We start from the raw sequence: 226870 nt of genomic DNA on the forward strand, positions 1-226870 counted from the left end.
GTCGCATTCCTGGGCTTGGACGTCAGGCTCAAGGAATCCGGGCGCTATAGCGGCCGGCGAAAACTGACCAAACAAGGCGACCCGGAAATCCGCCGACTGCTCTACAACGCCGCCATGGCCGCCTCGCGAACCCAGCGCTGGCGGGAGCTTTACCAGGGTTATCTGGCGCGCGGCCTGAAGAGAACCCAGGCGCTGGTGATCCTGGCGCGCAAACTGACTCGCATTGCCTTTGCCCTGATGACGACTGAGCAGGCGTATCGGCCTGCGGCCGATACGCGGGGGTAGACATAGAATCTCCTACGCCAGTCCGGCAGTCGGAGCCGCGGCCGCTCTGGTAGGGCGCATAACGCGCCAGCGTTATCCGCCGGGGCGCTTCCGGCGGATAACCCGTTTCGGGTTATGCGCCCTACGGTCTGGAATGGCGATGCTCGCTCCTACAGGCCGGCTCCGGCGCTTCCCTGTAGGAGCGAGCTTGCTCGCGAACCGCCCAACGCAGATATCCTACCCCGTAGGGGCGTTGTCTCCTCTGAACCCCCCGCCCCACGCTATTTCCGGGTGAACGACTCAAGTATTATCCGGCCCCGCCGATAGCCTCGGCAGCCCGGCGTACCCCGCCGGCACTCCCCTCGAACCGAAGCTGGCCGCTCCTCGAACCACGGGCGACGGCCTGCCGTTGTGTGCAGAAACAGAAAATGAATCAACCCCGCTCCCGCATCGCCCTGCAATTGGCGATGGCCCTGGCCGTGCTGCTGATCCTGTTGATCAGCGGCAGCACGCTGTTTGCCTTGCGCTCGCTGGACAGCGCTACCCTGACCACCCGCGAAGAACACCTCGCCAGCGAGGCGCGCCTGCTGGCGGACCAACTTGAAACCTTCCACGGCACCCTGCGCGAGAGCACCCAGCGCCTCGCCGGGCTGTTCGAGCAGCGCTTCGCCGTCGGCCTGAAAGCTCGTCCCGACGAGCGCGTGCCGGTTGCTGCACTGCAGGCCCCGGCGCTGTACCTGGGCGACACCCGCCTGAACGGCGACTTCACCCTGGTCGACGAATTCCGCCAGCTCACCGCCGGCGTCGCGACCGTGTTCGTGCGCGATGGCGAGGACTTCGTGCGCATCACCACCTCGCTGACCAAGCAGGACGGCAGCCGTGCCATTGGCACCGTGCTCGATCACAACAGCCCGGCCTACCCGTTGCTGCTGCGCGGCGAGAGCTACGTTGGCCGCGCGCTGCTGTTCGACCGCTTCTACATGACCCAGTACACCCCGGTGCGCGACTCCGCCGGGCGGGTGATCGCCGTGCTGTTCGTCGGCTTCGACTACACCGACGCGCAGAAGCGTCAGTTCGACAACCTCGGCCGCTTCCGCCTCGGCCAGGGCGGCTCGCTGGCGCTGCTGGATGAACAGCATCACTGGCTGGTACCGCCAGCTGGCGCGCGCAACCCCGAACGCGCTGCCGACAGCCTTGCCAGCCTGCTGGAAAGCCCCGGCCGCGGCCGCTTCTGGAACGATGGCCAGGACGACTTCTACAGCGTGGCGCAGCCCTTCGCCGGCGGTCCCTGGAGCGTTGTGGCGAGCATGCCCAAGGACGAAATCCGCGCCGTGACCTGGCGCGTCGGCGGCCAACTGGCCATGGGCAGCCTGATCGCCATGCTGCTGGCGGTGATCGCCACCACCTGGCTGCTGCAGCGCCGTCTGCGCCCGCTGGGTGACCTGGTGCGCCAGGCCCACGCGCTGGGCGCTGGTGACCTGGGCGCGCGACTGTCCGTTTCCAGCCGCGACGAGATCGGCGACCTGGCGCGCAGCTTCAACCAGATGGGCGAAGCGCTTTCGAGCATGGTCGCGCGGGTGCGCGGCGCGGCGGAGGAAGTGGGGCATTGCTCGCGTTCGTTGTCGGGCCTGTCCAGTGGCGCCTACGCCGGCATGGAGCAACAGTCCGGCGAGATCAACAGCATGGCCGGCGCCGTGGAAGAGTTCAGCGCCACCTCCATGGACATCGCCGACAACATGCGCAGCACCGAGCGCATGGCCAGCGAGAACACCAAACAGACGCGCATCGGCCTGCAGTCCATGGACGACGCCTCTGCCGCGCTGGCGCAGATCGCCGGCGCGCTGGAGCAGACCGTGGAGCGGGTCAACCGCCTGGGTGCACGTTCCCAGGAGATCGGCAGCATCGTCGGGGTGATCACCTCGATTGCCGAGCAGACCAACCTGCTGGCGCTCAACGCCGCCATCGAGGCCGCCCGCGCCGGCGAGCAGGGGCGCGGCTTTGCCGTGGTCGCCGATGAGGTGCGCAGCCTGGCGGCGCGTACCCAGGCCGCCACCACGGAAATCTCGCAGATGATCGGCGCCATCCAGCAGGACACCGGCAGCGCCACCGAGACCATCGAGCAGGGCAACCAGCTGATGCAGCACGGCTTGGCGCTGAACGAGAAGGTCGCTGCGGCGCTGGCGCAGATTTCCCAGCAGAGCGGCGCGGCTGGCGAGCAGTTCGCCGCGATCACCACCGCCACCCAGGAGCAGAGCCGCACCGCGACCCTGCTCAGCAGCAACCTGCAGGGCATCGCCCAGGCCAACAGCGAACAGCGTCAGGTGGTGGCCGATCTGGCGCAGACAGTGCGCGAGCTGGACAGCCTGGCTGCCGGCCTGCGTGACGAGGTCGGGCGCTTCCGCTGAAACGCCGGGCAGGTCAGTCCTTGAGCTGGCCCAGCCCGTACTCCAGGCTGGCGGCGGACAGCTCGCCCATCTGGCTGTGCTTCAGACGCCCCTGGGCGTCGTAGAACAGCGTGGTGGGCATGCCGTAGGAGCCGGTGGCCTGGCCCAGGCGGTTGCCGCTGTCGAGCAGCACCGCCGCCTCGCTCAGGCCCTGGTCGCGGAGGAAGCGCTGCACGGCTTCGGCGTTCTCGCCCTGGTTGACCAGCAGGAAGCGCACATCGCTGCGCTGCTTCTGCGCGGCCTCCAGCACCGGCATCTCGCGCCGGCACGGCGGGCACCAGGTGTCCCAGAGGTTGACCACCATGGGCCGCCCGTCCAGAGCACGCAGGTCCACGGCGGCGCCGCGCAGGTCCATCACCGTGAGCTGGGGAATCTGCTGGCTGCGGTCCAGCGCCGAGGTCACCGCCTTGCCGCCGCCCCACAGGCACACGCCGACCACGGCGGCGATGGCCAGCGGGCGGCGCAATTCGGTCCTGCGCCACGCCAGCACTCCGCCGATCAACGCGGCGGCAATCACCCCAGGCAGTCCGAGGAAGCCACCATCGCGGATATCCACGATGCTCAGCGGCGTCGCCGCGTATTGCTCGAAGTAGCGCGCGACGAAAGCCAGGCGCGCTACCAGCAGACCACCGAGCAGCATGGTAAACAGCGCGCCTTCGGGGTTGGCGCCGCGCTTGCGCCCGGCCAGCCAGCCGGTCAGCAGCGCGCCGAAGAAGCCGAGATAGAGCAGCACGTGGGGCAGGGGAATGGCCAGCGGGCCGAGGGTGAGACTGGTCAATGCGGATGCCTGGGAAAAAGGAAAACACGGTACAGCAGCCGACGCCGTGCGACAGCGCCGGGCTGTGGATAAATGTTTCGCCTCAGGCCGGCAGCGCCTCGGCCTGCTGCTCGCGCAGCTCCTCGGTCAGCCGCGTGGCGCAGGCGCCGACCTTGCGCACGGCCTCTTCGATGCGCGCCAGCTCGCGGTTGGAGTAGTTCATGCGGATGCAGTTGCGGTACTTGCCTGAGGCGGAAAAGATGTTGCCCGCCGCCACCTGCACGTTGTCGCGGCGCAGCTCCTGGTTCAGCCGCACGCTGTCGAACTGCGGGTCGAACTCGACCCAGAGCATGAAGCCGCCGCGTGGCCGGGTGACCCGTGCGCCCTCGGGGAAGTAGCGGCCGACCCATTCGGTCATCAGGTCGCGATGCCGCTGGTACTGCGCGCGCATGCGACGGATGTGCGGCTCGTAGTGGCCGCCGCCGACGAACTCGGCCAGGGCCATCTGCGGCTGCGGCGCGCAGGTGCCGCTGGCGATGTACTTGAAGTGCAGGATGCGGTCCAGGTAGCGCCCCGGCACCACCCAGCCGGTGCGCAGGCCGGGCGCCACGGTCTTGGAGAAGGAGCTGGCCAGCAGCACGCGGTCGTCGGTGTCGAAGGACTTGATGCTGCGCGGGCGCGGGAAGGCATAGGCCAGTTCGCCGTAGACATCGTCTTCCAGGATCGGCACGTCGTAGCGCGCCGCCAGCGTCAGCAGGGCACGCTTGCGCGCGTCGGGCATGATGTAGCCCAGCGGGTTGTTGCAGTTGGGCGTGAGCAGGATCAGCTTCACCGGCCACTGCTCCATGGCCAGCTCCAGTGCTTCCAGGCTGATGCCGTTCACCGGGTCTGTGGGGATTTCCAGCGCCTTCAGGCCATACGCCTTGAGCGCCTGCATGGCGCCGTGGAAGCTCGGCGAGTCGATGGCGATGATGTCGCCCGGCTCGCAGATGGCGCGCAGGGTGATCGCCAGCGCCTCCTGGCAGCCGGTGGTGATGACGATCTCGCTGGGCGGCACCTGGCAGCCGGAATCCAGCATCAGCCGGGCGATCTGCTCGCGTAGCGGCAGCGAACCCTGGATGCCTTCGTAGCCCAGGCTCTGCAGGTCCGATTTGCGCGCGGCATGCACCATGGCCCGTTGCAGCGGCTTGAGCGACGGGCTGGCGATATCCGGCGTGCCGCGCCCGAGCTGGACGAAGTTGCCACCCGGCGCGCGGCGCACCTGTTCCAGCACCTGATCCCACTGCGACACCTCCACCGGCCGCTGCGCCGGGCGGGTCATCGCCGGCATCGGCGGCAGCTCGCGGCGTTCGGGCACGAAGTAGCCGGATTTCGGCCGCGGCTCCACCAGCCCGGAATCCTCCAGCACGCGGTAGGCCTGCTGCACGGTGCTGATGCTGACGCCATGTTCCTCGCTCAGGGCGCGCACCGAGGGCAGACGGTCACCGGGCCGGTACAGGCCCTGCTCGATGCGTTCGCCCAAGGTGGCGGCCAGCTGCGCATAGCGTTTCATACAGATCTCCGGTGCCGGGTCGGTCCGGCGCGATGCAGTACAGATCGGGGAAAAATACGCCATTCAGAGCTATTTCGCTCGTCTCTGTATGGAAAAAACTTCCCTATGTTGAATCTGTAATGCTTTTCGCCGATTCGCCAAGCTGGTTCCACGTCCGAAGAACCCGACTGGAGGAGCGACGACATGAGCGGCCTGAGCGATGTGCGGCTGACCCTTTACCAACAGGAACTGCTGGAAATCCCCGGCGTGCGCGCGGCCCCGCGAGCCGCTGGCGAGTCGCGCTGGCAGCAGTTCTGGCGCCGGGTGCGCACCCGCAAGCAGCTGCTGGAGCTGAGCGACCAGCAACTGCAGGACATCGGCATCAGCCGCGAGCAGGCCAGGCTGGAAGCAATGCGGCCGTTCTGGCGCTGCTGAACGAGGATGTCCCCATGAGCGAGACGCGCGCTGCGGCGTTTGAACGGGTGGCCGCCGAACTGGGCTACGACTTCAGCGGTGAACTGAAGATCGGCGGCAACTACGTGCCCTTCCTCGTCGACGGTAATCAGGTGCACATCAGTGGGCAGATTCCTCGGGTCGGCGACGAGATCGTCGTCACCGGCCGGGCCGGTGGCGAGGTATCACTGGCCGACGCCCAGCTCGCCGCCAAGGTCTGCGTGATGCGGGCGCTGGCGCTGCTGCAGCAGGCGCTGGGCGATCTTGACCGGGTGCGCGGGGTGCTGCAGCTGAATGTGTTCGTGCAGTCATCCGAGCAGTTCACGCAGCTGAGCGAGGTAGCCGATGGCGCTTCGGCCGTTCTGTATGAAGTGCTGGGCACGACCGGCATACACACGCGCACTTCCGTGGGCGTCTATCAGCTGCCAAAGAACGCGACGGTTGAGCTGAATCTTCTTGCGGTGGCGCAGGACCAACCCGATTAATGCCCGGCACGGTATTGCAGCGCCTCGGCGAGGTGCGGGCGGGCAATGTGCTCGGCCTGTTGCAGGTCGGCCAGGGTACGGGCGACCTTGAGAATCCGGTGCAGGGCGCGCAGTGACAGGTTCAGGCGCTCGCCGGCCTTCTCCAGCCAGGCCTGGTCTTCCGGGCTCAATGCACAGTATTGGTGCATTTTCTTCAGGGTCAGGAAGGCGTTGGCGCAACCCTGCCGCGTGAGCTGGCGCTGGCGCGCGGCGGCGACCTGAACCGCCAGCTCGGCGCTGCTGGTACTCGGCCCGCTGGGCGCGAGGCTGGTGCTTTCGCGGCTGACGGTGAGGTGCAGGTCGATGCGATCCAGCAGCGGCCCGGACAGCTTGGCCCGATAGCGCTGGATCTGCTCCGGCGAGCAGCGGCAACGGCCGCTGGGGTCGCCGAGATAGCCGCAGGGGCAGGGGTTCATTGCCGCCACCAGCTGGAAGCGCGCGGGGAAACGCACGCGGCCGTTGGCGCGGGCGATGACGATCTCGCCGCCTTCCAGCGGTTCGCGCAGCACTTCCAGGACCTTGCGGTCGAACTCCGGCAGCTCATCGAGAAACAGCACGCCTTCATGGGCGAGGGTGATCTCTCCCGGCTGCGGACGACTTCCCCCGCCGACCAACGCGGGCGCCGAAGCGGTGTGGTGCGGCTGGCGGAAAGGCCGCTGCGGCCAGTGGGTCAGCGGCCCGCGCCCGGCCACGGAGTGGATCGCCGCCACCTGCAGCGCCTCGTCTTCATCCAGTGGCGGCATCAGGCCGGGCAGGCGGCTGGCCAGCAGCGTCTTGCCGGTGCCGGGCGGCCCGCTGAACAGCAGGTTGTGCGCACCCGCGGCGGCTACCAACAGGGCACGCTTGGCGGCGGCCTGGCCCTGCACTTCCGAGAGATCGGGGTAGGGTGGCGTCACCCGCATCAGACCGTTCGCCTCATACGGGCGCAGGCGTTCCTGGCCACTGAAATGCGCGGCCAGTTCCAGCAGGTGGCTGACGGCGTACACGGTCAGGCCACTGGCGAGGCTGGCTTCCTCGGCGTTCTCCTTCGGCACCACCAGGGCACGCCCCGCAGCGCGGGCGGCCAGGGCGGCGGGCAGCACGCCGGGTACCGGGCGCAGTGTGCCGGACAGCGCCAGTTCACCCAGGCATTCCAGTTCATCCAGGCCGGCGGCGTCGGCCAGCTGGCCGCTGGCGGCGAGAATGCCCAGGGCGATGGCCAGGTCGAAGCGCCCGCCGTCCTTGGGCAGGTCGGCCGGGGCGAGATTGAGGGTGATGCGGCGGCTGGGGAAGTCGAAGCCGGCGTTGAGCAGGGCGCTGCGCACGCGGTCCTTGCTCTCCTTCACCGCGCCTTCGGGCAGGCCGACCAGCGTCAGGGAAGGCAGGCCGTTGGCGAGGTGCGCCTCGACGGTGACGCCGGGCGCTTCCACGCCGACCTGGGCGCGGCTATGGACGATGGCGAGGGACATGGATCACTCCTGGATTCCATGCCGCCCGCCAGGCGGGGCTTATTCTTCGGCGGCGGGGGCGGCGGGCGAGAGTCTGGCTTCCATTTCCGCGACCTTGGCTTCCAGCGCCTCGAGGCGTGCGCGGGTGCGGGCGAGGACGACCATCTGGCTGTCGAACTCGTCGCGGCTGACCAGGTCGAGCTTGCTGAAGGCGCTCTGCATCAGAACCTTGAACTGGGCTTCCAGCTCGGCCTTCGGCAGGGGCGATTCGCCACCGAACAGGCGTCCGGCTTGTTGGCTGATGGCATCGAGGAAGGCTTTGGGCGGCAGCATGGTTCATGGGTTCCGGATTGAATCAGAGCGCAGTCTATCACGCAGCCGGCGCGGGCTGCGGCGCTCAGGGTTGCACGCTTTTTGAGCAGTGTGCCCGCTCGGCGTGCGCGCTTTCGGTGCGCCAGAGCGGCGCTGGCGATTCGCCAGAATCCGGTGTTTGACGCCAAGTGCCTGATGCCACGGGCATTTCCATGAACTGGCAAGCTTCATGCTTTGGGGCAGATATGACGTGCACCGATGCAGTTGCGGTGCGGCAGGCGAGGCGGTGGATCGCTTCGAGCAAGGCAGTCGGAGTGCTGAGGTAGGGCGGCCGGCGCATTACAAAAGCCAGACACTGCGCTTAGACTTGTCTCCGGGTTCGTTCTTCCTGGGGCGGGTCCACCAAAACACGGGAGAGAGTTACATGAAGCTAGTCACAGCCATCATCAAGCCGTTCAAGCTGGACGACGTCCGTGAGTCGCTGTCCGAGATCGGCGTGCAGGGCATCACTGTGACCGAAGTCAAGGGCTTCGGCCGGCAGAAGGGGCACACCGAGCTGTACCGTGGCGCGGAATACGTCGTCGATTTCCTGCCCAAGGTGAAGATCGACGTCGCCATCGCCGATGACCAGCTGGATCGTGTTATCGAAGCCATCACCAAGGCCGCCAACACCGGGAAGATCGGTGACGGCAAGATCTTTGTCGTAAATCTGGAACAGGCCATTCGTATCCGTACCGGCGAAACCGGCACCGACGCGATCTAAGCCAAGCCCACACCGAACCCCACGCCCCAGGAGAAACAACAATGACTCTGCGCAAATACGCAGGGCTAGGTGCCCTATTGCCCCTCGCAATGCCCGGTCTGGCCTTGGCCGACGAGGCCGCGGCCCCCGTCCTGAACAGCGGTGACACGGCCTGGATGCTGATTTCCAGCGCCCTGGTGCTGCTGATGACCATCCCTGGCCTGGCACTGTTCTACGGCGGCATGGTGCGCGCCAAGAACGTCCTGTCGATCATGATGCAGTGCTTCGCGATCACCGCGGTGATCAGCATCCTCTGGGTCGTCTACGGCTACAGCCTGGCCTTCGATACCGTCGGCATGGAGAAGGGCGTGGTCAACTTCGCCTCCTTCGTCGGTGGCTTCGACAAGGCCTTCCTCAGCGGCCTGACCTCCACCGGCCTGACTTCCGCCGCCGCGCTGTTCCCGGAAAGCATCTTCGTGATGTTCCAGATGACCTTCGCGATCATCACCCCGGCCCTGATCGTCGGCGCCTTCGCCGAGCGCATGAAGTTCTCCGCCATGCTGATCTTCACCGCGCTGTGGTTCACCCTGGTCTACGCACCGATCGCCCACATGGTCTGGAGCGGTGACGGCGGCCTGCTGTGGGACTGGGGCGTGCTGGACTTCGCCGGCGGCACCGTGGTGCACATCAACGCCGGTATCGCGGGTCTGGTGGCGTGCATCGTGCTGGGCAAGCGCAAGGGCTACCCGACCGCCGCCATGGCTCCGCACAACCTGGGCTACACCCTGATCGGCGCCGCCCTGCTGTGGGTAGGCTGGTTCGGCTTCAACGCCGGCTCCGCTGCTGCCGCCAACGGCACCGCCGGCATGGCCATGTTGGTCACCCAGATCGCTACTGCCGCCGCCGCCCTGGGCTGGATGTTCGCCGAATGGATCACCCACGGTAAGCCGAGCGCCCTGGGCATCGCTTCGGGTGTGGTTGCCGGCCTGGTTGCCGTCACCCCGGCTGCTGGCACCTGCGGCCCGATGGGCGCCATCGTCATCGGCCTGGCGGCCGGCGTGATCTGCTTCTTCGCCGCCACCAGCCTCAAGCGTGCCGTCGGCTACGACGATTCCCTGGACGCCTTCGGCGTGCATGCCGTCGGCGGTATCGTCGGCGCCCTGCTCACCGGCGTGTTCGCAGCCCCGGCACTGGGCGGCTTCGGCACCGTGACCGACATCGGCGCGCAGCTGTTCACCCAGTTCAAGGGCGTGGCCTTCACCATCGTCTACACCGGTATCGTCAGCTTCGTGATCCTCAAGGTCCTGGACCTGGTCATGGGCCTGCGCGTCACCGAGGAAGAGGAAACCGTGGGTCTGGACCTCTCCCTGCACAACGAGCGTGGCTACAACCTGTAAGGGTTCGCGCAAGTTCGACGAAGGGCGCCCTCGGGCGCCCTTTGTTTTTTTTGACAGCACGCTAGAATGCGCGCGCATCACCGTTAGCGACGGAAGGATTGCCCGCCATGTGGCAGCAGAAGTCCATCACCCTGCGCCCTCGCCCGCGAGGTTTCCACCTGGTCACCGAGGAGATCCTGGCCGCGCTGCCGGAGCTTGCGAAGTGCCGGGTTGGTCTGCTGCACCTGCTGTTGCAGCACACCTCCGCCTCGCTGACGGTCAATGAAAATGCCGACCCCTCGGTGCGCCGCGACTTCGAGCGATTCTTCAATCGCCTGGTGCCCCAGGGCGAGAGCGGCTATGAACATGACTACGAAGGTCCGGATGACCTTCCGGCGCATTTCAAGTCGAGCCTGCTGGGCTGTCAGCTGACGCTGCCGATACAGGGGGGAGGCTTGGCAATGGGCACCTGGCAGGGTATCTATCTGGGCGAGCACCGTGATCACGGCGGCCCGCGCAGGATAGTGGCGACCTGGCAGGGCGAGCTTGTATGAATTTTTTCCGGCGGCGTTCGTCAAAGCGCGCAGCTGGGCTATAACTAACGTGCTTTGCAGCACCACAGAGGTTGAACGATGAGCGACGAAGAACTGGAACAGGACGAGCTGGACGGCGCTGACGAGGACGATGGCGAGGAGCTCGCCGCAGCGGACGACAGCGACGCCGAAGCAGACAGCGGCGATGGGGATGAAGCCCCTTCTCCCAAGGGCGGTGGCAAGAAAGCCAAGGCCGCTGCGGAAGAAGAGGAACTGCCCTCGGTCGAAGCCAAGCAGAAGGATCGTGATGCACTGGCCCGTGCGATGGAGGAATTCCTCACTCGCGGTGGCAAGGTGCAGGAGATCGAGCCCAATGTCGTGGCCGACCCGCCCAAGAAGCCGGATAGCAAATACGGCAGCCGCCCTATCTGATAGCTGACGCTTCATGAAAAAGCCCCGCCGCTCCCTGGGAGCGGCGGGGCTTTTTCATGTCTGTTTGTTGCCGAACTGACCTGTGCGTAGGAGCGGGCTCTGTCCGCGATGACATCCGGCGCGATGCGCACCGATCGCGGAGGAGTCCGCTCCTACGTCACCTGTCAGTCCGCCGCGAGCGGAGTCAGAGTTTGGCGAGAACGTCCGGCAGCTCGGACAGGTTGTGGATGATCGCGCTGGGCGCCTCTTCGCCATCCCAGGGCTTGTGGGCCGGGTTGAACCAGATCGCCTTCATGCCTGCGCGGCGCGCGCCGGCGATGTCATCGCTCGGGTGGTCGCCGATGTGCACCGCGTGTTCTGCTGCCACGCCGCCGCGCTTGAGCGCTTCCTGGAAGGGGTGCGGGTCGGGTTTGCCGACGCCCAGCTCTTCGGCGCACAGGGCGAACTGGAAGTAGTCGGCCAGGCCCAGGCGGCGCACGTCGGCGTTGCCGTTGGTGAGCACGCCGAGGATGAAGCGGTTGGCCAGTTGCTCCAGAGTCGGATGCACCTCGGGGAACAACGCCACCTGGTGCCGCGCCTGGAGGAAGGTCTGGAAGCCGGCTTCGGCCAGGTCGCTGGCCTCGGCCTGTGGATAACCGGCGTCGAGCAGGGCGTGGAACAGGATGCGCCGGCGCAGCTCGCTGAGGCGGTGGCGCAGCATCGGGTCCTGCTCCATCAGCCGCGAGCGGATCGCCCACAGGTGTTCGATGGGCACTGGCCCCAGCTGGGCGGCATTGACTGCCAGCCAGTCGCGCAGGGTGGCTTCGGCGCTGTTCATCACCGGGGCAACGTCCCACAGCGTGTCATCGAGGTCGAAGGTGACCAGACGGATACTCATTCTTCTGCTCCGGGTTTACGGCGTGCCCGTGGGTGCGCCTGGTCGTAGACCGTGGCCAGGTGCTGGAAATCCAGGTGGGTGTAGATCTGCGTGGTGGCGATGTCGGCGTGGCCGAGCAGTTCCTGCACCGCGCGCAGGTCCTGGGAGGATTCGAGTATGTGGCTGGCGAAGGAGTGCCGCAGCATGTGCGGATGCAGGTGCTGGCCCAACTCGCGCACGCCGGCTTCACGCACGCGTAGCTGGATCGCGCGGGGTGTCAGGCGCTTGCCGCTACGACCGATGAACACGGCGTTGTCCTGTGGCGAGGCGAGGGCGCGCAGCGGCAGCCAGTTCTCGATGGCCTGGCGTGCGGCGCGGCCGACCGGCAACTCGCGCACCTTGTTGCCCTTGCCGTGCACGCGCACCAGGCCGTCCTTGAGGTCCAGCCACTCCAGGTCGAGGCCGACCAGTTCGGAGAGGCGCAGGCCGGAGGAATAGAACAGCTCCAGCAGCGCCTGGTCGCGGCGGGCGATGAAGTCGTCCTCGACGCCACCGTCGAGCAGTTGCGCGGTGCGGTCGGTATCCAGCGTGCGCGGCAGCTTGCGGGCGCCCTTGGGCGCGGACAGGCCGTCAGCAGGGTTGTGTCGGCAAAGGCCTTCGCGGATCAGATACTGGTACAGCCCGCGTGTCGCCGATAGCAGGCGCGCCAGGCTGCGGCTGGCCAAGCCCTGCTGGTGCAGGCGGGCGACGAACAGGCGCAGGTCGCGCACCTGCAACTCAGGCCATTCGCGGAGCGAGGATTTTTCGCAGAGCGCGGCGAGCCGCAGCAGGTCGCGGCGATAGCCGTCGAGGGTGTGGACGGACACCTGGCGCTCGCTGCGCAGGTGTTCCAGGTAGGCATCGATGCCAGCTTCAAGTTTCAACGGAGGGCTCCAGGCCGCAGGCTGCAAGCTTCAGGCAAAAGCACTCGGCCCGCCGCATCTGGCCTGCCGGCGCTTTCAGCGTACCGAGCGTAGCGGCGTGGAGAAGCGCGGCAGGGTCCGCGCCAGGACTTCGGCGACGTAGCCGAGGAACAGCGTGCCCAGCGAACTCTTGTAGTGCTGTGGGTCGGGGCTGCCGATCGCCAGCACGCCATGCAGGCCCTGGAAGGTCAGCGGCACCACGGCAGCGGAGCCGACCTGCTCGCGTTCGCTTTCGCAGAACAGGAAGGCCAGCTCGTGGGGGCGCAGTACGCCGCAGACGGTCTTGCCGCCCGACAGCAGGCCACCGATGGCCTGGTGCGCCTCGGCGCTGCTCACCGAGCGACCTACCGGCAGGTTGTTGTCGCTGAACAGGATCAGGCTGACGTAGGGCACGAGGAATTCGTGGCGCAGGCTGTCTTCCGTCGTGCTGACGATTTCCTCCAGGCTGGTGGCGTCGAGCAGGTCGAGCACCAGGCGGCGGGTCTTGTCGAACAGGCGGTCGTTGTCGCGGGCGACGTCCATCAGCTGCGACAGCCGATGGCGCATCTCGATGTTGCGCTCGCGCAGCAGGCGTACCTGGCGCTCCACCAGCGACACGGCATCGCCCGGCTGGTGCGGAATGCGCATCTCCGGGATCAGCTCGTCATGGTCGACGAAGAATTCAGGGTGCCGGCGAAGATAATCGGCGACCTGTTCGGCTTCGAGCGTAACGGTGGGGTCCTGCGGAGTATCGGTCATAAGCGTCCCGGTTATAGACGTACCTGGCCTTCGAACACCCGCACGGCGGGCCCGGTCATCATAACGGGCTGACCCGGTCCTGCCCACTCGATGGACAACCGTCCGCCGGGAAGGTCGATCTGTACCGGCGATTGCAGCCAGCCCTGGCGGATGCCGGCGACCGCGGCAGCACAGGCGCCGGTGCCGCAGGCCAGTGTCTCGCCAGCGCCGCGTTCCCAGACGCGCAGGCGCGCCTGGTGCGGATTGACGATCTGCAGGAAGCCGATGTTGGCCTTCTGCGGGAAGCGTTCGTGGACTTCCAGTTTCGGTCCCAGGGTGCGTACCGGGGCGCTGTCCACGTCATCCACGCGCAGCACGCCGTGCGGGTTGCCCATGGAGATCGCCGCCAGTTCGTAGGCCTGGCCTTCCACTTCGAGGGTGTAGCTCAGCGCTTCGGCTTCGGCCTGGAACGGCACCTGCGCCGGAGCCAGGCGCGGCGGGCCCATGTCGACGATGACCTGGCCGTCGTTGGCGATGGTCAGCTCGATCATGCCGCCCTTGGTTTCCACGCGGATGGTCTTCTTCGCGGTCAGGCGCTTGTCGACCACGAAGCGGGCGAAGCAGCGCGCGCCATTGCCGCACTGTTCGACCTCGGTGCCGTCGCAGTTGAAGATGCGGTAGCGGAAGTCTGCGTCCGGCGTGCTCGGCGGCTCGACGATCAGCAGTTGATCGAAGCCGACCCCGAAGTTGCGGTCGCCCCACTGTTTGACGTGGCGGGGTTGCACATGGGCGTGCTGGCTGACCAGGTCGAGGACCATGAAGTCATTGCCCAGCCCATGCATCTTGGTAAAGCGCAGAAGCATCGTCGTCTCGGCCTCAGTCCGGCTGCAGGCTTACGCCGGCGAACAGCTCGGGTGGCGGCTTGCGGCGATGTGACGCCTGCGCGACCGAGCGATCCGCCAGCACCTCGGCGGCGCGGCACCGGGTGTTGTAGTTGGAATTCATGACGAAACCATAGGCGCCGACCGAACGTACGGCCAGCAGGTCACCTTCTTCCGGGGCGGGTTTGCGGAGCCGGGAGCGGAGCTCACCGGCCAGCCGGCTGACCATCGCGGACCGTGAAGGCGTCCATGGGAAACGCCCTCAGAGACCGTAGCGGTCCTTGCTGTGTTCGCTCTTGGCCTTCTGGTCATCCGGCAGGTACAGCGGGCCTTTCTGGCCGCAGCCGGCCAGCGCGGCGGTGAACACGGCGAGCGCGACGAAGGGAAGCAGCAGTCGCTTCATGGCGGAATCCTTGTAATAAAGCGTCGATTGCCCCGGAGTATACCGCCCCCCCGCCGGCTTGCCTATTCAAGCGGGCGCCCGCCCGGCGGGGCTTGCGGCTCGCGCCGGAAGGGCCGGTGGCCCTATGATGGCGGGCAAAAAATGGAAATGCCGATGGATTATCGCGATCCCCTGCCCAGCTCCGTCTCGGTGGCCTACCTGCAAGGCCTGGTCGAGCACCTGCAACGCCGGGGCGTGGAGCCGGCGCAGTTGCTGGCCACGGTGCACCTGGAGCCTTCGATCCTCGCCCAGCGCGATCAGCGCATCGCCGCCAGTGCCTATCTGGAACTGGTGGGCGCTGGCGTGCGCCTGAGCGGCGACGACAACCTCGGCCTGCACCTGGGTGAGGCGGTGCGCCCCGGCTACTACGGCGTGCTGGGCTACCTGATCATGAGTTGCGCGACCCTCTCCGACGCCCTGCACCGGCAGGCGCGCTATGCCGCGCTGGTGGGCAACCTGGGGCGTGTCGAGCTGGCCGACGAACCGCCGCGCGAAGGCTGCGAGGCGCTGGTGAAGCACAGCTGGGAGCCGTTGTTGCCGCAGCAGCAGCGGCAGATGAGCGAGGAAACCCTGGCCGGCTGGGTCAGCTTCGGCCACTGGGTCAGCGGCGTCGACGAGGCGCCTTTCGAAGTGCGCTTCAGTCACAGCGCGCCGGCCGACGTCAGCGAGCATGAGCGCATCTTCCGTTGTCCGGTGCTGTTCGACCAGGCGGATAACGCGCTGGTCTTCCCCAAGCGCCTGCTCTCGCTGCCGCTGGGCCAGGCCGACGCCCAGGTGCAGCGCACCCTGGACGCCTACGCCGAGCGCCTGCTGGCGGAGATCAACAAGGGCGACAACGTGCTCGATCGCGCGCGCCTGGAGCTGGCGCGGCAACTGCCGGAGCAGGGCGCGGACCTGGAACGCCTGGCGCAGACCCTGGCGCTGAGCCCGCGCACCCTGCAGCGGCGGCTGCGCGACACCGGCCTGTCGTTCAGCCAGTTGGTGGACGAAACCCGCCAGCAGCTGGTGCTGCACTACCTGCGCGACCCGGCGCTGGACAGCGCCGACATCGCCTACCTGCTGGGCTTCAGCGAGGCCGGCTCGCTCGCCCGTGCGTTCCGACGCTGGACGGGGCAGAGTCTGGGCGAATACCGGCGTAAACTGGTGCCTTTGACTGATCCCGAGGACGATGCATGAGCACTTTGAGCGAAGCCCGCTTCCATGACCTGGTGGACGCCGTACAGGTAACGGTGGAGGACGCCTTCGACGCCAGCGACCTGGACCTGGACCTGGAGAACTCCAGCGGCGTGCTGACCGTGCGCTTCGAGAACGGCACCCAGCTGATCCTCAGCCGCCAGCCGGCGCTGCGCCAGCTGTGGGTGGCGGCGCGCTCGGGCGGCTTCCATTTCGACTACGACGAATCCGGCTCGCTGTGGATCTGCGACAGCACCCGCGAGCCGCTGGGCGCGCTGCTCAACCGCGCGACCCTGGAGCAGGCGGGCGAGGATGTCGACTTCCCCGGCATCTGAGCCGCAGGCGAGCGTCGCCTCGCCCTGCTGCCGGCGCTGTTGCCTGGACGAGGCGGATGTCTGCGTCGGCTGCGGGCGTACCCTGGGCGAGATCCTGGAGTGGAACGAGGCGGACGGCGAGCGCCGCCGGGCGATCCTGGCGGACTGCGAAAAGCGCCGAAACAACCACTCGCCGAAGTGGTGACTGGTCGGTGTTGCTTATTTTCTGTGCTGTGTTAGTGTCCGGGAAAACCCCGCCTTGGGCGGGGTTTTTCTTTTTTCGGAATTCATTGCGCGTTCGCCCGCCGAACGTCTTTACTGCCAGAACACCCAGGGCCCCGAACGCGCGAGCGTCCGGGGCTCTCCTGTAAGGAGACTGCCAACCATCATGACCACGACACCCATCACCGTTACTCGACTCGACCTGCAACGTCTGGAGCGCCTGCTCGACAGCCTGGATGAGTACGGCCCCGCTGCCGAGGCGCTGGAGGCCGAGCTGGCCCGCGCCACGGTAGTCGGCCACGACGAGGTACCGCCGGGCGTGGTGACGATGAACTCCACCGTGCGCTGCCGCGAGGAAGGCAGCGGCAAGGAATACCACCTGACCCTGGTCTATCCGGCCGACATGAAGGGTGAGGGCAAGGTCTCGATCCTCGCGCCGGTAGGCACCGCGCTGCTGGGCCTGACCACTGGTCAGACCATCGACTGGCCGGCGCCCAGTGGCAAGACGCTGAAGCTGACCCTGCTGGAAGTGGAATACCAGCCCGAAGCGGCCGGCGACTTCGATCGCTGAGTTCCCCTCTCGGGGCATTTCTTGCTCCGGACCTTTGCGGGCGTGCGCTGCGGCCTTCAGGCCTCGGCCAGCGCCCGGTTCAGAGCCTGCTCCAGGCTCTGCTTGTATCGCAGAAAATGCACGGTCTGCAGCTCGCCGCCCTCGCGCATGGCCGACAGGTCCAGGTCGGTGATGTAGCAGGGATAGCGTTCCTGCCCGCGGCGTCGATCGAGGATGTGCCGGGCCACGGCCTGGAACAGCTCGCTGCCGAACTCCAGCTCCGAGAACTCGCGGTGGTTGCAGAACAGCGTGGTGCGCGCGCGCTGGCCTTCGCCCGGCTCGACGATGGCCTGCACGTTGTAGAACGGCAGCGCCTCCAGCGGTTGCGGCGCGTTGCGCCGCTCGATGCGCTGCGCGCGCTGGTGGCCGTTGGTCACCAACTCGTAGAAGAGGATATCGGCGCCCACCGGACTGCGGGTCTCCAGCAGCGGGATCATCGCATTGCGGCGGTACTGCACCGATTGCAGGAAACGCTGCAGCGGCAGCAGCAGGCCTTCCTCGGAGTCGTACTCCTGGCGCCGTCGCCAGAGGGCGTTGCGCTCGTCGAGGATGGTGATTTCCGCGCTGCCTTCGTCCAGGCGGTAGAACACCTGCACGGTATTGGCCCGGCCCAGCGGCAGGATCAGGGCGAGATCGTCGCCCTCCAGTGCGTGCCGATCCAGCTGCAGGAAGCCGCTGTCGTCCTGGGTGTCGCCCAGGTGCTCGACCAGCGCCGGCAAGCCTTCGATCACCCGATGGCTGACATTGCCGGCGGCGAGATGCAGCAGGTGGAAATGCTGGCGCACCTGTAGCAGGTAACGCCCGCCCTTGCCACTGGCCAGTTGCGCGTGGGCATCGCGGAACAGCTCCTCCACGCGCTGGGCGATGGCGGTGGCGCGGTTGCGGCAGAAGCAGCGCACCAGCAGGCGTGGCGGCGGCGCGTCGGCGGGCAGGCTGTTGAGGAATTCGCGCAGGCAGTCGAGCAGCGCGTGCGGCCCGCTGAAGCGCGTGACCAGCAGTTCGTTCCAGCTGTTGAGGGTGATCTGGTCGAGGGTCAGCACCAGGTTGTCGCGCACGCCGGAATAGCCGAGCGAATCGGTGCGCTCGGTGGTCATGTGCACGTTCATCTGGCTGTGCTGGCGCAGCGGGTCGACGCCGACGTTGACCAGCAGCAGGACCTGCGCTGGTGTGCTGCTGCGGAGCAGGGCGCTTTCCGGCACCTCGCTCAGCGGCAGCGGCACGGCCTGTTGCAGGCAGGTGAGCAGGTTCTGCAGCTCGAACTCGGTGAGGTCGCTGCTGCCTGGTTGCAGCGACAGTCTTGTGGTGGCGTCGATCACCCCGTTGCGGTGGCTCCAGGCGAGCAGTTCCATGAGGTCGCGGGCGCGGCGCAGCGGGGCGAAGTCGGCCATCTCCTGCAGCGACAGGTTGCCGCCGAACAGCGCCCAGTAAGGCGGCTTGCCCGCTTCGCCGGCCGGCAGGTGGGCGAGGGTGAGGATGTCCTCGGCCATGTCCGGGGCGATGCCGGGGTTGATGAATTCGACCTTGCCGGCCTTGCGCTCGAAGGCGGCATACAGGCGTCGGCCGAGGATGCCCAGGTCGCGGGAGTTGATGCCGCTGGCGGCCTGCTGCAGGCGGGCGAACTGCGAGAGGAAGCGGTAGCTGTGGGTCAGTTCGTTGACCAGCGCGCGCCGCTCCAGCAGCACCTGGCGGACCTTCCACTGGCTGCGGCTGTCCAGCGCCCCGTAGGCGCGACTATCCCATTTCCACGGCGCCGAGACGCGTTCCATGACCTTGCGCTGCCAGCTCTTGTGGCCCTGGCGCGGCGGCCGGCTGAGCTTCTTGCCGACCTTCAGGTAGAGGCAGCGGCGGATCAGCTCCAGGCGCTCCTGCTCGCCGCGCGCCACCAGGTATTCCTCCAGGCGGCGGTAGAGCATCACGTAGGGGTCGAGTTCTTCCACGTCCAGCTGGCCGGAGTAGACCGCCTGCTTGTAGCGCAGGCTGAGGCAGGCAACCTGCGGGTGTTCGCTGGCGTAGACCTCGGTGAGCAGCAGCTTGAGCACCGACTTGTAGGGCGATTCGATGCCCTTGAACAGCTGCCACATGCCGGCGCCGATGAACTCGCCGGGAGGAATGTGCGCCAGGTGGCCGAGGTCGAGGAAGTCGTCGGCGCGGATGAAGCGCTTGCTCAGCAGGGTCTGGCAGTACTCGGCGTAGCGGCCTTCTTCATAGACCGGCACCAGCCACCACAGCGGCGTGCGCCCGCCGAGCCAGATGGCGGTGCGGTAGAACTCGTCGAGCAGCAGGTAATGCTGGCTGGTGCCGCAGTCGTCGGAGGTCAGCCGGGCTTCGCGCGCGCCCTGGGTGAAGCGCAGCGGGTCGACCAGGAAGCAGTGCACCTCGGCGCCCTGGGTGGCGGCCCATTGTTCGAGCAGCTCGCACTTGCGGCGCAGTTCGGCCAGTTGGCGCTCGTCCAGGTCGGAGGCGTGGCAGACCCACAGGTCCAGATCGCTCTGTTCGGCCTGGGCCACGGTGCCCAGGCTGCCCATCAGGAACAGCCCGTGGATCGGCAGCGCTGGATGGCCGCGGCGGGTCTTGTAGCTGAAGGAGCGGGTCAGGCGCTGGGCCTCGGCGAGGATCTCGTCGTCCGGGACGAAGTTCGACAGCCCGGCAGGCGTGCTGGCCGAGACGTAGCCGGGCAACAGCGGGTGATTCACGTCCAGCAGCAGCGGCAGCAGCTTGAGGACCAGTTGCTGGCGCGTGGAGAGGGCTTCGCTGGCCCGTTGCAGACGGCCTTCGTTGACCTTGAGAAAGCGCTGACGCAGCTGCGCCAGCACCTTGCGGTCGATGCCGTCGTCGATGTCCGGGCGGATTTCGTGGGTGAGCGTCATGGCGTACTGCTGTCTGGCCAGCGGCGCCGCATCGGGCAATGCGGCGCTCGGAAGTGTGCCAGTTTATCGCCCGCCCAGGGGGGAACTTGAGGTCAGCTGCGCAGGATGCCGAGCAGGACCTGGGCGTGCTCGGCGGCGTCGAGGCCGAGGTTGGTGAGATAGCCGCCGTCCTGCTTGTCGATCAGGCCCTTGGCGTGGAGCCGGCCGGCAGCCGCCACGGCTTGGGCGGAGGCATCGTGGTGGACTTTCAATCCCGCCTGGCTGTTCTCCAGGTCATAGAGCGCCAGCAGGTCCAGTTCCTCAACCATTTCTTTCGTGAAAGCCATTCGCCTAACTCCCGATGGTCAATGAGGCCTCAGTGTAGTCTCAAGTCCGACCTGTTCGGCAAGCGCTGTTATGCCGCTGTCTCATTCGGCAACGGTGCCATCGGGCAGCGTCGGCAGCGCGCGCAGGGCCTGCTCGTACCATTCGCCGTCGAACGGACGGTCCGCGGCCAGCATCGCCTCGATCTCGTGGGCGAGCACCAGGGCCATCAGGTGCAGGGCATCCTCGCGCTCGTAGCCGACCAGGGTCAGCTTGTTGAACACCGCGCGGGCGGCGGCCGGGCTTTCGCTCTCGATCTGGTTCTCGATGGCCTGGATCAGGGTGTCTTCGGCGAAGGACTCTTCGCCATCGTCGTGGTCGGTCATCACATTGCTCTCCGGCGGACTTGTGAAGCGCTCGGAAGTTGGCCACCCTGCGGGGCAACTTCCGGTGCGTAAGGATCAATGGGCGACATGATCACCTATTACACCCTCGTCGGCGACCGCCTGGTGCGCCACAACGGCAACGAGTGCCACGGCATGCCCAAGGACACGCTGTGGATCGACCTGTTCCAGCCCACGGCGGAAGAGGAGCAGTTGCTGGAGTCGATCATCGAGGTGGATGTGCCGACCCGCGAGGAAATGGCCGAGATCGAGGACTCCTCGCGCTTCTACGAGAGCAAGGGCGCGCTGTACATGACCACCACCGTGGTCGGCGGCATCCGCGAGCACAACCCGACCACCTCGGAAGTCACCTGCGTGCTGACCCCGCACTGGCTGGTGACGGTGCGCTACACCGACCTGATGGCCTTCCGCACCTTCGAGACGCGCACCCAGCGCGGCGGCTGCGAGGGGCGCAGCGACCAGCTGTTCGTGACCCTGATGGACAGCGTGGTGGACCGCATCGCCGACGTGCTGGAGAACGTCCAGAAGCAGCTCGACAGCCTGGGCAACAGCATCTTCCGCGAAGGCCAGGCGGCCGCCGAGAAGGCCGACCTGCAGGAAGTGGTGAAGCAGCTGGGGCGCAAGAACTCGCTGCTGTCCAAGCTCAACGAGAGCCTGCTGAGCATCAGCCGGCCGCTGTCGTATTTCCGCCAGGGCAGCAATGGCTGGATCAGCGACGAGGTGAAGCTGGGCATGAAGTCGGTGGAGCGCGACGTGCGCTCGCTGAGCGAATACCAGACCAAGATGGCCGGGGAGATCACCTTCCTGCTGGACGCCACCCTGGGCCTGATCAACATCGAGCAGAACAGCATCATCAAGGTGTTCTCCATCGCCGCCGTGCTGTTCCTGCCGCCGACCCTGGTGGGCACGGTGTACGGCATGAACTTCGCGCACATGCCGGAACTGGCGTGGGCCGAGGGCTACCCCATGGCGCTGGTGGCGATGGTGGTCTCGGCGATCATTCCCTACTACTGGTTCAAGTACAAAGGCTGGCTCTAGGGCCGCTGGGGACTATTCGGAAATTTCCTCGCCGGTACCTCGTTCGGGGGTTGATGCCGGTCAAGAGCAGCGGGTGCGACGGTGCGCACAGTGGGGGTGATCCCGACCGTCCCTGGCGTCTCACAGGAGGAGACCATGCCCCACACCGACCCGCTGAATCCGACCACACCGCCGGCCGCGGCCCAGGCTCCCAGCCCGGGCGGCGACGCCATCCGCGCGCAGAGCAGCGGCCCGGTGGCGCTGAAGGTCGCGCTGGCGCCGCGCGGCAGCAACGAGGACTCCACCTGCGCCGAACTGCCGGCCGCCTACCCCTACCGCAAACGCCTGCAACGGCGCGAATACGAGGCGCTCAAGGAGCAGCTGCAGGTCGAGCTGCTGAAGGTGCAGAGCTGGGTGAAGGAGACCGGCCAGCGCGTGGTGGTGCTGTTCGAGGGGCGCGACGCCGCCGGCAAGGGCGGCACCATCAAGCGCTTCATGGAGCACCTGAACCCGCGTGGCGCCCGGGTCATCGCCCTGGAGAAGCCCAGCGACGCCGAACGTGGCCAGTGGTACTTCCAGCGTTATATCCAGCATCTGCCCACGGCGGGCGAGATCGTCTTCTTCGACCGCTCCTGGTACAACCGTGCCGGCGTCGAGCGCGTGATGGGCTTCTGCTCGCCGCGCCAGTACCTGGAGTTCATGCAGCAGACCCCGGAGCTGGAGCGCATGCTGGTGCGCAATGGCATCCATGTCTTCAAGTACTGGTTCTCGGTGAGCCGCGAGGAGCAGCTGCGGCGCTTCGTCTCGCGCCGCGACGATCCGCTCAAGCACTGGAAGCTGTCACCCATCGACATCCAGTCGCTGGACAAGTGGGACGACTACACCCAGGCCAAGGAGGCGATGTTCTTCCACACCGACACCGCCGATGCGCCCTGGGTGGTGATCAAGTCCGACGACAAGAAGCGTGCCCGGCTCAACTGCCTGCGGCACTTCCTGCACACCCTGGACTATCCCGGCAAGGACGGCCGCATCGCCCACCAGCCGGACCCGCTGCTGGTAGGTCGCGCCGCCGACCTGGACCGGGATGAGCTGAAGGCGCCGCCGGTCGCGCCGCAGACCGCGCCAGCGATGGAAGATCCAGCGTTGCCGGCTCCGGCCTGAAGCGCTACTGCTGGCTGAGCAGCATCAGCTGCCCGGACACGGCGCGGGCGTTGCGATCGACGATGATCGGCGCCCACGGCCGGCCGGAGGCGCTGACGCCGCTGTTGCTCTTGCTGTTCATGTCCAGCAGCGCCTTGCTCAGGTACTCCCAGCGGGTGCGCAGCTTCTTGGTCGCGTCGCTGTCGGGGAGCTGGTCGATGCGCTGGCTCAGCAGGGGCACCAGCACGCTTTCGTCCTGGCCGAGGTATTCCTGCGGCTGCTCGCGGGCCAGTTCCAGGCCGCTCAGGTAGGCGCGGCCCAGATACTGGGTAGCGAGGTATTCGACGCGCACCGGCAGCTCCCACAGCGGCACCTGGCCGGCCTCGGCGCTGGCGGGGACGAAGCGCTCGGCCTGGTTCAGCAGGTCACGCAGGGCGCGGCTGAGCTCCTGGTTGTAGCGCCAGGGCAGGTCCTCTTCCTTGGGGCCGTAGGACACGCCATTGCGAATCTGGGTAACGAATTCGGCGTGGGCCTTGCGCAGCGCGTCGTCGGCCTTGGGGTAGCCTTTCACGGCGTTGTCCAGGGTGGCCAGGTCCTTCTCCAGCTGGGCGGCGTGGCTTTCCTGGAAGCCTTCGCCGCGCAGCAGCAACAGGCTGTTGATCGAACGGCAGGTGTAGACCTGCAGGGTCTGCAGCTGGAGTTCTTCGCTGGGGAGGTTGGCCTGGGCGGCGAGGGCGAAAAGTCCGAAACAGCAGAGCATGAACCCACGAACGACAGCGAGATTCCGAATCATGGCGGAGGCGTCCTTCTTGTTATTTTTGTGCTGCACTATCGCCGGGCGTACATTTTCTGGCGCCAGAATCGCAGCTCTGCCAAGGCTAGCTGCGAACGCGGCCGCTGCAACCGTCCGAAAGAGTGATTCGTCGGGCTGAACGCTTAGGCGTGCGCGGCCTGGCGCAGGCGTTCACGGTCAAGAATCTCGATTCCGCCGTAGCTCAGGCGCACGATGCCCTGGGCTTCCAGGTCCTTGAGGATCTGGTTGGTGGTCTGCCGCGACAGCGACAGCATGGCTGCCAGCTGGTCCTGGGGCAGGTGCAGTTCGCGCTTGGCGGTGGCCGACTCGCCGTAGCCCTCGGCGATCATCAGCAGGCGCCGCGCCAGGCGCGGCGCGGCCGGCAGCAGCGACAGCTCCTCCAGCACGGCGAAGGTGATGCGCAGCTTGTGGCTCATCAGCAGGGCGAAGTCGCGCCAGTATTCCGGGTGCTGCGCGAGCAGGGCCTGCATGGGCGGCTGGGGCAGCTGCAGCAGCACCGTGGCGCCCTCGGCGTAGGCGTCGTGGGTGCGCGGCTGACCGTCGAACAGGCAGATCTCGCCGAACCAGTTGGGCGCCTCCACCAGTGCCAGCAGAGCCTCCTTGCCGGATTCGCCGACCACGCTGACGCGCATCGCCCCCTCCACCACGCAGTACAGGCCGCACGGCGCATCGCCACGGGCGAACAGGCGCTGGCCGGCGGGCAGGCGGCGCACCACGGCGGCGTCGCACAGCGCCTGGCGCAGGCCCTCGGGCAGGGTCTGGAACCAGCGGCCTTCTTGCAGGCGGGCGAGGTAGGGCTTGGCGTCGGTCATGGGCAGTCGGTAACGGGTAATGTCGGCTAGCTGACAGAGTGGCAAGGCACGGATTGCCATCATGCCAGTACCTTGCGGGAGAACAACAATGAAAACGCTCGTCGACCACCTTGCCCAATACGCCGCCTACCACCGTGACCGGCGCAACATCGTCAGCCATTTCATCGGTATCCCGATGATCGTGCTGTCCATCGCCACCCTGCTGTCGCGCCCCGGCTTCGAGCTGGCCGGCCTGCTGGTGTCGCCGGCCACCTTGCTGGCGCTGGCCTCGGTAGTCTTCTACCTGCGCCTGGACCTGCGCTTCGGCCTGCTGATGACCGCGCTGCTGGCGTTGTCTCTGTGGCTGGGCGCGGGCTTTGCCGCCGGTAGCACCGCCTACTGGCTCACCTGGGGTATCGGCCTGTTCGTGGTGGGCTGGATCATCCAGTTCGTCGGCCACTTCTACGAAGGGCGCAAGCCGGCGTTCGTCGATGACCTCAGCGGGCTGATCGTCGGCCCGCTGTTCGTCGCCGCCGAAGCGGCCTTCCTGCTCGGCCTGCGCGATGAAGTGCGCCAGGCCGTGGAAGAGCGTGCCGGCCCCACCTGCATCCGCGAGAAGAAGGCGACCGCCTGAGGCTTACTCGCTACCGCTGAGCTGGCGCAGGATGCGCGCGCTGTCGGGGTCGGCCGGGAAGAAGGTTTCCAGGGCCAGCTCCGACAGCGTCACGTCCACCGGCGTGCCGAACACCGTGATGGTGCCGATCAGGCTGCATACGCCCAGCTCTGTCTGCAGTTGCACCGGGATCAGCACCATGTCGCCGTTGGCCGCCTCGTCGTAGGGCGGCGCCGGGTAGGCCGCCACCTCGTCGCGCAGCGCCGCCAGGGCCGGGTCGCCGCTGGCCTCGAAGTCGCGCTGCAGGCGCTCCACCACATGGGCCTTCCACGGCCCCAGGTTGAGGATGCGCGGCGCCAGGCCCTTGGGGTGCAGGCTCATGCGCAGCACGTTGATCGGCGGCTGCAGCAGCTCCGGATCGACGCCGATCAGGAAGATATCCACCGTGCGATTGGACGCCAGCAGGTTCCAGTGGCGGTCCACCACCATTGCCGGATTGGGCTCGTGGGCCTTGAGCAACTGGTCGATGGCCTGCCGGGCGACGGTCAGCGCGGGGTCGTCCAAACCCTTCTCCGAATACACCGGGGCGTAACCGGCGGCGCTGAGCAGGCGGTTACGTTCGCGCAGGGGGATGTCCAGCTGTTCGGCCAGATGCAGGAGCATCTCGCGGCTGGGCAGGGCGCGGCCGGTTTCGACGAAGCTCAGGTGACGCGTGGAAATCTCCGCGTCGCAGGCGAGGTCGAGCTGGCTCAGCCGGCGGCGCTGGCGCCACTGGCGAATCAGCGCGCCGACCGGTTGGGCTGGGTTTTTCTGGGCCGGGTTGTTCATGACTGGACGGATCATGGCTGGGCTGTTCATGGTTTCGAACGATAGACCTCCGGCCAGGTAACGGCCATTACCTGACAGGTAATCGACGCACCTACGTCTCGGGCAGATTCTTCAGCCACACGCCGCCAATCGGTGGCGACCTCTGAAGGAGCTTCGCCATGACTCTGCTGCAATCCTCCCCGCTGCTTCGCCTGACCCTGAAAGTCGATGCCATCGCCGGTGGCGCCATGGGCCTGCTGATGGCCCTGGCCGCGCAACCGCTGGGCGAGCTGCTGGGACTGCCTTTCGTCCTGCTGCTGGTGGCCGGCATCGTGTTGTTGCCGCTGGCGCTGGTGCTCTACTGGATGAGCAACCAGGAAGTGCTGTCGCGTACCGGCGTGTGGGCGGTGATCGCCTTGAATGCGTTATGGGTGGTGGAAAGCGCCGCCCTGCTGGCGACCGGCTACGTGCAGCCGACCGCCCTGGGCTACGCCTTCGTCATCGGCCAGGCGCTGGTGGTCCTGCTGCTGGCCGAACTGGAGTTCTTCGGCCTGCGTCGCTCGGCGGTACTGGCGCTGTAACCGTCTTGCGGTGCTGTAGCCGGATGCCGATCGCGGACGGAGTCCGCTCCTACGACACCTGATACGGCGTAGGAGCGGACTCCGTCCGCGATGTCTTCACCCTCGTTGAGGATGTGCCGGTGCTGCGATGTTCGCGAGCAAGCTCGCTCCTACGAAGAGCGCACCGATTCTGACCTGTAGGAGCGAGCTTGCTCGCGAACCGCCTTACGCCGATCCGTAGGGCAGGACCGTAGGGTGGGTGGAGCGCAGCGATACCCATGCGGTCGGTGCACGGAATTGATGGGTATCGCTGCGCTCCACACCATCCTACGTCGATGCTCGCCGGCGACTCTGCGGGATGCGAATCGCTTTACGCCAGGGCCTCGCGGACAAAGTCCAGGCGATCCTGGCCGAAGAACATCTCGTTGCCGACGAACATCGTCGGCGCGCCGAACATCCCGCGTTTGATCGCCGCCTCGGTGTTGGCCTTCAGCGCGTCCTTCACTTCCTGCTCGGCGGTCAGCGCCAGCAGCGCCTGCGGATCGAAGCCCGCCTCGGCCAGCAACGGGCCGACCACCGCCGGGTCGCCCAGGTTCAGCCCCCGTTCCCACATGCCCTTGAACAGGCAATCCACCAGCGCCGCGAAGCGTTCCGGCTGGTGCAGCTGCACGCCGGTGGCGGCGCGCATCAGCGTCAGGGTGTTGATCGGGAAGTGCGGGTTCATCTTCAGTGGCGCGCCATAGCGGCGGGCGAAGCGCGCCAGGTCGATCAGCGAATAGCGGCCCTTGGCTGGAACAGTGGCCGGCGAGGAATTGCCGGTGGCCTGGAACACGCCGCCCAGCAGTACCGGGCGATAGACCAGCTCGGCGCCGGCTTCGGCGCAGATCGCCGGCAGCTGGGTATAGGCCAGGTAAGAGGCGGGGCTGCCGAAGTCGAAGTAGAACTCGACGGATTTGCTCATGAGTGGCTCTCTCTTTTTTGTTGGTTCGCAAAATCGGTATACGACCCTGCGAGCTGGAGCCAGGCTGGGCGGAATTCAGCAGGGGCGCGGAGTTTGCTCCGGCAAATGAGCAGCACCAGCTGGATTCCAACGACGCCTGGCCGACGCACAGCGAGTCGTCTGCCGATTTTTTACCAGCGCTCGATCCACGGGCGCAGGTCCAGTTCGAAGGTCCAGGCGTCGCGCGGCTGGCTGTGCAGGTACCAGTAGCTGTCGGCGATGTGCTCGGGGTCGAGGATGCCGTCCTGGTCCTTCTGCGCGTATTTCTGCGGGAAATTCTCGCGGATGAATTCGGTGTCGATGGCGCCGTCCACCACCACATGGCCGACGTGCAGGCCCATCGGTCCCAGCTCGCGGGCCATGCTCTGGGCCAGCGCGCGGATGCCGTGCTTGGCCCCGGCAAAGGCGGCAAAACCCGAGGCGCCGCGCAGGCCGGCGGTGGCGCCGGTGAACAGGATCGTGCCGCGCTGGCGCTTGACCATGCGCCTGGCCACCTCGCGGCCGGTGAGGAAGCCGGAGAAGCAGGCCATTTCCCAGATCTTGAAGTACTTGCGCGCGGTCTCTTCGAGAATGCTGCAGGGCACGTTGGCGCCGATGTTGAAGACGAAGGCCTCGATGGGGCCGATGTCGCGCTCGATGGTTTCCACCAGCTCGATCACTGCCTCTTCCTTGCGCGCATCGGAGGCGAAGCCGTGGGCCTCGCCGCCTTCGGCGCGGATCTGCTCCACCAGCGGCTGCAGCTTGTCCGCCGAGCGCCGGGTGACGCAGGCCACAAAGCCCTCGCGGGCGAAGCGGCGGGCGATGGCACCGCCGGTGGCATCGCCGGCGCCGATGACCAGGACGACTTTCTTGTTCGACATGCTCGTTTCCTCTGTGCTTGGCGCGAAAGTTGGTAAACGGTCGTTAGGTAAACGAACGTTATGTTAATCTTCGACGCATCGTCAACCGTTTCGCCGGAGTCGCCCCGATGCGCTACTCAGCCACCCACAAGGAAGAAACCCGCCAGCGCCTGCTCGACAGCAGCGGCGCGCTCGCCAAGCAGGGCGGTTTCGCCACCAGCGGCGTCGATGCGCTGATGAAGGCGGTCGGGCTGTCGGGCGGGGCGTTCTACAACCACTTCGGTTCGAAGGACGAGCTGTTCGCCGCCATCGTCGAGCGCGAACTGCAGCAGAGCGTCGAGCGCCTCGCGGCCAAGGGCAAGGTGCTCGACCGCGCACGCCTGGAGCGCGGGTTGAAGCGTTACCTGAGCGTCACCCATGTACAGGACGCCGGTGCCGGTTGCGCGATTCCGGCGCTGGGCGCGGAGATCGCCCGCGCCGACGAGTCCGTGCGGCAGAGCGCCGAGGAGGCGCTGGTGGAGTTGCAACAGGCCTGGGCTGAGGCGCTGGGGTCGCAGGAGGACGCCTGGGCGCTGCTGGCGCAGTGCGTCGGCGCGTTGGTGGTGGCGCGCATGGTCGCCAGCGAGAAGACGCAGAAGGCGATCATCGAGTCGAGCCGCAGTTTCCTGTTGCGCCATCTCGACGAGCAGTGAGGCCCGTTGTGGGATTCACTGTCTTTCTCTGTAAATCCGTGCCTGCTGCTCCCCCTCACCCCAGCCCTCTCCCTCAGGGAGAGGGGGCAGTCCGTGCTGGCTGACACTTGGGGTTTCATCCTGTGGCGATCAGTGCCCTTTCGCTTGAGAAGAGATTTAGCGCGTAGGGCGGATAACGCCGTGGGCGTTATGCGCCCTACGGGGTAGGCGCGGGGTTACAGGCCGCGAATCGCCAGGTCCGCCCCGAGCAGCAACAGCCCACCGAAGAAGCAGCGGCGGAATGCCAGCGGGCTGATCCGCGAACGCAGCCAGGTGCCCAGGTACATACCCGCCAGGGCCGGCAGCAGGGCCAGCAGCGACAGGCCGAGCACGTCGGCCTGCAGCAGTGAGCCGTGCTGGCTGAGGGTGATTGCCAGGGCCAGGGTCGAGACGGTGAAGGACAGCCCCAGCGCCTGCACCAGGTCGTCCTTCTCCAGGCCCAGGGCCTGCAGGAAGGGCACGGCGGGAATCACGAAGACGCCGGTCACGGCGGTGACGCCGCCAGTGATCACACCAATCAGCGGCGACAGCCAGCGCTCATGCTTCGGCGCCACGCTGAAGCGCTTGTTCGACAGCCCCAGCAGCGCATAGAGGATCAGCGCCACGCCCAGCAGCGGCGTGGCCGCCGGCCAGTTTTCCCCCGCCAGCAGCCAGCCCACCAGCAATGTGCCGACGACGATGCCGACCAGCATGCCCCACAGCCGTTTGAGCAGCCCGAGGAAGCGCGGTCCGGCGGCGAGCTGCCAGATATTGGTGACGGTGGACGGCACGACGAGGATGGCAGCCGCTTGCATGGGCGGCATCACCAGCCCGAGCAGCCCGACGGCGACCGTGGGCAGGCCGAGCCCGACCACGCCCTTGACCAGGCCGGCGAGGAGGAAGGTGAGGACGATCAGTTCGAGGTGTTGCGGGAGGGCGTCGAACATGGCCGGGCCTTGTTGAAAGCAGGGTCGGCAGGATACGAGGGTTTGGCCGTCAGGGGAAAGCGCGGTCCCTCTCCCTAACCCTCTCCCTGAAGGGAGAGGGGACTGTCCGGCGTGCACTGAAACTCACGTGCCAGCCGGCTAGCTCTGAAGGGCGGTGATGCAGAGAAGCACGCCCTCTCCCTTCAGGGAGAGGGCTGGGGAGAGGGTGATACCCCCACGCGCAGGAGCATGAAGCGGAAGACCGCCCGATCAGATATTCGCCACCGGCTGATAAGCCTTCGGCTTGAAGTACAGCGTCTCGCCACGGGCCAGACCGGTAAGGCTGTCGTGGTCCTTCACCACCTCGGCCTCGATCAGCTCGTCCTGCCCGTCGACCTTGAGGGTCACTCGGGTGATCGCGCCCAGCGGGCGGATGTCGCGGACTTCGGCGGCGCGATGCTCGGCCACTTCGGAGCGCGACAGCGAGATTTCGTGGGGACGGAACAGCACGTGCTCGTCACCGCCCAGGTGCAGGCGGTTGGAGTCGCCGAGGAAGTGGTAGACGAAGTCGCTGGCCGGGTTCTCGTAGACTTCGCCCGGCGAGCCGATCTGCTCGATCACGCCCTTGTTCATCACCACGATGCGGTCGGCGACTTCCATCGCTTCTTCCTGGTCGTGGGTGACGAACACGGAGGTCAGGTTGATCTCCTCGTGCAGGCGCGCCAGCCAGCGGCGCAGCTCCTTGCGCACCTTGGCGTCGAGGGCGCCGAAGGGTTCGTCGAGCAGCAGGATCTTCGGTTCCACCGCCAGCGCGCGGGCCAGGGCGATACGCTGGCGCTGGCCGCCGGAGAGCTGCTCCGGGTAGCGGTCCGACAGCCAGTCCAGCTGCACCATGTTGAGCAGCTCGTGGACCTTTTCGGCGATGCGCGACTCGCTCGGGCGTTCCTTCTTCGGTTTCATGCGCAGGCCGAAGGCGACGTTGTCGAATACCGTCATGTGGCGGAACAGCGCGTAGTGCTGGAACACGAAGCCGACGTTGCGATCGCGCACGTCGTGCTGCGAGACGTCCTCGCCGTGGAACACGATGTTGCCCACGTCCGGGGTTTCCAGGCCGGCGATGATGCGCAGCAGGGTGGTCTTGCCGCAGCCGGACGGGCCGAGCAGGGCGACCAGTTCTCCGCTGTGGATATCCAGGTTGATGTCGTTCAGCGCCTTGAAGGCGTTGAAGTTCTTGCTGACGTTACGGATCTCGATGCTCATGGCGTGGCTCTCACTTATTCATCGTCAGCTTTGACTTTGGTGCGGGACAGGCGCGACTCGCTCCACTGCTTGAGCAGCAGGATGACCAGGGCCATCAGCAGCAACAGGGTGGCGACGCTGAAAGCGGCGACGTGGTTGTATTCGTTGTAGAGGATTTCGACGTGCAGCGGCAGGGTGTTGGTGACGCCGCGGATGTGCCCGGAGACCACCGATACCGCGCCGAACTCGCCCATGGCCCGCGCGGTGCAGAGCACCACGCCGTAGATCAGGCCCCATTTGATGTTCGGCAGGGTCACGTGCCAGAACATTTGCCAGCCGTTGGCGCCGAGCAGGCGCGCGGCCTCTTCCTCCTGGGTGCCCTGTTCCTGCATCAGCGGGATCAGTTCGCGGGCGACGAAGGGGAAGGTCACGAAGATGGTCGCCAGGACGATGCCGGGCACGGCGAAGACGATCTGGATGTCGTGGTCGCTCAGCCACTCGCCGAAGTAACCCTGGGCGCCGAACAGCAGCACGTAGATCAGGCCGGCGATCACCGGCGAGACCGAGAACGGCAGGTCGATCAGGGTCACCAGGATGCTCTTGCCGGGGAACTCGAACTTGGTCACGCACCAGGCAGCGGCCACGCCGAACACCAGGTTCAGCGGCACCGAGATGCCCACAGCGATCAGCGTCAGCTTCAGCGCGGCGAGGGCATCGGGCTCGATGATGGCGTCGAAGAAGGTGCCCAGGCCCTGCTTCAGTGCCTCGCTCAACACCACGAACAGCGGCAGCAGCAGGAACAGCGCGAAGGCCAGCCAGGCCAGCGCGATCAGGGCGCGGCGACCCCAGACATTACCCCGGCGAGCAGCGTTGGCAGCGGCCGCGGCGGAAAGGCTTGCGGTACTCATGGCGCGCTCCTCAGGGGGGTTCGATGCGGCGTTGCAGCAGGTTGATCAGCAGCAGCAGGACGAAGGCGACGACCAGCATCAGCACGCCGATGGCGGTGGCGCCGGTGTAGTCGTACTGGTCCAGCTTGACCATGATCAGCAGCGGCAGGATTTCGGTCTTCATCGGCATGTTGCCGGCAATGAAGATCACCGAGCCGTACTCGCCGACGCCACGGGCGAAGGCCAGGGCGAAACCGGTCAGCCAGGCCGGCAGCAGCGCCGGCAGCAGCACGTGGCGGAACACCTGCAACGGCTTGGCGCCCAGGCAGGCGGCGGCCTCTTCCACTTCACGCGGGATGTCCGCCAGCACCGGCTGCACCGTGCGCACCACGAAGGGCAGGACCACGAAGGTCAGCGCCAGGGTGATGCCCAGCGGGGAGTAGGCGATCTTGAAGCCCAGCTCGGTGGCGAAGCGGCCGACCATGCCGTTGGGCGCATACAGCGCGGTGAGCGCGATGCCGGCCACGGCGGTGGGGAGGGCGAAGGGCAGGTCGATCATCGCGTCGATGATCTTGCGTCCCGGGAAGCGGTAGCGCACCAGCACCCAGGCCAGCAGCGTGCCGATCACGCCGTTGATCACGGCGGCGATCAAGGCGGTGCCGAAGCTCAGCTTGAGCGCGGCGATGACCCGCGGGGCGGTGATGATGGTCCAGAACTGATCCCAGGTGAGTTCAGTGGTCTTGAGGAACAAGGCCCCCAGCGGAATCAGCACCAACAGGCTGAGATACACCAGGGTGTAGCCCAGAGTCAGCCCGAAGCCGGGTATGACCGGGGAGATGCGTCGCGACATTGAAACCTCTCGGTTAGCTGAAAGCTGCAAGCCACAAGCGCCAAGCGGGCTTGTGGCTCATCGCTTGGCGCTTGTGGCTGCGCGGTTTACTGCGCTTGGTAGATCTTGTCGAAGATGCCGCCGTCGTTGAAGAACTTGGGCTGGGCGAGGCTGCTGGCGTGGTGCGGCTGCTGGCTTTCGAGGACCACGGCGAACTCGTCGCCGCCCAGCCGGGCCAGGGAGCAGCGCTCGTCCAGGCAGTCTTCCAGGCGCTCGGCGACGGCGCGGATCAGCAGGTCGCCGATGCTGTGGCCGAGGCTGTCGTTGATGTGCTTGAAGTGGTCCAGGTCGATGCTCAGCAACGCGCCGCCGCCCTGTTCACGTTCGGCGCGGGTCAGCGCCTGCTCGATGCGTTCGCGCAGCAGCAGGCGGTTGGGCAGGCCGGTGAGCGGGTCGTGGTGGGCGAGGAAATCCAGCTCGTGCTGCGAGCGCTTCAGGCTGCTGAGGTCGGAGAACACCGCCACGTAATGGGTCAGCTCGCCTTCTTCGTTGCGTACGGCGCGGATGTGCTGCCACTGCGGGTACACCTCGCCGCTCTTGCGGCGGTTCCAGATCTCGCCGCTCCACACCCCGTCGCTGAGCAGGGCGCTCCACATGCGCTGGTAGAAGGCGGCGTCCTGGCGGCCGGACTTGAGCAGCGACGGCTCGCCGCCGAGCACATCCGCGGCGCTGTAACCGGTGATGCGCGAGAAGGACGGGTTGGTATGCACGATGATGCCGCTGGCGTCGGTCACCAGCAGGCCTTCCTGGGTCGCCTCGAACACGGCGGCGGCCTGGCGCAGGTGGTCTTCGTTGCTGCGCTGGCGGGTGATGTCGCGGTTGACCCCGGTCAGGCGCAGTGGCTGGCCATCGTCCGCTCGGGTCAGGCGGCCGCTGCTGCGTACCCAGCGATAGCCGCCGTCACCGTGGCGGATGCGGTAGACGCACTCCAGACGTGGGCTCAGGCCCTGGATGCAGTCCTGGTGCTGGGCCAGGGTGCGCGCGCGGTCGTCCGGGTGCAGGCGGTTCTCCCAGAGCAGCAGGTCGTCGCTCAGGTGCTCCAGCGGCAGGCCGATCAGGTTGGCGTAGCCGGGGGAGTAGTAGACGCGATGGGTCTGCAGGTCCCAGTCCCAGATGCCGTCCTCGACCACCTCGAAGACCCGGCTCAGGCGCTGCTCGTTGTCGGCCAGCGCCTCGTAGGCGGCGAGCTGGCGACGGAAGTGCCGCCAGAGCAAAAAGAACAGCAGCAGCGAGGTAACGGCCAGGAAGCCGAACCTCTTCAGCTCCAGCGCGCGCGTCAGCGAAGCGGGTTCGAGCAGGACATTTTGTAACCATTGGTCACTCAGCCAGACCCAGAGGGTGGCGACGACCAGGTACAGAAGACTGATGCGCAGGGCGCTGAGGCGTGGATTCATGCGACGGCGGGTTGGATTTATTGGCTGAGCAGTATAAATGATGGCCACTTGGCCGCGTTCGTATCTAAAAGACCGGATGGTAATCCGGACCCGCTTGGTGATAATGCGGCTGTCTTTTCCCGGTACAGCTCGCCCAGCAGGGCGTAGCCCTACCCCCTTCCGAGGTACAGTATCGCCTATGTGGTACAACGGTTTCCTTGACCTGTCGCCGTGGCAACTGGTGGCGGTCACCCTGGTCATGACGCATATCACCATCGTCGGTGTCACCGTCTATCTGCACCGCTATTCGGCGCACCGGGCACTCGACCTGCATCCGGCGCTGAAGCATTTCTTCCGCTTCTGGCTGTGGCTGACCACCGCCATGAACACCCGCGAATGGACCGCCATCCACCGCAAGCACCACGCCAAGTGCGAAACCGCCGATGACCCGCACAGCCCGGTATACAAGGGCCTGGGCACCGTCCTGCGGCGCGGCGCGGAGCTCTATCGCGCCGAGGCGGAGAACGAAGACACCCTGCGCATCTACGGCAAGAACTGCCCGGAAGACTGGATCGAGCGCAACGTCTATTCGCGCTTCCCCATCGGCGGTGTAGTGCTGATGGCGATCATCGACCTCGCCCTGTTCGGCGTGCTCGGCATGACCGTCTGGGCCGTGCAGATGATGTGGATTCCCGTGTGGGCCGCCGGCGTGATCAACGGCCTGGGCCATGCCATCGGCTACCGCAACTTCGAGTGCCGCGACGCCGCGACCAATCTCGTGCCCTGGGGCATCCTGATCGGCGGTGAAGAGCTGCACAACAACCACCACACCTACCCGAACTCGGCGAAGCTGTCGGTGAAGAAGTGGGAGTTCGACCTGGGCTGGGCCTGGATCAAGGTGTTCAGCTTCCTGCGCCTGGCCAAGGTCGCCCGCGTGGCGCCCATCGCCCACCGCGTGGAAGGCAAGGGCAGCCTGGACATGGACACCGCCATGGCCATCCTCAACAACCGCTTCCAGATCATGGCCCAGTACCGCAAGCTGGTGATCGGCCCGCTGGTGAAACAGGAGCTGGCCAAGGCCGACGAGTCGGTACGCCACCTGTTCCGCCGCGCCAAGCGCCTGCTTTCGCGTGAGACCAGCCTGCTGGAGGATCGCCACCACGCGCGCATCCAGGACCTGCTCGCGCAGAGCCAGTCCCTGCAGGTGATCTACGAGAAGCGCCTGGCCCTGCAGCAGATCTGGGTGAAGACCAGCGCCAACGGCCACGACATGCTCGCCGCGATCAAGCAGTGGGTACACGAGGCGGAGGCCAGCGGCATCCAGTCGCTGCGCGAATTCGCCGAGCAGCTGAAGACCTATTCCCTGCGTCCTGCCGTCTGATTGACGGAAGCGTCCTAGGACGTTGAGAGATGCATCTCAGAAAAGCCCGCCGTTCGGCGGGCTTTTCGTTTAATTTGCAGCAGCCTGGCGTAGTTTGCGGTCATAGCCCCGGTCAATGAGCGGGAGGACGCTGATACATGGATGAGAATAAATTGCCGGCCGATCAGGAAGAGGCCCTGCTGGCGCTGCTGCACAGCCGCGCCGAAGTAACGCGCCTGAAGGAGCGCGAGCAGCTGTTCAGCGCACTGCTGGCCAGCGTCAACTCGGTACTCTGGGCCTTCGACTGGCAGGCCCAGCGCATGGTCTATGTCAGCCCGGCGTACGAGCGCATCTTCGGCCGCTCCGCCGCGCTGCTGCTGGCCGACTACAACGAGTGGCGCAACTGCATCTACCCCGACGACCTGGACTATGCCCAGAGCACCCTGCAGGAAGTGCTCGAACGCGGCGCCATCGAGCAGCGCGAGTACCGCATCCTGCGCGCCGACGGCGAGGTGCGCTGGCTCAGCGACAAGTGCTTCGTCAGCCAGCACAGCGAAGCCGGGCTGCCGCTGATGATCGTCGGCATCGCCGAGGACATCACCGACAAGAAGCACCTGGAGACCGAGCTGCACCGCCTGGCCACCACCGACGTGCTGACCCAGAGCAGCAACCGCCGCTACTTCTTCGACAGTGCCGAGCAGGCCTTCCGCGACTGCAAGGCGACCTCCACGCCGCTGGCGTTCCTGCTGCTGGATGTCGACGACTTCAAGAAGATCAACGATGTCTACGGCCACCAGGTCGGTGACGTGGTGCTGCAGCGCATCGCCCAGTGCGGCGCCGGCGCGCTGCGTCGCGGCGACCTGTTCGGCCGCATCGGCGGCGAGGAGTTCGCCGTGCTCCTGCCCGGCTGCGACGAGAACATGGCGCGGCAGATCGGCGAGCGCCTGCAGCGCGAAGTCCAACGCCTGCGCTTCAACGAGGCCGAGCATTTCTTCAGCGTCACCATCAGCCAGGGCATGACCATGCTGCTGCCCGACGATCAGAATCTTTCCGCGCTCTACAGCCGTTCCGACGCGGCCCTGTATCAGGCAAAACGCACGGGCAAGGACCGTCTTGTTCAGGGATGAAACACTTCCGCCGTGTCCACGGCGGAAACATTAATACTTTCCGACTAATACTCCCGCGGCAGATTCGTGGTCGAACGTTTATGCTGTCAAAAGGCCTGTGTCGGCTTTATGGCGCGTTATAAATCAATAAGTTACAGATAGCATAATTCCTTTTGTCGGATTCTTGGCGTAACCCCGCTTCGTTCATTGACATGCCTTCACCCCCCCCCACTATTACTATCCACATAGCAATATCGTGTGGTGTCCAAATGAGACACCTCAGGGAGTAGTCGCAAGAGCAGTAAGGTCAAGGAAGATTCTGCCCCCTCTTCTTCCTGTCACTTTCCTATCGCTGCCTGACAACTTCCGTCGGCCCTCCTGGCTGCGGAAGCGCGATAGATTTTTGCTGTTGTTTTTCCAGATTTTCGGAACTTGGCCGAAGGGCGGTAGCTTTGCCCGAAGAAAAGATCGGCCACTCCAGGGACGAACAGTTGATTGTCGTTATTTGAATCGGGTCATTCGAACTCGGGCGGTAGCCTTGTCTTCGAATTTTGCCAAAGGCCCGGCGCAGAGCATCTCCAAGAACGGAGTCAGTGACGATGGCCGCTGGAAACATGGAAAACGACGGACTTTCGAGTTCCGTTCCGGCAAGCGCAGAGACTTCCGCCGAGGGCCAGGTTAATTCGCCTGAAGCGCCCTCGCGGAATATTGGCGCCAATTCCGAGCTGTCTCGGAAGAACTGTGTTCAAGTTGCTTCATTTGTTGAACAAGTTGCTTATGCCATTTCTTCAAAGTGTAACAAAGCCAAACTTTCGGCTGAACTTGTTCACTGCCAGACGGCATTTGTCTCATCGCTGAAACAGCAACTTCGGCTTTGCCCTGAAGTGCTTCCTGCGGCGTTCGCCATCGAATCCGAACAGTCACCCGTCGTCGATCACGACGACTCGGGTGTGGGCACCGTTTTGCCCCAAGTGACGGAATCCCGGCGCGGACGCTGCCACCCTGCCGGCCGACCGGGCCGGTCCCACGAGAGCCGCGCGGCCCGCCGCGCTGGGAGTCAAGGCTGATGGCCGAGCAATCGCTTCGTTCCAACTATGCCTGCGTGGTCGGCGGCGCCGGCCCGGCAGGCATGGGCTTCCTGTTCAACGCCTACAAGACCGGTGCGCTGGCGACCCTGGCCCGCGAGGGGCTGCTGGTGGTGGACGCAGCACTGGCGGTCGGCCGTGGCCGGCTGGGCGACTACCACATCACCGCCAACTCGGTGGGCGACGTGTTCCTCGACTGCCTGCGCGACCCGGCACTGTTGCCGATCTTCGCGCCGCTGGCGCATTCGGCGGCGTTCCGCGCCCTGCAGAACGATCCCCACGGCGCGCCCATGCTGACCCAGGTCGGCGAGCTGCTGGCGCATGCCTCGACCCTGTTCATGCGTTACGTCACCGATCACCTGGGCGTCGAGCTGGCGCTGGGGACGCGGATCGAGAAGATCACCGCACTGGACGACGGCAGCTTCCAGCTGGCCCTGCGCAGCGGCTCCCACAGCGTGCAGGTCGGCGCCGGCGCCCTGGTGATGAACCTGGGCGGGCGGCAGAACCGCGAGTACCTGAACTGGAGCCTGGCCGAACAGGACCTGCACCTGGAGCATGACGGCCCGACCGTCTATTCCTCCGACGCGCTGCTCAGCCTGAGCCCCGCGGAACTGGTGGAGCTGTTCGGCGACCGGGTCGGCCCCGGCAGCCGCTTCACCGTGGTCGGCGGTTCCCACAGCGCCTTCTCGATCCTCGACAACCTGGCCTGCGCCCTGGACTGCCTGGGGCTGGAACAGATCACCCTGCTGCACCGCGCACCGATCCGGCTGTTCTTCGAGAGCGCCGAGGAGGCCCGCGCGGCCGGCTATGTGGTCGACGAGGGCATGGACGTGTGCCCGGTGTCCGGACGGGTCAACCGCTCCGGCGGCCTGCGCTACCGCGCGCACCAGGTGGGCTCCGACGTGCTCGCCAACGGCCACGTCAGCGGCACCCGGGTGAAGGTCGAGCTGCTGCGCCTGGAGGACCGCTCGCCGGCCGCCCGCGAGCGCCTGGAGCAGTGCTGCCGCGAGGACGGTGTGATCGTCCAGGCGATCGGCTACCAGCCCTGCCTGCCGGCACTGCGCCGCGCCAACGGCGAGCCGCTGCAGGTGCGCGAGAGCAAGGGCGGGCTGGATTCGGACGCCGACGGTTGCCTGCGTGACCTCGGCGGCCGGGCGATTCCCGGCCTGTACAGCTTCGGCCTGGGTTCGGGCCTGGCGGCCAATCCGCTGCTGGGCAGCGAGCGCTCCTTCGACAGCCGCATCTACGGCGTCTGGCAGTTCCACCACGACGCCAGCGGCCGCGTCATCGAGGCGCTGCAGGCGCACCTGGGGCGTCGCGCCCCGGCGGCCCCGGCAACCCTGGACGGCGCGCTCGATGGCGTGCCCTTCGCCCTGCCGGCGTTGGGCTGAGCGAAGCCGACAGGCAACGGACTTTCCATCCAACAGAGGGATGCGACCGTGATCAATGTGACCAAGACCTACCTGGGCAACCTGGACAAGTTCAAGGGCTACGTGGAGCAGATCTACGCCTCCGGCTGGATCACCAACCACGGGCCCTTCGTCACCGAGTTGGAAGAGCGCCTGCAGGACTACCTGGGGGTGCGCCATGTGATTCTCACCAACAACGGCACCATCGCCCTGCAGGTCGCCTACCGCGCCCTGGGCGTGACCGGCAGTGCCGTGACCACCCCCTTCAGCTTCGTTGCCACCAGCAGCACGCTGCAGTGGGAGAGCATCCGCCCGCGCTTCGCCGACATCGACGCGCGGACCTGGAACCTCGACCCTGCGCGCATCGAAGCCAGCCTTGCGCCGGATACCACCGCTATCGTCGCCACCCACGTGTTCGGTAACCCGTGTGCGGTGGAGGAGATTCAGGCGGTGGCCCAGCGCAACCAGTTGAAGGTGATCTACGACGGCGCCCACGCCTTCGGTTCGCGTTACCGCGACCGTTCGGTGCTGGCCTGGGGCGACGCCACCACCCTGAGCTTCCACGCCACCAAGCTGTTCCACACCATCGAAGGCGGCGCCATCGTCACCGCCGACGATGACCTGGCGAAGCAGATCCGCCTGATGTGCAACTTCGGCATCGCCGGGGTCGACCAGATCGTCGGGCTGGGGATCAACGCCAAGCTCAACGAGTTCTCTGCGGCCATGGGTCTGTGCGTGCTCGACGAGATCGACAGCATCCTCGCCCAGCGCGAGGAGATCGCCGCCCGCTACACCGCCGCGCTCAGCGGCTACTACGACCTGCAGGTGTGCGAGAGCTACGCGCGGCTGAACAACAGCTACTACCCCATCGGCCTGCGCGACGAGGCCCAGGTACTGCGCGTGCGCACCGCGCTGAACGAGATCGGGGTCAATCCGCGGCGCTACTTCTACCCGTCGCTGGACACCCTCGACTACCTCGCCCCGCAGGAGCCGCAAGTGCTCTCCCGCGAGCTGAGCCAGCGCATCCTCTGCCTGCCGCTGTACCCGGGCCTGCCCCAGGAAATCCAGCGCGCGGTGATCGAAGTGCTGCTGCTGGAAAGCGGCCGCGTCGCGGTCGCGGTGTAAGGGGACGATCATGCGCACCGCACGCTCGCTGTCGATGGTCCGCAATACCCTGCTCAACTACGCAGGGCAGGCGTACGCCATCGTCATCGGCATCCTGATCCAGCCGTTCTACCTCGGCCACCTGGGCGCCGAGGCCTACGGCCTGATCGGCTTCTTCGCGGTGCTGCAAAGCTGGTTGCTGCTGCTGGACATGGGCCTGTCGCCGGCGCTGGTGCGCCAGGTCGCCCACGGTCGCGGCGTGCATGGCGAGGGCCAGGACCAGGCGCGCCTGCTGCGTTCCTTCGAGCTGATCCTGCTGCCGCTGACCTTTCTCAGCAGCCTGGCGGTGTGGGGCGGCAGCAGCTGGGTCGCCGGGCAGTGGCTCAACGTGCAGCAGCTTTCGCCGACGCTGGTGGCGCAGTGCATCAGCCTGATGGGCCTGCTGGTCGCCCTGCGCCTGTACGCCACCCTGTACCGCAGCGCGCTGCAGGGCCAGGAGCTGCATGGCTTCATCAACGCGGTGAACGTGGTCATCACCACCCTGCGCTATTTCGGCGGGCTGCTGCTGGTGGCGCACGTCAGCCAGGACCCGCTGGTGTTCTTCCAGTTCCAGGTCGCGGTGTCGCTGATCGAGGCGTTGCTGCTGGGCGGCAAGGCTTACCTGTGGATGGACGTGCGTCTGCTGACGCGCTTCTGCCTGGACACGGTACGACCGGTGCTGCCCTTCGCCCTGGGCATGTCCTTCACTTCCTGCCTGTGGATCGTCCTCACCCAGCTGGACAAGGTCCTGCTGTCGAACCTGCTGCCGTTGCAACAGTACGGTTACTTCTCCCTGGTGGCGCTGATCTCCGGCGGCATCCTCACGCTGGTCAACCCGCTGGCGCAGTCGCTGCTGCCGCGCATGACCATGCTGGCTGCCGAGGGACGCCACGAAGACATGCAGCAGCTCTATCTCAAGGCGAACCGCTTCGTCTGTGTGCTGCTGTTCCCGATGGTCGCGGTGATCGCCGCCCATGGTCATGACCTGGTCCTGGCCTGGAGCGGCGATGCCGTGGCCGCCAGTTGGTGCCGGCCGATCCTGGCCTGGTACGTACTCGGCTCCGGCCTGCTGGCAGTGGCCAGCTTCCAGTTCTACCTGCAGTACGCCCACGGCCAGTTGCGCCTGCACGTCTGGTACAGCGTCATCTCGACCCTGGTCAGCGTGCCGCTGGTGATCGCCAGCGCCTACCTGTACGGCGTGCTCGGCGTGGCGTTGTGCTGGTTCGGCCTGCGCCTGGTGTCGTTCCTGATCTGGCCGGTGATCGTGCACCGCACCTTCGCTCCCGGCCTGCAGGGCACCTGGCTGCGCGACACCCTGCAGATCGCAGCGCTGAGCGCCGCCGGCCTGCTCCTCAGCGAGCCTTTCTACACGCTGCTGGCGCGCTCCGGCGAGCGCCTCTGGCTGCTGGCGGCGCTGGCCGTGTGCGGCCTGATCACCCTGTTCCTCGTGGGCGCGGGCTCTGCCCCGGCTTTGCTGCGCCTGTTCAAACCGTCCCACAAGCCGAGTGTCTAGACATGGATATCCGCTCCGAGCTGCAGATCCTCTCCAACTGGCCGGAAGACCCCAGGCCCCTGCTCAGCGTCGTCTGCCTGGCCTACAACCAGGTGAACTACATCGGCCGCACCCTGGACAGTTTCCTGGAGCAGGTCACCGATTTCCGCATCGAGGTGCTGGTCAACGACGACGCCTCCACCGACGGCACCACGGAGATCATCGCCGACTACGCGGCGCGCTATCCGCACATCATCAAGCCGATCTTCCACAAGGAAAACCAGTACTCCAAGGGCCTGTCCCACGGCCTGCCGGTGTTCCGCAAGGCCCGCGGCCGCTACATCGCCTACTGCGAGGGCGACGACTTCTGGACCGATCCACGCAAGCTGCAGATCCAGGTCGACTTCCTGGAGAAGAACCCGGACTACGTGATCACCTACCACGACGCCTACACCTTCAACGAAGCGGGCGTGATCAAGCCCCAGCAGCTGACCGGCAAGTACCGCGGCGATGCCAGCCGCCTGGAGCTGCAGCAGGCGCGGCCGATCTCCACGCTCACCACCTGTTTCCGCAACGTGCTCACCGAGATGCCCGAGGAGCTGCTCACCACGCGCATGGTCGACCTGTGCTGGTGGTCGCTGCTGGGCGCCTACGGCAAGGGCCGGTTCCTCGGCGAGATCCGCCCGGCGGCCTACCGCATGCACCAGGGCGGGATCTTCTCCATGCAGGCCGCGCGCACCCAGCAGCACATGACCCTGCACACCTACTACTGCCTGTCGCGCTACTACCAGCGCCTGGGCAACCAGGAGCTCAACGAGTACTTCCTGATGCAGGTCTGCCGCATGTCCATGGCCGCCATCTCGCCCATGCGCAAGGTGCAGGCGTTCCTGATGCTGATCGGTCACCACGGCGCCAACCTGCTCAAGCGGCTGAACCCGGTACAGGCGCGCTGAGGCGCGCCCCTCGAGGGAGGACAGAACCATGAGTGTCATGCCCCAATCGCGCCTGGAAACGGTCCAGGACACCCGTATCGACGTCGCCGGCCTGCTGCGCCTGCTGTTCGATCACAAGAAGATGATCATCGCCGTCACCGGCCTGTTCGCCGTGCTCGGGCTGTTCTACGCCGTGGTCGCGACGCCGATCTACGTGTCCGGCGCGATGATCCAGATCGAGCAGAAGAAGAACGGCCTGAACGGCACGCCGGAGGTGATCAACCGGCCCGACTCGGTGTCGATCGCCTCCACCGAGATCGAGCTGCTGAAATCCCGCGCGGTGCTGGGCAAGGCGGTGGAGCTGCTGAAGCTGGACATCGTCGCCCGGCCCAAGCGCGTACCGCTGGTGGGTGACTACCTGGCGCGCCGCTACCACCCCGAGGCCGGGCAGAGCATTGCCGCGCCCTGGCTGGGCCTGGGCTCCTACGCCTGGGGCGGCGAGCGGATCAAGGTGTTCTCCCTCGACGTGCCGGAGGAATACCTGGGCGAGCCGCTGACCCTGGTGGCCGACGGTGGCGACAGCTACCACCTGCTCAATGCCGACGGCCAGCTGCTGCTGCGCGGCGAGCTGAAGAAGACCGTGATGGACAAGGGCTTCAGCATCGAGGTGGATGAACTGGTCGGCCGCCCCGGCACCGAGTTCACCCTGGTGAAGAACCGCCTGCTGACCACCACCCTGAACTACCAGAAGCTGCTTAAAGTGGCCGAGGCCGGCAAGGACTCGGGGATCATCTACCTGACCCTGGAAGACCCCGACCCGCTGCAGGCCGACCGCATCCTCGACAAGATCAGCCACCTCTACGTGCTGCAGAACGTCGAACGCAGCTCCGCCGAAGCGTCCCAGCGCCTGCAGTTCCTGCGTTCGCAATTGCCGGTGGTGCGCCTGGACCTGGAGAAGGCCGAAGCCGCCTACAACGCCTACCAGACCACCGCCAAGTCCGCCGACATCAGCGTCGAGACCCGTGGCGTGCTGGACCAGGTGGTGGCCATCGACAACCAGCTCTCCGAGCTCAAGCTCAAGCGCGCCGAGTACGACCGCCTGTACACCCCGACCCACCCGCTGTACCAGGCGCTGAACAAGCAGATGGGCAGCCTGGAGGACCGCAAGGCGCAGCTGCAGAAACGCATCCAGGCACTGCCGGCTACCCAGCAGGAGCTGCTGCGCCTGTCCCGTGACATGCAGGTCACCCGGCAGACCTACACCAGCCTGCTGAACAAGGCCCAGGAGCAGGACATCATCCGCGCCGGCACCATCGGCAACGTGCGCGTGATCGACACCGCCCAGGCCAACGTCGAGCAGCCGGCCAAGCCGATGCGCAAGATAATCGTGCTGCTCGCCACCCTGTTCGGCTTCTGCGTCGCCCTCGGCATCCTGTTCCTGCGCCAGGCTTTCTACCGTGGGGTGGAGAACCCCGAGGCGATCGAACAGCTGGGTCTTTCGGTGCTCGCCGCGATCCCCTATTCGCGGCAGCAGGAGCGCCTGGAGAAGGAGCGCAAGAGCGACATCCTCGGCCACACGCCCAAGCTGCTGGCGTCGTCGACTCCGGGCGACCTGGCCAACGAGGCGATCCGCAGCCTGCGCACCAACCTGCATTTCGCCCTGCTCGAAGCGCGCAACAACGTGGTGATGCTCACCAGCCCGGCGCCGGGCGCCGGCAAGTCGTTCGTCTCCAGCAACCTGGCGGCGATCATCGCCCAGTCCGGCCAGCGCACCCTGCTGATCGACGCCGACATGCGCAAGGGCTACCTGCACCGGGTGTTCGGCCTGACCCCGCGCCACGGCCTGTCCGACGCGCTCTCCGCGCACCGGCCGCTGAGCGAGGTGATCCTGCCCACCGAGGTGCCGGAACTGGACTTCATCTCCTGCGGCTTTGCCGCGCCCAACCCGTCCGAGCTGCTGATGCATGACAACTTCGCCCAGCTGCTGCGCGACGCCTCGGCGCTCTACGACCTGGTGATAGTCGATACCCCGCCGGTGCTGGCGGTGACCGACGCCGCGCTGGTCGGCCGGCTGTGCGGCATCAGCCTGCTGGTGACGCGCTTCGGCCAGAGCCCGGCCAGCGAGATCGACACTGCGCGGCGGCGCCTGGGGCAGAGCGGCATCCACCTGCAGGGCGCGATCCTCAACGGGGTGAAACGCAAGGCTTCCACCGCCGCCTACGACTACGGCGCCTACGCCTATCGCTACGACGCCAAGGACTGAGTCCGCGGGCAGGGAAGGAGTAACGACATGGTCCACATCGTCAGCCTCATGCAGCCGTACCTGTTCCCCTACCTGGGGTACTTCCAGCTGATCGCCGCCAGCGGCCTGTTCATCCTCGGCGACAGCCTGCAGTACACCCGGCGCGGCTGGATCAACCGCAACCGCCTGCTGGTGGGCGGCCGCATCTGGCAGTTCAGCTTCCCGCTGGAGCAGGGCTCGCAGACCCAGGCGATCAATGAGCGGCGCCTGAGCGAGGAGATGCGCAACAGCAACCAGCGCCTGCTGCACACCATCCGCCATGCCTACCATCGGGCGCCGTGCTACCCGCAGGTGATGCCGCTGCTGGAGGAAATCCTCGAACACCCCGAGCGCAACCTGTCGCACTTCGCCGAGCACTCGATCCGCCGCATCTGCCAGTACATGGGCATCGACACGCCGATGGTGCGTGCCTCGGAGCTGGAACTGGCGGATGACATGGGCCGCGACCAGCGCCTGATCGAAGCGGTGAAACAGAGCGGCGGCGACGTCTACCTGAACCCCGAGGGCGGCCGCCACCTGTACACCCCCGAGGTGTTCAACGCCGAGGGACTGGAGCTGCGTTTCCTGCGCATGGACGAGCTGAGCTATCCGCAGTTCGGCGCCGATTTCGTGCCCAGCCTGTCGATCATCGACGTGCTGATGTTCAACCCGCCGGACGAGCTGCAGCGCCTGCTGGGGCGTTACACCGTGGAACGACCGCAGCCGTCCGGGGACCTTCTCGGGGAGTACGAATCATGAGTGCCACCGCGTTCGAGCAGAAGGCCCAGCAGTACCGCTGGTACCTGATCCAGACCAAGCCGCACCAGGAGCCGCGCGCCGAGGAGAACCTGGTGCGCCAGGGCTTCAGCTGCTTCCGCCCGACGCTCGGCCTGGCCGGGCGCACCCAGGCGCTGTTCCCCGGCTACCTGTTCATCCGCCTGGATCAGCAGCACGACAACTGGTTCCCGATCCGCTCCACCCGCGGCGTCGCGCGCCTGGTGAGCTTCGGTGCACAGCCGCTGGCGGTGGCCGACGAGCTGGTGGAAGACATCCGCCAGCGCCTCGCGGCCATGCCCGAGCGCCCTGCCGGCCGCTTCCGCGAGGGCCAGCCGGTGCGCGTGAAGTGCGCCGGCGAGTGCGAGGTGGAAGCCATCTTCCTCTGCGACGACGGCACCGAGCGCGGGCTGATCCTGCTCAACCTGCTGCAACGCGAACAACGCATCCGGGTCCCGCTCAGCCAGCTGTCGGCGGTGGGCGGCAACGACGGCTGGCGCGCCTGAGGCGGCCGTTCTCAAACCATCAGTGACAGGGAGGAGTGGCGCAATGAATGGATCGACCGTGCTGGTGACGCTGACCTATGGCGATCGCCTGCAATACCTGGAAGAACTGCTGGCGCGCGCCTTCCGCGAGAAGGACATCAGCCGCGCCATCGTCGTCAGCAACGCCTCGGTGGCGGAGCTGGACCAGCTGTTCATGCTCTGGCCCAACCGCGTGCAGGTGATCGAGCTGGACAGCAACACCGGCTCGGCCAATGGCTATGCGGTGGGCATCGAGGCGGCGCTGAAGAGCGGCTGCGACTTCATCTGGCTGATGGATGACGACAATGCGCCCACGCCCGGCTCCTTCCCCCTGCTCAAGCAGCGGCTGATCGACTGCGCGCTGCGCCACGGCAGCGACAACACCGCGGTGCTGGGTTTCCGCCCGACCCACCAGGCCGATGTCGCCTCCGGCGTGCCGACCCGCTTCATCGCGCCGCCGCGCTCCAGCTACTTCGGCTTCCACGTCCGCCAGCTGCCCTACAAGCTCTGGCGCCGCACCCCCTGGGGCAAGCCGAAGCCGCGTCCGGCGCAGCCGCTGCTGGAGCTGCCGTTCGCCTACTACGGCGGCCTGCTCGGCCACGCCGACCTGTTCCGCCGCATCGGCCTGCCGCGCCGTGACCTGGTGCTGTACGCCGACGACACCGAGTACACCTTCCGCATCGGCGCCCTGGGCGGCCACCTCTACCTGGTGCCCGAGGCCGGCCTGGATGACCTGGAGAACTCCTGGAACATCAAGGCGCGCACCAACAACATCTACGAGACCTACCTGCTCGGCAGCTCCGACCTGCGCGCCTACTACGCCGCGCGCAACCAGGCCTGGTTCGACAAGAACCTGTGGGTCACCTCGCCGCTGATGTACCGCTTCAACCGCTGGCTGTTCATCCGCCTGCTGCACTTCTTCGCCCGCCGCCACCAGCGCGAGAGCCGCCTGGCCCTGCTGCTGCAGGCGATCCGCGACGGCGAGGCCGGCGCCCTGGGCATGAACCGGGCCTACCCGCTATGAGACTGCTGCTGCTCAACACCCTCTACGCCCCGCACATCGGTGGCGGGGCGGAGGTCATGCTGCAGCACATGGCCGAGGGGCTGGGCAGCCGCGGCCATGACGTCCACGTCCTGTGCACCGGGCCGCAGGCCGGCCTGCAGCGCGAGACCGTCAACGGCATCGCGGTGCTGCGCGCCGGCCTGCGCAATCTCTACTGGCCCTTCGACGAGCAGGACCATGGCGCGCTCAAGCGCCTCGCCTGGCACGCTCTGGATCGTTACAACCGCGGCATGCGCGGCGTGCTGAAAAGCGTGCTGAAGGAAGTCGAGCCGGACCTGGTGGTCTGCCACAACCTCTCGGGCTGGTCGATCTCCGCCTGGGACGCGATCCGCACCGCCGGCCTGCCCATCGTGCAGATCCTCCACGACCAGTACCTGACCTGCCCGCGCGGCGTGCGCTTCCACAAGGGCCGCCACTGCGAGCAGCAATGCGCCCCCTGCGGGCTGCTGCGGCGCTCCCACGCCGCCGCTTCGGGCGACGTCGATGCGGTGGTCGGCGTCAGCCGCTACCAGCTCAACGCGTTGCTCGATGCCGGCTATTTCATCGGCAGCCAGACCCACGTGGTCTACAACGGCTCGCCGATGGCGGCGGTGCCCGCCGCGCCGGCGTCCGCCGGGCGGCGTCCGCTGCGCTTCGGCTTCATCGGTGCGCTGACGCCGAACAAGGGCGTGGAGTGGCTGATCGAGCAGTTCCAGGCGGTGGCCGGGGATGCCTCGCTGCTGGTCGCCGGGCGCGGCGAGAGTGCCTATGTGAACCACCTGAAGTCCCTGGCCGATCCGCAGCGCGTGCACTTCGTCGGCTATCGCCAGGCCGCCGAGTTCTTCGCCGAGATCGACGTCGCCGTGGTCCCCAGCCTGTCGCCGGAATCCTTCGGCCTGGTGGCGCTGGAGGCCTGCGCCCACCACCTGCCGGTGATCGCCTCGCGCATGGGCGGCCTGGTGGAAATCGTCCAGGACGAGATCAACGGCCTGCTCTGTTCGCCGGAGCGGCCCGAGTCCCTGGGCGCGGCCATCGAGCGCCTGGTGCGTGACCCGGCGCTGCGCCAGCGCCTGGCCTCGCGCGCCCGGGAATACGTGGCGCCGATGCTCAGCGTGGAGCGAATGCTCGACGAGTACGAAGCCATCCTTCGCCACACCCTGCTCACCCGTGGAGTCCAGCATGGAACTGCAATCCCCGTATCCACGCTTTGAGCCGGCGCGCGGACTCACCTTCGACCGCTCGTTGCTGGCGCTCGGGGTGCTGCTGGCGCTGCTGCTGGTGGAGACCTTCAACGGTGCGCTGCGCTTCTACGCCGACCAGGCCGGGCTGTCGGCCATCGTCTACCTGCCCAAGGTGGCCTGCGTCATCGCGGTGGCCTGGGAGCTGATCACCCGCCCGCAGCAGCGCGGTCTCTGGCTGCTGCTGATCCTGGCGGCGGCCTCGCTGCTGCTCGGGCGCCTGCATGGCGCGGAATTCAAGAGCGGCTTCTTCGCCGTGTTCATCTACGCGCCGCTGCTGTTCGGCCTGCTCTGCGGCAACTACCTGGAGATGCACCGCAAGGCGGTGGCCTGGATCATCGCCTTCTGCTTCCTCGCGTCCCTCGCCGGCATCGCCCTGGACCTGGTGACCAGCGTGCCGTGGAAGGGCTACAGCTACTCCATGGGCGGCGTCGAGATCAGCGGCAACCGCTCCTGGAGCGCCTATGGCCTGGACCGTATCGCCGGCTTCTCGCGGATGTCCTCGAGCCTGGCGATGATGCTGGTGATCTTCAGCCTCTACCTGGGCTCCTTCCGCCTGCCGACGCTGTTGCGCGGGCTGATCTACCTGACCGCGCTGGTGGGCATCGTGCTCACCACCAACAAGTCCTCGGCTGGCGCCTTCGTCATCGCCCTGCTGGTGATGAGCATCAGTCGCCAGCGCCTGCTGTTCCTCTGCGCCGCCCTGGCGGTGGTGCTGGGGGCGCTGGCGCTGCCGCTGTACGGCGTGTTCGGCCATGTCGACCCATACCTGGCCAGCGCCACCGGCGACAACCTGATGGGCTCGATGGTCGATCGCCTGGTCAACACCTGGCCGAACCTGATCAAGGTGATGGACTACAACGGCTGGATCTACAGCGGCGCCGGCCTGGGCATGACCGGCAGCGCCTACGCGGCCTTCCCGATCTTCGGCGTCGAACAGCTGGCGGTGGCGGACAACTCGCTGCTCTACCTCTGGTGCCTGTTCGGCGTGATGGGCGTCGGCCTCTACCTGATGGCCGTGCCGATGCTGATGCGCCTGCAGCTCCAGCGCGGCCCGGAGGCGCGGGCGCTGCTCGGTATCGCCTTCTGCGTGCTGCTGATCGGCTGGACCAGCGACGTGCTGGAATCCCAGGTGCCCAGCCTGTTCCTCGGCCTGGCCATCGGCCGCGCCCTGCGCCTGCCGGGCGAGCCGGCGCCGCAGCCGGCACCGCGCACCCTGCGCCTGCAGGGCGGGCTGCTCAGCCTGCTGGCCTGCGCACTGCTGGTCGGCAGCCTGTTGCAGGCGCCGCCCGCGCTGGCCAAGGAAGCGCCGGTGGAAAACCTCGGCCCGGCGGAATTCATCGTCGGCGCCAGCACCCACCAGAACATCCGCGCCGGCAACCGTGACGGCATCAATCGCCTGGCCCGCGAGGCCGGAATCGTCTCGTTCCGCGACGACGCCTACTGGTCCAGCGTCGAGCGTGAGCGCGGCAAGCTGTCCATCGACGCCGCCTGGCGCGCGCAGCTGCGCAGCACCCGCAGCCTGGGCATCAGCACGCTGCTGATCCTGGGCAACGAGAACCAGTTCTACGGCAACGCCAAGCCCCGCGACGACGCCTCCCGCGAGGGCTACCTGCGCTACGTGCGCTACCTGGTGCGCAGCTTCAAGGGCCAGGTGGCGTTCTACGAAGTGTGGAACGAATGGGACTCGGAAAACGCTACCGACAAGGACTTCAGCGATGACTACCTGACCCTGGTGCGCGCCACCGCCAAGGCGATCCGCGAGGAAGACCCGCAGGCCAAGGTGCTCGCTGGTGCCGTCACCCTCAAGGGCATTCGCCAGGGCTTCGCCGAGCGCATCGTCGCCGGCGGCGCGCTGGATGTGGTCGACGGCATCTCCCTGCACCCCTCGGTGTACTGCGAGGGCGAGATGTCCACGCCCGAAGGCTGGCTGAACTGGTTCCAGGGCGTGAACCAGAAGCTGGAGAAAGTCGCCGGCAAGCCGGTGCCGCTGTACTTCACCGAGTTCAGCTGGCCGGCCCACGAAGGCGATTGCGGCATCAGCCGCGAACGCCAGGCGGCCTACCTGGCGCGCGCCTACGTGCTGCTGCGCAGCCTGCCCAACGTCAAGGGCGCCTGGTGGTACGACCTGGTGGACGACGGCATCGACCGCCGCGAGATGGAGCACAACTTCGGCCTGCTCACCGCCAGCGGCCAGCCCAAGCCGGCCTACCACGCCATGGCCAGCATCGCCGACATCATCGGCCGCTACCGTTTCGTCGCCCGCGAGCAGAACCCGGACCCGAACGTCTACCTGCTGCGCTTCGCCAAGGCCGGCGAGGAAATCCTCGTGGCCTGGACCCTGGGCCACGAACAGACCCTGAACATCACCAGCAAGCCCGGCAGCAGCGACACCCTCTGGCGCCTGGACAGCGTCGAGGGCGTCGCCCGCCGCGAGGGCCGGCCGGTGCCCTGGAACTGCCCGCAGGACGGTGGCGAGTGCCAGGCCAGTATCCGCATCGACGCCTCGCCCACCCTGGTGCGCAGCGCCTCCGCCGCGCAGCTGTCACTGCGCTGAGCCGTCCGGGAGTCCGCCCCATGATCGTGATCAACGCGCGTTTTCTCACCCAGCCACTGAGCGGCGTGCAGCGCTTCGCCGAGCAGATCTCGCTGTCGCTGGCGCGCCTGCGCAGCGACCTGCGTTTCGTGGCGCCGCCGGGTGAAATCCTCCGCCCGGAGATCGCCCGCCAGCTCGGGGTCGAACAGGTCGGCCGCCACCAGGGCCACCTCTGGGAACAGCTCGACCTGCCGCTGTGGCTGGCCCGGCAGGGGCGCCCGCTGCTGGTCTCGCTGTGCAGCACCGCGCCGCTGGCCTACCGCCGGCAGTTGGCGACCCATCACGACATCACCTACGTGCGCCACCCGCAGAGCTTCTCCTGGAAGTTCCGCGCGCTGTACCGGGTGATGATTCCGCTGATGCTGCGCCGCTCGCTGGCGCTGATCAGCGTCAGCGAGTTCTCCCGCCAGGAGATCGCTTCGCACTACGGCCTGGCGACGCAACGCATCCACGTGATCGGCAATGCGGTCTCCGCCGAGTTCTGCCCTGGCGTGGAAACCGCCGAGAGCGGCCGGCCCTACGTGCTGGCGGTGTCCTCGCCGGCGCCGCACAAGAACTTCGCGCGCCTGGTCGAAGCCTTCGGCCTGCTCGCCGACCTCGACGTGGAACTGCGCATCGTCGGCGCCGCCAACCGCAGCTTCGCCGACGCGGCGCTGCCGCAGGGCGCGCAGGATGAACGGGTGCGCTGGCTCGGCCGGCTCGACGACGACCAGTTGATCGAGCAGTACCGCCACGCCGCTGCCTTCGCCTTCCCCTCGCTCTACGAAGGCTTCGGCATCCCGCCGCTGGAAGCCCAGGCCTGCGGCTGCCCGGTGGTGGCGGCAAGCAGCGCGTCGATCCCCGAGGTGCTGGGCAACTCGGTCCTCTATTTCGACCCCTACGATCCGGCCGGCATGGCGGCCGCGCTGCGCCGCGTGCTGCTCGACCATCAGCTGCGCGCCGAGTTGCGCCAGCTGGGCCAGGACAACGTGCTGCGCTACTCCTGGGATATCTCGGCGCTGCGCCTCTCCAGCCTGATCGACAGCTGCCTGCTGGAGCGCTCGGAGCACCCGCCGCACTACGACGCCAAACGCATCGCCAAGCAAGGAGGCAGATCATGAAAGGCATCATCCTCGCCGGAGGCTCCGGCACCCGCCTGCATCCCATTACCCTGGGGGTGTCCAAGCAGCTGCTGCCGATCTACGACAAGCCGATGGTGTACTACCCGCTGTCGGTGCTGATGCTCGCCGGGATCGACGACATCCTGCTGATCTGCACCCCCGCCGACCTGGCGAACTTCCGCGCCCTGCTGGGCGACGGCGAGCAGTTCGGAGTGAGGTTGCAGTACGCCGTGCAGCCCTCGCCGGACGGGCTGGCCCAGGCCTTCCTGATCGGCGCCGAGTTCATCGGCGACGACTCGGTGTGCCTGGTGCTGGGCGACAACATCTTCTATGGCCAGGGCTTCACCGAGACCCTGCGCGAGGCGGCCGCGCGGCCCCGTGGCGCCACCGTGTTCGGCTACCAGGTGGCCGATCCGGCGCGCTTCGGCGTGGTCGAGTTCGACGCCGCCGGCCGTGTGCTTTCCATCGAGGAAAAGCCCCGCACGCCGCGTTCCAACTACGCCGTCACCGGCCTGTATTTCTACGACAACCGCGTGGTCGAGATGGCCCGCCGCATCCGCCCCTCGGCGCGCGGCGAGCTGGAGATCACCGACATCAACAACCTCTACCTGGAGCTCGGCGAACTGCACGTGAGCCTGCTCGGCCGCGGGTTCGCCTGGCTGGATACCGGCACCCACGAGTCGCTGATGGAGGCCGGCCACTTCGTCCAGACCATCGAGCAGCGCCAGGGCCTGAAGGTCGCCTGCCTGGAGGAGATCGCCTACCAGCAGGGCTGGCTCAGCGAGGTGGCGCTGGCGCTGCAGGCCGAGCGCCTGAGCAAGACCGGCTACGGCCGCTACCTGCAGCAACTGCTGCTGGAGCCGCGCAAATGAACCCGCACCCGGTGCCGACGCAAGCGCTGCGCGGCGACCGGCACTGCGCCCCACAACGGACTGCGCTAACGATGCAGCGGCGCCAGGAGCGGCGCCGGCAATCGCGAGGTCATCATGCCTAACAAGACCAAAGGAATTCTGCGTGCGCACCAGTCGCTGATCTCGCTGGCGCACCGCCTGAGCGACATCCTGGTGATCGTGCTCAGCGGCGTGTTCCTGCTCAGCGCCGGCAGCGGCACGCTGGAAGCCCAGCTGTGGGTGTCGGTGCTGCTGTGCGTGATGCTCTTCCACTGGCTGGGCGAGCTGAACCAGCTGTACGGCTCCTGGCGCGGCGAGTCGCTGCTGCGCGAATCGCTGAGCGTCACCCTGTACTGGTCGCTGGCGTTCTTCGCGGTGCTGCTGCTGGACATCTCCCTGCGCCATGTCGAACTGGAGGAACCGCGCCGGCTGGGCTGGTTCGCCGCCGCGCTGCTGATCATGGGCGGCTACCGCCTGGCGATCCGCATGGTCCTGCGCCTGGCCCGGCGGCACGGCTTCAACAGCCGCAACGTGGCGATCTACGGCACCGGCGAGGTCGGTGCGCGGCTGGCCCAGACCATTCTCGGCGCGCCGTGGATGGGCCTGCGCCTGGTCGGCTTCTACGACGACCGCCCGCAGCAGATGGAGCTGGGCGAGCGGGTACCGGTGAAGGGCGATCGCCTGGCGCTGATCGAGGCGGCGCGCTCCGGGCAGATCGACAAGGTCTACCTGACCCTGCCGCTGTCCCGCGAGCCGCTGCTCAACGAGCTGATCCGCGAGCTGTCGGACACCACGGTGTCGGTCTACCTGATTCCCGACCTGTTCATGTTCGACCTGCTGCACGCGCGCAGCGAAAGCATCAACGGGCTGGCCACCATCAGCATCTTCGACACCCCCATGGACGGCCCCAACGCCCTGCTCAAGCGTATCGAGGACGTGCTGCTTGCCTCGCTGATCCTGCTGCTGATCGCCGTGCCCATGCTGCTGATCGCCATCGCCGTGAAGCTCACCTCGCGCGGCCCGGTGCTGTTCCGCCAGACCCGCTACGGCATGGATGGCCGGCCGATCCGCGTGTGGAAGTTCCGCAGCATGACGGTGATGGAGGACGGCGCCGCCGTCACCCAGGCCTCGCGCAACGATTCGCGCATCACCCCGCTGGGCGCCTTCCTGCGGCGCACCTCGCTGGATGAGCTGCCACAGTTCTTCAACGTCTTGCTCGGCGACATGTCGGTGGTCGGCCCACGCCCCCACGCCGTGGCGCACAACGAGCAATACCGGCGTCAGGTCAGCCGCTACATGCTGCGTCACAAGGTCAAGCCGGGGATCACCGGCTGGGCCCAGGTGAACGGCTGGCGCGGCGAAACCGACACCCTGGAAAAGATGCAGAAACGCATCGAGTTCGACCTCGACTACATCGAGAACTGGTCCGTCTGGTGGGACCTGAAGATCGTCCTGCTGACCCTGTTCAAGGGCTTCGTCCACCGCAACGCCTACTGAGTTTCCACACTCGCTTCAAGGAAGGATTGCCATGAAAAACCTGCTCGCTTTCAGCTTCGTAGTCGGCAGTCTGGCGCTACAAGGCTGCGTCTTTTCCCCCGGTCAGCACATGACGGATTCCGATATCCAGCGCGAGGCGCAGAAGGAGGGCATGCAGATCACCCTGGTGCCGATCACGCCCCAGGTGCTGCAGCGCCAGGAAGCCGACTTCGCCGCCAAGCCCGGCTTGCCGGCCGAGCTGCTCAACTACCGGCCACCGCAGGAGGACTACGTGATCGGCGGCGGCGACGTGCTGCTGGTGACCGTCTGGGATCACCCGGAGCTCACCAGCCCCGGTTCCACCCAGCAGATGGAGGCCAACGGCCGGGTGGTCGGCGCCGACGGCAACATCTTCTTCCCCTACGCCGGCGTCGTCCGCGCCGAAGGCCAGACCCCGGCACAGCTGCGCACGCGCCTGGCCCACCAGCTGGGCAGAAAGGGCATCGTCGACCCGCAGGTGGACGTCACCGTGCTGCGCTATGCCAGCCAGCACGTGGTGCTCTCCGGGGCCTTCCAGAATGGCGGCCAGGTCGAGCTGAACAACACGCCCACCACCCTGGTGCAGGCGGTCAGCAAGGCCGGAGTGATCGCCGGCGAGGCCGACCTGTCGGGGCTGACCCTCAAGCGTGACGGCCGCGAGTACGTCATCGACGTCGATGCGCTGAACCGCAGCGGTTCGACGCTCAGCGGCATGTACCTGAAGAACGGCGACCAGATCCACCTGCCCTACAACGATCGCAAGAAGGTCTACGTGGTCGGCGAGGTGGAGCGCCCGCAGGTGGTCACCTACCGCACCACCGGCCTGTCGCTGCTGGAGGTGCTCGGCAACGCCGGCGGCCTGGCCCCGGAAACCTCCGACGGCGACTCGGTCTACGTGATCCGCGGCAACCCCGACTCGGTCGCCGGACAGTCCTCGGGCACCTTCAAGGCGCAGGTCTTCCACCTGGAAGCCAAGCGCCCGACCGCCTACGCGCTGGCCCGCGAGTTCGCCATGCAGCCGCAGGACGTGGTGTTCATCGGCCCGGCCAACATCACCCGCTGGAACCGCTTCATCAGCCAGCTGCTGCCGTCGGCCTCGATCGTCAGTACCAGCGCCGCGATGGGGAACTGACGAGGCACGAGCCGATAGGGAGATTTTTCCTACTGCAATCGGCGGCTCCCGGGAATCGACTTCCCGGCGAGCGGCCAGGATGATCGCCGGCGGCTGGTGCGCCTACGCACTCCTCCGACGGCAGGGGCCTATCCTGCCTCAACCTTTTAGGGCCCTCTCCCTAGCACGAGGCCCTGAACCCGCCCGCGTTGCAGCGCTGGCGGGTTTTTTTTGCGCGAAATTCGCCGGGTTGCCGGCGGGTGATTCCTACATCCGAATTGCCGTCCGGGGTACCCCTACCGATCAACTGCGCAATGCCAGTGAGGGGCGTATCATATATTCCATAAAGAAATTACATATTAAGAATTAATTCTTTTTGGATTTATGACGGTTCTTTTATCGTGGCCCTGCGTCGCCGCGAGCGGTCGCGGGTGAGCGAAAGGGTGGCGGGTAACCGCCAGTCGCGGGGAGATGAATGGCGGTTTTCCGCTGATCCGGTGTCGGGGAATGGCTCGTTGAACGAGCCGGAAGCCGGAAACAGGTGGCTGCGGGACAAGGCGGGCGGGTTGGCCTGGGGATTGCCTTGTCTGCTGGCGAATGCTTCGAGCATCGCCACAACAACAAGACACGAGAACCGATCCATGCCATTCCCTTCTTCTGCCGTATCCCTGTCCGCCTGCCTGCGCTGCGTTCCCGCCTAGCGGGGCGCTGAAACAACCTACGAATCCTGCATGCCCGTCGTGCTCGTCACGTCGTGGCCGCTGCCTGCCATTCGGACGGACTCCCGGGGGAGCCAGTCGTGGTGGCGAATGGCGTGTTTCCAAGATCAATAAAATGGGGAAATTCCAATGAAAAGCCGCACTCTCACGCAATCGGGCCTCGCGCTCGCCATCGCTGCCGCAGGTCTTGCGCAATCCGCCGTCGCCGGTGGATTCGTCGAAGACAGCAAGGCCAGCCTGACCCTGCGCAACTTCTACATCAACACCGACAACCGCAACGGCACCGCCGAGCCGAGCAAGCAGGAAGAGTGGGGCCAGGGCTTCCTGCTCAACTACACCTCCGGCTTCACCGAAGGCACCGTGGGCTTCGGCGTCGACGCCCTGGGCCTGCTGGGCGTGCGCCTGGACAGCGGCAAGGGCACCCACTACAACCCGACCAGCTCCAGCTTCTCGGGCACCGTGTTCCCCACCGACGGCGATGGCCGTGCGGTCGATGATTTCTCCCACCTGGGCGCCACCGGCAAGGTGAAGGTCTCCAGCACCGTGCTGCAGTACGGCACCCTGCTGCCCAAGCTGCCGGTCGTGACCTACAACGACGGTCGCCTGCTGCCGCAGACCTTCGAAGGTGGCCAGGTCACTTCCAACGAGTTCAAGGACCTGACCCTGCTCGGTGGCCAGCTCGAACACATGAAGGGCCGCAGCTCCAGCAACAACGAAGGCCTGTCCATCGCCGGCGCCAACAACGCCCGTACCGGCCAGTTCGTCAACAAGTTCTACTACGGCGGCGCCGACTACAAGCTGACCAAGGACCTGACGCTGCAGTACTACTACGGCAACCTGCAGGACTTCTACAAACAGCACTTCCTCGGCCTGCAGCACAACTGGGCGATCGGCCCGGGCGTACTGAAATCCGACCTGCGCTACTTCCACAGCAGCGACGACGGCAAGAACGGCAACGACTCGCGCTACTACACCAGCGGTTACTACGGTAATGGCGTGACCAAGGGTGAAGTCGACAACCGCGCCTGGAGCGGCCTGTTCACCTACACCGTCAGCGGCCACAGCTTCGGCGCCGGCTACCAGCAGCTCAGCGGCAACAGCGACTTCCCGTTCATCAACAACGGCGACGGCGCCACCGCCTACCTGATCACCGACGTGCAGATCGGCAAGTTCCTGCGCGCCGGCGAGCGCACCTGGCAGGTCCGCTACGGCTACGATTTCGCCCAGGCCGGCCTGCCGGGGCTGACCTTCCAGACCCTGTACCTGCACGGCGACAACATCGACACCCGCTATGGCGACAAGAGCGAGTGGGAGCGTGACATCTCCCTGGCCTACGTGATCCCGGACGGCACCTTCAAGGGCCTGGGCTTCACCTGGAAGAACGCCTCCCTGCGCAGCGGCCTGCCGACCACCGGCAGCGGCACCGCAACCCAGCGCGACCAGGACGAGAACCGCCTGATCGTCAGCTACACCATCCCGCTGCTGTAAGACTTCACGGGCTGGAAAAAAAGCCGCCGTCCTCGCCAGAGGCGGCGGCTTTTTCATGGGGCTTATCGCCTGCGGCGGCAGTTCTGCGTAGGAGCGAGCTCGCTCGCGAACGGCTTGGCAGGGGGCTTGTTCGCGAGCAAGCTCGCTCCTGCAGAAAGGCCGATTGCCAATGAAAAAGGCCGTCGCTCCGTGAGGGGCGACGGCCTTTTTCTTTCAGCGGATCAGCGCTTGCGCGGCGCCGGCTGCTGCTGGGTGATGCAGTGGATATTGCCGCCGCCCAGGAGGATCTCGCGGCCCGGCACCATGACGATCTCGTGCTCGGGGAAGATGCGCTTCAAGGTCGCTTCGGCTTCGGCGTCCGCCGGGTCGTCGAAGCGCGGCGCGATGATGCCGCCGTTGACGATCAGGAAGTTGACGTAGGAACCGGCCAGGCGGATCGACGGATCGCGCGGCTGGGTGCCGATCACCAGGTCGATGCCTTCGCACTCGGCCTCGGTGGCGTGGATCGGGCCGGGGATGACGATCTTGTGCACGGTCAGCTGGCGGCCCTTGGCGTCGCGGGCGGTTTCCAGCACGCGCATGGCGGCCTGGCAGCGCTCGTAGTTCGGGTCGTTCACATCGTCGGTCCAGGCCAGCAGCACTTCGCCGGGACGTACGTAGCAGCAGAAGTTGTCGACGTGGCCGTCGGTCTCGTCGTTGAACAGGCCGTCCGGCAGCCAGATCACGGTGTCGATGGCCAGGTGCTCGCGCAGCACGGCCTCGATTTCTTCGCGGCTCATGTGCGGGTTGCGGTTGTGGTTGAGCAGGCATTCCTCGGTGGTGATGACCGTGCCTTCGCCGTCCACATGGATGGAACCGCCTTCCAGTACGAAGCCTTCGGTGCGGTAGCCGTCGCAGCGCTCGATGCCGAGGATCTTGCTCGCCACCTGGTCGTCGCGGTGCCACGGGAAGTACAGGCCGCCTTCCAGGCCGCCCCAGGCGTTGAAGGTCCAGTCCACGCCGCGCACGTCGCCCTGGTCATTGGTGACGAAGGTTGGGCCGGTGTCGCGCACCCAGGCGTCGTCGTTGCTGATTTCCACCACGCGGATGTTGGCGGCATCGGCCAGCTGGGCACGGGCGTTCTCGTACTGGCCGGCGGAAACGCCGATGGTCACCGGCTCGAAACGGGCAATGGCGCGGGCCACGGCGCTGAAGGCAGCCTGCGCGGGCTTGCCGCCCAGGCGCCAGTTGTCCGGACGCTCGGGCCAGACCATCCAGGTCTGGGTCTGGGGTTCCCATTCCGCCGGCATGCGGAAGCCATCGGCGCGGGGAGTGCTGGTCAGCGTGGTCATGGGGCGGTCCTTGGTCAGTGCTTCGTGGAAGGGGCGAGTCGATAGCCATCGATGGGTATCGCTGCGCTCCACCCATCCTACGGAGTGGGTTGTGTCATTCGAGAGGCCGTCGCCTTCGAGTGCCGCGAGCGGCCAGTATAGGTTGCCCACCTTGGACTCGCGCCGAAGTATCGTCGGGTTGGATGATTTATAACCGATAAAAATCGGTTTATTAAGGGTGTAATTGAAATATTCAGCCCACTTATCCGGATATTTATCGGATAAAAATCGATTATTCGAGGGGCGCGGCGCGTTTCGGCAGGCAGGGCGGCAGGTACAGCGAGAGGTAGGCGTCGATCACCCGCATGCCTTCTTCGGCCAGGCGCTCGGTAATCCGCCCGTGGCGCTGTACCGAGAGCGCATAGACGCGATCGCCCAGTTCGATGGCCAGGCTGAACACTTCGATGTCCTGGGGCAGCGGCGGCAGCTCGAAGTGCCGTTCGAACAGTTTGCGCATGGCCTGGCCGAGTTGCACGTCGTGCTGGCTGTCGGCCTGGGTGACTTCGGCGAGGCCGTGGCTGGCGAGGATCAGCTGGCGTGCGGCGGCATCGTCGGCGTAGACGGCCAGGGTGCGCTGTTCGACCAGCCGCGCGAGGTCGCGCCAGTCGCGCAGGACGGCGTGGTCGACGGATTGTTCCAGGCAGGCGCGGAAGGCGGCGTGGACGTCGCTGGTCAGCCCCTGGAGCAGCGCCGGGACGCTGGGGAAGAAGTGGTAGACGGAGGAGGGCGGGATGTCCGCGCGCTCGGCCACCGCGTAGATCGACAGGCCCGCCGCGCCGCCTTCCGCCAGCTGTGCGCGGGCGGCGTCGAGAATCACGGCGATGCGTGCCTGGCTGCTGGCGCGGGGCTTGCGGGTGGGCGAGGGGGCGGGCATGGCGGTCTCCGGAGCTGGGCGGTCATTGGACGCCAGCTCCGGGGTGTTCGGCAAGTCAGCTGCCGCCGGCGCGCAGCTTGTCCCAGACCTCGGTGATCACCGGGGCGGTCTTCTCCGGCGCGGTTTCCAGGGCGAACAGGCGGCGCTTGGTCTCCTGGTCCGGGTACAGGCCCGGCTGGTCGCGCAGGGCGGCGTCGAGGAACTGCGCGGAGTCCTTGTTGCCGTTGGGGTAGAGGGTGGCGGCGGTGATCTGCGCGGCGACCTTGGGCTGCATCAGGTAGTCGATGAACTTCAGCGCCAGGTCCGGGTGTTCGGCGGCGGTGGGGATCACCAGGTTGTCGATGAACAGCACCGAGCCTTCCTGCGGCACCACGAAGCGCACCGGCTGGCCGGCGTTGGCCGCGCCCAGCGCATCGCCGACCCAGGCCATGGCGACGCACAGCTTGCCGGCGTTGAGGTCCTGGATGTAGCGCTCGCTGTCGATGTAGCGCAGGTTCGGGCGCAGCTCGCCGAGCACTTCGCCGGCGCGGCGGATCTGCGAGGGTGCGCTGCGGGCGAAGTTGCGGCCCTGGTAGTTCATCAGCACCGAGAAGGCTTCGTCCGGCGCGTCCAGCAGGCTCATGCCGCAGGCCTTCAGGCGTGCGCTCTGTGCCGGGTCGAACATCACGCTCCAGCTGTCGGGCAGCTTGCCGCCGTAGGCCTTCTCGGCTTCGGGTTCGTTGATCGCCAGGCCCACGGCGCCCCACAGGTAGGGCACGGCGTGCTGGTTGTTGGGGTCGACGGCGGCCAGCTTGCTCAGCAGCTGGGTGTCGAGGTGGCTGCGGTTGGGCAGCTTGCTGAAGTCCAGCGCCTGGATGCGCTTGTCGCGGATCAGCGCCGGCAGGTCGTTGTGCGAGGGTACGGCGACGTCGAACTTCTCTCCGGCTTCGAGGGCCTTCTTGACCTCTTCGGCGGTGCTGTAGGTCGTGTATTCGACCCGGATGCCGGTGTCCTTCTCGAAGTCCTTGAGCACTTCGGGGGCGATGTAGTCGTTCCAGTTGTAGACCCGGATGACCTGGTCGGCCCAGGCGGACAGTGGGCACAACAGCATCAGTATCACGGCGTACAGGCGTGGCATTGGCGATCTCCCTGAATGAACCACGTAATCAGCGGATGCGGCATTCATTCGCCGCTCGATAGCGCGACAGCAAAGACACGACAGACACGATGGGCGCCCGGGCGGACGGATGGAGACATCGCGAGCAGGAAGAAACGACGGATGTGGCTCGCCCTGGCGCCCCTCCTCGCCCTGGCAATGTCGCGGTCCCCCAGATGTGCCAGAGGCACAAGGAAACGCCGGCCCTGGGGCCGGCGTTTCGTTTACCACTTATACGGTGTGCAAGTACCAGTTGTACTCGAGGTCGGAGATCGAATACTCGAACTCCTGCATCTCATGCTCCTTGCACGCGACGAAGATGTCGATGTACTCGGGGCTGATGTACTTGTTCATCACGTCGCTGTCGTCCAGCTCGCGCAGGGCATCGCGCAGGTTGTTCGGCAGGCTCTGTTCCAGCTGCTCGTAGGCGTTGCCTTCGATCGGCGCACCGGGCTCGACCTTGTTGGTCAGGCCGTGGTGGACGCCGGCCAGTACCGCCGAGAGCAGCAGGTACGGGTTGGCGTCGGCGCCGGCGACGCGGTGCTCCAGGCGCACCGCTTCCGGCGCTCCGGTGGGCACGCGCAGGGCGACGGTACGGTTGTCCAGGCCCCAGCTCGGTGCGTTCGGTACGAAGAAGGCCGAACCGAAACGGCGGTACGAGTTGACGTTCGGGCAGAGGAACGCCATCGACGCCGGCAGGGTCTCGAGCACACCGCCGATCGCGTGGCGCAACGCGGCGTTCTGCTCGGGATCCTCGCTGGTGAAGATGTTCCTGCCGTCCTTGTCGAGCAGCGAGACGTGGACGTGCAGACCGTTGCCCGCCTGACCCGGATAGGGCTTGGCCATGAAGGTCGAGTCCATCTCGTGGTCGTAGGCGACGTTCTTGATCAGGCGCTTGAGCAGGACCGCGTAGTCGCAGGCCTTCAGCGCGTCGTCAACGTGGTGCATGTTGACTTCGAACTGTGCCGGGGCGCTTTCCTTGACGATGGCATCGGCCGGGATGCCCTGGGCGCGGGCGCCGTCGATGATGTCCTGCAGGCAGTCGGCGTACTCGTCGAGGTCGTCGATGGAGTAGACCTGGACCGATTGCGGACGCTTGCCGGAAATCGGCGAACGCGGCGGCTGCGGACGGCCGTTCACGTTCTCCTGGTCGATCAGGTAGAACTCGAGCTCGAAGGCCGCGACGATGGTCAGGCCGATGTCGGTGAACTTCTGCACCACCTGGCGCAGCACTTCACGCGGGTCGGCGAAGAACGGCGTGCGCTCTTCCATCTCGTGCATGGTCATCAGCAGCTGCGCGGTCGGGCGCTTCTGCCAGGGTTCCATGGAGAGGGTATTGGGGATTGGGAAACAGACGCGATCCGCGTCGCCAATGTCCAGGCCGAGGCCGGTGCTTTCTACGGTGGAGCCGGTGATGTCGAGAGCGAAGAGAGAGGCGGGGAGGTTGATGCCCTTCTCATAGACTTTGGGCAGGTTGGTGCGTTCGATGCGCTTGCCGCGGACCACACCATTCATGTCTGCAATAAGGAGGTCGACGAATTGGACCTCGGGGTGTTCCTTCAGGAACTCACTCGCTTCTTCAAGCGAAACGGCACTCTGGGGTACCGGCATGATGTAACACCTTTATTGTTAAAAATTTCAATCATTCGAAGGCTGAGGTGTGAGTCAATCCGAATTGGCAAGGGTTGTCAATGTCGCACCAAAAAGGGGCGCATCAGTCTCGATAGGCCGTTTTTGGGGCGTTTCGGGCCGCTTTTAATGGGCGGAGAGCCTTGGCTGGCGGGCTGTTCAGTGGGGCGTGTTTGATTTTTTACATGACTATTGTGTAAAAAAATGAACAAGGCTAAGCTCGGCCTCAAGCCCATAACACTTACAAACACGGGTGTCCCATGTCTCGCCTGCCGTTAATCGGCGTGTCCGCCTGCCTCAAGCAGATCGGTTCCAAACCCTACCATGTTGCTGGCGACAAATACCTCAGAGCTTTGATCTCAGGGGCCTCGGGCATTCCGTTGATCATTCCCTCCCTGGGCGATGCGATCGACCAGGAAGCCATGTTGGCCGCATTCGACGGCCTGCTCTTCACAGGCTCGGCGTCGAACGTCGAACCCCATCATTATAGTGGCTCCGCCAGCATTGCCGGCACCCCTCATGATGCCGCTCGCGACAGTACGACGCTGCCGCTGATCCGCCGCGCTGTCGCCGCCGGGATTCCGGTGCTGGGCATCTGCCGCGGCTTCCAGGAAATGAATGTGGCCTTCGGCGGCTCGCTGCACCAGAAGGTGCACGAGGTCGAAGGCCTCATGGACCACCGCGAGCCTGCCGGTGAGCCGATCGAAATCCAATATGGTCTGCGGCACGTCGTCGATGTGCAGCCGGGCGGCGTTTTCGCCGGTATCGGGCTACCCTCGCAGTTCCAGGTCAACTCTATTCACGGCCAGGGCGTTGATCGTCTGGCGCCCGGCCTTCGCGTAGAAGCTCTGGCGCCTGACGGGTTGGTTGAAGCCTTCTCCGTCGAAGGTGCGGCCTTTGCCGTCGGGGTGCAGTGGCACCCGGAATGGCAGGTCGAAACGAACCCCAACTATCTCGCTATCTTCCAGGCATTCGGCAAAGCCTGCAGCAAGAGGGCGGGGAACCGCTGAGTCCGGCGTTGGGGCCGGACTCTCACACCCTGAGGTCTTTATGACTAGCAAGTTAGACCAGCTCAGTGGCTGGTTGAAAGAACGCAAGATCACCGAAGTGGAATGCATGATCGCCGACCTGACCGGGATTGCCCGGGGCAAGATCGCGCCGACCGCGAAATTCCTCAACGAGAAGGGCATGCGCCTGCCGGAGAGCGTTCTCCTGCAGACCGTGACCGGTGATTACGTCGAAGACGACATCTATTACGACCTGCTGGACCCGGCCGACATCGATATGGTCTGCCGCCCGGACGAGAATGCCGTGTTCCTCGTCCCCTGGGCCATCGAGCCGACCGCGATGGTCATCCACGACACCTACGACAAGCTCGGCAACCCCATCGAGCTGTCGCCGCGCAACGTCCTCAAGCGTGTGCTCCAGCTGTATGCCGACAAGGGCTGGAAGCCGATCGTGGCGCCGGAGATGGAGTTCTACCTGACCAAACGCAGCGACGACCCCGACTACCCGCTGCAGGCTCCGATCGGTCGCTCCGGTCGCCAGGAGACCGGTCGCCAGTCCTTCTCCATCGACGCGGCGAACGAATTCGATCCGCTGTTCGAAGACATGTACGACTGGTGCGAGCTGCAGGGCCTGGACCTGGACACGCTGATCCATGAAGAAGGCACCGCGCAGATGGAGATCAACTTCCGTCATGGCGATGCCCTGGACCTGGCCGACCAGATCGTGGTGTTCAAGCGCACCATGCGCGAGGCCGCGCTCAAGCACAATGTCGCCGCCACCTTCATGGCCAAGCCGATGACCGGCGAGCCGGGCAGTGCCATGCACCTGCACCAGAGCATCGTCGACATCAAGACCGGCAAGAACATCTTCTCCAACGCCGACGGCAGCATGAGTGAGCTGTTCCTGCACCACATCGGCGGCCTGCAGAAGCTGATCCCCGAGGCGCTGCCGCTGTTCGCGCCGAACGTCAACTCGTTCCGCCGCTTCCTGCCCGACACCTCGGCGCCGGTGAACGTCGAGTGGGGCGAAGAGAACCGTACCGTGGGCCTGCGCGTACCGGACTCCACTCCGGACAACCGCCGCGTGGAAAACCGCCTGGCCGGCGCCGACGCCAACCCGTACCTGGCCCTGGCGGCCAGCCTGCTGTGCGGCTACATCGGCATGGTCGAAGGCCTGAAACCCAGTGCCCAGGTCAAGGGCCGTGGCTATGAACGGCGTAACCTGCGCCTGCCGCTGACCATCGAGGCCGCCCTGGAGTGCATGGAAGGCAGCAAGACCCTGGAGAAATACCTGGGTGACAAGTTCATTCGGGGCTACGTCGCGGTGAAGCGCGCCGAGCACGAGAACTTCAAGCGAGTAATCAGTTCCTGGGAGCGTGAGTTCCTTCTGCTTTCTGTCTGATCGGCGTGGGGTCCGGCGCGTGGCCGGGCCCCGTGTTTCTTAGAGAAGAGGTTTTATCAAGATGACTAACCAGACCAGCGCCAACACCCAACACTGGCAGGCGCTCAGCCGTGATCACCACCTGGCTCCGTTCACCGACTACAAGCAGCTGAACGAAAAGGGTGCGCGCATCATCACCAAGGCCGAAGGCGTGTACCTGTGGGACAGCGAGGGCAACAAGATCCTCGATGGCATGGCCGGCCTGTGGTGCGTGAACGTCGGCTACGGTCGCAAGGAACTGGCTGAAGTCGCCTATAAGCAGATGCAGGAACTGCCCTACTACAACCTGTTCTTCCAGACTGCCCACCCGCCGGTGCTGGAGCTGTCCAAGGCGATCGCCGACATCGCCCCGGAAGGCATGAACCACGTGTTCTTCACCGGTTCCGGTTCGGAGTCCAACGACACCGTGCTGCGCATGGTTCGCCACTACTGGACCATCAAGGGCCAGCCGCAGAAGAAGGTGGTCATCGGCCGCTGGAACGGCTACCACGGCTCCACCGTCGCCGGCGTCAGCCTGGGCGGCATGAAGGCGCTGCACGAGCAGGGCGACCTGCCGATCCCCGGCATCGAGCACATCGCCCAGCCGTACTGGTTCGGCGAAGGCGGTGACATGGACCCGGAAGAGTTCGGCATCTGGGCGGCCGAGCAGCTGGAGAAGAAGATTCTCGAAGTCGGCGAAGACAAGGTCGCCGCCTTCATCGCCGAGCCCCTGCAGGGCGCGGGCGGCGTGATCATTCCGCCGAAGACCTACTGGCCGAAGATCCGCGAGATCCTCGCCAAGTACGACATCCTGTTCATTGCCGACGAAGTCATCTGCGGCTTCGGCCGTACCGGCGAATGGTTCGGCAGCCAGTACTTCGGCAACGCCCCGGACCTGATGCCGATCGCCAAGGGCCTGACCAGCGGCTACATCCCCATGGGCGGCGTGATCGTTCGCGACGAGATCGTCCATACCCTGAATGAGGGTGGGGAGTTCTACCACGGCTTCACTTACTCTGGTCACCCGGTGGCCGCCGCGGTGGCGCTGGAGAACATCCGCATCCTGCGCGAAGAGAAGATCGTCGAACGTGTGAAGAACGAAACGGCACCGTATTTGCAACAGCGCTGGCAAGAGCTGGCCGACCATCCCCTGGTAGGCGAAGCCCGCGGGGTAGGCCTGGTGGCAGCACTGGAGCTGGTGAAGAACAAGAAGACCCGCGAGCGCTTCGACGGCAAGGGTGTCGGGATGCTGTGCCGCGAGCACTGCTTCCGCAACGGTCTGATCATGCGTGCGGTAGGAGACACTATGATTATCTCGCCGCCGCTGGTGATCGAGAAATCGCAGATCGATGACCTGATCACCCTGGCGCGCAAGTGCCTCGATCAAACCGCCGCAGCCGTTCTGTCTTGAGTCTTTCACCAGACCTTTGACAGACTGCGCCTGTGCGTTGGCCAGGCTCACCGGGTGGTGACGGAAGGAGATGTCCACGCCACCCGGAACATCAAAAAAACAAACGGAGCTACCCGCATGTTCAAGACCTTCGGCAAATCCCTGCTCGCTCTATCGCTGGCAGGCGCTGTGGCTGGTATGGCGCAGGCTGATGACAAGGTGCTGCACGTCTACAACTGGTCGGACTACATCGCGCCGGACACGGTCGACAAGTTCACCAAGGAAACCGGTATCAAGGTCGTCTACGACGTCTACGACAGCAACGAAGTGCTGGAAGCCAAGCTGCTGGCCGGCAAGTCGGGCTATGACATCGTGGTGCCGTCCAACTCCTTCCTGGCCAAGCAGATCAAGGCGGGCGTCTACACCCCGCTGGACAAGTCCAAGCTGCCGAACTGGAAGAACCTCAATCCGGACATCATGAAGACCCTGGAGATCAGCGACCCGGGCAACCAGTACGCGATCCCCTACATGTGGGGCACCATCGGCATCGGCTACAACCCGGACAAGGTCAAGGCCGCCCTGGGCGACAACGCCCCGGTGGACTCCTGGGACCTGGTGTTCAAGCCGGAAAACATCCAGAAGCTGAAGTCCTGCGGCGTGAGCTTCCTCGACTCGCCGACCGAAATGCTCCCGGCCGCCCTGCACTACCTGGGCTACAAGCCCGATAGCCAGGACCCGAAAGAGCTGAAGGAAGCCGAAGCGCTGTTCCTGAAGATCCGTCCGTACATCTCCTACTTCCACTCCTCCAAGTACATTTCCGACATCGCCAACGGCAACATCTGCGTGGCCATCGGTTACTCGGGCGACGTGTACCAGGCCAAGTCCCGCGCTGAAGAAGCCAAGAACAAGGTCACCGTGAAGTACAACATTCCGAAGGAAGGTGCTGGCGCGTTCTTCGACACCGTCGCCATTCCGAAGGATGCCGAGAACCAGGAAGCCGCGCTGAAGTGGATCAACTTCCTGCTCGAGCCGGCGATCATGTCCGAGATCACCAACGTCGTGCAGTTCCCCAACGGCAACGCCGCGGCCACGCCGATGGTGAACGACGCGATCCGCAACGACCCGGGCGTGTACCCGACTCCGGAAACCATGAAGAAGCTGTACGCCTTCCCGGATCTGCCGGCGAAGACCCAGCGTCTGATGACCCGCAGCTGGACCACCATCAAGTCCGGCAAGTAATCGGGTAGTCGCTGCCGCCTGGCGCGGCAGCCGTTGGTCCGGGACAGCGGTGGGGGAGTTCGCTCCCCCACCGCCACCGGACAGCAACAAACAGCTTCCATCGGTGGAATGGCTGCGCAAGCCCAGGCGCTCTCGTGCTGTGAAGGGTTCGGCGCTATCCACGGACCGGCCGTCGAAACCCCGGCAGCAACCGACTGAAGTAGTCAAAAACAACGAGAGGACTCACGTGTGCGCATACCCTTCCGCAGAACCCTGATCGCTGCAGTCTCCGTCTTCGGCCTGACTTCGCTGGCCCAGGCGGAACAGACCGTCCACATCTACAACTGGTCGGACTACATCGGCGAAACCACCCTCGCCGACTTCGAGAAGGACACCGGGATCAAGCCGGTGTACGACGTCTTCGACTCCAACGAAACCCTGGAAGGCAAGCTGCTGGCCGGTCGCACCGGCTATGACGTGGTCGTGCCGTCCAACCACTTCCTCGGTCGCCAGATCAAGGCCGGCGCGTTCCAGAAGCTGGATAAAAGCCAGCTGCCGAACTGGTCGAACCTCGACCCGCATCTGATGAAGCAGCTCGAGGCCAACGACCCGGGCAACCTGTACGGCGTGCCGTACCTGTGGGGCACCAACGGCATCGGCTACAACGTCGAGAAGGTCAAGGCCGTGCTGGGTGTCGACAAGATTGATTCCTGGGCCGTGCTGTTCGAGCCCGAGAACATGAAGAAGCTCAGCCAGTGCGGCGTCGCCTTCCTCGATTCGGGCGACGAGATGATGCCGGCCGTGCTCAAGTACATGGGGCTGGACCCCAACAGCACCAACCCGGACGACTACAAGAAGGTCGAAGAGAAGCTGATGGCGGTGCGTCCGTACGTCACCTACTTCCACTCGTCCAAATACATTTCCGACCTGGCCAACGGCAACATCTGCGTCGCGGCCGGTTTCTCCGGTGACGTGTTCCAGGCCGCCAACCGCGCCAAGGAAGCCGGCAAGGGCGTGAACATCGCCTACGCCATTCCCAAGGAAGGCGCCAACCTCTGGTTCGACATCCTCGCCATTCCCAAGGATGCCTCCAACCCGAAGGCGGCCCACGCGTTCATCAACTACCTGCTCAAACCCGAAGTGATCGCCAAGGTCAGCGATTACGTCGGTTACGCCAACCCGAACCCCAAGGCTGGCGAATTCATGGATGAGTCCGTGCGCAACAATCCTGAGGTGTACCCATCCCAGGAGGTTCTCGACAAACTCTTCGTGCAGCATGAGCTGCCGCCGAAGATCCTGCGCCTCATGACCCGTTCCTGGACCAAGATCAAGTCGGGCAAGTAAGGGGACTCCACAGGAGTCCTTGCGCGCGGGCACGGAGCGTCGGATGGCCCCTCAACAGGCCTTCCGGCGCACGTAAACTGCGCCAGCCCTGTAATACCAAGCATGCCCGGCCGCGGGGGCCGGGCCTCTATGATTTGGGAGTTGTGGTAATGGCAATAGCCTCCGGTGCCTACAAGAAAGCCTTGAGTGGCGACCAGAAACCGAAAGAGGTTCTGGTAAAAATCGACCGGGTCAGCAAGCAGTTCGACGAAACGCTGGCTGTGGACAGCGTGTCCCTGGACATCAAGAAGGGCGAGATCTTTGCCCTGCTGGGTGGTTCGGGTTCGGGCAAGTCGACCCTGCTTCGCATGCTGGCTGGTTTCGAGCGTCCCACTGAAGGTCGCATCTTCCTCGATGGCCAGGACATTACCGACCTGCCGCCCTATGAGCGGCCGATCAACATGATGTTCCAGTCCTACGCCCTGTTCCCCCACATGAGCGTGGCGCAGAACATCGCCTTCGGCCTCAAGCAGGATGGCCTGCCCAAGGCCGAGATCGACAAGATCGTCGACGAGATGCTCAAGCTCGTGCAGATGACCCAGTACGCCAAGCGCAAGCCGCACCAGCTCTCCGGTGGCCAGCGTCAGCGTGTGGCCCTGGCCCGCTCCCTGGCCAAGCGTCCCAAGCTGCTGCTGCTCGACGAGCCGATGGGCGCGCTGGACAAGAAACTGCGTTCGCAGATGCAGCTGGAACTGGTGGAAATCATCGAGCGCGTGGGCGTGACCTGCGTGATGGTGACCCACGACCAGGAAGAGGCCATGACCATGGCCCAGCGCATTGCCATCATGCACCTGGGTTGCATCGAGCAGATCGGCAGCCCGATGGACATCTACGAGACCCCGGCCAGCCGCCTGATCTGCGAGTTCATCGGCAACGTCAACCTGTTCGACGGCGAGATCGTCGAGGACCTGCAGGACCACGCGGTCATCGCCTGTCCGCAGCTGGAAAACCCGATCTACATCGGCCACGGCATCAGTACCCGTGCCGAGAACAAGCGCATGACCTACGCGCTGCGTCCGGAAAAGGTCATGGTCAGCGCGCAGAAGCCCGACAACCTGGAGCACGAAGGCTTCAACGTCGCCCAGGGCACCGTGCATGACATCGCCTACCTGGGCGGTCACTCGGTGTACTACATCAAGCTGGCTTCGGGCTTCATCGTCCAGGCCTTCATGGCCAACGCCGAGCGCCACGTGGCGCGCCCGACCTGGGACCAGCCGGTTTACATCAGCTGGTACGACGACAGCGGTGTGGTACTGCAATCATGAACATCAGCAAATCGCTCATGAAACGCCTGCCGAACGGCCGGCATGCCGTGATCGGTGTGCCGTTCTTCTGGCTGTTCCTGTTCTTCCTGCTGCCCTTCGCCATCGTGCTGAAGATCAGTCTGGCAGCCGCAGACGTGGCCATTCCGCCGTACACCGAAGTATTCCAGTACGCCGACCAGACTCTTCAGGTCGTGATGAATCTGGGCAACTACCTGATGCTGACGGACGACCCGCTCTACATCGACGCCTACCTGGGCTCGCTGAAGATGGCGGCGATCAGCACTTTCCTCTGCCTTGTGATCGGTTATCCGATGGCCTACGCCATCGCCCGCGCCAGCAAGGAAATGCAGACCGTCCTGCTGCTGCTGATCATGATGCCGACCTGGACGGCGATCCTGATCCGCGTGTACGCCTGGATGGGCATCCTGTCCAACAACGGCCTGCTCAATAGCTTCCTCATGTGGCTGGGCATCATCAACGAGCCGCTGACGATCCTGAACACCAACTTCGCGGTGTACATCGGCATCGTCTACTCGTACCTGCCCTTCATGGTCATGCCGCTCTACGCCAACCTGGTGAAGCACGACATGAGCCTGCTGGAAGCCGCTTCCGACCTCGGTGCGCGCAGCTTCACCAGCTTCTGGAAGATCACCGTGCCGCTGTCCAAGAACGGCATCATCGCCGGCTGCATGCTGGTGTTCATCCCGGCGGTGGGCGAGTTCGTGATCCCGGAACTGCTCGGCGGCCCCGAGACGCTGATGATCGGCAAGGTGCTGTGGCAGGAGTTCTTCAACAACCGTGACTGGCCGGTGGCGTCTGCCCTTGCCGTGGTGATGCTGGCCATCCTGATCATCCCCATCATTCTCTTTAACAAGAACCAGGCTAAAGAGCTGGAGGGCAAGGTATGAACAAGCGTTGGTCGTTCTCCAACATCATGCTGGTGTTGGGCCTGCTCTTCATCTACGTGCCGATGCTGATCCTGGTCATCTACTCCTTCAACGGCTCGAAGCTGGTGACCGTCTGGGGTGGCTGGTCGGTGAAGTGGTACGTCGGCCTGCTGGACAACCAGCAACTGGTCGGTTCGGTGTTCCGCTCCCTGGAGATCGCCTGCTACACCGCGATCTCCTCGGTGGCCCTGGGTACCCTGGCCGCCTTCGTGCTGACCCGCATCCCGCGCTTCCGTGGCCGTACGCTGTTCGGCGGCATGGTCACCGCGCCGCTGGTCATGCCCGAGGTGATCACCGGTCTGTCGCTGCTGCTGCTGTTCGTCGCCATGGCCCAGCTGATCGGCTGGCCGCAGGAGCGCGGCATCGTGACCATCTGGATCGCCCACACCAGCTTCTGCTCGTCCTACGTGGCGGTAGTGGTGTCGGCGCGTCTGCGTGAGCTGGACCTGTCCATCGAGGAGGCGGCCATGGACCTGGGCGCCAAGCCGTGGAAAGTGTTCATGCTGATCACCATCCCGATGATCGCCCCGTCGCTGGCGGCGGGCGGCATGATGTCCTTCGCCCTGTCGCTGGATGACCTGGTACTGGCCAGCTTCGTGTCCGGTCCTGGCTCCACCACCCTGCCGATGGAGGTGTTCTCCGCCGTGCGCCTGGGCGTGAAGCCGGAGATCAACGCCGTCGCCAGCCTCATCCTGCTGACCGTTTCGCTGTTCACCTTCTTCGCCTGGTACTTCACCCGTCAGGCCGAGGAACGTCGCAAGCGCGCGATCCAGGAAGCCATGGAGTCCAACGCGACCGACTGGCAGCAGAAGTCTTCGACAGCCACCGCCTGACGCCGTCTTGTCGGCCGGTCTCAGCCGGCGCTTGTCGAACCACGGGCCACCTTCGGGTGGCCCGTTTTTTTGCTCACACGTTATTCCGAAGTGCTTGGAAATACGGGGTTTATCGGAAAAATCCGTGGGTACGAAAGCATAACTCCCAGCGGATTGCGATCTACGCTTTAAGCGTTCGGCAGCGCTTTCCGGTCTCCCCCCGAACCAGGACCGGATCGTGCCACCGGCAAACTTCAGTGACGCCTTTTGGCACTCCGTGCGGGAGACGGCGCCCAATACAACACCCCGATCGTTATCCCTTGGGGAAATAACGCGCCAGGGAGCTTCGGCATCTCCCGCAACACTCTCTACACCCCCCAATGAAAAACCCCGCAGGAGCGGGGTTTTTCATTTCTCATGGCGCGCTCAGCGACGGACGGGGATCAGCCGCAGGATGCCCTGGGTGTTGGCTTTCACTTCATTGTCATCGTAGTGCTGCGGCAGGTACTGGCCCTCGATGTAGGCCTCGGCCTGGTCGTCGTAGTGCTTGTCGAACGGCACGCCGCTCTGGCCCACCGGGTTGATGCCCAGGCTGTGGGCCGGGTCGGCGAAGTCGATCAGGCGCCGGGTGGACGGGCCGTAGATCACCTGCCAGGGGGCCGGTCCGACGCGGGCGGACAGGTTGTTCGGCACCTCATGACCACCGGGTGCGGCGAACGGGCCGACGTTGAAGATCCTGTCCAGCGGCTTCTGCTGGCCCAGCGGGTGGCCGTGGGTGAGGGTATGCGCCTTGCCCCACTGCCATTGCCTGGAGTCCTGGCCGAGGGTGGCGCGCAGGTGCGCCAGGCTGTCCTTCCAGGCGGCCTTGACGATATCGGCGCGGGTTTCCCTCTGCGGCGTCCTGCGGTTGTCCCACCACGGCGAGTTCTCGTCGGCGGCCAGACGCGGCAGGGCCACGTCGAGCACGCGGGTGGACAGCAGGTTGTCGAAGAAGGCGTCGCCCATCTCGTCGCGCATGGCGTTATCGGCCACCTGATAGAGGAACTGGTTGAACACCGTCGCCGTGACCGAATCCAGCGGATGGTCGCCCTGCCAGTTGGCCAGGTTCTCCACCAGCGCCTTCTCCTCGTCGGTGGCCGCCGCTTCACGCAGGATCGGCAGCAGCGGCTTGAGGAAGCGCGGGCCGTAGCCGGTGGCCGTGTCCAGTTGCAGTGCCTGGCTGTTCTGCAGGTCCCACTTCACCGAGTTGTCGGCCAGGCGCTGGTTCAGCTGCTGACCCCGATCGGGCAGGTTGTAGTAGCCCGGAATCGGACGACCGTTGGCCGGCACCGGCTGGAAGTTGGCGGAGACGATGTAGCCGCGCGCCGGGTTCTCTTCCTGGGGGTTCTCGCTGAAGGGGTAGAAGCCGCTCTTGTCGGCCTGGCCGCTGGCGCCGTCGAGGAGGAAGTTCGGGTTGACCCCGTCCGGGCGCACCGGCAGCTGCGCCGAAGCCCACCAGCCGATGTCGCCACGGGCGTTGGCCCAGACCACGTTGAGGCCGGGCGACTGGATCTTCGACGCTGCTGCGCGAGCCTTGGGCAGGGTGTCGGCGCGGTTCAGTTCGTAGAAGGCGTCGAGGATCGGGTTCTGGGTTTCCAGGAAGGCCCACCACATGGCCACCGGGGTCTTGCCCGCCGCGGTGCCCAGGGCATCGTTGACCAGCGGGCCGTGGGGCGAGCTGCGCAGGGTGATCTTCACCGGCGCCTCGCCCTTCACCGCGATGCTCTGCTCTTCGCTCTTCAGGTCGACCCACTGGCCGTGGTACCAGACCTGGTTGGGGTTGTCCGGATTGACCTTCTCGGCGACCAGGTCGACGTCGTCGTTCTGGAACATGGTCAGGCTCCAGCCGAACTGCAGGTTGTGGCCGAGCGAGGCGAAGGGGTTGAGCGCCTGGTAATGCCCGTAGAGCTCGAAGCCCGGCGCGCTGGCCTGCATCTCGTACCACACCGCCGGCACGGCGAAGCGGATGTGCGGGTCGCCCGCCAGCAGCGGCTTGCCGCTCTTGGTGCGGCTGCCGGACACGGCCCAGGCGTTGCTGCCTTCGAACTGCGGCAGGCCGGCCTTCTCCAGCGCGGCGTGGCTGAGGCGAGCGATGGCGCCCAGGTCCTGCCAGTCGGCGGCGGCCAGCGTCTTGGGATTCATCACGCCTTCGGGGTGCCAGTCGAGGTCGAAGACCTTCAGGTAGTCGGCGCCCAGCTCGTCGCGCACGTAGGTCAGTACCGGCTCGGTGCGGAAGGCCGCAGCGAAGCTGTAGGCCATGTAGCCGGCAACGCTGACGGTGTCCTCGGGAGTGAACGGGCGCTTGGGAATGCCGAGGATGTCGAACTCCACCGGGCGCGGGTGGCTGTCCTGGAACTGGTTGACGCCGTCCAGATAGGCGACCAGCGCCTTCCAGGCCGGCGAGTTCTTGTCCTGGGTCTTCACGTATTCGGCGGCGTGGTCGCGGATGCGCAGGCTGCGGAACATGCGGTCGGTGTCCACCAGCTTGGGCCCGAGTACCTCGGCCAGCTCGCCACGGGACAGGCGGCGGAGGATTTCCATCTGGAACAGGCGGTCCTGGGCGTGGACGTAGCCGATCGCCCGGTACATGTCCTCCTCGCTGCCCGCCTTGATATGCGGCACGCCGCGTTCGTCGTAGCGGACGGTGACCTCGCTGGACAACCCGGCCACGGGCAACTGCCCGTCGCGCTGCGGCTGCTTGCCGTGCAGGTACCAGCCGGCGCCCGCGGCTGCGGCGGCGACCACGACGGCAAGAACAGTCAAAGTGCGTTTCATGCGGCAACTCCTTGTTGTTATGCCGCAATTCTGCAAAGGAAGATGACAGTCGTTCATTGACCAGACGTCTCGCAGCTGGAATTCTTCGGTCAATTGCGGAGCGATCATGTCCACTGCCGAACTGAACTTCCCTGCCACCCCGGCCCTGACCCAGTCCGCCACCCTGCGCCGCCAGCTGTACGAGGCGCTTTCGGTGCTGGGCTACGACCCCACCGACATCTACCGCCAGGCGCTGCAGAAGGTCCGCCTGCCGCCCCCTGCGCAGAGCGGCCGGCTGGTGCACGACGACGCGCCGCTGTTCTGGACCACCCTGGACGAGATCACCGGCGATGGCGACATCGGCCTGCACCTGGGCGAGGCGATGAAGCCACGGCTGCTCGACGTGGTCGGCTACCTTCAGATGGCCAGCAGCGACCTGCGCCAGGCGCTGGACAGCTTCCTGCGTTTCCAGCACATCCTCTCCGGCGGCTTCGCTGCGCAGATGCGCGAGGAGGGCGAGCAGGTGCGGCTGATCCTCGACCTCAACTACCTGGGTACCAGCAGCCTGCGCCAGCAGATGGAGTGCCTGATGGTGCTGTTCCTCAAGCTGCTGGCGCTGATCACCGACGGCGAGTTCCAGTTCCACGCCATCGAGTTCCGCCACCCCCAGCCGCGCCGCCTGAGCGAGCACCGGCGGTTGTTCGGCCTGACCCCGGCGTTCGGCAAGCCCCACGATGCGCTGCTGTTCGACCGCGCGCTGCTGGCGCGCCCGTCGCGCACCGGCAATCCGGTGCTGCACCGCCTGCTCACCGAGCACGCGCGTGAGCAACTGGGCACGCTGGACGAGAACGACCTGCTGAACCGCCTGCGCTACCTGCTCGGCATCCGCCTGGGCGAGGCGTCCTGCACCCTGCAGAGTTGTGCGCGGGAGTTGGGCGTGCGTCCGGGGCTGCTGCAGCGCAACCTGGCGGGGCGCGCGCAGACATTCAGGGATGTGCGCGAGGACGTACGCCGTCAGCGTGCCGTGGAGTTGCTCGAGCAGGGCGTGGCGATCCGCGAGGTGGCGCGGGCCTGCGGTTTCGCCGAGCTGTCGCCGTTCTACCGCGCCTTCCGGCGCTGGTACCCGGTGCCGCCGGAGCGCTATCGCCAGCGCCTGCAGGGCGGCACCGAGGGCTGAGGCTCAGTCGGCCAGCGGGATTTCCCGGCTGATCTCCAGCAGGGCCATGGCATCGAGCTGGTCTTCGATCTGCAGGAAGCGCAGGGCGCGCTTGGGCGAGACGTCCTTGGCGATGCGCTTGACGTACTTTTCCTTGAGCTCCTGCTTATCGTCCTGCAGTTCCAGCACCTGTTTCTGCAGCTTGGCGGCATCGTCGTCGTTCACCGGGCCGGCGTTGTAGGCGCCGGCGTAGTCGATGATGATCGCCAGGGTCTGCTTGCTCAGCTTGTCCGCCTCGGTGCGGTAGCTGTTGTAGATCGGCCAGAATTTCTCGCCCTCGGCGGCGTCGAGCTTCATGTTCGCCTCGACGATGCGCTTGCGCTTGTAGTCGATGTCGGCGAGCCGGTTGTTGATGGCCTGCTTGTGCTGGGCCATGACCTCGCTGCTGCTGGGCGCATCCTCGGCGTGGGCGGCCAGGGGCAGGACCATCCCGGTGGAGAGCACGGCGCAGAAGGCGAGGGCGGAATGAAGACGCATGCTGGAAGCTCCTTGGTGGCGAACGGCCCTTCATGGGCCGGCGAACCAAGTGTAGTCATGGATTGGCTGTCGCCTTCGTTGATGCGGCTCAGTGCTTTGTGCCGTCCCAGGGGCAGTAGCAGCCCACTGCCAGGGTGTGGGTGGCGTTCACGCTGCGCCCGCCGACCAGGGCGTCGAGGATCGGCTCGATGAAGCTGTTGCCCGAGGTGCACACGGCGCCTTCGCTGTAGGGGCCGAAATAAGCCAGCTTGCCCTGGGCGTCCCAGATCGCCACGGCGGGGCTGGCGGGGAGTTGCTCGGCACCGGGCAGCGAGTCCAGGGTGGTCATCGACTTCAGGGTGTCGGGCAGTTGGCCGTGGCTGCCGGGCTTCTGCACCGCGAAGAAGTCCACGCCCTGGGGGCCGAAGCGCTGGATGAGTTCGGCCAGGTGCTGCTGGTTGCCGACGTTGCACGGGCAGGCCGGGTCCCAGAAGTGCACCAGGCGGATCCGGCCGGGGCCGGCCAATTGCGCCGGCAGCATCAGGTGGTCGCCAGAGAACAGCTGCGGCTGGTGGCTGAAGGGGCGGATGAAGCGGTTCTCGTACCACCAGTAGGTGGCCAGCAGGGCGCCGAGGCAGAGGGCGGCGATCAGCCAGGTGATGAGCGGCTTGCGACGGCTGGGCATGTCTTGTCCCGAATAGGTGAGGCCGTAAACTGGCCGCCAAGCTTGCCATGAGGGCGGCCGCGGCAGAATATCCCGCTGCTGTTCCCGTTCCCTTCGCCCTCCGCCTGCCAGAAGCGAAATGCCCATGCCTGAAGCCTTCCAGCCCGATCTGCTGCGTTCCCTGCTGCGACCTCTGACCGCAGAGGCGAACGAGGTCGGCATCGCGCTGTACCAGCATTTCTACGGCCTGGACCTGCAGGGGCGGCATCCGGGCCTGCAGAGCCGCCTGGGCAGCTTCGAGGCCGGCGGCTACCGGATCGCCGCGCAGTACTGGCGGCCGGTGCTGGCGCGCGGCACCCTGGTGCTGCTGCATGGCTACTACGATCACATGGGCCTTTACCGCCATGTGATCGACTGGGCGCTGGGCATGGGCTTCGCCGTGCTGGCCTGCGACCTGCCGGGGCACGGGCTGTCCGGTGGCACCGTGGCCAGCATCGGCGACTTCGCCGAGTACCAGGTGGTGCTCGGCGCCCTGCTGGAGCAGGCCCAGGCGCTGGACCTGCCGCAACCCTGGCACCTCTGCGGGCAGAGCACCGGCGGGGCGATCCTGCTGGACTACCTGCTCACCGGCCAGCCGCGTCCGGAGCTGGGTCGCACCATCCTGCTGGCGCCGCTGGTGCGGCCGCGCGCCTGGGGCTGGTCGAAGTTCAGCTACCAGTTGCTGCGGCCATTCGTCGATTCGATTCCGCGGCGCTTCAGCGAGAACTCCAGCGACGCCGAATTCCTTGCCTTCCTGCGCGATCGCGATCCGCTGCAGCCCAAGGTCCTGCCCACCGCCTGGGTCGGCGCCCTGGCACGCTGGATTCCGCGCATCGAGTCAGCCGCCCACGGCGCACAGAGCCTGCTGGTGGTGCAGGGCGATGCCGACGAGACGGTGGACTGGCGCTACAACCTGCAGGTGCTGGAAGACAAGTTCGAGAAGATCGAATGCCTGCTGCTGACCGGGGCGCGGCACCACCTGGCGAACGAGAGCGAAACGTTGCGCCGGCGTTACTTCGATTTTCTCAGCGAGCGGCTGGGCTAGCAGGGGGAAAGCGGGGAAGGGAGTTGCTGTAGATGAGGGTGTGTCCATCACTCCTTGCGCCATGATCCTCAGGCGCCACCCTCTGTACAGCGGGTGCCATTCTAGGGGCAACCTCTCCGGGAGTGGTCTGCAAGGAGTGTAGGATAAGTCTCGTCACTCCCCCGCTGCCGGCGCTGCCAGGCCAGCCTTGAGGGCGGCCAGGGCGGCGCGGTAGTAGTCGCGGCCGGCCGGCGATTCGCTGAAGGTGGCGAACTGGCCCAGTTCCGAGTCGCTCAGGTCGCGGTAGACGTAGAGCAGGGTGTTATCCAGGTCCGCGCCGATCTGCCCCATGAGTTTCTGCCGCTGGCCTTCCAGCATGCCCTGGGCGCTCCCGCCACCGAGCAGGCCGGGAAGCATCTGGCTGAGGCTGTCGGCGGCGACGCTGGCCAGCGCCAGGCTGACCTCGGCGCCGGCTTCGCGGGCCGGCAGGATCTGGCTCAGGCGATGGACGATCTGCTGGCGCGCCGGGCTGGCCTGCTGGCGCGGCAGGCCGTTGGCGTACTTCTGCAACTGGTCGCTGCGGGTGGCCAGGGTTTCGGCGCCGGCGACCTTGCGGCCCAGCGGCGATTCGAAGAAGTTCAGCGCGGCGCCGCTGTCCGGCAGGTTCTGGCGCAGGCCGTTGAGCGCGCGCTGGTCGATGTCCGCCGGGGCGAAGCGCTGGTTGCTGTTGTCCACCAGCGTCTGGTACAGCGCCGGCGGCAGGTTGCCCTGGTAGCGCTTCTGCGCGGCGTGCAGGGCGTCATTGAAGTGCGCTCGCTGCTCCGGCCAGCCGGCGGCCTGGTACAGGCGCTGGTAGTTGTCGGCCAGGGCAGGCATGCCCAGTACAAGAAGGGTGAGGGCCAGCAGTACGCGCATTGCAACTCCTTTTGGGCGGCAGGGTTCACTCGCCGGGGGCTATTGTCGGCAAGGCTTGCCCCGCTTGTCGAGCCACGGGTGCCGGACGTTACAATACGCGATGCAATCCGACGCCGATTCTCCCCTGGTGGAGAGCCCCCTCCTGCAAAGTATCGTGGACGACCTCGCCGACAAGGGCTGGTCGCAGCAGGACGGCTTTCTGTCCGACGCCCTCATCGCGCGCCTGGCGAGCGAATGCCGCGCCCGCGATGCAGCCGGCAAGCTGGCCGCCGCCGCCACCGGGCGGGGCGACGGGCAGGCGGTGCGCGAAGGCATTCGCGGCGACCGCATCCAATGGGTCGAACCCGGCCAGTCCGCGGCCTGCGACCTCTACCTGAGCGCGCTCGACGAGCTGCGCCTGGCGATCAATCGCTCGCTCTACCTGGGCCTGGAAGACTTCGAGGGGCACTTTGCCCTGTATCCGCCGGGTGCCTTCTACCTCAAGCACCTGGACCGCTTCCGCGACGACGACCGGCGCATGCTGTCGGTGGTGATCTACCTCAACCACGGCTGGCTGCCGGAGCAGGGCGGCGAGTTGCGCCTGTACTTCAGCGACGGGCACACCCTGGACCTGTCGCCGGTGGCCGCGCGCCTGGTGGTGTTCATGTCCGGCGACTTCCCCCACGAGGTACTGCCGGCCAGCCATGAGCGCCTGTCACTGACCGGCTGGTTCCGCCGTCGCGTCTGAGCCCTGGCTCAGTGCCCCCAGACCTTGATCGTTCCGCTGATGTCCTGGATATCGCGGATCTCGATGGTGCCCAGGCGGCCGTTGCCCACGTAGACGTCGCCGATCACCCGCAGGCGGATGGTCTGCGCCGGCAGGCCGCTGGCGTTGAGCTGCTGGTTGATGGTGGTGAGGTCGGGCAGGGTCAGGGCCAGTTGCTGCTGGCCGTTGGCGCCCTGCACCACATCGACCTGCAGGGTCGGCTGTTCGATGCCGAAGATCGGCAGGCTCAGGCCCAGCTGGGCGGCGCCGTAGGGCAGGCTGCCGCCGCGGCCGTCGGGGCAGTCGCCGGCGCTGACGCAGCCGTTGTCGATGAACACGTTGCGCAGCGAAACGCTGCCGCCCTCGTCGTTCCAGGCGGCGCTGTCCATGTGCGCCAGTACGTCGGCGCGGATGCTGATGCCGTCCTGTCCGGTGATGGCGCCCAGGCGCTGGTTATCCAGGGCCTGGAGTTCGGCGTAGGCCAACGGCAGGTAGGACAGGGCCGCGAAGGTCGCGGAGTAGAGGAACAGGCGGGACATGGCGGGCTCCTTGGCGATTGGCCGATGCGCGAGTCTGGGCGGCGCCCTGCACAGCGGCCAGTGCCGCATGACCGATCCCGTCGAAGGTTGTGCCCGCCATTTGCCGATGACCGGTGCACCGCTCAAGGACCCGACTTTCGGCGGGGCGGAAACCTGTTGCGACAGACCCGCGGAGGAAAGTCGCGTTACCCCGCGTGACCGGAAAACGGCGAGCAGCTAGTCTGTGCCCATTCGAAAAGGGAGTGATTCGCCCATGCAGAAGGTTCTCGTCAGCCGCTGCCTGCTTGGCCATCGCGTCCGCTATGACGGCGGCGCGCACGGGCCGTTCGACCTGCTGTCGCGCTGGCAGGCCCAGGGGCGCGTGGTTGCGTTGTGTCCGGAGGTCGCCGGCGGCCTGCCGACGCCCCGCGCCCCGGCGGAGATTCCCGGCGGCCAGGGCATGGCCGTGCTGGAGCGCGTGCGCTCGGTGATGACGGTGGAGGGCGAGGACGTCAGCGCCGCCTTCCTGCTCGGCGCCGAAGAGGCCATGGCGCTGGTCCGCCACCACGACATCCGCCTGGCCGTGCTCAAGGCGCGCAGCCCATCCTGCGGCAACCGCGAGAACTACGACGGCAGCTTCAGCGGGCAGAAGGTCGTTGGCGAAGGCGTCACGGCCGCGGCGCTCAAGCGTATGGGCGTGCTGGTCTTCAGCGAGGAAGAACTGGACGCCGCCGCCGTCTGCCTGGCCGGGCTGGAAGCCGGAGGCTAGAGCGCTTTCCGACATCCGAAGAAGCATACTTTCGCTTGAGCCTCGCGCGCTGGCGCCTATGCTTGTGCGTTCCATGCGCAAAGCGAAGCCGGCCTGAGCGGGTCTTCGCTTTGCGATTGTCATGCAGAAGGAGAAGAACATGAGAACCATGCTGCCTTGCCTCGGCCTCGCCGCGCTGCTCGCCGGTACTTCCGCCATCGCCGCGGATATCCCGCGCACTCCGGCCCCGGAAGGCGCCAAGGTGTACTTCATCGCGCCGGCCGACGGTGCCACGGTGGACAAGACCTTCACCGTCAAATTCGGCCTCAAGGGCATGGGCGTCGCCCCGGCGGGCGTGGATTCGCCGGCCACCGGCCACCACCACCTGCTGATCGACCTCAAGGAGCAGCCGGCGATGAACCAGCCGCTGCCGATGACCGACCAGATCAAGCACTTCGGCAAGGGCCAGACCGAGACCGAAGTGACCCTGCCGCCGGGCAAGCACACCCTGCAGCTGCTGGTGGGTGACAAGAACCACGTACCGTTCGACCCGCCGATCGAGTCGCAGAAGATCACCATTACCGTGAAGTGATTACCGGGGCCTGGGAGCGGGGGCTGCCCTCACCCTAACCCTCTCCCGAAGGGAGAGGGGACTGGTCCGAGCAGGATGAGACCGCTGCGTCAGCCGGCACGAACGGCTCCCTCTCCCTCTGGGAGAGGGCTGGGGTGAGGGGCTCTGTCTCCGCGCTGAGGTTTCAGAAAGCAGAAACGAAAAAAGGAGGCCGAAGCCTCCTTTTTTCTTGCCACCGAACCGCGCTTAGAACAGCACGCGGCTGCGGATGGTGCCGTTCACGTGTTGCAGCTTCTCCAGCGCCAGGTCCGAGTACTCGGCGTCGACGTCGATCACCACGTAGCCGACCTTGTCGTTGGTCTGCAGGTACTGGCCGGAGATGTTGATGCCGTTGTCGGCGAACACCTTGTTGATCTCGCTCATCACACCCGGGATGTTCTCGTGGATGTGCAGCAGGCGGTGCTTGCCCGGGTGCGACGGCAGGGCCACTTCGGGGAAGTTGACCGAGGACACCGAGGTGCCGTTGTCGCTGTACTTGACCAGCTTCTCGGCCACTTCCAGGCCGATGTTGGCCTGGGCTTCGGCGGTGGAGCCGCCGATGTGCGGGGTCAGGATCACGCGATCCAGGCCACGCAGCGGGCTTTCGAACTCGTCGTCGTTGGACTTGGGCTCGACCGGGAACACGTCGATGGCGGCGCCGATCAGGTGCTCGTCCTTGATCGCGGCGGCCAGGTGGTCCAGCTCGACCACCGTGCCACGGGCGGCGTTGATCAGGATGCCGCCTTTCTTGATGGCGCGGATTTCCTTCTCGCCGATCATCCACTGGGTGGACGGCAGTTCCGGCACGTGCAGCGAGACGATGTCGGACATGCCGAGCAGCTCGTGCAGGTTGCCGACCTGCTGGGCGTTACCCAGCGGCAGCTTGGTCACGGTGTCGTAGAAGAACACCTGCATGCCCAGTGCTTCGGCCAGGACCGAGAGCTGGGTGCCGATGGAGCCGTAGCCGACAATGCCCAGCTTCTTGCCGCGGATCTCGAAGGAGTTGGCCGCGGACTTGATCCAGCCGCCACGGTGGCAGGAAGCGTTCTTCTCGGGGATACCGCGCAGCAGCAGGATGGCCTCGGCCAGCACCAGTTCGGCGACCGAACGGGTGTTGGAGTAGGGCGCGTTGAACACGGCGATGCCGCGCTCGCGGGCTGCGTTCAGGTCGACCTGGTTGGTGCCGATGCAGAAGCAGCCAACCGCGATCAGCTTCTTGGCAGCGTCGAAGACTTCTTCGGTCAGCTGGGTGCGGGAGCGGATACCGATGAAGTGGGCATCGGCAATCTTTTCCTTCAGCTCGTCACCGGACAGCGCGGTCTTGAGGTACTCGATGTTGGAGTAGCCGGCTGCCTTGAGGGTGTCGACGGCGTTCTGGTGCACGCCTTCAAGGAGAAGGAATTTGATCTTGCTCTTGTCGAGAGAAGTCTTGCTCATCTGCTTTGAACCTGTAGTCCCGGAGTGTGGCGAGAAATTGAACAGCTCAGGCCGGACCGGCCGGTGCCAAGCTTGGCGCCAGGTGGCGATCTGCGTGGGGTGCGTATGCTAGCATGTTCTCCCTTTTCCTTGCCCGGTTGCGACCTGAGCTGTTCTCAGGACGACCATGAACCATTTGAGAGTTCCTCCAATGACCCGCGACGCCCTGATCGAATCGCTCAAGCCCCTGCTGGATGCCGGGAAGCTGCTGACAGACGCCGATTCCCTCGATACCTACGGCAAGGATTGGACCAAGCATTTCGCCCCGGCGCCCCTGGCGATCGCCTTCCCCAAGAGCACCGAACAGGTCCAGGCCATCGTCCGCTGGGCCAATGAGCACAAGGTCGCGCTGGTTCCCTCGGGTGGTCGTACCGGTCTTTCCGCCGCGGCTGTCGCCGCCAATGGCGAAGTGGTCGTGGCCTTCGACTACATGAACAAGGTGCTGGAATTCAACGAATTCGACCGCACCGTGGTCTGCCAGCCGGGCGTGATCACCAAGCAGCTGCAGACCTTCGCCGAAGAGCATGGCCTTTATTACCCGGTGGACTTCGCGTCGTCGGGTTCTAGCCAGATTGGCGGCAACATCGGCACCAATGCCGGCGGTATCAAGGTCATTCGCTATGGCATGACCCGCAACTGGGTCGCCGGCATGAAGGTCGTCACCGGCAAGGGCGACCTGCTGGAGCTGAACAAGGACCTGATCAAGAACGCCACCGGCTACGACCTGCGCCAGCTGTTCATCGGCGCCGAAGGCACCCTGGGCTTCGTGGTCGAGGCGACCATGCGCCTGGAGCGCCAGCCGAAGAACCTCACCGCGATGGTCCTCGGCACCCCGGACTTCGACTCGATCATGCCGGTGCTGCACGCCTTCCAGAACAAGCTGGACCTGACCGCCTTCGAGTTCTTCTCCGACAAGGCCCTGGCCAAGATCATGGCCCGTGGCGACGTGCCGCCGGCCTTCGAGACCGATTGCCCGTTCTACGCGCTGCTGGAGTTCGAGGCGACCACCGAGGAAGTGGCCAACGAGGCCCTCGCCACCTTCGAACACTGCGTCGAGCAGGGCTGGGTGCTGGACGGCGTGATGAGCCAGAGCGAACAGCAGCTGCAGAACCTGTGGAAGCTGCGCGAGTACATCTCCGAGACCATCTCCCACTGGACGCCGTACAAGAACGACATCTCCGTCACCGTCGGCAAGGTCCCGGCCTTCCTCAAGGACATCGACGACATCGTCGCGGCCAACTACCCCGACTTCGAAGTGGTCTGGTTCGGCCACATCGGTGACGGCAACCTGCACCTGAATATCTTGAAGCCCGAGAACCTGAGCAAGGACGAGTTCTTCGCCAAGTGCGCGACCGTCAACAAGTGGGTGTTCGAGACCGTGCAGAAGTACAACGGCTCCATCTCGGCCGAGCACGGCGTGGGCATGACCAAGCGCGATTACCTGGGTTACTCTCGCTCCGAGGCTGAAATCGGCTACATGAAGGCGGTCAAGGCGGTGTTCGATCCGAACGGGATCATGAACCCGGGCAAGATCTTCGCCGAATAAGCTGCTGCATTAGAAGAGGGGCCGGCTCTTTGGATAGAGGGGCCGGCCCTTCGCACGTCAGCGCCAAGGGAAAGGGCGCGTGCGCCGGCAGGATGCGGGCAACCGCGCGGGACCACGAGTCCCGTGCGGCTCACTCTTCCATGCGTTCAGGAGTCGGTCATGAGTTACCAGCATCAGTATGTCGATGGCACCCCGATCCATTTCACGCTGGGCAAGGTGGTCTGCGTCGGCCGCAACTACGCGGAGCACGCCAAGGAGCTGAACAATCCGGTACCGACCGAGCCGTTGCTGTTCATCAAGCCGGGTTCCTGCACCGTTTCCCAGGCGGGTGGCTTCGCCATTCCGGAAGACCGTGGCTCGGTGCACTACGAGGCGGAGATCGCCGTGCTGATCGGCAAGCCGCTGTCGCGCAAGCCGAGCACGGAAGAAGTGCTGGATGCCATCTCCGGCTACGCCCCGGCGCTGGACCTGACCCTGCGTGACGTGCAGGCCAAGCTGAAGGAAAAGGGCCTGCCCTGGGAGCTGGCCAAGTCCTTCGACGGCGCCTTCGTGCTGGCGCCCTTCGTCAGCGCCGACCATTTCCCCGATCCGACCGACATCGGCATCCGCCTGGTCCTCGACGGCAAGGTGGTCCAGGACGGCAACAGCCGCGACATGCTCAACCCCATCGTGCCGCTGATCCAGCACATCTGCGGGCACTTCTCGCTGCAGCCGGGCGACGTGGTCTCCACCGGCACCCCGGTCGGCGTCGGCCCGCTGCAAAGCGGCAGTGAGGTGGTGCTGGAACTTCCCGGCGCCAGCCGATTCGAAAGCCGCGTGCTTTAACACCGTTGTCCCGCCGAAGGCCGCCGATTGTGCGGCCTTCGTTTGTTGCGGGGCGCCTTGCCCGTGCTGATCAACCAGAGTCGCCATGACCATGTCCGTCCTTCGCCCCCGCTGGCTGTTGCTGGCGCTGCTGTTTGTCCTGATCGTGCTCGGTTACCTGACGGTTCGCTTCCACTGGGATGACCGCGCACGCCTCTGGTTGCGCGAACAGGACACCAGCGCCCAGGCGCGTGCCGACAGCATCTGGCTGCCGGGCTATACGGCGGTGATCCAGGCCAAGCCGCTCAAGGGCGGCATCGAAGGGCAGGAGACCTCGGACCTGGCCTACAACCCGGTGACCCGCACGCTGTTCACCGTGACCGGCAAGAAGCCGCTGCTGGCCGAGCTGTCGCTCACCGGCGACGTGCTGCGGGTGATCCCGCTGCTGGGCATGTCCAACCCCGAGGGTGTGGCGGTGCTGGAGAACGGCAACGTCGCCGTGACCGACGAGCGCAAGAACTCCCTGACCATCTTCCACGTCGATCCGCAGACCCGTGAGTTGAGTACCGAGAAGCTCTCCAGCTTCGACCTCGGCCCGCGCGGCAAGAAGAACAAGGGCATCGAGGGCATCGCCTGGGACCCGCGTCAGCATCGCCTGGTGCTGGGTCAGGAGCGTGATCCGCTGGCCCTGTTCAGTCTGGCCAGCGATGGAGGGCCGAGCCTGAACGGCGCCCTGCAGCCGCTGCCCAGCGACCTGCTGATGACCAACGTCTCGGCCTTGAGCATCGACCCGCGCACCGGCCACACCCTGGTGCTGTCGGCGGAGTCGCACCTGCTGCTGGAGCTGGACGAGAAGGGCGAGCCGATCAGCTTCATCAGCCTGCTGGGTGGCCTCAACGGCCTGCACGAGAAGATCCCGCGCGCCGAAGGCGTGGCCATCGACGAGCAGGGCACCATCTACATGGTCAGCGAGCCGGACCTGTTCTACGTGTTCAAGCGCGACCCGCAGGCGGCCCAATCGGATTGACCTGAATCGGGGGGAAGGGTGTCCCATGGCTTTAAGGTTGGGTTAAGTCCGGATTCAGGCTGGTTTCAGCCGCCAGTCCTAAGCTGAACCCATCGAAAACGCCACAGGAGGCAACTTCCATGAAACTCCGTCACCTTCCCCTGATCGCTGCCATTGGCCTGTTCTCCACCGTCACCCTGGCCGCCGGCTACACCGGCCCGGGCAGCGAAGCCCAGCCTGCCGCTGCCGCCGCTGGCCAGATCACCACGGTGAAACAGGCCCAGGCCGCTGCCGATGACACCAAGGTCGTGCTCGAAGGCACCATCACCAAGCGCATCAGCGACGAACACTACGAGTTCAAGGACGCCACCGGCAGCATCCAGGTCGAGATCGACCACGACGACTGGCCGGCCGGTACCTCGGTCTCCGAGAACACCAGGGTGCGCCTGACCGGCGAAGTGGACCACCACAAGGTCAAGCCCACCGACATCGATGTGGACCGCGTGGAAATCCTCCAGTAATCCAGCAGCCATGAAAAAGCCGCGCCGGGAATCCCCATCCCCGGTGCGGCTTTTTATTTTTCAGGTGCTTCGCTGGAAGACGCTCTCCGGCCCTCTCCCTAACCCTCTCCCTGAAGGGAGAGGGGACCGCCTGGTGCAGGCTGAAACGGCAGCATCCGCCGGTACGGACGGCTCCCTCTCCCTTCAGGGAGAGGGCGGGGGAGAGGGGCACTCAGGTCGGCGCCAAAGGTTCAGCGGCCCGCATCAGCCGATGCTTTCAAACCCCTGCAGCACATTGATCGCATTGATGCCGATCTCTTCCACCGCGTACCCGCCCTCCATCACGAACAGCGTCGGCAGGCCGAGCTTGCCGATGGCTTCGCCCATGCGCAGGTAGTCCGGGCTGTCCAGCTTGAACTGGGAGATCGGGTCTTCCTTGTAGGTGTCCACGCCCAGGGAGACGATCAGCACGTCCGGCTTGTACGCCGAAATCTGCCGGATCGCCGCCTGCAGCGCGAGGCTCCACACCGACCAGTCGCTGCCCGAGGCCAGCGGGTAGTTGAAGTTGAAGCCTTCGCCCACGCCCTGGCCCTTCTCGTCGGCGTAGCCGAGGAAGTAGGGGTACTCGAAGCGCGGGTCGCCGTGGATCGAGGTGAACAGCACGTCGGCGCGGTCGTAGAAGATGTCCTGGGTGCCGTTGCCGTGGTGGTAGTCGACGTCGAGGATGGCCACACGGTTGGCGCCCTGGTCGAGGATCGACTGGGCGGCGATGGCGGCGTTGTTGAAGAAGCAGTAGCCGCCCATGAAGTCCGCCGAGGCGTGGTGACCCGGTGGGCGGCACAGCGAGAACACCGAGCGCGCGCCCTTGGCCAGTTCGGCCTGGCCGGTCATGGCCACGTTCACCGAGCTGAGTACCGCCTGCCAGGTGCCGGCGGTGATCGGCGCGCCGGCGTCCAGGCTGTAGTAGCCCAGGCGCCCGTCGATGCTGTCCGGCTCCTTCTGCCGCAGGCGGCGGGTCGGCCAGCAGATCGGCAGCATGTCGTGGGTGCGGCCGGTGGCGAGCCAGTCACGCCAGGCGTGTTGCAGGAACCGCACGAAGCCTTCGCTGTGCACCCTCAGGATGGGTTCCAGGCCGAAATCCCGCGGGGCCTGGATGTCGCCCAGTTTCACCGCCTTGGCCCGGTCCAGCACCATGTCGGCGCGGCTGGGCTTTTCGAAGCAGGGAGTGAACTGGCCGCCGATCAGCTCGTGCTGACCGTGGTGCAAGCGATGGTCGTCGGTATAGATCGTCAACATCACGCGCTCCTGAGGGCGCCTCCGGGCGCCCGTTGGGTTCTGGTTGTCTCTTGCTGAATGGCTGGGCCGTCAGGCGTTTTCCTCGAAATTCACACTCGGTGCCTTGCGACGGAAACCGCCGGTATGCACCGCCAGGTAAGCGAAGCCGACCGCGAACCAGCTCAGGCCGACGACCAGGGTCAGCTGCGAGAGGCTGGTCCACAGCCACAGGGTCAGGCACAGGCCGATGAACGGAATCGCGCCGTACAGCAGGACGTTCTTCGCCCCGCGGCGGCGCTCGACGCCCAGGTAGGTGCGGATCACCGCCAGGTTGACCACGGAGAAGGCCACCAGCGCGCCGAAGCTGATCATCGAGGCGAGGGTGGTGAGGTCCAGCACGACTGCCAGCAGGGACACGGCGGAGACCACCAGGATCGCCACCACCGGCGTCTGGAAACGTGCGTGCAGAGTGCCGAACAGGCTGCGCGGCAGGATGCCGTCGCGGCCCATGGTGAAGATGATGCGCGACACCGAGGCCTGGGACGCCAGCGCCGAGCCGATGCAGCCGGCGATGTAGGCGGAGGTGAAGAAGTTGCCGAGGAACTGGCCGCCGGCCTTGAGCATCACTTCGTTGGCCGCCGAGTCGGCGTTCTGGAACACGCTGCCGGGGAACACCAGCTGGCTGATGATTGCCAGCAGGGTGAACATCAGGCCGGCGATGACGGTGGTGATGATGATCGCGCGGGGGATATCGCGGCGGGCGTCGCGGGTTTCCTCGGCCATGGTCGAGACCGCGTCGAAGCCCAGGAACGACAGGCACAGTACCGCGGCGCCGGCCATCAGCGGGGCGAAGCCGGGCTGGGTGCCGTCACCGACGAAGGGCAGGCTGAAGTCGATGGCGGCGCCGCCGGTCAGGGTCTTGATCGACATGACTACGAACACCAGGATGAACACCAGCTGCGCGCCGACGATGACGTTGCTCATGCCGGCGACCTGGCTGATGCCGACCACGTTGAGCACGGTGACCAGGGCGATGGAGGCGACCACGAACATCCAGGCCGGGATTTCCGGGAAGGCGATGTTCATGAACAGGCCGATCAGCAGGTAGTTGATCATCGGCAGGAACAGGTAATCCAGCAGCAGCGACCAGCCGGAGAGGAAGCCGACCACCGGGCCGAAGCTCAGGCTGGTGTAGGAATACGCGGAGCCGGAAATCGGGTACTTGCGCACCATGAAGCTGTAGGAAGCGGCGGTGAACAACATCGCCAGCAGGGTGATCAGGTAGGCCGTGGCAGTACGGCCGCCGGTCATCTCGGTGACCACGCCGTAGGTGGTGAACATGGTCAGCGGGACCATGTAGACCAGGCCGAAGAAGACCAGGGCGGGCAGGCCCAGGACGCGCTTCAGGCGGGCGTCGGCGTTGGCCGGGGTGCCGTGCTGGGTGCTTTGTTGAGTGCTTTGTTGAGCGTGTGCAGTGCTGGCGCTGTGTTGGCTGGCCATGGGAATTCCTCGCAGTTTTTATGTTCTGGTGCGGGTGGGCGGCGTTCGGTGGCCGTCCTGGTGTCGTCGGCTTGCGGCTCAGCCGCAGCGCTGGCGACGCGCGAGGAATGAGGGTTGGTGCTGCAGGTTGACGCAAAAGCTGGTCATGGGCGTTCTCGGGGCATTTGTTCTTGTGGATAACGCGCTCGCGTTCCCTCGGGAAATCCCTGCGCCATCTGCGATGGTGCAAGGGCTGGCCGCCTTTCCAGCCGCTCCCTGCGCGAGCCGCCCGACTCTAGCAACCGAGGTCTTCGGGCAGAACCCTGCAAAGGGTCAAAAAGGGATCGAAATGGCCAAAATGGCTGTCAGGTCAACCCGGCGCGCACCGCCGCGCCGGGTGACCTTGCGGTCATTTCTTCAGCTTGGTCCAGACCTTGGAACGCAGTTGCAGGGCCTTGGGCGAGCACAGCTTGAAGGGCTTCAGGCGATCCAGCTTGTCCGCCGGGGTGTTGATCGCCGGATCGTCGAACAGCTCCTTGTCCATGAACTTGTCCGAGCCTTCGATCGCGTTGTTGTACTTGGCGAAGTTGGAGGCCAGGGCGATGTTCTCGGGCTGCATCATCCAGTTCAGGAAGGCGTGGGCCTCCTTGATGTTGGTGGCGTCCTTGGGAATGGTCAGGTTGTCGATGAACAGGCGCACGCCTTCCTTGGGATAGACGTAGACCAGGCTGGCGCGCTGGGCGTGGGCGCGGTGGAAGGCACCGTTCCATTGCTGGTGCATGGAGACTTCGCCAGCGGCCATGCGCTCGATGGTGCCGTCGCTGTTGTACATGGCCAGCATCGGTTTCTGCTTGAGCAGCAGGTCCTGGATCTTCGCCGCTTCTTTCGGGTCCTCGGTGCACTCGTCGATGCCCAGGAAGTAGGACGCCGGGGCGTACAGCTCCTCGATGGAGTTGAGCGCCACCACCTTGCCCTTGAGCTCTTCTGGCGGCTCGAAGAATGGCTTCCAGCTTTCATCCAGCTTGCCGCCGGGCACCTTGGCGCTGTCGTAGCTGTAGCCGGTGGTGCCCCACAGGTAGGGGATCGAGTAGTCGTGGCCCGGATCGTAGGACAGGGTCTTGAACTTGTCCTTCAGATTGGCCAGGTTCGGCAGCTGCGACTTGTCGAGCTTCTGCAGCAGGCCTTCCTTGACGAAGATTTCGATGAAGCTGTCGGACGGCACGACTACGTCGTAGGCGCCGCCACCGGCCTTCAGCTTGGCCAGCAGGGTTTCGTTGCTGTCGTAGGAATCCAGGGTGGCGTGGATGCCGGTGTCCTTCTCGAACTTCTTCAGCAGTTCCGGCGGGAAGTAGTCGGACCAGTTGGCGAAGTGCAGGGTGCCGTCGGCATGGGCGCTGCCGGCCAGCAGCAGGCTGGCGGCGACGAACGCGCGGGCGATGGGGGTACGGCGGAATTTCATCGGTGAAGCTCCTTGCAATGTTGTTTTGTTTGGCGGCAGGAGGTCAGCGGCGACGCTGGCCGACGTAGTACGACAACGCAACGAACGCGATGGAAATCAACAGTATTATTGAAGATATGGCGTTGATCTTCGGGGAAATCCCCATTCGGATGGAGCTGAAGATGTACACCGGCAGGGTGGTGGCCCCGGCACCGGCGACGAAGTAGGTGATGACGAAGTCGTCCATCGAGATGATGAACGCCAGCATCGCCCCCGACACGATCCCCGGCGTCAGCAGGGGGAAGGTCACCTTCCAGAAGGTCTTCCATGGCGAGGCATAGAGGTCTGCCGCCGCTTCCTCCAGCCGGGGGTCCATGCCTTCGAGACGGGCGCGGATCGGCAGGTAGGCGAAGGGAATGCAGAACACGATGTGCGCCAGCAGGATGGTGAACAGCGACAGCTTCAGGCCGATGAAGGCGAAGAACATCAGGGTCGCGACAGCGGTGACGATCTCCGGCACCAGCAACGGCAGGCCCAGCACGCCGCTCATCACGGTCTGCCCGCGGAACGAGCGACCGCGCATGCCCAGCGCCGCAAGCGTGGCCAGTGTGGTGGCGACGACGGTGGCGAGGGTGGCGACGATCAGCGAGTTCTTCGCCGCGCGGAGGATCTCCGGGTCATCCGCCACCACCGAGTACCACTTCAGGCTGAAGCTTTCCCACAGCGTCGCCGACTGGCCGCTGTTGAAGCTCAGCACCACCAGCACGAAGATCGGAATGTAGAGGAAGGCGAAGAACAGCCAGGCGGCGGGCCGGACCCCGGTGAAGCGCCAGAGCGGGTTGGCCGACTTCATGGATGACCTCCCGACGCGCCCTGTTTGAACCGCATGCTGTAGATCATCATCGCCAGCAGCACGAAGGCCAGCAGGGCGAAGGACAGCGCCGCGCCGAACGGCCAGTTGTGCGCCGTGCCGAACTGCAGCTGGATCAGGTTGCCGATCATCAGCGACTTACCGCCCCCGAGCAGCTCGGGAATGATGTAGCTGCCCAGCGAAGGGATGAACACCAGGATGCAGCCGGCGACGATGCCGGGCATGGCCAGCGGGATGATGATCCGCCGGAGTGCCTTCCAGCGGTTGGCGCCCAGGTCGAAGGCCGCTTCCACCAGGCGCCAGTCCATCTTCTCCAGGCTGGTGTAGATGGGCAGGACCATGAACGGCAGGTAGGTGTAGAGCAGGCCGATGATCACCGCGTTGTCGGTGTAGAGAATGCCCAGGGATGCGTTGGAGAAGCCCAGGCCGTGCAGCCCCTCATCGATCAGCCCGCCGTTGCGCAGCAGCAGCATCCAGGCGTAGACCCGCACCAGCAGGTTGGTCCAGAACGGCACCGTGACCAGGAACAGCAGCAGGTTGCGCCGGCGTTCATCCTGCAGCGCCAGGTACAGCGCAGTGGGGAAACCGATCAGCACGCAGCCCAGGGTGGTCAGGATCGACAGCCAGAACGAGCGCTGGAAGATGCCCAGGTAGTCGGCGTTGAACGCCAGGCTGTCGTCCAGGTCGCGTTCCCAGAGGAAGTTGATGTAGGCCTCGATGGTGTGCTGGCCCCACTTCACGCCGCCGTAGTCCCCCGGTGCCTGGATCGACACGGCGAACATGATGCCCAGCGGCAGGACGAGGAAGACGATCAGCATGATCATCGCCGGGCTGGTCAGGGCCAGGCGTTTGAACAGCGATCTGCGTTCCGCTTGTGCGCGCAGTGTACTCATTCGGCCAGCACCCGGATGGCGGTGGCGGGAATGCGGACCCGCACCCGCGCGCCGGGCGCGTGGGTGGAAAGGGCGCCGTCGCGGTTCTGCTGACGGACCCGGAAGCCGCCCTGACCGGCGACGTTGAGGTGGTACACGGTGTCAGTGCCGACGTAGACGATGTTCTCGACCACGCCTTCGAGCTGGCCGTCCTGCGCGAGCTCGGTACGCTCCGGGCGGATCGCCAGGGTCACCTTGCCGGGCAGGGTGGTGGCGGCCGGCAGGGTCTGGCCGTCGGCCAGGCGCACGCTGTCACCGCTGGATTCGCCCTCGAGGAAGTTGGTCTCGCCGATGAAGTCGGCCACCAGGCGGTTGACCGGCGCCTCGTAGATCTCGGTGGGCGTGCCGATCTGCATGACCTTGCCGCGACTCATCACCGCGATGCGGTCGGACATGGTCAGGGCTTCTTCCTGGTCGTGGGTGACGAAGATGAAGGTGATGCCGGTCTCGTGCTGCAGGCGCTTGAGCTCGATCTGCATTTCCTTGCGCAGCTTGAGGTCCAGCGCGGACAGCGATTCGTCGAGCAGCAGCACCTTGGGCCGGCTGGCCAGCGCGCGGGCCAGGGCGATGCGCTGTTGCTGGCCGCCGGAGAGCTGGTCGGCGCGGCGCTTGCCGACGTCGGGCAGGCGCACCAGGTCGAGCATCTTCTGCACGGTGGCGTCGATGTCGCTGCGTTGCTTGCCCTGCATTTCCAGGCCGAAGGCGATGTTCTCCGCCACCGTCATGTGGGGGAACAGGGCGTAGCTCTGGAACACGGTATTGACCGGGCGCTTGAAGGGCGGAAGGCCTTCCATCGCGTCGCCGTAGAGACGGATGCTGCCGGAGGAGGGTTGTTCGAAGCCGGCGATCAGTCGCAGCAAGGTGGTCTTGCCGCAGCCCGACGGGCCGAGGAGGGTGAAGAACTCGTTGGCGCGGATTTCCAGTGACACGTCGTCCAGGGCCTTGAGGCCTTGTCCGGGTGTACCGAACTCCATGCATATCCGCTCGATGGTGATCGCGCTGGTCATGCTTGTACCATGCAGTTAAGCAGTTGTTATTGTTGAGGTTTTACGGTTTCTAGGACCGTTTCACCTAGCTGCGGATTGATAATGACCAAGCGCCGGGATGCGCAGAACGATAGATCAGGCCAATAAGGGATAAATCAGGCCAAGTTGAAAATGCACGCTGCGCTGCTGGATTTCGGGAGTCAGCGGGGTGTCGTTTCGGTGAGTCTCGGCGCGGTGGCTTGCCCCTCACCCTAACCCTCTCCCAGGGGAGAGGGGACCGTTCTGTGTGATGCTGGAAAACGGAGTCAGCCGGAAACAGCATCTGTACGCTGCGGTTGGAGGGGGCGTGGAATTTTCTAATGGCACGGATAGTCCCCTCTCCCTCTGGGAGAGGGCTGGGGTGAGGGGATGATCGAGCGCCGTCAGCCCCGATACAAGCTCGGACTCGCCCCGCTCCATCTCTGGAAGGCATGCCGGAAGCTGGCCGTCTCGCTGTAGCCCAGTTGCTCGGCGATCAGGTAGATCGGCAGGTCGGTGTCCTTGAGCAGTTGCCGGGCGCGATCGAAGCGCACTTCGTCGAGCACCTGTTGATAGCTGGTGTTCTGCTGCTGCAGGTGGCGACGCAGGGTGCGGGTGGACTTGTGCAGGTGGCGCGCCACGGAGTCGAGGCTGGCGGTGTCCTGCAGGTGGCTGGCCAGGTGCTGGCGCAACTGGTCGATCACGTCGCCGCGGGCGCTGAGTACCCCGCTCATGCGCAGGCACTGCTGCACGCCGTTGTGGCAGCTGACCGGGTCGGCAAGCGGCAAGGGCCGGTCCAGCAGCGCCGGGCTGAAGCACAGCGCACTGGTGGGCGCGCCGAAGTCCACCGGGCAGCCCAGGCGTTCGGTGTAGGTCTCGGCATGTAGCGGCGGCCGATACGCCAGCAGCAGCCGGCGCGGGCGCACCGATTCGCCGAGCAGGTCGCGGATCACCGTCAGCAGCGAGGTCAGGCACAGTTCGGTATTGAACACCGTCAGCTCCGGCGCGTAGCGATAGCCATCGGCGGTGAGGTGGACTTCGTCGCCCTGCGGCGTCAGCGCGAGGCGGAAGTAGGTGCCGAGCAGCTCGGGAAACGACAGCGCCAGCTGCAGCGCATCACGCAGGGTGCGGCTGGCGAGCATGCTGTAGCCGAGGATGCCGTACGCCGAGACATGCATGCGCAGCCCCAGGTAGAGCCCCAGTGCCGGGTCGTGGTGGCAGTTCAGGGCGTTGGCGAAGACCCGCAGTTCCTGGGCGTGGGTGATCAGCTTCTCCGGGGTCAGCAGGTCCGCCTCGCCGATACCGCTGCCCTCCAGCAGCTTCGGCCGCGGCACGCCGGCGTGGTGCAGCACCTCGGTGGCCAGTACCACGGTGTGCAGGGTGGCCTGCTGGCGTTGTTCGGGGAGCAGGTGCTGGGCCATCGATACGCCTCTTGCGAAAGACAGGACGGACTTGCGCTAACCTGACTTTAGCCTGCTCGCAGCCCCCGATGGCCTTTAAGTTTGGCTTCAGGCGCTGCTGCGAAGCTGCCACGCCAACGTCGATCCGAGTCTTCCATGCGTCGTCTGCTCAAACCCCGTCGTCTGTTCATGCTGCTGGCTCTGCTCGCCCTGGCGGTGCTGCTTGCGCTGGGCCAGAGCTTGCGGGTCTACGAGCGTGCCTGGTTCAAGTTCAACGAGTGGCGCCACGCTGCGCAATGGAAGGACCAGTCGATCTGGCTGCCCGACTACCGCGTGGTGCTGGAGGCGCAGCCGATCGAGGGGCTGGAGGACAACGTCTCGGCTCTGACCTACGACCCGGACCGGCAGACCCTGTTCACCGTGACCAACAAGCAGAACGAGCTGGTCGAGCTGTCGCTGGAGGGCAAGGTGCTGCGCAGGATCGAGTTGCATGGATTCGGCGATACCGAGGCTGTCGAATACATCAGCCGCAATGTCTACGTGATCAGCGATGAAACCCACCAGCGGCTGATTCGCGTCGAGCTGCACGATGATACGAAAGAGCTGCATGTAGAAGACGCCCAGCAGCTCGCCCTGGCCCTGGGGCGCGGTGGCAACAGCGGTTTCGAGGGACTCGCCTACGACTCGCTGGGCAAGCGCCTGTTCGTCGCCAAGGAGCGCAAGCCGGTGCACATCTATGAGGTGCGTGGCTTCCCTTACGAGCAGTCGGAGCAGCCCATCGCCGTACACGTGGTGGAAGACCTGGAACACAACCGCAACCTGTTCGTCCGCGATCTCTCCAGCCTGCAGTACGACGAGCGCAGCGGACACCTGCTGGCGCTGTCCGACGAATCCCGGCTGGTGCTGGAGCTGACGGCCGATGGCGAGCCGATCAGCTCGCTGTCGCTGCTGCGCGGCATGCAGGGCCTGCGTCGCAGCGTGCCGCAGGCTGAAGGCATCGCCATGGATGACCAGGGCACGCTGTACCTGGTCAGCGAACCCAACCTCTTCTACGTGTTCAAGAAGCGCGAGGCAGCCGAGGACTAGGTGTCGTCGCTGATCGGCGCATCTGCCGCGTAGCGCTTCACCGCTGCCACGCCGGCGTCGGCGCTGGCTCGGCTGGCGTACATCTGGCTCTGCCCGACGATCTGGCCGTTGCTGGCCTTGAGCACGAAGCAGTGCTTGCCGTTGCTGGCGACCTTCACTTCGAAGGCACCTTCGCGCTGGGAGTTGCTGCGTACCGAATCGATCCCCTGGTGAGCCGAGGCTTTGGCCCGGTACAGCTCGCTGGTCAGGACGATCTCGCCGTTGCTGGCGTGCAGGTTGAAGTAGAACTGGCCATCGCTGGCCTTCTTCAGATGGTACTTGGCGGCCATGCTGCGTCTCCTGGGGCGGGGCGGGTCATCCCAGCGTAGACGGCTGCCGGTGCTGCAGAAGGCGCCACCCGGTGGATGGCGCCCGAGGGCGTCAGACCTTGAGGGTCTTCACACCTTCGGCGGTGCCCAGCAGCAGCAGGTCGGCCGGGCGCGCGGCGAACAGGCCGTTGGTGACCACGCCGACGATGTTGTTGATCGCTTCTTCCAGCTGCACCGGGCTGTCGATGCGCAGGTTGTGCACGTCGAGGATGATGTTGCCGTTGTCGGTCAGCACACCTTCGCGGTAGACCGGGTCGCCGCCCAGCTTCACCAGGGCGCGCGCCACGTGGCTGCGGGCCATGGGGATGACTTCCACCGGCAGCGGGAAGCCGCCGAGCATCGGCACCAGCTTGCTGGCGTCGGCGATGCAGATGAACTGCTTGGCCACCGCGGCGACGATCTTCTCGCGGGTCAGCGCGGCGCCGCCGCCCTTGATCAGTTCCAGGCGCTCGTTGGTCTCGTCGGCGCCGTCCACGTAGAACTCCAGCTCGCTGACCGTGTTCAGGTCGTAGACCGGGATGCCATGGCCCTTCAGGCGCTGGGCGGTGGCTTCGGAGCTGGCCACGGCGCCGTCGAACTCGGCCTTGTGCCTGGCCAGCAGGTCGATGAAGAAGTTGGCGGTGGAGCCGGTGCCTACGCCGACGATGCTCTTGCTGTCGAGGTGCGGAAGGATGTGGTCGACGGCGGCCTGGGCCACAGCCTGCTTGAGCTGATCCTGGTTCATGGCGAAGGGTCTTCTTACCTGGCTGGACGCGAAAGCGCCGGGGGCTGTTGAAAAAGGGTGAACGGGAGGGCGGATTATAGCGGCCGGCGGCACCCCGGTGTTGCGCCGTCGGGCAACTGTTATGGTGATCTGCGCGCGGATTGTTCGGTGGCCCGCGCCGCGCCGGCTGGAGTAGACTCGCGGTTCCTCGAAAAGCCGCCGATATAGCCCTTCCGATGCTCGAACACTACGTCAAGAAGATCCTCACCTCGCGTGTCTACGACGTTGCCGTGGAAACGCCCCTGCAGCCCGCCCGCCAGCTCTCCGAGCGCCTGGGCAACCAGATTCTGCTCAAGCGCGAAGACCTGCAGCCGGTGTTCTCCTTCAAGATTCGCGGCGCCTACAACAAGCTGGCGCAGCTGAGCCCGGAAGAGCTCGCCCGCGGTGTCGTCACCGCCTCCGCCGGCAACCATGCCCAGGGTGTGGCGCTGGCCGCCCGCGAGCTGGGCATCAAGGCGACCATCGTGATGCCGCGCACCACCCCGGAATTGAAGGTCCAGGGCGTGCGTGCCCGTGGCGGCAAGGCCGTGCTGCACGGTGATGCCTTCCCCGATGCGCTGGCGCATTCGCTCAAGCTGGTGGAAGAGAAAGGCTACGTCTACATCCACCCGTACGACGATCCGGACGTGATCGCCGGCCAGGGCACCGTGGCGATGGAAATCCTCCGTCAGCATCCGGGCAGCCTCGATGCGATCTTCGTGCCGGTGGGCGGTGGCGGCCTGATCGCCGGTATCGCCGCGTACGTGAAGTACCTGCGCCCGGAGATCAAGGTCATTGGCGTCGAGCCGGACGACTCCAACTGCCTGCAGGCCGCCAAGGCCGCCGGCGAGCGCGTGGTGCTCGGCCAGGTCGGGCTGTTCGCCGACGGCGTCGCCGTGGCGCAGATCGGCCAGCACAACTTCGAGATCTGCAAGGTGTATGTCGACGAGGTGATCACCGTCGGCACCGACGAGATCTGCGCGGCGATCAAGGACATCTACGACGACACCCGCTCGATCACCGAGCCGGCCGGCGCGCTGGCGGTGGCCGGGATCAAGAAGTACGTCGAGCGCGAAGGCGTGAAGGGCCAGACCCTGGTGGCCATCGACTCGGGCGCCAACATCAACTTCGACCGCCTGCGCCATGTGGCCGAGCGCGCGGAGCTGGGCGAGAAGCGCGAAGCGATCATCGCGGTGACCATCCCCGAGCGGCCGGGCAGCTTCAAGGCCTTCTGCGAGGCCATCGGCAAGCGCCAGATCACCGAGTTCAATTACCGCTACAACACCGACAGCGAGGCGCATATCTTCGTCGGCGTGCAGACGCATCCGGAGAACGACCCGCGCGCGGCGCTGGTGCAGCAGCTGCAGGAGCAGGGCTTCCCGGTGCTCGACCTGACCGACAACGAGCTGGCCAAGCTGCACATCCGCCACATGGTCGGCGGCCATTCGCCGCGGGTGTCCGGCGAGCAGGTGTTCCGCTTCGAGTTCCCGGAGCGCCCCGGCGCGCTGTTCAACTTCCTCAACCGCCTGGGCGGCCGCTGGAACATCACCCTGTTCCACTACCGCAACCATGGCGCCGCCGATGGTCGCGTGGTAGCGGGCCTGCAGGTGCCGGAAGACGAACGCCACCTGGTGTCCGCCGCGCTGGACGAGATCGGCTACCCCTACTGGGACGAGACGGACAACCCCGCCTACCGCCTGTTCCTCGGCTGAGGCCGGGGCTGGTCCGGCCAGGGTAATGCTAGGCTTGGCAGATCGCAGGATCGATCACGGGATTCGCTGAAATGGAAAGCTTGCAGACCTTCCGCATCCTCCACGGCATCGCCGCGGTGCTGCCGTTCCTGGCCATCATCGGTCTGGCCTGGTACGGCTGGCGCAGCTGGCGTAGCGGCGATGCCGGGGTGATCGCCAAGGCCTTGCAGCGCATCGGCCTGATCGGCTGGGTACTGGTGGCCGGCAGCGTCGCCAGCCTGCCGGTCACCGGCTACCGCATGGTGCAGACCGTCGGCTGGCCGCTGGGCCAGACCTGGCTGCTGGCCAGCGCCTGCCTGCTGATCGTCGCGACGATCTTCTGGCTGCTGTTCACCACCCGCCTGTGGCGCATCCGCGACCTCGCGCTGGTGGCGCAGAGCAGCGGCGAGCCGATTGCCGCCAGCGCCGCGCGGCAATGGAAGTTCGGCCTGGCCTTCTTCGTGCTGGCGCTGCTGTGCGTGATCGCGATCCTCGCGCTGATGATCAGCAAGCCGGTGTGATTCGCCTGGCGGATTGCCGGGTTGCGCCGCAGCGGTTCACCTGAGATGGCCGGACTTCGCGAGTTCGAAATACCCTCATGAATATTCTTCTGGTCGGTGCCCGGGGCTTTCTCGGTCGCCATCTGCTGCCTGCATTGCTTGCCGAAGGCCACCGGGTCTTCGCCACGGCGCGTCGCGTGCCAGAGGCCGCGGACACGACCGGCGTGCAGTGGCTGGCGCTGGACCTGCAAACGCTGGCGCATGACCCCGCCGCGTTCGACTGGCCCGAGCGGGTCGATGTCCTGATCAACGCCGCCGGCGTGCTCAGCGAAGACGCCGAAGAGCTGACGCACACTCAGGCGCTGGGCCCGCAACGTCTTTTTGCCCAGGCGGCGCAACAGGGTGCACGAATCCTCCAGCTGTCAGCGCTGGGCGCCGGCGAGCAGCCGGATGTGCCCTTCCTGGCCAGCAAGGCGTTGGCCGACCAGGCGGCCCTGGCGTACCCGGCCTCGGTGGTGTTGCGTCCTTCCCTGGTGCTGGGCGAGGGCGGTGCCAGCAGCGGTTGGCTGGCGAGGTTATCGCGGCTGCCCTGGCTGCCGATGCCGCGGAGTCCTGCGCGCCTGCAGCCCCTGCATGTCGATGACCTGGTGGGCGCGGTGCTGGCGCTGCTGCGCCGCTGGCCCGAGCGGAGCCTGGTCCTGCCGCTGGTGGGCGCACAGCCGATGACCCAGGGCGAGCTGCTGGATCTGCTGCGTCAGGCTCAGGGACTGCGGTCGGTGCGCCGTCCGGGACTGCCGTGGAAGATGTTCGAAGGGTTCTGCGCTCTGGCTTCGCGTCTGCGTTGGGGGCCGCTAAGCCCGCAGCTGTTGCGCATGATGCGGCGTGACAACCTGGCCAGCGCCGAGCCACTGGCGGATGCCTGTGGCTATCGGCCGGCTCCCTTGGCGCTGCGCCTGCTCGGCTGGCCCGATGGCCGCGCTGTGCTGTCCGACTGCCTGAGGCCGGTCTGGCTGGGTGTCCTGCTGGCCGTCTGGCTTGGCACGGCCGTCGTCTGCCTCGGGCCGGGATTTGACTGGGGCCTGCGGATAATGGCCGAGTTCGGCGTGAACGGCTGGCTGGCTTCGGTCGCGGTGATCGCCGGGGCGCTGCTGGATGGCCTCCTCGGGCTGGGCCTGCTGCTGCGCCGCTGGCGCCGTCGTGCCCTGCTGGCGCAGATCGCGCTGATGCTCGGCTACACGCTGCTGATCAGCTGGCGCCTGCCGCATTACTGGTTCGACCCGTTCATGGCCGTGGGCAAGAACCTGGTCATCCTGCTCGCCAGTATCGCCCTGCTGGCCAGCGAGCCCGCCCCCGACAAGGACGCCGCGTGAATCTCTACCTGCTGCTCAAGACCCTGCACATCCTCTCTTCCACGCTGCTGTTCGGTACCGGCCTGGGCTCGGCCTATTACAGCTGGCGCGCCTGGCGCAGCGGCAACCTGGAAGCGATCCGCATCACCTTCCGCCACCTGGTCACCGCCGACTGGCTGTTCATCGCCACCACGGCGGTGTTCCAGCCGCTGAGCGGCATCGCCATGGCGCACATGGCCGGTTGGCCGCTGGATTCGGGCTGGCTGCTGTGGAGCCTGGCGCTCTACGTGTTCGCCGGCGTCTGTTGGCTGCCGGTGGTGTGGCTGCAGATCCGCGTGCGCGACATGGCCGAGACTGCGCATCGGGAAGGTACGGCTTTGCCGCCGCGCGCCTTCCTCTATATGCGCTGGTGGTTCGCCCTGGGCTGGCCGGCGTTCCTGGCCTTCCTGGCGATCTTCTACCTGATGGTCAACAAGGGCTTCTGAGCCTTCAGCGCCGGTACAGCAGCGCTCAGCGCAGGTTGACGAGCGCTCAGCCGCGCAGGCTGATCACCGGCCAGCCGCGTTCGGTGGCGGTGGCGCGCAGGGTGTCGTCGGGGTCGACGGCCACCGGGTTGGCCACCAGCTCCAGCAGTGGCAGGTCGTTGCGCGAGTCGCTGTAGAAGTAGGCGTCGTCCAGCTTCAGGCCGGTTTCTTCGAGCCAGCGGTTGAGGCGGGTCACCTTGCCGCCCTGGAAGCACGGCACGTCGCAGGTGCGGCCGGTGTAGAGACCGTCGAGCATTTCGCATTCGGTGGCGATCAGCGTCTCCACGCCCAGGCGCTCGGCGATCGGGCCGGTGACGAAACGGTTGGTGGCGGTGATGATCACCAGCTTGTCGCCAGCGGCACGGTGCTCGGCCAGCAGGGCTTCGCCGCGGGCGAGGATGATCGGCTCGATGACGTCCTGCATGAACTGGCGGTGCCAGGTGGCCAGTTGGTCGAGGCTGTTGCGGCCGAGGATCGCCTGGGTGAAGGCCTGGTAGGCGAACACATCGAGGGTGCCGGCGACGTAGTCGGCGTAGAAAGCATCGTTGCGTGCCTGGTACTCACCGGCATCCACCAGTCCGCGCTGGCACAGCCATTCGCCCCAGCTGTGGTCGCTGTCGCCGGCCAGGAGGGTGTTGTCGAGATCGAAGAGAGCCAGTCGCACGATGGTTTACCGCCGGTTGCCAATACGGAAAAGTCGCCTAGAGTAACGGCTTTTGCCCACCCTGCACATGACGCCGCGCCTCGCGTTGCCGCTGTCACAAGCTTTGTGGAACAATGCGGGCACACGCGATTTCGAGGATGTACCGCCGTGATCGATCCCGATGGTTTTCGCCCCAATGTCGGCATCATCCTTTGCAACGATGTCGGACAGGTCCTGTGGGCACGGCGCATCAACCAGGAAGCCTGGCAATTTCCCCAGGGCGGCATCAACGCCCGCGAAACCCCTGAGGAAGCGCTGTACCGCGAACTGAACGAAGAAGTCGGCCTGGAAGAGCAGGACGTCAGGATTCTGGCCTGTACCCGTGGCTGGCTGCGCTATCGCCTGCCGCAGCGCCTGGTGCGGACCAACAGCCAGCCGCTGTGCATCGGGCAGAAGCAGAAGTGGTTCCTCCTGCGCCTGACCGGCGAGGAAAGCCGGGTGCGCATGGATGTGACCGGCAAGCCCGAGTTCGACGGCTGGAAATGGGTAAGTTACTGGTACCCGCTGGGCCAGGTCGTGACCTTCAAGCGCGAGGTCTACCGCCGGGCCCTGAAGGAATTGGCACCGCGCCTGCTCGCGCGCGACTAGCACGTAGTTCAAGGAGTTAGACCCCCACGCCATGCTCAACACGCTGCGTAAGATCGTCCAGGAAGTGAACTCCGCCAAGGACCTCAAGGCGGCGCTGGGCATCATCGTGCTGCGGGTCAAGGAGGCCATGGGCAGCCAGGTGTGCTCGGTCTACCTGCTCGACCCGGAGAGCAACCGCTTCGTGCTGATGGCCACCGAGGGCCTGAACAAGCGCTCCATCGGCAAGGTCAGCATGGCGCCCAACGAGGGCCTGGTGGGCCTGGTCGGCACCCGCGAGGAGCCGCTGAACCTCGAGAACGCCTCCGAACACCCCCGTTACCGCTACTTCGCCGAGACCGGCGAGGAACGCTACGCCTCCTTCCTCGGCGCGCCGATCATCCACCATCGTAGAGTGATGGGCGTTCTGGTCGTTCAGCAGAAGGAAAAGCGCCAGTTCGACGAAGGCGAGGAAGCCTTCCTCGTCACCATGAGCGCGCAGCTCGCCGGTGTTATCGCCCACGCCGAGGCCACCGGCTCGATCCGCGGCCTGGGCAAGCTCGGCAAGGGCATCAGCGAGGCCAAGTTCGTCGGCGTTCCCGGTGCTCCCGGCGTGGCCGTGGGCAAGGCCGTGGTAGTGCTGCCGCCGGCTGATCTGGAAGTAGTCCCGGACAAACCCATCGACGACGTCGAGGCCGAGGTCGAGCGCTTCAAGCAGGCGCTGGAATCGGTCCGCGAGGACATGCGCAACCTCTCCAGCAAGCTGGCCACCCAGCTGCGCAAGGAAGAGCGGGCGCTGTTCGACGTCTACCTGATGATGCTCGATGACGCCTCCATCGGCCTCGAAGTCAAACGCATCATCCGCACCGGCCAGTGGGCCCAGGGCGCCCTGCGCCAGGTGGTGATGGAGCACGTGCAGCGCTTCGAGCTGATGGACGACGCCTACCTGCGCGAGCGCGCCTCCGACGTCAAGGACATCGGCCGGCGCATCCTGGCTTACCTGCAGGAAGAGCGTAAGCAATCGCTGACCTACCCGGACCAGACCATCATCGTCAGCGAGGAGCTGTCGCCGGCCATGCTCGGCGAAGTGCCCGAAGGCAAGCTGGTGGGCCTGATCTCGGTACTCGGCTCTGGCAACTCCCACGTTGCCATCCTCGCCCGCGCCATGGGCATCCCCACCGTCATGGGCGCGGTCGACCTGCCGTATTCCAAGGTCGACGGCATCGACCTGATCGTCGACGGCTACCACGGTGAGATCTACACCAACCCGTCGCCGCAGCTGGTCAAGCAGTACGGCGAAGTGGTCGCCGAAGAGAAGGAACTGAGCAAGGGCCTGGCCGCCCTGCGCGAGCTGCCTTGCGAGACGCTGGACGGCCATCGCATGCCGCTGTGGGTCAACACCGGCCTGCTGGCGGATGTGGCCCGCGCCCAGGAGCGCGGCGCCGAGGGCGTCGGCCTGTACCGCACCGAAGTGCCGTTCATGATCAACGACCGCTTCCCCAGCGAGAAGGAACAGCTCGCCATCTACCGCGAGCAGCTCTCCGCCTTCCACCCGCTGCCGGTGACCATGCGCACCCTGGATATCGGCGGCGACAAGGCGCTGTCCTACTTCCCGATCAAGGAAGAGAACCCCTTCCTCGGCTGGCGCGGCATCCGCGTCACCCTCGACCACCCGGAAATCTTCCTGGTGCAGACCCGCGCCATGCTCAAGGCCAGCGAAGGCCTGGACAACCTGCGCATCCTGCTGCCGATGATCTCCGGCACCCACGAGCTGGAAGAGGCGCTGCACCTGATCCACCGCGCCTGGGGCGAAGTGCGTGACGAAGGCGTGGACATCCCCATGCCGCCGATCGGCATGATGATCGAGATCCCCGCCGCCGTGTACCAGACCCGCGAACTGGCGCGCCAGGTGGACTTCCTCTCGGTCGGCTCCAACGACCTGACCCAGTACCTGCTGGCCGTGGACCGCAACAACCCGCGCGTCGCCGATCTCTACGACTACCTGCACCCGGCCGTGCTGCAGGCGCTGAAGAAGGTGGTCGACGACTCCCACGCCGAAGGCAAGCCGGTGAGCATCTGCGGCGAGATGGCCGGCGATCCGGCCGCCGCCGTACTGCTGATGGCCATGGGCTTCGACTCGCTGTCGATGAACGCCACCAACCTGCCCAAGGTGAAATGGCTGCTGCGCCAGATGACCCTGTCCCGCGCTCACGAGCTGCTCGCCCAGCTGATGACCTTCGACAATCCGCAGGTCATCCACAGCTCGCTGCACCTGGCCCTGCGCAACCTTGGCCTGGGCCGCGTGATCAACCCGGCGGCGACCATCCAGGCCTGACGCCGGGCCGCAAGTCCCTCCCGGAACCCTGGATGGCCGGGAGGCTCGTACGACACAGGGCCGCGCGCCGGCCAAGGCGAAGCTTATGGACGAGCTTGACGTCACTCCCCGCACCGATCCCGAAACCGGGGCGCGCAGTCTGCGCTATGCCCTGAGCATCGTCAGTGACGGCATCTGGGACTGGGACATGTGCAGCAACCACGTCACCCGCAGCCCGAGCTGGTACGTCATGCTCGGCTACGACCCGGACAGCCTCCCCGAGAACGTCAACACCTGGCAGGAACGCATCCACCCGGACGACCTGGAGCGGGTGATGTTCGCCTTCAACGCCTACCTCGAGGGCCGCAGCGGCGCCTATCGCGAGGAGTACCGTTGTCGCTGCGAGGACGGCAACTACCTGTGGGTCAGCGATCACGGACGCTTCTTCGAGTTCGACGAGCAGGGCCGGCCGACCCGCATGATCGGCGCCCACCGCAACATCCACGAGCGCAAGCTCGCGGAGCTGGCGCTGCAGGAAAAGAACCACGAACTGCACCAGCTCAACCTCAGCCTGGAATACCTGGTGCAGCAGCGCACCGAGGCCCTGCGCAAGGCCAACCAGGCGCTGGTCGAGCAGGCTGCGGTGGCCCTGCGCCTGGCGGAGATCGACCCGCTGACGCAGATCGCCAACCGGCGGCGCTTCGAGCAGCAGCTGCACGCCGAGTGGCAGCGCCTGCAGCGCCACGGCCATGCCTGCACCCTGATGATGTTCGACCTCGACCACTTCAAGCGCATCAACGACAGCCTTGGCCACCCGGCCGGCGACCGCGTGCTGGTGGCGGTCGCCGAAGTGGTGCGGCGACGCCTGCGCGAGGAGGATTGCTTCGCCCGCTGGGGCGGCGAGGAATTCATCGTGCTGCTGCCGGAAACCGTCGGCGAGGCCGGCCGCGAACTGGCCGAGCGGTTGCGCCTGAGCCTGCGCCGGGCCGATGTCTCGCTGCCGACCCAGCTCACCGCCAGCTTCTCGGTGACCCAGATGAAGCCGGGTGAGGACCTGACCGGGCTGCTGCGGCGCCTGGACGAGGGGCTCTACCGGGCCAAGCGCCAGCGCGACTGCATCGTCCTCTGCTAGAGGACCAGCGAGACTTCGCCCAGCCGCGCGCCGCTGGGGCCGAAGCTGTGTTCCAGCAGTTCGCGGCGGCCATCGGCATGGACGATCAGCGCGGTGCTGGCGCGGGTACCGTAGGTCGCGCTGGCGATGAACACGCTGGACAGCAGGCGCTCGGTGGCCAGGCCCACACCGGTTTCCGGCAGCTCGGCATCGCTGGGCTGCTGGTTGTCACGCAGCAGGGCGAGCAGCGCGCTGCTGTCGGGTTGCTGCAACGTCGCCTCGAGGGCGCCGCGAGCCTTCAGCAGCTTGGGCCAGGGCGTGTCCAGCGCAGCGTTGGACAGCCCGTGCACCCCGGGCGCCACTGCCACCGGCGGGCCGACGCGGGGGTTGAAGTAGCAGAGCTGCGCGCGGTCGCCCACCAGCAGGTTGAAACCGCTGTAGTCCGCCGCGCGGCGCGCGACCTGCTGCAGGTACTCCAGCGGCGCCTGCCGGCCCTGCAGGAAGGCCGCCACCAGCTCGCCACGGGAGTACTTGCCCAGCGGCTGGTCGGGATCACGGACGTTGGTCAGCGCGGCGAAGCGGCCGTCCGGCGCTACGCCGAGCCAAGTTCCGCCGGCCTCCAGGTCACGGCCGGCGTGGACGCCCGGAGATTCCTCCCAGGCCGCCAGCGGCAGGGTCGGGCGGGCGTAGAACTCGTCGCGGTTGGCCGCGACGATCAACGGTGTGGCGTGGCCGGGACGCCAGGCGAAGACGATCAGGCACATGGGTCGAACTCCGTAGTGTGCCGGCAGTCTATCAACTCCTGTGAAGACCCGGAGTGGCTGGAGCGCCCGGGAGCCTTCGGCTACCATGCCCGCTTTGTTGCCCGAGGTTGCCCATGGAGTTCGTGCTCTACCTGGTGCTTGGCGCCTGTGCTGGCGTGCTTGCCGGCCTGTTCGGCGTCGGCGGCGGGTTGATCATCGTCCCGGCCCTGGTGTTCAGCTTCGGCGCCCACGGTTTCTCGCCGGACGTGCTGACCCAGATGGCGGTCGGCACTTCGCTGGCGACCATCGTCTTCACCTCGATCAATTCGATTCTCGAACACCATCGCCGTGGCGCGGTGCGCTGGCCGGTGTTCGGCTGGATGACCGTGGGCATCCTGGTCGGCAGTGCGCTGGGGGCGATCACCGCGTCGAAGATCCAGGGCCCGGTGCTGCAGAAGATCATCGGTACCTTCGCCATCCTGGTGTCGATCCAGATGGCGCTGGGCCTGCAGCCCAAAGGCCAGCACAGCCTGCCCGGGCGCTTCGGCCTGGGCGTGGCCGGCGGCGTGGTGGGTTGGGCTTCAGCCATTTTCGGCATCGGCGGCGGTTCGCTGACCGTGCCTTTCCTGACCTGGCGTGGCGTCTCCATGCAACAGGCGGTTGCGACTTCCTCGGCGTGCGGCCTGCCGATCGCCATCGCCGGCGCGATATCCTTCATCGCCGTCGGCTGGCACAACGACCAGCTGCCGGAGCTGAGCCTGGGCTTCGTCTACCTGCCGGCGCTGGTGGGCATTGCCGTCACCAGCATGTTCTTCGCCCGCATCGGGGCACGGCTGGCTCACCGCCTGCCAGCCCTGGTGCTCAAGCGTTTGTTCGCCCTGCTGCTGTTCAGCGTGGGCTTGAGTTTCCTGATCTGAATTCCAGTTTGAAGGAGTAGCGGATGCTGCCTTATCCACAGATCGACCCGGTTGCCGTTGCGCTCGGGCCGCTGAAAATCCACTGGTACGGCCTGATGTACCTGATCGGCATCGGCGGCGCCTGGCTGCTGGCGTCGCGCAAGCTGAAGGATTTCGACCCGACCTGGACCAAGGAGAAACTCTCCGACCTGGTGTTCTGGGTGGCGTGCGGCGTAGTGCTAGGCGGTCGCCTGGGCTACGTGCTGTTCTACAACCTGGACGAATACATCGCCAACCCGACGCTGATCTTCGAGGTGTGGAAGGGCGGCATGTCGTTCCACGGCGGGCTGATCGGCGTGATGCTGGCCACCTGGTGGTTCGGCAAGCGCAACAACAAGAGCTTCTTCCAGCTGATGGACCTGATCGCTCCGCTGGTGCCGATCGGCCTGGGCGCCGGGCGCATCGGCAACTTCATCAACGGCGAGCTGTGGGGCAAGGTGACTGACGTGCCCTGGGCGATGGTCTTCCCCACCGGCGGCCCGGAGCCGCGCCATCCGTCGCAGCTGTACCAGTTCGCGCTGGAGGGCGTGGCGCTGTTCGTCGTGCTCTGGCTGTTCACCCGCAAGCCGCGCCCGACCGCCTCGGTGTCCGGCCTGTTCGTGCTGTGCTACGGCATCTTCCGTTTCATCGTCGAGTTCGTCCGCGTGCCGGATGCCCAGCTGGGCTACCTGGCCTGGGGCTGGCTGACCATGGGCCAGGTGCTGTGCGTGCCGATGGTCCTGGGCGGCGCCGCGCTGATGGTCTGGGCCTACCGCCGCGCCCCGGCGCAGCCGGCCGCGAGCTGAGTTTCGCCTGAATGAAAAAGCCGCCCTCGGGCGGCTTTTTGCTGCTTGCAGGAGCGAGCTTGCTCGCGAACCGAATGGGACCGCAGATGGGCTGTTCGCGAGCAAGCTCGCTCCTACAGGCGCACGCCGTCGTCAGATGGCTTCCACCAGCAGCAGAACCCCGTCCTGCCCGGTTATGCGCACCTGGGTGCCAACAGGCAGGTCCGGCCCGCTGACCAGCCACACGCTGTCGCCGACGCGGATCTTGCCGCGCCCGCCGACGATGGCGTCATGCAGGGCGAATTGCCGGCCGACCAGCTCGCTGCCGCGGCGGTTCAGGCTGGAAGGGGCGCTGTCGCGCTTGTTGATCCGTTGGTGGTTCCACCAGTACAGCGCAGTGAGGATCGCCAGCACGCCGAAGGCCAGGCATTGCCAGACCCAGTCCAGCCCTGGCAGGAGGAATGCCAGCACGCCGGTCAGGGCGGCGGCGATGCCGATCCACAGCAGGTAGCCGCCGGCGCCGAAGATTTCCAGGATCAGCAGGACGATCCCCAGCCCCAGCCAGTCCCAGAAGCCCATGTGCTCCAGGAAGCCCAGCATCAGCTGCGGCCCTTGGTGTCGCCGAAGGTGGCCTTGACGATTTCACCGATGCCGCCGACCGCGCCGATCACCTGGCTGGCTTCCAGCGGCATCAGCACGATCTTGCTGTTGTTGGAACTGGCCAGTTGGCCGAGGGCGTCGACGTATTTCTGTGCGACGAAGTAGTTCACCGCCTGCACGTTGCCGTTGGCGATGGCCGCGGACACCACTTCGGTCGCCTTGGCTTCCGCCTCGGCCTGGCGCTCGCGGGCTTCGGATTCGAGGAAGGCCGCCTGACGCAGGCCTTCGGCTTCGAGGATCTGCGCCTGCTTCTTGCCCTCGGCGGTGAGGATTTCCGCGGCGCGGCGGCCTTCGGCCTCGAGAATCTGCGCGCGCTTCAGGCGCTCGGCCTTCATCTGGCTGGCCATGGCTTCCACCAGGTCGGCCGGCGGGCTGATGTCCTTGATCTCGATGCGGGTGACCTTCAGGCCCCAAGGCGCGGTGGCCTCGTCGACGGTGCGCAGCAGACGCTCGTTGATCGCGTCGCGCTGGCTGAGCATGTGGTCCAGCTCCATGGAGCCGAGCACGGTGCGGATATTGGTCATCACCAGGTTGCGCACGGCGTTTTCCAGGCCGCTCACCTCATAGGCCGCGCGGGCCGCATCGACCACCTGGAAGAAGCACACGGCGTCGATCTGCACGATGGCGTTGTCGGCGCTGATCGCTTCCTGCGGCGGCACGTCGAGCACCCGCTCCATCATGTTGATCTTCTGCCCGACGCGGTCCACCACCGGGATGATGATGCTCAGGCCGGGCTTCAGGGTGACGGTGTAGCGGCCGAAGCGCTCGATGGTCCATTCGAAACCCTGGGGCACCACCTTGAACCCCATGAGGACGATGACGATGGCGAGGATGACGAAAAGCAGGGCAACACTGCCGATTTCCATGCGAGGGACTCCTTGTCGGCTTGGATAACAGGTCTGGCGTGGATTGAGTGAGGGCCGAGTTTAACCGGCACGCCAGGCGGGCATGCGGGAAAGTGCAGCAGTAGCCGGCGGACTTTTCCTCAGACGACTGACGGGCGGCTTATTTCTGTTCGCTTTGCGGCGTCACCCGCAGCACTTCCTCGATGGTCGTGAGGCCGGCAGCGACCTTCTGCGCGCCGGACAGCCGCAGGCTGCGCATGCCTTCCTTGTAGGCCTGGCGGCGCAGCGGGATGAGGTCGGTGTCGGCGGTGATCAGCTCCTTCAGCGATTCGCTGAGCAGCATGATCTCGTAGACCCCGGCACGCCCGCGGTAGCCGGTGTCGCGGCATTCCAGGCAGCCCACGGCCTGGTGTGCGCCGGTGGGCAGCGGGGCGTTCCACGGGCGGGTGACTTCCTGCCAGTCCTCTTCGTGCAGCTCCATCGGCGCCTTGCAATGCGGGCACAGGGTGCGCACCAGGCGCTGGGCCATGACGCCGAGCACGGTAGCGCGGATCAGGTAGTACGGCACGCCCAGTTCCAGCAGGCGGGTGATGGCGGTGGGCGAGTCGTTGGTGTGCAGCGTGGAGAGCACCAGGTGACCGGTGAGCGCCGCCTGGATCGCCATCTCGGCGGTCTCCAGGTCGCGGATCTCGCCGACCATGATGATGTCCGGGTCCTGGCGCAGCAGGGCGCGCACGCCGCTGGCGAAGGTCAGGTCGATATTGTGCTGCACCTGCATCTGGTTGAACGAGGGCTCGATCATCTCGATCGGGTCCTCGATGGTGCACAGGTTCACCTCGTCGGTCGCCAGCTGCTTGAGCGTGGTGTACAGCGTGGTGGTCTTGCCCGAGCCGGTGGGGCCGGTGACCAGGATGATGCCGTTGGGCTGGCTGGTCATGCTCTCCCAGCGGCGCAGGTCGTCCGGGGAGAAGCCGAGCTGGTCGAAGGACTTGAGCAGCACCTCGGGGTCGAAGATACGCATCACCATCTTTTCGCCGAAGGCGGTGGGCAGGGTCGACAGGCGCAGTTCCACTTCGGCGCCGTCCGGGGTCTTGGTCTTCACCCGGCCGTCCTGCGGCTTGCGCTTCTCGGCGACGTTCATCCGGCCCAGGGACTTCAGGCGGCTGACCACCGCCATGGTGACCTGCGGCGGGAACTGGTAGACGTTGTGCAGCACGCCATCGATGCGGAAGCGCACCGTGCCCTGCTCGCGGCGCGGCTCGATGTGGATATCGCTGGCGCGCTGCTGGAAGGCGTACTGGAACAGCCAGTCGACGATGGTGACGATGTGCGCGTCGTTGGCATCGGGCTCCTGGTCGCTGGCGCCCAGGTTGAGCAGCTGCTCGAAGTTGCCGACGCCGCTGATCTTCTGGTCCGAGGAGCTGGCGCCGGTCACCGACTTGGCCAGGCGGTAGAACTCCACGGTGAAGCGCTGGATGTCCGCGGGGTTGGCTACCACGCGCTTGATCGGCCGCTTGAGCACGTGGATGAGGTTGCTTTCCCAGGCGTGCACGAAGGGCTGGGCGCTGGCGATGGTCACCTCGTCCGGGCCGACCGCGACGGCGAGGATCTGGTGGCGCTGGGCGAAGGCATAGGACATCAGCGGCGTCAGCGCGGCGACGTCGATCTTCAGCGGGTCGATGCGCAGGTACGGCTGGCCGGCATAGTCCGCCAGCCATTTCACCAGGGTGTCCAGGTCCAGTTTGCGCCCCGGCCGCTGGCGGTCCTCGACCTGCTGCGCGGCGAGGAATTCCAGCGGGTGCTGCTGGTTCTTCACCGCGCTGCGGCGGATCGCCAGGCATTGCTCGGCGTCGTTCTGATCGACGCGGCCCTGGTTGACCAGCTCGCGCAGGATGTCGCCGAGGTCGAGCAGACGGTCCTGGGCGGAGGGGGCGAAGACGGACATCGGAACTCCTCTTGTCGCGGGATGGCGGCAGGCTACAGGCTTCAGGCTGCAGGAAAGAGCTTGGGTTCCCGTGCTCAGGTATGCACGCTCGACTGTGAAGCCTGAAGCCTGAAGCCTGAAGCCTGAAGCCTGAAGCCTGAAGCCTGAAGCCTGAAGCCTGAAGCCTGAAGCCTGAAGCCTGAAGCCTGAAGCTTATTTCAAAAGCGCCTTCCACGGCTTGAGGGTCAGCACAGTATGGGCCTGGGCCGCGAGGGCATCCAGGCGCCCCTCGGCGTCGGGAGTGACGAGCAGCTCCTGCAGCTTGGCCAGCTCGCCATACAGGCGATCGGTTTCCGGCAGCTCCAGGACGCCGCGCGCCAGGCGCAGCCAGACCAGCATGCGCTGCAGGCGCGGCAGCTGGTCGGCGAGCACTTCGGGCAGGTGCTGGGCGCGTTGCAGCGGCATGGCCTGGGCTTCTTCGCCCAGGGTGCGCTGCAGCCACTTGCCGACGGCGGCGCCGCCCAGGCGATTGGCGCGTTCGTTGCGCTCGTTCATCCAGGCCTTGCCCAGCAGCCAGCGCGAGGTGCTCAGGGAGAACTGACCCCAGCGCAGATTGGCCAGTTCCTCGCGGAAGGCTTCCGGCATCTGCTGGCGTACCGATTCGTCGTGGCGACCCTGTTCGATGCGCGGCTGCCAGTCGGCGATCAGCGCGTCGAGGGCGGCGCGCAGCTCGCGGGTGGTGGCGCGCGGTACGGCCTGGCCGAGGCTGCCGAGCAGGGCGCGCAAGTCGACCAGCTGTTGCAGCCAGCTTTCCAGCAGGCTCCAGTGGCCGTTGAAGCGGTACTGCTCGGCCAGGCGCTGGCTGCTGCCCAGCAGCGCCCAGGACAGCGCGGCGAAGGCGCCGTCCAGCGGGGTCTCGTGGAGCAGCTTCTGGGTGTCGGGCTGGATGCTGTAGCTGGCCGGGTCGAACAGGCGGTAGCCGCGCTCGGCCTTGCTGATGTCGCAGGGCATCAGCGCCAGGTCAGCGGCCAGTTCGATGGCCAGGTCCAGCAGCGCCTCAGGCTCACCCTGGCGCAGTTCCAGTTCCAGCTCGCAGATTTCCTCTTCCTGCTTGCCGGCGACCACCTTGCCCAGGTCCAGTGCGGCCTCGATCACCACCTTGGCCTTGCCGCGGCCCCAGGCGATCTCCGCGCGCTGGCGGGTGAAGTCGGTGCTGAAGATCGGCTTGAGGGTCTTCTTGTCCAGGTCGGCCAGGGCAGCCGGCCAGCACTGGTCGTCGAGCTTCTTCAGGTCGAGCTTGTTCTTTTCCAGGTACCAGTCCCATTCGTTGCGCTCGGACAGGCCGGCGACGCTCTGGCCACGGGTCTTCAGGGTCTGGATGAACTGCTCGCCGTCCTTGCGCAGGCGCAGCGCGACGCGGGCGCGGGCCAGGTCGCGGGCCGGGGTGTCGTAGTACTGGTTGAACAGCTCGCGGGGCTCCCAGCCGGACTTGTTGCGCTTCTTCAGCGCGAGATGCTCGCGCAGGGCTTCGAGGGTCTCGCGGCTGGCGCGCAATTTGATTTCGGTTTCTTTCTGCATGGCGGGGGTCCGGGTCAGAGCGGACGCGCCCGGATTCCCGGCCTTGTGGAGCAAGGACGGAACGACGGACGCGAAAAAGACTTCAAAGTCATGCAGTTTACAGGACTTCGGCATTCCTGCCGGGCGCCGCGAGGTTTTACCGCACCGCCGCATGGTCCATAGTGGAGGCCATCTTCTGGAGAAAGCCATGCCGTTGCCGCCGCTCCAACAACGCTTCGCCGAGCTGATCGCCATCCCCTCGGTGAGCTGCACCCAGCCCGCGCTGGACCAGTCCAACCGCCCGGTGGTCGAGCTGCTGGGCAACTGGCTGGTGGGCCTGGGCTTTGCCTGCGAGCTGCAGCCGGTGGCGCCGGGCAAGTTCAACCTGCTCGCCACCCTCGGCAGCGGCCCCGGCGGGCTGGTGCTGGCCGGCCACACGGACACCGTGCCTTACGACGAAGCCCTGTGGAAAAGCGATCCCCTGGGTCTGAGCGAGCGCGACGGGCGCTGGTTCGGCCTGGGTTCCTGCGACATGAAGGGCTTCTTCGCCCTGGCCATCGAGGCGTTGCTGCCGCTGCTGGACCAACCGTTCAAGCAGCCGCTGATCATCCTCGCCACCTGCGACGAGGAAAGCTCCATGGCCGGCGCCCGCGCCCTGGCCGAAGCCGGGCGGCCGCTGGGCCGCGCGGCGGTGATCGGCGAGCCGACCAACCTCAAGCCGATCCGCCTGCACAAGGGCGTGATGATGGAGCGCATCGACATCCTCGGGCAGAGCGGCCATTCCTCCGACCCCAGCCTGGGGCGCAGTGCGCTGGAGGCCATGCAGGCGGTGATGGGCGAGCTGCAGGGCCTGCGCAGCCAATGGCAGACGGAGTTCAACAACCCGCAGTTCAGCGTGCCGCAGCCGACCCTCAACCTCGGCTGCATCCATGGCGGCGACAATCCCAACCGCATCTGCGGCCAGTGCGCCCTGGAGTTCGACCTGCGTCCCCTGCCCGGGATGCAGCCGGAGGCTCTGCGCCAGGCCATCCGCGAGCGCTTGCAGCCCGTCGCCGAACGCCACGCGGTGAAGATCGACTATGCCCCGCTGTTCCCCGCCGTGCCGCCCTTCGAGGAACCGGCGCAGAGCGAGCTGGTGCAGCTGGCGGAAAGTCTGACCGGGCACACGGCACAAGCGGTAGCCTTTGGCACCGAAGCACCGTATCTTCAGCAGCTCGGCTGCCAGACCCTGGTGCTGGGCCCCGGCGACATTGCCTGCGCCCACCAGCCGGACGAACACCTCGAACTCGATCGAATCGAGCCCTGCGTGGAACTGCTGCGCGGACTGATCCGTCATTACTGTCTCTAGACAGTTGCCTGTAGAGCGCCCGGAAACGGGCCTAACGTATTCATGAGGAGAAACCTGTCGATGTTCCTGCGACGACGATAACCGCGCCGCCCCTGGCCGAGTTCCGGCCGCATCCGACAGATTTCCGCCCACTCGAACGACAGGCTTTCCAAGCAATGCACGACTACGTCAACTGGCTGCGCCACGCCTCGCCCTACATCAACTCCCACCGGGACTGCACCTTCGTGGTGATGCTCCCCGGCGAGGGTGTCGAAGACCCGAATTTCGGCAATATCGTCCACGACCTGGTGCTGCTGCACAGCCTGGGCGTGCGCCTGGTGCTGGTGCACGGTTCGCGCCCGCAGATCGAGGGACGCCTGGCCTCCCATGGCCTGGCGCCGCGCTTCCACCGTGGCCTGCGCGTCACTGATGCGCCAACCCTGGGTTGCGTGATCGATGCCGTGGGCAGCCTGCGCATCACCATCGAGGCGCGCCTGTCGATGGACATGGCGGCGTCGCCCATGCAGGGCTCGCGCATGCGCGTGACCTCGGGCAACTTCGTCACCGCGCGGCCGATCGGCGTGGTCGACGGCATCGACTACCACCACACCGGCGAAGTCCGGCGGATCGACCGCAAGGGCATCAACCGCCAGCTCGACGAGCGCAGCATCGTGCTGCTCTCGCCGCTGGGCTATTCGCCCACCGGGGAAATCTTCAACCTCGCCTGCGAGGACGTGGCCATGCGCGCGGCCATCGACCTGGGCGCGGACAAGCTGATCCTCTACGGCGCCGAGCGCGGCCTGCTGGACGATGCCGGCAAGCTGGTGCGCGAACTGCGCCCGCAACAGGTGCCGGCGCACCTGGAACGCCTCGGATCGAGCTACCAGGGCGAGCTGCTGGATGCCGCCGCCCAGGCCTGCCGTGCCGGCGTGCGTCGCAGCCATATCGTCAGCTACACCGAAGACGGCTCGCTGCTCAGCGAGCTGTTCACCCGCACCGGCAACGGCACCCTGGTGGCCCAGGAGCAGTTCGAGCAGCTGCGCGAGGCGGGCATCGAGGACGTCGGTGGGTTGCTGGAGCTGATCCGCCCGCTGGAAGAGCAGGGCATCCTGGTGCGCCGTTCCCGCGAGGTGCTGGAGCGCGAGATCGAGCAGTTCAGCATCGTCGAGCGTGAGGGGCTGATCATTGCCTGCGCGGCGCTGTATCCCATCGCCGATTCGGATTCGGGCGAGCTGGCGTGCCTGGCGGTCAACCCGGAGTACCGCCACGGCGGGCGCGGCGATGACCTGCTGGAGCGCATCGAACAGCGCGCGCGCAATCTCGGCCTGAAGACCCTCTACGTGCTCACCACGCGCACCGCCCACTGGTTCCGCGAGCGCGGCTTCCAGCCCAGCAGCGTGGAGCGCCTGCCGGCGGCGCGGGCGTCGCTGTACAACTACCAGCGCAACTCGCAGGTGTTCGAGAAGACCCTCTGATCAGCCGCGGCGCTGGACGCTGCGGACTTGCGCGGTCAGCCGCGGAGCCGGAGCCGCCTCGGCGACTGGCAGGCCGGCCTTGCGTCGCAGCAGATCGAGCCCGTCCCGCCAGCCGGCTTCCCAGCTGGCGCCGAGGATGTCGTGCTGAGGGCGGCGTGGTGCCCGGCCCAACAAGGCTTCCAGGTAGCCCTGTCGATAGGCGACCTCCAGCTGGTGGAGGGTCCACGAGGGGGAACGGGGGGACATAGGGCGCTTTCCTGCGAGGTCTTGAGGCGATCGCACCGTCCGCGAAGGACGTGATCCGGGGGAAGGGAGATTCTCCCCTCCCGCCTCGCAGGTTGCCGATCAGAACTCTATGAGCTTGGCGTCAGCGATTTCCGGCTGCGTCAGACGCTGAGCAGACCGAGGATGCTCGCCTGGTAGGCGGCGACGAAGGTGTCGAAATCGCCTTCAGGCTGCTTCTCCAGTTCCGCCTGTTCGGCCAGGGACTGGCTGGCCATGCCTTCGAAGCGGGCCTGCTCCTGCGCGGACAGCGGCTCGCCCTGCAGTGTCGCGGCGTGCTGGCGGCTGTAGCGCAGGGCGAAGGCTTCGAAGCTCTCGCCGCGTTCGCGCATTTCCGCCAGGACCTTGGCCGAAGGCGTCAGGTCGGCATCGGCGACCTTGGCGCGTTGCTCGGCCAGGCTCCGGGTGTGCAGGTCGGTGCCGTTGGCGCGGTCGAGCAGCTCGATGATCGGCGCGATGCCGTCGAGCAGGGCGCTGGCCCACTGCGTCATCTCGATCCGCTCGCCGCCGCGCTCCAGCTTCAGGCCTGGACGACGACCTTCCTTGACCACCTTGAGGAAGTTGCTGGTGGCCGAGCCGCACTCGCAGCCGCCCAGCGGCGGGCTGTCGGCGAGGGCGCAGTAGAGCAGGAAGGCGTCGAGGAAGCGCGCTTCGGTGACGTCGATGCCCAGCGGCAGGAACGGGTTGATGTCCAGGCAGCGCGCCTCGACGTACTGCACGCCACGGGCCATCAGCGCCTGGATCGGGCGCTCGCCGGTGTAGGTGACGCGTTTCGGGCGGATGCTCGAGTAGTACTCGTTCTCGATCTGCAGGATGTTGGTGTTCAGCTGTACCCACTCGCCATCGACCTTGGTGCCGACCTTCTCGTACGGCGCGTACGGCGTGCTCACCGCACGGCGCAGGCTGTCGATGTAGCTGTCCAGGTCGTTGTAGCAGGGCGTCAGGCCCGCCTGGGCGTTGTTCTGGTAGCCCAGGTCGCTCATGCGCAGGCTGGTGGCGTAGGGCAGGTAGAGGGTGTGTTCGTCGAAGGCTTCCAGGCCGTGCGGGCGGCCGCGCAGGAAGCCGGCGTCCAGGGCCGGGGAGGCGCCGAACAGGTACATCAGCAACCAGCTGTAGCGACGGAAGTTGCGGATCATCGCGATGTAGCGGTGCGACTGGAAGTCCCGCGCGCTCTTCTCGCTGCCTTCATCCTCGCGCAGCAGCTCCCAGATGCCTTCGGGCAGGGAGAAGTTGTAGTGGATGCCGGCGATGCACTGCATGGTCTTGCCGTAGCGCAGGGCCAGGCCCTTGCGGTAGACGTACTTCAGGCGGCCGATGTGCGAGCTGCCGTAGCGGGCGATCGGGATGGTCTCTTCATCCGGCAGCTCGCAGGGCATGGACGGGCTCCACAGGTATTCGCCGTCGAGCTTGCCACTGGCGAAGCGGTGGATTTCGCCCAGCTCGTCCAGGGTCTTCTCGACGCTGGTGGAGGTGGGGGTGATGAATTCCAGCAGCGACTCGGAGTAGTCCGTGGTGATCTGCGGATTGGTCAGCGCCGAGCCCAGGGCACGCGGGTGCGGGGTCAGGGCGAGCTTGCCGCGTTCATCGACGCGCAGACATTCGCGCTCGATACCGTGCAGGCACTGGGTGAGCAGGGACAGGTTGGCGGCATCGCCAAGCAGGGCCAGGCGGCGGGAGAGTTGGTCGCTCAAGTTGGAAGTCCTTCACACGGCAATCGCCCCACTATGGGGGTGGACTGGGCGGTCTACAAGGGGAGAACAACCGGCGTGGTCGCCTGGCTTTGTCGAGGCGCTGCGCCGGCGCCCGGAAATCCGGGGCTCCGGCGTACAGCATAGGTCAGATGTCGCGGTGAAAATTACAGCTGGGCCCATTACAGCTGGGCAAAAGTGCCTTGTCCCTTGGCGACCAGCTTGTCGCCCTGGTGGATGTCGGCCTCGACCACCAGCGAACGGCGCCCGGCGTGCAGGACTTTCGCCACACAGCGCACTTCGCCTTCGGCGACCGCGCGGATGTAGTTGATCTTGCATTCCAGGGTGACGCTCTGCCGGTCGAAACCATGGGCGCTGGAGCAGGCCAGGCCCATGGTCATGTCCATCAGCGTGAAGAGCGCGCCGCCATGCATGACGTTGCCGCGGTTGCGCAGGTGCTCGGCCATCGGCAGCAGCACCTCGGCTTCACCGTCAGCGACGCGGATCGGCTGTACGCCGAGGGTGTCGCTGAAGCGGCTGATCATCAGCTCGCGGGCGGGCATCTCGCTCATGGACCTTCCTTACTTCTTCTTCAGTTGCTTGGCGTTGGCGAACAGCGAGGCCATGGCGTTGTTCGCCGGGGCCTGCTCCTGCTGACGCGGTGCGCTGCGCTCGCCACGCGGTGCGCCGTTGCCGGGGCGACCGCCGCCACGCGGACCGTCGACCTTCTCGCCGGGGGTGTCACTCATGCGCATAGACAGGCCGACGCGGTTGCGCGGGATGTCCACTTCCATGACCTTGACCTTGACGATGTCACCGGCCTTGACCACTTCGTACGGGTCCTTGACGAACTTCTCCGACAGCGCGGAGATGTGCACCAGGCCGTCCTGGTGGACGCCGATGTCGACGAAGGCGCCGAAGTTGGTGACGTTGGTCACCACACCTTCGAGCACCATGCCGGGCTTGAGGTCTTTCAGGCTCTCGACGCCTTCCTGGAACTCGGCGGTCTTGAACTCCGGGCGCGGGTCGCGGCCGGGTTTGTCGAGTTCCTTGAGGATGTCGGTGACGGTGGGCAGGCCGAACTGCTCGTCGGTGAACTTCTTCGGGTCCAGGCGCTTGAGGAAGCCCGAATCGCCGACCAGCGAACGCACGTCGCGGCCGGTGTCGGCGGCGATGCGCTGCACCAGCGGGTAGGTTTCCGGGTGCACCGCGGAGGCGTCCAGCGGGTTGTCGCCGTTCATCACGCGGAGGAAGCCGGCAGCCTGTTCGAAGGTCTTGTCGCCCAGGCGGCTGACCTTGCGCAGGTCGTCGCGGGTGCGGAACGCGCCGTTGGCGTCGCGGTGCGAGACGATGTTCTGTGCCAGGGTGCTGTTGAGGCCGGAGATGCGCGCCAGCAGGGCGGCGGAGGCGGTGTTCACGTCCACGCCCACGGCGTTCACGCAGTCTTCAACCACCGCATCCAGGCTGCGCGCGAGCTGCAGCTGGGACACGTCGTGCTGGTACTGGCCGACGCCGATGGATTTCGGCTCGATCTTCACCAGCTCGGCCAGCGGGTCCTGCAGGCGACGGGCGATGGAGACTGCGCCACGCAGCGACACGTCCAGCTCGGGGAATTCCTTGGCGGCCAGTTCCGACGCCGAGTACACCGAAGCGCCGGCCTCGCTGACCATGATCTTGGTGCACTTGAGCGCCGGGTATTTCTTGATCAGTTCGGCAGCCAGCTTGTCGGTCTCGCGGCTGGCGGTACCGTTGCCGATGGCGATCAGTTCCACCTGGTGCTTGGCGCACAGCGCGGCGAGCACGGCGATGGTCTGGTCCCACTGGTTCTTCGGCACGTGCGGGTAGACGGTGGCGGTGTCCAGCAGCTTGCCGGTGGCATCGACCACGGCGACCTTCACGCCGGTGCGCAGGCCCGGATCCAGGCCCAGGGTGGCGCGCGGGCCGGCCGGGGCGGCCAGCAGCAGGTCGTGCAGGTTGCGCGCAAAGACGTTGATAGCCTCGGCGTCGGCGCCGTCGCGCAGCTCGCCCAGCAGGTCGGTTTCCAGGTGGGTGTAGAGCTTGACCTTCCAGGTCCAGCGCACCACTTCGGACAGCCACTTGTCGGCGGCGCGGCCCTGGTTGGACACGCCGAAGCGCTCGCCGATCATGATCTCGCAGGGGTGCGAGGTGCCCGGCAGCTCTTCGCCGACCTTCAGGGCGACACTCAGGATGCCTTCGTTGCGGCCACGGAAGATCGCCAGGGCGCGGTGCGACGGGGCGTTCTTCAGCGGCTCGTCGTGCTCGAAGTAATCGCTGAACTTGGCGCCTTCGGTTTCCTTGCCCGGCACCATGCGCGCGGTGAGGGTGGCGTTATCCTTGAGGAAGCCGCGCAGGCGGTCCAGCAGGGTGGCGTCTTCGGCGAAGCGCTCCATCAGGATGTATTTGGCGCCTTCGAGCACGGCGCGGGTGTCGGCGAAGCCTTTCTCGGCATCGACGAAGCGTGCGGCTTCGGTTTCCGGCGTCAGGCTCGGGTCGTTGAACAGTGCGTCGGCCAGCTCGCCGAGACCGGCTTCCAGGGCGATCTGGCCCTTGGTGCGGCGCTTCTGCTTATAGGGCAGATAGAGGTCTTCGAGGCGGGTCTTGGTATCGGCGAGCTTGATCTCGCGGGCCAGTTCCGGGGTCAGCTTGCCCTGTTCCTCGATGCTGGCGAGGATCGCGCCACGGCGGTCTTCCAGCTCGCGCAGGTAGCGCAGGCGTTCTTCGAGCATGCGCAGCTGGGTGTCATCCAGGCTGCCGGTGACTTCCTTCCGGTAACGGGCGATGAAGGGGACGGTGGAGCCTTCATCGAGCAATGCGACGGCAGCGGCGACTTGCTGCGGTTGAACGCGGCCGGAGGGCAGTGCGGAAAGCTCTTCGGCGATACGGGTGTTGATGCTGTCCATGGATACACCTGACAAGACTATCGAAAACGGGGCTTACAGAGCGTCAATGCCGGGCTTCCCGGTCATTCGACAGGCCCTGTGACAACGCCCCGCCGCAAAAGCGCCGCATTATACCCGCGACAATTTCACCGGGTGGGCGACTGGTCGGGGAAAAATCTGCTAACAATGGACAGGCCGTGATGCGCGGCTGCTGGGCGATAATGCCCGCCGAATCAGATTCTGGGAGTCTCCATGAGCAACGCTGCCACCCTGCCGGAAGGCGAAAAGATCCTCGTGGTCGATGACGACGCGCGCCTGCGCCGTCTGCTGGAACGCTTCCTCGATGAGCAGGGTTATCGCGTCCGCGCGGTGGAGAACACCGAGCAGATGGACCGCCTGCTGGCCCGCGAGCTGTTCCAGCTGGTGGTGCTGGACCTGATGATGCCCGGCGAGGATGGCCTTTCCGCGTGCAAGCGCCTGCGCGAGTCGAACAACCAGATCCCGATCATCATGCTCACCGCCAAGGGCGACGAGTCCAGCCGTATCTCCGGCCTCGAGCAGGGCGCCGACGACTACCTGGCCAAGCCCTTCAACCCGCGCGAGCTGCTGGCGCGGATCAAGGCCGTGCTGCGCCGCCAGGCGCCGCTGGTACCGGGCGCGCCGGCGGGCGAGGACGAGATCGTCACCTTCGGCGACTACGAACTGCACCTGGCCACCCGCGAGCTGAAGAAGGGCGAGGAAGTGCACATGCTCACCACCGGTGAGTTCGCCGTGCTCAAGGCCCTGGTGCAGCACGCCCGCGAGCCGCTGACCCGCGACAAGCTGATGAACCTGGCCCGCGGCCGCGAGTGGGACGCCCTGGAGCGCTCCATCGACGTGCAGATTTCCCGCCTGCGCCGGCTGATCGAGCCCGATCCGTCGAAGCCGCGCTATATCCAGACCGTCTGGGGCGTGGGCTATGTGTTCGTGCCGGACGGCGCCAAAAGATAAGCGGCAGGCGACAGGCTGCAGGCTGCAGGCGGGGGGCATCCTTCGCGCTCTGGCCTGCAGCCTGCCGCCTGCAGCCTGAAGCTGCCCTATGAAAACCCCCCTCTGGTTCCCGCAAAGCTTCTTCGCCCGCACCCTCTGGCTGGTGCTCATCGTCGTGCTGTTTTCCAAGGCGCTGACCCTGGTCTACCTGCTGATGAACGAAGACATGCTGGTCGACCGCCAGTACAGCCACGGCGCTGCGTTGACCGTGCGTGCCTACTGGGCGGCCGACGAGAAATCGCGCGAGGCCATCGCCCAGTCCGCCGGGCTTAAGTGGGCACCCCACGAGCAGGGGCAGCCGGAGGAAGTGCACTGGCCGTACACCGAGATCTTCCAGCGGCAGATGCGCATGGAGCTGGGCATCGACACCGAGACCCGCCTGCGCATCCATCACCCGTCGATGCTCTGGGTGCGCGCACCGACCCTGGGTGACGGCTGGATCGGCGTGCCGCTCTACCCGCACCCGCTGCGCGGCCAGCAGATCTGGAGCGTACTGGGCTGGTTCCTCGGCATCGGCCTGCTGTCCACCGCGGCGGCGTGGATCTTCGTGCGCCTGCTCAGCCAGCCGCTCAAGCGCCTGGTCTTCGCCTCCCGCGAGTTCGGCAAGGGGCGCAGTGTGCGCCTGCCGCTGGGGCAGGAAACGCCCAGCGAAATGGCCGAGGTGTACCGCGCCTTCAACCAGATGGCCGATGACGTCGAGCAGGCCGGGCGCGAGCGCGAGCTGATGCTGGCAGGGGTTTCCCACGACCTGCGCACGCCGCTGACGCGCCTGCGCCTGTCGCTGGAGCTGATGCCCGACAGCGACCGCGAGATGGTCGAGGACATGGTCCGCGACATCGAAGACATGGACGCCATCCTCGACCAGTTCCTCGCCTTCATCCGCGACGGCCGCGACGAGTCGGTTGAAGAGGGCGACCTTGCCGACCTGATCCGCGAAGTCGCCGACGCCTTCAACCAGAACGGCAACCGCGTGCGCCTGTGCCTGGAAACGCTGCCGCTGTTCCGCTTCCGTCGGGTATCCATAAAGCGCCTGCTCGGCAACCTGATCGAGAACGGTCTCAACCATGGCGGCGGCAAGGTCGAAGTGGCGGCCCACGTGGCCGGTGGTGGCGGTGCGCCCTACGTGGTGCTCAGCGTGCTTGACCGTGGTGCGGGCGTCGATCCGCAGGAGCTGGAGAACATCTTCAATCCGTTCTTCCGTGGCGACAAAGCGCGTGGCGGCAAGGGCACCGGCCTGGGCCTGGCCATCGTCAAACGCATCGCCGAACAGCATGGCGGCAGCATCGAACTGCGCAACCGCGAGGGTGGTGGCGTGGAAGCGCGCGTCTGCCTGCCCCTGGGCCTGCTGCTGCCGCGCGACGCGCATTAAGAGCCTGCTTACGGTCTGCTGCGTGTCGGCATAACTGCGTTGAGCTCAGCCGAGAAGCGCTCATTGACTGCAGTCAACTGAAGCTTTCTCGGCTGTTCTCGCCTTGTTCTGCTCTAGCTCGCGAGATCGTAAACAGACTCTAATCCCAGCGCAGGGATTTCCCTTCCAGAACCGCCGGGCGCCCATAGGGCCACGCGCGGTTGTGCGCGCCGTGGCCGCTGGGCAGGCCGTGGTAGAGCGGTACACCCAGCCGCGCGGCGTACTCGGCGAAGATTTCTTCCAGGCTGTGGGCCACGCCCTTGCGCGGGCAGTCGGTGAAGGTGCCGAGGCAGATCGCGCCTAATCGCGCGCCGTTCAGGCTGTTCAGCAATTGCCAGAGGCTGCGTTCGAGGCGGTAGTAAGGCTCGCCGACGTCTTCGAGGATCAGGATTGCGCCGTCCGGCACGTACAGCGCACCGGCGGTGCCGGCCATGCAGGCCAGTGCGGTGAGGTTGCCGCCGATCAGTTCGCCCTCTACGGCGCCTTTCGCTCCGGCCAGATGCTGCACCGCCAGCTTGCCGGGGCCGCCAGCCAATACGTGACTGACCGAGGCCAGCGAAGCCAGGCGTTCGCGCTGCTCGCTGGGCGCGCTCAATGGCTGCAGGCCCAGGCCGGTGGCGACCATGCCGTGGATCGCCGGCAGACCCTGGCGGTGAAAGGCGCTGAGCAGGATGGAGATATCCGAGAAGCCAATCAGCGGGCGCGGCGAGGCAGCCTTGAGTCGCTGCCAGTCCAGTTGCGGGACCAGTTGTCCACAGCCATAGCCGCCGCGCAGGCACCAGACGGCGCTGACGTCGTCCAGTTCAAAGGCAGCGTGGAAGTCCTCCAGCCGTTGCTCCGGCGTGCCGGCCAGGTAGCGGTAGCGCGCGTCGGCGTGCTCGCCCAGGTGGTAGTCGATGCCCTGGACCTCAAGCTGACGCAGGGTGGCTTCCAGCACTTCCTCGGCAATCGCCGAGGCCGGCGCGACCAGCGCGACGCGGCCTTTGATGGGCGACCAGGTGAGTTCGGTGTGGGGGCGGGAAGCGGGCATGAGCACATCCGATGGCAGTGGAAAGAACCTGTAGGAGCGAGCTTGCTCGCGAAGGGTTCAATGGGGCAACGATGGGCAGAGTGCTTTCTGCTGGTATGGGTGCCGTGACTGCCCTCACCCCAGCCCTCTCCCGGAGGGAGAGGGAGCCGTCCGTGCCGGCTGATGATGCGATTTCAGCCTGTGCCGATCAGTCCCCTCTCCCTCTGGGAGAGGGTTAGGGTGAGGGGGCTGCGCGATGCTCACGGGGGCCCCATTAGAGTTTGTTCCTGAGATCCCTGTGGTTGCTATGCACTTCTCTTTGACCGCTGTGAGGCATCCCTGGCCTGGCGGTCGCCGACGCAACGCATGCGCCGCGAAAACCGCGGCTCAGCCCTTGCCTTTTGTCCTGGCCAGATGCGGCCCGCCATTCTTCTCCAGGTACTCGATGATCACCCCGGCGATGTCCTTGCCGGTGGTGGTCTCGATGCCTTCCAGGCCCGGCGAGGAGTTCACCTCCATCACCAGCGGCCCGTGGTTGGAGCGCAGGATATCGACGCCGGCGACATGCAGCCCCATCACCTTGGCGGCGCGGACGGCGGTCATGCGTTCTTCCGGGGTGATCTTGATCAGGCTGGCGCTGCCGCCGCGGTGCAGGTTGGAGCGGAATTCACCGGCCGCGGCCTGGCGCTTCATCGACGCGATGACCTTGTCGCCGACCACGAAGCAGCGGATGTCGGCGCCGCCGGCTTCCTTGATGTACTCCTGCACCATGATGTTGTGCTTGAGCCCCATGAAGGCCTCCAGCACGGATTCGGCGGCCTTCTCGGTCTCGCACAGCACCACGCCGATGCCCTGGGTGCCTTCCAGCAGCTTGATCACCAGCGGCGCGCCGCCGACCATCTGGATCAGGTCCGGCACGTCGTCGGGGGAGTGGGCGAAGCCGGTCACCGGCAGGCCGATGCCCTTGCGCGAGAGCAGCTGCAGCGAACGCAGCTTGTCGCGGGAACGGGCAATGGCCACCGATTCGTTGAGCGGGAACACCCCCATCATCTCGAACTGGCGCAGCACGGCGCAGCCATAGAAGGTCACCGAGGCGCCGATGCGCGGGATCACCGCGTCGAAGCCTTCCAGCGACTGCCCGCGGTAGTGGATCTGCGGCTTGTGGCTGGCGATGTTCATGTAGGCGCGGAGGGTGTCGATCACCACCATCTCGTGGCCGCGTTGCTGCCCGGCCTCCACCAGCCGACGGGTGGAATACAGGCGCGGATTGCGCGACAGCACAGCAATTTTCATTGATCACCTGGAAGGGCGGCGGGAACCATGATGAGGGGTTTGTCTTGTACGTAGGTGAGGCCGGGGTTGACCACCAGTTGGCCCTGCACCAGAGCCTTGGAGCCTAGCAGCACGCGGTAGCGCATGGTCTTGCGGCAGGCCAGGGTGAATTCGATCGACCAGGCGCGGTCGCCCAGGGCCAGCAGGGTGCGGATCACGTAGCGGGTCTGGGCCTGGCCGTTGGAGCTCTTGATGGTCTTCATCGTCACCACCGGCGCCTCGCAACGGTGGCGGCGCTGCACCTGGGTGCCCAGGTGGGCGACGAAGCGCACCCAGTCCTGGCCGTCGCGCTGGAACGGCACGATGTCGCTGGCATGCAGGCTGGAGGTGCTGGCGCCGGTGTCGATCTTTGCGCGCAGGCCGACCATGCCCAGTTCGGGCAGGGCGATCCATTCGCGCAGACCAATTACCGACAGCTGGTCGAAAGTCTTCAAGGCAGGCGTCCCCGGCATTTGCCGGCATTCTAGTCAGGCCGGTTGTGCCCCGCCAGCGGGGCGCGGGGTACACTCGCAGACCCGCATGACGAGGTGGTGACGTGAGCGACAAAGACGACGACAAGGTCCGCCTGGACAAGTGGCTGTGGGCGGCGCGCTTCTACAAGACGCGTTCCCTGGCCAAGGAAGCCATCGAGGGTGGCAAGGTGCATTGCCGGGGCGAGCGCTGCAAGCCGGGCAAGGAGCCGAAGGTCGGCGAGGAATATGTGATCCGCACCGGTTTCGACGAGCGCACCGTGGTGGTCAAGGCGCTGTCGATGGTGCGCCGCGGCGCGCCCGAGGCGCAGCTGCTGTATGAGGAGACCGCCGACAGCCTGAAGCGTCGCGAGGACGCCTCGGCGCTGCGCAAGGCGGGTGCGCTGGGTGTGCAGACCGATGGGCGGCCAACCAAGAAGCAGCGCCGCCAGCTGTTCAGTTTCCGCGATCAGGAGTGATCGGCCGGCGAGAGCTGCATGCGCCTCGCCGGGATCGGTGCTGCGTCAGGCCGCGACGACGCTCAGGCGATTGACCAGCGGAATCTTCGCCGCCAGACGGAACAGCGGGTCGGTCCAGCGCACCAGGGCGGCGCTGCCCTTGGCGGCGAACGGTGTGAAGCAGCCCCAGGCCAGGGCCACCAGCGCCATCTGCACGCCGCCGATGTAGTCGTCCTGGCCCCAGTGCGCACCGGCCACCAGGCGCGGCAGCATGAACAGCAGCGCCAGGCCCCAGATCACCACCCACTGCAGGGCGGTGCGGGCGAACAGGGTGAGGAACAGTGCCCAGATCAGCAGCACCGAGGCGTGGTCGCCGGGGAAGCTGCGGGCCGATTCGTCCTTCACCTCGAACGCGGTGTCTTCCCACTGCGGGAAGAAGTGCTCCAGGCGCACGGCATCCGGGGCGATGGTGGAGATGCTGGCGTGCTGCCAGCCCAGCTTGTGGGCGATCTTCGCGTAGAGGATGCGCACCACCACCAGCACCACGGCGGCGCATAGAAAGCCGAAGGTCGCTGCGCGGACCTGGGTCGCCTTGAAGATCCAGTCGCCGCGGATCATCAGCAGCAACAGGATCACCCCGACCAGCAGGTCGAAGGGGCGGGTGCTGGCCACGGCCCAGGACAGGCGCCAGGCTTCGTTGGTCGCCAGCGGCTGGTTGAGCAGGCTGAACAGGCTGAAATCGAACAGGTCCATGGCGCTGCGCGTGGGCTCCCAGAGCCACAGCAGGAGCAGCAGGCCGGCCATCAGGTGACAGGCAATGAAGGGCTTCCAGGACCAGGTGGCTTGGAACGGCGAGGTTTTGTCCATAAAATCGATTCCCCCTTCTGACAACGATTCCGGGTTGCCGGATGCGACAAAGGGCGCTTTATAGGCCTTTGTCATCGGCTTGTCATTTCCTTATGTATCAGCGTTGTGTCCGGCATGTCTCAAATCGATCAAAGTCAGCGTTTCCTTTTCGACAACACCGACGTGCGCGGTGAACTGGTGGAGCTGGACCGCAGCTTCGCCGAGGTGTTGGCCAAGCATCCCTACCCGCAGCCGGTCGCCCAGCTGCTGGGGGAAATGCTGGCCGCCGCCGCGCTGCTGTGCGGCACCCTGAAGTTCGACGGCCTGCTGGTCCTGCAGGCGCGCTCCAGCGGCGCCGTGCCGCTGCTGATGGTGGAGTGTTCCAGCAACCGCGAAGTACGTGGCCTGGCCCGCTATGACGCGGAGGCCATCGGCGACACGGCCGGCCTGCCCGAGCTGATGCCCGAGGGCGTGCTGACCCTCACCGTCGACCCGAAGAACGGCAAGCGCTACCAGGGCATCGTGCCGCTGGAAGGCGCGACCCTGGCCGACTGCCTGTCGACCTACTTCGCTACTTCCGAGCAGTTGCCGACCCGCTTCTGGCTCAACGCCGACAGCCGTCGTGCCCGTGGCCTGCTGCTGCAGCAACTGCCGGCCGACCGCCAGCGCGACGCCGAGTCGCGGGAAGCCAGCTGGCAGCACGTCAGCACCCTGGCCGATACCCTCACCGCCGAGGAGCTGCTGGGCCTGGACAACGCCACCGTGCTGCACCGCCTGTACCACGAGGATGACGTGCGCCTGTTCGAGCCGCAGCCGCTGGTGTTCCGCTGCAGCTGCTCGCGGGAACGCTCGGCCAATGCGCTGGTCAGTCTTGGGCAGGAAGACGCCGAGCGTCTGCTGGCCGAGGAAGACGGCGAGATCGTCATCGACTGCCAGTTCTGCAATGAGCGCTATCGCTTCGACGGTTCCGACGTTGCCCAGCTGTTCTCGGGCGGCGGCAGTGCGACACCGTCAGAAACCCGCCATTGACCGCATCGATTTGTCCGATAGCCGAACCAATGGCGCTCTCGCCAGATCAGAGGCTGCACGAAAACAGTTCTTTTCTGGCATAATCCCGCGACTTTTTTCCGCGGTAGTGGGAATCAGAAGTCACTACGCAATGTTTGGAGGACTCGGCTTCGGCCGACGGGGACCCACATGACGCAAGCCAATAAAGCCGTTTACACCGACATCAGCGTTGCCCAACTGGTCGAGGAAGCCATTCGCCGCGGCGAAGGCGAACTCGCCGACAACGGCTCGCTGGTCGTACGTACCGGCCACCGCACCGGCCGCTCGCCTGCCGACCGTTTCATCGTCGAAGAGCCGGGCAGCAAGGATTCCATCGCTTGGGGCGCCATCAACCGTCCGTTCCCGGCCGACAAGTTCGACGCCCTGTGGGACCGTGTCCAGGCCTTCAACGACGCCCAGGACCATTTCGTTTCCCACGTCCATGTAGGTTCGGCCCACGACCACTACCTGGCCGTGAAGATGACCACCGCCACCGCCTGGCAGAACCTGTTCGGCCGTGCGCTGTTCATCGAGCCCGAGCAGTACAACCCGGCCGGCCGCGAAGAGTGGCAGGTCCTCAACGTCGCCAACTTCGAGTGCGTGCCCGAGCGTGACGGCACCAACTCCGACGGCTGCGTGATCCTCAACTTCGCCCAGAAGAAGGTGCTGATCGCCGGCATGCGTTACGCCGGTGAAATGAAGAAGGCCATGTTCGGCGTGCAGAACTACCTGCTGCCGGAAAAAGACGTGCTGCCGATGCACTGCGCCGCCAACATCGGCGAAGAAGGCGACGTGACCCTGTTCTTCGGTCTGTCGGGCACCGGCAAGACCACCCTGTCCGCTGACGAAAGCCGCTACCTGATCGGCGACGACGAGCACGGCTGGGGCGAAGGCGTTGTCTTCAACATCGAAGGCGGCTGCTACGCCAAGTGCATCGACCTGTCCGAGAAGAACGAGCCGGTCATCTGGAAAGCCATCAAGTTCGGCGCTGTGCTGGAAAACGTCGTTCTCGACGAGAACCGCACCCCCGACTACGCCGATGACAGCCTGACCCAGAACTCCCGCGCGGCCTACCCGCTGGAGAACGTCGAGAAGCGCTCCGAGCAGAACCTGGGCGGCGAGCCCAATGCCGTGATCTTCCTGACCTGCGACCTGACCGGCGTGCTGCCGCCGGTGTCGATCCTGAACAACGAGCAGGCGGCCTACCACTTCCTGTCCGGCTACACCGCGCTGGTCGGTTCCACCGAAATGGGTTCGGGCGGCGGCATCAAGTCGACCTTCTCCACCTGCTTCGGCGCACCGTTCTTCCCGCGCCCGGCCGGTGTCTACGCCGAGCTGCTGATCAAGCGCATCAAGGCCTTCGGTTCCAAGGTCTACCTGGTCAACACCGGCTGGACCGGTGGTGGCTACGGCGTCGGCAAGCGCTTCAACATCCCGACCACCCGTGGCGTGATCGCTGCCATCCAGAGCGGTGCTCTGATCGGCGCCGAGACCGAGCACCTGGACATCATCAACCTGGACGTGCCCAAGGCCGTTCCGGGCGTCGAGACCGTCCTGCTCAACCCGCGCAACACCTGGGAAGACAAGGCTGCCTACGACGAAGCCGCCAAGGGCCTGGCCAGCAAGTTCATCGACAACTTCCAGAAGTTCGACGTGAGCGACGCCATCAAGAACGCCGGCCCGCAGCTGTAAGCGCGCCCGTTCTGGAAAGAGCCGCCTTCGGGCGGCTTTTTCATTGGCGCCTGGGAACGGTCTTGCTCCGAGGTGCTCTTCGTAGGAGCGAGCTCGCTCGCGAATCGGAGTTGGGCAGTTCGCGAGCAAGCTCGCTCCTACAGGTACTGTTCCTAGCCTGAGGGTTCAGACTTCAGGACGGTAAAGGAGTACTCCCATGCACGACACCCTTGAACGCGTCTTCGGCTTCCGCCAGTTCCGCCCCGGCCAGGAGGCAGCAGTCAGTGCGGTGCTGGCCGGGCGCTCGGCGGCGGCGATCTTCCCCACCGGCTCGGGCAAGTCGCTGTGCTATCAGTTGCCGGCGCTGCTGCTGCCGCACCTGACCCTGGTGGTTTCGCCGCTGCTGGCGCTGATGCAGGACCAGCTTGCCTTCCTCGCCCGCCATGGCATCGCCGCCGCCAGCATCGACTCGGCGCAGAGCCGCGAGCAGACCGCACAGACCATGGCGCGGGCGCGCAGCGGCGAGCTGAAGGTGCTGATGATCTCGGTGGAGCGCCTGAAGAACGAACGCTTCCGTAACTTCATCAGCGAGGTGCCGATTTCCCTGCTGGTGGTGGACGAGGCGCACTGCATCTCCGAATGGGGCCACAACTTCCGCCCCGACTACCTGAAGCTGCCGGATTACCAGAAGCAGTTCCGCATCCCTCAGGTGCTGCTGCTCACCGCCACCGCGACGCCGGCGGTGATCGCCGACATGCGCAGCAAGTTCGCCATCGCCGAGAGCGACGTGGTCACCACTGGCTTCTACCGCGCCAATCTCGACCTGCAGGTGGAGCCGGTGGCCAGTGCCGCCCGCCGCGCGCGGCTGGTGCAGTGGCTGGGCGAGCGCGCCGGGCAGCCGGCCATTGTCTACGTCACCCAGCAGAAGACCGCCGAGGAAGTCGCCGCGCACCTGGCCGAGCGCGGCATTCCCGCCTGCGCCTACCATGCCGGCATGGAGCACCCGGAGCGCGAGGGCATCCAGCGCCGCTTCATGGAAGGCCGGCTGAACTGCATCGTCGCCACCATCGCCTTCGGCATGGGCATCGACAAGAGCAACATCCGCCAGGTGGTGCACTACGACCTGCCCAAGTCGCTGGAGAACTACAGCCAGGAGATCGGCCGCGCCGGACGCGACGGCCAGCGTTCGGAATGCCTGGTGCTGGCCAACCGCGACAGCCTCAACGTGCTGGAGAACTTCGTCTACGGCGACACGCCCGAGCGCGAGGGCATCCGCACTGTGCTGGAGGAAATCCGCCAGGCGGCTGGAGGGCAAGCGGGTGGCCAGTGGGAAACCATGCTGGTGCCGCTGTCGGACCAGTCGAACATCCGCCAGTTGCCACTGAAAACACTGCTGGTGCAGCTGGAGCTGCGCGGCATCATCGCCCCGCGTTTCGCTTATTTCGCCGAATATCGCTTCAAACTGCTGATCGATTCCGCCGAGCTGCTGGGACATTTCCAGGGTGAGCGGCGGCAGTTCGTCGAGGCCATCCTCACCACCTCGGCTCGTGCGAAGACCTGGGCGACCCTGGATTTCGACACCCTCTACAGCCGCCATGGCGCCGAGCGCGCGCGGGTGGTGAAGGCGCTGGACTACTTCCAGGAGCGCGGCTGGGCGGAGCTGGAGAGCAAGCAGATGACCGAGGTCTACTCGGTGCGCGACGCGACCTTCTCTGTGGATAACTTGAGCGAGGAGCTGCACCGCTACTTCCAACGCCACGAGCAAAGCGAGATCGCCCGTATCGGCGCCATGCTCGAACTGCTGGGCAGCACCGAGTGCCTGAGCTGGCGCCTGGCCCAGTACTTCGGCGACCAGCAGGCGCCGCGCCAGTGCGGGCATTGCTCGGTCTGCGCCGGCCATGTCGCCCGGTTGCCGGAGCCGCCTGCGCTGCCATCCCTGGATGGCCAGTCGCTGCACAGCCGCTGCGCCGCCTTCCTGGAGAAGTACCGCAGCGCCCGCAGCGCCCGCAGCGTGGAGCCCAGCGCCGACTGCGTGACTCGCTTCCTCTGCGGCATCAGCGTGCCGGCCTTCACCCGCATGCGCGCGCGCACGTTGCCGGGCTACGCGACGCTGGAGGATTACCCCTATGCCCAGGTCCGTGACTGGGTGCAGGCGCAGCTGTAATCGAGCAGCCGCCACGCACGACTAAAGGTCGGCGTGGCGCCGCTCGGGCTCCTTGTAGGGTGACGGGATGCATTCCCGCCTAGACTCTCATGGCGCGGCAAAAAGGAGCCCCTCGCATGTCCATCGAGCACCTGGATGTACTGATCATCGGCGCCGGCCTGTCCGGCATCGGCGCCGCCTGCCACCTGCAGAAGCAGTGCCCCGGCAAGTCCTACGCCATCCTCGAAGGCCGCGAGGCCATGGGCGGCACCTGGGACCTGTTCCGCTACCCGGGCATCCGCTCCGACTCGGACATGTACACCCTGGGCTACAACTTCAAGCCCTGGACCGACCCCAAGGCCATTGCCGACGGCCCGTCGATCCTCAACTACATCCGCGAGACCGCCCGCGAGTACCGCGTCGAGGACAAGGTGCGCTACCGCCACCGGGTGCTCAAGGCCGACTGGGACAGCGCCAGTGCGCGCTGGAACCTGCTGGTGCAGCGCGGTGACGAGGAAGAAGCGGTGCGCATGAGCGCGCAGTTCCTCTTCATGTGCACCGGCTACTACCGCTACGACGCCGGCTACACCCCGGACTTCGCCGGGCGCGAGAGCTTCACCGGGCAGGTCATCCACCCGCAGCTGTGGCCGGAGAACTTCGACTACAGCGGCAAGCGCATCGTGGTCATCGGCAGCGGTGCCACCGCCGTCACGCTGATTCCCTCGCTGACCGACAAGGCCGCCCACGTCACCATGCTGCAGCGCTCGCCGTCCTACGTGATCACCCTGCCGGCGAAGGACCCGATCTCCAATTTCCTGCGCAACTTCCTCCCGGAGAAGTGGGTGTACCGCCAGGCGCGGGCGCGCAATGTGACCATGCAGATGATCTTCTTCATGGCTTCCAAGGCGTTCCCCGGCGCCGTGCGCAAGCTCATGCTCAAGCTGGCCAACCTGCAGCTGGGCAAGGATTTCGACATGCGCCACTTCAGCCCGCGCTACAAGCCTTGGGACGAGCGCGTGTGCTGCGTGCCCGATGGCGACCTGTTCAAGGCCCTGCGCCAAGGGCGCGCCTCGGTGGTCACCGACCACATCGAGCGCTTCACCGAGAAAGGCATCCTGCTCAAATCCGGGCAACTGCTGGAAGCGGACGTGATCGTCACCGCCACCGGGCTGGACCTGGTGATGTTCGGCGGCGCCGAGCTGGCCATCGACGGCAAGCCCTTCGACGTCACCCAGAGCATGGGCTATCGCGGCATCATGCTGCGCGACCTGCCCAATCTCGCCGCCATCGTCGGCTACACCAACGCCAGCTGGACGCTCAAGGCCGACCTCTCCAGCGAGTACTTCTGCCGCCTGATCAACCACCTCGACGCCATCGGCATGCGCCAGTGCACGCCACGCCAGACCGACGGCGCGGTGAAGGAAGAACCCTTCCTCAATCTCAACTCCGGCTACATCCAGCGCGCCGCCGACCGCATGCCCAAGCAGGGCGACCGCACGCCGTGGAAGCTCTACCAGAACTACGCGCTGGACCTGGCACTGCTGCGTTTCGGCAAGGTCGAGGATGGCTACCTGAGCTTCACCTCGCCCAGACAGCGCCAGGCTGCTGCGGCGCCGGTAGAAGCGCTGGAGAGCTGATCGCAGCCACGGCGCCCCGCGGTACGGGCGCCGTTCCATCGAATGGCTGGATAGACATTATCGATACGCCGCCCTGCAACGGGACTTCCACTCGGCTTACCATGCGCGCCATTCCCGCTCATGCCAGCCAGAGGATTTTCCATGCTGATCGAAGACGCCATCCGCAGCCGCCGCTCCATTCGTGGTTTCGACACTTCCTACGTGATGAGCCGCGAGGACAAGGACGACCTGCTGCAGCAGGCGCTGCTCGCCCCGACCTCGTTCAACCTGCAGCACGTACGCCTGGTGGAAGTCAGCGACCCGCAGCTGCGCGCGCAGATCCGCGAGGTGGGCTGGGACCAGGTGCAGATGACCGAGGCCTCGATGCTGGTGCTGGTCTGCGCCCAGGTCGACAGCTGGGAGCAGAACGCCCAGCGCGTGTGGGACGGCGCCCCGGCCGAGGTACAGAACTTCATGGTCGGCGCCATCGACGGCTACTACCGCGACAAGCCGCAAACCCAGCGCGACGAGGCCATGCGCAGCTGCGGCCTGGTGGCGCAGACCCTGATGCTCGCCGCCCGTGGCCGCGGCCTGGACAGCGTGCCGATGGTCGGTTTCGACTTCGACGCGGTGGGCAAGCTGATCAACCTGCCGGCCAACCACGCCATCGGCCTGATGATCGCCGTGGGCAAGCAGGCCGCGGAAGCCAAGCCGCGCATCGGCCGCCTGCCGCTGGAAGAGACGATCATCCGCGATCGTTTCTGATCCCGACCCAACGCGCCTCCGGGCGCGTTTTTCATGCAGGAGTGATTGTCTTTTCCTGGAGTGTCAGTACTGGGGCTTCCCCCTCACCCCAGCCCTCTCCCTCAGGGAGAGGGGGCAGTCCGTGCCGGCTGACGCCGAGGTTTCAGCCTTTACCGTACGGTCCCCTCTCCCTGAGGGAGAGGGTTAGGGTGAGGGCCGACCCGAGCGCGGGAGTCCCCGTGGGAGTGGGCTCCATGGCCGTTCACTTCGGCGCCGCCTCGACAATCCGCTCGATCAACCACTGCAACGCCGCATCCCGCTCGCGCTGGGCGAGATAGACCAGCTCCAGGTGGAACTGTCCCACATCGAACGGCAGCTCCAGCACCTGCAACGGCAGCAGCTGCGCGAAGTACGCGGCCAGCCGCGTTGGCAGTACCGTCAGCAAATCCGTACTCGCCACCAGGTGCGCCGCCTGCAGGTAGTTGGGCGTGGTATAGGCGATCTGTCGTTTCAGCCCCTGGCTGGCCAGCCACTGGTCGACCATGCCCTTGGTCTGCCCGCCGGAAACCCACAGGTGGCGCTGCTGGAGGAACACCGGCAGATCGATGCCGCAATCGACATCAGGATGCCCGCGCCGGGCCAGCAGGCGCAGCGTCTCGCTGGCCCAGGGCCGGCGCTGGAAGCGCGCCGGCAGTTCCTCGAAGCGACCCAGCACCAGGTCCAGGTTGCCCTTGTCCAGCGCCTCGCTCGGCAGCGTCGGCGTCAGGTGCTGGATGCTCAGGCCCATGCCCGGCGCCTGGCGCCCCAGACTTTCGAGCAGCTGTGGCATGCACAGCGCTTCGACATAGTCGGTCAGCGCCAGGGTGAAGCGCTGGCGGCTGCGTGCCGGGTCGAAGCTGTCCCCACCGGCCAGGCTCTGGCCGATGCGCTGCAGGGCGTCGCGGATCGGCGCTTCCAGTTCCAGCGCCCGCGGCGTCGGCTGCATGGCCCGGCCCACGCGTACCAGCAGCGGGTCATCGAGCAGCTCGCGCAGGCGGTTCAGCGCGTTGCTCACCGCCGGCTGGCTCAGCGACAGGCGCTCCGCCGCGCGCGAAACGTTGCGCTCGCGCAGCAGCGCATCCAGCACCCGCAGCAGGTTGAGGTCGAAGGTGTTCATATTCATCGGCTGAATGCCACTTATCACAACTCAAAATTTCAAAAATAGTACCGCCTTCCCTAAGGTGAGTGGTCTTCAAACGAGCGTTTCAGGCTGACAAGAGGAACAACATGAGCCAGAACATCCGCATCGCCAGCGCTGCCGTCATCGGCGCCGGCACCATGGGCCGGGGCATTGCCATGTGCCTGGCGAACGCCGGCGTGCAGGTCCTGTGGCTGGACAACAATCCGCAGATGCTCACCCAGGCTCTCGGCGCGGTGGCCGACACCTACGCCCACAACGTGCGCCAGGGCCGCATCGACGAGGCCGAAGCCGCCCGTCGCCGTGCGCGCATCTCCCAGGTGGCGAACTACGCGGCGATCCGCGAAGTGGACCTGGTGATCGAGGCAGTGTACGAGAACCTCGAACTCAAGCAGTCGATCTTCCGCGAGCTGGATGCAGCGCTGAAACCCTCGGCCATCCTGGCTTCCAACACCTCCTACCTGGACGTCGACGCCATCGCTGCGGTGACCTCGCGGCCGTCCCAGGTGCTCGGCCTGCACTTCTTCAGCCCGGCGCACATCATGAAGCTGCTGGAAATCGTGCGCGGCGCCAGGACCGCTCCGGCCGTGCTCGAAGCGGCCCTGGAGCTGGGCGAGCGCATGGGCAAGGTCAGCGTGGTGGCGGGCAACTGCCACGGCTTCATCGGCAACCGCATGCTGGAGAAATACGTCCAGGAATCGCGCCGGTTGATCCTCGAAGGCTCGCTGCCGCACCAGGTGGACGCGGCGATCCAGGGCTTCGGCTTCGCCATGGGGCCGTTCCGCATGTTCGACGTGGTCGGCATCGACCTCGAATGGCGCGCCCGCGAGCTGGCCGGCAAGGGCCAGGACGCGCCGACCGTGCAGGTGGACAACCGCCTGTGCGAGATGGGCCGCTTCGGCCAGAAGAGCGGCAACGGCTTCTATCACTACGAGCCGGGCAGCCGTCAAGCCGAGCACGACCCGGAGGTGGACGCCCTGGTGCTGCGCGAATCCGAGCGCCTGGGCTACGCCCGCCGCGACATCGACGCCGAGGAAATCCTCGAGCGCTGCCTGCTGGCGCTGGTCAACGAAGGCGCGAAGATTCTCGACGAAGGCATCGCCTCCACCAGCGCCGACATCGACACCGTTTACCTCAATGGTTATGGCTTCCCGAAGGACAAATCCGGCCCCATGGCCTGGGCCGATGCCCAGGGCCTGCAGAGCGTGCTGGCGCGCCTGCGTGACTTGGCCGGCGAGCACGGCGCGCACTGGCAGCCGGCCGCACTGATCGAGCGCCTGGCCGCCGCCAATGGCCGCTTCGCCGACGTCAAACAGGAGCATTGAACATGAGTTACCAGGCACCCCTGCGCGACATGCGCTTCGTCCTCCACGAACTGTTCGATGTCAGCGCCCACTGCGAGCTGCTGGGTAACGGCCTCGACCGCGAGCTGATCGACGGCGTGCTGGAAGAGGGCGCGCGCTACACCGGCGAAGTGGTCGCGCCGCTGAACCGCAACAGTGACGAGCAGGGCGCGACCCTGCACAACGGCGAAGTCACCACCCCGGACGGCTTCCGCGAAGCCTATCGGCAATACTGCGACAACGGCTGGGCGAGCATGACCGGGCCGACCGAGTTCGGCGGCCAGGGCTTCCCGCAGATGGTCGCGGCGAATTTCCACGAGATGCTGATGGCCGCCTCGCTGTCCTTCCGCGTCTATTCCGGCCTCACCGAAGGCGCCGTACTGGCGCTGTACAAGCACGGCGCAGCCGAGCTGCAGCGCGACTACCTGGCGAAGATGGTCAGCGGCGTCTGGAGCGGCACCATGTGCCTCACCGAGCCCCAGGCCGGCACTGACCTGGCCCTGCTGCGCACCCGCGCCGAGCCCCAGGCGGACGGCAGCTACCGCGTCAGTGGCAGCAAGATATTCATCAGTGGTGGTGAGCAGGATCTCTCCGAGAACATCGTCCACCTGGTGCTGGCGCGCCTGCCGGACGCACCGGCCGGGGTGAAGGGCATCAGCCTGTTGCTGGTGCCCAAGTTCATCGCCAACGCCGACGGCACGCCGGGCGCGCGCAACTCGCTGAGCTGCGGCGCCATCGAGCACAAGATGGGCATCAAGGGCGCTTCCACCTGCGTGATGAACTTCGACGGCGCCACCGGCTGGCTGATCGGCCAGGCCAACCAGGGGCTGGCGTGCATGTTCACCATGATGAACGACGCGCGCTTCCAGGTCGGCCTGCAGGGGCTGGGGATTGCCGAGCGCTCCTGCCAGGGCGCACTGGCCTACGCCCGCGAGCGCCTGCAATCGCGCGCGCTGACCGGCGCGGCCGAGCCGTCCAAGGAGGCCGACCCGATCATCGTCCACCCGGACGTGCGGCGCATGCTGCTGACCCAGAAGACCCTCACCGAAGGCTGCCGGATGATCGCTGCGCTCTGCGCCCGCGAGCTGGACCTGGAGCATGGCCACCCCGAGGCCGACGGCCGCAAGGCCGCGGGCAAGCGTGCGGCGTTGCTGATCCCCATCGTCAAGTCGTTCTTCACCGACGTCGGCCAGGAGGTGTCCAGCCTCGGCGTGCAGGTCTACGGCGGCCACGGCTACATCCGCGAATGGGGCATGGAGCAGCTGATGCGCGACAGCCGCATCACCCAGATCTACGAAGGCACCAACGGTATCCAGGCGCTCGATCTGATCCGTCGCAAGCTGCTGGGCGACGGCGGCGCGGAACTGAACGCGCTGATTGGTGAACTGGCGGCGGTCTGCGAAACCGCCGGCGCGCGCACTGAGCTGGCTGGGCTGGCGGAAACCGTCCGCCAACGCCTGCTGGAATGGCGCAGCCTCACCAGCGAAGTGATCGCCGCCTGCCAGCGCGATGCGCAGGAAATCGGCGCCACCTCCGTGGACTTCCTGCAGTACTGTTCCTACGTACTGCTGGCCGGCCTCTGGGTACAGGCCGCCGGCGTGGCCCAGGCGAAGCTGGCGGCCGGCGAGGGCGACGCGGACTTCTACCGCGCCAAGCTCGCCAGCGCCGAGTTCTACGTCAGGCGCATCCTGCCGCGCGCCAGCATGCACCGCGAGGCTTTGCTGGGCGGCGCGGACTGCCTGATGGCGCTGGATGCGGAGCATTTTGCGTTCTGATGGGCGGGTAAAGAAAAACGCCGCGCCGGTTAGCCGGGGCGGCGTTTTTCATAGGGAGGGTCGGTGCCAGGTGTTCCCTCACCCCAGCCCTCTCCCAAGGGGAGAGGGGGCCGTCCGTGCCGAGAGAAATTCTGTTCTCCCTGGCTCACCGGCTGATACCAGACTCCCAGAGCGCTCTGGACAGTCCCCTCTCCCTCCGGGAGAGGGTTAGGGTGAGGGGCTCCTGCTCTGAAATTTCAAGCCCGCTCCCACACCTCGAACGCATAAGCCGGCGTTTCACCCTCCGCGTCATGCTCGATGCTCGACGCCAGGTGCCAGTGCGCCTCGTCCACTTCCGGGAAGTGCGCATCGCCCGTCGGGCTCAGGCCCACGCGGGTCAGGTACAGCCGATTCGCACGCTCCAGCGCCTCGCCATACAGCTGCGCGCCGCCGATCAGCATCAGCTCCTCGGCTTCCTCCTGCTCGGCCCATTGCGCGGCACGCTCCAGGGCGGCGTCGAGGCTGGTGAAGACTTCTGCGCCTTCGAGCGTGAGGCCCGCCTGGCGGGTGACCACGATGTTCAGCCGGCCCGGCAGCGGGCGGCCGAGGGAATCCCAGGTCTTGCGGCCCATGATCACCGGTTTGCCCAGGGTCATGGCCTTGAAGTGCTTGAGGTCCTGCGGCAGGTGCCAGGGCAGGCGGTTGTCGACGCCGATCACGCGGTTTTCGGCCAGGGCGGCGATCATCGCCAGGGGCAGTGCTTGGGGCATCTCGACTCCAGTGGTGAACATCAGCGGGAACTCCCGTTGCCAGAGGATACCAGCCGCTCGCCGTCGGCGGGGCCGGCGGCGGGCGGAACGCGCATGAAGAAGGTGCCGTCCTCGTTGACCTGGGTGATACCGGTGGCCAGCACCTTGCGATAGTCCTTGAGGTTGAAGGCCAGGGTCTGGTCCGGGCGCTCGGCCTTGAGCAGCACCTGCGAGTAGGTGATGAGGATCTCGAAGATCTTCAGGTCGCCCGACTGCAGCCAGATATAGGACTGCCCGGCCTGGCGCGGCGGCTCGAAGGCCAGGGAGGCGGCGCCGTCCTTCGGCGCGAATTTCAGGTGCAGGCCCTTGGCGTCCAGCCAGCTGGACTCGACCCGGCCGCCGATGCCCACCAGCGGGAAGACCTGGTGGTAGTTCAGGTGCATCACGTTGTCCTGCAGCAGCGCGCCGGGGCGCTCCAGGCTCACCAGCGAATCCAGGCGCAGGCCGACCAGGCTCATGGCGCCGTAGCTGGGTACGCCGAGCACCTTCACGCTGTCGGGCTGGTAGTCGAGGTTGTCGCCATCGAGCTTCACCGTGCCGGACAGTCGCAGCGGCAGCCACGGCCCGACACCCAGCGGCTGCACCTCGCCGGCCACCAGCAGGCGGTCGCCTTCGACGCTCAGCGTGAAGTCGCGAAGCATGGTCTCCGGGTAGGCGAGGATGTGCTGGTTGAACAGGTTGCCGAGCTGCTCGGGGCTGAGGATCACCTCACCCTCGGAGACCTCGATACGCATGTCCTGCGGGCGGTCGAAGTCGATCGGTGCGCCAGCCTTGAGCGGCACCAGCCAGCCCTTGAGCAGCGGGCTGTGGAAGCCGACGCCGCCCTGGAAGTACATGTCCACGTTGTTCAGCAGGATGCCCACGCCGTCCTGGCCGGAATCGCGCAGGCCGCCCGGCCGGCTGGCCTTGAAGTCCGCTGCCGGCGGCGTCTGCTGGAACCAGCCCTGGCGCAGCACGCCCAGTTCGCGCTGCTGCTTGTCGATGGCGCTCTCGGCGGCGGCCTGGCCGGCCAGCGCGAGGCAGAGCAGGGAAGCGAGGAGGGTTCTCATAGGGTTTTCTCCTCCGGGGCGGGTGCTTTCACCGGCGAGACGGCGATGTGCACCATGCCGTCTTCGCGCAGGCGGATCTCGCCGTATTGCAACTGGCGGCGGTAGTCGTAGAGGTTGAACAGCAGCGGCGCGTCGGGGCTCAGGCTGGTGAACAGCACGTAGGCCTTGACCAGGATGGTCCGCGCCATCTTGATATCGCCGCCCTCGATGAACATGTAGCTCTGCGGCGCCTTGAGCTGCGGCCATTTCAGCTCGGCCAGGTCGCTGCCCAGCAACAGGTCCATGCCGCCGTCGGCGAGCTTCAGGTGGCTGACGGTGAAGTCCAGGCGCGGCGGCGGGAACAGGCCGTCAAGGTCAACGAGGATGCGGTTGCCGATCAGCTGCATGTGCGCGGTGTGCAGTTGCAGTACCTCGGACATCTCGATGGAGGCGGCGGTCAGCGAGGGCGTGACGTCCACACCGTCGACGAAGATCCGCTGCGGCACCAGCGCCACCTTCAGCGGCCCGGCCTGCTCGATCCCGGTGACCATCCGCAGCGGTCGCCAGCGGCCCTTGCGCAGCAGTTCGCCGTTCACTTCCTGGCCATCGGCGCGGGTGCTGAGTTTGAGGTTGCGCACCGGCGCGCCGGCATTGCGCAGCTCCTCGTTGAGCAGGCTGGCGAGGGTGGCGTCGGCGACGAAGATGTCGCCGGCCTGGATGCGCGCGACCATGGACTTTGGATCATCCAGCATCAGTGGTGTGCTGGCGCCGGCCACCGGGCTCATCTGGATCAGCATCCGGCGGATGAAGAAGCCGATGTCGTCGTGCAGGCGAAAGTCGGTGTGGCTGATCCACAGTTGCGAGGTGTTGCTGTCGGATTGCCGCGCGCTGACGTTGGCGTCCAGCACGCGCGGCGGTACCGCCTGCATCAGCGGGGTGTCCGGGCCCCAGTCGGAAGGGCGCACCGGCGGGGTTTCCACGGCCGCCGCGGTGGCGGCGGCGAGCAGCAGGGGCAAGGCACTGAGCAGCGAGCGCAGCATGGCGAGGCCTCATTGTTGTTTTTATAGGGACAGTGCTATCTGCGGAGTCTGAGCCCGCCCACGCCTGGCGAGAGCCCTTCCTTGGTTTGGTTGACGATGCAGGGTGTTACCGGCGGCGCCGGGACGCCGCGGCGAGCAGCGGTTATCCTTGCTGGCGAATACCGATTGTCGGAGAACCCGTGAGCGAGTCCGCCCTCCAATCCCTGTGGCTGAGCGAGGCCGTGCGCCTGCGCGAGGAACAGGTCGGCCCCCTGGAAGACAGCGAAGCCAACCGCCGCGCCATCGTCGCCGGTGGCGACTTCGCCCGGCGCCTGCAAAGCCGCGCGCTGCTGCTGGCCGAACGCGACGGCCAGCGCGCCGCGCTGCGCACCTGGACTCAGGGCGCACGCCTGTCGATCTACCTGTTGCTGGTGCTGGCGCTGTTCACCGGCGGCGGCCTGGCCTTGGCCGCGCTGGGCGACGGGCAGCGTCCGGTCAACGTGTTCTGGGCCCTGGCCAGCCTGCTCGGCCTGCACCTGATCACCCTGCTCGGCTGGACCCTGACCTTCTTCGCCGGCGGCGAGGCGGCCGGCGCACTCGGCCGCCTCTGGCTGTGGCTGAGCGGCAAGCTGGCCCGCGACGCCCACGCCGCGCAGCTGGCGCCGGCGCTGCTGGTGTTGCTGGACCGGCAGAAACTCACGCGCTGGGCGCTCGGCCTGCTGGTCCACGGCCTCTGGTTCGTCGCCCTGACCAGCGCGCTGGGGGTGATGCTGGCGCTGCTGGCGACGCGGCGCTACGGCTTCGTCTGGGAGACCACCATTCTGGGCGGCGACACTTTCATTGCCCTGACCCACAGCCTCGGTGCGCTGCCGTCGCTGCTGGGCTTCCCGCAGCCGGACTCCGAGCTGGTGCGCGCCAGTGGCGATGCCCTGGTGGCCAGCGAGAATGCGCGTCACGCCTGGGCCGGCTGGCTGGTGGGCATCCTGCTGGTATACGGCGTGTTGCTGCGCGGCGCGCTCTGGCTGCTCTGCCTGTGGCGCTGGAAGCGCGGTCGCGCGCAGCTGGCGCTGGACGTCTCGCTGCCCGGCTACGCCCTGCTGCGCGAGCGCCTGATGCCGGCCAGCGAGCGCCTGGGTGTCAGCGATGCCGCGCCGGATGAGCTGATCGAACCGCAGGCGCAGGTTCCGGCTGCCACGGCCGATGGCGCGCTGCTGGTGTCCATCGAACTGCTGGACCGGCCCAACTGGCCGCCGAAGTTGCCAGCAAGCATCGCCAATGCCGGCGACCTCGACGATGGCGCCCAGCGCCGTCGCCTGCTCGAACAACTCACCCGCTACCCGCCGGCGCGCCTGGTGATCGCCTGCGACCCGCGCCGTTCGCCGGACCGCGGCACCCTGGCGCTGATCGCCGAGCTCTCGCGCTGCGCCGCCGCCACCCGCGTCTGGCTGCTGCAGGCGCCGCCGGGCGAGGCGCTGGATGCCGAGCGCCTGGGCGACTGGCATGCCGGCATCGAGCGTCTGCAACTACCGCACACCTCGGCCTCGCCGCTGGGCTGGCTGGAGACCGGGCATGACTGATGCGCTGAAACTGGCCGTGGTCGGCCACACCAACGTCGGCAAGACCTCCCTGCTGCGCACCCTGACCCGCGACGTCGGTTTCGGCGAGGTCTCCCATCGCCCCAGCACCACGCGGCATGTGGAAGGCGCGCGGCTGTCGGTGGACGGCGAGCCGCTGCTGGAGTTGTACGACACACCGGGCCTGGAGGACGCCATCGCCCTGCGCGACTTCCTCGACGGCCTGGAACGCCCCGGCGAACGCCTGGACGGTCCGGAGAAACTGCGCCGTTTCCTCGACGGCAGCGAAGCCCGCGGCCGCTTCGAGCAGGAGGCCAAGGTGCTGCGCCAGTTGCTCGCCTCCGACGCCGGCCTCTACATCATCGACGCCCGCGAGCCGGTGCTGGCCAAGTACCGCGACGAGCTGGCGGTGCTCGCCGCCTGCGCGCGGCCGTTGCTGCCGGTGCTGAACTTCGTTGCCAGCCCGCAGCACCGCGAGGAGCAGTGGCGCGAGGCGCTGTCGCGTCTGGGTCTGCATGCGCTGGTACGGTTCGACAGCGTGGCGCCGCCGCTGGATGGCGAACGCCGGCTCTACGAAAGCCTGGCACTGCTGCTGGAGCGCGCGCGGCCGCAGCTGGACCGGCTGGTGGCTGACCACGAAGCCCAGGCGGTCGCCCGCCGCGAAGCCGGGGCGCGGCTGATCGCCGAATTGCTGGTGGACGTGGCAGCCTGCCGCCAGCTGGTGCCCGCCGGTGATGCGGCGGTGCGTGCGGCGACCGAGACGCTGCGCAATCAGGTGCGCAAGCGCGAAGACTCCTGCGTGAAGGCGCTGCTCAGCCTCTACGCCTTCCGCAAGGACGACGCCCGTGCCGCCGACCTGCCGCTGCTGGACGGCCGCTGGGGCGACGACCTGTTCAACCCGGAAACCCTGCGCCAACTGGGCATCCGCCTGGGCGGCGGTGTCGCGGCCGGCGCGGCGGCGGGGGCGGGGATCGACCTGCTGGTCGGTGGCCTGACCCTTGGCGCGGCGACCGCGCTGGGCGCCATCGCCGGCGGCGCCTGGCAGACCGTCGGCCACTACGGCCAGCGTCTGCTGGGCAAGCTCAAGGGCAGCCGCGAACTGTCCGTGGACGACAGCGTGCTGCGCCTGCTCGCACTGCGTCAGCGGCAATTGCTGGCGGCGCTGCAGACCCGCGGGCATGCGGCGGTGGAGGCGATCCACCTGCAGTCGCCGGAAGACAAGCAGTGGCGCGAAGGCAAGCTGCCCGAGGCCCTGCGCAAGGCGCGGGCGCATCCGGAGTGGTCAAGTCTCAATGGGCGTTTGCGCAGCGAAAAGACCGAGCGGCAGGAGGCGGTGGCGCAGTTGGCGGCGCACCTGCTGGAGCCATGACTGGATAACGACACGACTCGAAGTAGAGACGGAGCTCTAAATGGACATTCCTGAAAGCATGAAAGAAGAGTTGGGCCGATGGAACCATGGCGCGGGAATCGATCTGGAGGGCTGGATAGACTGCACGGGTAACTACGCCTTGGCGGTCGGTTATCTGACGCTGTTCTGGCCAGACTTTGTCGAGTTCGACGGCTACATCCTGCGCAAGGGATTTTCTGAGAGCTCGCTGCGCGGTTTCGAGCGAGTTGAAGGAGCGACCAGGAAGTCGGTGGAATGGGTGATGAACCACCTGCATATCGCCGACATTCATTTCCGCTCGGACGCTCAGCTCGCAGACGACAAGTTAGTGCTGCTGGGAGGTGCGCTCAAGGAGATCTACGAGGCCAAACTGGCGTGGCAGTTTCCTCACTTGAACTGCGTTGTAGAACTCTATGTGCCCGAAGCGGATGGCGACTTCACGGACTATCAGCTTTCGTTCTGGCAGGCCGAGTCCAAGACTGCTTCTAGGCCAGATTGACCATCTCCACTTTGGTTTCGCCTTTGGCCACGGTCAGGATTGCCAGGCAGATCGGCAACTTGAACCGCCGTGGCCCGGCACTCCCCGGATTCAGGTACAGAACCCCATCACGTACCTCATTCAGCGGCTTGTGCGAATGCCCCGCCAGCACCACGTCAATGCCTTCGGCTGCCGGATCGATGGCCAGTTGCTTGAGGTCGTGGATCAGGTAGAGCCGCAGCCCGCCCAGTTCCAGCCGCAGGGTCTCGGGCAACGCCGCGGCCCACTCCTCGGTGTCGTTGTTGCCGCGCACCACCTCCAGCGGCGCCAGGGCGCGGAGCTGGTCGAGCAGTGATTCGGGGCCGATATCGCCCAGGTGCAGGATGCGTTCGCAGCCTTGCAGCGCCGCCAGCGCTTCGGGGCGCAGCAGGCCATGGGTGTCGGCGATGACGCCGATGCGCAGGGAGGTGGTCATGCGAGGAGCATAAACGACGACGCCACCCGAGGGTGGCGTCGTGTCCGGATCAACCGTTGTGCGAGGCCTTGGCGGCGTCGGACTCGGGCAGGAACCAGTTCAGCAGCAGGGCGCAGATGCCGCCGGTGGCGACGCCGGATTCCAGCACGTTGCGGATCGCGTGGGGCATGTGTGCGAGGAACTCCGGCACCTGGGAGATGCCCAGGCCCAGCGCCAGGCTGACGGCGATGATCAGCAGCGCGCGGCGGTCCAGGTGGGTGCCGGCGAGGATGTTGATGCCCGAGGCGGCAACCGCGCCGAACATCACCATCACTGCACCGCCGAGTACCGGCTCGGGCACGGCCTGGATCACCCCGGCGACGCTGGGGAACAGGCCGAGCACGATGAGCATCGCGGCGATCCACAGGCCGACGTGGCGGCTGGCGACGCCGGTCAGCTGGATCACGCCGTTGTTCTGCGCGAACACTGAGCTGGGGAAGGTGTTGAACAGGCCGGCCAGCAGCGAGTTGGCGCCGTTCACCAGGACGCCGCCCTTGATGCGCTGCATCCAGATCGGGCCCTCGACCGGCTGCTTGGATATCTTGCTGGTGGCGGTGACGTCGCCGATGGCTTCCAGCGATGTCACCAGGTAGATCACCAGCATCGGGATGAACAGGCTCCAGGAGAAGCCCAGGCCGAAGTGCAGCGGTACCGGGACCTGGAAGGCTGGCGCTTCGTGCATGCCGGTGAAGTCCAGGCGGCCCAGGTAGCCGGCCAGGGCGTAGCCCACGGCCAGGGCGATGACGATGGCGCCGCTGCGCATCCACACCACCGGGATGCGGTTGAGGATGACGATGATCGCCAGCACCAGGCCCGACAGCATCAGGTTCTCGCCGTTGGCGAAGGTGCCGTTGGCCATGGCGGAGAAACCGCCGCCCATGCTGATCAGGCCGACCTTGATCAGGGTGAGGCCGATCATCAGCACCACGATGCCGGTGACCAGCGGGGTGATCAGGCGCTTCACGAAGGGCAGGATGCGCGACACGCCCATTTCCACGAACGAGCCGGCCATGACCACGCCGAAGATCGCCGCCATCACCGCTTCCACCGGGGTGCCGTTCTTCACCATCAACGCACCGCCGGCAATCAGCGGGCCGACGAAGTTGAAGCTGGTGCCCTGGACGATCAGCAGGCCCGCGCCGAACGGCCCGAAGCGCTTGCACTGGACGAAGGTGGCGATGCCGGAGATCACCAGTGACATCGACACGATCAGGTTGGTGTCGCGCGGCGACACGCCCAGCGCCTGGCAGATCAGCAGGCCGGGGGTGACGATGGGCACGATGATCGCCAGCAGGTGCTGCAACGCCGCCAGCAGGGCGATGGGCAGCGCGGGGCGGTCTTCCAGGCCGTAGACCAGGTCGGGCTGGTCCTTGGCGGCGGACGGGGTCTCAAGAGAGCTCATGGGCGGCGGTCCGGGAAAAAAGAGCGCGATTTTACTGGCCCACGGCGAGATCGCACAGTGCCATGAGGCAAGTCGGGATGAATGGGGAAGGCCTGGTTCCTACGCCGCCGCCTTGCAGTGGCTCCCCGGAGGCTTTCGGCTGGGAAAAAAGTGCCGAATTTTCATCAGGCTGCGCGGACGCATCTGAATGTGCGGCCCCACTGACGTGACTTCACTGGAGTGAGTCCGGGGCCATTCAGGTGCCCGGCTCAATCCTGAGGAACACGCAGATGGTCAAACAACAAGGTTTCACCCTGATTGAGCTGATGATCGTCGTGGCGATCATCGGGATTCTGGCCTCGATTTCCCTGCCGATGTATTCCGATTACTCGTCGCGCTCGAAAGCGGCGGCGGCCGTCGCGGAGATTTCCGGGATCAAGACCGCGGTCGGTCTGTGCGTGGCTGAGGTGGGTTCTACGAAAGGGTGCAATGCCGGGGCATACGGAATTCCTGAGGACTTCGCTCCGACCACCAATATCCCGGAGGGCTACTCGGTCAATAACGGCCTGATCAAGGTCAAGACCAGTGCCACGAATGCTGAAGGCGCTGCGTTGGAAATGGAGCTCAAGCCCAAGGAGGGCAGCACATCCAACCTGATCTGGATCATGTCGGGCAGCATCTGCGATACCGACCGCGGTATAAAGCCCGGTACCGGCGGCTGTGCTGCCACGCCGAAGACCTGATCCGGCAAAGTCCGGACGAGAAAGCCCAGAATGAAAAAGCCCGGCATCCGCCGGGCTTTTTCATCACGCCACCAGTCTCGTAGGGCGCATAACGCGCCAGCGTTATCCGCCGCGTGGCCCCTGGCGGATAACCTGTTCCAGGTTATGCGCCCTACGCTGGGCCGTTACGGAGACTCAACCGTCCAGCAGCGCCTTGTCGCGGACCGCGCCCTTGTCGGCGCTGGTGGCCAGCAGGGCGTAGGCCTTCAGTGCGGTGCTCACCTTGCGCGCGCGCGGTTGAGCCGGTTTCCAGCCCTTCTTGTCCTGCTCGGCGCGGCGGGTCGCCAGCTCTTCATCGCTGACCAGCAGATTGATGCTGCGGTTGGGGATGTCGATCAGTACCTTGTCGCCGTCCTGTACCAGGCCGATGGCGCCGCCAGCAGCCGCTTCCGGCGAGGCGTGGCCGATGGACAGGCCCGAGGTGCCGCCGGAGAAGCGGCCGTCGGTGAGCAGGGCGCAGTCCTTGCCCAGGCCCTTGGACTTCAGGTAGCTGGTGGGGTAGAGCATTTCCTGCATGCCCGGGCCGCCTTTCGGGCCTTCGTAGCGGATGATCACGATGTCGCCCGGCTTCACTTCGTCGGCGAGGATGCCCTTCACGGCGCCGTCCTGGCTTTCGAAGATCTTCGCGCGGCCTTCGAACACGTGGATGGATTCGTCCACGCCGGCGGTCTTCACCACGCAGCCGTCGAGGGCGATGTTGCCGTAAAGCACGGCGAGGCCGCCTTCCTGGGAGTAGGCGTGCTCGACGCTGCGGATGCAGCCTTCGGCGCGGTCATCGTCCAGGCTGTCCCAGCGGGTGCTCTGGCTGAAAGCGACCTGGGTCGGGATACCGGCGGGGCCGGCCTTGAAGAAGGTATGAACCTTCTCGTCCTGGGTCTGGGTGATGTCCCACTCGGCGATGGCGTCGGCCATGCTCGGGCTGTGCACGGTCGGTACGTCGGTGTGCAGCAGGCCGCCACGGGCCAGCTCGCCGAGGATGGAGAAGATGCCACCGGCACGGTGCACGTCTTCCATGTGGTACTTCTGGATGTTCGGCGCGACCTTGCACAGCTGCGGCACCTTGCGCGACAGGCGATCGATGTCGCGCAGGTCGAAGGCGATCTCCGCCTCCTGGGCGGCGGCCAGCAGGTGCAGGATGGTGTTGGTCGAACCGCCCATGGCGATGTCCAGGGTCATGGCGTTCTCGAACGCCTTGAAGCTGGCGACATTGCGCGGCAGCACCGACTCGTCGCCCTCGCCGTAGTAGCGCTGGCACAGCTCGACGGCCAGACGGCCGGCGCGCAGGAACAGCTGCTCGCGGTCGGCGTGGGTGGCCAGCGTCGAACCGTTGCCCGGCAGCGACAGGCCCAGGGCCTCGGTCAGGCAGTTCATCGAGTTGGCGGTGAACATGCCGGAGCAGGAACCGCAGGTCGGGCAGGCGCTGCGCTCGTACTCGGCGACCTTCTCGTCGGAGCAGGAGTCGTCGGCGGCAACCACCATGGCGTCCACCAGGTCCAGGCCGTGGTTGGCCAGCTTGGTCTTGCCGGCTTCCATCGGGCCGCCGGAGACGAACACCACCGGGATGTTCAGGCGCAGGGCGGCCATCAGCATGCCGGGGGTGATCTTGTCGCAGTTGGAAATGCAGACGATGGCGTCGGCGCAGTGGGCGTTGACCATGTATTCCACGGAGTCGGCGATGATCTCGCGCGACGGCAGGGAATAGAGCATGCCGTCATGGCCCATGGCGATGCCGTCGTCCACGGCGATGGTGTTGAATTCCTTGGCCACGCCGCCGTGCTTTTCGATCTCGCGGGCGACCAGTTGGCCCAGGTCCTTCAGGTGCACGTGGCCGGGCACGAACTGGGTGAAGGAGTTGGCGATGGCGATGATCGGCTTCTTGAAGTCTTCGTCCTTCATCCCGGTGGCGCGCCACAGGGCACGGGCGCCGGCCATGTTGCGGCCGTGGGTGGAGGTTTTCGAGCGGTAATCGGGCATGACAGGTTCCTGCGCATCAGGTCACGGGGGAGTCGATCCGGGTCTTCTGTGCGGCGGCGTGCAGCGGGTAGCGCTGGCCGGCGAGACCTTGAGCAAACTCTAAGTCGTATCGTGAGCGCGGTACGCACCGGATGCAAACAGCAGATGGCCTTGCATGGGCGAGGTCGGCGCGGGGCGTGGCGGGGTCACCGCCTGCTCGGCCGGGGCTCACAGGCCCGCCGGGGGATAAATGGCAGGAATGGCCCGATTCTACGCCGGGCCCTGCCGCCAGGGAAAGGCTGGCGGTCGGCACGGGCCTGGACTTTCGCTGCGCTGGCGTGGTCAGAATGGCCGATGACGCCTGTTTCACTCGTTGGTTGAAGGAGCAACGCTATGAAGATCATCCCCATCGCCCTGCTGGCCGCCGTCTTCGCCGGTAGCGTGCAGGCCTCGTCGGACGCGGCCTGGCAGGCCCAGGACAAGCAGCAGCGCGAAGCCTGCCTGGCGCTGAGCCACCTCAAGGGCAAGAAGGTGCTGGGCGCGCCGGTGTTGTTCGACGACAGCGTGGGCTATACGGCGCTGATGATTGGTGGGACCTATGCGCAGAAGCATATGAAGGGCAAACCGGGCCGTGAGCTGTGTCTGTTCGAGCGAAAGACCGGCCAGGCGGTGATCAGCGAGGCGGATTCGCTGATGCCGATGAAATAAGGATCAAGCACCCGTAGGGCGTATAACGCCCCCGGCGTTATACGCCGTCTTCGAGGCACGGGGCCGGCGGATAAAGCGTTCCGCTTTATGCGCCCTACGGAGCTTCGTCGCTGGAATGAAAGACGGGGCGCCCCCTCGCGGAAGCGCCCCGTTCTTTGACGCGTCGTGTTGCCTTAGCCGTTGGGCAGCAGGCGCACGGTCAGGCTCTTGATGTAGCGGGTCTCCGGGATCGCCAGGTGGACCGGGTGGTCCGGGCCCTGGCCGCCGCGTTCGAGCAGCTGGATGTTGCGGTCCAGGTGGCGGGCGCTGCCCAGCAGGATGTTCTGCAGGTCGTCCTCGGGCAGGTGCATGGAACAGGAGGCGCTGACCAGGATGCCGTCCTTGGACAGCAGGCGCATGGCCTGCTCGTTCAGGCGGCGGTAGGCGGCCTCGCCGTTCTTCAGGTCCTTCTTGCGCTTGATGAACGCCGGCGGGTCGGCGACGATCACGTCGAAGCGCTCGTCGGCGGCTTTCAGTTCACGCAGGGCTTCGAACACGTCGCCTTCGACGCAGGCGACCTTGTCAGCCACGCCGTTCAGCGCGGCGTTGCGCTCCACGCCATCGAGGGCGAAGCCGGAGGCGTCCACGCACATCACATCGCTGGCGCCGAAGGCCGCGGCCTGGATGCCCCAGCCGCCGATGTAGCTGAACAGGTCGAGCACGCGCTTGCCCTGCACGTAGGGTTGCAGGCGGGCGCGGTTCATGCGGTGGTCGTAGAACCAGCCGGTCTTCTGGCCGGCCAGTACCGGGGCTTCGAACTTCACGCCGTTCTCTTCCAGGGCGACCCATTCCGGGACTTCGCCGTAGGCATTCGCCACGTAGCGCTCCAGGCCTTCGGCGTCACGGGCGCTGGAATCGTTCTTCCACAGCACGGCGCTGGGCTTGAGCACCTGCAGCAGGGCGGCGAGCACGTCGTCGCGGTGCTTCTCCATGGTCGCCGAGGCGAGCTGGACCACCAGCACGTCACCGAAGCGATCCACCACCAGGCCCGGCAGCAGGTCGGAGTCGCCGTAGACCAGGCGGTAGAAGGGCTTGTCGAAGAGGCGCTCGCGCAGGCTCAGGGCGACATTGATGCGGTGAACCAGCAAGGATTTGTCGAGAACGTGCTTGGTATCGCGGGAAATCAGGCGGGCGCAGATGAGGTTGTTCGGGCTCAGCGCGACGATGCCCAGCGGCTTGCCGTTGGCCATTTCGAGGATGGCCTGTTCGCCGGCGCCGAATCCGTTCAGCGGGGTGGCGGCGACGTCCACCTCGTTGCTGTAGACCCACAGGTGGCCGGCGCGCAGGCGGCGCTCGGCGTTGGCTTTCAGACGCAGGCTGGGCAGGGTCATGGGGAAGGGCTCCGGCAAAAAGAGCGGGATTATAGCGCAGCGACGTGCGCCGCCGGAGCGCGGCGCACGGGCTTTTGATCGGCGGCGCTCAGGCGGCCAGGGTTTCGATCAGCTGCTTGTTGAAGGCGGGGATGTCGTCGGGTTTGCGGCTGCTGATCAGCTGGCCATCCTTGACCACCTGGCGGTCGACCCAGTGGCCGCCGGCGTTGTTGATGTCGTCCTTGAGCGAGTTCCAGCTGGTCAGGGTCTTGCCCTTCACCAGCCCGGCAGAGACCAGCAGCCAGGCGCCGTGGCAGATCACCGCGATGGGTTTCTCCGCCTGGGCGGCCTTCTGCACGATTTCCTGGGCCTTGGGCAGGTTGCGGATCTGGTCGGCGTTGATCACCCCGCCGGGCAGCAGCACCGCGTCGTACTCGTCGATGCGGGCGGTCTCGAAGGTGCCGTCGACCTTGAAGCTGTCCGCCGGCTGGTCGTGGTTCCAGCCGCGCACCTGGTCCTTGCTGTCGGAGAGGATCTTCACCTGGGCGCCGGCCTGTTTCAGGGCGTCGCGCGGGCCGGTCAGTTCCACCTGTTCGAAACCGTCGGTGACCAGGATGGCGACGGTCTTGCCTTTGAGGGTGTGGCTCATGGCGTGTCTCCCATTTCGTCCGCTGGGTGTAAAGGTTCCGACACAGCCGCCGATGAAAGTTCCATCAAAAGCAGCAGTTCCAGACGCCTCGGCTCTGGGTAAACTGTGCGCCCCGTCAACTTTGCCAGCGCGCCCCATGTCCCAAGAACTCTCCGCCGAACAGATTCGTCAGGCCCTGCAGGGCATCAGCGTGCCGCCGCAGCCGCAGATCATGGTTGACCTGCAGATGGAGCAGTTCATGCCCAACCCGGACCTGAAGGCGATCGCCAAGCTGATCAGCCAGGACCCGGGCCTGTCCGGTGCGCTGCTGAAACTGGTGAACTCGCCGTTCTTCGGCCTGGCCAACCGCATCACCTCGATCCAGCGCGCGGTGAACCTGCTGGGCAGCCGCTCGGTGATCAACCTGATCAACGCCCAGTCGATCAAGGGTGAGATGACCGACGCCACCATCGTCACCCTCAACCGCTTCTGGGACACCGCCCAGGACGTGGCCATGAGCTGCCTGACCCTGGCCAAGCGCATCGGCTATGAGTCGGTGGACGAGGCCTACGCGCTGGGGCTGTTCCACAACTGCGGCATCCCGCTGATGCTCAAGCGCTTCCCGCACTACATGGATGTGCTGGAAGAGGCCTACGCCAGCGCCAGCGACGAACGCCGTGTGGTGGATACCGAGAACCGCGTGCTGAACACCAACCACGCGGTGGTCGGCTACTTCACCGCGCGTTCCTGGCGCCTGCCCGAGCATGTCTGCGAGGCCATCGCCAACCATCACAATGCGTTGTCGATCTTCAGCGAGGACAACTCCCGTGATACCCAGCTGAAGAACCTGCTGGCGATCCTCAAGATGGCCGAGCACATCTGCGGTTCCTACCGCGTGCTGGGCAACCAGAGCGAGGACCACGAGTGGGAGAGCGTGCGCGCGGTGGTGCTGGATTACGTCGGGCTGACCGAGTACGACTTCGAGAATCTCAAGAGCAGCATCCTCGAACTGGGCGTGGGGCAGGGGGCATATTGAGCTCCGCGAGTTGAGGCTCGGGCTCTCTGTAGGATGGTGTGGAGCGCAGCGATACCCATCGCTCCGTGCCTGGACAGCATGGGTATCGCCTAGGCTCCACCCATCCTACGGGGTGAGAGAGCCGGTTACTCCTCGTGAAGGGATAGATATGAAAAAGCCGGGCATCTGCCCGGCTTTTTCGTTCAACGTCGGCGATCAGTCGAGCATGTCGCTGAAGCGTTCGTCCTTCTTGTAGGCGATGGTCTGGCTGAAGCCGGGCACCTGGATGCCCTGGTCGCTGATCTCGATGGCCTGCTCGTCGATCATGTCGTTGCCGAAGTTATAGATGATGTCGAAGCGGCCCTGGGTCGCGGCTTCGTCGTACTGCTGGGCGGCGGCGCGGGTGGTTTCGCGGCGGGCCTGGTAGGCGGCGAAGGCGGTATCGCCGTGGCGCTTGCGCAGCATCTTCTCGGTCACGGCCGGGGACAGCAGCACGCCGGTGGCGTTGTTGCCGCCGAAGCCCTTGGAGTTGATGAAGCAGACTTCCAGGTCGTCGCGGCGCACGTCGCTGTTGGACAGGGCGATGTGATCCTTGAAGACGTCGTCGGCGAACTTGTCCACGGTCTTGATGCCGGGGATGACGCCGTAGCGGAAGGTGCCCAGGGCGGAGATCAGCTGGTCGGCGCTGGCGGTAGCCAGGGAATGGCCGACGAAGGCCTTCACCGCGGTGACCGGCCAGCCCTGGATGCCGAAGGCGGTGGCGACGCGGTCGAGGATTTCCGATTCGGTGACGCGGTTGGCCGGGGTGCTGGAGCCGTGGGCGTGGACGAAGCTGCGCTGGCGCACACTCTGCTCGCCAACGATCTGCGCGGCGGCGGCCACGGCCTTGGCCATGGTCAGGTAGTTGCCCGGACCGGGTGCGGAGATGGACTTCTTGAAGCCGTCGGCGTTGATGAACACGTCCGGCACCGAACCATGGATATCGGCGCCCAGTTCCAGGGCCAGGGCATCGTCCATCAGCACGACGTACTGCGCGGACTCGGCCAGGGAGAAGCCGCAGTTGTCGCCGAACGGGCGGCTGGCGCGGCGGAAGTCGACGTCGTCGCGGCCTTCGATGTGGCGCAGGCCTTCCTCGGTGGCCAGCGCGCCCATGGCGGCGTAGCCCTCGATGATCTCCGAGGTGATCGGCGCTTCGGCGTTGCCGACGATGGCCACGCGGGCCTGGCCGGTGGTGATGACGTCGATGCCTTTCTGCAGGTTATAGAGGAAGGTGGCGCAGGCGCCGGTGACGCTGCCGGTCATGCCGACGCTGCCCAGCACGTAGGCGTTGATGAAGTCGGTGGGCATGCTGTTGAAGCCCAGCGGCAACTGCTTGGCCGACACGCGGTGGCCGCGCAGGCGCGATTGCAGCAGGCCGCCGAAGCCGTTCTCGTCCAGCTGGCTCATGATGCTGCTGGAGAACACGGCGATCTCGTCGGGCTGCACGGCGTTGCAGATGGTCTGCCAGTCGATGCCGGTGGAGCGCACCGCGTCGGTGGCGGCGACCACGGACATCTGCAGGCCGCGGGGGTGGAAGCGCGAGTTGTACAACTCGCCCGGCTCGAAGCCGGTGGGCAGCTGGCCGGCGGACTTCACCGGCAGGGCGCGGTAGCTGTCGACCTTGAATTCGCAGCTGTCGTGCAGGGTGACGCGGACTTCGCCGCCTTCGAGTTCCTCCACCGACCAGTTGGCCGGCAGCGGCTCGGGCAGTTGCTTGCGCAGGGTGGTGAAGCTCACCGGGCTGCCGGCGGCGCTGACGGTCAGGCTCTTGTGGCAGTGTGCGGCGTCGACGTCGAGGTATTGCAGCTCGATGCGGCGGATCAGCGTGGACTGGCGAATCTGCTCGCCGAAACGCTGCTCGATGGCCGCCAGATCGAGGGCGTTGCCGTCCGTATCCTGGTACTGGCCGTCGACGACTTTCACCAGCTTCATCATCACCGCGAGACCGGCGAGGGTTTCCTGGCGGGCGGCGCTCTCCATGGATTCGAGAACGGTGCGGCGGAACCCATGGTGGAAGGAACTGCGGCCTGCCGCGTTATATCCACCAAAACCAACGATGACCGGTAAGCGAGACATCTCTCGGAAACTCCTTCAGCAAGTGCATCTTGTGCGCCGGACGACGGTGGCCCATGCAGGGGCAGCCCGGTGGCACAAAGCCAGGCGGTGGCTTCTATGATTCGGAATGCTTTAGCTGACGAGGATGATGACTGCCGAGTCACGCTTGCGCCAGGAATTGTCGGAAGAAGTCGACGAGTTCCCCGGCGGATCGCGCAGAACGCCCTGAACGAAAACGGGAGCCACGAAGGGCTCCCGTTTCGATGTTGCCTTTGCTGAGGGTGGGGCTTAGCGGTACTCGATGCCAGGCTTGTTGGTGCTGACGCGAGTGCCGGACTTGCCCTGGGTGATGGCGACGATGTTTTCCAGCGAGCCGATCACTGCATCCTTGCCGGTGGCACGGGCGAACTCGGCCGCGGCCTGGACCTTCGGACCCATGGAGCCGGCGGCGAAGCCAAGGCGTTCCAGTTCGTCCGGGTGGGCCTGGGCGATGGCCTTCTGGGTCGGTTTGCCCCAGTCGATGTAGGCCGCGTCCACGTCGGTGGCGATGATCAGGATGTCAGCCGACAGTTCCTGGGCCAGCAGCGAGGAGCACAGGTCCTTGTCGATCACTGCTTCGACGCCGGAGAGTTTCTTGCCGGATTCGTCGTACATGGTCGGGATGCCGCCGCCGCCCGCGCAGATGACGATGGTGCCTTTCTCCAGCAGCCACTTGACCGGGCGGATCTCGAAGATGCGCTTCGGACGCGGGCTGGCCACCACGCGGCGGAACTTGTCGCCGTCCGGGGCGATGCTCCAGCCTTTCTCCTTGGCGAGGGCTTCGGCCTCTTCCTTGGAGTAGACCGGGCCGATGGGCTTGGTCGGGTTCTGGAAGGCCGGGTCTTTGGAGTCGACCTCGACCTGGGTGAGCAGGGTGGCGAACGGCACTTCGAACGGCAGCAGGTTGCCCATTTCCTGTTCGATCATGTAGCCGATCATGCCTTCGGTCTCGGCGCCCAGGACGTCCAGCGGATAGGGGCTGACCTTCTCGTAGGCCGCGCCCTGCAGGGCCAGCAGGCCGACCTGCGGGCCGTTGCCGTGGGCGATCACCAGCTCGTTGCCGGGAGCGACCTTGGAAATCTGTTCAGCAGCGATCCGTACGTTGGTGCGCTGGTTGTCGGCAGTCATGGGCTCGCCACGACGCAGCAGGGCATTGCCGCCCAATGCGACGACGATACGCATATTCATTTCCTCCGAAAGAGTGGAAACGCGCCCGGGCTGGCGCTCACGGCGCGGCCCGGGGCGGCCCGGCATTACATGTCGGCGAGGGTCGAAACGAGGATTGCCTTGATGGTGTGCATGCGGTTTTCCGCCTGCTCGAAGGCAATGTTGTACGGGGATTCGAAGACGTCTTCGGTGACTTCGATGCCGTTCTTCAGGTTCGGGTACTTGGCGGCGATGTCCTTGCCGACCTTGGTCTCGCTGTTGTGGAAGGCGGGCAGGCAGTGCATGAACTTCACGCGCGGGTTGCCGGAGGCCTTCATCATCTCCATGTTGACCTGGTAGGGCAGCAGTTCGTTGATGCGTTCGCCCCAGGCTTCCACCGGTTCACCCATGGAGACCCAGACGTCGGTGTGGATGAAGTCCACGCCCTTGACGGCGACTTTCGGGTCTTCGGTGATGGTGATGCGGGCACCGCTTTCCTCGGCGAATTTCTTGCAGGCGGCGACGTGTTCGTCGGTCGGCCACAATTCCTTCGGTGCGGCGATGCGCACGTCCATGCCGAGCTTGGCGCCGATCAGCAGCAGGGAGTTACCCATGTTGTTGCGGGCGTCGCCCAGGTAGGCGTAGCTGATGTCGTGCAGCGGCTTGTCGCTGTGCTCGCGCATGGTCAGCACGTCGGCCAGCATCTGGGTCGGGTGGTACTCGTCGGTCAGGCCGTTGAATACCGGAACACCGGCGAACTTGGCGAGTTCTTCGACGATTTCCTGTTTGAAGCCACGGTATTCGATGGCGTCGTACATGCGGCCGAGGACGCGGGCGGTGTCCTTCATCGATTCCTTGTGGCCGATCTGCGAGGAGTTCGGGTCGATGTAGGTGACGTTGGCGCCCTGGTCATAGGCGGCGACTTCGAAGGCGCAGCGGGTGCGGGTCGAGGTCTTTTCGAAGATCAGCGCAATGTTGTTGCCTTTCAGGTGCTGTTGCTCGGTACCGGTGTACTTGGCGCGTTTCAGGTCGCGGGACAGGTCGAGCAGATAGCGCAACTCGCGAGTGCTGTGATGCATCAGGCTGAGCAGGTTGCGGTTGTGCATATTGAAAGCCATGTTCGTTCTCCTTGTGGGATGGAATCTTGGCCTCGTCAGTACAGCTCGTGGCTGGCGGGGCGGGCGGCCCTGGCTGGGGCCGCCTCTTCGGATCAATGCGCTCTGTTGGGTGTAGTCGCGTTGTTGCTGCAGCCTGGGATCAATAGTCGACCGGGTCGCGGATGATCGGGCAGGTCATGCAGTGACCGCCGCCACGGCCCCGGCCCAGTTCGCCGGCGCTGATGGTGATGACTTCCACGCCGGCCTTGCGCAGCAGGGTGTTGGTGTAGGTGTTGCGGTCATAACCGACCACCACGCCCGGCTCCAGGCAGACCACGTTGTTGCCGTCGTCCCACTGTTCGCGTTCGGCGGCGAAGCTGTTGCCGCCGGTTTCGACGACGCGCAGTTTCTTCAGGCCCAGGGATTCGGCGACGACGGTCATGAAGTCCTTGTCTTCGCGCTGGACGTTGATGCCGTAGGGGCTCTTCTCGTCCGGGCGCAGGGTGAAGGCAACGATCTCTTTCACCACTTCCGGGAAAACGGTGACCAGGTCGCGGTCGCAGAAGGTGAAGACGGTGTCCAGGTGCATCGCGGCGCGGGACTTCGGCAGGCCGGCGACGATGACTTTCTCGGCAGCACCCTTGGCGAACAGCGCCTGGGCGACCTGGCCGATGGCCTGGCGGGAGGAGCGCTCGCCCATGCCGATCAGGACCACGCCATTGCCGATGGGCATCACGTCACCACCCTCGAGGGTGGACATGCCGTGGTCCTTGTCCGGATCGCCGTACCAGACTTCGAAGTCGGCGTTGACGAATTCCGGGTGGAACTTGTAGATCGCGGTGGTCAGCAGGGTTTCCTGACGTCGCGCCGGCCAGTACATCGGGTTCAGGGTCACACCGCCGTAGATCCAGCAGGTGGTGTCACGGGTGAACTGGGTGTTGGGCAGCGGCGGCAGCAGGAAGCTGGAGTGGCCCAGGTAGTCGCGATACATCTTCAGCGCCTTGGCGCCTTCGCTCTCGGGGATGTCGTCAGCGGCGACGCCGCCGATGAGGAATTCCGCCAGCTTGCGGGGCTCCAGGCTTTCCAGCCAGCCACGCAGTTCCTGGGTCAGGCCGACACCAACGCTGTCGTTGGTGATCTTGCGATCGAGGATCCACTTCAGGGCTTCGGGGTTCTGGACGGTCTCGGTCAGCAGGTTGTGCATTTCCAGGACGTCGATGCCGCGTTCGCGCATCTTGGTGACGAAATCGAAGTGGTCACGCTTCGCCTGGTTCACCCAGATAACGTCGTCGAACAGCAACTCGTCGCAGTTGCTCGGGGTCAGGCGTTGATGGGCGAGTCCGGGCGAGCAGACCATCACTTTGCGTAGTTTGCCAGCTTCAGAATGGACGCCAAGTTTGGTTTTTTCCGTGCTCATGAGATGTCTCCAGGAGTTACAGAGTGAGGAAGCCGTCGTAGAGGCCATAGGCCGCGATCAATGCACCGATCACGACTACTGCGAAGATGAGCTTCTCGACATTGGTGAAGATGGGTTGGCCCACTTCACGTTTCGCTTTTGCGAAGAGGATGACGCCGGGTGCGTAGAGCAGTGCCGACAGCAGCAGGTACTTCAGGCCGCCGGCGTAGATCAGCCACACCGCGTAGAGAACCGAGATACCGGCGATGATCAGGTCCTTGTTGCGCTCGCCCGCATCGTTCTCGTAGGTCTCGCCCTTGACTGCCAGCAGCAGGCCGTAGGCGGCGGACCAGAAGTACGGGATGAGGATCATCGAGGTCGCCAGCAGCAGCATCTTGGTGTAGGGGTCCATGCCACCGTCGGAGCTACCGGAGGTGAAGAACACGATGACCAGGAAGACCTGCACGCAGATGTTGGTCAGCCAGAGGGCGTTGGCCGGCACCTGGTTGGCGTTCTCCTTGCGGAGGAACTCCGGCATGGTGTGGTCCTTGGCGGCGGCGAACATGATCTCGGCGCACAGCAGGACCCAGGACAGCAGGGCACCCAGCAGGGAGATCAACAGGCCGACGCTGATCAGCACCGCGCCCCAGTGACCGACCACGTGCTCCAGTACCAGCGCCATCGACGGGTTCTGCAGCTTGGCCAGTTCCGGCTGGGTCATCACGCCCATGGACAGCACGTTCACCAGCACCAGCAGCAGCAGGACGGTGATGAAGCCGATCACGGTGGCCTTACCGACGTCCGAGCGTTTTTCCGCACGGGAGGAGAAGATGCTCGCGCCCTCGATACCGATGAACACCCAGACGGTGACCAGCATCATGTTGCGCACCTGGTTCATCACGCTGCCCAGGTCAGGATTGCTCTTGCCCCAGATGTCCGCGGTGAAGATGTCCAGCTTGAAGGCGAACAGGGCGATCAGGATGAACAGGAACAGCGGGACAACCTTCGCCACCGTGGTGATGGTGTTGATGAACGCCGCTTCCTTGATTCCGCGCAGCACCAGGAAGTGCAGGGCCCACAGCAGGATCGACGCGCAGACTATCGCCGCGACGGTGTCGCCCTTGCCGAAGATCGGGAAGAAGTAGCCCAGGGTGCTGAACAGCAGGAGGAAGTAACCGACGTTGCCGAGCCAGGCGCTGATCCAGTAACCCCAAGCCGAGGAGAAGCCCATGTAGTCGCCGAACCCGGCCTTGGCGTAGGCGTACACACCGCCGTCGAGTTGGGGTTTGCGGTTGGCCAGGGTCTGGAAGACGAACGCCAGGGTCAGCATGCCGACCGCGGTGATGGCCCAACCGATGAGAATGGCGCCGACGTCTGCGCTGGCCGCCATGTTCTGTGGCAGGGAGAAAATGCCCCCGCCGATCATGGATCCTACGACCAGGGCTGTCAGCGCGCCGAGTCGTAGTTTTTGGCTGCTTTCTTGAGACATTTAAGAATCTCCCTATAGGAAGTTGGAGAGTGAAGCTATTAGGCGCCTGTCCCCGCGGGACGCTCCTGACACAGGTCAATAGCTCGCTATCCAATGTTTCGAGCGGGACTTCCTGCTCCGCTCACCCCGGATAAACCATAGGAGAGGTTTTCCATTAGCGCCCGATTTAGAGGGGATTTCGTAACGAATTGGGCGTGCGCGGACGCCTCCCTTAGCCGCCTGCAAAAGGGCAGCCCAGAGCGGGCAAGTCATTCGACTGAGATGGCAGTTTGCTAGCAGGCAAGCGCAAGGACTTGATCGCTATGTAGGAAAATCCTGAGCGATCATGCTGAAAGGGGGATTGGCCGGGGCAGGATCACTGCACCCGGCGATGCGCCCGACCGGAAGTGAGCGCGAGAAGGCCAATGGCCGAAGGACACCGCCAGGTTCGTGGCCCGGCGGGCGCGGCAAGACGGGCAGGCCGCGAGAGCGATTGCACCAGGCAATCGCTGCGTATCGCAGAGCAAGGTGTGTGCCAGGCAGCAGGGCGCCGCCGGGGCCTGTTGTAGCGCCGTTCTCCCCTGGCCGCAGTGCCGCGGATAGGCGGATTTCTGCCTAGCTGTCGGCCTCATCGGCGGAATTTCCGCCACTGCCGTGGAAGTGAGCGGCTCCCGCCAGAAGCGCAGGCAGTGATCAGCGTTCTTGTGTCTTCGGGCCCGCGAAGGTGAAGAACTTGTATAGCAGGAAGGTGCCGAATGCCGGGACTGCCAGGGAGAGGGCGTGAGCCAGGCCGTCGGCGATGGATTCCAGACCCAGCTGGCGCAGCCCATAGCGAAATGCCAGGGCGGAGACCCAGACCACCGGCATGAAGGCCACATTGATCAGCAGGAATTCCCGCGCCTGTGCCGCGATCGGTCGTGGCGAACCCGGGAACACGAAGCGTCGATTGAGCAGGAAGGCCACGCTGATCCCCACCAGGTAGGCCAGCAGCACCGACAGCGAGTAGTTCAGCTCCTGGCTCAGGGCGTAGCGGGTACACCAGTTGGCCAGGGCCGCGGTCACGCCGACACCGATGAAGGTCAGGAACTGGCGGGTGAGGAAATGCCTGATCATTTTGCCGCTGCCTGGATCGCCATCTTGCGGCCGAAATCGATGCTCTCGGATATGCCGCGATCCTCCGGGTAGTAGTAGGAGGTGTCGGCTGCCCACAGCCCCTGCACGGGGAGTTCTACCGGCGGCAGGTGCTCCAGGTAGCCCGGGTCGCAGATGGGTTGGGCGTAGCGGTAGCGGCTGGCGCGCAGTTCGAGAAAGTCGGAGTCGGCCAGCTGCGGATTGATCTTCTGCAGGTAGCGTTTCACCTTGTCCAGGAAGGCCTGGTCCGGCTCCTGGAATTTCGGATGCTCGCCGGGCATGTAGAAGGGTACGTAGACGATGTGCTCATCCAGCGGGCGCAGGTTGCTGTACTCCACCAGGCCCGGGATATCCATCTCGGGATCGTTGGTGTTGAGCCAGAAGTTCTCGGTAACCGCCTTGCGCAACTTGGCGATGACGCAGACAACGGCGATGTTGTTCACCGAGCGGAACGCGTCGAGGGTGGCTTCCGGCAGGTCCGGCATCAGGCGCGGGACGTAGGGCATCGGGATGGTGCTGATCACCTTGTCGAAGGCGTGCTGCTCGCCGGCTGCCTCGACGCCGCGAATCCTGCCGCCTTCCATCAGCACCTTGCTCACGGGGGTGGACAGGCGGAACTCGCCGCCATGCTGCTGGATATAGTCGCGCAGCCCATGCAGCAGGGTCTCGGAGCCGCCGTCCAGGTAACCGAGCTTTTCCTTGAACAGGCTGTAGCGCGAGCGACCGATGCGGCGAATTCGACTCCAGATCCAGGCTGCCGAGAGGTTGCTGGTGTAGTCGTAGAACTTGTAATCGAACAGCCGGCGCCACAGCACCTCGTAGGCTTCCGCGCCCACCCAGCGCTTGATCCAGCCGGTGGCCTCGACATGGTCCAGCGGCTTCCAGTCATTGCGCTTGGTGGACAGGAAGGCGTGCAGTCCGTAGCGGAACTTGGCGATGAAGCTCAGGCCGGAGAACTTCAGCAGGGCGACCGGGTTGCCCCAGGGCTGAACCTTGTCCTGGTACCAGTAACCCATCTTGGTGGCGACCCAGGTCATCCGGTCGGACAGCCCCAGCTCCTCCAGTACCTTGAGAAAGGCGTGGTCGGAGATGCAGTGGAAATGGTAGTAGCGCTCGATGGACAGGCCGCCGAAGTCGAAGTGTGCGGTCATGCCGCCGACACGATCATCGGCTTCGAAGATCACTGGACGATGGCCATCCCTGACCAGTTGGTAAGCCACTGCCAGCCCCATGGGGCCGGCACCGAGCACGGCTATGCGTTGATTGTCCTTCATCAGAATTCCAGTACGACCTTGCTGTAGGTGGGGTGCTTGAAGGTTTGTTCCACGGCCTTGGCGAAGGGGGTCGGTTTCACCTTGAAGATCTCCGGCCAGTCGATCACCTCGAATTCATCACGGGCCACCAGGGCCTTGAGCTGGTCGGCGGTGAAGGGCGGGTTCTTGTCGAACAGGGCCCAGGTCTTCAGCAATACGTAAAACAGCCCGTATGGGATCTTCAGCAGTAGGCAGCGGGCGCCGGTGGTGCGGCGAATGGTGCGGATGATGTCGATGTAGTCGACCTCTTCCAGACCGGTGATGTTGTAGACCTGGCCGGCGATCCGCGACTCGATGCAACTGGCGATGATGCTGCTGAAGTCGCCGGCGTACAGGGGCTGGCGCATGTAGCGGCCGTTACCGGGGATCGGGAATACCGGCACCTTCTGCATGAAGCGCGACAGCCAGCCCAGGTGTTTGCGGTCGAACCAGCCGAACATCAGGGTGGGTCGCAGCACGACGCAGTTGATCCCGCTTTCCAGGACGATGCGTTCCTGCTCTTTCTTGGTATTGGTGTAATGGTCGTCGGCGACCGATTCCACCACGGACGAACTGATATGTACCGTGTAGGGAATTTCGTAGCGCTTGATCAGCTCGAGAATGCGCTCGGTCGAGGTGATGTTGTTGCGTACGAAGGGCTCCGGATTCGGATCGCCGATCTGCGCCTGCAGCATGACGACGGTATCGGCGCCTTCGAAGTGCCTTTCCCATTCGCCGGATTGGGCAAGGTCGGCGTACTCGACGGTCAGCTCCGGGTGCAGGTTGCGCAGGATGTCCAGGTTGGCGCGGTGCTTATCGAGCACCACCAGGTTCGTGTAGCCGCGTTCCTTGAGCTGGGCCACCAGGTTCTGTCCGACCAGGCCGGCGCCGCCGGGAAGGAGAATCTTCCTTTGCATTACTCGAAACACCTCAGTGCAGTTGCACGGCAAGCGTACAAGCGGGATCTTCGGCCACGATTCTGATCGTGGCGGGAAGGGTTGATTTCAGTACGTAGCCATAAAAGCCTGCTTGCCCGGCGCGCGGATCGATTGCATGGGCAACGTCTGGGCGGGGGTATCCGGTCAGTGCGTAGCCGAGGATTGTACCATCTGCACTGGTGATCCAGAGGCTGCCGGGAACCCGGCCGGATTCCGGCGAATACAGCCAGCCGACGACCTGCAGGAACTGGTCGTCGCCCTTCACCGTAGGCGTGGCATCGACGGCGCCCTGACAGGCCGTCACATCTTGTACCCGTAATTTTTGCCCCAGCTGCTCATGAACATCGCGGATGGCCGGGTTGGCAAAGATCGATATGTTGCGTTGTCGGGAGTCGTTCGCGTAGACGGCCAGCCGGTCGAAGATGTTGTAGACATACGGAATGGTCGCCTCGTCTCTGACCCCCATTTCGATGGCCAGTGCGGCGAGCATTTTCCAGCGAGGTTCGTCCACCGGCTTTTTCAAGTCGTGGACTTGTAGCTGGAGGAAGGCCAGCATCAGTAGCAGAGCGGCTATCTGAAGGCCGGTGTTCTGAGAGAATCGCTTGCCCCATCGTTGAGCAAACAGGATGAGCAATGCACCCCAGCCCATCAGGGCAGGAGTGGCGTAGCGGCCACTCAGGGCCTGTTCCAGGCCGAAGATCAGGCGTCCTCCCGCCGTGCCAAGCGCCGTTGCCCCCAGGTAGGCGATATAGGCCAGGAGACACAGGGCTATGGGGCGTTCTCGCCAGTGACGGGCGGTGGACCAGGCCAGATAGAGGCTGCTAAGGCAGAAGAACACACCGGCCACTTCGCCGAGCCTGGCTCCTGCCCCCAGATGAGCAATGGGATTACCCAGGTAGAGAGCGACGTAGCGGAGGGTGTCCAACGGCCGAGTGAGTAGTGTCTGGCTCAGCGAGCCATGCTCCGGATTGGAATGGTAGCCGTGGAAGTAGCTCAGTATCGTCAGTGTGGTGAGCGTGGCCAGAATCAGGAGACGTACAGGACTGACCCGCAGGATCAGGGCCAGCAGTAGTAGGCAGGGCAGCGCCAGCACGCCATTGGCCATGGTACCCGCACTGAGCACACCGACCAGGCAGGCGAGCGCGAAGTATCCGCTCGCTTGGGTGCTGCGCCAGAGCAGGAAGGTCGCCAGTAGCGGGAACAGTTGGGCGGCGAAGAATTGCGATTGGAACCCCCAGCTCAGATTCTCGGCCTGGACCCACGAGAAGCAGAAGGTGGCGATTACGGCGTAAAGCGTCCAGCGGGATTGCCGCGACTCGGTTCCAGGCAGGGCGTGGCGAATGATCGCGGCGAAAGTCGCGACGGCGGCTCCTGCCAGGAGGTAATTGCAGGTGACGAGAAAGAGCGTGGTCCCACCGAAGACATGGATGTCCAGCCAGAACAGCAGGCGCGAAAAGATGATCCGGTGTTCGTTGTGCAGATAGGTCCAGGCACTCAGGTCACCCTGATTCAGCCGCATGTCGAAGCCGATATACCCATCCCACATGTCCAGGTAGGGGACGGGAGAAAAATTCCTCGCCCCCAGGATCAGCGTCGATATCAGGGTGAGCGCCGCGATGCAGGCGAACAGGATCCAGCTGTGGCGCTGGAACCGCTCCGTCACAAAGACATTCTCTTGAACACCACACCGGGAATGCTGCGGATGATCAGCATGATCCCGGCCCAGAAGAAGGGCGCGTAGATGCTGTCCTTGCGCTTCTCCACGGCGCGGACGATGGCCAGTCCTACTTGTTCGGGCTGAGCCACGAGCGCCTGTGGCAGCGGCAACCCCTGGGTCATGGGGGTATCGACGAAGCCTGGCTTGATCGTCAATACGTGCACCCCGACCTTGTACAGGCGAGCCCGCAGGCCCTCGCAGAAGGTACTCACGGCCGCCTTGGCCGTACCGTACAGATAGTTGGACGGGCGGCCGCGGTCGCCGGCGACGGAGGAAATCACGGCGATCGTACCGGTGCGTTGTTCTTCCATGCGGTTTGCCAGGCGCGTCAGCAGGGCAATCACGCTCAATCCGTTGCTGGAGAACTCCTGCAGAGCCGTCTCGACATCCTGCTCGCAGCGTGCCTGGTCCGGCAGTGTACCGTGAGCAATCAGGCAGACATCGACCCTGCCCAACTGACTGAATGCCTCGCCCAGCATGCCGTCGTGGGCAGCGAAATCATTCATGTCCAGCGAAATGGTCTGCACTTCGCGCGCGCCTCGGGAGCTGAGGTCCGCCGCCACCTGCTCAAGCTTCTGTTGGTTACGCGCCACCAGGACGAAGCGGGCTTGTTCAGTGGCCCAGATACGCGCGCAGGCGTTGGCGATGGCGGAAGTGGCGCCGATGATCAGGATATTCTTCATGCTTGAGTCACGCGTTTCCAGAAGTGTGAAAGCAGCGCCGGGTCGCGCAATTGTTCGACGTGTTGCCAGGCCGGGTAGAAGGCCTGGAAGTCAGCGGCACTCATGTGCGCATCCTTGGCGGGATAGAGGCGCCCGCCGGCTTCGCGGACGATGCGGTCGAGGCGCCCGAACAGGCCCGAGGCCAAACGGTGGTGCTGAGGAAAATCCAGTGCCAGCGACACCCCTGGCATCGGGAAGGACAGCAGGCCTGGCGAGGGGACATCGCCGCAGCGCTTCATCACGGCCAGGAAGGAACCGCTGCCGCTGGCGGCAATGCTGGCGAGGATTTCCCGCATCGCTTCCTCGGCGCTGCCGGCGGGAATGACGCACTGGTATTGCTGGAAGCCCGACCGGCCGTAGATGCGGTTCCAGTGCAGGATGCTGTCCAGGGGATAGAAGAACGGGTCGTAGCTGCCCTGGCCGGTGTGCCGGCCGGGTTTGTGAAGGGCGTAATAGGTGTTGTTGAACATCCGCAGGCTGAGGTTGTTCATCAGCGAGATGGGCGGAGTCAGCGGCATGCTCAGGCGTCGTCGGTCATCGACCCGCAACTCGCCACTGCGGGCGTGGTTGCCGACGGAGAATACGCCTCGTCCGGCGGCAGGACCCTTGGCCAGGCAGTCGATCCAGGCAACCGTGTACTCGTGGGAGTGGTCGAACTCCTCGGACAGGCTGAAGAACTCGCCGAGCGAGTCGAAGCGCACCGTGGTGCTGTCGATCAGGCTGGAACGTATCGGCATCAATTGCAGCTCGACCCAGGCGATGACGCCGGTGAGGCCCAGGCCACCGATGCTGGCGCGGAACAGCTCGAGGTTCTGCTCGGCGGAGCACTCCAGTGGTTCGGGCTGGTCCGAGCGCTGCAGGGCGAAGCGCCTGACGTGGCAACCGAAGGTGCCGCGCACATGGTGATTCTTGCCGTGCACGTCGTTGGCCACGGCACCGCCCAAGGTGACGAACTTGGTGCCCGGTGTCACCGGCAGGAACCAGCCGCGCGGCAGTGCCACGGCAATCAGTTCGGCCAGGGTCACGCCAGCTTCGGCGCGGACGACGCCGGTCTCCCAATCGACGGCGAGCAGGCGGTCCAGTTGTCGGGTCTGCAATAGCTCGCCGCTGCTGGCCAGGCAGCTGTCGCCATAGCTGCGGCCGTTGCCATAGGGCAGGGTGGTCTGATGAATCCGGGCGAGAAGGTCGAGGCTGGCCGCCAGCTCATCGCGCCAGGCACAGGCATGGCGTCGCTGCAGTATCTGGGGATAACGCCCCCAGGAGCAGAGTTCGCTCCTGCTCATGCGGCGACCCAGAAGGTCAGCGCGAACAGCGCTCCGACCACCAGGCTGGTGCGGTCCTTGATGGCGAACACCACCGGGTCGTCGTGCATCAGGCCGCGGTGCGTCAGCATCCACATGCGGGTAATCCAGTACAGCAGCAGCGGACAGGCCAGCCAGATGATCTGTGGATAGTGGTACATGGAGGCCGTGGAACCGTCCTGAATGTACAGCGCCAGTACCATGACCGAGAGGTAGCCCGAAGAGGCGCCCAGCGAGGAAATCATCTCCAGGTCATCGGGGAAATAGCCGCGCCCGCGTGTCTTGCCCTCACTGCCGCGGGATCGCGCTTCGCGGAGCTCGGCATAGCGTTTGACCAGCGCCAGGCTGAGGAAGATGAACATGGAGAACGCCAGCATCCAGAAGGTCAGCCTGACGCCAAAGGCGAAGGTGCCGGCCACTATGCGCGAGGTGTAGAGCATGGCCAGGACTATCACGTCCACGGTCATCAGACGCTTGAGCCAGAACGAATAAGCGAGCGTGAGCAGGTAGTAGGCGGCCAGCGCCAGACTGAACTTCCACGGCAGGAGCAGCGCCGCGCCGAGGAAGGCGCCGCCCAGCAGCAAGGGGAACGCCAGCAACCCGCTGCTGATCGACAGGGCGCCGCTGGCGAAGGGCCGCCGACATTTGCTGGAGTGATGACGGTCGTCCTCCAGGTCGAGCAGGTCATTGAGGATGTAGACGCTGGAGGCGCAAAGGCCGAACAGGAAGAAGGCGAGCACGCCGCTGAGCAGCAGGTCCATTTCCAGCAGGCGATGGCTGGCCAGCAAGGGAATGAAGATCAGCGCGTTCTTCGCCCACTGGTGCAGGCGCAGGGCTTTCATCCACAGCCGCAGCAGGTTCCGGGAATCGGGTTTGAGCTCGTCTTCGACGTTGCCGTTCAGGTGCGCCTGCCGGGTGATCTTGCCGTTGGAGTTGACCAGGTAGGCATAGCGCGCCTTGGCCCAGACCGGCAGATCGTCCCGGGAGTTGCCGGCGTAGTCGTAGCCACCTTCGCCGTATTCGCGCACCAGGGCGTCACGCTTGCGGTCTGCCGACAGGTTGATGCTCTCGTCGGAGGCCAGCACCTGGTCGAAAACCCCCAGGTGCGCGGCGATCTGTTCGGCGTAGTGGCGATGGCTGGCTGTGGCCAGGACGATGGGGCGGCCTTGCGCCTTTTCCCGTTCGATCAGGCGCAGTACCGCCTGGTTGTAAGGCAGTACCGCAACATCGACGGGAGCGGCCTGCGCCAGCCGCGACTTGAGAATGCTCTTGCCTCCAGCGAGCCAGCGCAGCGGCGAGAGGAACTGCAGGGGCTGATGCTTGAGGAAACTCAGACCGGACTCCAGCAGCAGGTCGCTATGAATCAGGGTTCCATCCAGATCGATGACCAGGGGTGTCGGCACGCGCTACCTCTTTGTACTTTCAGCTACTCGGCGCTAAGCAGGATCACAGATTCTTCCTAAATTTGACCTGCAGCGCCACTCCAAACGATAGAGACAGATAAATCCACTGGTTTGACAGCCCTCAGCCTTCCGCTCCCCGGAGCCTGTTGGGTGTCATGAAGGCCCAGTTGCCTGCGCTGTCCTCAAGCCATGAGGGATGGAACGACTTGCAGGGTTTGCGTAACTCTGCCGCGCGAGCCACCGGACAACATGCCGAGACCCTGCTGCTCACCGAAGAACCAGACGATATCGATGCGCGCTGCAGAACAGCCAGCCAGGGCTGAGCCGCTCGGGCGGAGGCAGAGCCTGGGCACAATAGGGGAAAAGTGCAATACATGGCCCCTGGCCGGTACTGCGGCGATCAGTCCTCCAGATCGTTGCGCGAGGTCTCGTTCTCGCCCTGTGAGAAAATCAGCCCATGCTTGCGCAGCTTGTCGTGCAGCGTCTTGCGCGGCAGGCCGAGCGCTTCGGCGAGGCTGCGCAGGGAGTTGTGCGCGCGTGCCATCTCGGCGGCGATCAGCGAGCGCTCGAAGGATTCCACCTGTTCGTTCAGGCCGGCTCCCGGCGCTACCGCGATGGCCCGGCCATGGGCTTCGTCCAGGCCCAGGTCCAGCCCGAGGGCATAGCGTTCGGCAGCGTTCTGCAGTTCGCGGACATTGCCCGGCCAGCCATGGGCGAGCAGCTGCGCGCGCTGGGCGGAATCAAGCGGGCGCGCCGTCAGGCCATGGCGCTCGGCGCCGCGCTCGGCGAAATGCTGGAACAGCAGCAGGATGTCGTCGCCGCGCTCGCGCAGCGGCGGGATACGCAGGCTGGCGACGTTCAGGCGGTAATAGAGGTCGGCGCGGAAGCGGCCTTCATCGGAGGACAGGCGCAGGTCTTCCTTGGTGGCGGCGATGATGCGGATGTCCAGCGGGATCAGCTGGTTGGAGCCCAGGCGCTCGACCGCGCGCTCCTGCAGCAGGCGCAGCAGCTTCACCTGGACGTCCAGGCTCATGCTCTCGATCTCGTCGAGGAACAGGGTGCCGCCGTTGGCGAACTCGAACTTGCCGATGCGGCGCTTCTGCGCGCCGGTGAAGGCGCCCTGCTCGTGGCCGAACAGCTCGCTTTCCACCACCGACTCGGCCAGCGCGCCGGCATTGATGGCGACGAAGGGGCCATTGCGTCGGCTGGACAGGTCGTGCAGCGCGCGGGCTACCACTTCCTTGCCGGAGCCGGTTTCACCCAGCACCAGTACATCGGCCTGGATCGCCGCGAGCGAAGCGACCTGCTGCTGCAGGCGCTGCATGGTCGCCGACTGGCCGACCAGGCGGCCGCGCAGTTCCTTCTGTTCCGACAGCGCCAGGCGCAGGCTGCGGTTTTCCAGCACCAGGCGGCGTACGTCCAGGGCGCGGCGCACGCTGTCGAGCAGGGCGTCGCTGGGGAACGGCTTCTCGAGGAAGTCGTAGGCGCCCGAGCGCATGGCCTTCACCGCCAGCGGTACATCGCCGTGGCCGGTGATCAGGATCACCGGCAGGCCGGAGTCCTGGGCGTGCAGCTGTTCGAGCAGTTGCAGCCCGTCGATGCCGGGCATGCGGATATCGCTGACGATCACTCCCGGCCAGTCGCGGGCCTGCTGCGGGTCGATCTGCCGCGCATCCCCCAGGGCGACCACCTTGAAGCCGGCGAGGTCCAGGGTCTGGCAGAGCGCCTGGCGCAGGTGCGGGTCGTCGTCGACCAGCAGGACCTGGGTGGTGGCGTCGAATGGCTCGACCGAACTCATGCGCGGGTTTCCTCTTGCGGCGTCAGGGTCACGCCGGGAATGCCCGGCAACAGGTGCAATTGTACGAGAGCGCCGCCCTCGGGGTGATTGCCCAATTCCAGATGGCCGCCCAGCGTGCGCAGCAGCGTGTCGCAGATCGCCAGACCCAGGCCGAGGCCCTTGGCGCTGGTCTTGGTGGTGAAGAAGGGTTCGCGGGCGTGGGCCAGCGCCTGTTCGGAGAAGCCGGGGCCGTTGTCGCGCAGGGACAGGATGATGCGCTCGGGCGTCTGCTGCGCCGTCAGCCAGATGCGCCGGGGCAGGCCTTTCTCGGCCAGGGCGTCGAGGGCGTTGGAGATCAGGTTGGAGAGAATCTGCCGCAGCCGCGTCTCGCCGGCCTGGACCCAGATCGCCGCGTCGGGCAGGTCGCGCAGCAACTCCACGTTCATCGCCTGGCGGCGTTGGGCGACCAGCGCCAGGGCGTCGTTGATCGCCGGCTGCAGGGCGACGTTCTCCGGTGCGCGGCGGGCGCCTCGAGCGTAGGCCTTGAGGTGGCCGATGATCGAGGCCATGCGCCCGGTCAGCTCGCCGATCTGCTGCAGGTTGCCGCGGGCGTCGTCGTAGCGCTCGTGGTCGAGCAGCACGCGGGCGTTGTCGGCGTAGCTGCGGATCGCCGCCAGCGGCTGGTTGAGTTCGTGGCTGATGCTGGCGGACATGGTGCCCAGGGCAGTGAGTTTGCCGGCCTGCACCACTTCGTCCTGGGCGTGCATCAGCTCGCGCTGGGCCTGCTCGCGGTTGCTCACCTCCTCCAGCAGCCGCGTGTTGGCGTCTTCCAGCTCCTGGGTGCGTTCCTGTACACGCAGCTCCAGCTCGTGCTTGGCCTGGGCCTCCAGGGCGATGCGTTCCAGGTAGTGGCGGCGGCTGATGGTCAGCAGCGACAGCAATAGAAGCAGAGCCACCAGGGTTGCTGCGCCGATCAGCACGACGCTGCGTACTGGCGCGTCGACCTGGGTACGCGGGGTATAGATGCTCACGGTCCAGCCGGTTTCCGGCAGGTTGCGACTCTGGCTGATCCAGCGTCGCTGGTCGATCTTCAGCGGCGCCGGGTGCAGCACCGGGTAGGGAATGTTCTCGGCGATCTCGCGCTGCTTGGCGGGCGAGAGCTCCTTGGCGGTGTGGAAGCGCCAGGCATTGCTCGAGGAGAGGATCACCACACCGTTGGAGTCCATTACCAGCAACTGTTCCGGGGTGCTGCCCCAGAGCTGCTCCATGTGTTCGAGATCGACCTTCACCACCAGCACGCCGAGCAGCTTGCCGCCGTCGCGGACGTCGCTGGCGAAATAGTAACCGCGCCGCTTGGAGGTGGTGCCCAGGCCGAAGAAGCGGCCCTGGCGGCCCTGCGTCGCCTCCTTGTAGTAGGGGCGGAAAGCGAAGTTGCGGCCAACGAAACTGTCCGGCTGGTCCCAGTTGGAGGCGGCGTGGGTCATGCCGTCGGCCTGGATCAGATAGATGACGTCGGCGCCGGTACGCCCGCGGATGCGCTGCAGCTCGAGGTTGGCCGCGCTCTGCGCGCTGACGCTGTCAGGCGCCTGCAACGCGGCGCGCAGGGTCGGCAGCTCGCCGAGGATCGGCGGCAGGTCCTCGTAGCGCCGCAGCGTGCCGAGCAGGTTGGCGACGTAGAGGTCGAGGGTCTGCTGGTTCTGCTCGGCGAGTTGCTCGCTGTAGTAGCGCTGGGCGAAGTGATGCAGCGGCCAGAGCAGCGGAGCGAGCAGCAGCGCCAGCAGGGCCAGCGATTGCCAGCGGGTCAGGTGTGGATTCAAGGCGGCTTACATCGCAGACGGTGGTTTGCGCCACCGATGCTACACCGATCAGCGCTCGACGGGCTGCAGCTGCAGCAGTTTCATCAGGCGCGCGATGCTCTCGTCCAGGCTCAGGCGATCGGTGTCGATGCGCTCGAAGGGCTCCAGCGGCTCCTCGTAGGGCGAGCCGATGCCGGTGAAGTCCGGCAGCTTGCCGGCCCGTGCCTTCTTGTAGAGGCCCTTGGGATCGCGCTCCTCGCAGACGCTGAGATCGGTGCTCAGGTGGATCTCGCGGAAGCGCTCCTCGCCGATGATCCTGCGCGCCTGCTCGCGGTCCTCGCGGAACGGCGAGATGAACGAGGTGATGACGATCAGCCCGGCATCGTTCATCAGGTTCGCCACTTCAGCGACCCGGCGGATGTTCTCGGTACGGTCCGCGTGGCTGAAGCCCAGGTCCTTGCACAGGCCATGGCGGACGTTGTCGCCGTCCAGCACCACGGCGGAGTAGCCCAGCTCGTGCAGGGCATATTCCAGGGCGAAGGCCAGGGTCGACTTGCCCGAGCCGCTCAGGCCGGTCAGCCAGAGCGTGGCCGGGTGCTGGCGCATGCGGGTGGCGCGTTCTTCGCTGCTCAGGCGGCCGGCGTGCCAGCGGATATTCTCGTTGTTGCTCATGTTCGGCAGGGGTTCCTTGCTTGCGCTCAACTGACCAGTCCGCGACCGCAATAGTGGTCGTCCAGTACCAGGCGCTTGAGCAGCTTGCGCTCTTCTTCATCGGGGCTGACGCTGAAGGTCGACCAGATGTCCTTGGCCAGATCCCGCGGCGGCAGGAAGTCTGAGTGAAGGGTGGCACGGATATCCAGCACGTCCTGCAGGTACGCCAGGGCTCCGCCCTGAATCTGCTGGCGGATTTCACGCGCCGCCAGCTCTTCCTCGCCCAGCCCCTGGAAACGAGCCAGCAGTGTGCCGTCGGCTTCCAGCTGGTAATGGTTGATCTGGGCGTCGTCGGCGCTGAGCAACTGCTCGAGCAGGAAGTTCTGGTCGAACAGGCTGCAGTTGCCACGACTGGCCCGGGACACTCGGTCGGAGAAGCAACCGTCGGCGAAGACCCTGGCGTCACTCGCGAAAGCATCGACCAGCTCGTCGGTGACCATGTAGTAGCCGTTGACCGGTCTCTCCAGCCAGGCGTTCAGATGGCGCTGGATGGTGCCGGAATAGCCGACATCGACCACCGCCAGGGCGCCGGCAGTGGTCAGTCCGGAGTCTTCCAGGTAGCGCTGCAGCGCCGGGGCCTCGAGCTCGGCCTGGGCCAGTATCCGCGGCAGGAGGTGACGCAGCACCGGCTCGATATGGCTGACGTCATTGTTGCCGATATCCAGCAGCCGCCCGGCGCTCCACAAGCCACGGGCTTCCAGGTCGAGCAACTCTTCCTCGGTCAGAGCCACGCCGAAGCGGGCCGCCAGCAGGTTTTCCAGGGTGCCGGAGAAGTAGTTGGGGCGGGCCAGGGTCAGGACGTCGTCGAAGCTGCGCAGACGCGGCACGCTCACCGCCCGCCGCGACAGCACCAGGTAGTGGGACGCCGCTGTGCCGGGTTCGCGGGCCGCCCACAGGTCGAACGCGGCCTTGAGCAGCTTGCCTTCGCGGGAGAGGAAGTACAGTCGCTCGATGCCGTCGCGCTCGGCACGCTCGCGCAGCCAGGTGACGAAGTGAGTGAGCAGCGGTCCGACCACGTTGTAGCCCAGCAGTTCTGCCGAGCCCTGGGAGAAGGCAGCCGGGCGGAAGGTGCCGAAGGCGATCTTGGCGAAGTTGCGACGCAGCAGCAGGCCCAGGGCGAGTTCGGCGCTGAGGTCGTCGCGGCCTCGGGTGTTTTCCACCAGGCGACTCCAGTGCGGCAGGCCCCGCGCCAGGTCCACGGGCTTGAGCACATGCAGCAGCTCCATACCCATATCGCCGGGGATCTGTACGTCGGAGCGCTCGTTGTCGCCGACCATCAGCATCTGCTCGGGCAGCAGCTGTTCCTCGCGCAGGGCCAGTTCGTAGAGCTGCCCAGTGTCCTTGCGCACGCCGACTTCGCCGGAGATGTACAGCTTGTCCCACTGCAGGATCCTGGCTTTCTGCAGCATGGCGGTGATCACCGGTTGCGGCAGGAACATGTCGCTGAGCAGCACCACACGCTTGCCCAGGCGCTTGGCGTAGCGCAGCAGGGCAATGCTCTCGGGGCGCGGCGTGACGCAGGCGAACTCGGTTTCCTCCTCGCGCTGGCGCAGGGCCTGGAGGGTGCCTTTCTCGATGCCGGCCAGGCGTCCCAGTTCGTCGAAGATTTCCGCGGTGGTGATGTCGCGGCCGGCTTTTTCCCGGGCCCGGGCCTCGGCGACGGCGCGGTAGCGCAGGTACTTTTCCGCGGTGCCCTTGTCGACCCGCTGGGCCGTGAGGCGCTTGATCGATTCGGGATCGAGCAGCGGGCGCAGCAGCAGGGTATCGAAGATGTCGAAGGCGACCGTCCTGATGGCAGGATTGGCGATCTGCCGTTGCAGGTCCTGTTCACTGCGCGCCAGGTAGCTGTCGAAGCGCCAGGCTGACCAGGAGTTCGAGTGCTGGCAGCGCAGAATGGCAGGTGGCAGGCCCTGGCTGCGGCTGGTCAGCACCAGCAGGCGCTCCAGGCAATGGGCGAAGGTGCCGTCGGTCTGGCCGGCCTCTTCGGCGAAGTCATCCAGGCTGATGCCGGCTGCGAACAGCGGCGCCAGTGCCTCGCGCGAGGCCCAGAACATGCTGCCGGCGGGGAAGTGGAAATAGCTTTCCGGAATGTCGCTGATGCCCAGGCGCTGGCACCACTGATGACCCATGGCGCGGTTGGCCAACCAGGTATTGGCGACGTAGTGCAGTCGCTCGAAGTTCTGCGGATAGACGATGCCGGCCTGGCGCGACGACAACAGCTGGAAGATCGAGCGGATCTGCCGTTCGCTGCCGGCCAGGCTCTGGCACAGGTACTCGCGCCAGCCATCGGTGGCACCGTTGTTGAACAGTGATTTCTTGCTGTGCAGGTGCAACAGGTAGTCGTATTGCTGCAGTACTGCGCCGAACTGGCAGAACATCGGCGCGATGTCCCGTCCGCGGTTGGGGACGATCTCGACCTGCAGGGTGCCCTGCTGCGGCAGGTTGGCGAACTGGGCCTTGCAGGCGCGCAGTCCGACCTCGTCCTTGACCGAGACGTAGAGGTCGTAAGGGAACGGCATGTGGCTCAGGTAGCTGCGGAATTCCTCGGCCAGGTCGCTGTAGTACATGTGCAGGTGGATGGCGATGCGGCCCTCCAGGGCGTCACACGGAGCGATCTGGTAGATGTCGGTCAGTTCGGTCGGCCAGTGCGCCGCGGGTTGCGCCTGCTGCTCCAGCTGGCGCTTCCAGCGTTCGTAATGCCCCAGCCCGTTGAAGGCGAAGCCGAAGCGGCGGTAGGCGGTCAGCAACAGGCGCTCGCGCTGGGCGGGAGGAATGCGCCAGTAAATGGAGCGCCCCACCTGGTGCAGGTAGTTGCGCAGGCTGACCAGCGCTTCACCGCGCCGCCCGCGGGCCAGCCGGGAGGCGAAGCGCAGGGGTTTGGTCAGGGTCCAGGAGACCGAGCGCTGGATTTCGTCCAGCGAGCGTTGCGCACCGGCCAGCAGCGACTGGCTGTGCTCCAGATTGGCCGAGAGCCGGGCAATTTCGTTCAGCCGTTGTTGCGCGTCCTCCAGTTCCAGGCTCTGCCGGGCAATCACGAACTGCAGGCTGTCGATGGTGGCGTGGGACTCCTGCAGCACTTCGCTGTGCAGGCAGTCCTGCTGGTGCAGGGCCTCCAGGGTAGAGCGTAGTGCCTTACAGCGCTCGCTCAGCCGATCGATCCGGCTCAGGGTCTCGGGGGCGTCAAGGGGCAGTTCGTCGCTGGCCAGCCGCTGCAGCAGGTCGAAGCACTCGCGTACCTCGTCGGGAGCGCGGTCGATCAGGTCATGGCCGTCGGCGGAAAACTGGCTGTGCTGCAGGTCGGTACTGAGGAACTTCTCGATGTAATCGTCGAGCTGTGATTGTGTGGGGGCAGGCAGCCCCAGTTGTTTGCCCAGGCGCAGGATCTGCTGGGCCGGGTCGCCCATCAACTGGTCGTAACTGAGCACGGCCGCGTGCTGGCCGCGGCTGTAGCGCAGCCCCTGCAGCATGTAGTCGAGCCACAGGTAGAGCCCTTTGGCTTCGCTGAAGCCGTCGCGCTTGTGCAGCGAGCTCGCGACGCTCAACGGGTGGCGCAGGCTCAGGACGAAGGCCGGCTCGATGCCGGCCCGTTCGAACACGCGCAGCCAGAAGGGCAGCAGCAGCGAGATGCGCGGATCCTTCAAACCGAGGATCGGGGTATCGGCGAAGTATTCGCGCAGGTAGTTGAGCGCGCGTTCCTGCAAGTCGGAGCCGTCGAAGCTGGCGAGCTGCTGCGCATCCAGTGGTCGCAGCGAGTGCCAGGTATGCCCGAGCGCCCCGAGCACATCGGTGTTGATGTCGACGATTTCCTGGTCTTCCCAGAAACCGCGCTCGTTGTTGCTTTGCGCGGCCGGCATCAGGTTGTCGCCCAGGTCCACGCCCAGAGTCGTGAGCCCCCTGGCGATCGCACTGGTACCGCTGCGGTGCATGCCAAGTACGACGATGGCCCGTTGACGCTCTTGCACGCTGAATCTCCGTGGTTCTTGTTGCCGTGGTTCTTGTTATGGGCGATCTCGCCGCCCAGACAGGCGGCCCGGGGTCAGTCGAAGAGTTCGGCCTCACCCAGGCTGACGCCCAGGCGATCCTTGCCGGACAGCTCGGGTTCGCCCTGCAGCGGCCATTCGATGGCCAGCTCCGGGTCGTCCCAGGCGATGCAGCGCTCATGTTCGGGCGCCCAGAAGTCGGTGGTCTTGTAGAGGAACTCGGCGCTCTCGCTGGTGACCACGAAGCCGTGGGCGAAGCCCTCGGGAATCCACATCTGCCGCTTGTTCTCGGCGCTCAGCAGCTGGCCGACCCAACGCCCGAAAGTCGGTGAGCGGCGCCGCAGGTCGACGGCGACGTCGAACACCTCGCCCTGGACCACGCGTACCAGTTTTCCCTGCGCCTGATTGATCTGGTAATGCAGGCCGCGCAGCACGTGGCGGGCTGAGCGGGAATGGTTGTCCTGGACGAATTCGACCGTGTGCCCCAGAGCCTGCTCGAATTTGCGCTGATTGAAGCTTTCGAAGAAGAAGCCGCGGCTGTCGCCGAACACTTGGGGTTCGAGGAGCAGGACATCGGGAATCGCCAGCGGGGTGACTTTCATCAGTAGACCGTTTGCGTCAGAAGGCGTTGGAGGTAGAGGCCATAGCCGCTCTTGGCGAGCGGGGCGGCCAGGTTCTGTAGTTCCTCGGCGCTGATCCAGCCCTGGCGGAAGGCGATTTCCTCGGGACAGGCGACCTTGAGCCCCTGGCGGTTTTCCAGGGTGGCGATGAACTGGCTGGCTTCCAGCAGCGATTCGTGGGTACCAGTGTCGAGCCAGGCGTAGCCGCGGCCCATGATCTCCACCGACAGGTCGCCGCGCTCCAGGTAGACGCGGTTGACGTCGGTGATCTCCAGCTCGCCGCGGGCCGAGGGGCGGATGCTCCTGGCGATCTCGACGACGTGCTGGTCGTAGAAGTACAGGCCGGTCACCGCGTAGTTGGACTTCGGGGTGGTCGGTTTTTCTTCCAGGCTGATGGCCTTGCCGAAGCGGTCGAACTCGACCACGCCGTAGCGTTCCGGATCGTGCACGTGGTAGGCGAACACGCTGGCGCCGCTTTCGCGCTGCATGGCGTTGACCAGCAGCTCCTGGAAGTCATGGCCGTGGTAGATGTTGTCGCCCAGTACCAGGGCGCTGAGGCTGTCGCCGACGAAGTCCGCGCCGATGATGAAGGCCTGCGCCAGGCCCTCCGGGGACTGCTGCACCGCGTACTGCAGCTCTACGCCCCAACGCCTGCCGTCGCCCAGCAACTGCTGGAAGCGCGGCGTGTCCTGGGGGGTGGAGATGATCAGGATTTCGCGGATGCCCGCCAGCATCAGGGTGCTCAGTGGGTAGTAGATCATCGGCTTGTCGTAGACCGGCAGCAGTTGCTTGGACACCGAGAGGGTGGCCGGGTGCAGACGGGTGCCGGAGCCGCCGGCGAGAATGATGCCCTTGCGCTTCATGCGAGTCTTTCTCCGATCAGCTCAACCAGCATGCGCCGGACGTGGAACTGCCAGTCTGGCAGGGTAATGCCGAAGGTCGAGCGCAACCGGCTGGTATCCAGCCGGGAGTTGGCGGGACGAGGAGCGGGTAATGGGTAGTCCTGGGTCATGATCGGCAAGACGTGCTCCGCGTCGGTACGCAGCGGCAGTCCCAGCCGTGTCGCTTCGTCGATGACGAAACGGGCGTAGCCGTGCCAGCTGACCTCACCGCTGGCGGCCAGGTGATAGAGGCCGCCAAGGCTGTCGGGCTGTGGATGGGTGTTAAGCCGGGCCAGCATCTGGGCGGTGACGTCGGCGATCAGCTCGGCGCTGGTGGGCGCGCCGATCTGGTCGGCCACGATGCGCAGCTCCTCCCGCTCGTCGGCCAGGCGCAACATGGTCTTGGCGAAGTTGGCGCCGCGTGCGGCGAACACCCAACTGGTCCGCAGGATCAGGTGACGGCAGCCGCTGGCGCGGATCGCCTGCTCGCCGGCCAGTTTGCTCCGGCCATAGGCGTTCAGCGGAGCCGTCGGGTCTTCTTCGCGAAAGGCCGGGCCTTCGCGGCCATCGAATACGTAGTCGGTGGAGTAGTGCACCAGCCAGGCGTCCAGCTCCCGGGCCAGTTCGGCCAGCAATCCGACCGCCTCGGCGTTCACCCGCTGAGCCCGCTCGCTCTCGGCTTCCGCCTTGTCCACTGCGGTGTAGGCCGCCGCGTTGACGATCAGGGAAGGGCGCTGAGCCCGCACCAGCGCGCGCAGGCCGTCGAGGTCTTCCAGGTTGCCGAGTTGGCGGTCGCAGGCCGTCACCCGCCCCAGGGGCGCGAGGGCGCGCTGCAGCTCCCAGCCCACCTGGCCGTTGCTGCCCAGAATCAGGATGTCTTTCATGCGTACTGCTGGCTGAGCCACTCCCGATAGGCGCCGCTGGCGACGTTCTCGACCCAGGCCTGGTTGTCCAGGTACCAGCGCACGGTCTTGGCGATGCCGGTCTCGAAGGTCTCCGCCGGCTTCCAGCCCAGTTCACGCTCCAGCCGGGAAGCGTCGATGGCATAGCGCCGATCGTGGCCGGGGCGGTCCTTGACGAAGCTGATCTGCTCGCGATAACTGCGACCATCGGCGCGCGGCGACTCGCGGTCGAGGCTGTCGCAGATGTGGTGGACCACGTCCAGGTTGGCTTTCTCGTTCCAGCCACCGACGTTGTACGTCTCGCCCACCTGACCGGCTTCCAGTACCCGGCGAATGGCGCTGCAGTGGTCCTTGACGTACAGCCAGTCGCGGATCTGCTGGCCGTCGCCGTAGATCGGCAGGGGCGCGCCGGCCAGGGCGTTGCGGATCACAAGGGGAATCAGCTTCTCGGGGAAGTGATAGGGCCCGTAGTTGTTCGAGCAATTGGTGGTCAGGACCGGCAGGCCGTAGGTGTGGTGGTAGGCGCGGACCAGGTGGTCGGACGCGGCCTTGGACGCCGAGTAGGGGCTGTTGGGCTGGTACGGGTGCTGTTCGGTGAAGGCCGGCGCCTGGGGCTCCAGGGTGCCGTAGACCTCGTCGGTGGAGACGTGGAGGAAGCGGAACTGCGCTCTGGCTTCTTCCTCCAGTGCGTTCCAGTAGGCACGCACTGCTTCGAGCAGGTGGAAGGTGCCGACCACGTTGGTCTGGATGAAGTCTTCCGGGCCGAGGATCGAGCGGTCCACATGGGACTCGGCGGCGAAGTTCAGCACCGCGCGGGGCTGGTACTGCTCCAGCAGTGCGGCGACCAGGCGGGTGTCGCCGATGTCGCCGTGAATGAAGTGGTGACGGGAGTCGCCGTCAAGGCTGGCGAGGTTCTCGCGGTTGCCGGCGTAGGTCAGCTTGTCCAGGCTGACGACGGTCTCGTCCTGGCCAGCCAGCCAGTCGAGCACGAAATTGGAGCCGATGAAGCCGGCGCTTCCTGTTACGAGGATCGTCATGGGGGGTCACAGCCTCTGAATGAGCGATGCGGCAACCAGTCCGAGGTTGCCGGGAAGCGTTTGTCGGTAAACCCCTGACTGGCTGATCAGCGACAGCTTGCGATACAGCGGTGCGTTGCGCGCACTGCCGAACAACTCGAGGATCTGCTGGTTCTCCTGGGTCAGGTGCTCCCTGAAGTGAGAAACGGCCTCCAGATTCACGTCGTTCCAGTGTCGGAACGTTCCCTTGAGCATGCGTTGCAGACGAACGAATCGGTCCTTGACGCTCGAATTCGAGCCTATCAGGTTATTGCCGTGCTGGCGGTAGTTGATCGCCGGATGTTCGTCGTAATGCACCTTTCCGCCGCATCCGCTGACCAGGATATAGGCCCACCAGTCATGGGAAATGATCGGCACGTGGCGCGGCGTACGGCAGAGCAGCTCCGCCGTCAGTCCATTGAACAGCATGGTGTTGCCGCCAGCGATGCTCTGCACCAGGGCATTGGCGAAGCTGGGCGCACGACGGAACAGCGGCGACAGGCCGATGGGCTGCCCGGCGGAGTCGATCAGTCGGGTCCTGGAGCAATAGAGCAGGGGGCGATCGGACTGTTGCGACATCGCCCAGGCAAGGCCGCGTTGCAGCTTGTCGGGCTCCCACAGGTCATCCTGGTCGCAGAAGGCGAAGAAGTCGGCTTCTTCCCTGGCACGCCCGATCGCAGACAGGAAGTTGGCGGCAAAGCCCTGGCGTGGGCCGGCATGGACGTGCAGGCGGTCGTTGCCAAGCCTCTGCCGATACTCCTGCAGGATAGCCAGCGTCGCATCACTGGAACCGTCGTCCGAGGCATGAATGACCCAGTCCTGGCACGTCTGGGCGATCAGAGATTCCAACTGCTCGCGAAGGTAGGCGGCGCCGTTGTAGGTCGAGAGCAGTATCGCGACCCTGGCTGAGCGGTTGGGGGTTGTGCAAGACATGGCGAGAGCCGAATGCTGTCTTTTCAAAGCGGCATCCCCTGCTTCTTATTAGTTATTTATCGCTTATATGACGCAGGATAAGTGTCTACGTTGCGGGCCGGCAACCCCGTATGCGGATGACTGGTCAGTCAATTTAGCTCCGGATCAGGTGGCGGATTCAAAGCCACCTGCCGGTCAATCCGGCGGCAGCTCAGAGCTGCCTGACCAGCTCGATGAAGCGGGCCCGGACCCTGTCTTCGGCAAACAGGGTCCTGCAGCGCTGTAGCGCCCCTTGCCCGAGCGATGCGAGATGTGCTGGATCGTTAAGCAGGCCCATGATCGCTTCCGCCAGTTTTTCCGGATTGCCGGCCTCCACGGTCACTGCCGCTTCCTCGTTCGGGGCGACCCAGTTCACGCCAGTCTCCAGCCAGCAGTTGATCACCGGCCTGGCGCAGGCCATGGCATCCAGCTGGGCAATTCCGAATGCCTCGGAGTAATAGACCGACGGGAACAGGAACACCCGTGAGTTGCGGATCAGGTGGTACTTGTCGACATCGCTGACGAAGTCATTGATGAAGTGCATTCGCTCCGGGAATTCCTCGGCGAGCTTCCAGAAGCGCTGTTCCTCGGGGCCGACGCCGAATACCAGCAGATTCACCTGGGCGCCATTTGCCATCAATTGGCGAAAGGCGGCATCCAGCGCTTCGGTGCCCTTGTAGCTCACCAGCCGGCCAAAGAACACGCAGTAGCCTTCGCGTTCGAAATGCTCGGGTAGAACGTATCTTGCCGAGCCGGCCAGGCAACGCTCCACGTGCTGCAGGTCCACGGTGTAAGGCAGCGGCGCTATTTCCCGGGTAATGTCGCGCAGGACTTCGGAATGCTGTCGCAAGGCTGGACTGCCGGTGATGACGAGGTCGGCCCGGCGCACGGCAAAACGGTCGAACAGATAGGTCAAACGCTTGAGATAGCGTTGGCGGTAAACGTCGCAGTGATAGCTGACGACGGTCTTGCCGTTGATCAGCCAGGCACCCAGCCACAGTGCCAGGCTGGCGGAAGGGAACTGCAGGTTGATATGGGTGATATCGGCTTTTCGCGCCAGCAGCAGGAAATGCCAGAAGAAGGCGAAGCTCAGGGGAACCGACAGCAGATTGCCCAGCGATGCGGCGCGCAGGACGCGTATGCCGTCGATCGATTCATTCTGGCTGCGCATCAGGCGCTGGTTGGCGCAGCAGAGCACGGTGACCTCGTGCCCGCTCTCGCTGTACCAGTGGGCGTATTGCTTGACGGCCGTTTCGATTCCGCCGGTAGAGGGTGCATAGTACTTGTTGACCAGCAGGACTCGTTTGTTCGCCATGTTTCGTCTCGCGAGGGCATCGTTCAGCTTAGCGGCGGATAGGACAAAGGAAAGGCGCAGGAAGTTACATGCCCTGCGTGGACTCTCGCGGTCAGTCAGGCATGGCCGACATGCCGATACACGTCCAGCGTCTTCCTCGCGCAGGCATCCCAGGAATACTGACGGGCGCGTTCCACACCGAGCTTGACGCGATGCGCGGTGTTTTCCGGTTGCTCCAGCAGTTCGATCATCGCTGCGGCTATCGCTTCGCTTTGCGTGGGATCGACGAGCAGGGCCGCATCGCCGGCCACTTCCGGCAGCGAGGTGGTATTGGAGGTGATGACGGCGCAACGGGCCGCGAATGCTTCGATCACCGGCAGTCCAAAGCCTTCGTAGAGTGACGGGAAGACCAGCGCAGCGGCACTCTGCAACAGCGCGTGCACCGTCGTGCCTGGCAGATACTCGAAACGGCGGCCTTCGCCCCGTCGCTCCAGTGCGTCGAGTTCGGCAAGCAGGGCGTCGGACTTCCAGCCAGTACGACCAACGATGACCAGTGGATGCTGGCGACGCATGGCTGCGGGCAGCGACTGGTGCGCCTGAAGCACGCGGAGCAGGTTCTTGCGAGGTTGCAGGGTACCGATGAACAGAAAGAAGCCTGGCTGCAGGCCGAGCTTGGCCAAGGTCTGGTCGATCAGCGGCCTGGGCATTTCCTCGAAGTATTCCGGCGAAACTCCCAGGGGGGTTACCGAAATTCGCTCGGGTGCAATGCCCAGATGCTCGACCAGATCGCGCTTGCTGTACTCGGAGATGGTGATGATGTGGTCTGCACTGTGCACCGTGCGGGTAAACAGCCAATTCTTCAGTGCCCGCAGATTGGCAGCGGCCCACTCCGGATGCAGCAGTGGTATCAGATCCATCACGTTGGCGACCACCGGCGTTCCCGCCAGCCGGGGGATATGGTGGTCAGTGGCGTGGAACAGATCGACCTGCTCTGCAACCTGCCGCGACAGGTTGCGCGGCGCACCCAGTAGCGTGCTGCGCAGCGCATGGGTGGAGAATCGAACTCCCAGGTGCGCAGGGGTGCCGCAATCCAGCGCTGGCAGAGACTGTCCGAAGGCGAATGGGCGCAATGACAGGTCGGCGCCGGGCTGCCGTGCCTGCTGGCTCAACGCGTGCCACAGGGCACGGGTATAGACCCCGATTCCATCGAGATGACCAGCAGCGCTGCCTTTGGCCCAGACGGTAACTCCCAGACCAACGCGCATGCGGGTCTCCTGGTTGAATAGACGAGGGAAAGCGTGGGCGCGTCCGGTCGACGCGCCCCGAGCAGTGGCTTAGAACGAGAATCCTGCTTCGTTGCGACGCAGGTCGGCCTCGACCATCATCTTGCACAGCTCTTCCAGGCTGGTCTTGGGCTCCCAGCCCAGGGTCTTGCGGGCGTGCGCCGGATCGCCGATCAGCAGTTCCACTTCGGCCGGGCGATAGAACTTCGGATTGATACGCACCAGGGTCTTTCCGCTGGCCGCGTCGATGCCGACTTCGCTCTCGGCGCTGCCTTCGAAGCGGATTTCGATGCCGGCAGCCTTGAAGGCCATGCTCACGAAGTCGCGGACAGTCTCGGTGCGGTTGGTGGCCAGGACGAAAGTGTCCGGCTCGTCAGCCTGCAGCATGCGCCACATGCCCTCCACGTACTCCTTGGCGAAGCCCCAGTCGCGTTTGGCGTCCAGGTTGCCGAGTTCCAGTACGTCCAGCTTGCCGAGTTTGATCTTGGCAACGGAGTCGGTGATCTTGCGGGTGACGAATTCGCGGCCACGCAGCGGCGACTCGTGGTTGAACAGGATGCCGCTGCTGCCGAAGATGCCGTAGCTCTCGCGATAGTTGATGGTGATCCAGTGCGCGTAGAGCTTGGCGACACCATAGGGACTGCGCGGATAGAACGGCGTGTCTTCCTTCTGCGGAATAGCCTGGACCTTGCCGAACATTTCCGAGGTCGACGCCTGGTAGAAGCGGATCTTCGGATTGACGATGCGGATCGCTTCGAGCAGGTTCAATGCACCCACGCCAGTGATTTCGGCGGTAGTGGCAGGCTGGTCGAAGGACACGCCGACGAAGCTCTGTGCCGCCAGGTTGTAGACTTCGGTGGCCTGGGTGTTCTGCAGCAGACGGATACTGGCGGAGAGATCGGTCAGATCATATTCGACCAGGTGCAAGTTCGGATGCTGGCTGATGCCCAGTTCGTCGATGCGCCAGAAGTTGACGGAGCTGGTCCGGCGATAGGTTCCGTAGACGGTGTAGCCCTTCTCCAGCAGCAGTTGCGCCAGGTAAGCGCCATCCTGTCCAGTAATGCCGGTAATCAGTGCGGTTTTCATAGATCCTCCTGCTTAGCTCCTTCGTAGTGCTGTTTCAAATAGTGTTGTGCTTGCTTTTCTTGAGGAATGGTTCTTCGACGAAACGATAGGTGAACGCCGAAATCGTCACTCCGATGGCCATCATGGCCATGCAGGTGAGGGCGAATGCCGTGGGTGATTGGGGCTGTTCGAACAGCCGAGCCATGATGCGCACCACGAAGTAGTTGACGCCCAGATGCCACAGATAGAAGGAGTAGCTGACTTTGCCCACCAGCTGGAACGATGGCATGGCCAGTCGATCCGGGAAGCGCTTGCTCACGACGAAATAGAGGAACACGGGATAAATCGTGAAGATCATGACCGGAACGCGAACGTTCTTCTGAACAAGCTCCGGGCCACCGAGAAGATAGTAGCCGGTTGCCGCGATACCGATAAGCAGCGCCAGCAGACTGCCCGACCGGCTGAACAGGGGTGCCAGCCAGGTACCACTGAAGTCTTCCAGCGAGCGGCTGAGCGCGCCCAGCCAGAATGCCAGTACGAACACCGCATCGGTGCCGCCTGCGCGAATCTGAAAGGGATCCATGAACAGCAGGATCACGGCAACGGCGAACAGCGTGACGTAGCGGAATCGAGCCAGTGCGGCTACCAGTGGCAGGCAGAGATAGAACAGCCACTCCCAGCGCAATGTCCAGATCGTATTGATCCGCAGGTACATGTCCTTGGTGAACACATCGTTGACGTCGCCGGTGCTGGCGACCACCTTGCCAAATCCGAAGCCGAAGTTACGGAACAGGCTGAGCAGTTGCTGCGCCGTGGGAACAGGCAGCCCGCCGATGATCCAGTCGAGCACGCTGAACGTGGCGATGACCACGAGCATGATCGGGACCAGTCGACGGATACGCTTGATGAAAAATGTATTGCCATCGTACTTGCCGGCTTTGATCTGGCTCCAGAACAGGTGCCCGGTGAGCATGAAGAACAGCAGTACGCCGAGCTCGCCCATGGAGGCGGCCATCACCTGCTTGGGCGCAAGACCGAAGTACATCGTCGAGTGCGCGCCAAACACCAGGAACGCAGCCATGCCCCGCAGCACCTCCAGGGAACTCGAGAAGCCGGACTGCTGTGTTTCATGGATTCCCAGGCGCTTGCCCAGCAGCGTCAGCAGCAGGCAGGCAAGAAGGAAATTGACGATGGTCAGAAGCAGATAGGAGAGCTCGACCCACATCCTCAGGCGTCCTGCTTAAGGGAGTTGTACATCGACTCGAGGATCTGCTTGAGATCCGGCAGCCTGGGATTGGCCTGGAGCAGCTCGTGCAGCCGGTGATGGTCACCCACCAGGCGCCAGACCTCGTTCTTGCGCACGAACTTGTCTGACACTTCGATGGCCGGACGATAGCCACTGATCTCGGTCAGGCAGTCGAGTACGTCGTAACCGGTCCAGCCACGACCGGCGCACAGGTTCACCGTGAACGGGTCCTGGTGATTCCTGGACATCAGCTCTGCCAGCATCCAGGCGCAGCGATGGACGTCGACATAGTCACGAACCGAATTGATATTGCCCAGCTTCAGTTCAGGGGCCCGGTCGACGAAATGGCGGACGATCTTCGGAATCAGGAAGGATTCGGCCTGCCCCGAGCCAATGATGTTGAACGGGCGGACGATGTGGATCTTCAGGTCGTCGGAATACTGCCTGGCGAGCATTTCCATGACCATCTTGCTGTAGGAATAGTGATTGGACGGGTTGTACGCCAGGTCCTCGGAGAGGAATTCCACGTTCTGGTTGCCATAGACCCCCGCTGTGCTGGCCAGCAGCATGGTCGGACGCTTGATCTGGGCGGCCAGCACTGCTTCGAACAGGTTCTCCGAGCCCAGAACGTTGACGCCGTAGATCTGCTGACTGTCGCCATGCGTGACCAGGGCGATGGCAGCAAGATGGACGATCCAGTCGGGCGCGAACTCTTCAATGGTTCGCGTCAGCGAGTCCTTGTCGGAGAGTGAAATCGGAACAAGATCCTGGGTCCTGGTGCCCATCGAGGTGCCGAGCACGGTCGCACCACGCTCCTTCAGCTCATTGATCAGGTACTGGCCGATGAAGCCGCTGCCACCGGTAACGAGAACGCGGGAGCCTTTCATGCTTTGTCCTCCGATTTGCCTTGGGCTATCTGTTTGAAATAGCCAGTGAGGTTGATCGCGCATTCTTTCCAGGTGATGGTGTGCCATTCGTCCTGGATGCGTTGTTCACGCCGCTTCAGTTCGTCGGGGTTGCTGGAATAGAAGGCGATGCGATCCGCCCAGCGGACGACATCCCAGGGATGGATGAACTCGACCAGATCTCGTCCGGTTTCGCGCAGCGGCGGGACATCCGAGGTCAGGCAGAACTTGCCGTAACCCAGGCTTTCGGGAAGTGTCAGGCTCCAACCCTCGTAGAGGCTGGACAGCAGGGTGAACTGGCAGTGGCGATAGAGCACGTCCAGCTGCTGGTCGCTGGTACGCAGGATCAGCAGGCGTCCTTTCACCCGCTCGTCACGCATGATCACCTCGAACAGGTCCTGGGCTTTCCAGCCTGGGCCGCCAACGAAGACCATCTGGGGCAGATTCTCCACGCCATCCTCGAGCAGTTTGAGGTAGGCCTTGTAGAGGGTCTCGTGATTCTTGCGGATTTCCAGGGTGCCGACACTGAGGATGAAGGGACCGGTCACGCCCATCTCCTGCAGCAATTGCTGGTCCAGGGAGTAATCGGTGTGCGGCGCGATATCCGAACCGAACTTGATGGGCAGGCCATCGATGACGTCCCAGCCATGGTCCTTCTGCCATTTCTGCCCATCGATCATGGCGGTTTCACCGCCGTAGATGATCTTGTCGCTCGCCAGACCCGCCAGATAGAAGAACTTCTGATACCAGTCGAAGGCTTCCTTGGCATGAAGGTGCGGCGTATTCAGCGGCGTCAGATCGTAGATGATCTGAGCGAAGTGGAAGGGCGATTGACGCTTGGCCTTGATGATCTCGGACAGCGGCTTCGGATCCCAATTGATGCCGGCGGAGAACACCATGTCATCGCGGCCGAACGGAAGTTTCTGCGCAGCGCCATCCAGCAGCGCCTGGGCCTCGATACGGACATCTCCCTGACCGAGGGAAGCATCCTGGTTGCGCTTGTATTCTTCGTCCGTCAAGGCATGCGCCGGAATGTTGCCGCTGCGCTTTGCATAATTGATCGCCATATCCCGCAGCGCTCTGGGCAGGATGCTGACGAAATAGGCTGCCGCGGTTTTGAGTCGGCCGCGGCGGCTGAGCGCCGGAGATGCCAGATAGGCCAGGGCCGGAATATGCGGTTGAAGAACAGGGGCTGGGCCTGCGCTGCCACTGATGCTGCTGTAATTGGGAATTCGATGAGCCTCGCCCAGGGCTTCCTTTTCGCTCCAGAACTTCTGGAAGTTCGAATAGGCCTTGTTTACGTCTGAATCTTCGAACAGCCAGTGCAGACGCTCACGAGGGATCTCGAAGTATTGCCCTTCGTGGAAAGCAAAGAAGCGCACACCTGGCACCAGTTTTTCCAGGTGGTGCGCAAGAATCAGCTCCGATCGAATAATGCCCGTCACGCCCCCGCGCCACACCGCGTAGGAAAGCGTCAGATCGACCCACAGGCGATTGGTACTACGGCGGGACTGGGCGATGGTGGCGAAGCTTTGAATCGCCGCCAGGACATCGCTGCCGCATTTCTCCCAGGAAGTGCCTGTCCAGTTGTCGCGAATATTCAATTCTCTTTCGCGCAGGGCTTCCGGGTTGTTGCTGTAGAACTCGATGCGCTCCGCCCAGCCCATCACATCCAGCGGATGGATGTAGTCAGGGAATTCGCCGCCGATCTCTCGCAGCGGTTCGACATCGGATGCCAGGCACAGCTTGCCGTAGCTCAGCCCTTCGGGCATCGGCAAGCTCCAGCCTTCGTAGAAGCTTGGCAGCAGGGTAAACAGGCAGTTGCGGTAGAGTGCATCCAGCTCGGCGTCACTGGGCGACAGGATCAGCAGCTTGCCCGCTACGCGCGGGTCCCGCTTGATGGTGTCGATCAGGTCGCCCGTGCGCCAGCCGGGTTTGCCGGCAAACACCATGGTGGGCAGGTTTTCTGCGCCCCGCTCGATCAGCGACACATAGGCCTTGTAGAGCGTGTCATGGTTCTTGCGGACTTCGATGGTGCCGACGGTCAGAACGAACGAGCCCTTGATGCCAATGTTTTCGAGAAGTTGCTGGTCATCGCGCTCCCCCGCTTTCTTGGTGAGATCGGTGCCGCCATAAGGAATGGCGATGCTCGGTGGCGTCGGCCAGCCGAACTTCCTTTGGTAATACTCGCCATCGCGTTGCGGGCTGCGACCGCCATAGAGGATGAAGTCGCAATTCTCCGAAATCCATTGGAAATAGGTACGGAAGCTTTCTTCTTCCTGGGGGCGATATAGATGGTGGGTGGATTCCCCCAGCAGGATGGTGTCGTAGCACATGTAGGCCAACGCGACGCCCGGCTCTCTCTCTTTCACCTGCGTATAAAAATGCTCCTTGCCACTGTCCAGCCATCCCAGGCTGACGACCAGGTCACCGCTCTTGTATGGGTAGCTGAGCGGCTCGGCTGACGCTGCAGGCGCACTGGTGGCTCCCGGCGTCTGCTGTGGCACGCTGGGTAATATCTTGCGCAGCCAGGTATTGGTGCGGATAGCAGCAGCCAGCACCTTGCGCGGCAGCCAGCTCAGCGCCAGCCCCGCAGGTTGGTAGCGATAGGGCAGTGCACTTGCCGCCAATAGCAGCGCTCGCTCCAGGCGCAGGGAGCGGCTGGGTGTTTCTGCCTGAAGATCGGACAGGTAGTTGTCGACCTTGCTGCTCTGCTCCGCAGCTTCCAGCTTGGCCAACTGCCGGCCTTTCTGGTTGCGGGTTTCCAGATATCGCTCAGCGACATTCTGATCGCCATGCAGCCACAGCAGTTCTCGTTTATCGATTTCGACGAATCGTCCGCTGCTGAACATGCTGAAGCGCAATTCGGGGAACTGTCGGTTCAGGGCGGCGGCGACTTCCAGTTCTGCGCGCACTATCCCTACCACACCACCGGGCCACTGCATGGAAGTCGTAATATCAAGCCAGATGCTGTTCGTCTTCAAAGTACTTTCCTGATTCTGAATTTCTGATTCCACAATTACTTTTTTCAGCTATGTTTTTTATGCAATAGCCTGGAAGCAAACCTGAGTGGGGCCGTGACTTTCCATGATGTGCTGTTCAGCAGGCTGTGGTACTTGAAGAGAGTATCCTGCTGGGCCGCTGTTACGCTCTGAAGTTCAGCGCGGATGTCTGCCTGCTCGCGTTCATTGTTCGCTCGTGCTTCTTCACGCTCTTCTTGAGCTCGCGCCAGTTTCAATGTCAGTTCCCTCTCCGAGCTGCGAAGAAGCTCTTCGGCTTCTAGTGTGTCTTTCAACACCGCTCCCAGGCGAGCAACTTCCTGCTTCAACTGGTCCAGCTCGCCGAATTGAGTCGCGATATGAGCTTCCAGACGATCATTCTCAGTCTGCAGGGCCATGGCTTGTTGCCGGGCTTCTGCGGCCTGCCATTCCAGCGTGACGGCTTCGTGTGTCCGGAAGCCGTCGAAGACATTGGGTGGGGTCAGAAAAGCAGCGGCAAGCTCTTCATGCTCGGCAGCAAGATAAAAGCGGTTCAGTCCGTCGAAGTACACGCAGCGATAGCGGGCGGCCAGCAGTTTGTGCTCCCACTTCGAATGACTCTCGACCTGGGACAAGGGTAGCGTCGACTCGATCAGAACAATCCAGGGTCGGATAGTGTCGAGATCCAGTCCCTCGAGTACCAGTTCTTCGGCACCCTCTACGTCGATCTTGAGAAAGTGGATCGGATCGGCCCGGTGTCGCATGCAGATATCGGTCAGGCGTTCGGTCGCAACCGTCCGGGTCGTGTACGAGAACCCGTGCTCGCTTAGGTTTCTCTCGGCGGCTTCCTTGTCAAAGGTCGAAAGCCCGGTGTCGGCGAATTCATAAATCAGTAATTCACTGTTCTGGTCCGAGGCGCCAACCTGCAGATTGATATCGCGCGTCCGGACGGCCTCCAGTCTCTCGAACCATTGGGGAATGGGGTCGATATTGATGCCATGCCAACCGCGCTCATAGAAGAGCTTGGTCACCGACAGGTGATCAGGGTCGTTGGCTCCGACGTCGACATAGAATCCGGCGTCGACAGATTTCAGCGCTCTCCAGAGCATGATGTCTTCGAAGTTCTGCGCGTAAGAAACCAGGCTCAAATTCTTTCTACCTCGATGCGAGAGTCGATCCAACTGCTGCCGACGAACAGGTCCTTGGTGCTGTTGACCACGTTGAATACCAGGGCGAGGTCCCGCCATTCATAGTTGGCGGTGTAGTGCGTGTCCTTGTCGACCAGGGCCAGTTGGATGGAATAGCTGCCTACGCCCAGCACTGCATCGAAGTTTGCGCGGAACTCGTAGCGGCCCTGGACACAGGGATGCTCGATCACCTGTCTGGTATGCCAGGTGTTGGTGCCAAAGATGATCTGGCCGAGGCGGTCCCTGATGCCGTATCCGAGCACAAGCGACTCAATGGGTGAGTTGACCACGACCTGAACGACCAGTGAGACGGGTTCGCCGACCTCTATGAACTCGACGGGTTGTCCTTTGGCATTGCGCAATTCGACACTGTCGATTGTCGCTTCGCCGGTACCCGATGTCGTCTGCGTCTTGCCGTCGTCCCGCTCCACCGTGCGTATGGTGGAGTTTTCTTTCTCCGCAACCAGGGCGCTGTAGAAGTCCATGACTTCTTCGGGGGAACCATCCTTGAGGGCGATACCCTTGTCGATGAGGATCGCTCGACTGCACAGTGCCTGGATGGACGCGCGATCGTGGGAAACCAGTAGCAACGTTGTCCCCTGTTCCTGATACTCCTTGATCCTGGCAAAACTCTTGTGCTGGAAGTAGGAGTCACCAACGGACAATGCTTCGTCGATGATCAGGATGTCGGGGCGAAACGCAGTGGCTACGGCAAAGGCGACGCGCATCTGCATACCGCTGGAGTAGGTTCTGACCGGTTCGTCGAAATATTCGCCGACCTCGGCGAATGCCTCGATATTGGCCATCTCCGCCTCGATCTGGGATCTGGAGAAGCCCATCAGCCCAGCCGCGTGCAGGACGTTATTGCGCCCCGTCAGCTCCGGGTTGAAGCCCATGCCCAATTCGAGGATGGCGGCAATTCGCCCCGATACCTGGACGCTACCATCACTGGGCTGGAGTGTGCCGGTAATGATCTTGAGCAATGTGCTCTTGCCCGCGCCGTTCTGGCCGACTAGCCCGATAGCTTCTCCTGGCTGAATGTCGAACGATACTCCGTTGAGCACCCAGTGCTCTTCGCGGGCGCGTGTGCGGATATTGAACCAGCTCAATACTCGAAGCCATTCGCTCGCATAGGTGCGATAGGCCTTTTTGATGCCTTTGACTTTCAACAGGCTCATAGCGCATCAACCATTTCAGCGCTGGCGCGACGGAACATGAAGAGCCCCAGCAACAAAAGCATGAATGAGCACAGGGCGATATAGGTGAGCTGTGCGATATCGGGTGCACTGCCATAAACCAGAGCGTCGTGGTAGCCGCGGACAATGGGATACAGGGGATTGAAGCTGAGTGCCTGCTGGGCCCATGCCGGAATTATGTTTTCCGGATAAACAATGGGAGTGAACCAATATACGAGCTGAAGCAGGATCGGCGTGACCTGGCCAATATCGCGGATAAAGACATTCAATACTCCCAGAATCAATCCAATGCCAAGGGAAAGCATGAGGACCACGAAGGTCAACGGAATGATCCAGAGCGCATAGAGGGTGAGCTCGTGCCGAAGCGTCAGGAACACCACGATTGCCGCAAGCAGCAGAACGAGATAGTTCATGACGCTCGAGCCCACCACGATCGCCGGTAATGCGATGCGCGGGAAGCGCATCTTCTTCATCAGGTTCCCGTGCTCGATAAACAGATTGAGGCATCGAGAAATGATTTCAGAAAACAGGCTCCAGGCAAGCGTGCCGGCAATCAGGTAGATGGCATAGGAGTATTTGTTTTCAATACCGGGCAGCTTCGCTGACAGCACGTTGGAAAGAATCAGCGCATAGATGGCCACCTGAACCAGCGGATGGATAATCATCCAGAGGCCGCCCAGGCGACTGCGCGCGAACCGTGTGGCAAATTCGTTTCGAACGGATGAGATGATGAAGCTTCGGTAGTGCCAAAGGCTCCGGAGCATCCCGAACATGTGTACTCCTACTGCGTCTTCTGGGCGTGCGGCTGAATGCGCTGGACACTGGGCTGCTGCAGGATAGCCCGGAACCGAAAGGGCACGAGAGCCCTTCCGGCGGGAACCTGGCACCCAGCGGGTTGACTAGCGTTCGGCGCGACCGTAGTTGTCTGCGAACCGCACGATATCATCCTCGCCGAGATAGTCGCCGCTCTGAACCTCAATCAATACGAGGTCGATGACGCCGGGGTTTTCAAGCCGGTGCTTGTGTCCGGCCGGAATGAACGTCGACTCGTTGCTGTTGAGCATCCGAGTGCTTTCGCCGTTGACGACCTTGGCCATGCCGGTCACCACGATCCAGTGCTCGCTGCGGTGATGGTGCATTTGCAGCGAGAGGGATGCTCCGGGCTTGACCACGATGCGCTTGATCTTGAAGCGATGGCCTTCTTCCAGGGTGGTGTAGGTGCCCCATGGACGATGAACGGTACGGTGCAGCAAATGCGCGCAATGGCCGTTCTTCTTCAGCTGGGCAACGATCTGCTTGACGTCCTGGGTGTGCTCCTTGTGGGCGATCAGCAGGGCATCGGGGGTGTCCACCACGATCAGGTTCTGCACGCCCACCAGCGCGGCCAGGCGTTCCGGGCTGTGCACGTAGTTGTTGTGCGCGCCGTGCACCAGCACTTCGCCCTCGAAGCGGTTGCCCTCCGCATCTTCCGCGGTCAGCTCGCTCAGCGCGTTCCAGGAGCCGATGTCGCTCCAGCCCAGGTCACAGGGGACCGTGGCAACCTTCTTCGAGCGTTCCATCAGGGCATAGTCGATCGAGATGTCCGGCACCTTGCCGAACAGGTCGCTGTCCAGGGTCAGGCAGCGATGGGCCGGGCCCTCCGCCAGTCGGGAGCCCTCGATTGCCTGCGCGACGGCGTCATGAACGTCGGGTGCATGGGTGCGCATTTCGGCGATCAGCGTGCCGACATGGAAGCAGAACATCCCCGAATTCCAGAAATAGTTGCCGGCCGCGAGGTATTCCTCGGCCTTTTCCTGTGTCGGCTTTTCGACGAAGCGTTTGACCTGCAGGCCGCCTTCAAGGGCAAGGCTGTCGCACTCGATATAGCCGAAGCCGGTTTCCGGATATTGCGGCTGGATACCGAAGGTCACGAGCCAGCCCTGGGAGGCAAGGGCCGCGGCGCGCGCGACGGCGTCGGCGAACGCATCGTTGCGCTGGATCAGGTGGTCGGCGGGCAACACCAGCATCACCGCATCGGGGCCGTGGGTCTGCTCCAGCTGCAGCGCAGCGGAGATGACGGCTGCCGCGGTGTTGCGACCGAACGGCTCCAGCACGTAGCTGAGGCAGCCGGCGGTGGCCTTGAGCTTGCGGTACTCGTCTTCGGTCTTGAAGAACAACTCGCGATTGGTGACGGTCATGACTTCTGTCACGCCATCCAGAGCGACTGCGCGCAGCAGTGTCTTTTGCAAGAGATTCTGCCCATCCGGCAGAGTCATGAAAGGCTTCGGATGAGCCTCACGGGAAACCGGCCATAGCCGACTGCCTGCACCGCCACAGATGATCACTGGGATCAGCATTGATCGTGTCCTTTGAAAAATTTCGTCCTTTGCAGCGTCGCCGGAATCGCATTGCTTTCTGGCGGGGCGAGCGCTGCAGAAGATACACAAGGAACCTTGTCGCTCAAAGCACGGGCTGGGTGGAAACGCCTCGGCTGCAACTTAAGCGGGATTGGACAGGTTATCGGGTGATACGTTCCCTGAAAGCGTAGGGTAAAACCCGGCTCCACGTAAGATGTGGCTAATTGATATTGTTTAGCCTGTAGCGTTGGATTATTCGAGGGCAGAAACGAAAAAAGGCCCGCATGACTGCGGGCCTTTCGAAGATGGTGCCGGCACCAGGAGTCGAACCCGGGACCTACTGATTACAAGTCAGTTGCTCTACCAGCTGAGCTATACCGGCAAGGAGGGCGGCCATTATAGCCAGCCCGCCCCGGGTGTAAACCACTGATTTTTCAGTGTGATGCCGGTCTCGCTCAGTGACCGCCCGCCGTCGCGGCGCCGGGCTTGGCGCCGAAGGGCGGTTTGGCCAGGCAGATGACCACCAGCATGGCGAGGAACAGCCAGCCCAGCAGGGTGAAGTAGTCGATGGTGCTGATCATGTAGGCCTGGCTTTCCACCATGCGCTCCAGCAGCGCGGCGCTGTGCTGGCCGGGGCCGCCCAGCTGTTCGACGGTGGCGCGGGTGGCCGGGTCGTACTGGCTGAGGTTCTCGGTCAGGTAGGCGTGGTGCATGGTGGCGCGGCGGTTCCAGATCCAGGTGGTGAGGGACGCGGCGAAGCTGCCGGCCAGGGTCCGCAGGAAGGTTGCCAGGCCCGAGCCGTCGGCGATCTGGTCCGGCGGCAGGTCGGAGAGCAGGATGCTGAGGATCGGCATGAAGAAGAACGCCACGCCCAGGCCCATGAACAGCTGCACCAGGGCGATGTGCATATAGTCGACTTCGGTGGTGAAGTCGGCGCGCATGAAGCAGGTCGCCGCCATCGCCAGGAAGGCCAGGCCGGCCAGCAGGCGCAGGTCGAAGTTGTTCGCGTAGCGTCCGACGAGCGGTGACAGGAAGACCGGCAGGATGCCGATCGGCGCCGCTGCCAGGCCGGCCCAGGTCGCTGTGTAGCCCATCTGCGTCTGCAGCCACTGGGGCAGCAGCAGGTTCATGCCGAAGAAGCCGGCGTAGCCACCGACCAGCGCCAGGGTTCCCACCGTGAAGTTGCGGTGCACGAACAGTCGCAGATTGACGATCGGGTGCTTGTCGGTCAGCTCCCAGATCACGAAGACCGCCAGGGCGATCACTGCGATCACCGTGCCGCCGATGATGAAGCCGGATTCGAACCAGTCCAGGTCATTGCCCTTGTCGAGCACGATCTGCAGAGCGCCGACGCCGATCACCAGCATCGCCAGACCCATGTAATCCATCGGTGCGTGCTTGATCACCACCGGGCGGGCGCGCAGTTGCTGGTAGACCACCATGGCGGCGAACAGGCCGATGGGCACGTTGATGAAGAAGATCCACGGCCAGCTGTAGCTGTCGGTGATCCAGCCGCCGAGGATCGGCCCGGCGATCGGCGCGACCACCGTCACCATCGCCAGCAGTGCCAGTGCCATCCCCCTTTTCGCCGGCGGGTAGATGGAGATCAGTAGGGTCTGGGTGATCGGGTAGAGCGGTCCGGCGACGAACCCCTGGATGGCGCGGAAGCCCACCAGCATGCCCATCTGCTGGGCGACGCCGCAGAGGAACGAGGCGATCACGAAGAGCAGGGTGGCGGCGATGAACAGCCGCACCTCGCCGATCTTGCGGCTCAGCCAGCCGGTCAGCGGCAGGGCGATGGCATTGCTCACCGCGAACGAGGTGATGACCCAGGTGCCCTGCTCGGAGCTGACCCCGAGGTTGCCGGAGATGGTCGGCAGGGCGACGTTGGCGATGGTGGTGTCGAGCACCTGCATGAAGGTTGCCAGGGACAGGCCGATGGTGGCCATGACCAGGCTGGGCGGGCTGAAACTGCTGCTGTTGGGCTGGCTCATGACGGTGGTCGGATCAGCGCTGCGCGGTGCGGTGGCTGGCGTCGGCCAGGTTGGCCTGGATCAGCTTCTCGATCAGCTGGTCCGCCGAGGCCAGTTGCTCCTGGTACACGTCGGTGGAGAACACCGCCTCGTGCGGGGATTGCTGGGCGAGGGCGGGGCCGCTCTGGTCGTGCAGGCTGACGTTGACGTCCATGGACAGGCCGATGCGCAGCGGATTCTTCGTCAGTTCCTCGGCGTTGATGCGGATGCGTACCGGCACGCGCTGGACGATCTTGATCCAGTTGCCGGTGGCGTTCTGCGCCGGCAGCAGGGAGAAGGCGCTGCCAGTGCCGACGCCGAGGCTGTCGACGGTGCCGGAGTACTTCACTTCGCTGCCGTAGAGGTCGGAGCGGATTTCCACCGGCTGGCCGATGCGCATGTGCTTGAGCTGGGTTTCCTTGAAGTTGGCGTCGATCCACACCTGGTCCAGCGGGATCACCGCCATCAGCGCGGCGCCCGGCTGCACGCGCTGGCCGACCTGCACGGTGCGCTTGGCGACGTAGCCGGTGACCGGCGCGATGATCACCGCACGGGCGTCGTCCAGGTAGGCCTGGCGCAGCTTGGCGGCGGCGGCTTTGACGTCCGGGTGGGAGGCGATCACGGTGTCGTCGACCAGGGCGCGGTTGGTGTCCAGCTGCTGTTCGGAAGTGGTCAGCGAGCTGCGTGCGGTGTCCAGGGCGTCGCGGGCGTGGGCCAGTTCCTCCTGGGAGATGGCGCCGTCGCTAGCGAGGTTCTGCCGGCGCTTGAAATCCGCCTCGGCCTTGGTCAGGGCGACCTTCTTCGCGGCCACGTCGGCCTTGTAGCCATCGACGTTGCTGAACAGCCCGCGCACCTGGCGCACGGTGCGCGCGAGGTTGGCTTCGGCCTGCTGCAGGGCGATGTCGGCGTCGCTGGGATCGAACTTCACCAGTACCTGGCCCTTGTGCACCAGGTCGCCGTCGTCGGCGCCGATGCTGACCACGGTGCCGGTGATCTGCGGGGTGATCTGTACGACGTTGCCGTTCACGTAGGCGTCGTCGGTGCCCTCGTGCCAGCGGCCGTAGAGGATTTCCCAGGCGAGGCTGGCGAGGCCGGCGAGGATCACCACGGCGAGCAGGATCAGCAACCAGCGCTTGCGCTTGGGATTGCTGGTGGAGGTTTCTTGGGTGGCGGTGCTCATGTCGGGTGCCTCGTTCAGTGCGCGGCGGCCGCGTTCGCCTGGGCGAGCGGGGCGGCAGTGGAAGTGGTGTCGGGCTGGTAGCCACCGCCCAGGGCCTGGACCAGTTGCACCGAGAGGTCGATGCGCTGGGCGTCCAGGTTGGCCAGCTGGCGTTCGGCGATCAGCAACTGCTGCTGCACGCTGAGGGCGTCGAGGTAGTTGCCGACGCCTTCGCCGTAACGGCGCATGGCCAGGTCGAAGTTGGACTTGGCGATATCACGGGCATCGCGCTGGTCGTCGATCTGCTGCTGCAGTGAGCGCAGCTTGCCGAGGTCGTCGCTGACTTCGCCCAGGGCGTTGACCAGGGTCTTGTTGTACTGGGCAACGGCGAGGTCGTAGTCGGCGTCCTTGCCGGCGAGGTTGGCGCGCAGGCGGCCACCGTCAAAGATCGGCAGGGAAATCGCCGGGGCGATCTGGAAGAACCGGCTCGGCGCCTGCAGCACGTCGCTGGTGTGCAGGGCGGCGAGGCCGACCATCGCCCCCAGGTTCAGGTTGGGATAGAACTCGGTCTTCGCCGAGTCGATGCTTTTCGATGCCGCCTCGACCCGCCAGCGCGCGGCGACGATATCCGCGCGGCGGCCGAGCAGCTCGGCCGGCAGGTTCGACGGCAGGCTCAGCGCGCCGGGCTTGAGCACCTGCGGGCGCTGCAACTGCTGGCCGCGGTCCGGGCCCTGGCCGAGCAGGACGGCGAGGGCGATGCGGTCGCTGGCGATGTCCTGTTCCGCCGCCGCCAGTTGCTGCTTGGCGCTGGCCACCTGGGATTGCGTCTGCTGCAGCTGGACCTTGCTGTCCAGGCCGGCGTCCATGCGCTTCTGGCTGAGCTGGAAGAGATGCTGCGAGCGCTCCAGCTCGTCCTTGGCCAGGTCCCGGGCAACGAAGGCGTGGGCCAGTTCGCTGTAGGCGCGGGCGACGTTGGTCGAGAGGGTGATGGCGGCGGCCTGGCGATCGACTTCGGCGGCGTTGGCCTGGCCGAGGGCGGCTTCCCAGGCGTCGCGCTGGCCGCCCCAGAGATCGAGGTCGTAGCTGAAGCTCAGCGACAGGTACTTCACTGCCGAATAGTGGCCGCCGGTGGGCGCCGGCAGCACCGAGGTCGGAGCACGGATGCCGGCGTAGCTGGCGCTGCCCTTGACGGTCGGCAGGCGCTCGGCGTCCTGCGCCTGGGCCGCGGCGCTGGCCTGGCGGGCGCGGGCGCTGGCGATATCGAGGTCCGGGGTGCCGCGCAGGGCTTCGTCGATCAGGCCGTCAAGCTGGGTGTCACCCAGGCTGGTCCACCAGCGTTCGCTGGGCCAGGCGGCCGGCGACAGCGGTGTCCCATCGAGGCTGACGCCGGCCTTCAGGCTGGCGGGGTCGATGGCTTTGCCGCTACTGCTCAGCCCCGAGGAGCTGACGCAGCCGGCCAGCCCCAGCACGGCGGCGAACACAGCGGCCGGCAGCAGGGCGATTCGCAGGTGGTTCATGTTGATTTCTCCTGCGCCGCGCAATTGGCCGCGGCGCCGTGGGCGCGCAGGATCTTGTCGAGCAGCCCGGTGAGGGTGTGCAGTTCGTCGCGGGAAAGCCCGCCAACCAGTTCGTTCATGGCGGCAGAGGCGATGCGCGGAGCTTCGTCGTTCACCGCCTCACCCGCGGAGCTGAGGCTCAGGCGCACACTGCGGCGGTCGTTCTGGCAGGGCTCGCGGACCAGCAGGTCCTTGCGCGCGAGACGGTCGAGCATGCGGGTCATCGAGCCGCTGTCGATGGACAGCTCACGGCACAGTTCGGCCGGGGTGTTGGCGCGGCCCTGGCCAACGAAGAACAGCACCTTGAACTGGGCCGCGGTGATGTCCAGGTGGGAAAGGTGCTTGTCCATCAGGCGGTCCTTGAGGATCGCCGTGGCGCCCAGCAGTTGGCCGATGGAGCCCTTGAACGGAAAGTCCGTGGCGTCGTAGTGATTCATGTCAAAACAGAAAGCTGCTTAGGCAGTAAATTGTTTCGAAATGATACTGCCTAGGCAGCAATTGACAAGGCTGGATTGTCGCGATTACGCAACAATGCGTTCGATGAAGCGTGATTGGATCGGGAATAGCATCGGGATGAGCCGATGTCCTACATCCTCTCCATGCTTTTATGCACAACGCGCTGCGGCGTTGGACGCAAATCGCATATCGCCTGTGCGGTGCGTCACGTTAATTACTAAGTATTTGAATTTAAAAGATAATTAGCGTGTGGTTAAAAAGTGATCAATCCGCAGCGAAGCGGTCTGCGGGGTTGCCCTGCAGACTTTTTTCCCGAGTTACGAACAGAGTTATCCACAGGTGCTGTGGGTGGATCGGCGGAACGCGCGTTTCAGATGCTTTCCGCGATCAGCAGCAGGTTGCGCGGCGTGAGACGGGTGGCGCAGAAGGCGCCCAGGGTGGCGCGATAGCCCTGTTCCTCGAGGTACAGGGCGCGGTCGAGCAGCAGCCACAGTTCCAGCGGTCGGCGGAACAACCCCCGCACCAGTTCGAGGTTGCGCACCTGGGCCAGGCGCTGCCAGCCGGCGGCCTCCCACCCTGGCCAGTCGATAGTCTCCGGCAGGCTGAGGCCCTTGAGGGCCGCGAGGTCGCGGCAGTAGTCGGCGAAGGGTTTATCCAGCCAGGTCGGCGGTACGGAAGGCGTAGGCAGGTAGTCGGCGCTGCGGCGGATATCCCTCTGCAGCAGATCGAATGCCAGCCGCCGTGCCATCGAGCCGTCGCGCTGACGGCGCACGCGGGCGCCGGCGGTGACCGTCTCGGCCTGCGGCAGGCGCAGATCGGCCCGCGACAGCTGCAGCGTAGAAGCCTGTGCCGAGCCGGAGAGCGGCTGGTATTGCGCGCTTTCGATGCGGTTGTAGCAGCAGGGTGCCACGGCCAACTGCCGACAGCCGCGGGCGCTGGCCAGTTGCAGCAGGCGCACGTGCAGGTCGCCGCAGGCATGCAGGGCGATGGCCGTATGTTCCGCCTTGAGCTGCGTAGCGGCATCGGCTGCCAGGACGTCCTGCTGGCAATGACGGGACTTGAGCGCGAGGCGATCGCTCAGTCGCTGGCCGTCCTGCACCAGCGCGGCATCGAACTCCAGGCTCAGCAGCGGCTTGCCGTCGCGGGCCAGCAGCCGGCCCAGGTGGCCCTTGCCGGCGCACCAGTCGAGCCAGTGCTGCGGCTCCTGGGTGAATCCGAGGCAGCTGGCGAAGGCTTCGATCTGCTGCCATTTGCGCCCCGGAACATCGACGCTCAGCGGGTGCGGCAGGCGGCCCAGGGGCACGGCGGGTAGCTCGCCGACGGCGGACAGGCGGGTAGCGGTGGCTGCCAGATCGGGGAAGGGCGCGGGGGCGTCGAGCAACTCGGGAGTGTTATGCGCAGCTTCGGCCTCTTCCAGGCTGCGGCCCCGCAGCCAGTGGGCCAGCTGCGGGTGATCGACCTCCCAGCTCAGCTGCAGTTCGGTGAACGGCTTGGGCCGCCACAGCGCCTGATGTTCCAGCAGGAAGCCGTCCAGTGCCTGGAAGCGCTGGAGCAGGTCGGAGCCGGTCAGGGGAGTGTCGTTCGGATGCACGGTGCGCAGCGGGAGGGGACCACGGGGCACGCATTATAGCGGCCCCGTGGGTGAGCACGGGAGCCGGTCAGCGGCCCTGCATGGAGTCCACCTTCAGCCAGCGTTCGAGCAGGCGGAAGATGCGGGTCAGCACCAGGGTGATCAGCAGGTAGAACAGCCCTGCGTAGCAGAAGAACAGCATGTTCTCGTAGGTGCGCGCGATGATGGTGCGGGTCATGCCCATGATGTCGAACAGGGTCACGGTATACACCACGGCGCTGGCCTTGAGCATGAGGATCACCTCGTTGCTGTACGCCGGCATGGCGATGCGCGCGGCACGCGGCAGGATGATGTGGAACAGCGCCTGGCGCCGCGACATGCCCAGGGCGCGGGCGGCTTCCACTTCACCCACCGGGATGGCGTGAATGGCGCCGCGCAGGATCTCGGCGATGTAGGCCGCGGTATGCAGCGTCATGGTCAGCAGGGCGCACCAGTAGGGATCGCGCAGATACGGCCAGAACGGCCCCTTGCGCACGCTTTCGAACTGGGCGAAGCCGTAGTAGACGATGAACAGTTGCAGCAGCAGCGGCGTGCCACGGAAGAAGAAGATGTAGGCGTAGGGCACCGCGCGCACATACCAGTGCCGCGAGGCGCGGGCGATGCCCAGCGGTACGGCCAGGCAGAGGCCGGCGACCACGGCGATGGCCAGCAGCTCCAGGGTCAGGGTGGCGCCCTGGAGCATCTTCGGCAGCCATTTGAGGAGCAGCTCCAGATCGGTCATAGCTCGTTCCTCACGAAGCCTCGGCCGGCGCGACGCTCGAGGAAGTGCAGGGCGGCCATGATGAAGACGGTCAGGCCCAGGTAGATGAAGGCCGCGGTCATGTAGAAGGTGAAGGGCTCCTTGGTCGCATTGGAGGCGACCTGGGCCTTGCGCATGATCTCGTCGAGGCTGATCAGCGAGACCAGGGCGGTGTCCTTGAGCAGGATCAGGTAGAGGTTGCCCAGGCCCGGCAGCGCCACGCGCCACACCTGCGGCAGCACGATGCGCCAGAAGATCCGCGGGGCAGACAGGCCCAGTGCCTGGCCGGCTTCACGGTGACCCTTGGGAATCGCCAGCAGCGCGCCACGGAACACCTCGGTGGCGTAGGCGCCAAAGCACAGGCCCAGGGCACAGGTGCCGGCGGCGAAGGGCGAAAGGGCGAATTCGGGGTAGCCGAACAGATTGCCGATGGCGTTCAGGCCGGTCACGGTACCGAAGTAGATCATCAGTACCCAGAGCGTCTCGGGGACGCCGCGCACCAGGGTGGTGTAGAAACCGCCGAGCATGCGCAGGAAGCTGTTCTTCGAGGTCTTGGCGATGGCGCCGAGCAGGCCGAGGATCAGTCCCACGCAGACTGCGGCGAGCGAAAGCTTGAGCGTCATCCAGGTGCCGGCGATCAACTGATCGCCAAAGCCGTGCAGGTCGAAAATCATGGGGAGTCACGCCTGAGGGCGCGCGCCGCCCGGGGCAGGGCGGCGCGGCACGCGCATCAGTAGATGCTGAAGGGGAAGTACTTTTCGTTGATCTTCTTGTAGGTACCGTCGTCGACAATTTCCTTCAGGGCGGCGTTCAGCTTGTCACGCAGCGGGTCGCCCTTGCGCACGGCGATGCCGATCTTGTCGTTGTCGAACACCGGCTCGCCCTTGAACTCGAAGTCCTTGCCGGCGTCGCTTTTCAGCCAGTCGTACTGCACGAACTTGTCGGCCAGCACGCCGTCGAGGCGGCCCGAGGACAGGTCGAGGTAGGCGTTTTCCTGGGTGTCGTAGAGCTTGATGGTGACCACGTCGGCCATGTTGTCTTCAAGCCAGGTGCCGGCGATGGTGGCGCGCTGCGCACCGATCACCTTGCCCTTCAGGTAGCCCTTGTCGGTCTTGAAGTCGGTGGACTTGGGCGCCACGAACTGCAGCTTGTTGGTGTAGTAGGGGTTGGTGAAGTCCACCGCCTGCTTGCGCTCGTCGGTGATCGACATGGAAGCGACGATGAAATCGAATTTCTTGGCGTTCAGGGCCGGGATGATGCCGTCCCAGTCGGAGGTGACGACCTCGCACTCGGTCTTCATCTTGGCGCACAGCGCCTTGCCGATCTCGATGTCGAAGCCGACCACCTGGCCGCTGGCGTCGATGCCGTTGAAGGGCGGGTAGGCGCCTTCGGTGCCGATGCGCAGCTTGTCGGCGGCGATGGCCTGGCTCCCCAGTGCAAAGGTGGCCGCGACAGCCAGAACGATCTTCTTATAGTTCTTCATTCAGTGATGCTCCGTTAGCGGTGGCTGGACATGAATTGTTTACAGCGTGCCGATTGCGGGTTGTCAAATACCTGCTGCGGCGGTCCCTGCTCTTCTACCAGGCCCTGGTGGAGGAACACCACCTCGCTGGACACCTGGCGGGCAAAGTTCATCTCGTGGGTGACCAGCAACATGGTGCGGCCTTCCTCGGCGAGCTTGCGGATCACGTTGAGCACTTCCTGGACCATCTCCGGGTCCAGCGCGGAAGTCGGCTCGTCGAACAGGATCACCTTGGGCTGCATCGCCAGCGTGCGGGCGATGGCGGCGCGCTGCTGCTGGCCGCCGGAGAGCTGGGCGGGGAAGCTGTGGCGCTTGTCGGCGATGCCGACCTTGGCCAGCAGGGCCTCGGCGATCTCGGTGGCTTCGGCCTTGGTCTTGCCCAGCACGCGGCGCGGCGCCTCGATGATGTTGTCGAGGATGCTCATGTGCGGCCAGAGGTTGAAGTTCTGGAAGACGAAGCCCAGTTCGCTGCGCAGACGGTTGATCTGCTTGTTATCCGAGGCGACCAGCGAGCCGTCCTTGGTTTTCTTCAGCTTGAGCTCTTCACCGGCGACCAGGATCTGGCCCTGGTGCGGGTTTTCCAGCAGGTTGATGCAGCGCAGGAACGTGGATTTACCGGAACCGGAGGAGCCGAGAATGGAAATCACATCGCCGTCGCGGGCGGTCAGGGAAATGCCTTTGAGCACTTCCAGGTCACCGTAACGCTTGTGCAGGTTACGGATTTCCAGAGCGGGCATGGCCGTGGCCATAAGGGGCTCCTCTATTGTTATTCGGACGCTTTGCAGCAGGCTTTCACAGCAGTTCACTGCAGAATCGGGGCCATCCTGGCGAGGGGCAAGCTAACACGCACTCCGGGGTGCGCCAAGCGCCCAGCTGCCGCGGTCGTCGGCGATAGTGGCGATTTGTCGCATTGCCGCAGGGCCTTGTCGCCTGGGCTGAACTAGCGCTGCCCGATGGTGCCCCGTTGGTGCAGCTGGGCGGTGCGCGGGGGCGCGATAGTGCCAGTTTGTGGCGTCGGATAAAAGTCCGGCGGCCCTGGGGCCGCCGGTGGGTGTCACTGCATCATCTGCCGCAGCTGCGGGCTCGGATCGTCGACCGCTTCGGCCGGGGTGATGTCGTCCTGGGATTCCGGCGGCTGGCTGGCCATCAGGTTCGGGTGGCCGGACAGGCGCGGGATCGGCAGTGGCTTGGCGTCGGCCAGTGCGCTGCCGCCGCCTTCGGTGGCGTTGATCGACGATTTGCGCGGCTGCGTCAGCACGTGGAAATCGGTGATCTCGATGACGCCCTTGCCTTCGGCCAGCAGGTGGAAGGAGAACGCCTTGCGCGCTTCCTCGTTGTCGAAACCGAAGGTCACCTCCAGTGGCTGGTTGCGTTTGACCAGCGGGAAGTCCGGCATCTGGATGGGCACCGGTTTTTCGAAGGAGCGCGTCTTGAGCGTCACTTTCGCCCCATTGGCGTCCATCTGGATCGCGCGGATCTTCAGGCGCACCGTGGTGTGGGTGTTGGCCGGGAACTCCAGGTACTGCGCGCCGATCAGGTTGTCGGTGTACTCGTTGTCGATCTGCGGCTTCAGGCGGATGCGCTCCTTGGTCGCGAACTGGTATTCGCGGGCCGACTGGGCCTTGGTCACCGACTGGTCGAGGATATCGGCGCGGGCGGTCATCAGGCGCGCGTCACGGCCGCTGAAGCGCCCTTCGAACTTGGCGCTGTCGGCGATGAAGCCGTCACTCTTGTAGCGCCGGCAGACCTGCTGGAAGTCGCACTCGGTAAAGTTGCCCTTGCCGTCGTGGTAGCGCTGCATGCCGTTGGTGAAGGTGACCATCTCGCGGCCGTTGCTGTACTCGCGGAACAGCGAGCGGCCGGCGATATCCTGCGGCGCCTTGATGGCGAAGTAGTCGAGTACCGAAGACTCCATGTCGACGTGGCCGTAGACGCCGGCCTTCACCGGCGGCAGCGCGGCCTGTTCCGGGGCGAGGATCAGGTTCAGGCCCCAGGCCGAAGCGAGGCGCACGTTGTCGATGCCGTGGGACTCGTCGGAGGTGACGATGACCAGGGTGTCCTTGAGCACGCCCTTCTCTTCCAGGCCCTTGAGGAAGGCATCGACCGCGTCGTCGAGGTAGGCGATGGCGGCCTGGCGCGGCGTCGGATACTTGGCCAGGTATTCCGGAGTAGACGAATACGGCTGGTGGGTGCCGACGGTGAGCAGGGTGAGCATCCACGGCTGCTTCTTCTCGCGCAGCTGACCGACGTAGTCCAGCGCGCCTTCGAAGAAGGCCTTGTCATCCATGCCCCAGGCGAACTCCAGGTAGGGCTTCTTCTTGAACCAGTCGCGGCCCAGGGTCTTGTCGAAGCCCATGGCCGGCATGACCTTGTCCTTGGCCATGAAACGCAGCCCCGCGCCCTGCAGGAAGTGCGTGCTGAAGCCGGCCTGGTGCAGTTGCGCCGGCAGGCACTCGGCGGCGCGGGTCGGGTTGCCCAGCAGTTCGACGCCCTTGGGCGTGCCGTTGTCCAGCTTGCTGTAGTCGCCGCAGAGCATGGCGTAGAGGCCGCGGATGGTCTGGTGGCTGTGCACCACGTAGTCCGGGGTGGTCATGGCGCGCTCGGCCCAGGTGCTCAGGCGCGGCATGACGTTTTCTTCGTAGCTGCTGCTCAGCGCCGCGCGGTTGGTCGCCACATAGGCGCCAGGAATACCTTCCATGGCGATGATCAGCACATTCTTCGCCTGGCCACGGCCGGCCAGCAGCGAGGTGCCGTTGAGGTCATGCTGGGTCAGGCCGGTAACGTCGGGCTTGATCTCGGGGAGGTCGCGGTCGCGCCAGTCCTGATAGGCCATCTCGCCGCCGGTAACCGCGCGGGACACCAGCTGGTGCGGCAGGTTGAACTGCTTCCACATCTCCGCGTCGCTGGGCTGGAAGTACTGCACGCCGAAGTGGCCGGCCAGCAGCAGTGCCGGCAGCGCGTAGGCGTAGCGCGGCAGCGGCTTCTCGCGGCGGCGCCAGAGCAGGGCGCAGGCGAGGATGCCGGCGCCGATGATGATCGCCAGGTGCAGGTGGTTGAGGCCGCCGCCTTCGGTGGAGTTGGCGACGAAGGTCGGGTCGGCGAGGAAGTGCAGGTCTTCCGGCGCAGGCATGCGGCCCACGGCGCTGACCAGCTCGGCGGTGCCGATCACCGACAATGCCCAGATCAGCATGACCGGAATGGCGATGAACAGCCGGCGGTTGTGCAGCGCGACGACCAGCAGCGTGCCCAGCGCGAGGTCCGACAGATAGCCCAGCGGGGAACCCCAGCCAAGGCTGTAGCGGCCGATCACCGGGACCAGCAGGAAAAGGGCAGACAGGGAAACCAGGTTGCCCCGGGAATTCCACCAGCTAATGAGTTTGCGCACAGTGACTCCGCTACGAAACATCGAATCCCGGAGGGTATCCCACTGAAGTGTGAGAATCGTCCGGATGGTCATGATTCTGAAAGATCGGTGTGCTATGTGCCAGTAGACACTGTGGTTAAGCAAACATTCGATACGAAACGTGGGAGCTTGCGGGGGCGGGGGAGGGACTTGTGCGGGGGGGAATGAAAAAGCCCCTGAAATCTCGCGATTTCAGGGGCTTTTCGGAAGGCTTGGTGCCCAGGGACGGAATCGAACCGCCGACACGGGGATTTTCAATCCCCTGCTCTACCAACTGAGCTACCTGGGCAACGTGGCGCGCATTAAAAGGGTTTTCGAAAGGGGTGTCAAGCGTGCCGCGAAAAAATTTTTCAAATAATACCGAAGCTTACGCGCTGGGCGGGACGTAGCCCTCGGCCTGCGCGTATTCCTCGCCGGAGAGGAACTTGTCCATTTCGGCGGTGAGGAACTTGCGGTCCTCGGCATTCATCATGTTCAGGCGCCGCTCGTTGATCAGCATGGTCTGGTGCTTCTGCCATTCTTCCCAGGCCTTCTTCGAGACGTGCTCGTAGATGTCCTGGCCCTTGGCGCCGGGATAGGGTGCGCGATCGAGGCCGGGCAGCTCTTCTTTGAATTTGCGGCACATCACCAGTCGGGTCATGACATTTCTCCTGCGTTCAACACGTCGGCGGCTCGTTTGAGCAGCTTCTTCACCGGGGCGGCAAGGCCGAGCCGCGGCGGGGTGGCGAGGTTATACCAGAGCCAGTCGGCCTCGGCCACGGCGGGGGCGGCGTCCTCGACGCGCACCAGCCAGGGCTCGATGGCCAGCTGGAAGTGGCTGAAGGTGTGGGTCAGGCCGGGCAGTTCGCGGCGCTCGCCCAGGCGCAGGGCGTGGCGCTGCGCCAGCGGGTCGAGGGCGCTGAGGTCGTCCAGCTCGGGGAAGCTCCACAAGCCGCCCCAGAGGCCGGTCGACGGGCGGCGATAGAGCAGGATGTCGCCCTCGCGGTTGGCCAGGATCGGCATCAGCGTGCGCTTCTGCGGCAGCGCCTTGCGCGGCTTGGACACCGGGAAGTCGCTCTCGCGGCCGAGGAAGTGCGCCCGGCAGCCTTCGCGCAGCGGGCAGAGCAGGCAGCTGGGCTTGCTGCGGGTACAGAGCGTGGCGCCCAGGTCCATCATCGCCTGGGTGTAGTGGTTGACCCGTGCGTGCGGCGTGAAGCGCTCGGCGGCCTCCCACAGTTGCCTGGCCACCTTGGGCTCGCCCGGATAGCCGTCGCAGGCGATGTAGCGCGCCAGCACGCGCTTGACGTTGCCGTCGAGGATCGGCGCGCGCAGGCCCATGGAGATGCTGGCGATGGCGCCGGCGGTGGAGCGGCCGATGCCGGGCAGCTCGGCGAGCTGTTCGACGTCGCGGGGGAATTCGCCGCCGTGCTGCTCCATTACCGTCTTCGCGGTCTTGTGCAGGTTGCGGGCGCGGGTGTAGTAGCCCAGGCCCGTCCACAGGTGCAGCACTTCGTCTTCCGCTGCATTGGCCAGGTCCGCCACGGTCGGCATAGCCGTCATGAAGCGGTCGTAGTAGCCCATCACGGTGCTGACCTGGGTCTGCTGCAGCATGATTTCCGACACCCACACCCGGTAGGGCGTGATGTTCTGCTGCCAGGGCAGGTCATGGCGGCCGTGGCTGTCGAACCAGTCGAGCACGGCCGAGTTGAAGCTTTGCGGGGTCACTTCTTGAACAGCCCTTTGAGTGCGTCTTTGAGTTCGGGACTGACCTTGTCGCCGAGCTTCTCTTCGAGTTTTTCGTTCAGCCGGTCGCCGGCCAGACGTGCGGCGATCTTGCCGATCCCATCCTTGTCCAGGCGGCAGGCCTTGGCGCCCAGTTCCAGCGGGCCGCGGCAGCGCAGCGGCCATTCGATGCCGACGTAGCGCTTGTTCACTTCGCAGGCCGGGTCGGGCATGTCGCTCTTGTCGCCTTCAATGGTCACGCCGACGCGGTAGTCCATGCCCAGCACGCGCAGGTCGAGGTCGCCGTCGCCCTTCACCGTCAGGCCGGGAATGCTGGCCTTGAGATCGGGGTTGCTGGCCACGCCATTGCGGAAGGTCAGGTTGCCCTGCAGTTCGCGGAAGGGCGTGTCCTTGCCGCCGTGCTCGGCGCTCAGCGACTTGCGGTTAAGGGTGGCGATGCCCTGGCACAGCTGCTGTTCGAGGTTGGCGTTGAGCAGCACGCCCTGGGTCATGACGAAGCGCGCGGTGCCGTTGAGGTTGTCGATCCAGGCCTTTTGACTGTTGCCCTGGGTGGTGATGTCGGCGTCCAGGTCCAGCAGGCCCTTCACCGGCGGCTTCTGGCCCTGGGATTCGAGCAGGCGCTCCACCGGCACGTCGGCGATGTGCTTCTTCACCTTCAGGGTCGGTACGTCCTGGCGCACGTCGAGGGTCGCAGCGGCGTTGAACTTGCCGTCGTACAGCTCGCCGCGCAGGTCGTCGAGGCTGAGCAGGCCACCCTGGCCACGCAGCTTGAGCACCGCGTTCTCGATGGGCAGCTTGTCCAGGGTCAGTTGGCCGAGGGTCAGGTTGGCGTCCAGGTCCAGCGCGCGCAGGCGGGCGACGGGCAGCAGCGGGGCGTCGCTCCAGGCCTGCTGGGTCGGCTGGCTGGGCAGCGGGGTGTCGCCCTTGATGGCGCTCTGCGCGGTGGCGTCGACTTCGGCCTTGCGTGCGCTGTTGGTCGCGTCCTGGGCCTGCTTGACCTTGGCCGGCAGGTAGCGGTCGAGGTTGAGCTTATCGCCGGCCAGTTGGGCACGAATCGCCTGCTTGCCGAAGTCGGCGATGCCCAGGGTGCCGCTGAAGCTGCTGTCATCCAGCTTCAGCTTGATGTCGCCCAGGGTCAGGCTGTTGCGGGTGCCGCTGACGCGGGTGGCCAGCTCCAGCTTGGTCAGGGTGTTGGCGTCGGCCATGGCCGGCAGGGTCTGGCCGATGCCTTCGAGGAACTCGCGCAGGTTGAACGGCGCCAGCGACAGGCCGCCATCGAACTTGGGCTCCTTGTCCAGCTCGCGGGCCTTGATCTCGCCCAGCGCGCGCAGCTGGTTGACGGTGATCTTCAGGCCGTTCCACTCGGCGACCTGGGCGGCCTGGTCGAGCACCAGCTGGCCCTGGGCGCTGTAGTTGGCGGTCTTGCCCTGGAACGGATCGCCCGAGACTTCGCCGGACAGCTTGGCGTCTTCGAGCTGATAGCGCTTGAGCGCGCGGTCGAAGCGCAGGTTGCCGGTCAGCTCGGTACGGGCGCGGATCACCGGCTGGTTGGTGCCCAGGTAGGCGTTGAGCTTCACCGGGATGTTGCTGCCTTCGCGGATGGCGCCGGTGGTCAGCTCGATGCCTTCGACGCTGTAGTTCTTGCCGTTCTGGGCGTCGGCGTAGTCGATGCGGGCGTTCTTCACGCTCAGGCTGTCGATGTCCAGCTTCATCGCCTGGTGGGATTCCTGCGCGTCCGCCTTGGCCTGCTCGCTGGGCGCCGGCGCAGGCTGTGCGGCGGGCGGCGTGCCATTGGCCGGCTGGGCGGGCTTGCCGATACTTTCCCAGTTGCCGACGCCATTCTTGTCCTTGTTCAGGGAGAGGGTCAGGCCTTCGACACGGATGTCGCTCATCTGCACTTCCTTGCGCAGCAGCGGCAGCACGCGCACGGACATGGCCAGCAACTGGGCGTCGGCAAACGGCTTGTCCGGCGTCTGCAGGCTGGCCACGCTGGTGTCGTGCAGCTCCAGGCCCAGCCAGGGGAACAGGCTCCAGCCGATGTCGCCCTTGAGGTTGAGCTCCAGGTTGGCCTTGTCCCGGGCGATCTGGCGGATCTCGTCCTTGTAGTCATTCGGGTCGAAGAAGTGGGTCAGCACGAAGCCGGCGGCGACGATGAGCAGCAGCAGGACCAGGGCAATGATGCCGATGATTTTGCCGAACGCTTTCATGGACGGGTCCTTGTTCAGGCGGCGAGTGAAGTAGCGGAGAAGTATACCAATCACGCAGCGGCACCCCAGCCCGTGAAGGCGGGATAGTCATTGCGGGGTTTGAACCGGCGTCGGGCGCGCGGTTCCCGGCGCTGGCGGATCAGGCCGGCTGCAGCGTCAGACCGAGATGCTGTGCAAACTGCGCGGCTTCGGCGCGGCTTTCCGGGGCGACCAGGCGCAGCGCCGCGCCCTGCAGCACGGCCAGGCGCTGGGCTTCTTCCAGCAGTCGCCGGGCCACGCCGCGATTACGGGTGATGCGCCGTACGCACAGGTGCGAGAGGCGCCAGATATCGCCGTCGCGTGCGATCCAGGCCGCGCCCAGCAGGCGGTCGTTGAAGCGCCCGGTGAACAGCCGGCCCTCGGCAAGTCCACGCTCGACCAGCTCTGCGGCATCGGCGAACGGCGCCAGCAGCCAGTCCGGCGCGTCGGCGTAGATCTTCAGCAGGTCCTGGCGGTCCTGCTCGCTGGGCTGGGTCAGGTGCTGGACGACGACGGGCATCGGGCAATCCTTGAAAGACGAGCCGCGCAGTTTAGGACCATCGGCCAGCGCCGACCACCGCCCATAGCCGTGCAGCGCCCGGCACGCCTATAATGCCGCCCCTTCTTATAATTACGTGCAGTGTTAGCTGTGGAGCTGGTGATGGCCGAACGCAAGGCATCCGTCGCGCGCGACACCCTGGAAACCCAGATCAAGGTTTCCATCGACCTGGATGGAACGGGCAAGGCCCGCTTCGATACCGGGGTTCCCTTCCTCGAGCACATGATGGACCAGATCGCCCGCCACGGCCTGATCGACCTGGACATCGAGTGCAAGGGCGACCTGCATATCGACGACCACCATACTGTCGAAGACATCGGCATCACCCTCGGCCAGGCCTTCGCCAAGGCCATCGGCGACAAGAAGGGCATCCGCCGCTACGGCCATGCCTACGTGCCGCTGGACGAGGCGCTGTCGCGCGTGGTCATCGACTTCTCCGGCCGCCCCGGCCTGCAGATGCACGTGCCGTTCACCCGCGCCAGCGTCGGTGGCTTCGATGTCGACCTGTTCATGGAGTTCTTCCAGGGCTTCGTCAACCACGCCAACGTCACCCTGCACATCGACAACCTGCGCGGGCACAACACCCACCACCAGATCGAAACCGTGTTCAAGGCCTTCGGCCGCGCGCTGCGCATGGCCATCGAGCTCGACGAGCGCATGGCCGGGCAGATGCCGTCCACCAAAGGGTGCCTGTAATGCAGACCGTCGCCGTCATCGACTACGGCATGGGCAACCTCCACTCGGTGTCCAAGGCGCTGGAGCGCGTGGGCGCCGGGCGTGTGCTGGTGACCAGCGACGCCAACGTGATCCGCGAGGCGGACCGCGTGGTGTTCCCCGGTGTCGGTGCGATCCGTGACTGCATGGCCGAGATCAAGCGCCTGGGCTTCGACAGCCTGGTGCGTGAAGTCAGCCAGGACCGTCCGTTCCTCGGCATCTGCGTCGGTATGCAGGCGCTGCTGGAGCGCAGCGAGGAGAACGATGGCGTCGACTGCATCGGCCTGTTCCCCGGCCAGGTGCGCTTCTTCGGCAAGGACCTGCACGAGGACGGCGAGCACCTGAAGGTGCCGCACATGGGCTGGAACGAAGTGGCGCAGAGCGTGGATCACCCGCTGTGGCACGACATCCCGGACCGCGCGCGCTTCTACTTCGTGCACAGCTATTACATCCAGGCCGGTAACCCGCGCCAGGTGGTCGGTCGCGGTCATTACGGCGTCGACTTCGCCGCCGCGCTGGCCGACGGCTCGCGCTTCGCCGTGCAGTTCCACCCGGAGAAGAGCCATACCCATGGCCTGCAGCTGCTGCAGAACTTCGCCGCCTGGGACGGGCGCTGGTAAGCCATGGCCCGGCAGAAGGACAAGCCCGCGATCCTCGAGCTCGATGGCGCCCAGCGCCAGAGCGCGGCGCGGGCCATCCAGCGTTTCCTCGAAGACCGCTTCGAGCTGGGCGTGGGCTCCTTCGAGGCCGAAGAGGCGCTGGACTTCTTCCTGCGCGAGTTCGGCCCGCTGTTCTACAACAAGGCGATCTTCGACGTGCAATCTCACCTGAAAGACCGGTTCGAGAGCATCGAAAGCGACTTGTGGGCGCTCGAGAAGAGCTGACCCGACCCCATTCATCTTTGGCTTCGAGCAGGTTCAACCCATGCTGATCATCCCCGCAATCGATCTGAAAGACGGCGCCTGCGTGCGCCTGCGCCAGGGCCTGATGGAAGACGCCACGGTGTTCTCCGACGACCCGGTGTCCATGGCCGCCAAGTGGGTGGAGGGCGGTTGCCGCCGTCTGCACCTGGTGGACCTGAACGGCGCCTTCGAAGGCAAGCCGGTCAACGGTGACGTGGTCACCGCCATCGCCAAGCGCTACCCGACCCTGCCGATCCAGATCGGCGGCGGCATCCGTTCGCTGGAAACCATCGAGCACTACGTGCGCGCTGGCGTCAGCTACGTGATCATCGGCACCAAGGCGGTCAAGCAGCCGGAATTCGTTGCCGAAGCGTGCAAGGCATTCCCCGGCAAGGTGATCGTCGGCCTCGACGCCAAAGACGGCTTTGTCGCCACCGACGGCTGGGCGGAAGTGAGCGAAGTGCAGGTGATCGACCTGGCCAAGCGCTTCGAAGCCGATGGCGTCTCGGCGATCGTCTACACCGACATCGCCAAGGACGGCATGATGCAGGGCTGCAACGTCGAAGCCACCGCGGCCCTGGCCAACGCCACGCGCATCCCGGTGATCGCCTCGGGCGGTATCCACAACCTGGGTGATATCCAGAAGCTGCTGGACGCCCGCACCCCGGGCATCGTCGGCGCCATCACCGGCCGCGCGATCTACGAAGGCACCCTGGACGTCGCCGAAGCGCAGGCGCTGTGCGATCGTGAAGCGGCAAGCGGCAAGCTGTAAGCCACAAGCTCTTACTTGCAGCTTGAGGCTTGTCGCTTGAAGCTGCTTTCGGAGAAAGCAATGACCCTGGCTAAACGCATCATTCCCTGCCTCGACGTGGACAACGGCCGCGTGGTGAAGGGCGTCAAGTTCGAGAACATCCGCGACGCCGGTGACCCGGTGGAAATCGCCCGTCGCTACGACGAGCAGGGCGCGGACGAGATCACCTTCCTCGACATCACCGCCAGCGTCGATGGCCGCGACACCACGCTGCACACCGTCGAGCGCATGGCCAGCCAGGTGTTCATCCCGCTGACCGTGGGCGGCGGCGTCAGGACGGTGCAGGACATCCGCAACCTGCTCAATGCCGGTGCGGACAAGGTCTCGATCAACACCGCCGCCGTCTTCACTCCCGAGTTCGTCGGCGAAGCCGCCGCGCGCTTCGGTTCGCAGTGCATCGTGGTCGCCATCGACGCCAAGAAGGTGTCGGCCCCCGGCGAAACCCCACGCTGGGAAATCTTCACCCACGGTGGCCGCAAACCCACCGGGCTCGATGCGGTGGAGTGGGCGAAGAAGATGGAAGGCCTGGGCGCCGGTGAAATCCTCCTGACCAGCATGGACCAGGACGGCGTCAAGAGCGGCTACGACCTGGGCGTGACCCGCGCCATCAGCGAGGCCGTGGGCGTGCCGGTGATCGCCTCCGGCGGCGTCGGCAACCTGGAGCACCTGGCGGCCGGCATCCTCGAAGGCAAGGCCGACGCGGTGCTGGCGGCGAGCATCTTCCACTTCGGCGAGTACAGCGTGCCGGAGGCCAAGGCCTACCTGGCCAGCCGCGGCATCGTCGTACGCTGACACCCTTCCGGGCCGGGGTCCTCCCGGCCCGATGGCAGTTTTCTGACATCTCCCCACGAGCGACCCGCTGCTGCGGCCTGTCGCCGCATACCTTTGCGCGCGGGGCCTGGCCAACAAAGCCTGCAGTCAAGCTAATGGCGAATGCGTATCTCATTGCCATATTCATAGGGTTTATTGGCGTCAATTCTCCGAGTAAGCTCTGCGGCTTCTCAGAATTGTCATACGCAGGAAATATCTCGATGCTGAAGCGCATTCTGCTCGCCTGGCTGGGCTGCGGCCTGCTCCTGGCCGGCGCGGCAAGGGCCGAAACGGATTCTTCGGATTACAGCGTGGTGCTGCTCACCGAGAACTTCCCGCCCTACAACATGGCCATCAACGGCAAGAACTTCGCCCAGGAAGACAGCATCGACGGCATCGCCGTGGATATCGTCAAGGAGATGTTCAAGCGTGCCGGCGTGCAGTACAGCCTGACCCTGCGCTTCCCCTGGGACCGCATCTACAAGCTGGCGCTGGAGAAGCCCGGCTACGGTGTGTTCGTCACCGCGCGACTGCCCGAGCGCGAGAAGCAGTTCAAGTGGGTCGGCCCGATCGGTCCGGACGACTGGGTCCTGCTGGCCAAGGCCGACAGCCCGATCAGCCTGAACAACCTCGACGAGGCGAAGCAGTACCGCGTCGGCGCCTACAAGGGCGACGCCATGGCCCAGTACCTGGGTGAACACGGCTTCGAGCCGGTGCTGGCGCTGCGGGACCAGGAGAATGCCGCCAAGCTGCGCGACGGCCAGATCGACCTGTGGGCCAGCGGTGATCCGGCCGGTCGCTACCTGGCCAAGCAGGTCGGCGTCACCGGCCTGAAGACCGTGCTGCGCTTCAACAGTGACCAGCTGTTCCTCGCGCTGAACCGCGAGACCCCCGACGAAGTGGTGCAGAAACTGCAGGGCGCCCTGGACAAGATGCGCGCCGAAGGTTTCGTCGACGACGTGCTCAACAGTTACCTGTGACACCCGCAGGCCGGCCACTCGCCGGCCTTCGTGTTTGGCGTCGACACCCCTCGGCGCCGGTTTTGCCACGGAAGGCAGACGAGCGAAGTATTCCGTCCCCTCTGCAGGGATGCCGCAAGCCCAATAACGATAACCAAGCGAGCGGTATGACCATGCTGAAAGTCCTGAACAAGGCCCTGACCCTGGGCCTGCTGTTGGGGGCCGCCACGGCCCACGCCGAGTTGCCCGTCGATTACAAGATGGTGCTGCTCACCGAAAACTTCCCGCCCTTCAACATGGCGGTGGACGACAAGAACTTCGCCCGTGACGAGGGCATCGACGGCATCAGCACCGATATCGTCCGCGAGATGTTCAAGCGCGCCGGCATCCAGTACAGCCTGAGCCTGCGCTTCCCCTGGGATCGCCTGTACAAGCTGACCCAGGACAAGCCCGACTACGGGCTGTTCTCCACCACCTACACGCCCGAGCGCGTGCCGCTGTTCAAGTGGGTCGGGCCGATCGCCAAGACCAGTTGGGTGCTGCTGGCGCCGCCGGGCAGCTCGATCAAGGTCAAGGACCTCAAGGACGCCGCCAAGTACAAGCTCGGCGCCTACAAGAACGACGCCGTCAGCCAGAACCTGGAGAGCCAGGGCATCCCGGTGCTCAACGCGCTGCGTGACCAGGAGAACGTGAAGAAGCTGACCAGCGGCGAGATCGACCTGTGGGCGACCACCGACCCGGTGGGCCGCTACCTGGCCAAGCAGGAGGGCGTCTCCGGCCTGCAGACCGTGCTGCGCTTCAACGAAGCCCAGCTCTACCTGGCAATCAACAAGGACACCCCGGACGAGGTGGTGACGCGACTGCAGAAGGCGCTGGACGAGATGCGCGCCGATGGGTTCATCGAGCAGGCGACCAATAACTACCTGTAATCAGCTTGCTCGCATGCGGGGATGGCCGGAAGACGACGCTGCCGGGCTTCGTTCCGATCAGCTCCCTCTCCCTTCAGGGAGAGGGCGGGGGAGAGGGCGGCGCTTGACGCTGGAGTTGCCTGCAAGCCCCTCTCCCTAACCCTCTCCCTGAAGGGAGAGGGGATATCCGTGCGCTTGGCGAGAGCTGTGCTCGCCGGGGGCTGATTCAGCGGTAAACACCATTCTGCCCATGCCCCGCCATGGCGCGGTTGCCGCGCTCGGCGATCATCAGCGAAGGTTTCACCAGCTCGAAGCCCTGGGCTTTCAGGGTGGGCAGCACGCGCTTGAGCACGGCGAGGGTGGCCGGCTTCGGGTGGCCGATCATCACCACCGTGCCCTGCTTGCGCGCCAGCGCCAGGCCGCGCTGCATCTGCTCCATCACTGCGGCCTCGCTCGGGTCGTCATCGAGGAACACGTCCCGCGACAGGCTGGCGAGGCCGATCTTCTGGGCCTCAGCGGCGGCCACGGTGGCGGCGCTGGTGCGGCTGTCGAGCAGGAACAGGTGGCGCTGCTGCAGCTGCGCGGCGAGCCAGGCCATGGCTGGGCGGTCGGCGGTCATGCGGCTGCCTTCGTGGTTGTTCAGGCCCTGCACGTAGGGCACCTGCGCCAGGGCGGCATCGAGGCGGCGGGCGCGCTCGTCCTGGGTCAGTTCCGGAGTCCAGGCGTACTCGCCGCCGGCCGGGTCCATCGGCATGTGCAGCATGATGGTGCGCCCGCGCTGGTGCGCTTCACGCGCGAGATCCGCCGCGTGGGGCGTACCGGGGATGATCGCCAGGGCGATGGCGGGGGAGAGGTCCATGACCTGGCGGTCGCGCGCCAGGTTCTGCCCGAGGTCGTCGATGACGATGCTGACCAGCGGCTTGCTGCTGTCCGGCCGGGGCGCGGCGGCCACCGGCAGGCACAGCAGCGCGCCCAGGCACAGGCCGAACAGCAGCCGGGCCGAGCGCATCGGTCAGTTGTTGCCGCGGCTGACGCTGAGTCCTTTCAGCAGGCTGAGGGCCTGGGCGAGCTGATAGTCGCCATCCTGCGGCTTGTCCACCGGCGGTTTGCCGGCGGTGGTCGGGCGATCCTGACCGCCGTTGCCGTTGGCCAGGTGGCCCTGCAGGTCGGCTTCCTTGAAGCCGTCGAACTCGCTCTGCTCGCGGGTTACCTTGGCGCGTTCCACCTCGATGTCCGGGGTGATGCCCTGGGCCTGGATGGAGCGGCCGTTGGGGGTGTAGTACAGCGCGGTGGTGAGCTTCAGGGCGCGGTCGTTGTTCAGCGGCAGCACGGTCTGTACCGAGCCCTTGCCGAAGCTGTCGGTGCCCATGAGGATCGCGCGCTTCTGGTCCTGCAGGGCGCCGGCGACGATTTCCGCCGCCGAGGCGCTGCCGCCGTTGATCAGCACCACCAGCGGGACGCCATCGCTGGGGTCGGCCGGGTCGGCGGAGAAGCGCAGCTCGGAGTTGGGGATGCGGCCCTTGGTGTAGACGATCAGGCCCTTGGTGAGGAACGCGTCGGCCACTTCCACCGCCGACTGCAGCACGCCGCCGGGGTTGTTGCGCAGGTCCAGCACCAGGCCCTTGAGCTTGCCCTTGTTGTCGTTGCGCAGCTTGGCCAGCGCCTTGACGGTTTCCTCGCCGGTGTTGACCTGGAACTGGGTGATGCGCAGGTAGCCGTAGCCCGGTTCGAGCATCTGGCTGCGCACGCTCTTGACCTTGATGATGGCGCGCTTGAGGGTGACGTCGAACGGCTTGCCGCCGCCACGCACGATGGTCAGGGTGATGGGCGAGCCGGCCTTGCCGCGCATGCTGTCCACCGCCTCGTTCATCGACTGGCCCTTGGTCGGCTTGCCGTCGATCTTCACGATCAGATCGCCCGGCTGGATGCCGGCGCTGGCCGCCGGGGTGTCGTCGATCGGCGAGATCACCTTGACGAAGCCATCCTCGCTGCCGACCTCGATGCCCAGGCCGCCGAACTCGCCGCTGGTGCTTTCCTGCAGCTCGGCGAACTCTTCCGGGCCGAGGTAGGCGGAGTGCGGGTCGAGGTTGCTGAGCATGCCCTTGATGGCATTCTCCAGCAGGGTCTTGTCGTCTACCGGCTCGACGTACGCGGCCTTCACCCGGTCCAGGACCTCGGCGAAGGTGCGCAGCTCATCGAGCGGCAGCGGAGCCTCCTTGCCGTTGGTCGCCGGAGCTGCTGCCGGGGCGTCGGCGGCCTGAACCGCGCCAGCGCCGAGCAGCAAGGCCAGGGCCAGGGTAGTGAGACGGAAAGCTTGCGACATGTTTGGCTCCTAATGCGTGTTCGCCGCCTATCCCTGCGTGCGACACCAGGTCGAAGGGTCCGCCGGGCGGCCCTGATGGCGAATGGCAAAATACACCGCCGGAGTACTCTGACCCCCGCTGGCTCCCACGGTTGCAATGGGATCGCCCGCTTTGACGGTATCGCCGGCGTCCTTCAGAAGACTTTGATTATGCCCATAAAGGCTGAGGTAGCCACCACCGTGGTCGAGAATGACCAGTAGGCCGGCGCCGCGCAGCCAGTCGGCGAACACCACGCGGCCGCCATGTACGGCGCGCACGGTGCTGCCGGCGTTGGCGCCGATCAGCACGCCGTCCCAGGTGGCGCGGGGGTCGTCGCCGCGCGGGCTGCCGAAGCGCGCCAGTACGCGGCCGTCCACCGGCCAGGGCAGCTTGCCCTTGGCCGCGCCAAAGGCACCGCCAAAGCCGGCACCGCTGGAGACCAGCGGGCCGCTGTAGTCGGCGCGGGGCTTGCTCGGGGTTTCGGGCTTGTCGCCGCGCTCGGCCAGTTCGCGCTCGCGCCTGGCCCGCTCGCGTTCGGCGGCCAGGGCGCGCTGGCGCGCTTCCTCGGCTTCGCGGGCCTGGCGGGCGAGGGTTTCCTCGATGGTCTTGAGGACCTTGTTCAGGTCTTCCTGGCTCTGCTCGCGGTTCTTCAGCTTGCTGCCGCTGTCCTTCAGGTCGCTGTTGAGCTTGGCCAGGGTCTCCTGGCGCGCCTTGCGGGCTTCGGCCAGTTCCTGGCGGCGGGCTTCGAGGGCGCTCTGCTGGGCGACCTGTTCGTCCTTCTGCGAGGTGATTTCCTGCTCGACGCTGCTCAGCTGGCGCAGGGTTTCGTTGAACGCGGAGAGCTGCTCCAGGCGCGCCTTGTTGATGTAGTCGTAGTAGGTGAGGGTACGGCTGAACTTCTCCGGGTGCTCCTGGTTCAGCAGCAGCTTGAGGTATTCCTCACGGCCGCTCTGGTAGGCGGCACGAGCCTGGATGGCGATCAGGCGTTGCTGCTCAAGGCGTGCGCCCTGGAGTTTTTTTTTCTCACCGTCGAGGCGCTGCAGCTCGTCCTCGTTCTTCTTCATCTCGTCCTGGATCTGCTTGATCTGCTTTTCCAGGTCGCCCATCTGGGTCTCGGTGGACTTGAGCTGCTTCTGCACCCCGGACTTTTCGTCCTGGATGTTCTTCAGGTTCTTCTTCAGCTCATTGATGTCTTTCTGCGTCTGCTCCAGCTGGCGCTGGGTGTCGGCGCGTTCGTCGGCGACGACCGCGAGCGGGCTCAGGAGGCAGATCAGCAGCAGCGGTAGGAGGGCGCGAGGCATTGGGCGGCGGGCACCTGGATTCTGGACCGGGCTAGTATGCCCGTGGCGGGCCGTAAAAAGAACGCCCCAGGCCGCATGGCGTGGGGCGTTTGCTCTGACCGGCGGGAGCTGGCTCACGTTCCCATCAGATTTTCCCTCATTAAAGCAGGGTCACGATGGACTTGCCGGTCATTTCCTTGGGCTGTTCCAGGCCCATCAGCTTCAGCAGCGTCGGCGCCACGTCCGCCAGAACGCCGCCCTCGCGGATGCTCAGCTGGCGCTTGCCGACATAGACGAAGGGCACCGGCTCGCAGGTGTGCGCGGTGTGCGCCTGGCCGGTCATGGCGTCTTCCATCTGCTCGACGTTGCCGTGGTCGGCGGTGATCAGCGCCTCGCCGCCGACCTTGTCCAGCGCCTCGACGATGCGGCCGACGCAGGTGTCCAGGCACTCCACGGCCTTCACCGCGGCGTCGAACACGCCGGTGTGGCCGACCATGTCGCCGTTGGCGTAGTTGACGATGATCACGTCGAAGCGCTGGTTCTCGATGGCGTCGACGATCCGGTCGGTGACTTCCGGCGCGCTCATTTCCGGCTGCAGGTCATAGGTGGCGACCTTGGGCGAGGGGATGAGGATGCGTTCTTCGCCTTCGAACGGCTCTTCGCGGCCGCCGGAGAAGAAGAAGGTCACGTGGGCGTATTTCTCGGTCTCGGCGATGCGCAGCTGGGTCTTGCCGTTCTTGGCCAGGTACTCGCCCAGGACGTTGTCCAGGGATTCGGGCTTGAACGCGCTGGGCGCCGGGATGCTCGCCGCGTACTGGGTCAGCATCACGTATTCGGCCAGATGCAGCTCGCGCTGGCGCGGGAACTCCTTGAAGCCCGGCTCGACGAAGGCGCGCGACAGTTCGCGGGCGCGGTCGGCACGGAAGTTCATGAAGACCACGGCGTCGCCGTCTTCCACGCGTACCTGTTCGCCAATGCGGGTGGCCTTGACGAATTCGTCGCTCTCGCCGCGCTCATAGGCGGCGTTCAGCGCACCCACGGCAGTGTCGGCAGTGAATTCGGCGGTGCCGTCGGTGATCAGGTTGTAGGCGGCTTCAACGCGGTCCCAGCGGTTGTCGCGGTCCATGGCGAAGTAGCGGCCGATGATGCTGGCGGTGCGACCCTTGCCGATGCGGGCGAAGGCGTCATCGAGCAGCTTCAGCGAAGGCTCGGCGCTCTTGGGCGGGGTGTCGCGGCCGTCGAGGAAGGCGTGCAGGTAGATTTTCCCGGCGCCACGCTGGGCGGCCAGTTCGGCCATGGCGACCAGGTGGTCCTGGTGGCTGTGCACACCGCCATCGGAGAGCAGACCGAGGATGTGCACGGCCTTGCCGGCGCCGGCGGCCTTGTCCACGGCAGCGGTCAGCACCGGGTTGTGGAAGAACTCGCCGTCGCGGATGGCCTTGGTGACGCGGGTGAAGTCCTGGTAGACGACGCGGCCGGCGCCCAGGTTCATGTGGCCTACCTCGGAGTTGCCCATCTGGCCGTCGGGCAGGCCGACGTCCATGCCCGAGCCGGAGATCAGGCCGTTGGGCTGGTTGGCCAGCAGGCGGTCCCAGTTGGGCTTCTTCGCGGCGTAGATGGCGTTGTATTCCGGGCTCTCGCTATGGCCGAAGCCGTCCAGAATGATCAGGACCAGCGGTTTGGGCGTTGCAGTCATAGTTACGGCTCTTTCCGAGAATAGGGGTCAGAAAAGGACCGACATTTTACCGGTTGGTGCCGACAGACGCCATGATTGGCAGGGTTCAGCCGTCAGATACGCGCGTGTATACTGGCCGGCATTTTTACGTCTGGATGTCCTGCGCATGTCTTCGTTTCTTCCTCGTCTGATCGAATTCGCCACCCACCACTACCTGCTGGTCGGTGCCCTGGTCATCCTGCTGGTGCTGCTGGCCCTGCACGAAATGCGCAAGGGCGGCCGCGCGCTGTCCACCCGCGAGCTGACTGCCATGGTCAACGCCGACCAGGCCATCGTGCTGGATATCCGTCCGACCAAGGAATTCGCCGCCGGCCACATCGTCGATGCGCTGAACATCCCGGCCGACAAACTGAACGCGCGCATGAGCGAGCTGGACAAGCACAAGGCCAAGACCATCATCGTGGTCGACGGCATGGGCCAGCATTCGGGCACCTGGTGCAGCGTGCTGCAGAAGGCCGGCTACACCGCCGCCAAGCTCTCCGGTGGTATCGGCAGCTGGCGCGGCGACAACCTGCCCCTGGTGAAGTGAGATGCCGTCGATCTTGATCTACACCAGCGCGTGGTGCCCTTATTGCATCCGCGCCAAGGCCCTGCTGGACCGAAAGGGTGTCGCCTACGAGGAAATCTCGGTGGACGGCAAGCCCGGCATCCGCGCCGAGATGGCCAGCAAGGCCGGCCGCACCTCGGTGCCGCAGATCTGGATCGACTCCACCCACATCGGCGGCTGCGACGATCTTTACGCGCTGGAACGCGCGGGCAAGCTGGACACGCTGCTGACGGCGTGATCCCTCATTCTGAAACGATGCACAAGAAGGTCCCGAAATGACTGAACAAGCCAACGGCGCAGCCGAGCAAGACAACAATCCGCAGTTCTCGCTGCAGCGCATCTATGTCCGCGACCTGTCCTTCGAGGCCCCCAAGGCCCCGGAAATCTTCCGTCAGGAATGGCAGCCGGCCATCTCCATGGACCTCAACACCCGTCAGAAGCAGCTGGACGGCGACTTCTACGAAGTGGTCCTGACCGTGTCGGTCACCGTGAAGAACAACGAAGAGACCGCCTTCATCGTCGAAGTGCAGCAGGCCGGTATCTTCCTGATCAAGGGTCTGGACGCTTCCAGCATGAGCCACACCCTGGGTGCCTTCTGCCCGAACATCCTCTTCCCGTACGCCCGTGAAACCCTGGACAGCCTGGTCGTCCGCGGTTCCTTCCCGGCGCTGATGCTGTCGCCGGTGAACTTCGACGCGCTGTACGCGCAGGAAATCGCCCGCATGCAGGCCTCCGGCGAGATCCCGGCCCAGTAATCGCTGCGGCTGTGAACAAAGGCGCCTGCGGGCGCCTTTTTCTTTGCCTGCGCAAAGGTGGTGGGCGGGAAAGTGCTGTTCGCGAGCAAGCTCGCTCCTACAGGTGATTGCCGAGATCGGCGCTGGGCGTAGGAGCGGACTCTGTCCGCGATGCTGTCCGGCGCGATGCGGGGCTATCGCGGACGGAGTCCGCTCCTACGGTCGATGTCGAGGTCGCGGTCAAGATTGGTGCGTGCGCACTAGAGGGGCGCAGGTCGCCTTGGGGATAACCGCGTGCCGGCGCACTTGCGAATCTCGATCACGTCTCTGCAGGCCCCGTGGATTCTGGCCTGTGGCGATTCGGTGATCCGCTTCGCCGCACCACCCGCAATCTTGGCACGCCCTCTGCAATACCCCTGATAACAGCGATTTCAGGGGCCTCGGTACAGGCAGGCTGGGGAACCCCTCTTTTACAACTTGCGAGCGTGCCGTCCGAAGTGGTGGCCGTCGCAGCCGGTTCGGGGGTCCTGGTACAGGCAGGCCGGGAAAGCCCCCTTTTTATGCCCGCAGGCGCGCCACGGCGCTCCGCGCACCCGTTAGGGGTCCTGGTACAGGCAGGCCGGGTAAACCCCTCTTTTATGCCGGCGATGCTCCATCCGGAGCGCGCCTCCCGCTTCGGGGCCCCGGACCAGGCAGGCTGGGAAAACCCCGCTTTTATTCGGGCCGCGCGCTGATGGTCAGTCGCCACCGGCCCTCGGCCTCGGCGCTGTCCCAGGCGCCCTTCAGGCGGCGGGTCGACAGCAGCGTCAGCACAACCCCTTTCTCTCCCGGCTCCAGCTTCCAGCGCACTGGCGCATCGCCGATACGCAACTGGCCCTGTTGCGCGTCACCTTTGGCGTCGATCTGCACCGCCAGTGCGCCGTCCAGATGGCCGGCGCGCACGGCGGGCTGGGCATCGAGAACCAGTACCAGGCCATCGGCCGAAGGCTCTACCGCGAGGATCTGCGGCGGCCCCTCGTGGGGTGGATTGACCAGCCGGCCGAGCATCAGGCCCAGCAGCAGGCCGAGCACGCCCAGCGACACCATCACCTTCAGCCAGGGCCTGGGCCGCATTTGCTCCCTGGCGGGGGTAGAATGCCCGCCGTTCTCAGGCTCGGAGCGTTGCATGTTCCACGTAATCCTTTTTCAACCGGAAATCCCCCCGAACACCGGCAACATTATCAGGCTGTGCGCCAACGCGGGTTGCAGCCTGCACCTGATCGAGCCGCTGGGCTTCGAGCTGGACGACAAGCGCCTGCGCCGCGCCGGGCTGGATTACCACGAGTACGCCAGCGTGAAGCGCTACGCGACGCTGGAGGAGTGTCTGCAGCAACTCGGCCAGCCGCGCCTGTTCGCCTTCACTACCAAGGGATCGCAACCGTTCCACGAAGTGGCCTATGAGCGCGGCGACGCTTTCCTGTTCGGCCCGGAAAGCCGTGGGTTGCCCGAAGAGGTGCGCGACGCCCTGCCGCCGGAGCAACGCGTACGCCTGCCGATGCGCCCCGGTTGCCGCAGCCTGAACCTGTCAAACACCGTCGCGGTGACTGTCTACGAAGCCTGGCGCCAGCACG

General features: G+C 65.4%; 205 protein-coding genes, 2 tRNA genes and 2 pseudogenes (1 of these 209 cut by a window edge). 92 read left to right on the plus strand and 117 right to left on the minus strand.

What is annotated here, in order from left to right:
• Positions 1 to 285: transposase (locus HNP46_RS08190; RefSeq protein WP_184587609.1), on the plus strand; the 285-nt coding region annotated here is incomplete at its 5' end.
• A gap of 407 nt (positions 286 to 692) precedes the next feature.
• A complete protein-coding gene (locus HNP46_RS08195) occupies positions 693 to 2669 on the plus strand; it encodes a methyl-accepting chemotaxis protein (RefSeq protein ID WP_184587611.1) in 1977 nt (658 codons plus the stop codon).
• 13 nt (positions 2670 to 2682) lie between these two features.
• On the opposite strand, the gene HNP46_RS08200 is transcribed toward HNP46_RS08195, so the two are convergent.
• Positions 2683 to 3486 (minus strand): TlpA disulfide reductase family protein, encoded by an 804-nt coding sequence (locus HNP46_RS08200; RefSeq protein WP_184587614.1) that lies wholly within the window; start codon positions 3484 to 3486, stop codon positions 2683 to 2685.
• Between the two features lie 82 nt (positions 3487 to 3568).
• The gene (locus tag HNP46_RS08205) at positions 3569 to 5017 is read right to left on the minus strand and encodes a PLP-dependent aminotransferase family protein (RefSeq protein ID WP_184587616.1); all 1449 of its coding nucleotides are present in this window, start codon (positions 5015 to 5017) and stop codon (positions 3569 to 3571) included.
• A 183-nt stretch (positions 5018 to 5200) separates the two neighbouring features.
• On the opposite strand from HNP46_RS08205, the gene HNP46_RS08210 reads away from it, so the two are divergent.
• Positions 5201 to 5431 (plus strand): DUF1127 domain-containing protein, encoded by a 231-nt coding sequence (locus HNP46_RS08210; protein WP_184587618.1) that lies wholly within the window; start codon positions 5201 to 5203, stop codon positions 5429 to 5431.
• 14 nt (positions 5432 to 5445) lie between these two features.
• Positions 5446 to 5934, plus strand: a complete 489-nt coding sequence (locus tag HNP46_RS08215; RefSeq protein WP_184587620.1) for a RidA family protein — start codon at positions 5446 to 5448, stop codon at positions 5932 to 5934.
• On the opposite strand, the gene HNP46_RS08220 is transcribed toward HNP46_RS08215, so the two are convergent.
• Together HNP46_RS08220 and HNP46_RS08225 are read right to left on the minus strand one after the other, a co-directional pair.
• The gene (locus HNP46_RS08220) at positions 5931 to 7421 is read right to left on the minus strand and encodes a YifB family Mg chelatase-like AAA ATPase (RefSeq protein WP_184587622.1); all 1491 of its coding nucleotides are present in this window, start codon (positions 7419 to 7421) and stop codon (positions 5931 to 5933) included. The two genes, HNP46_RS08215 and HNP46_RS08220, sit on opposite strands and share 4 nt — an antisense overlap.
• 39 nt (positions 7422 to 7460) lie before the next feature.
• Positions 7461 to 7733, minus strand: coding sequence for an accessory factor UbiK family protein (locus tag HNP46_RS08225; protein WP_184587625.1), 273 nt, complete (start codon positions 7731 to 7733; stop codon positions 7461 to 7463).
• 403 nt (positions 7734 to 8136) lie between these two features.
• Here HNP46_RS08225 and glnK point away from each other — a divergent pair, with 403 nt between their 5' ends.
• From glnK to sutA, 4 genes are all read left to right on the plus strand, one after another.
• Positions 8137 to 8475, plus strand: coding sequence for a P-II family nitrogen regulator (gene glnK, locus HNP46_RS08230; RefSeq protein WP_003457590.1), 339 nt, complete (start codon positions 8137 to 8139; stop codon positions 8473 to 8475).
• Between the two features lie 41 nt (positions 8476 to 8516).
• Positions 8517 to 9851 (plus strand): ammonium transporter, encoded by a 1335-nt coding sequence (locus tag HNP46_RS08235; RefSeq protein WP_184587627.1) that lies wholly within the window; start codon positions 8517 to 8519, stop codon positions 9849 to 9851.
• 107 nt (positions 9852 to 9958) lie between these two features.
• Positions 9959 to 10384 carry a secondary thiamine-phosphate synthase enzyme YjbQ gene (locus tag HNP46_RS08240; protein ID WP_184587629.1) on the plus strand — a complete coding sequence of 142 codons (426 nt, stop codon included), beginning with the start codon at positions 9959 to 9961 and terminating at the stop codon, positions 10382 to 10384.
• Positions 10385 to 10462: 78 nt separating this feature from the next.
• On the plus strand, positions 10463 to 10795 hold the full coding sequence (gene sutA / locus HNP46_RS08245; protein ID WP_045215410.1) for a transcriptional regulator SutA: 333 nt from the start codon (positions 10463 to 10465) through the stop codon (positions 10793 to 10795).
• Positions 10796 to 10979: 184 nt separating this feature from the next.
• On the opposite strand, the gene HNP46_RS08250 is transcribed toward sutA, so the two are convergent.
• The 6 genes and pseudogenes from HNP46_RS08250 to lptM form a co-directional block, all read right to left on the minus strand.
• On the minus strand, positions 10980 to 11672 hold the full coding sequence (locus tag HNP46_RS08250; RefSeq protein ID WP_184587631.1) for an HAD family hydrolase: 693 nt from the start codon (positions 11670 to 11672) through the stop codon (positions 10980 to 10982).
• The gene (xerC, locus tag HNP46_RS08255) at positions 11669 to 12574 is read right to left on the minus strand and encodes a tyrosine recombinase XerC (RefSeq protein WP_184587633.1); all 906 of its coding nucleotides are present in this window, start codon (positions 12572 to 12574) and stop codon (positions 11669 to 11671) included. The genes HNP46_RS08250 and xerC overlap by 4 nt, the downstream gene beginning before the upstream one ends.
• Positions 12575 to 12649: 75 nt before the next feature.
• On the minus strand, positions 12650 to 13351 hold the full coding sequence (locus HNP46_RS08260; RefSeq protein ID WP_081515190.1) for a DUF484 family protein: 702 nt from the start codon (positions 13349 to 13351) through the stop codon (positions 12650 to 12652).
• An 11-nt stretch (positions 13352 to 13362) separates the two neighbouring features.
• A complete protein-coding gene (dapF, locus tag HNP46_RS08265) occupies positions 13363 to 14193 on the minus strand; it encodes a diaminopimelate epimerase (RefSeq protein ID WP_184587635.1) in 831 nt (276 codons plus the stop codon).
• A 13-nt stretch (positions 14194 to 14206) separates the two neighbouring features.
• A pseudogene (locus HNP46_RS08270) lies at positions 14207 to 14392 on the minus strand (diaminopimelate decarboxylase); the annotation flags it as partial.
• 81 nt (positions 14393 to 14473) lie between these two features.
• The gene (gene lptM, locus HNP46_RS08275) at positions 14474 to 14614 is read right to left on the minus strand and encodes an LPS translocon maturation chaperone LptM (RefSeq protein WP_081515193.1); all 141 of its coding nucleotides are present in this window, start codon (positions 14612 to 14614) and stop codon (positions 14474 to 14476) included.
• A gap of 153 nt (positions 14615 to 14767) precedes the next feature.
• Between lptM and HNP46_RS08280 the strand changes: the two genes are divergently transcribed.
• The 4 genes from HNP46_RS08280 to rnk all read left to right on the plus strand — a co-directional run bounded on the left by HNP46_RS08280 (position 14768) and on the right by rnk (position 16933).
• Positions 14768 to 15829, plus strand: a complete 1062-nt coding sequence (locus HNP46_RS08280; protein ID WP_184587637.1) for an AraC family transcriptional regulator — start codon at positions 14768 to 14770, stop codon at positions 15827 to 15829.
• Positions 15826 to 16161 (plus strand): iron donor protein CyaY, encoded by a 336-nt coding sequence (gene cyaY / locus HNP46_RS08285; RefSeq protein WP_184587639.1) that lies wholly within the window; start codon positions 15826 to 15828, stop codon positions 16159 to 16161. The genes HNP46_RS08280 and cyaY overlap by 4 nt, the downstream gene beginning before the upstream one ends.
• A complete protein-coding gene (locus HNP46_RS08290) occupies positions 16139 to 16345 on the plus strand; it encodes a DUF1289 domain-containing protein (RefSeq protein WP_184587641.1) in 207 nt (68 codons plus the stop codon). Before cyaY ends, HNP46_RS08290 begins: the two co-directional genes overlap by 23 nt.
• A gap of 183 nt (positions 16346 to 16528) precedes the next feature.
• Positions 16529 to 16933: a nucleoside diphosphate kinase regulator gene (gene rnk, locus HNP46_RS08295; RefSeq protein WP_184587643.1), complete on the plus strand. Its 405-nt coding sequence runs from the start codon at positions 16529 to 16531 to the stop codon at positions 16931 to 16933.
• Between the two features lie 56 nt (positions 16934 to 16989).
• Here the strand turns inward: rnk and HNP46_RS08300 are convergent, their stop codons facing one another.
• From HNP46_RS08300 to HNP46_RS08310, 3 genes are all read right to left on the minus strand, one after another.
• Positions 16990 to 19839, minus strand: coding sequence for a class I adenylate cyclase (locus HNP46_RS08300; protein WP_184587645.1), 2850 nt, complete (start codon positions 19837 to 19839; stop codon positions 16990 to 16992).
• Positions 19840 to 19931: 92 nt separating this feature from the next.
• Positions 19932 to 20165, minus strand: a complete 234-nt coding sequence (locus tag HNP46_RS08305) for a TIGR02647 family protein (RefSeq protein ID WP_138213701.1) — start codon at positions 20163 to 20165, stop codon at positions 19932 to 19934.
• An 81-nt stretch (positions 20166 to 20246) separates the two neighbouring features.
• Positions 20247 to 20528 (minus strand): hypothetical protein, encoded by a 282-nt coding sequence (locus tag HNP46_RS08310; RefSeq protein WP_184587647.1) that lies wholly within the window; start codon positions 20526 to 20528, stop codon positions 20247 to 20249.
• Between the two features lie 87 nt (positions 20529 to 20615).
• Between HNP46_RS08310 and HNP46_RS08315 the strand changes: the two genes are divergently transcribed.
• Both HNP46_RS08315 and ppk2 read left to right on the plus strand, forming a co-directional pair.
• Complete coding sequence (locus tag HNP46_RS08315) at positions 20616 to 21584, plus strand: magnesium transporter CorA family protein (protein ID WP_184587650.1); 969 nt, start codon at positions 20616 to 20618, stop codon at positions 21582 to 21584.
• Between the two features lie 234 nt (positions 21585 to 21818).
• Positions 21819 to 22724, plus strand: a complete 906-nt coding sequence (gene ppk2 / locus HNP46_RS08320) for a polyphosphate kinase 2 (protein WP_184588145.1) — start codon at positions 21819 to 21821, stop codon at positions 22722 to 22724.
• A 4-nt stretch (positions 22725 to 22728) separates the two neighbouring features.
• Here ppk2 and HNP46_RS08325 read toward each other — a convergent pair whose 3' ends face one another.
• Together HNP46_RS08325 and HNP46_RS08330 are read right to left on the minus strand one after the other, a co-directional pair.
• Positions 22729 to 23496, minus strand: coding sequence for a hypothetical protein (locus HNP46_RS08325; protein ID WP_184587652.1), 768 nt, complete (start codon positions 23494 to 23496; stop codon positions 22729 to 22731).
• Between the two features lie 143 nt (positions 23497 to 23639).
• Positions 23640 to 24329: a Crp/Fnr family transcriptional regulator gene (locus HNP46_RS08330; protein WP_184587654.1), complete on the minus strand. Its 690-nt coding sequence runs from the start codon at positions 24327 to 24329 to the stop codon at positions 23640 to 23642.
• An 88-nt stretch (positions 24330 to 24417) separates the two neighbouring features.
• On the opposite strand from HNP46_RS08330, the gene HNP46_RS08335 reads away from it, so the two are divergent.
• The gene (locus HNP46_RS08335) at positions 24418 to 24942 is read left to right on the plus strand and encodes a DUF962 domain-containing protein (protein WP_184587656.1); all 525 of its coding nucleotides are present in this window, start codon (positions 24418 to 24420) and stop codon (positions 24940 to 24942) included.
• Positions 24943 to 24945: 3 nt separating this feature from the next.
• On the opposite strand, the gene HNP46_RS08340 is transcribed toward HNP46_RS08335, so the two are convergent.
• On the minus strand, positions 24946 to 25749 hold the full coding sequence (locus HNP46_RS08340; protein WP_184588147.1) for a helix-turn-helix domain-containing protein: 804 nt from the start codon (positions 25747 to 25749) through the stop codon (positions 24946 to 24948).
• 158 nt (positions 25750 to 25907) lie between these two features.
• Here HNP46_RS08340 and HNP46_RS08345 point away from each other — a divergent pair, with 158 nt between their 5' ends.
• Positions 25908 to 26309 carry a hypothetical protein gene (locus HNP46_RS08345; RefSeq protein ID WP_184587658.1) on the plus strand — a complete coding sequence of 134 codons (402 nt, stop codon included), beginning with the start codon at positions 25908 to 25910 and terminating at the stop codon, positions 26307 to 26309.
• Between the two features lie 349 nt (positions 26310 to 26658).
• Here HNP46_RS08345 and HNP46_RS08350 read toward each other — a convergent pair whose 3' ends face one another.
• Both HNP46_RS08350 and HNP46_RS08355 read right to left on the minus strand, forming a co-directional pair.
• Complete coding sequence (locus HNP46_RS08350; protein WP_184587660.1) at positions 26659 to 27249, minus strand: 2-hydroxychromene-2-carboxylate isomerase; 591 nt, start codon at positions 27247 to 27249, stop codon at positions 26659 to 26661.
• 170 nt (positions 27250 to 27419) lie between these two features.
• Positions 27420 to 28148 carry an SDR family oxidoreductase gene (locus HNP46_RS08355; RefSeq protein ID WP_184587662.1) on the minus strand — a complete coding sequence of 243 codons (729 nt, stop codon included), beginning with the start codon at positions 28146 to 28148 and terminating at the stop codon, positions 27420 to 27422.
• Positions 28149 to 28255: 107 nt separating this feature from the next.
• On the opposite strand from HNP46_RS08355, the gene HNP46_RS08360 reads away from it, so the two are divergent.
• Positions 28256 to 28819 (plus strand): TetR/AcrR family transcriptional regulator, encoded by a 564-nt coding sequence (locus tag HNP46_RS08360; protein WP_184587664.1) that lies wholly within the window; start codon positions 28256 to 28258, stop codon positions 28817 to 28819.
• 215 nt (positions 28820 to 29034) lie between these two features.
• On the opposite strand, the gene HNP46_RS08365 is transcribed toward HNP46_RS08360, so the two are convergent.
• The 5 genes and pseudogenes from HNP46_RS08365 to HNP46_RS08385 form a co-directional block, all read right to left on the minus strand.
• A complete protein-coding gene (locus tag HNP46_RS08365) occupies positions 29035 to 29784 on the minus strand; it encodes a sulfite exporter TauE/SafE family protein (RefSeq protein ID WP_184587666.1) in 750 nt (249 codons plus the stop codon).
• A 249-nt stretch (positions 29785 to 30033) separates the two neighbouring features.
• On the minus strand, positions 30034 to 31023 hold the full coding sequence (locus tag HNP46_RS08370; RefSeq protein WP_184587668.1) for a sulfate/molybdate ABC transporter ATP-binding protein: 990 nt from the start codon (positions 31021 to 31023) through the stop codon (positions 30034 to 30036).
• A 14-nt stretch (positions 31024 to 31037) separates the two neighbouring features.
• Entirely contained in the window at positions 31038 to 31910 is an 873-nt protein-coding gene (gene cysW / locus HNP46_RS08375) for a sulfate ABC transporter permease subunit CysW (RefSeq protein ID WP_184587670.1), read from the minus strand.
• Positions 31911 to 31920: 10 nt separating this feature from the next.
• Complete coding sequence (gene cysT, locus HNP46_RS08380; protein ID WP_184587672.1) at positions 31921 to 32739, minus strand: sulfate ABC transporter permease subunit CysT; 819 nt, start codon at positions 32737 to 32739, stop codon at positions 31921 to 31923.
• A 140-nt stretch (positions 32740 to 32879) separates the two neighbouring features.
• Positions 32880 to 34172 (minus strand): annotated as a pseudogene (locus HNP46_RS08385) (diguanylate cyclase domain-containing protein); the annotation flags it as partial.
• A 178-nt stretch (positions 34173 to 34350) separates the two neighbouring features.
• Between HNP46_RS08385 and desA the strand changes: the two are divergent.
• The 18 genes from desA (at position 34351) to HNP46_RS08480 (ending at position 57956) form a co-directional block, all read left to right on the plus strand.
• Positions 34351 to 35532, plus strand: a complete 1182-nt coding sequence (gene desA / locus HNP46_RS08390; RefSeq protein WP_184587674.1) for a delta-9 fatty acid desaturase DesA — start codon at positions 34351 to 34353, stop codon at positions 35530 to 35532.
• Between the two features lie 137 nt (positions 35533 to 35669).
• Complete coding sequence (locus tag HNP46_RS08395) at positions 35670 to 36638, plus strand: GGDEF domain-containing protein (protein ID WP_184587676.1); 969 nt, start codon at positions 35670 to 35672, stop codon at positions 36636 to 36638.
• A gap of 578 nt (positions 36639 to 37216) precedes the next feature.
• On the plus strand, positions 37217 to 37684 hold the full coding sequence (locus HNP46_RS08400; protein WP_184587678.1) for a hypothetical protein: 468 nt from the start codon (positions 37217 to 37219) through the stop codon (positions 37682 to 37684).
• The gene (locus HNP46_RS08405) at positions 37684 to 39093 is read left to right on the plus strand and encodes a hypothetical protein (RefSeq protein WP_260403117.1); all 1410 of its coding nucleotides are present in this window, start codon (positions 37684 to 37686) and stop codon (positions 39091 to 39093) included. The genes HNP46_RS08400 and HNP46_RS08405 overlap by 1 nt, the downstream gene beginning before the upstream one ends.
• Before the next feature lie 48 nt (positions 39094 to 39141).
• Positions 39142 to 40236: a DegT/DnrJ/EryC1/StrS family aminotransferase gene (locus HNP46_RS08410; RefSeq protein WP_184587680.1), complete on the plus strand. Its 1095-nt coding sequence runs from the start codon at positions 39142 to 39144 to the stop codon at positions 40234 to 40236.
• Between the two features lie 10 nt (positions 40237 to 40246).
• The gene (locus tag HNP46_RS08415; RefSeq protein WP_184587682.1) at positions 40247 to 41767 is read left to right on the plus strand and encodes a lipopolysaccharide biosynthesis protein; all 1521 of its coding nucleotides are present in this window, start codon (positions 40247 to 40249) and stop codon (positions 41765 to 41767) included.
• A gap of 2 nt (positions 41768 to 41769) precedes the next feature.
• Positions 41770 to 42699, plus strand: coding sequence for a glycosyltransferase family 2 protein (locus HNP46_RS08420; protein ID WP_184587684.1), 930 nt, complete (start codon positions 41770 to 41772; stop codon positions 42697 to 42699).
• Between the two features lie 28 nt (positions 42700 to 42727).
• The gene (locus HNP46_RS08425) at positions 42728 to 44941 is read left to right on the plus strand and encodes a polysaccharide biosynthesis tyrosine autokinase (RefSeq protein WP_184587686.1); all 2214 of its coding nucleotides are present in this window, start codon (positions 42728 to 42730) and stop codon (positions 44939 to 44941) included.
• 27 nt (positions 44942 to 44968) lie between these two features.
• Positions 44969 to 45718, plus strand: a complete 750-nt coding sequence (locus HNP46_RS08430; protein WP_184587688.1) for a WbqC family protein — start codon at positions 44969 to 44971, stop codon at positions 45716 to 45718.
• Complete coding sequence (gene rfaH / locus HNP46_RS08435; RefSeq protein WP_184587690.1) at positions 45715 to 46239, plus strand: transcription/translation regulatory transformer protein RfaH; 525 nt, start codon at positions 45715 to 45717, stop codon at positions 46237 to 46239. The genes HNP46_RS08430 and rfaH overlap by 4 nt, the downstream gene beginning before the upstream one ends.
• A gap of 43 nt (positions 46240 to 46282) precedes the next feature.
• Entirely contained in the window at positions 46283 to 47281 is a 999-nt protein-coding gene (locus tag HNP46_RS08440; RefSeq protein ID WP_184587692.1) for a glycosyltransferase, read from the plus strand.
• Complete coding sequence (locus HNP46_RS08445; RefSeq protein ID WP_184587694.1) at positions 47278 to 48510, plus strand: glycosyltransferase family 4 protein; 1233 nt, start codon at positions 47278 to 47280, stop codon at positions 48508 to 48510. The genes HNP46_RS08440 and HNP46_RS08445 overlap by 4 nt, the downstream gene beginning before the upstream one ends.
• On the plus strand, positions 48479 to 51094 hold the full coding sequence (locus HNP46_RS08450; RefSeq protein WP_184587696.1) for a GH39 family glycosyl hydrolase: 2616 nt from the start codon (positions 48479 to 48481) through the stop codon (positions 51092 to 51094). The genes HNP46_RS08445 and HNP46_RS08450 overlap by 32 nt, the downstream gene beginning before the upstream one ends.
• Positions 51095 to 51114: 20 nt before the next feature.
• Entirely contained in the window at positions 51115 to 52233 is a 1119-nt protein-coding gene (locus tag HNP46_RS08455) for a glycosyltransferase family 4 protein (RefSeq protein WP_184587699.1), read from the plus strand.
• On the plus strand, positions 52230 to 53105 hold the full coding sequence (rfbA, locus tag HNP46_RS08460; protein ID WP_184587701.1) for a glucose-1-phosphate thymidylyltransferase RfbA: 876 nt from the start codon (positions 52230 to 52232) through the stop codon (positions 53103 to 53105). The genes HNP46_RS08455 and rfbA (HNP46_RS08460) overlap by 4 nt, the downstream gene beginning before the upstream one ends.
• A gap of 114 nt (positions 53106 to 53219) precedes the next feature.
• Positions 53220 to 54620: an undecaprenyl-phosphate glucose phosphotransferase gene (locus HNP46_RS08465; RefSeq protein WP_184587703.1), complete on the plus strand. Its 1401-nt coding sequence runs from the start codon at positions 53220 to 53222 to the stop codon at positions 54618 to 54620.
• Positions 54621 to 54651: 31 nt separating this feature from the next.
• On the plus strand, positions 54652 to 55770 hold the full coding sequence (locus tag HNP46_RS08470) for a polysaccharide biosynthesis/export family protein (RefSeq protein WP_184587705.1): 1119 nt from the start codon (positions 54652 to 54654) through the stop codon (positions 55768 to 55770).
• A gap of 827 nt (positions 55771 to 56597) precedes the next feature.
• Positions 56598 to 57956 (plus strand): OprD family porin, encoded by a 1359-nt coding sequence (locus HNP46_RS08480; protein WP_184587709.1) that lies wholly within the window; start codon positions 56598 to 56600, stop codon positions 57954 to 57956.
• 221 nt (positions 57957 to 58177) lie between these two features.
• On the opposite strand, the gene aguA is transcribed toward HNP46_RS08480, so the two are convergent.
• From aguA to HNP46_RS08500, 4 genes are all read right to left on the minus strand, one after another.
• Positions 58178 to 59287 (minus strand): agmatine deiminase, encoded by a 1110-nt coding sequence (gene aguA / locus HNP46_RS08485; RefSeq protein ID WP_184587711.1) that lies wholly within the window; start codon positions 59285 to 59287, stop codon positions 58178 to 58180.
• A 271-nt stretch (positions 59288 to 59558) separates the two neighbouring features.
• Complete coding sequence (locus HNP46_RS08490; RefSeq protein ID WP_184587713.1) at positions 59559 to 60200, minus strand: TetR/AcrR family transcriptional regulator; 642 nt, start codon at positions 60198 to 60200, stop codon at positions 59559 to 59561.
• Between the two features lie 55 nt (positions 60201 to 60255).
• Positions 60256 to 61317: a polyamine ABC transporter substrate-binding protein gene (locus HNP46_RS08495; protein ID WP_184587715.1), complete on the minus strand. Its 1062-nt coding sequence runs from the start codon at positions 61315 to 61317 to the stop codon at positions 60256 to 60258.
• Between the two features lie 249 nt (positions 61318 to 61566).
• On the minus strand, positions 61567 to 62946 hold the full coding sequence (locus HNP46_RS08500) for a glutamine synthetase family protein (RefSeq protein WP_184587717.1): 1380 nt from the start codon (positions 62944 to 62946) through the stop codon (positions 61567 to 61569).
• Positions 62947 to 63224: 278 nt separating this feature from the next.
• On the opposite strand from HNP46_RS08500, the gene HNP46_RS08505 reads away from it, so the two are divergent.
• The 8 genes from HNP46_RS08505 to HNP46_RS08540 all read left to right on the plus strand — a co-directional run bounded on the left by HNP46_RS08505 (position 63225) and on the right by HNP46_RS08540 (position 72427).
• A complete protein-coding gene (locus HNP46_RS08505) occupies positions 63225 to 63974 on the plus strand; it encodes a gamma-glutamyl-gamma-aminobutyrate hydrolase family protein (RefSeq protein ID WP_184587719.1) in 750 nt (249 codons plus the stop codon).
• 40 nt (positions 63975 to 64014) lie between these two features.
• Positions 64015 to 65373 (plus strand): glutamine synthetase family protein, encoded by a 1359-nt coding sequence (locus HNP46_RS08510; protein ID WP_138213740.1) that lies wholly within the window; start codon positions 64015 to 64017, stop codon positions 65371 to 65373.
• Positions 65374 to 65434: 61 nt separating this feature from the next.
• The gene (locus HNP46_RS08515; protein WP_184587721.1) at positions 65435 to 66802 is read left to right on the plus strand and encodes an aspartate aminotransferase family protein; all 1368 of its coding nucleotides are present in this window, start codon (positions 65435 to 65437) and stop codon (positions 66800 to 66802) included.
• Between the two features lie 117 nt (positions 66803 to 66919).
• Positions 66920 to 68020, plus strand: coding sequence for a polyamine ABC transporter substrate-binding protein (locus tag HNP46_RS08520; protein ID WP_184587723.1), 1101 nt, complete (start codon positions 66920 to 66922; stop codon positions 68018 to 68020).
• Between the two features lie 228 nt (positions 68021 to 68248).
• Positions 68249 to 69343 carry a polyamine ABC transporter substrate-binding protein gene (locus HNP46_RS08525; protein WP_184587725.1) on the plus strand — a complete coding sequence of 365 codons (1095 nt, stop codon included), beginning with the start codon at positions 68249 to 68251 and terminating at the stop codon, positions 69341 to 69343.
• Between the two features lie 149 nt (positions 69344 to 69492).
• Complete coding sequence (locus tag HNP46_RS08530) at positions 69493 to 70647, plus strand: ABC transporter ATP-binding protein (RefSeq protein WP_184587727.1); 1155 nt, start codon at positions 69493 to 69495, stop codon at positions 70645 to 70647.
• A gap of 26 nt (positions 70648 to 70673) precedes the next feature.
• Complete coding sequence (locus HNP46_RS08535) at positions 70674 to 71555, plus strand: ABC transporter permease subunit (protein ID WP_089285861.1); 882 nt, start codon at positions 70674 to 70676, stop codon at positions 71553 to 71555.
• Entirely contained in the window at positions 71552 to 72427 is an 876-nt protein-coding gene (locus tag HNP46_RS08540) for an ABC transporter permease subunit (protein ID WP_184587729.1), read from the plus strand. Before HNP46_RS08535 ends, HNP46_RS08540 begins: the two co-directional genes overlap by 4 nt.
• A gap of 405 nt (positions 72428 to 72832) precedes the next feature.
• Here the strand turns inward: HNP46_RS08540 and HNP46_RS08545 are convergent, their stop codons facing one another.
• A complete protein-coding gene (locus tag HNP46_RS08545) occupies positions 72833 to 75220 on the minus strand; it encodes a penicillin acylase family protein (RefSeq protein WP_184587731.1) in 2388 nt (795 codons plus the stop codon).
• Positions 75221 to 75326: 106 nt separating this feature from the next.
• Between HNP46_RS08545 and HNP46_RS08550 the strand changes: the two genes are divergently transcribed.
• A complete protein-coding gene (locus tag HNP46_RS08550) occupies positions 75327 to 76376 on the plus strand; it encodes an AraC family transcriptional regulator (protein WP_184587734.1) in 1050 nt (349 codons plus the stop codon).
• A 3-nt stretch (positions 76377 to 76379) separates the two neighbouring features.
• Here HNP46_RS08550 and HNP46_RS08555 read toward each other — a convergent pair whose 3' ends face one another.
• Both HNP46_RS08555 and HNP46_RS08560 read right to left on the minus strand, forming a co-directional pair.
• On the minus strand, positions 76380 to 76892 hold the full coding sequence (locus HNP46_RS08555) for a transcriptional regulator (protein WP_184587736.1): 513 nt from the start codon (positions 76890 to 76892) through the stop codon (positions 76380 to 76382).
• An 88-nt stretch (positions 76893 to 76980) separates the two neighbouring features.
• Positions 76981 to 77556, minus strand: a complete 576-nt coding sequence (locus HNP46_RS08560) for a DUF6436 domain-containing protein (protein ID WP_184587738.1) — start codon at positions 77554 to 77556, stop codon at positions 76981 to 76983.
• A gap of 124 nt (positions 77557 to 77680) precedes the next feature.
• Between HNP46_RS08560 and HNP46_RS08565 the strand changes: the two genes are divergently transcribed.
• A complete protein-coding gene (locus HNP46_RS08565) occupies positions 77681 to 78619 on the plus strand; it encodes an alpha/beta hydrolase (protein ID WP_184587740.1) in 939 nt (312 codons plus the stop codon).
• A 153-nt stretch (positions 78620 to 78772) separates the two neighbouring features.
• On the opposite strand, the gene HNP46_RS08570 is transcribed toward HNP46_RS08565, so the two are convergent.
• Positions 78773 to 79513, minus strand: a complete 741-nt coding sequence (locus tag HNP46_RS08570; RefSeq protein ID WP_184587742.1) for a hypothetical protein — start codon at positions 79511 to 79513, stop codon at positions 78773 to 78775.
• A 100-nt stretch (positions 79514 to 79613) separates the two neighbouring features.
• Here HNP46_RS08570 and HNP46_RS08575 point away from each other — a divergent pair, with 100 nt between their 5' ends.
• Positions 79614 to 80240: a 2OG-Fe(II) oxygenase gene (locus HNP46_RS08575; RefSeq protein WP_184587744.1), complete on the plus strand. Its 627-nt coding sequence runs from the start codon at positions 79614 to 79616 to the stop codon at positions 80238 to 80240.
• 8 nt (positions 80241 to 80248) lie between these two features.
• Here HNP46_RS08575 and HNP46_RS08580 read toward each other — a convergent pair whose 3' ends face one another.
• Complete coding sequence (locus tag HNP46_RS08580; RefSeq protein ID WP_184587746.1) at positions 80249 to 80797, minus strand: DUF6160 family protein; 549 nt, start codon at positions 80795 to 80797, stop codon at positions 80249 to 80251.
• A 253-nt stretch (positions 80798 to 81050) separates the two neighbouring features.
• Here HNP46_RS08580 and HNP46_RS08585 point away from each other — a divergent pair, with 253 nt between their 5' ends.
• Complete coding sequence (locus tag HNP46_RS08585) at positions 81051 to 81545, plus strand: DUF523 domain-containing protein (RefSeq protein WP_184587748.1); 495 nt, start codon at positions 81051 to 81053, stop codon at positions 81543 to 81545.
• Positions 81546 to 81684: 139 nt separating this feature from the next.
• Positions 81685 to 82116: a DUF4399 domain-containing protein gene (locus HNP46_RS08590; RefSeq protein ID WP_184587750.1), complete on the plus strand. Its 432-nt coding sequence runs from the start codon at positions 81685 to 81687 to the stop codon at positions 82114 to 82116.
• Positions 82117 to 82341: 225 nt separating this feature from the next.
• On the opposite strand, the gene serA is transcribed toward HNP46_RS08590, so the two are convergent.
• The gene (gene serA / locus HNP46_RS08595; protein WP_045215566.1) at positions 82342 to 83571 is read right to left on the minus strand and encodes a phosphoglycerate dehydrogenase; all 1230 of its coding nucleotides are present in this window, start codon (positions 83569 to 83571) and stop codon (positions 82342 to 82344) included.
• Positions 83572 to 83761: 190 nt separating this feature from the next.
• Here serA and HNP46_RS08600 point away from each other — a divergent pair, with 190 nt between their 5' ends.
• The 4 genes from HNP46_RS08600 (at position 83762) to HNP46_RS08615 (ending at position 87487) form a co-directional block, all read left to right on the plus strand.
• On the plus strand, positions 83762 to 85156 hold the full coding sequence (locus HNP46_RS08600) for an FAD-binding oxidoreductase (protein ID WP_184587752.1): 1395 nt from the start codon (positions 83762 to 83764) through the stop codon (positions 85154 to 85156).
• Positions 85157 to 85315: 159 nt separating this feature from the next.
• Positions 85316 to 85981 carry a fumarylacetoacetate hydrolase family protein gene (locus tag HNP46_RS08605; protein ID WP_184587754.1) on the plus strand — a complete coding sequence of 222 codons (666 nt, stop codon included), beginning with the start codon at positions 85316 to 85318 and terminating at the stop codon, positions 85979 to 85981.
• Between the two features lie 85 nt (positions 85982 to 86066).
• On the plus strand, positions 86067 to 86987 hold the full coding sequence (locus HNP46_RS08610) for an SdiA-regulated domain-containing protein (protein WP_184587756.1): 921 nt from the start codon (positions 86067 to 86069) through the stop codon (positions 86985 to 86987).
• A 119-nt stretch (positions 86988 to 87106) separates the two neighbouring features.
• On the plus strand, positions 87107 to 87487 hold the full coding sequence (locus tag HNP46_RS08615) for a NirD/YgiW/YdeI family stress tolerance protein (RefSeq protein WP_184587758.1): 381 nt from the start codon (positions 87107 to 87109) through the stop codon (positions 87485 to 87487).
• A gap of 243 nt (positions 87488 to 87730) precedes the next feature.
• Here the strand turns inward: HNP46_RS08615 and HNP46_RS08620 are convergent, their stop codons facing one another.
• The 7 genes from HNP46_RS08620 to HNP46_RS08650 form a co-directional block, all read right to left on the minus strand.
• The gene (locus HNP46_RS08620; protein WP_017520827.1) at positions 87731 to 88762 is read right to left on the minus strand and encodes a histone deacetylase family protein; all 1032 of its coding nucleotides are present in this window, start codon (positions 88760 to 88762) and stop codon (positions 87731 to 87733) included.
• Positions 88763 to 88831: 69 nt separating this feature from the next.
• Positions 88832 to 90241, minus strand: coding sequence for an APC family permease (locus tag HNP46_RS08625; protein ID WP_184587760.1), 1410 nt, complete (start codon positions 90239 to 90241; stop codon positions 88832 to 88834).
• Positions 90242 to 90629: 388 nt separating this feature from the next.
• A complete protein-coding gene (locus tag HNP46_RS08630; protein ID WP_184587762.1) occupies positions 90630 to 91679 on the minus strand; it encodes an extracellular solute-binding protein in 1050 nt (349 codons plus the stop codon).
• A gap of 43 nt (positions 91680 to 91722) precedes the next feature.
• Positions 91723 to 92511: an ABC transporter permease gene (locus HNP46_RS08635; protein WP_184587764.1), complete on the minus strand. Its 789-nt coding sequence runs from the start codon at positions 92509 to 92511 to the stop codon at positions 91723 to 91725.
• Positions 92508 to 93422: an ABC transporter permease gene (locus HNP46_RS08640; RefSeq protein WP_184587766.1), complete on the minus strand. Its 915-nt coding sequence runs from the start codon at positions 93420 to 93422 to the stop codon at positions 92508 to 92510. Before HNP46_RS08640 ends, HNP46_RS08635 begins: the two co-directional genes overlap by 4 nt.
• Positions 93419 to 94468 carry an ABC transporter ATP-binding protein gene (locus HNP46_RS08645; protein ID WP_184587768.1) on the minus strand — a complete coding sequence of 350 codons (1050 nt, stop codon included), beginning with the start codon at positions 94466 to 94468 and terminating at the stop codon, positions 93419 to 93421. The genes HNP46_RS08640 and HNP46_RS08645 overlap by 4 nt, the downstream gene beginning before the upstream one ends.
• 401 nt (positions 94469 to 94869) lie before the next feature.
• Entirely contained in the window at positions 94870 to 95886 is a 1017-nt protein-coding gene (locus HNP46_RS08650; protein WP_184587770.1) for an AraC family transcriptional regulator, read from the minus strand.
• Positions 95887 to 96021: 135 nt separating this feature from the next.
• Here HNP46_RS08650 and HNP46_RS08655 point away from each other — a divergent pair, with 135 nt between their 5' ends.
• A complete protein-coding gene (locus HNP46_RS08655; RefSeq protein WP_184587772.1) occupies positions 96022 to 96951 on the plus strand; it encodes an SdiA-regulated domain-containing protein in 930 nt (309 codons plus the stop codon).
• Here the strand turns inward: HNP46_RS08655 and HNP46_RS08660 are convergent.
• Positions 96948 to 97280 (minus strand): YegP family protein, encoded by a 333-nt coding sequence (locus HNP46_RS08660; RefSeq protein WP_184587774.1) that lies wholly within the window; start codon positions 97278 to 97280, stop codon positions 96948 to 96950. The genes HNP46_RS08655 and HNP46_RS08660 overlap by 4 nt on opposite strands.
• Positions 97281 to 97371: 91 nt before the next feature.
• On the minus strand, positions 97372 to 98043 hold the full coding sequence (gene rpiA, locus HNP46_RS08665; RefSeq protein ID WP_184587776.1) for a ribose-5-phosphate isomerase RpiA: 672 nt from the start codon (positions 98041 to 98043) through the stop codon (positions 97372 to 97374).
• A gap of 203 nt (positions 98044 to 98246) precedes the next feature.
• Between rpiA and ilvA the strand changes: the two genes are divergently transcribed.
• The 4 genes from ilvA (at position 98247) to HNP46_RS08685 (ending at position 102125) form a co-directional block, all read left to right on the plus strand.
• Positions 98247 to 99773 carry a threonine ammonia-lyase, biosynthetic gene (gene ilvA, locus HNP46_RS08670; RefSeq protein WP_184588152.1) on the plus strand — a complete coding sequence of 509 codons (1527 nt, stop codon included), beginning with the start codon at positions 98247 to 98249 and terminating at the stop codon, positions 99771 to 99773.
• A 71-nt stretch (positions 99774 to 99844) separates the two neighbouring features.
• Positions 99845 to 100312: a DUF2269 domain-containing protein gene (locus HNP46_RS08675; protein WP_184587780.1), complete on the plus strand. Its 468-nt coding sequence runs from the start codon at positions 99845 to 99847 to the stop codon at positions 100310 to 100312.
• 77 nt (positions 100313 to 100389) lie between these two features.
• Positions 100390 to 101661 (plus strand): SDR family oxidoreductase, encoded by a 1272-nt coding sequence (locus HNP46_RS08680; protein WP_184587782.1) that lies wholly within the window; start codon positions 100390 to 100392, stop codon positions 101659 to 101661.
• Complete coding sequence (locus tag HNP46_RS08685) at positions 101658 to 102125, plus strand: DUF2269 family protein (RefSeq protein WP_184587785.1); 468 nt, start codon at positions 101658 to 101660, stop codon at positions 102123 to 102125. The genes HNP46_RS08680 and HNP46_RS08685 overlap by 4 nt, the downstream gene beginning before the upstream one ends.
• A 46-nt stretch (positions 102126 to 102171) precedes the next feature.
• On the opposite strand, the gene HNP46_RS08690 is transcribed toward HNP46_RS08685, so the two are convergent.
• Entirely contained in the window at positions 102172 to 102828 is a 657-nt protein-coding gene (locus HNP46_RS08690; protein WP_184587787.1) for an HAD family hydrolase, read from the minus strand.
• Between the two features lie 147 nt (positions 102829 to 102975).
• On the opposite strand from HNP46_RS08690, the gene HNP46_RS08695 reads away from it, so the two are divergent.
• The 3 genes from HNP46_RS08695 (at position 102976) to HNP46_RS08705 (ending at position 106877) form a co-directional block, all read left to right on the plus strand.
• Positions 102976 to 103455, plus strand: a complete 480-nt coding sequence (locus HNP46_RS08695) for an RNA pyrophosphohydrolase (protein ID WP_045215602.1) — start codon at positions 102976 to 102978, stop codon at positions 103453 to 103455.
• Between the two features lie 31 nt (positions 103456 to 103486).
• Entirely contained in the window at positions 103487 to 105766 is a 2280-nt protein-coding gene (gene ptsP / locus HNP46_RS08700) for a phosphoenolpyruvate--protein phosphotransferase (RefSeq protein ID WP_184587790.1), read from the plus strand.
• A gap of 85 nt (positions 105767 to 105851) precedes the next feature.
• Positions 105852 to 106877: a sensor domain-containing diguanylate cyclase gene (locus tag HNP46_RS08705; protein WP_184587800.1), complete on the plus strand. Its 1026-nt coding sequence runs from the start codon at positions 105852 to 105854 to the stop codon at positions 106875 to 106877.
• On the opposite strand, the gene HNP46_RS08710 is transcribed toward HNP46_RS08705, so the two are convergent.
• Complete coding sequence (locus tag HNP46_RS08710; RefSeq protein WP_184587808.1) at positions 106874 to 107620, minus strand: NRDE family protein; 747 nt, start codon at positions 107618 to 107620, stop codon at positions 106874 to 106876. The genes HNP46_RS08705 and HNP46_RS08710 overlap by 4 nt on opposite strands.
• 113 nt (positions 107621 to 107733) lie before the next feature.
• Here HNP46_RS08710 and HNP46_RS08715 point away from each other — a divergent pair, with 113 nt between their 5' ends.
• Both HNP46_RS08715 and lgt read left to right on the plus strand, forming a co-directional pair.
• Positions 107734 to 108516 carry a sulfite exporter TauE/SafE family protein gene (locus tag HNP46_RS08715; protein ID WP_184587811.1) on the plus strand — a complete coding sequence of 261 codons (783 nt, stop codon included), beginning with the start codon at positions 107734 to 107736 and terminating at the stop codon, positions 108514 to 108516.
• A 23-nt stretch (positions 108517 to 108539) separates the two neighbouring features.
• A complete protein-coding gene (lgt, locus tag HNP46_RS08720; protein ID WP_184587813.1) occupies positions 108540 to 109340 on the plus strand; it encodes a prolipoprotein diacylglyceryl transferase in 801 nt (266 codons plus the stop codon).
• 132 nt (positions 109341 to 109472) lie between these two features.
• Here lgt and HNP46_RS08725 read toward each other — a convergent pair whose 3' ends face one another.
• The 4 genes from HNP46_RS08725 to HNP46_RS08740 form a co-directional block, all read right to left on the minus strand.
• Entirely contained in the window at positions 109473 to 109919 is a 447-nt protein-coding gene (locus HNP46_RS08725) for an NfeD family protein (protein ID WP_184587815.1), read from the minus strand.
• Positions 109919 to 110845, minus strand: coding sequence for an SPFH domain-containing protein (locus tag HNP46_RS08730; RefSeq protein ID WP_184587817.1), 927 nt, complete (start codon positions 110843 to 110845; stop codon positions 109919 to 109921). Before HNP46_RS08730 ends, HNP46_RS08725 begins: the two co-directional genes overlap by 1 nt.
• Positions 110846 to 110984: 139 nt before the next feature.
• A complete protein-coding gene (locus HNP46_RS08735; RefSeq protein WP_184587819.1) occupies positions 110985 to 112769 on the minus strand; it encodes a GspE/PulE family protein in 1785 nt (594 codons plus the stop codon).
• 192 nt (positions 112770 to 112961) lie between these two features.
• Positions 112962 to 114326, minus strand: a complete 1365-nt coding sequence (locus tag HNP46_RS08740; protein ID WP_184587821.1) for an inorganic triphosphatase — start codon at positions 114324 to 114326, stop codon at positions 112962 to 112964.
• Between the two features lie 187 nt (positions 114327 to 114513).
• Between HNP46_RS08740 and argE the strand changes: the two genes are divergently transcribed.
• Together argE and argA are read left to right on the plus strand one after the other, a co-directional pair.
• Positions 114514 to 115653 carry an acetylornithine deacetylase gene (argE, locus tag HNP46_RS08745; RefSeq protein ID WP_184587823.1) on the plus strand — a complete coding sequence of 380 codons (1140 nt, stop codon included), beginning with the start codon at positions 114514 to 114516 and terminating at the stop codon, positions 115651 to 115653.
• Positions 115654 to 115808: 155 nt separating this feature from the next.
• Positions 115809 to 117107: an amino-acid N-acetyltransferase gene (gene argA / locus HNP46_RS08750; RefSeq protein WP_184587825.1), complete on the plus strand. Its 1299-nt coding sequence runs from the start codon at positions 115809 to 115811 to the stop codon at positions 117105 to 117107.
• Here argA and HNP46_RS08755 read toward each other — a convergent pair whose 3' ends face one another.
• The 4 genes from HNP46_RS08755 to HNP46_RS08770 form a co-directional block, all read right to left on the minus strand.
• Positions 117108 to 117353: a hypothetical protein gene (locus HNP46_RS08755; RefSeq protein ID WP_184587827.1), complete on the minus strand. Its 246-nt coding sequence runs from the start codon at positions 117351 to 117353 to the stop codon at positions 117108 to 117110.
• A 140-nt stretch (positions 117354 to 117493) separates the two neighbouring features.
• Complete coding sequence (gshA, locus tag HNP46_RS08760) at positions 117494 to 119080, minus strand: glutamate--cysteine ligase (protein ID WP_184587829.1); 1587 nt, start codon at positions 119078 to 119080, stop codon at positions 117494 to 117496.
• 179 nt (positions 119081 to 119259) lie between these two features.
• Positions 119260 to 119622: a PaaI family thioesterase gene (locus tag HNP46_RS08765; protein WP_045216869.1), complete on the minus strand. Its 363-nt coding sequence runs from the start codon at positions 119620 to 119622 to the stop codon at positions 119260 to 119262.
• A 36-nt stretch (positions 119623 to 119658) separates the two neighbouring features.
• Entirely contained in the window at positions 119659 to 121998 is a 2340-nt protein-coding gene (locus tag HNP46_RS08770; RefSeq protein ID WP_184587831.1) for a Tex family protein, read from the minus strand.
• 231 nt (positions 121999 to 122229) lie between these two features.
• Here HNP46_RS08770 and ompR point away from each other — a divergent pair, with 231 nt between their 5' ends.
• Positions 122230 to 122967, plus strand: coding sequence for a two-component system response regulator OmpR (gene ompR, locus HNP46_RS08775; protein WP_184587840.1), 738 nt, complete (start codon positions 122230 to 122232; stop codon positions 122965 to 122967).
• Positions 122968 to 123055: 88 nt separating this feature from the next.
• The gene (locus tag HNP46_RS08780) at positions 123056 to 124375 is read left to right on the plus strand and encodes an ATP-binding protein (protein WP_184587842.1); all 1320 of its coding nucleotides are present in this window, start codon (positions 123056 to 123058) and stop codon (positions 124373 to 124375) included.
• 139 nt (positions 124376 to 124514) lie between these two features.
• Here HNP46_RS08780 and HNP46_RS08785 read toward each other — a convergent pair whose 3' ends face one another.
• The 3 genes from HNP46_RS08785 to HNP46_RS08795 form a co-directional block, all read right to left on the minus strand.
• Positions 124515 to 125444 (minus strand): S66 peptidase family protein, encoded by a 930-nt coding sequence (locus HNP46_RS08785; RefSeq protein WP_184587844.1) that lies wholly within the window; start codon positions 125442 to 125444, stop codon positions 124515 to 124517.
• Positions 125445 to 125810: 366 nt separating this feature from the next.
• The gene (rimK, locus tag HNP46_RS08790; RefSeq protein WP_184587846.1) at positions 125811 to 126716 is read right to left on the minus strand and encodes a 30S ribosomal protein S6--L-glutamate ligase; all 906 of its coding nucleotides are present in this window, start codon (positions 126714 to 126716) and stop codon (positions 125811 to 125813) included.
• On the minus strand, positions 126713 to 127189 hold the full coding sequence (locus HNP46_RS08795; protein WP_184587848.1) for an ATP-dependent zinc protease family protein: 477 nt from the start codon (positions 127187 to 127189) through the stop codon (positions 126713 to 126715). Before HNP46_RS08795 ends, rimK begins: the two co-directional genes overlap by 4 nt.
• A 101-nt stretch (positions 127190 to 127290) precedes the next feature.
• Between HNP46_RS08795 and HNP46_RS08800 the strand changes: the two genes are divergently transcribed.
• Positions 127291 to 127683, plus strand: coding sequence for an RNA-binding S4 domain-containing protein (locus tag HNP46_RS08800; protein WP_184587851.1), 393 nt, complete (start codon positions 127291 to 127293; stop codon positions 127681 to 127683).
• A 45-nt stretch (positions 127684 to 127728) separates the two neighbouring features.
• Here HNP46_RS08800 and HNP46_RS08805 read toward each other — a convergent pair whose 3' ends face one another.
• Positions 127729 to 128529: a phosphatase PAP2 family protein gene (locus HNP46_RS08805; RefSeq protein ID WP_184587853.1), complete on the minus strand. Its 801-nt coding sequence runs from the start codon at positions 128527 to 128529 to the stop codon at positions 127729 to 127731.
• Positions 128530 to 128643: 114 nt separating this feature from the next.
• On the opposite strand from HNP46_RS08805, the gene hslO reads away from it, so the two are divergent.
• From hslO to HNP46_RS08830, 5 genes are all read left to right on the plus strand, one after another.
• Positions 128644 to 129537 (plus strand): Hsp33 family molecular chaperone HslO, encoded by an 894-nt coding sequence (gene hslO / locus HNP46_RS08810; RefSeq protein WP_184587854.1) that lies wholly within the window; start codon positions 128644 to 128646, stop codon positions 129535 to 129537.
• A gap of 168 nt (positions 129538 to 129705) precedes the next feature.
• Complete coding sequence (locus HNP46_RS08815) at positions 129706 to 131247, plus strand: phosphoenolpyruvate carboxykinase (RefSeq protein WP_184587856.1); 1542 nt, start codon at positions 129706 to 129708, stop codon at positions 131245 to 131247.
• Positions 131248 to 131443: 196 nt separating this feature from the next.
• Complete coding sequence (locus tag HNP46_RS08820) at positions 131444 to 133390, plus strand: RecQ family ATP-dependent DNA helicase (protein ID WP_184587858.1); 1947 nt, start codon at positions 131444 to 131446, stop codon at positions 133388 to 133390.
• Positions 133391 to 133506: 116 nt separating this feature from the next.
• Positions 133507 to 135006, plus strand: a complete 1500-nt coding sequence (locus HNP46_RS08825; RefSeq protein WP_184587860.1) for a flavin-containing monooxygenase — start codon at positions 133507 to 133509, stop codon at positions 135004 to 135006.
• A 141-nt stretch (positions 135007 to 135147) separates the two neighbouring features.
• Positions 135148 to 135750 (plus strand): nitroreductase family protein, encoded by a 603-nt coding sequence (locus HNP46_RS08830; protein WP_184587862.1) that lies wholly within the window; start codon positions 135148 to 135150, stop codon positions 135748 to 135750.
• Positions 135751 to 135991: 241 nt separating this feature from the next.
• On the opposite strand, the gene HNP46_RS08835 is transcribed toward HNP46_RS08830, so the two are convergent.
• Positions 135992 to 136891: a LysR family transcriptional regulator gene (locus tag HNP46_RS08835; protein WP_184587864.1), complete on the minus strand. Its 900-nt coding sequence runs from the start codon at positions 136889 to 136891 to the stop codon at positions 135992 to 135994.
• A gap of 104 nt (positions 136892 to 136995) precedes the next feature.
• On the opposite strand from HNP46_RS08835, the gene HNP46_RS08840 reads away from it, so the two are divergent.
• Positions 136996 to 138231 carry a 3-hydroxyacyl-CoA dehydrogenase gene (locus HNP46_RS08840; protein ID WP_184587867.1) on the plus strand — a complete coding sequence of 412 codons (1236 nt, stop codon included), beginning with the start codon at positions 136996 to 136998 and terminating at the stop codon, positions 138229 to 138231.
• Between the two features lie 2 nt (positions 138232 to 138233).
• A complete protein-coding gene (locus HNP46_RS08845; protein WP_184587869.1) occupies positions 138234 to 140024 on the plus strand; it encodes an acyl-CoA dehydrogenase C-terminal domain-containing protein in 1791 nt (596 codons plus the stop codon).
• 236 nt (positions 140025 to 140260) lie between these two features.
• Here the strand turns inward: HNP46_RS08845 and HNP46_RS08850 are convergent, their stop codons facing one another.
• The 3 genes from HNP46_RS08850 to HNP46_RS08860 are packed head-to-tail and all read right to left on the minus strand — an operon-like array spanning position 140261 to position 142880.
• Positions 140261 to 140773, minus strand: a complete 513-nt coding sequence (locus tag HNP46_RS08850; protein WP_184588154.1) for a dihydrofolate reductase — start codon at positions 140771 to 140773, stop codon at positions 140261 to 140263.
• Between the two features lie 20 nt (positions 140774 to 140793).
• The gene (locus tag HNP46_RS08855; RefSeq protein WP_184587871.1) at positions 140794 to 141861 is read right to left on the minus strand and encodes a hypothetical protein; all 1068 of its coding nucleotides are present in this window, start codon (positions 141859 to 141861) and stop codon (positions 140794 to 140796) included.
• The gene (locus tag HNP46_RS08860; RefSeq protein WP_184587873.1) at positions 141858 to 142880 is read right to left on the minus strand and encodes a hypothetical protein; all 1023 of its coding nucleotides are present in this window, start codon (positions 142878 to 142880) and stop codon (positions 141858 to 141860) included. Before HNP46_RS08860 ends, HNP46_RS08855 begins: the two co-directional genes overlap by 4 nt.
• 179 nt (positions 142881 to 143059) lie before the next feature.
• Between HNP46_RS08860 and HNP46_RS08865 the strand changes: the two genes are divergently transcribed.
• From HNP46_RS08865 to HNP46_RS08875, 3 genes are read left to right on the plus strand one after another with little or no spacing between them, the layout of a single operon-like run.
• The gene (locus HNP46_RS08865; protein WP_184587875.1) at positions 143060 to 144436 is read left to right on the plus strand and encodes a DUF2868 domain-containing protein; all 1377 of its coding nucleotides are present in this window, start codon (positions 143060 to 143062) and stop codon (positions 144434 to 144436) included.
• The gene (locus tag HNP46_RS08870; protein ID WP_184587877.1) at positions 144429 to 145802 is read left to right on the plus strand and encodes a GTPase/DUF3482 domain-containing protein; all 1374 of its coding nucleotides are present in this window, start codon (positions 144429 to 144431) and stop codon (positions 145800 to 145802) included. The genes HNP46_RS08865 and HNP46_RS08870 overlap by 8 nt, the downstream gene beginning before the upstream one ends.
• 40 nt (positions 145803 to 145842) lie before the next feature.
• Entirely contained in the window at positions 145843 to 146319 is a 477-nt protein-coding gene (locus tag HNP46_RS08875) for a hypothetical protein (protein WP_184587879.1), read from the plus strand.
• Here the strand turns inward: HNP46_RS08875 and HNP46_RS08880 are convergent.
• Positions 146306 to 146773 carry a metallophosphoesterase family protein gene (locus tag HNP46_RS08880; protein WP_184587881.1) on the minus strand — a complete coding sequence of 156 codons (468 nt, stop codon included), beginning with the start codon at positions 146771 to 146773 and terminating at the stop codon, positions 146306 to 146308. The two genes, HNP46_RS08875 and HNP46_RS08880, sit on opposite strands and share 14 nt — an antisense overlap.
• 49 nt (positions 146774 to 146822) lie before the next feature.
• Positions 146823 to 148214 carry a nucleobase:cation symporter-2 family protein gene (locus HNP46_RS08885; RefSeq protein WP_184587883.1) on the minus strand — a complete coding sequence of 464 codons (1392 nt, stop codon included), beginning with the start codon at positions 148212 to 148214 and terminating at the stop codon, positions 146823 to 146825.
• Between the two features lie 269 nt (positions 148215 to 148483).
• On the opposite strand from HNP46_RS08885, the gene HNP46_RS36045 reads away from it, so the two are divergent.
• A complete protein-coding gene (locus HNP46_RS36045; RefSeq protein ID WP_184587885.1) occupies positions 148484 to 148936 on the plus strand; it encodes a pilin in 453 nt (150 codons plus the stop codon).
• Positions 148937 to 149110: 174 nt separating this feature from the next.
• Here the strand turns inward: HNP46_RS36045 and ilvD are convergent, their stop codons facing one another.
• Positions 149111 to 150949: a dihydroxy-acid dehydratase gene (gene ilvD, locus HNP46_RS08895; protein ID WP_184587887.1), complete on the minus strand. Its 1839-nt coding sequence runs from the start codon at positions 150947 to 150949 to the stop codon at positions 149111 to 149113.
• 372 nt (positions 150950 to 151321) lie between these two features.
• Between ilvD and HNP46_RS08900 the strand changes: the two genes are divergently transcribed.
• Positions 151322 to 151636, plus strand: a complete 315-nt coding sequence (locus HNP46_RS08900) for a hypothetical protein (protein WP_184587889.1) — start codon at positions 151322 to 151324, stop codon at positions 151634 to 151636.
• Positions 151637 to 151809: 173 nt separating this feature from the next.
• On the opposite strand, the gene HNP46_RS08905 is transcribed toward HNP46_RS08900, so the two are convergent.
• Together HNP46_RS08905 and HNP46_RS08910 are read right to left on the minus strand one after the other, a co-directional pair.
• A complete protein-coding gene (locus tag HNP46_RS08905; RefSeq protein ID WP_184587891.1) occupies positions 151810 to 153006 on the minus strand; it encodes a class I SAM-dependent rRNA methyltransferase in 1197 nt (398 codons plus the stop codon).
• A gap of 88 nt (positions 153007 to 153094) precedes the next feature.
• Positions 153095 to 153634 (minus strand): type 1 glutamine amidotransferase domain-containing protein, encoded by a 540-nt coding sequence (locus HNP46_RS08910; RefSeq protein ID WP_184587893.1) that lies wholly within the window; start codon positions 153632 to 153634, stop codon positions 153095 to 153097.
• 190 nt (positions 153635 to 153824) lie between these two features.
• Between HNP46_RS08910 and HNP46_RS08915 the strand changes: the two genes are divergently transcribed.
• A complete protein-coding gene (locus tag HNP46_RS08915) occupies positions 153825 to 154649 on the plus strand; it encodes an HDOD domain-containing protein (protein WP_184588156.1) in 825 nt (274 codons plus the stop codon).
• 195 nt (positions 154650 to 154844) lie between these two features.
• On the opposite strand, the gene HNP46_RS08920 is transcribed toward HNP46_RS08915, so the two are convergent.
• The 12 genes from HNP46_RS08920 to HNP46_RS08975 all read right to left on the minus strand — a co-directional run bounded on the left by HNP46_RS08920 (position 154845) and on the right by HNP46_RS08975 (position 170372).
• Positions 154845 to 156743 carry a beta-ketoacyl synthase gene (locus HNP46_RS08920; protein WP_184587895.1) on the minus strand — a complete coding sequence of 633 codons (1899 nt, stop codon included), beginning with the start codon at positions 156741 to 156743 and terminating at the stop codon, positions 154845 to 154847.
• Positions 156744 to 157010: 267 nt separating this feature from the next.
• On the minus strand, positions 157011 to 157943 hold the full coding sequence (gene arcC, locus HNP46_RS08925) for a carbamate kinase (RefSeq protein WP_184587897.1): 933 nt from the start codon (positions 157941 to 157943) through the stop codon (positions 157011 to 157013).
• A gap of 71 nt (positions 157944 to 158014) precedes the next feature.
• Complete coding sequence (locus HNP46_RS08930; RefSeq protein ID WP_184587899.1) at positions 158015 to 159025, minus strand: ornithine carbamoyltransferase; 1011 nt, start codon at positions 159023 to 159025, stop codon at positions 158015 to 158017.
• A gap of 139 nt (positions 159026 to 159164) precedes the next feature.
• Positions 159165 to 160421, minus strand: coding sequence for an arginine deiminase (arcA, locus tag HNP46_RS08935; protein WP_184587901.1), 1257 nt, complete (start codon positions 160419 to 160421; stop codon positions 159165 to 159167).
• Positions 160422 to 160437: 16 nt separating this feature from the next.
• On the minus strand, positions 160438 to 161889 hold the full coding sequence (arcD, locus tag HNP46_RS08940; protein WP_184587903.1) for an arginine-ornithine antiporter: 1452 nt from the start codon (positions 161887 to 161889) through the stop codon (positions 160438 to 160440).
• Positions 161890 to 162561: 672 nt separating this feature from the next.
• Positions 162562 to 162981, minus strand: a complete 420-nt coding sequence (locus HNP46_RS08945; RefSeq protein WP_184587904.1) for a GtrA family protein — start codon at positions 162979 to 162981, stop codon at positions 162562 to 162564.
• Positions 162978 to 164273 carry an NAD(P)/FAD-dependent oxidoreductase gene (locus HNP46_RS08950; RefSeq protein WP_184587906.1) on the minus strand — a complete coding sequence of 432 codons (1296 nt, stop codon included), beginning with the start codon at positions 164271 to 164273 and terminating at the stop codon, positions 162978 to 162980. Before HNP46_RS08950 ends, HNP46_RS08945 begins: the two co-directional genes overlap by 4 nt.
• Positions 164273 to 165208: an NAD-dependent epimerase/dehydratase family protein gene (locus HNP46_RS08955; protein WP_184587908.1), complete on the minus strand. Its 936-nt coding sequence runs from the start codon at positions 165206 to 165208 to the stop codon at positions 164273 to 164275. Before HNP46_RS08955 ends, HNP46_RS08950 begins: the two co-directional genes overlap by 1 nt.
• Positions 165209 to 165221: 13 nt before the next feature.
• On the minus strand, positions 165222 to 166892 hold the full coding sequence (locus HNP46_RS08960) for a hypothetical protein (RefSeq protein ID WP_184587910.1): 1671 nt from the start codon (positions 166890 to 166892) through the stop codon (positions 165222 to 165224).
• Positions 166889 to 167629, minus strand: a complete 741-nt coding sequence (locus HNP46_RS08965; RefSeq protein ID WP_184587912.1) for an SDR family oxidoreductase — start codon at positions 167627 to 167629, stop codon at positions 166889 to 166891. The genes HNP46_RS08960 and HNP46_RS08965 overlap by 4 nt, the downstream gene beginning before the upstream one ends.
• Positions 167626 to 168951 carry an FAD-binding oxidoreductase gene (locus HNP46_RS08970; protein WP_184587913.1) on the minus strand — a complete coding sequence of 442 codons (1326 nt, stop codon included), beginning with the start codon at positions 168949 to 168951 and terminating at the stop codon, positions 167626 to 167628. Before HNP46_RS08970 ends, HNP46_RS08965 begins: the two co-directional genes overlap by 4 nt.
• The gene (locus tag HNP46_RS08975) at positions 168948 to 170372 is read right to left on the minus strand and encodes a UbiA family prenyltransferase (protein WP_184587914.1); all 1425 of its coding nucleotides are present in this window, start codon (positions 170370 to 170372) and stop codon (positions 168948 to 168950) included. The genes HNP46_RS08970 and HNP46_RS08975 overlap by 4 nt, the downstream gene beginning before the upstream one ends.
• 155 nt (positions 170373 to 170527) lie before the next feature.
• On the opposite strand from HNP46_RS08975, the gene HNP46_RS08980 reads away from it, so the two are divergent.
• On the plus strand, positions 170528 to 170695 hold the full coding sequence (locus HNP46_RS08980; protein ID WP_184587915.1) for a hypothetical protein: 168 nt from the start codon (positions 170528 to 170530) through the stop codon (positions 170693 to 170695).
• A 77-nt stretch (positions 170696 to 170772) separates the two neighbouring features.
• Here HNP46_RS08980 and dctD read toward each other — a convergent pair whose 3' ends face one another.
• The 35 genes from dctD to panM form a co-directional block, all read right to left on the minus strand.
• Positions 170773 to 172170 carry a two-component system response regulator DctD gene (dctD, locus tag HNP46_RS08985; RefSeq protein WP_184587916.1) on the minus strand — a complete coding sequence of 466 codons (1398 nt, stop codon included), beginning with the start codon at positions 172168 to 172170 and terminating at the stop codon, positions 170773 to 170775.
• Complete coding sequence (locus HNP46_RS08990; RefSeq protein ID WP_184587917.1) at positions 172167 to 173966, minus strand: sensor histidine kinase; 1800 nt, start codon at positions 173964 to 173966, stop codon at positions 172167 to 172169. Before HNP46_RS08990 ends, dctD begins: the two co-directional genes overlap by 4 nt.
• Before the next feature lie 48 nt (positions 173967 to 174014).
• Positions 174015 to 174626 (minus strand): adenylyl-sulfate kinase, encoded by a 612-nt coding sequence (gene cysC / locus HNP46_RS08995; protein ID WP_409372425.1) that lies wholly within the window; start codon positions 174624 to 174626, stop codon positions 174015 to 174017.
• A 17-nt stretch (positions 174627 to 174643) separates the two neighbouring features.
• Positions 174644 to 178618 carry a rhamnan synthesis F family protein gene (locus tag HNP46_RS09000; protein ID WP_184587919.1) on the minus strand — a complete coding sequence of 1325 codons (3975 nt, stop codon included), beginning with the start codon at positions 178616 to 178618 and terminating at the stop codon, positions 174644 to 174646.
• Positions 178619 to 178692: 74 nt separating this feature from the next.
• Positions 178693 to 179238, minus strand: coding sequence for a dTDP-4-dehydrorhamnose 3,5-epimerase (gene rfbC / locus HNP46_RS09005; RefSeq protein ID WP_184587921.1), 546 nt, complete (start codon positions 179236 to 179238; stop codon positions 178693 to 178695).
• On the minus strand, positions 179238 to 180119 hold the full coding sequence (rfbA, locus tag HNP46_RS09010) for a glucose-1-phosphate thymidylyltransferase RfbA (protein ID WP_184587923.1): 882 nt from the start codon (positions 180117 to 180119) through the stop codon (positions 179238 to 179240). Before rfbA (HNP46_RS09010) ends, rfbC begins: the two co-directional genes overlap by 1 nt.
• Complete coding sequence (gene rfbD, locus HNP46_RS09015; protein WP_184587924.1) at positions 180116 to 181021, minus strand: dTDP-4-dehydrorhamnose reductase; 906 nt, start codon at positions 181019 to 181021, stop codon at positions 180116 to 180118. Before rfbD ends, rfbA (HNP46_RS09010) begins: the two co-directional genes overlap by 4 nt.
• Positions 181018 to 182076, minus strand: coding sequence for a dTDP-glucose 4,6-dehydratase (gene rfbB / locus HNP46_RS09020; protein ID WP_184587926.1), 1059 nt, complete (start codon positions 182074 to 182076; stop codon positions 181018 to 181020). The genes rfbD and rfbB overlap by 4 nt, the downstream gene beginning before the upstream one ends.
• A 6-nt stretch (positions 182077 to 182082) precedes the next feature.
• Positions 182083 to 183054, minus strand: a complete 972-nt coding sequence (locus HNP46_RS09025) for a glycosyltransferase family 2 protein (RefSeq protein WP_260403118.1) — start codon at positions 183052 to 183054, stop codon at positions 182083 to 182085.
• 163 nt (positions 183055 to 183217) lie between these two features.
• Entirely contained in the window at positions 183218 to 184360 is a 1143-nt protein-coding gene (locus HNP46_RS09030) for a glycosyltransferase (protein WP_184587928.1), read from the minus strand.
• Between the two features lie 95 nt (positions 184361 to 184455).
• On the minus strand, positions 184456 to 185604 hold the full coding sequence (locus HNP46_RS09035) for a glycosyltransferase family 4 protein (RefSeq protein ID WP_184587930.1): 1149 nt from the start codon (positions 185602 to 185604) through the stop codon (positions 184456 to 184458).
• Between the two features lie 69 nt (positions 185605 to 185673).
• Positions 185674 to 186708: a GDP-mannose 4,6-dehydratase gene (gmd, locus tag HNP46_RS09040; protein WP_184587932.1), complete on the minus strand. Its 1035-nt coding sequence runs from the start codon at positions 186706 to 186708 to the stop codon at positions 185674 to 185676.
• A gap of 34 nt (positions 186709 to 186742) precedes the next feature.
• Complete coding sequence (locus HNP46_RS09045; protein WP_184587934.1) at positions 186743 to 187912, minus strand: acyltransferase family protein; 1170 nt, start codon at positions 187910 to 187912, stop codon at positions 186743 to 186745.
• A 2-nt stretch (positions 187913 to 187914) separates the two neighbouring features.
• Complete coding sequence (locus HNP46_RS09050) at positions 187915 to 188820, minus strand: NAD-dependent epimerase/dehydratase family protein (RefSeq protein ID WP_184587936.1); 906 nt, start codon at positions 188818 to 188820, stop codon at positions 187915 to 187917.
• Complete coding sequence (locus tag HNP46_RS09055) at positions 188817 to 191822, minus strand: glycosyltransferase (RefSeq protein WP_184587938.1); 3006 nt, start codon at positions 191820 to 191822, stop codon at positions 188817 to 188819. The genes HNP46_RS09050 and HNP46_RS09055 overlap by 4 nt, the downstream gene beginning before the upstream one ends.
• Before the next feature lie 44 nt (positions 191823 to 191866).
• Entirely contained in the window at positions 191867 to 192964 is a 1098-nt protein-coding gene (locus HNP46_RS09060; protein ID WP_184587940.1) for an FkbM family methyltransferase, read from the minus strand.
• Positions 192961 to 194181 (minus strand): ABC transporter ATP-binding protein, encoded by a 1221-nt coding sequence (locus HNP46_RS09065; RefSeq protein WP_184587942.1) that lies wholly within the window; start codon positions 194179 to 194181, stop codon positions 192961 to 192963. Before HNP46_RS09065 ends, HNP46_RS09060 begins: the two co-directional genes overlap by 4 nt.
• Positions 194178 to 194972, minus strand: a complete 795-nt coding sequence (locus tag HNP46_RS09070) for an ABC transporter permease (RefSeq protein ID WP_184587944.1) — start codon at positions 194970 to 194972, stop codon at positions 194178 to 194180. Before HNP46_RS09070 ends, HNP46_RS09065 begins: the two co-directional genes overlap by 4 nt.
• Before the next feature lie 126 nt (positions 194973 to 195098).
• Positions 195099 to 196535, minus strand: coding sequence for a mannose-1-phosphate guanylyltransferase/mannose-6-phosphate isomerase (locus tag HNP46_RS09075; protein WP_184587946.1), 1437 nt, complete (start codon positions 196533 to 196535; stop codon positions 195099 to 195101).
• Positions 196536 to 196841: 306 nt separating this feature from the next.
• Positions 196842 to 196917 (minus strand) — tRNA-Thr (locus HNP46_RS09080).
• A gap of 73 nt (positions 196918 to 196990) precedes the next feature.
• Complete coding sequence (locus HNP46_RS09085) at positions 196991 to 198529, minus strand: DHA2 family efflux MFS transporter permease subunit (protein WP_184587948.1); 1539 nt, start codon at positions 198527 to 198529, stop codon at positions 196991 to 196993.
• Between the two features lie 13 nt (positions 198530 to 198542).
• The gene (locus HNP46_RS09090; RefSeq protein WP_184587950.1) at positions 198543 to 199727 is read right to left on the minus strand and encodes an efflux RND transporter periplasmic adaptor subunit; all 1185 of its coding nucleotides are present in this window, start codon (positions 199725 to 199727) and stop codon (positions 198543 to 198545) included.
• A 14-nt stretch (positions 199728 to 199741) separates the two neighbouring features.
• Positions 199742 to 201223 (minus strand): efflux transporter outer membrane subunit, encoded by a 1482-nt coding sequence (locus HNP46_RS09095; RefSeq protein ID WP_184587952.1) that lies wholly within the window; start codon positions 201221 to 201223, stop codon positions 199742 to 199744.
• Positions 201220 to 201699, minus strand: a complete 480-nt coding sequence (locus HNP46_RS09100; RefSeq protein ID WP_184587954.1) for a MarR family winged helix-turn-helix transcriptional regulator — start codon at positions 201697 to 201699, stop codon at positions 201220 to 201222. Before HNP46_RS09100 ends, HNP46_RS09095 begins: the two co-directional genes overlap by 4 nt.
• Positions 201700 to 202088: 389 nt before the next feature.
• On the minus strand, positions 202089 to 203339 hold the full coding sequence (locus tag HNP46_RS09105; protein ID WP_409372420.1) for a methyltransferase: 1251 nt from the start codon (positions 203337 to 203339) through the stop codon (positions 202089 to 202091).
• Positions 203340 to 203376: 37 nt separating this feature from the next.
• Positions 203377 to 204069, minus strand: coding sequence for an ABC transporter permease (locus tag HNP46_RS09110; protein WP_184587956.1), 693 nt, complete (start codon positions 204067 to 204069; stop codon positions 203377 to 203379).
• The gene (locus HNP46_RS09115; protein WP_184587958.1) at positions 204066 to 204761 is read right to left on the minus strand and encodes an ABC transporter permease; all 696 of its coding nucleotides are present in this window, start codon (positions 204759 to 204761) and stop codon (positions 204066 to 204068) included. The genes HNP46_RS09110 and HNP46_RS09115 overlap by 4 nt, the downstream gene beginning before the upstream one ends.
• Before the next feature lie 56 nt (positions 204762 to 204817).
• Positions 204818 to 205570 (minus strand): ABC transporter substrate-binding protein, encoded by a 753-nt coding sequence (locus tag HNP46_RS09120; protein ID WP_184587960.1) that lies wholly within the window; start codon positions 205568 to 205570, stop codon positions 204818 to 204820.
• A gap of 14 nt (positions 205571 to 205584) precedes the next feature.
• Positions 205585 to 206358 (minus strand): ABC transporter ATP-binding protein, encoded by a 774-nt coding sequence (locus HNP46_RS09125; RefSeq protein WP_184587962.1) that lies wholly within the window; start codon positions 206356 to 206358, stop codon positions 205585 to 205587.
• Positions 206359 to 206663: 305 nt separating this feature from the next.
• On the minus strand, positions 206664 to 208994 hold the full coding sequence (locus HNP46_RS09130; protein WP_184587964.1) for an LTA synthase family protein: 2331 nt from the start codon (positions 208992 to 208994) through the stop codon (positions 206664 to 206666).
• 231 nt (positions 208995 to 209225) lie between these two features.
• Positions 209226 to 209301, minus strand: a tRNA-Phe gene (locus HNP46_RS09135).
• A gap of 78 nt (positions 209302 to 209379) precedes the next feature.
• Positions 209380 to 209652 (minus strand): oxidative damage protection protein, encoded by a 273-nt coding sequence (locus tag HNP46_RS09140; RefSeq protein WP_138213851.1) that lies wholly within the window; start codon positions 209650 to 209652, stop codon positions 209380 to 209382.
• On the minus strand, positions 209649 to 210716 hold the full coding sequence (mutY, locus tag HNP46_RS09145; RefSeq protein ID WP_184587966.1) for an A/G-specific adenine glycosylase: 1068 nt from the start codon (positions 210714 to 210716) through the stop codon (positions 209649 to 209651). Before mutY ends, HNP46_RS09140 begins: the two co-directional genes overlap by 4 nt.
• Complete coding sequence (locus HNP46_RS09150; protein WP_184587968.1) at positions 210713 to 212941, minus strand: AsmA family protein; 2229 nt, start codon at positions 212939 to 212941, stop codon at positions 210713 to 210715. Before HNP46_RS09150 ends, mutY begins: the two co-directional genes overlap by 4 nt.
• Positions 212942 to 213080: 139 nt before the next feature.
• Positions 213081 to 213479, minus strand: a complete 399-nt coding sequence (gene panM, locus HNP46_RS09155; RefSeq protein ID WP_184587970.1) for an aspartate 1-decarboxylase autocleavage activator PanM — start codon at positions 213477 to 213479, stop codon at positions 213081 to 213083.
• Between the two features lie 141 nt (positions 213480 to 213620).
• Between panM and hisB the strand changes: the two genes are divergently transcribed.
• From hisB to HNP46_RS09190, 7 genes are all read left to right on the plus strand, one after another.
• Complete coding sequence (gene hisB / locus HNP46_RS09160; protein ID WP_015479330.1) at positions 213621 to 214214, plus strand: imidazoleglycerol-phosphate dehydratase HisB; 594 nt, start codon at positions 213621 to 213623, stop codon at positions 214212 to 214214.
• Complete coding sequence (gene hisH / locus HNP46_RS09165; protein WP_081515338.1) at positions 214214 to 214852, plus strand: imidazole glycerol phosphate synthase subunit HisH; 639 nt, start codon at positions 214214 to 214216, stop codon at positions 214850 to 214852. Before hisB ends, hisH begins: the two co-directional genes overlap by 1 nt.
• A 3-nt stretch (positions 214853 to 214855) precedes the next feature.
• Complete coding sequence (locus tag HNP46_RS09170) at positions 214856 to 215116, plus strand: DUF2164 domain-containing protein (protein ID WP_184587972.1); 261 nt, start codon at positions 214856 to 214858, stop codon at positions 215114 to 215116.
• Positions 215117 to 215156: 40 nt separating this feature from the next.
• Positions 215157 to 215906 carry a 1-(5-phosphoribosyl)-5-[(5-phosphoribosylamino)methylideneamino]imidazole-4-carboxamide isomerase gene (hisA, locus tag HNP46_RS09175; protein ID WP_184587974.1) on the plus strand — a complete coding sequence of 250 codons (750 nt, stop codon included), beginning with the start codon at positions 215157 to 215159 and terminating at the stop codon, positions 215904 to 215906.
• 60 nt (positions 215907 to 215966) lie between these two features.
• Positions 215967 to 216737, plus strand: a complete 771-nt coding sequence (gene hisF / locus HNP46_RS09180; RefSeq protein WP_184587976.1) for an imidazole glycerol phosphate synthase subunit HisF — start codon at positions 215967 to 215969, stop codon at positions 216735 to 216737.
• Between the two features lie 242 nt (positions 216738 to 216979).
• Complete coding sequence (locus HNP46_RS09185) at positions 216980 to 217735, plus strand: substrate-binding periplasmic protein (protein ID WP_184588175.1); 756 nt, start codon at positions 216980 to 216982, stop codon at positions 217733 to 217735.
• 152 nt (positions 217736 to 217887) lie between these two features.
• Positions 217888 to 218643 carry a substrate-binding periplasmic protein gene (locus HNP46_RS09190; protein ID WP_184588177.1) on the plus strand — a complete coding sequence of 252 codons (756 nt, stop codon included), beginning with the start codon at positions 217888 to 217890 and terminating at the stop codon, positions 218641 to 218643.
• A 205-nt stretch (positions 218644 to 218848) separates the two neighbouring features.
• Here HNP46_RS09190 and HNP46_RS09195 read toward each other — a convergent pair whose 3' ends face one another.
• From HNP46_RS09195 to gpmI, 4 genes are all read right to left on the minus strand, one after another.
• Complete coding sequence (locus HNP46_RS09195) at positions 218849 to 219631, minus strand: divergent polysaccharide deacetylase family protein (protein WP_184587978.1); 783 nt, start codon at positions 219629 to 219631, stop codon at positions 218849 to 218851.
• Positions 219632 to 219634: 3 nt separating this feature from the next.
• Complete coding sequence (locus tag HNP46_RS09200) at positions 219635 to 220945, minus strand: S41 family peptidase (RefSeq protein WP_184587980.1); 1311 nt, start codon at positions 220943 to 220945, stop codon at positions 219635 to 219637.
• A gap of 27 nt (positions 220946 to 220972) precedes the next feature.
• Positions 220973 to 222265 (minus strand): murein hydrolase activator EnvC family protein, encoded by a 1293-nt coding sequence (locus tag HNP46_RS09205; protein ID WP_184587982.1) that lies wholly within the window; start codon positions 222263 to 222265, stop codon positions 220973 to 220975.
• A gap of 139 nt (positions 222266 to 222404) precedes the next feature.
• Positions 222405 to 223940: a 2,3-bisphosphoglycerate-independent phosphoglycerate mutase gene (gene gpmI, locus HNP46_RS09210; RefSeq protein ID WP_184587984.1), complete on the minus strand. Its 1536-nt coding sequence runs from the start codon at positions 223938 to 223940 to the stop codon at positions 222405 to 222407.
• 145 nt (positions 223941 to 224085) lie between these two features.
• On the opposite strand from gpmI, the gene HNP46_RS09215 reads away from it, so the two are divergent.
• The 3 genes from HNP46_RS09215 to secB are packed head-to-tail and all read left to right on the plus strand — an operon-like array spanning position 224086 to position 225281.
• The gene (locus HNP46_RS09215) at positions 224086 to 224508 is read left to right on the plus strand and encodes a rhodanese-like domain-containing protein (RefSeq protein ID WP_184587985.1); all 423 of its coding nucleotides are present in this window, start codon (positions 224086 to 224088) and stop codon (positions 224506 to 224508) included.
• Between the two features lies 1 nt (position 224509).
• On the plus strand, positions 224510 to 224764 hold the full coding sequence (grxC, locus tag HNP46_RS09220) for a glutaredoxin 3 (RefSeq protein ID WP_184587987.1): 255 nt from the start codon (positions 224510 to 224512) through the stop codon (positions 224762 to 224764).
• Positions 224765 to 224801: 37 nt separating this feature from the next.
• A complete protein-coding gene (gene secB, locus HNP46_RS09225) occupies positions 224802 to 225281 on the plus strand; it encodes a protein-export chaperone SecB (RefSeq protein WP_184587989.1) in 480 nt (159 codons plus the stop codon).
• 693 nt (positions 225282 to 225974) lie between these two features.
• Here the strand turns inward: secB and HNP46_RS09230 are convergent.
• Positions 225975 to 226427, minus strand: a complete 453-nt coding sequence (locus tag HNP46_RS09230; RefSeq protein ID WP_184587991.1) for a hypothetical protein — start codon at positions 226425 to 226427, stop codon at positions 225975 to 225977.
• On the opposite strand from HNP46_RS09230, the gene trmL reads away from it, so the two are divergent.
• On the plus strand, positions 226426 to 226870 hold the 5' portion of the coding sequence (gene trmL, locus HNP46_RS09235; protein ID WP_184587993.1) for a tRNA (uridine(34)/cytosine(34)/5-carboxymethylaminomethyluridine(34)-2'-O)-methyltransferase TrmL. It continues 17 nt past the right edge of the window; 445 of the gene's 462 nt are visible here — the first part of the coding sequence; the start codon lies at positions 226426 to 226428; its stop codon lies beyond the right edge, outside the window. The two genes, HNP46_RS09230 and trmL, sit on opposite strands and share 2 nt — an antisense overlap.

Source organism: Pseudomonas nitroreducens (assembly GCF_014204515.1).
Classification (GTDB): Bacteria; Pseudomonadota; Gammaproteobacteria; order Pseudomonadales; family Pseudomonadaceae; genus Pseudomonas; species Pseudomonas nitritireducens_A.

Bases quoted from the DNA above. Each gene is read 5' to 3' on its own strand.
- HNP46_RS08195 (WP_184587611.1), top strand. From the start codon at position 693: ATGAATCAACCCCGCTCCCGCATCGCCCTGCAATTGGCGATGGCCCTG.
- HNP46_RS08205 (WP_184587616.1), bottom strand. From the start codon at position 5,017: ATGAAACGCTATGCGCAGCTGGCCGCCACCTTGGGCGAACGCATCGAG.
- HNP46_RS08210 (WP_184587618.1), top strand. From the start codon at position 5,201: ATGAGCGGCCTGAGCGATGTGCGGCTGACCCTTTACCAACAGGAACTG.
- HNP46_RS08215 (WP_184587620.1), top strand. From the start codon at position 5,446: ATGAGCGAGACGCGCGCTGCGGCGTTTGAACGGGTGGCCGCCGAACTG.
- HNP46_RS08220 (WP_184587622.1), bottom strand. From the start codon at position 7,421: ATGTCCCTCGCCATCGTCCATAGCCGCGCCCAGGTCGGCGTGGAAGCG.
- HNP46_RS08225 (WP_184587625.1), bottom strand. From the start codon at position 7,733: ATGCTGCCGCCCAAAGCCTTCCTCGATGCCATCAGCCAACAAGCCGGA.
- glnK (WP_003457590.1), top strand. From the start codon at position 8,137: ATGAAGCTAGTCACAGCCATCATCAAGCCGTTCAAGCTGGACGACGTC.
- HNP46_RS08235 (WP_184587627.1), top strand. From the start codon at position 8,517: ATGACTCTGCGCAAATACGCAGGGCTAGGTGCCCTATTGCCCCTCGCA.
- HNP46_RS08240 (WP_184587629.1), top strand. From the start codon at position 9,959: ATGTGGCAGCAGAAGTCCATCACCCTGCGCCCTCGCCCGCGAGGTTTC.
- sutA (WP_045215410.1), top strand. From the start codon at position 10,463: ATGAGCGACGAAGAACTGGAACAGGACGAGCTGGACGGCGCTGACGAG.
- HNP46_RS08250 (WP_184587631.1), bottom strand. From the start codon at position 11,672: ATGAGTATCCGTCTGGTCACCTTCGACCTCGATGACACGCTGTGGGAC.
- HNP46_RS08260 (WP_081515190.1), bottom strand. From the start codon at position 13,351: ATGACCGATACTCCGCAGGACCCCACCGTTACGCTCGAAGCCGAACAG.
- dapF (WP_184587635.1), bottom strand. From the start codon at position 14,193: ATGCTTCTGCGCTTTACCAAGATGCATGGGCTGGGCAATGACTTCATG.
- lptM (WP_081515193.1), bottom strand. From the start codon at position 14,614: ATGAAGCGACTGCTGCTTCCCTTCGTCGCGCTCGCCGTGTTCACCGCC.
- HNP46_RS08280 (WP_184587637.1), top strand. From the start codon at position 14,768: ATGGATTATCGCGATCCCCTGCCCAGCTCCGTCTCGGTGGCCTACCTG.
- cyaY (WP_184587639.1), top strand. From the start codon at position 15,826: ATGAGCACTTTGAGCGAAGCCCGCTTCCATGACCTGGTGGACGCCGTA.
- HNP46_RS08290 (WP_184587641.1), top strand. From the start codon at position 16,139: ATGTCGACTTCCCCGGCATCTGAGCCGCAGGCGAGCGTCGCCTCGCCC.
- rnk (WP_184587643.1), top strand. From the start codon at position 16,529: ATGACCACGACACCCATCACCGTTACTCGACTCGACCTGCAACGTCTG.
- HNP46_RS08300 (WP_184587645.1), bottom strand. From the start codon at position 19,839: ATGACGCTCACCCACGAAATCCGCCCGGACATCGACGACGGCATCGAC.
- HNP46_RS08305 (WP_138213701.1), bottom strand. From the start codon at position 20,165: ATGGCTTTCACGAAAGAAATGGTTGAGGAACTGGACCTGCTGGCGCTC.
- HNP46_RS08310 (WP_184587647.1), bottom strand. From the start codon at position 20,528: ATGACCGACCACGACGATGGCGAAGAGTCCTTCGCCGAAGACACCCTG.
- HNP46_RS08315 (WP_184587650.1), top strand. From the start codon at position 20,616: ATGATCACCTATTACACCCTCGTCGGCGACCGCCTGGTGCGCCACAAC.
- HNP46_RS08325 (WP_184587652.1), bottom strand. From the start codon at position 23,496: ATGATTCGGAATCTCGCTGTCGTTCGTGGGTTCATGCTCTGCTGTTTC.
- HNP46_RS08330 (WP_184587654.1), bottom strand. From the start codon at position 24,329: ATGACCGACGCCAAGCCCTACCTCGCCCGCCTGCAAGAAGGCCGCTGG.
- HNP46_RS08335 (WP_184587656.1), top strand. From the start codon at position 24,418: ATGAAAACGCTCGTCGACCACCTTGCCCAATACGCCGCCTACCACCGT.
- HNP46_RS08340 (WP_184588147.1), bottom strand. From the start codon at position 25,749: ATGAACAACCCGGCCCAGAAAAACCCAGCCCAACCGGTCGGCGCGCTG.
- HNP46_RS08345 (WP_184587658.1), top strand. From the start codon at position 25,908: ATGACTCTGCTGCAATCCTCCCCGCTGCTTCGCCTGACCCTGAAAGTC.
- HNP46_RS08350 (WP_184587660.1), bottom strand. From the start codon at position 27,249: ATGAGCAAATCCGTCGAGTTCTACTTCGACTTCGGCAGCCCCGCCTCT.
- HNP46_RS08355 (WP_184587662.1), bottom strand. From the start codon at position 28,148: ATGTCGAACAAGAAAGTCGTCCTGGTCATCGGCGCCGGCGATGCCACC.
- HNP46_RS08360 (WP_184587664.1), top strand. From the start codon at position 28,256: ATGCGCTACTCAGCCACCCACAAGGAAGAAACCCGCCAGCGCCTGCTC.
- HNP46_RS08365 (WP_184587666.1), bottom strand. From the start codon at position 29,784: ATGTTCGACGCCCTCCCGCAACACCTCGAACTGATCGTCCTCACCTTC.
- HNP46_RS08370 (WP_184587668.1), bottom strand. From the start codon at position 31,023: ATGAGCATCGAGATCCGTAACGTCAGCAAGAACTTCAACGCCTTCAAG.
- cysW (WP_184587670.1), bottom strand. From the start codon at position 31,910: ATGAGTACCGCAAGCCTTTCCGCCGCGGCCGCTGCCAACGCTGCTCGC.
- cysT (WP_184587672.1), bottom strand. From the start codon at position 32,739: ATGTCGCGACGCATCTCCCCGGTCATACCCGGCTTCGGGCTGACTCTG.
- desA (WP_184587674.1), top strand. From the start codon at position 34,351: ATGTGGTACAACGGTTTCCTTGACCTGTCGCCGTGGCAACTGGTGGCG.
- HNP46_RS08395 (WP_184587676.1), top strand. From the start codon at position 35,670: ATGGATGAGAATAAATTGCCGGCCGATCAGGAAGAGGCCCTGCTGGCG.
- HNP46_RS08400 (WP_184587678.1), top strand. From the start codon at position 37,217: ATGGCCGCTGGAAACATGGAAAACGACGGACTTTCGAGTTCCGTTCCG.
- HNP46_RS08405 (WP_260403117.1), top strand. From the start codon at position 37,684: ATGGCCGAGCAATCGCTTCGTTCCAACTATGCCTGCGTGGTCGGCGGC.
- HNP46_RS08415 (WP_184587682.1), top strand. From the start codon at position 40,247: ATGCGCACCGCACGCTCGCTGTCGATGGTCCGCAATACCCTGCTCAAC.
- HNP46_RS08420 (WP_184587684.1), top strand. From the start codon at position 41,770: ATGGATATCCGCTCCGAGCTGCAGATCCTCTCCAACTGGCCGGAAGAC.
- HNP46_RS08425 (WP_184587686.1), top strand. From the start codon at position 42,728: ATGAGTGTCATGCCCCAATCGCGCCTGGAAACGGTCCAGGACACCCGT.
- HNP46_RS08430 (WP_184587688.1), top strand. From the start codon at position 44,969: ATGGTCCACATCGTCAGCCTCATGCAGCCGTACCTGTTCCCCTACCTG.
- rfaH (WP_184587690.1), top strand. From the start codon at position 45,715: ATGAGTGCCACCGCGTTCGAGCAGAAGGCCCAGCAGTACCGCTGGTAC.
- HNP46_RS08440 (WP_184587692.1), top strand. From the start codon at position 46,283: ATGAATGGATCGACCGTGCTGGTGACGCTGACCTATGGCGATCGCCTG.
- HNP46_RS08445 (WP_184587694.1), top strand. From the start codon at position 47,278: ATGAGACTGCTGCTGCTCAACACCCTCTACGCCCCGCACATCGGTGGC.
- HNP46_RS08450 (WP_184587696.1), top strand. From the start codon at position 48,479: ATGGAACTGCAATCCCCGTATCCACGCTTTGAGCCGGCGCGCGGACTC.
- HNP46_RS08455 (WP_184587699.1), top strand. From the start codon at position 51,115: ATGATCGTGATCAACGCGCGTTTTCTCACCCAGCCACTGAGCGGCGTG.
- rfbA (WP_184587701.1), top strand. From the start codon at position 52,230: ATGAAAGGCATCATCCTCGCCGGAGGCTCCGGCACCCGCCTGCATCCC.
- HNP46_RS08465 (WP_184587703.1), top strand. From the start codon at position 53,220: ATGCCTAACAAGACCAAAGGAATTCTGCGTGCGCACCAGTCGCTGATC.
- HNP46_RS08470 (WP_184587705.1), top strand. From the start codon at position 54,652: ATGAAAAACCTGCTCGCTTTCAGCTTCGTAGTCGGCAGTCTGGCGCTA.
- HNP46_RS08480 (WP_184587709.1), top strand. From the start codon at position 56,598: ATGAAAAGCCGCACTCTCACGCAATCGGGCCTCGCGCTCGCCATCGCT.
- aguA (WP_184587711.1), bottom strand. From the start codon at position 59,287: ATGACCACGCTGACCAGCACTCCCCGCGCCGATGGCTTCCGCATGCCG.
- HNP46_RS08490 (WP_184587713.1), bottom strand. From the start codon at position 60,200: ATGCCCGCCCCCTCGCCCACCCGCAAGCCCCGCGCCAGCAGCCAGGCA.
- HNP46_RS08495 (WP_184587715.1), bottom strand. From the start codon at position 61,317: ATGCCACGCCTGTACGCCGTGATACTGATGCTGTTGTGCCCACTGTCC.
- HNP46_RS08500 (WP_184587717.1), bottom strand. From the start codon at position 62,946: ATGCCGGTACCCCAGAGTGCCGTTTCGCTTGAAGAAGCGAGTGAGTTC.
- HNP46_RS08505 (WP_184587719.1), top strand. From the start codon at position 63,225: ATGTCTCGCCTGCCGTTAATCGGCGTGTCCGCCTGCCTCAAGCAGATC.
- HNP46_RS08510 (WP_138213740.1), top strand. From the start codon at position 64,015: ATGACTAGCAAGTTAGACCAGCTCAGTGGCTGGTTGAAAGAACGCAAG.
- HNP46_RS08515 (WP_184587721.1), top strand. From the start codon at position 65,435: ATGACTAACCAGACCAGCGCCAACACCCAACACTGGCAGGCGCTCAGC.
- HNP46_RS08520 (WP_184587723.1), top strand. From the start codon at position 66,920: ATGTTCAAGACCTTCGGCAAATCCCTGCTCGCTCTATCGCTGGCAGGC.
- HNP46_RS08530 (WP_184587727.1), top strand. From the start codon at position 69,493: ATGGCAATAGCCTCCGGTGCCTACAAGAAAGCCTTGAGTGGCGACCAG.
- HNP46_RS08540 (WP_184587729.1), top strand. From the start codon at position 71,552: ATGAACAAGCGTTGGTCGTTCTCCAACATCATGCTGGTGTTGGGCCTG.
- HNP46_RS08545 (WP_184587731.1), bottom strand. From the start codon at position 75,220: ATGAAACGCACTTTGACTGTTCTTGCCGTCGTGGTCGCCGCCGCAGCC.
- HNP46_RS08550 (WP_184587734.1), top strand. From the start codon at position 75,327: ATGTCCACTGCCGAACTGAACTTCCCTGCCACCCCGGCCCTGACCCAG.
- HNP46_RS08555 (WP_184587736.1), bottom strand. From the start codon at position 76,892: ATGCGTCTTCATTCCGCCCTCGCCTTCTGCGCCGTGCTCTCCACCGGG.
- HNP46_RS08560 (WP_184587738.1), bottom strand. From the start codon at position 77,556: ATGCCCAGCCGTCGCAAGCCGCTCATCACCTGGCTGATCGCCGCCCTC.
- HNP46_RS08565 (WP_184587740.1), top strand. From the start codon at position 77,681: ATGCCTGAAGCCTTCCAGCCCGATCTGCTGCGTTCCCTGCTGCGACCT.
- HNP46_RS08570 (WP_184587742.1), bottom strand. From the start codon at position 79,513: ATGCGCGTACTGCTGGCCCTCACCCTTCTTGTACTGGGCATGCCTGCC.
- HNP46_RS08575 (WP_184587744.1), top strand. From the start codon at position 79,614: ATGCAATCCGACGCCGATTCTCCCCTGGTGGAGAGCCCCCTCCTGCAA.
- HNP46_RS08580 (WP_184587746.1), bottom strand. From the start codon at position 80,797: ATGTCCCGCCTGTTCCTCTACTCCGCGACCTTCGCGGCCCTGTCCTAC.
- HNP46_RS08585 (WP_184587748.1), top strand. From the start codon at position 81,051: ATGCAGAAGGTTCTCGTCAGCCGCTGCCTGCTTGGCCATCGCGTCCGC.
- HNP46_RS08590 (WP_184587750.1), top strand. From the start codon at position 81,685: ATGAGAACCATGCTGCCTTGCCTCGGCCTCGCCGCGCTGCTCGCCGGT.
- serA (WP_045215566.1), bottom strand. From the start codon at position 83,571: ATGAGCAAGACTTCTCTCGACAAGAGCAAGATCAAATTCCTTCTCCTT.
- HNP46_RS08600 (WP_184587752.1), top strand. From the start codon at position 83,762: ATGACCCGCGACGCCCTGATCGAATCGCTCAAGCCCCTGCTGGATGCC.
- HNP46_RS08605 (WP_184587754.1), top strand. From the start codon at position 85,316: ATGAGTTACCAGCATCAGTATGTCGATGGCACCCCGATCCATTTCACG.
- HNP46_RS08610 (WP_184587756.1), top strand. From the start codon at position 86,067: ATGACCATGTCCGTCCTTCGCCCCCGCTGGCTGTTGCTGGCGCTGCTG.
- HNP46_RS08615 (WP_184587758.1), top strand. From the start codon at position 87,107: ATGAAACTCCGTCACCTTCCCCTGATCGCTGCCATTGGCCTGTTCTCC.
- HNP46_RS08620 (WP_017520827.1), bottom strand. From the start codon at position 88,762: ATGTTGACGATCTATACCGACGACCATCGCTTGCACCACGGTCAGCAC.
- HNP46_RS08625 (WP_184587760.1), bottom strand. From the start codon at position 90,241: ATGGCCAGCCAACACAGCGCCAGCACTGCACACGCTCAACAAAGCACT.
- HNP46_RS08630 (WP_184587762.1), bottom strand. From the start codon at position 91,679: ATGAAATTCCGCCGTACCCCCATCGCCCGCGCGTTCGTCGCCGCCAGC.
- HNP46_RS08635 (WP_184587764.1), bottom strand. From the start codon at position 92,511: ATGAAGTCGGCCAACCCGCTCTGGCGCTTCACCGGGGTCCGGCCCGCC.
- HNP46_RS08640 (WP_184587766.1), bottom strand. From the start codon at position 93,422: ATGAGTACACTGCGCGCACAAGCGGAACGCAGATCGCTGTTCAAACGC.
- HNP46_RS08645 (WP_184587768.1), bottom strand. From the start codon at position 94,468: ATGACCAGCGCGATCACCATCGAGCGGATATGCATGGAGTTCGGTACA.
- HNP46_RS08650 (WP_184587770.1), bottom strand. From the start codon at position 95,886: ATGGCCCAGCACCTGCTCCCCGAACAACGCCAGCAGGCCACCCTGCAC.
- HNP46_RS08655 (WP_184587772.1), top strand. From the start codon at position 96,022: ATGCGTCGTCTGCTCAAACCCCGTCGTCTGTTCATGCTGCTGGCTCTG.
- HNP46_RS08660 (WP_184587774.1), bottom strand. From the start codon at position 97,280: ATGGCCGCCAAGTACCATCTGAAGAAGGCCAGCGATGGCCAGTTCTAC.
- rpiA (WP_184587776.1), bottom strand. From the start codon at position 98,043: ATGAACCAGGATCAGCTCAAGCAGGCTGTGGCCCAGGCCGCCGTCGAC.
- HNP46_RS08675 (WP_184587780.1), top strand. From the start codon at position 99,845: ATGGAAAGCTTGCAGACCTTCCGCATCCTCCACGGCATCGCCGCGGTG.
- HNP46_RS08680 (WP_184587782.1), top strand. From the start codon at position 100,390: ATGAATATTCTTCTGGTCGGTGCCCGGGGCTTTCTCGGTCGCCATCTG.
- ptsP (WP_184587790.1), top strand. From the start codon at position 103,487: ATGCTCAACACGCTGCGTAAGATCGTCCAGGAAGTGAACTCCGCCAAG.
- HNP46_RS08705 (WP_184587800.1), top strand. From the start codon at position 105,852: ATGGACGAGCTTGACGTCACTCCCCGCACCGATCCCGAAACCGGGGCG.
- HNP46_RS08710 (WP_184587808.1), bottom strand. From the start codon at position 107,620: ATGTGCCTGATCGTCTTCGCCTGGCGTCCCGGCCACGCCACACCGTTG.
- HNP46_RS08715 (WP_184587811.1), top strand. From the start codon at position 107,734: ATGGAGTTCGTGCTCTACCTGGTGCTTGGCGCCTGTGCTGGCGTGCTT.
- lgt (WP_184587813.1), top strand. From the start codon at position 108,540: ATGCTGCCTTATCCACAGATCGACCCGGTTGCCGTTGCGCTCGGGCCG.
- HNP46_RS08725 (WP_184587815.1), bottom strand. From the start codon at position 109,919: ATGCTGGGCTTCCTGGAGCACATGGGCTTCTGGGACTGGCTGGGGCTG.
- HNP46_RS08730 (WP_184587817.1), bottom strand. From the start codon at position 110,845: ATGGAAATCGGCAGTGTTGCCCTGCTTTTCGTCATCCTCGCCATCGTC.
- HNP46_RS08735 (WP_184587819.1), bottom strand. From the start codon at position 112,769: ATGTCCGTCTTCGCCCCCTCCGCCCAGGACCGTCTGCTCGACCTCGGC.
- HNP46_RS08740 (WP_184587821.1), bottom strand. From the start codon at position 114,326: ATGCAGAAAGAAACCGAAATCAAATTGCGCGCCAGCCGCGAGACCCTC.
- argE (WP_184587823.1), top strand. From the start codon at position 114,514: ATGCCGTTGCCGCCGCTCCAACAACGCTTCGCCGAGCTGATCGCCATC.
- argA (WP_184587825.1), top strand. From the start codon at position 115,809: ATGCACGACTACGTCAACTGGCTGCGCCACGCCTCGCCCTACATCAAC.
- HNP46_RS08755 (WP_184587827.1), bottom strand. From the start codon at position 117,353: ATGTCCCCCCGTTCCCCCTCGTGGACCCTCCACCAGCTGGAGGTCGCC.
- HNP46_RS08765 (WP_045216869.1), bottom strand. From the start codon at position 119,622: ATGATCAGCCGCTTCAGCGACACCCTCGGCGTACAGCCGATCCGCGTC.
- HNP46_RS08770 (WP_184587831.1), bottom strand. From the start codon at position 121,998: ATGGACAGCATCAACACCCGTATCGCCGAAGAGCTTTCCGCACTGCCC.
- ompR (WP_184587840.1), top strand. From the start codon at position 122,230: ATGAGCAACGCTGCCACCCTGCCGGAAGGCGAAAAGATCCTCGTGGTC.
- HNP46_RS08780 (WP_184587842.1), top strand. From the start codon at position 123,056: ATGAAAACCCCCCTCTGGTTCCCGCAAAGCTTCTTCGCCCGCACCCTC.
- HNP46_RS08785 (WP_184587844.1), bottom strand. From the start codon at position 125,444: ATGCCCGCTTCCCGCCCCCACACCGAACTCACCTGGTCGCCCATCAAA.
- rimK (WP_184587846.1), bottom strand. From the start codon at position 126,716: ATGAAAATTGCTGTGCTGTCGCGCAATCCGCGCCTGTATTCCACCCGT.
- HNP46_RS08805 (WP_184587853.1), bottom strand. From the start codon at position 128,529: ATGGACAAAACCTCGCCGTTCCAAGCCACCTGGTCCTGGAAGCCCTTC.
- hslO (WP_184587854.1), top strand. From the start codon at position 128,644: ATGTCTCAAATCGATCAAAGTCAGCGTTTCCTTTTCGACAACACCGAC.
- HNP46_RS08815 (WP_184587856.1), top strand. From the start codon at position 129,706: ATGACGCAAGCCAATAAAGCCGTTTACACCGACATCAGCGTTGCCCAA.
- HNP46_RS08820 (WP_184587858.1), top strand. From the start codon at position 131,444: ATGCACGACACCCTTGAACGCGTCTTCGGCTTCCGCCAGTTCCGCCCC.
- HNP46_RS08825 (WP_184587860.1), top strand. From the start codon at position 133,507: ATGTCCATCGAGCACCTGGATGTACTGATCATCGGCGCCGGCCTGTCC.
- HNP46_RS08830 (WP_184587862.1), top strand. From the start codon at position 135,148: ATGCTGATCGAAGACGCCATCCGCAGCCGCCGCTCCATTCGTGGTTTC.
- HNP46_RS08835 (WP_184587864.1), bottom strand. From the start codon at position 136,891: ATGAATATGAACACCTTCGACCTCAACCTGCTGCGGGTGCTGGATGCG.
- HNP46_RS08840 (WP_184587867.1), top strand. From the start codon at position 136,996: ATGAGCCAGAACATCCGCATCGCCAGCGCTGCCGTCATCGGCGCCGGC.
- HNP46_RS08845 (WP_184587869.1), top strand. From the start codon at position 138,234: ATGAGTTACCAGGCACCCCTGCGCGACATGCGCTTCGTCCTCCACGAA.
- HNP46_RS08850 (WP_184588154.1), bottom strand. From the start codon at position 140,773: ATGCCCCAAGCACTGCCCCTGGCGATGATCGCCGCCCTGGCCGAAAAC.
- HNP46_RS08855 (WP_184587871.1), bottom strand. From the start codon at position 141,861: ATGAGAACCCTCCTCGCTTCCCTGCTCTGCCTCGCGCTGGCCGGCCAG.
- HNP46_RS08860 (WP_184587873.1), bottom strand. From the start codon at position 142,880: ATGCTGCGCTCGCTGCTCAGTGCCTTGCCCCTGCTGCTCGCCGCCGCC.
- HNP46_RS08870 (WP_184587877.1), top strand. From the start codon at position 144,429: ATGACTGATGCGCTGAAACTGGCCGTGGTCGGCCACACCAACGTCGGC.
- HNP46_RS08875 (WP_184587879.1), top strand. From the start codon at position 145,843: ATGGACATTCCTGAAAGCATGAAAGAAGAGTTGGGCCGATGGAACCAT.
- HNP46_RS08880 (WP_184587881.1), bottom strand. From the start codon at position 146,773: ATGACCACCTCCCTGCGCATCGGCGTCATCGCCGACACCCATGGCCTG.
- HNP46_RS08885 (WP_184587883.1), bottom strand. From the start codon at position 148,214: ATGAGCTCTCTTGAGACCCCGTCCGCCGCCAAGGACCAGCCCGACCTG.
- HNP46_RS36045 (WP_184587885.1), top strand. From the start codon at position 148,484: ATGGTCAAACAACAAGGTTTCACCCTGATTGAGCTGATGATCGTCGTG.
- ilvD (WP_184587887.1), bottom strand. From the start codon at position 150,949: ATGCCCGATTACCGCTCGAAAACCTCCACCCACGGCCGCAACATGGCC.
- HNP46_RS08900 (WP_184587889.1), top strand. From the start codon at position 151,322: ATGAAGATCATCCCCATCGCCCTGCTGGCCGCCGTCTTCGCCGGTAGC.
- HNP46_RS08905 (WP_184587891.1), bottom strand. From the start codon at position 153,006: ATGACCCTGCCCAGCCTGCGTCTGAAAGCCAACGCCGAGCGCCGCCTG.
- HNP46_RS08910 (WP_184587893.1), bottom strand. From the start codon at position 153,634: ATGAGCCACACCCTCAAAGGCAAGACCGTCGCCATCCTGGTCACCGAC.
- HNP46_RS08920 (WP_184587895.1), bottom strand. From the start codon at position 156,743: ATGTCTCGCTTACCGGTCATCGTTGGTTTTGGTGGATATAACGCGGCA.
- arcC (WP_184587897.1), bottom strand. From the start codon at position 157,943: ATGCGTATCGTCGTCGCATTGGGCGGCAATGCCCTGCTGCGTCGTGGC.
- HNP46_RS08930 (WP_184587899.1), bottom strand. From the start codon at position 159,025: ATGGCTTTCAATATGCACAACCGCAACCTGCTCAGCCTGATGCATCAC.
- arcA (WP_184587901.1), bottom strand. From the start codon at position 160,421: ATGAGCACGGAAAAAACCAAACTTGGCGTCCATTCTGAAGCTGGCAAA.
- arcD (WP_184587903.1), bottom strand. From the start codon at position 161,889: ATGTCTCAAGAAAGCAGCCAAAAACTACGACTCGGCGCGCTGACAGCC.
- HNP46_RS08945 (WP_184587904.1), bottom strand. From the start codon at position 162,981: ATGATCAGGCATTTCCTCACCCGCCAGTTCCTGACCTTCATCGGTGTC.
- HNP46_RS08950 (WP_184587906.1), bottom strand. From the start codon at position 164,273: ATGAAGGACAATCAACGCATAGCCGTGCTCGGTGCCGGCCCCATGGGG.
- HNP46_RS08955 (WP_184587908.1), bottom strand. From the start codon at position 165,208: ATGCAAAGGAAGATTCTCCTTCCCGGCGGCGCCGGCCTGGTCGGACAG.
- HNP46_RS08965 (WP_184587912.1), bottom strand. From the start codon at position 167,629: ATGAAGAATATCCTGATCATCGGCGCCACTTCCGCCATCGCCAACGCC.
- HNP46_RS08970 (WP_184587913.1), bottom strand. From the start codon at position 168,951: ATGAGCAGGAGCGAACTCTGCTCCTGGGGGCGTTATCCCCAGATACTG.
- HNP46_RS08980 (WP_184587915.1), top strand. From the start codon at position 170,528: ATGAAGGCCCAGTTGCCTGCGCTGTCCTCAAGCCATGAGGGATGGAAC.
- dctD (WP_184587916.1), bottom strand. From the start codon at position 172,170: ATGAGTTCGGTCGAGCCATTCGACGCCACCACCCAGGTCCTGCTGGTC.
- rfbC (WP_184587921.1), bottom strand. From the start codon at position 179,238: ATGAAAGTCACCCCGCTGGCGATTCCCGATGTCCTGCTCCTCGAACCC.
- rfbA (WP_184587923.1), bottom strand. From the start codon at position 180,119: ATGAAGCGCAAGGGCATCATTCTCGCCGGCGGCTCCGGCACCCGTCTG.
- rfbD (WP_184587924.1), bottom strand. From the start codon at position 181,021: ATGAAAGACATCCTGATTCTGGGCAGCAACGGCCAGGTGGGCTGGGAG.
- rfbB (WP_184587926.1), bottom strand. From the start codon at position 182,076: ATGACGATCCTCGTAACAGGAAGCGCCGGCTTCATCGGCTCCAATTTC.
- HNP46_RS09030 (WP_184587928.1), bottom strand. From the start codon at position 184,360: ATGGCGAACAAACGAGTCCTGCTGGTCAACAAGTACTATGCACCCTCT.
- HNP46_RS09035 (WP_184587930.1), bottom strand. From the start codon at position 185,604: ATGCGCGTTGGTCTGGGAGTTACCGTCTGGGCCAAAGGCAGCGCTGCT.
- gmd (WP_184587932.1), bottom strand. From the start codon at position 186,708: ATGAAAACCGCACTGATTACCGGCATTACTGGACAGGATGGCGCTTAC.
- HNP46_RS09045 (WP_184587934.1), bottom strand. From the start codon at position 187,912: ATGTGGGTCGAGCTCTCCTATCTGCTTCTGACCATCGTCAATTTCCTT.
- HNP46_RS09050 (WP_184587936.1), bottom strand. From the start codon at position 188,820: ATGAAAGGCTCCCGCGTTCTCGTTACCGGTGGCAGCGGCTTCATCGGC.
- HNP46_RS09065 (WP_184587942.1), bottom strand. From the start codon at position 194,181: ATGAGCCTGTTGAAAGTCAAAGGCATCAAAAAGGCCTATCGCACCTAT.
- HNP46_RS09070 (WP_184587944.1), bottom strand. From the start codon at position 194,972: ATGTTCGGGATGCTCCGGAGCCTTTGGCACTACCGAAGCTTCATCATC.
- HNP46_RS09075 (WP_184587946.1), bottom strand. From the start codon at position 196,535: ATGCTGATCCCAGTGATCATCTGTGGCGGTGCAGGCAGTCGGCTATGG.
- HNP46_RS09085 (WP_184587948.1), bottom strand. From the start codon at position 198,529: ATGAGCCAGCCCAACAGCAGCAGTTTCAGCCCGCCCAGCCTGGTCATG.
- HNP46_RS09090 (WP_184587950.1), bottom strand. From the start codon at position 199,727: ATGAGCACCGCCACCCAAGAAACCTCCACCAGCAATCCCAAGCGCAAG.
- HNP46_RS09095 (WP_184587952.1), bottom strand. From the start codon at position 201,223: ATGAACCACCTGCGAATCGCCCTGCTGCCGGCCGCTGTGTTCGCCGCC.
- HNP46_RS09100 (WP_184587954.1), bottom strand. From the start codon at position 201,699: ATGAATCACTACGACGCCACGGACTTTCCGTTCAAGGGCTCCATCGGC.
- HNP46_RS09110 (WP_184587956.1), bottom strand. From the start codon at position 204,069: ATGACCGATCTGGAGCTGCTCCTCAAATGGCTGCCGAAGATGCTCCAG.
- HNP46_RS09115 (WP_184587958.1), bottom strand. From the start codon at position 204,761: ATGATTTTCGACCTGCACGGCTTTGGCGATCAGTTGATCGCCGGCACC.
- HNP46_RS09120 (WP_184587960.1), bottom strand. From the start codon at position 205,570: ATGAAGAACTATAAGAAGATCGTTCTGGCTGTCGCGGCCACCTTTGCA.
- HNP46_RS09125 (WP_184587962.1), bottom strand. From the start codon at position 206,358: ATGGCCACGGCCATGCCCGCTCTGGAAATCCGTAACCTGCACAAGCGT.
- HNP46_RS09140 (WP_138213851.1), bottom strand. From the start codon at position 209,652: ATGACCCGACTGGTGATGTGCCGCAAATTCAAAGAAGAGCTGCCCGGC.
- HNP46_RS09150 (WP_184587968.1), bottom strand. From the start codon at position 212,941: ATGAAAGCGTTCGGCAAAATCATCGGCATCATTGCCCTGGTCCTGCTG.
- panM (WP_184587970.1), bottom strand. From the start codon at position 213,479: ATGCCCGTCGTCGTCCAGCACCTGACCCAGCCCAGCGAGCAGGACCGC.
- hisB (WP_015479330.1), top strand. From the start codon at position 213,621: ATGGCCGAACGCAAGGCATCCGTCGCGCGCGACACCCTGGAAACCCAG.
- hisH (WP_081515338.1), top strand. From the start codon at position 214,214: ATGCAGACCGTCGCCGTCATCGACTACGGCATGGGCAACCTCCACTCG.
- HNP46_RS09170 (WP_184587972.1), top strand. From the start codon at position 214,856: ATGGCCCGGCAGAAGGACAAGCCCGCGATCCTCGAGCTCGATGGCGCC.
- hisA (WP_184587974.1), top strand. From the start codon at position 215,157: ATGCTGATCATCCCCGCAATCGATCTGAAAGACGGCGCCTGCGTGCGC.
- hisF (WP_184587976.1), top strand. From the start codon at position 215,967: ATGACCCTGGCTAAACGCATCATTCCCTGCCTCGACGTGGACAACGGC.
- HNP46_RS09190 (WP_184588177.1), top strand. From the start codon at position 217,888: ATGCTGAAAGTCCTGAACAAGGCCCTGACCCTGGGCCTGCTGTTGGGG.
- HNP46_RS09195 (WP_184587978.1), bottom strand. From the start codon at position 219,631: ATGCGCTCGGCCCGGCTGCTGTTCGGCCTGTGCCTGGGCGCGCTGCTG.
- HNP46_RS09200 (WP_184587980.1), bottom strand. From the start codon at position 220,945: ATGTCGCAAGCTTTCCGTCTCACTACCCTGGCCCTGGCCTTGCTGCTC.
- HNP46_RS09205 (WP_184587982.1), bottom strand. From the start codon at position 222,265: ATGCCTCGCGCCCTCCTACCGCTGCTGCTGATCTGCCTCCTGAGCCCG.
- gpmI (WP_184587984.1), bottom strand. From the start codon at position 223,940: ATGACTGCAACGCCCAAACCGCTGGTCCTGATCATTCTGGACGGCTTC.
- HNP46_RS09215 (WP_184587985.1), top strand. From the start codon at position 224,086: ATGTCTTCGTTTCTTCCTCGTCTGATCGAATTCGCCACCCACCACTAC.
- grxC (WP_184587987.1), top strand. From the start codon at position 224,510: ATGCCGTCGATCTTGATCTACACCAGCGCGTGGTGCCCTTATTGCATC.
- secB (WP_184587989.1), top strand. From the start codon at position 224,802: ATGACTGAACAAGCCAACGGCGCAGCCGAGCAAGACAACAATCCGCAG.
- HNP46_RS09230 (WP_184587991.1), bottom strand. From the start codon at position 226,427: ATGCAACGCTCCGAGCCTGAGAACGGCGGGCATTCTACCCCCGCCAGG.